Below are 228,036 nucleotides of genomic sequence, written 5' to 3' on the forward strand. Positions count from 1 at the left end.
TACCAACAACCTTTGTATTTCATTTTTCTCCTTTCCAAGCAAAAGCTGTTCTAATGAATGCTGGCCTGATTGGAGGTTTGTTACTCGGGTTAAATAACTTTAAAAGGAACTCACTTAAAGAGATTTTTAATAATCAGAAAATCAAAAAACAATAATATATCTACTTATTTTTCAATTTTTGTTTGATGCCAATTCAACTTAATCTAAATAGAGTTCTCTAGTTTACGCTTTATGGAACAATCTTGAGCAGTTCTTTTAAGGATTTTATACTTTTCAGAGTCCATATCAGATGAATATATATAATTCTAAAGTAAGGTTATTTATTTTTCTCAGACAATCTTTTGACATTATTTTATAAACATCAATAGGAATATTTCCAAGTTCCGATCCTATATGTTTTGCCTCAATACCCATAATCGTTATCACACAAGTTCCCAAAGGAGATGCTAACAAATCAGTTGGGGTAAAATCTTTTCCTTAGCCATCATGGTCTTTGGGTTCATTAGTATGAATCACACACCCTGAAAAGCAATGCTTTGCTTCAGTGCGCAATTCCCCAATATATTCTTCAACTAATTTTTGTAGAGTAGGTATAAGTATCTGTTTAGTTTTTGATTTAAAGGCCTGATCATTAATTTACTTTACCAAATTTATTCGCTAATCAAGTATGAAATAAGTTCCTTTTTCATAGACAAAACAACTATGATGGAAATAAAAAATAATATGGTTTCACAGAAATATTCTCTCATTCTTAAGTAAATGATTTTTATTTCATTGTTCCTTAGTTTACTTATTACTCTTAATCCTTCACCAAGTTTCGATTGCGATGGGAACAGATTAACTGCCGTCATCAGAAACAACTTAAATGGAGATTTTTCAATAACAGATGATATTTCCAATATTGATGAAGGAGCATTTATAGTTCTTAATTGGCGCGATATCAACCTTATGCTCCCAGTATCTTTTAAGGTCGGTGAAATATCTTTCACCGACAAGAAATGGTTATGGAGTTATAAGGATGAAAAAAATGGATTAAGAATGGATGAACCCAGATTTGCTCAACTTTTACCTAATGGAGATATTCAAGAATTTTCTTGTCAAGCTGTTTACCCAGAGGACCTGATTTCGTAAAGAAATTCTTAAGCAGGAAATAATCAAGACATGTAATGGCTAGGTATTAAGTAACTGATAAAACTTAAATGACTGTATCAAGATCAAAGAGATTTGTATTTGTAGATACGAAGCAAAATGTAAATAAAAAACAAGTTTTTATTTTTGGATCAATAATTGCAAGTAGTTGCTTAGGTGGTGCATTCTTAATCGCACTTTATATTGAATATCTTCATAATCCAGCTTTTCACAGTTTTATTCAATCAATGGGGATATTTCTATGAACCTTAAGTTCATCGATGCTAGATATTACTTCTAAACAAAAAGCTCCCATGAATAGGAGCTTTTTGTTTAGAAAATTTATAAATTGTTTTGGATCAACCAGCCAATGGATCGATTTTCAATGACTGCTGATTAAAATCTGAGAACATCAATAATGTGTTCTCGATTTAGATACCTTTTGGACGGTTAAACAAAACCAGGAATAATTTGGCCTGTTGTTGCATATGCACCGATCAAAGCAATACAACCGAATAACGCTGCATACCCGTTAAACCTTTCTGCGGTTAGCTTTTCAGGGTCAATGTTTCTTGTGATGTTTTCTTTCGCAGTCATTACACAACTCCAGGAATAAGTTGGCCAGTAGTTAGGTAGATACCTGTTAGAAGTACGAAAGCCATCATCGCTGGTCTGCCGATGCTTCTTTCCAAGATTGTCTTGTTAGATGGTTGCATGATTAAGATTTAGAAAATACCAGGAATTATTTGTCCGGTTGTTGCATATGCGCCAAAGGCTGCAACGAAGCCAAGCATTGCTGCCCAACCATTAAACTTTTCTGCTTCAGGAGTCATTTGGAAAGGATTGAATATGTAAAGGAATGTAACGAACCATCATATGTTGTTGATGGTGGGCAACCGAACATAATAGTAAAAATTATCAAGTGCATTAGAAAAATCTATATAAAAACAAAATCTGAGTGCTTGTTTTGTCTTTGACACAATCAAAGATGACTATGATATTTGAGAGTTAAATCAATAAGAAATTTGTACGACCCTTCGATTGGACAAGATTCACTCACCCTCATTGATGTTGTAGGCGTATTAATAGGTCATGTCCTTTTTGGAGTCGCTGCTACTCTTTTAATTGATTGGAGTTGGATCCCCTTAAGTGCTCAACAAAGAAAAACTGGTCGATCACTAAAACAAATTAAAAGAAGCTGGGGCTGGGATGAAAAACCCGATAAAAATGATGAACTTCATAGCTAGAAAATAGAAAATCCTTAGCAAAAAACAACGAGTAATCTTTAGGCCCTTTTTGTGTCAAATGATGTGAGTTGATTTGTATCATATAATCTTCAAATTAATAAAAGATCTATTAATAATATAAAAAAATAGTTTTCAATTCAGACGATCTTTTTTTTGATTGCCATCTTGAATGCTCTCTACTATCAAAAAAATTTTTACCCTTAAAAAAATGGAATTAAAAATTAGATCTTGGAAAATCATTTATCTGTTTTTATTGCTTATTACAATAGTTATAGATAATTATAAATAATTTGTGTTTCGTAAATATATTTTTTAGTTTATTAATATTTTTAATTGACTAAAATAATTGACAAATAAAGTTTTGCGCTAAACAACGAAATGACAGGTGAAGATTGTACTCGTCTATTTAAGTCTGCCTATGAAAATAGATACACATGGGAATCAGATTTTTCTGGTTATGAAGGAAGATGTTCATGGACAGATGGCAAAAGAAAATTAGAAGGGTACTTTTGCTTGGGACAAGATTTAAAAGCTACTGTTCAAGATATAGATGACGAAGAAATAAACAAAGCCATTTCTTCACAACTTTGGGAAGTTGCCATTCATCGAGTGAGAAGATCATTTGAACAAACCCATGGTAAAAATACTTTTACTTTTGGGGATAAAAATGAAATCGGCTTAGAAGTTATAGTTGGAGGGAAAAACAAAGGTGACAAATATAGGGTCAAAAACGATATAGTTACAATGGTTTATAGGCATATACATGGGAATCTAATAATTATTCTCACTGAGGATGTCCTTCATACTGGCAATGGCTACTTAAGCAAGAGTTATTCCAGCCAATATCTTGATCCAATTTCAAAAAAAGATTTAAAGGGAAAAAGCTTTTACAAAGATACTTTCATACCTTTATTCAAAGGAGGACCTTGGGTTTTATCTTCCAGAGCTATACATCAAGAATCTTCAAAAGGTTCAGCAATAAATAGACAAGTATTTTCTTTTTCGGAGTTAAAAAGTCTTTGTACAAAGTAATTTAAGCAAACTAAATCTCTGCAGCAATAATGATTTTCATAAAAATATCTAACTAGATTAAACCCGGGATTTATAAATTAACTATTTTCGATTATTAATAAATGGCAAGGACAAGAGGTTTACAAATGCTTAGTGATTTGTCCCTATTCATGTTTTTCGTAAAACACCTCACCTATCCTTTTTAGATGCAGGCGTAAATGTATCAAAGGGGCCGATGTTTTCATCCATCACCAAAATGCCATATCTCCCCTGAGGACGGTGATTTTGAGCAGTATTACATTCATCATCAAATTGAACACCATTTAGTGATTGAAGGTAGTCGAAAATTCACTCTTATCAACCCTAAATTAGATGAGCTACACCATGTTTTTTCAGTAGAGAGATGGGAGCACTTCAAATACTGATTGGTACATGGCCCCCTATCAAAGTCAGATTAAAAAGGCAGTGATCCGTGAGAAACATATTAAAGAAAGATAATCAACGCCTGTAAAAATAATGCAAATTATTGCTTAGTTGCTTTTTTATTTGTTTGTAAATTCCTATTCGTTTTAGCCAGATCAGCCTTGCCTGGATTTGGGATACTGAACTGAGTTAGCATTTCATGAGAATCATGTGAAATTCAAAAAATATTCAAAACTTACACAGAACTAACTATTTATTTTCTACTTGAAACTCTTTTAATGAGTCTCCGTAATAAATCATAGCCAATTGAAGCAAGACCCAATTCATAGCTCTTGACATTGTTATCTCGAAATGGATTCAAATTAAAGATGGCTTATATTTCACAGCCTTGCCATGAGTAATTATTATTTTTAAAGGATTTAAGAATAATACGTTAATAATTTAAGATCAAATCAAGATTCAATTTGGTTATCAAAACAAGTAACGATAAGTAATTATTCAGAGCATTTGTTCATTTTAAATATAAACTTTGCAAATAAAGCAATTAAAGGTATTGCATGGTTTTTCTATCGAATCCACAGGTGTGGCACTTGCCAGGAACTTGGTCTGAGCAACCTATTGATGGCCCTTACTTAGGTATGACTTCAAGTCAATTAAGTTGGGTGGCTGCATCAATTTTGGTAACCTTATTGATTGCTTTTAGTATTTACGTCCTTGAGACGAGCAAGTCAAAGCGTAAAAGAAGTTCTTAGAATATTTAAATAATTAGAATTTACTTACTCGGTAATTAATATTTTATGACATATTTTATTTTATATTTTGCTGGAATAGCCTCAATTTGGTGGGTTTATAAGGTTGGATGGACTGAAGCTCTTAAGACCATTCTCAGTGTTTTAATTCCTTCTTTATTAATTATTCTTTTTAATGTCAAAGCAGGAAGACTAATATTCAAAAATCCCACAGTTGGGATAATAAGTGTTCTTCCCACCGCAATTTTTATTTATCGAGGATCAAAGCCTCTCGTATTTGGAATTAATAGTTGGATAGATAGGAAAAGAAACGAATCTGTTTATTCACAAGAAGTGGTTGATGCCGAAGTGGTTTCTAAAGAGGAAGCATAAGTTTAGATTCCAACAATGTAGTCATAGTGGGAGATCTGAAGAGAAGAAAACTCTCAACCCCTTTATTTGGATCTATTTTCCATCGTAGAAAAGTCAATTCTATTTTGAATCTCAAAAAAATTAGGAGTTTCTTTATTCTTTTATTAGTTATATTTGTTGAACGCTTTGGATAAATGGCAATAATGAAGTGATTAATAATTCAACCATGACAGATAACGAGCCAAAGTGGGATTACACCACCAAAGAAGGAAATTTTGCTGCAGGAGCAGCCGTTGTTGGAGGGAATTTACTAGTTCTTATTATTTACATTCTCTATAGAACGGTTCCCTCTGTTCACCATTTTATTATTGGGAGATAACTCATAATTTTCCTGGGAAACGACTTAGTTGTTGGAGAGCAGAATTCTCAGTATCTTCTGTTATCTGTTGATTGCGACCAGATAAAAGTCAATAAAAAAGCCATTCCAATTAAAGGAAGAAGGGTTTTAATTAAGCCAACTAGAACCAAAACTCCTATTCCTGCAGAGCTATAAATTGCCCATTTAGGAACATATCTACCTGCTCTACTCTCTTTATTACTTGCAGGAGGAATTACTTCTGGATCAATAGTCATTTCAACTGAAACAAATCAAGCTTTAATCAGAATAAATTCATTCAAAAGGAAAACAAGCCCCCAATGGATACTGTAATCATGAGAATTTTTTGCTAACCATACCTCCATATCTAAGTTTAATGAAGCATCTATGTTTTTTTAGTTTCTTCAAATAATCCCAAAAAAGTCCATACTATTAATGAAACAAGTCCCATTAGCAAAGACAAGATGGCAAAAGTAAATTTCCCTAAAAAAAGGACTGCAATAGCTGTTGTTATGAAAATTAAAGAAAAAATTAGATAAGTATTGGCAGGGATTTTTTTTAGTAACTCCATCATTCATCTATTAAAACATATTTATTAAAAAGGAAACTCAGATTTTATCCATAAGGCAGAAGTAACTTTCATAAGTAACCACATAACTAAAGCGCCCTCAAGAAAGCCAAACCAATAAAGGGCGTAATTAGATATCCCCATTTCTTTTTGAGCACGTTCAACAAATGATTTATGCCATTTAATCAACTTCACTATTCATCTGTATACATAGAATTATTATAGTTAAAAGCAGCAAATAGCAACTTCTTTAGGACAATAGCATCTATTATTCATGCGAGATGTTTTTCTATTCAACAGTTCTTGGACTAACGAACTTAAGTCAAACATAATAATTTTATTGAATTAATAGCTACTAAAATGAGTCATTTAAAAACTTATAAAAATATCACTCTAGGGATTTAACTAATTCAGCGAGCGTTAATTGGCATATAAATAATATAATCTCATTCTAACAATATTGATATATTAATATACCTTAAATTATTAGGTGCATGAATTGATTTTAAATCATCAATGCACATACAAGTGAGCTTTCTCTGAAACTTTGAATCAGAATTAAACTAAACATAAATTTTCCATTGAAATACATATTAACCAGGTTATAGACTCCCATCCCCATCCTGTGGCTTGAGTCGAACTAAGGTCTAAATAGGCAAATCGGACGATTGAGGAGCAAAAGCCACATCGCTTTCCCAGTATCAAAAAATCAAGAAGATCAATGGTGACAATTTGGTCTAAATCTGTTTTTCGTCTCCATAAGAACAATTACGTTGTTATTAGGTTAGCTCAGACAACTCACTTAGCTCAATCCATCTATCCTCATGCTCTTGTATAGCTTCAATAAGCTCTGCTAACTGATGACTAATTTCACTAATGTCTTCATCACTATCAGTTATTTTTTTTTCTAAAAATATTTTCTGTTTTTCTAACATAGGAAGTTTAAGATCTAGTTCTTTTAATTCTCTAGCTTCTTTAAAACTCAATTTTCTGACAGTTTGTTGAGGGTTTGATTTATTTTCTGATCCAACCTTGTTATGTGAATTATTAACTATCTGATCTCGTTCTTTGGCTTCTTTATTTCGCTCCTCTAATATTTTTTGTTCCAAAAATCGAGAGTAATTACCTTCATATCTTCGTAAGTGACCATTTTCAAAATGAAAAATTCGATCAATAGTTCGATCAAGAAAATATCTATCATGCGATACGACTACGACGCAACCTTTGAAGTCCTCTAGAAAATCCTCTAACACGCTTAGTGTTTGTATATCTAAATCATTCGTAGGCTCATCAAGTAACAATACATTGGGAGCTTGTATGAGCATTTTACAGAGAGCAAGTCTTCTTTTTTCTCCTCCTGAAAGTTTAAGTAGAGGACTATGTTGCTGACTAGGTGGAAAGAGGAATTTTTCTAAGAGTTGAGATGCGGTTATTTGTTTTCCCCCATGTTCAATTCGTAATGCAGCTTCCTCCACGAATTCGATAACTTTGCGCTGTTGGCCTCCCCCTTGATTTAAATCATTGGTATGTTGGTCGAGATAGCCAATATGAACGGTTTCTCCAAGTTTTATTTTCCCACTAGTAGGCAATCTTTTACCTGCAATTAGATCTAAAAGAGTTGATTTACCACTTCCATTTGGACCAATGATACCTACACGATCCTCAGGACTAAAGCTATAAGTGAAATCATGTAAAAGATCCAAATTATTTTCTTTATCATTTAAAGAGAGTCCTACACCTTCAGCTTCAATTGCGATTTTTCCAATTCTTCTACTCAATGAATTCATTTCTAATTTAGCTTGGAAATGATTTTTAGGTTTCGCTTGCATTTCAGCAATCCTTTGAATACGTGCTTTTTGTTTTGTGCTTCTTGCTTTGGGACCTTGTCTTAACCAAGCTAATTCCTTTCTTAAAACACCCTGAAATTTTTTCTTTGTAGATGCCTCTGATTGTTCTTGTTCAACTTTTTGTTGAAGAAATTGGCGATAATTTCCGGAATACTTGCGAGCTTCTCCATTATTGATTTCAACCATCCGAGTAGTAACACGATCAAGAACATATCTATCGTGAGTTATCAAGACAAGAGCGCCGTCATAATGGTCTAACCAATTTTGAAGCCATTCCACTGCAGATGCATCGAGGTGATTAGTAGGTTCATCAAGAAGCAAGACATCTGGTTTAGATACAAGTGCAGCGGCAAGTCCCACTCTTTTGCGGTAACCACCAGAAAGCTCTTTTACTGGCTTATCTAAATCTTTTATACCTAGTCTTCTTAGAACATCTTGGCATTGTTGTTCTAGATTCCATGCCCCTGCGACATCCATAAGTTCACTTGCCTGGCCAAGTTTTTTCAAAAGGTCTTCATCTTCTGGGTTTTGAGCGATTTTTCTACTTAACTGACTGAAATTAATTAATAATTTTCTTTTTTCTCCACACCCTTCAAGAACTTCTTCCAAAATACTTTTTTGACTGTTGTAACTTGTTTCTTGCCCAACTAAAGATATCCGCAAAGATGATAAACATCTCCTTTCTCCTTCCATCAATGGTTCTACTCCTGCAATGACTCTCAAAAGTGTTGACTTCCCAGATCCATTGGGACCAATCAAACCAAGTCTCTCTTTTTTATTTATATGAAGATCTAAATTTTTAAAAAGATTTTTTATTCCAAAGTCTGTAGAAGCATTAACAAGACTAATCAACACAGCTTACGTCCTCTTGTCTATAACTAAAGCCAACTCATAAATATTACCCCTCTTAGTCCTCATGATCTTTTTCAAAGCTTGAACATGAAATTTATAAATAAATTCTGTCATTACTTAATAGCCATACAATCTATTTAAACACTTACTTCAACTAGGAATATATGATTAACCGCAAGAGCAGAAAGCATAAACAAGAAACTTAGCGAAAGAAATTGCAGTACTGCTCTACCTTTGAGCGAACCCTTCCAGAATCTTTTAAGCCTAGTGACCTAGCAGCATCACCACCGTTAATTTCGACTGCATAGTATCGTCCACAAATATTCTTAGTTTCATAGATTCGATCATCAGACTTAACAGCCATCGGAGACATAAGAGCAAAAGATAGAGCCATGAAAAAGATACGGTTCATTATTTTATTTATGAGATAAAAACTTTAGAGCCTTTTAAGGGTAAGATCTTACATAATTATTTATACATGTAAAAATAAGATGAATTTTTTAGAGAGAGTTCTTTCAAATTACTTTCTGGCTTGGAGTCAGATTTTCAATTACAAAGATAAAACAAGTAGAGTACCTTTTTGGCACTTTTTTATCCTTGATGGATTAATAGGAGCTGTGGTTTCAATTCTATCTAATGACACCCTTGCTAATGATCCAAATGATTTTTATACCATCTCTGAAGGATATGATTGGAGTTATTTGTATAGCATTCCATCTTTTTTAGTTTTTATAGCTTTATTAATCAGACGGCTGAGAGATATAGGTAAGGAAAACTTAGTTTTATGGGCGTTTTGTTCATTTATTCCTTTCTATAATCTTTATATATTTGCTCAGCCGTCCTCTAAAAAATAATCATTTCCTACCTTTAAAAGTCCGAGGATAAGGAATATTAAGTGCATTAAACCTTTTTAATTTTTTACTACGCCTATAACGCTTATAAAACAAGTCGAAAAGTGTCGAAACACCTAACCAAGATAGAATACAACTTATTAATATCCGTGCCCCTTCAGTCGATGCAAGCCAATAGATAATAGGATCAACTATAAGATTAATACTAACTATAAAAGCAATAAACAAAAAGAAAGTCAGACAAGCTATTACCGATAAAGCTCTGATTATTTTTTTGGTATTGTAATTTTTCATACCCAAATGTTTAAAATCCTATTAGGAATCTATATTTTCTATTCTCAAGCAATATAGATAGTAAAGGAATTTTAATGTAATAAAAGTTGATTCAGCTTTTATATTGTATATATAATTCACAGATCAAAAGTAGAAATTATAATCAACTACTTTTAGTAGACATATACAACTAATAACTATTAGATAATAATATAGCAATCAGATAAGGGCTTACGTAATTTATCTAAGCTTCAAAACTACTTATACAAAAGTTTATGGAAGTTTACAAACTGATCTCAGAGGATATTTAGATTAGCCACCTTTAGCAGATGGCATTTCATCAATCTGTCGAAGAAACGATGTTAGACCTTATATGTCATATGCCTAAAAGAACTGATAAACTTAATACTGGAGATCAGTTAGCTATTTACCAAGGATACAAAGAATGGATCAAAACATAAAGAATAAAAACCTTATTCCACAGAACAGACTCTTTATGAATACATATACTTTTGGGTAAAATAATCAATAAAAAGAAGCCCTCGCTTTAAATTTTACAAAGTTACTAAACTTTTTCAGCTCCTATACTTACTCACAAATCATTTGATAAAGATGAAATTAACCTTTAGATAATTAAGAGTAAACCTAATGCAGATTCATTATCAGAAATTTATCTAGTTGATTTAAGCTTATTCATTTATAAATAAAGACAAATGTTCTATCTTTAGGATATATTTAAACTAAAAAAATACGCTTTGAAGTTTCAAGGGGCTTTATTTGTGAGATCACAACTTTGAATGAAGAAAAAGTAAAAGATTTTCTTTAATTGCCTAGGAAATAGAAAAATTTAGCGAAAATCAAATTTATTGATTAAAAAAATTATGCGTCGCTTGGTATCAGGAATAGTTGGTCTAGCAGCTCTATTAGCTGGTTGTGCGACAACAAATCAAGACAATAGTTCTAGACTTAACCTGATAAAAAATCGCAACGAGTTAATTTGTGGAGTAAGTGGGAAGATTCCGGGATTTAGCTTTCTGAAAAGTGATGGTAGTTATGAAGGACTAGATGTCGATATATGTAAAGCATTTGCTGCTGCATTTATAGGAGATTCGGAAAAAATCCAATACAGGCCTCTAACTGCAGCAGAAAGATTTACAGCTATAAAAACTGGGGAAATTGACCTGTTATCAAGAAATACCACTTTCACTCTCAGTAGAGATTCCTCAGGAGGAAATGGGTTAACTTTTGCACCAGTTGTTTTCCATGATGGGCAGGGACTGATGGTCAAGAAGGAAAGTAAAATTAGAAGTCTGAAAGATCTTGCAAATAAATCTATATGTGTAGGTTCAGGCACAACCACTGAGCAAAATATAAATGATGCATTCGAGAGTGCCTCGCTGCCTTATACACCAATTAAATATCAAGACCTCAATCAAGTAGTTGCTGGTTATTTACAGGGTCGGTGTTCAGCCATGACTTCTGATCGTTCACAATTAGCAGCAGCCAGATCTGGTTTTAAGAATCCAAAAGAACATATTATTCTAGATGATGTATTAAGCAAGGAGCCACTTGCTCCAGCCTCCGATGGCCAAGATCAGAAACTAGCTGATGCGATGAGATGGGTTATCTTTTCCTTAATATCAGCAGAAGAGCAAGGGATAACAAAGTCAAATATTGGTGAGAAGGTACAACTCGCAAAGAATAACCCTCAATTAAAACCTTTAAGAAGATTTCTAGGAATTGATGGAGGCCTAGGAGAAAAAATTGGTCTTAGCAATGACTTTGTAGTTAAAGTAATTAGCTCAACTGGCAATTATGGCGAGATTTACGAAAGAAATTTAGGTCAAAATAGCGAGGTGCCTATTCCAAGAGGACAAAATGAGTTATATAAAAAAGGAGGTGTACATATTTCACCACCATTTAACTAAAAATAATTTGTCACTGGAATGAAAATAAATCAAAAAATATTTTTTCAATTAGGGACAACTATTATCTTTTTTGGTTTGATTGGGATACTAATTAATAATTTGACAATAAATCTAATAAGAACAGGCCTTGGTTTTAATTTTAGCTGGCTTTTCAAACCAGCGAGTTTTGCGTTAGCGGAACACCCCTTACCTTATAGCTCCTCAGATAGCTATGCTTGGGCATTATTTATAGGTTGGCTCAATAGCCTAAAAGTAATAGTCTCATCATTATTGTTAGCTACTTTATTGGGAATTCTTGTAGGCTTTGCAAGAACTGGTAAAAACTCATTACTAGGGCTTTTTTCAGCTGGGTACATTACAATTATTCGCCAAACCCCTCTTTTACTTCAACTTATGTTTTGGTATTTTGTTGGTTTTTTAGGCTTAAAAGATAATGTATTAATCCAGATAAAAGATATATTTATAATTTCAAATCAAGGAATACAGTTATCAGGGTTCAACCTATCTTCAGAGTTTTCAGCATTGTTACTTGGTCTAAGTATATTCACAAGTGCGTATATAGCAGAAGTGATTCGTGGAGGAATGCTTTCTGTTCCAAAGGGGCAATGGGAAGCTTATAGAAGCTTAGGGCTCTCTGAAAGAAAAGGTCTTATCAGCATCATAATTCCACAAGCCTTACCAGCAATCATTCCAGGGTTAACAAGTCAATATCTTAATCTTGCAAAGAATAGTACTTTAGCAATAGCAGTTGGTTACTCAGATATTTATGCAATAAATGATACTATTATTAATCAAACTGGAAGAGCAATCGAATGTTTCCTTATATTGCTTACTAGTTTCTTATTATTAAATCTATTAATAAGTAATAGCATGGAAATTATCAATAGGATAATTATCAACTCTAGAAAACATAATTAATTGATACTAAATATGACTTTAATTATATATCTATTTCAAAGAATAAGAAAAACTTTGTTTTCAAGTTTATCCAATAGCATTATTAGCCTAATCTTCATATTGATTATTAGTTTAGTTTGTCTAAATACGTTTAGATGGCTTATATTTAAAGCTAATTGGGCAGTTGTTACATCCAATCTTCCTTTGTTTGCATTTGGTAGCTTCCCACCGAATGAACGATGGAGGCCTGCAACTTGGATTATTATTCTCTTTTCACTGAGCATCATTACAATTTTTGGCCCTGAGTGGAAATGGCTACGCAAAAATCTTTTGATAGCATGGCTAGGCACTATACCCCTAGGCCTTTATTTACTTTATGGGGGACTTGGATTGTCACCTATCATGAGTAGACATTGGGGAGGCTTAACTCTAACTATTCTACTAACTGCTTGTAGTTCATTGTTATCATTACCATTGGGAATAGTCTTAGCACTTTGTCGTCAAAGTTCATTACCATTAATTCAGAAGCTAAGTTCATTCTATATAGATGTAATGAGAGCAGTCCCTCTTATTGCTGTACTTTTCTTTGGTCAACTATTAATACCTTTATTTCTTCCAGTAGAAATAGAAGTCGATCGTGTTTGGAGAGCTATCTTTGCATTCACTCTTTTTGTCTCTGCCTACATAGCAGAAGATATTCGTGGCGGATTGCAGGCAATACCTAACACCCAAATAGAAGCAGCTAATAGTCTTGGCCTTAATCAATTCCAAATCATCCAATTAATATTGATACCTCAAGCCTTACGTATTGCATTACCTGCTTTGACTAACCAATGCATCGGACTTTTTCAAAATACATCTTTAATGGCTATTTTAGGATTAGTGGAGTTACTTGGTGTAGGCAGGAGTATCCTGGCTAATCCAGAATTTATTGGTCAATATATTGAAGTTTATGTTTGGCTAGCATGTGTCTATTGGATGGTTTGTACAATCATGGCTGTTCTAGCAAGACATCTTGAACAAAGAATGACCATTAATCAAGCTAATTTTTGATAATTCATGGAACCTATTGTTGTTGCGAAGAATCTCACTAAGTCTTACACAAAAGGATTACGAGCTCTTGATAATGTTTCTCTAACAGTTAATCAAGGGAAAGTCCTAGTGGTAATGGGTCCCTCTGGCTCAGGGAAAAGTACTCTGATTCGAACCTTTAATGGTCTTGAAACTTTTGACACAGGAGAACTGAATGTTTTAGGAATAACAGTTAATTCCACGCATGATGAAAAGAAAATCCAAAAAATAAGAAGAAGAGTAGGAATGGTTTTTCAACAATTCAATTTATTCCCTCATCTATCAATCCTTGAAAATATCACTCTCGCTCCAATAAATGTGCAAAAACGTCGTCAAATTGAAGCGGAGGAATATGGCATGTATCTCTTAAATCAAATGGGAATAGATTCACATGCAAAAAAATACCCAAGTCAACTTAGCGGAGGAGAACAGCAACGAGTAGCCATAGCTAGAGCTTTAGCATTAAAGCCGGAGTTACTTCTATTTGATGAACCCACTAGCGCTCTAGATCCAGAAAGAATCAATGAGGTGCTTGATGCGATGAGAAGACTGGCTGATCAAGGAATGACAATGGTTGTAGTAACACATGAAATTGGTTTTGCTAAAGACGTAAGTGATCAAGTTTTATTTATGGATTCAGGTAAAGTCATAGAAACATCTCATCCAAATATTTTCTTTTCTAATGCAAGACACGAGAGAAGTAGAAAATTTCTAAATCAACTTGATAAACATTAGCAATTGCCAAGTCATAATAAAACGAAAAGAAAGATCTAAACAAAGAGTGACAGAGTAAAGGATTCAAAGTCTAGGAAGTTTTTACCTTAAAAGAAATTGTAAATAATTAGTTTTGATTGAGCAGAGAAAAAAGTAGACCATTAAAATAAAACATCTACAAGAAGTAGAGTTCATTCTTACTTATAATTAACAAGTCAATAAATGTAATAAAGATAATTTGATTGGTCTTAAAGAGTTTGTTAAGACTGACTCTTTAAAAATTTACAAGTCTATGTCTAGCGATAAGTTTTATTAGTTTCAAAAGTTAGGTAATGCTGGAAGAGAAGCAAGCGGAATAGAATAAATCAGTCAACACTCTTTCCACACACTGCTTTTTCGCTAAGATCCCATGGCAGCAAAGAAAATAAACTATTGGCTAATGAAAAGTGAGCCAGATGCTTACAGCATTAAAGATTTGCAAAAGGAAGGAGAAACCCTCTGGGATGGAATACGAAATTATCAAGCTAGAAACTTTATGAGGTCAATGGAAATTGGTGATCAAGCTTTTTTTTATCATTCAAATACTAAACCTCCTGGAATAGTTGGTCTAATGGAGATCATTGAAACCAATTTAATCGACCCATTTCAGTTTGATGCAAGTTCAAAATACTTTGACAAAAAATCAAAGAGAGAAAGTCCTCGTTGGGACTGTGTCAAGACAAAATATATCTGTGAATTTAAAAATATGATTACTTTAAAGGAGCTATCAGAAGATTACACGTCTGAAGAACTAACTTTAGTCCGCAAAGGCAATAGGCTATCAATCATGCCCATAGAAAAAGATATCGCTTTAGAACTTCTCGAAAAACTCCGGAAAAATTAATTCAAAAAGAATGAGACCCAAACATATTGCCAATATAAAGACGAGTTATCAATCTAGAACTGATACCATTTTGGATTAAGAATCCTGCAAGCGCTGCTTGTAAAAGCCTGTATTGATCCCAATTTGGATGTTTCTCAATATAAACTTTCATCGCTTGTTGAATCTGCTTGGGTATTTTTGTTTGAAAACTAATTGTATCCTCAGATTCCAAACTCTCAGAACTCTGGATCAAGCTGGTTTCTTCCATAAAATCAATATCTTTCATTTAAGAGGCTTTTGATAATATTTAATCCACAATCAAACTACTATCAAAATCAAATACGACTAAACGCTTTCTCGAGCCGTCTCATCCTCAGATCAAGCACTCAACTAGTTTCCGAAAGGAATTATAAGTATTAGTTATCCTAAGCATTAGTATTATTTAACAACCAAATCCAAGGAGTCAAACTCAGTCTTTTTCCACAGCAATTAGTTGGAACCATGTTAATGGGATCAATCCTGTGGAAAAAATGTGAGTTAAATCCATTTGGATTTGGGGAAAAATTGAAAAACTTTTAGTTAAGTTCTCTCACAAATAGTCTGAATCCCACATTATTCTCATTGCATTAGTAACATGTTTAGTTACATTTCTAGGCCAATAGACTTCTGCTCCTCGATTTAATAGACCACTAGCACTCAAGATCAATCTAAGGTTCCATCCATTTTGATCACCTTTTAAAATTGCCAACCAAGGGCTACGCTCTAATTCCAAAGTGATATCCTCGTCGCCCATTAATTGTTCTCTCACTGATTTGTATTGATCAGACAAATCTATTACTAGCTTAACTAGATTTTCCCACTCAAATTTATTCAACTCTATGGCCCAATTTTCTCCTCCTATAAGCGTAGAAAAGTTATCTCTCGATGAGTCTCTGATTATTCTCCAACCCGGACCTTCTTTTTTGATCACCTAACCAGGTAATAGATCAGGCTGATCTTGTTCATCACTTAATTCAATTATGGCTCTTTGTACTGGCTTAACGGTTGATTCTTCTAAAAGGCCATCAAAATCATCAAATCTTCTTTGCTTTGCTCTAAAAGCAATCCGAACAGTAGTGAGGTAGCGGTTAGTGGATTGCCTTATGAGACTCTCCCCTCTTTTTGCTAAATCCTTTGAATTAACACCTGAACCTGACTTAATCACACTTAAAACTTTAATTTTGATTTATTCTAGGAGAGAATCGCTCATTTCTATATTTTTCGCCAAATAATAACCCTGTGTTAGTTTTTCTAGACTCACTTGCTATGTATAGATTTTTCTGCTCCTATTAAAAATTCACTGAGTAAAGATGGAAAAAAATAAAATTGATCAATTCGAAAACATCCTTCCAACTGAAATCAATACTAATAATTTTGGAACATTAGCCATCGATCTAGGGAGTTCAACAACGGTAGTTGTTTTTCAAAAAGAAAATGGAGAACCTCCTGAAATGTTAGATTTACCCCCCATTAGTCGAGCTCCAGGAGAAATACCGAGCTTAATTTGGAAATTATCAGAAAAAGAAGATTCCTATTTAATTGGTCAAGAAGTTATCAATTCAAATTTAATTAATGAAAAAGAAAATAACTTAAGTCAAGACTTTAAAAGATGGATAGGATCTCAAGAAATTGAGGATATATATGATTCAAAAATCTCCCCAGAGAGAGCAGGAGAGGTTTTAATTCACAATATTTGGAGAAAAGTCTCGGAGAAGGTAAAAATCAAAAGATTAGTATTAACTGCTCCCGTAGATACATATCGAGAATATAGAACTTGGTTAATCAATGTATGTAATTCCTTAGAAGTAAAAGAAATCGCCTTAGTTGATGAACCTACCGCTGCCGCAATGGGAGCTGGACTTGAACCTGGATCCACATTACTTGTTTTAGATTTTGGAGGGAGCACAATTGACATGTCAATTGTTGCTTTAGAGGGTGGAGAGGGACAAGCTTCACCAATTGCACAACTTGTCAGATTTGATGGAAATAATTTAGAGGGAAAAAGCACACAAATTCTTCGAACTGCAAAAGTTCTTGGAAAATCAGGGCTTCGGTTAGGTGGCAAAGATATAGATAGATGGATATCTAATCATTTGTTACCAGAAGAGAAACCAACTAACTCAATCTTGAGAAGGGCCGAGGAGCTGAAATGTGAATTAAGTAATATCAATATAAAAGAGACATTTACTATCACTAAACAAGTAAAAAACAATGAGAATGAGGAAAAGATGTTAAGACTTTCTAAAAAAGGACTTGAAGAATTACTTATAGAAAAAGGGCTCTTAAAAAGTATTGAAAAGCTTTTCAATCAAACAATTAATATCGCAAAACGAAATTCATTTGAATTAAAAGATCTTGATAGTGTTGTCTTAGTCGGAGGAGGATCTCGAATCCCTTTAATTAAAAACTATTTAAGTAATATCTGTAATTCGATCCCTTTTTTGACTCCTCCACCTATTGAAGCAATTGCATTGGGAGCCTTGAATCTAACGCCAGGTGTTCAAGTAAAAGATGTACTAAATAAAGGGGTAAGTTTAAGATGCTGGAACAAAAAAAATGAAAAGCACATATGGCACCCTCTTTTCTTAGCAGGTCAAACATGGCCAACAATTAAACCTTTAGAAATAATTTTATCTGCAAGTGTAAATGATCAATTAAGCATAGATTTAATAATTGGAGAGCCTCAAGAAGAAGGATCAAATGAGATTGTTTATATTAATGGATTACCAACTTTGACAACTATAGAATCTAATGAGGAAATCAAAAAGATCAATAATAGTATCATTTCCATTCCGTTAGATCCTCCAGGAGAAATCGATCAAGATTGTATTAAATTAAATTTTAATATTAATGAAAATTGTCAACTTGAAGTTGAAGGGATTGATTTACGAAATAATAGTGAAATCACAAGTCAAAATCTCGGGGAAATCAGATAAATATCTTATATTTTTAATATTAATCATTTAAAGTTTTTTACATAAAAAAATACCTGCTTCTCCGTCAACCTCTTTTAATCTGAGTTCAATAGTCTCATCTTTACTAGTGGGAACCACACGCCCACAAAAATCTGGTTGAATAGGAACTTCTCTATGGCCTCTATCAACCATCGCAAGAAGCGTAACTCTTGTTGCTCGGCCCCATAAATTAAGAGCTTCTAATGCAGCTTTGATAGTTCTACCGGTATAAATCACATCATCTATTAAAACTACCTCTCTATCATCAACAGAGGAGGGTAAATCTGTCACTTGAGCTATTCTAGCCCCAACTCTAGGAAGATCATCTCTATGAAAAGTAGGGTCTAAACATCCATTTTCGACTGGCTGACCAGATAATTCCTCTAAAGATTTTGCTAACAATCTAGACAAATGAACCCCTCTAGTTGGAATTCCAACTAGCAATAATGAACTAATACTTGGGATCTTTTCCAAAATTTGAGAAGCCAATCTTTTGATGGTTCTATCAAGTTCTTTTTCTGAAAGGATTTCTTTCTCTTTTTTTATGGCTTTATCTGGCATATTTTAAAGTCCTAAAAATTTTATTTTTTCTTAGGAATAACTTAAATACTTTTTTAATCTAATAGGGAAAAGCTAACCAAACATCAAAGAATTAGCCTGTTTACCTATTAGGAAGTAATTTAATACGAAAGAAAACCATCAAAAGAAACAAATTTCTTTGAATGCCAAGCAGAAACACCGCTGTTTCAATGAACAAAGGGAAAGTAGCACCAGTCGTGCTGGCGATACTTGACGGTTGGGGTCATAGAGAAGAAATTGAAAATAATGCAGTAAAACAGGCCTCAACGCCAGTCTTTGATGCCTTATGGCATGCTTATCCTCATACTCTTATAGAAGCCAGTGGTGGGGATGTTGGGCTACCAGATGAGCAAATGGGCAACTCTGAAGTTGGGCATCTAACTATTGGAGCAGGAAGAATAATTCAACAAGAATTGGTTCGAATATCCAATACAGTCAAAGAAAATAAATTAATTGAAAATCATGCTCTTAATGATTTTTCTAAAAATTTAAAAAAGAAAAAAGGCACTCTCCATATCATGGGACTTTGTTCTGATGGAGGGGTTCACAGCCACATCACTCATTTATGCGGCTTAATTGAATGGGCTGCTAAAAAGGGGCTGGAAAACCTCTCATTGCACTTATTCACGGATGGTAGAGATACCTCTGCAAAGAGTGCCTCTAAATATATTAAAACAATAGAAAGCAAAATCAAATCAACGGGAGTGGGCGAGATTGCATCTATATGCGGCAGATATTGGGCTATGGATCGAGATAATCGATGGGAAAGAACATTAAAAGCCTATGAATTACTTACAGATCCAGACTTCATAATTAGCGATCTTTCAGCAGAAGAAAGTTTAAATAAAAGCTATGAAGAAGGAATTACTGATGAATTTATTGAACCAATTAGGCTATCTTCCTCTTTCTTAAAAGATGGGGATGGAGTAGTTTTTTTTAATTTTCGCCCTGATAGAGCTAGGCAATTAGTAAAGGCGATTAAGTTAAAAGATTTTGACGGATTTGAAAGAAAGAAAAAAATAGATATTGACGTCCTTACCTTTACACAATACGAATCAGGTCTTCCTGTCTCAGTTGCTTTTCCACCTGAGCCATTAAATGATTTATTAGGACAAGTAGTTTCTGATAATGGTTTAAATCAATATCGAACAGCTGAAACTGAAAAATATCCACACGTAACATATTTTTTAAATGGAGGAATTGAGAAACCATTAAAAGGAGAGGTAAGACACCTTGTGCCCTCTCCAAGAGTGGCAACATACGATCTTCAACCTGAGATGTCAGCTGATGAGCTGACCGAAAGTTGCATCAAAGCAATTGAAAGTGGAATTTACTCTTTAGTGGTAATTAATTTTGCTAATCCAGATATGGTTGGACATTCTGGAATAATTTCAGCTGCAATAAAAGCTAATGAAAAAGTAGATAGCTGCCTTGGAAGATTATTAAATTCAATAGGGAAGCTAGGAGGATCTATTTTAATAACAGCTGATCATGGTAATTCTGAGGTTATGGTTGGCCCAGATGGCCAACCATGGACCGCCCACACAACAAATCCTGTCCCTGTCATACTTGTTGAAGGTGAAAAACGTAAATTGAGTGGATACGGGAATGATATAAAACTCAGAGAGTCTGGAGGAGGATTATCTGACTTGGCTCCTACTCTTTTACACTTGTTAAATTTACCAAAACCAAAAGCAATGACTGGCAAAACACTTATTGAGCCGATTAACTTACCTAAAAAAACAAATCTTATTCCTCAACCTGCATAATTAAAAACAAAAATGATCATTCCTCTTTTATCTTGGGCTTGGGCAATTTTAGGGGTTTTTCTAATACTATTAGTTCTTCTTCATAGCCCAAAAGGCGATGGTATGGGTGGCCTTGCATCTAGCGGAAGTTCTATGTTCACAAGTGCCAGTAGCGCAGAATCTACATTAAATAGAGCGACATGGACATGCCTTATCTTATTTTTAGCCCTCGCAGTTATTCTTAGCGCAGGTTGGTTAAAATAAATTTCAGACTTACTCTTACATTATTTTTTAGCCTTCTAAATATTATTATTGAATAGTCTTCAAAAGAACTATATTCCTACTGCCACACCTTTCTAGAAAATATTTGTTTTTAAACAAAAAAGAGAAATTGATAAAATATCCCAATACTAACCAGGCAAAATAATCAAAACTTTTCTAATTTTTTGCTTAAGGTTTGTTATGACATTTTCCACAACCATTTACAGGTAAGCAACAAAAAAGGGACAAGGTATAAGCCCTGACCCTCATTGAAATTAAAGTTTCTTTTGATTCAGAAGTTAATCAATAATCAAAATCACCACCCATACCACCACCTGCTGGGGAAGCCTCTTTTTTCTCAGGTAAATCAGCGACTATGCACTCAGTAGTGAGAACCATTCCTGCAATTGAGGCAGCATTTTGCAAACCTGAGCGGGTTACCTTTGCTGGATCAACAATTCCAGCAGAAAGCATGTCTACATATTCACCTGTTGCGGCATTGTAGCCATCATTGACTGGTTTTGATTTAACATTCTCTGCAACAACTGCTCCATTAGCCCCAGCATTCTCAGCTATTCGCATTAATGGAGAAGTAAGAGCCGCTTCAACAATATTTGCTCCAATTAATTCTTCCCCAGAGAGATTCGAGGAAGACCAATCACCCAAGGCAGGAGCCAAATGAGCGAGTGTTGTTCCACCACCAGGAACAATTCCTTCTTCAACTGCAGCTTTAGTGGCGTTAATTGCATCCTCTAAACGAAGTTTTTTGTCTTTCATCTCAGTTTCGGTCGCAGCACCAACCTTCACTACAGCAACTCCACCAGAGAGTTTAGCTAATCTTTCTTGAAGCTTTTCTTTATCATAGGTTGAGTCGGTCTCATCCATCTGCTTCTTGATTTGTTCACATCTAGCATTAACAGCTACTTCATTACCTTCAGCAACAATTGTGGATGTGTCCTTATTAATTGTTACCCGCCTTGAAGTACCAAGCATATCAAGAGTGGCATTTTCAAGTTTTAAACCTGCATCCTCAGTTATAAGTTGGCCATTTGTCAGGACAGCCATATCTTCAAGCATCGCTTTTCTGCGATCTCCAAAACCAGGAGCTTTAACAGCTGCAACGTTTAAGACTCCTCTAAGTCTATTAACCACCAATGTAGCTAAAGCTTCTTTTTCAATGTCTTCAGCAATTATTAGGAGAGGCTTACCAGTTTTGGCAACTTGCTCTAATACAGGAACAAGATCTTGAACTAAACCAATTTTTTTGTCGGTTAGAAGTATGTAAGGTTCATCCAACACTGCTTCCATTCTTTCAGTGTCAGTTGCAAAGTAAGGGGAGATATATCCCTTATCAAAACGCATTCCTTCAGTGACCTCTAATTCAGTGGTCATTGACTTGCCCTCTTCTAGGGAGATAACACCTTCTTTTCCAACTTTATCCATTGCATCAGCAATCATCTTGCCAACTTCTTCATCATTGCCAGCAGCTATGGTTCCGCATTGAGCAATTGCATTGCTGTCACTAATGGGCTTGGAATGGTCTTTGATTTTTTCAACCAAAAATTCTGTTGCCTTATCAATTCCTTTTTTCAAAGTAATTGCATTAGCTCCTGCTGCAACATTTTTCAAACCAGCTTTAACCATTGCATGAGCAAGAACAGTTGCAGTGGTAGTGCCATCTCCAGCCGCATCATTGGTTTTTGAAGCAGCTTGACGAATTAGAGCAACACCTGTGTTTTCGATGTGATCTTCGAGCTCTATTTCTTTTGCGATTGTTACACCATCATTAATTATTTGAGGTGCACCAAACTTTTTCTCGAGAACAACATTCCGACCTTTAGGTCCCAAAGTGACGGCGACTGATTCAGCCAAAATGTCAATACCACGCTCGAGTGCTCGGCGGGCTTGCTCGTTGTAAATGATGCGCTTAGCCATAAGAGGCGATTTCCTTTAATTTCGAAAAGTTTTGGGTTTTGACTTCAGCAAAAGCTGAGATCTAATTGACGACAGCAAGAATATCTTTCTCGGAGAGAAGTACGTATTCATCGCTGCCAAGCTTGATATCAGTACCTGCGTACTTACTGTAGAGAACCTTGTCTCCAACACTTACTTCTGGAGATTGACGTGAACCGTCTTCGTTACGTTTTCCAGGACCAACCTGAGCAACTTCACCGACTTGAGGTTTCTCTTTAGCAGTGTCGGGAAGCAGTATGCCCCCCGCAGTCTTCTCTTCTGATTCAGAAACTTTTACAAATACACGGTCTCCGAGTGGTTTGACAGTGGAGACGCTGAGAGATACAGCTGCCATAAATTAGTGCAGTAGCAAAAAAAACAAAAGCGCTTAGCGCTGACTCGATAAAGAGTATTACTCATTACCAACGGTATTAATTTATGCATCTAAGCACTCTCAAGACCACATATATTCTGTGCGGTTGACCGAACACTGAAAAAAAAACGCCTGTGAAGTGGTAGTCTAAGCCGCTGATAAGAGTATGCAAATCAGAGCATGCTCACAAAGTTTCTAGTTATCTTATGGCCGCTTCTGCTACCACTACTGTTGGAACTAAGGGTATTGTTCGCCAAGTAATTGGTCCAGTTTTAGATGTTGAATTTCCAGCTGGCAAACTCCCTTCAATTCTCAATGCACTAAGGATTGAAGGCAAGAATCCTGCAGGGCAAGATGTTGCACTAACTGCAGAGGTTCAACAATTACTGGGTGATCATCGAGTCAGAGCCGTTGCCATGAGTGGAACTGACGGATTAGTCAGAGGAATGGAAGCTATAGATACAGGAGCTCCCATTTCAGTACCTGTTGGTGAAGCTACCCTTGGAAGAATTTTCAATGTTCTTGGAGAACCCGTAGATGAGCAGGGAGACCTTAAGGACGTAACAACTTCTCCAATTCATCGTTCAGCTCCAAGCCTCACAGACCTAGAAACAAAGCCAAAAGTATTCGAGACTGGTATTAAAGTTATTGATTTACTTGCTCCCTACCGCCAAGGTGGAAAAGTTGGGCTGTTTGGAGGAGCAGGTGTAGGAAAAACAGTTTTAATTCAAGAGCTAATTAACAATATTGCTAAAGAACATGGAGGAGTATCAGTTTTTGGTGGAGTAGGAGAAAGAACAAGAGAAGGTAACGATTTATACGAAGAATTCAAAGAATCTGGGGTCATCAATTCAGAAGATCTAACTAAGTCAAAAGTAGCCTTGTGCTTTGGCCAAATGAATGAGCCCCCTGGGGCAAGAATGAGAGTTGGCCTATCAGCTTTGACGATGGCTGAACACTTTCGTGATGTAAACAAACAAGATGTTCTTTTGTTCATTGATAATATTTTCAGATTTGTTCAGGCTGGATCAGAAGTATCTGCATTATTAGGTCGTATGCCATCTGCTGTTGGATATCAGCCAACTTTAGGTACTGACGTAGGAGAGCTTCAGGAGAGAATCACCTCCACTCTTGAAGGATCTATTACCTCAATTCAAGCTGTTTATGTTCCTGCTGACGACTTAACAGATCCTGCTCCTGCAACTACTTTTGCTCATTTAGATGCTACTACTGTTCTAGCGAGAGCTCTTGCAGCTAAAGGCATCTATCCTGCTGTTGACCCACTTGACTCCACCAGCACCATGCTACAGCCATCTGTTGTAGGTGATGAGCATTACCGCACTGCCAGAGCAGTTCAATCAACACTTCAAAGATACAAAGAATTGCAAGACATCATTGCCATATTGGGATTGGACGAACTTTCAGAAGAAGACAGAAAGACAGTCGATCGTGCACGCAAAATCGAGAAATTCCTATCTCAGCCATTCTTTGTTGCTGAAATATTCACTGGTATGTCTGGTAAATATGTGAAATTAGAAGATACAATCAAAGGCTTTAACATGATTCTTTCAGGAGAACTGGATAACTTACCTGAGCAAGCCTTCTATCTTGTTGGAAGCATCGAGGAAGTAAAGGCTAAAGCAGAAAAAATAGAATCTGAAGCAAAAGGTTAAAAATCTTTTCTATATACAATTACATCTAAGTCAACGTTTTTCTAAACCCAAAAATATGTCTTTAACTCTACGAGTTCTTGCTCCTGACCAAAGCGTGTTCGATGATACTGCTGATGAAATAATACTTCCAAGCACCACAGGGCTATTGGGGGTACTACCTGGTCACATTTCAATGGTTACTGCTATTGATTTTGGTGTTTTGAGGGTTTTAAAAAACGGAGCGTGGAATTCAATCGCACTAAGTGGGGGCTTCGCAGAAGTTGAATCCAATGAAGTTACAGTTTTAGTAAATAAAGCTGAGATGGGTAAAAATATTGATTCTGCCAAAGCTGAAGCTGAATTAGAACAAGCTAAAAATCAACTAAGTCAAACTCAGGATAAAGAAACCTCCCCCGAAAAAATAAAAGCTCAAGAAGCATTGAACAAAGCTAAAGCATGGTTTAATGCTTCAAAGTCTGACTAAAATTTAAAAAAAATTTTTCCCTTGAACAAATATTTTGTTCAAATACTTTTTTATGCCGTACCACAGAAAGTTACATCAGGGAATTTAATTTTGGCTTGTTCTAAGGTCTTTCCTTTTCCTTCCTCTTGCCAATAATTAATCACCTCTGTTGCTTTGTTTAGAACTTCCACTCTTTCATTATCAGTAATCCAACTTTTTTCTTCTAATTGAGACTTTAATGTTTCCCATGCGTCCTCTCTTGGCCAAAAGAAATAGGCTGTAAGTGGGCTAGGCCCTCCTCCAACAATTTGATCAACGGCCAAAGCTACATTGTCTGGCAACCAAAGAATTTTCAATAAAAATCTTCCCTCATCTGCCTTTGGTGTATGTCCCGAGGGTACTCCATCTGCATCTATCGTTGCAGTTGCCAATGCTGCAGCACCTCCAAGTGCACTTGGTCGACCTGATTTTGTCTCTTCAGAGCTAACTTTCCCTTGGTTTTCAGATTGTGGGATTCCCTCAGTACTTGTTACATCTTCTTGCACAGTACCAGCCTCTTCAGAAACCATCATCTCTAAGTTTTCTACTAGCTAACAAGATAATAACCTAACAGGAACTAGGACCTATTTGAATTACTAGATTAGGAATTCAAAAGGTTTTCTATTATTTGATAATGATGGGATTGTGAAAGTAGAAAAATATTTGGGAAGATTAATTCCTCATTGACATTCAATTAAACAGATTTTCTTGGAATTTTCTCAATGAATTCAATCATTTTTCCAAATCATTCACATTCTTGATCGCACTACGACTCAATACTTCTACAGAATTTTTTGTTACTAAAACATCATCTTCAATGCGAATCCCAATACCCTTCCACCTCTCATCTATCTCAGGCTGCCCCTCGGGTACTGCTAAACGATCACTTATATAAATACCAGGTTCAACTGTTAAAACCATTCCAGGTTCAAGCTTCATATGATAATCACCAAGTCGATATGCCCCTACATCATGAACATCAAGACCTAACCAATGACCTGTTCGATGCATATACAAATGAGAGTAAGCTTCTTGTTCAATGATCGAATCCACTTCGCCAACAAGCAGGCCTATATCAACCAAACCTTTAACAAGATGCTTCAAGGCAGTCATATGTACATTTTCGGCGCTAGCACCTGGTTGAACACATTGAATTGCGGCTTCTTGAGCTGTGAGAGTAATTTCATATAAAGCTTTTTGTTCTCCAGAAAACCTGCCATTAGCAGGAAAGGTTCTTGTTATGTCGCCATTGTAATAATCATCCAAAGAGCAACCAGCGTCTATCAAAACAAGCTCTCCATCTCTTATTGGTGAATTATTTGCCGTGTAATGAAGTACACATGCATTGTCACCTGAAGCAACTATTGAGCCATAAGCAGGACCTCTTGTCCCCTTTTCAAGAAAGTATTTTTCTATTTGAGCTTGCAAATCTCTCTCATTCATCCCAGGGCGTGCATATTCTCTAACTATTTCATGACCCTCTGCAGAAATTTTTGATGCAATACGCATCCTTTCTATTTCAAACTCATCCTTACGAAGTCTCAGGTCATGAAGCATCGGGCAAGGTGCAATCATTGAAAACGGAGCAAAGCCACTTCTAGGAAGTTTTTGTAAATGCTCAGACCAAGTTTTCAAAACCAAAGGTTCCAAATGTGGATGTTTTCCAACTCGAAACGCAATCCCTTCAGCTCCTTTTAAATAATGAGGCAAAAGGTTTGGTAATTCATTTAAAGGATGGGATATATCAACATCAAAATTATCTAAAACTCCTTTTATTCCCCACCTAAAGCCAGTCCAAACTTCTGCTGCAGACTCTTTTGGCAATACGAACAATACATATTGCTCTCCCTTGGGTTTATGAGGTAAAAACAATGCCACTGCATTTGGCTCATCGAAACCAGTTAAGTACCAAAAATCACTATTTTGCCTGAAAGGATATTCACAATCTGCATGATGAGTCACGAGTTCTGCAGCGGGGATAATGGCCGCATATTCTCCTAAATGTGACAGAAATATGTCTCTACGGCGACGAAAAATGCTTGAATCAGCCACAAAAATAACCCTATTTACTCTTTAGGATGGCAAGAGAACTGACTTAGTGGAAAAATAAAAGCAAAAGATCCTTACTATTTAAAAAATCTTTAGGGGATGAGCCAAGACATTCTGCTCTTAACTGCTCTAATCGCAGTTATTTTAATGGGTTCTGCAATGTGCTCAGGGATAGAAGCAGCATTATTGGCTGTCAACCCATTACGCGTGCATGAGCTTGCCAGAAGGAAACCAAAAGTACTGGGAGCTAGAAGATTAGAAAAATTACGTCACCGAATTGGAAGAACTCTAACTGTAGTCACCATTGCTAATAACAGTTTCAATATTTTTGGAAGTTTAATGGTTGGTAGCTACGCAAGTTTTATTTTTCAAAATAGAATCGGAAATGTAAAGTCAATATTTTTTATTGGTCTAACCATTCTTGTTTTACTTCTTGGAGAAATCGTACCCAAAGCACTAGGTACAAGGCTTGCATTGCAAATAAGTTTAACGAGTGCGCCTGTGCTTGATTTCTTAAGTATAGTTATGCGTCCATTGCTAATAGTTCTTGAACGTCTACTACCAATTATCACTGCCAAGAGCGAGCTAACAACAGACGAAGAAGAAATAAGACAGATGGCCAGGCTGGGATCTCAAATAGGTCAAATAGAAGCAGATGAGGCTGCAATGATATCCAAAGTTTTTCAGCTTAATGATCTTACGGCTAAAGATCTAATGACTCCACGCGTTGCTGCTCCAACACTTCCAGGAAGAGTTTCTTTGCAATCTGTTAAATCAAATTTATTAGAAAATAATGCCACATGGTGGGTAGTATTAGGGGAAGAAGTAGACAAGGTTGTTGGTGTCGCTAACCGTGAAAAGCTTCTAGCCTCTTTACTTCAAGGAGACTCTCATTTAACTCCTTACGATCTAAGCGAAAATGTAGAGTTTGTGCCAGAAATGATTCGAGTAGATAGACTACTGATTGGTTTTAATGAAGACAAAAACGGAGTCAGAGTTGTGGTAGATGAATTTGGTGGATTTGTTGGTTTAATAGGAGCAGAAGCTGTATTGGCGGTTTTGGCTGGTTGGTGGAGAAAATCAAATAAATGATTAACAAAACAGACATAGCTACAAAATGCAAGTTTTGCATTGATCAATGGAAAGAGAACCTAAATCTTACTAATTACGAGAGAACTAAGTTTGCTGATATTTTAAATCAGCTAGAAGTTCAAATAAACAAATTAGAAAAAAAAGAACTACGTATATCAGTATATGGACGAGTTGGAGTTGGGAAATCAAGCTTGTTAAATGCATTAATTGGAAAGCAAATCTTTGCAACCGATGTGCTAAACGGGAATACAAAGACTATTAAATCTTATACGCTGGAGAAAAGATTTAGCAGCTTAAACAAAGTTGAAATAATAGATTCTCCGGGTATAGATGAAATAAATAATACTAATCAAGAAGAAATACATTTTAATTACATATTAGATACAGATTTAATTCTCTTTGTAATTGATAGTGATCTAACTCGAATCGAATTGAATTCTATTGAACAGCTATTAAGGCATAATAAACCTATACTAATAGTCTTAAATCGTTGTGATCAATGGAATGCAAAAGAGACAAAGCTAATACTCTCTAGTATTCACAGAAAATTATCATTTTGCAAACAGAAAATTAAAATTTCTCTAGTATCATCGTCTCCAAGGCAAGCAAAAATAAAACCAGACGGAACTGTTAGAAGTGAAAAAAAAACACCTAAAGTTGATATTCTCAAGAATGAACTTAAAGATATTCTCGATCAAAGCGGGGAATTACTAATTTGTGTAAATAGTCTTAGAATTGCAGACTATTTATACAAATCACTTAAGGAGAATCGACTACTTAAAAACAAAGCAGAAGCACAAAGCTTAATCGGCAAATATGCAACTTTAAAAGCCTCAGGAGTAGCAATTAATCCCTTTTTAATGATTGATCTTCTTACTGGTCTTGCTTTTGATAGTGCCCTTGTTATCCAATTAAGTAAATTATATGGTTTAGAGGTAGGTGGTCCATCCGCTAGACAATTAGTTAAAAAGCTTGGTTTTCAAAATTCATTACTGGGGGGGGCACAAATAGGCATACAACTTACTTTAAACATTTTCAAGAAAATACTGTTACTAGCTGCACCTCTTACGGGAGGATTAAGCCTTGCACCCACTGCTCTAATAGCCATTGCACAAGCAACTCTTGCGATTCATTCAACAAAAATCATAGGTCGTCTCGCAGCTTATAAATTTTTAAGGGGTACAAATAAAAAAGATGGGCGACCTCGATTAATGTTGAACTATCTTCTTAAAAAAAATACAGACTTTCGAATAATGCTTGGTGACTTTAAATTTCTTACATCAAGTACGACAAAAAACAAGAATTATTTGTTGCCATGAAAGCTAAAACAAACACAATAGCTTTATTCGGGACGAGTGCTGATCCGCCTACCTTAGGTCACGAGGCCTTGTTGAATGAATTAACAAAAATCTTCCCAAAAGTCATAACATGGGCAAGTGATAACCCTGATAAAACACATCAAATTCCTCTTCTAAAAAGAACTCAGCTTTTAAGAATACTTGTACAAAAAATTTCAAATCCTAAATTAGAGCTAGTTCAAGAATTGAGTAGTCCTAGGACAATTCATACTCTAAAAAAAGCTTCTCAACTATGGCCCGAAGCGAAGTTAAGTTTTGTAATTGGTAGTGATTTAGCTGCTCAAATCCCAAAATGGCTCAATGCTAGGTCTATTCTCAGTAAAGCAGCAATAGCTATCACAATGAGAGATGGATGGCCAATTAGCGATAATCAATTAGATGAAATTAAAAATCTTGGTGGTGAAATTGATCTATTGCCTTTTAATATACCTCAATCATCAAGCTCAAAATTTAGAGAGAGGCCTCAGGAAGTTCTTGTCCCTCAAGAGCTTGTTCCATTACTAATTGAAGAAAATCTATACGGTCTGGGAGATAACAGATAATGAAATTAGCCTTAGCCCAATTAAATCCAGTCATTGGAGATCTTGATGGGAATGCAGAAAAAATATTTGAAGTATGTAAAGATATTAAAAACGAGGATGTTGATCTAGTAATAACACCAGAGCTTTCTTTAATCGGCTACCCTCCAAAAGACTTACTATTTAATCCAAAACTGTTCGAAGAAGAAAAAGATGTCCTAAACAAATTAAGCGAAAGATTAAGTAATCTTAGTCGAGACTTATCTTTATTAATTGGTATCGCAGAACCAACTCCAGATAAAGAAATTCCTAAACTTTATAATTCAGTTGTTATTCTAGAAAAAGGTTCCTGGAGAATCGTTGCGAGGAAGCAACTCCTACCCACATACGATGTGTTTGATGAAAAACGCTATTTTCGTTCTGCAGAAAATAGTAGTATTTTAAATTTTAGTCACAAAAAAAAACTCTGGAAGATTGGAATAACTATTTGTGAAGATATATGGGTTGAGAAAAACTTACAAAATGAGAAAATCCAAGGGAAAGACCCTTTAAGATCTCTAGAACAAGAAAAATTAGATTTACTGATCAATCTCTCAGCTTCTCCTTTTATTGAAGCTAAAAGTTTACTACGCCAACGCATAGCAGCCAAAGCAGCTATGCGTCTTTCATGCCCCGTGATCTATGTAAATCAAGTAGGAGGGAATGATGAATTAATTTTTGACGGTTCTAGTTTTGCTCTTAACAACGAAGGAAAATTACGGCATGAACTTCCTGCCTTCACAGAGTCAATTAGTCTTTGTGACATATCTTCCCTCAAGCAAAAAACCTCGATATCGAGTAAAACTCCTACATCACAAGAAGTTCTTTTCAGAGCTTTAGTTCTTGGAGTTAAAGATTATGCAAGGAAATGTAATTTCAAAAGTGCAGTTATTGGATTAAGTGGGGGTATCGACTCAGCACTAGTAGCCGCTATTGCAGTCGCAGCTTTAGGCAAGTCTAAAGTTCATGCAATTTTAATGCCATCTCCATGGAGTTCAGCAGGGTCTGTAAAGGATGCCACGGCGTTAGCTAATCGACTTGGAATAAATCATCAAAGGATCCCGATCTCAGCTATAATGGAAAGTTTTAACGATGTTTTATCTAATTCAATATGGGGTATACCAACCGGTATAACAGCTGAAAATCTACAATCTCGTATTAGAGGAACAATATTGATGGCTCTTGCAAATCAAAGGAAGCATTTACTTCTATCTACAGGGAATAAATCAGAACTGGCTGTAGGTTATTGCACCCTTTATGGAGACATGAACGGAGGCTTGTCTGTGATTGGAGATCTTTATAAGACAAGTGTATTTGATCTATGTGATTGGATAGATGGCGAGTCATCATCTACTTGTAGAAATGATTTCTTCCTCCCAGAAACAGGAGAAATCATAAGCTCTGAAATAAGAAGCAAGCCTCCAAGTGCTGAATTAAGACCAGAGCAATTAGATAGCGATTCTTTGCCGGATTATTTCATTCTTGATCCAATACTAAAAGGGTTGATTGAACAGCATTTACCAACTGAAGTTTTAATAGAAAAAGGTTTTAATAAGAAGATAGTTCTCCAAGTCGCCAATTTATTAAAGAAAGCTGAATTCAAACGTTATCAAGCCCCTCCTTTGTTGAAAATCAGTCATCAAGCTTTTGGAAGTGGGTGGAAAAAACCAATAGCCTCAAGATAAATCTTTGAATCTACTTCTTTTCGTCATTAATTTCTTTTAAGCAATCAATTGGTCTTCGTAGTGACTTAATATTAATCCCATGACGTAAAGCTGTTATTAGTCCCGCAGCCTCTAAATAATTATCAGCATACAAAATATACTTATCTTTATCGCCAGGTAGGCAATCTAGCCTCATCTTTTTGGAGCTTACATTTAATACTCCTTGATTAGAAACTACTATTAAAGGAATAAATCTTTCGATGCAAGACAAAACTGCTTCGCCACCCAATGCACCCTGCGGAACAACAACAGCTCCCAAATCACTATTCCTTAATAAAGTTTTCACCTGTGAAAAAGCATTATCTTTGGTATTCATAGCTGACTTACCGATCAGATCGGGTGCACGACTAAGACCAACTAAAACACTTTGCAAAAATGTATACCCAATCTCCTCTCCCGAGGTTCGAGGGTCTAGATCATAATCAATTGGTAATGGAGCTAACCCCGGTGCATGGGCACAAGGAATCAGTAAATGTTTTACGAGGAAATGACTGATTACAGCCTCGAGTCCCGCAATGACATCAACACCATTACCTTGTCTATAAAGTTGAGTTTCTAATTCATCACTATCATCAGGAAAACGCGTGACTACAGCAATTGCTGTTGCACCAGCTTTCTTCAGTTTTTCGGCAGCTCTCAAAAGAACATCTGAATCTTCTATACTCCCCCAACTTGAACCACTTAAACCTTTCCTCAGATTCATTCTTATAGCTCTTTCAGTTGTAATTACAGGACCAATGTCTAGACCCAGGGTTGCGATACAGCCATCAGCAACTTGTAAATGTCTTTTTTTTAAGTCAGGCTCTAAACCAGCATCTAATAGCAAACCTACTTTTTGTTGTCTTACTGGCTTGAGAAACACTTCTCCAGCAGCAAAAAGATTTAAACTATAACCTTCTACATATTGGATACAAGTATCTGGCCAATACAAAGATCCACCATTCATAACATTGGGATGAGTTATCAAACAGTCACTCACAGAAGCCAGTAATCTTGCAACGGGTATTGCATCTCCTGCATACCCACCGACACTGCACCCTATACCTGTAGGAATAATCAATAATGTAGGGAAAGGATCAGTATTAGTCATAAAAGATCAATTCAATTCAGGGATTAACGCCTTTCTCCTTATCCTGATTAATAATCAATACAACTTCCACCGATATTATCTGGATTTTTTTTTCAGAACGAGTCGTCACTGAAGTAATTGCCCACCTTAGTGGGTCACCAAATTCTTTTAGCACAGATAAAATATGTTTTTTTAAGTCAACTATGCTCAATTCATAAGGCCAATCAATGTCCAATTCTATAAATTCAAGTTTCACTTTATTGATTACTTATACTTTGCGAATTTGCAAAATTAGATAAAAAGAAGAAACTAAGCTGCAGCTCCACCAACAACTTCTAAAATTTCTTGTGTAATTGCTGCTTGTCTAGCCTTGTTGTAATCAATAGTAAGGTTTTTAGCCAACTCCTTAGCGTTATCACTAGCGTTATTCATTGCAGTCATTCTACTCGCCAACTCTGAAGCAGCTGACTCCTGTAACGCACGTAGTAATTGATTCTGTAAATAAAGAGGCAAAAGAGCATTCAAAAGTTGATCAGGACTTTGTTCGAAAACAATATCGGATGGTAATTTTGGTTCTTCATTCGAAGGAGCCGCATCTTTTTCAATAATTAGTTGGCTATCTTTTGTAGTTAATCTAAAAATCTCATCTTCTGAATCTGCTATTCCTTGAGGATCTAAAGGTAAAAGAGTTTGTATTGTTGGGTTACAACTAACCAAACTAACGAACTTAGTATAAATAACCTCTACTCGATCGGTACTTTCGGAGAGAAATTCTGCTAATACTTCACTCGTAATAGAGCTAGCATCATCAGAGGTCGGAACTTGTTCTAATTCTTTAAAAGTAGCTCTTATATTATAAATGCTAGATCTATTCTCGAAATAACCTATTGCTTTCTTACCGATTAAGACTAAGTCAGGACTATATCCTTGACTTTTTAATTCGGCATAGCGTTTCTCTGTTCGTTTAATAATATTTGCATTGTAACCTCCACATAATCCTCTATCCCCAGTAACAGCTAAGAGTGTGATTGTCTTAACTTCACGCCTATTTAGCAGAGGAGAGTCAGCAGCTTCAAACTGCATCCTTGATTGTATATTTTCTAAAACCCTTGCCAATCGATCTGCAAAAGGTCTACTCCTTAGAACCTGATCCTGCGCTCTCCGAACTTTTGCAGCAGCAACGAGTCTCATCGCTTCTGTGATTTTCCTTGTGTTTTTGACAGATACAATTCTGTCTCGTATGTCCTTGAGGTTAGCCATAGGTAATTTTCTCTCTTAGATAGCCTTTGCGATTAAGCCGCAAGCATTGAGGATTTAACCTCGTTAATAGCGTCTTTAAGCATTGATTCAGATGCTTCACTTAATACTTTTTCCGAGAGAACATTATTAATAAAATCAGCCTTGTTTGTTTTTAGATAGTCACGCAATTCACGAGCAAATTTTGTAACTTCCTCCTCAGGTACCTCATCAATCAATCCTTTAACCCCTGCATAAACAATAGCTACTTGCTCAGCTAAATTCAGAGGATCAAATTGGGGTTGTTTAAGTAGTTCTCTTAGTCTTTTTCCCCTACCTAATTGCTTTTGAGTAGCCTCATCAAGATCAGATGCAAATTGAGAGAATGCCGCAAGTTCATCAAACTGAGCTAGCTCAAGTTTTAAAGTACCAGCTATTTTCTTAATAGCTTTCGTTTGAGCAGCTCCTCCCACTCGGCTAACTGAAATACCAACGTTAATTGCAGGTCTTAATCCAGAGTTAAATAAGTCAGAGCTCAAGAAGATTTGACCATCAGTAATTGAAATAACATTTGTTGGGATATAAGCAGAAACATCTCCTGCTTGCGTTTCAATAATAGGCAAAGAGGTCATTGATCCTGCACCCATCGAATCAGAAAGTTTTGCAGCCCTCTCTAGTAAACGACTATGGCAATAAAAAACATCTCCTGGATATGCTTCACGACCTGGTGGACGACGTAAAAGTAATGACATTTGCCTGTAAGCCTGAGCTTGCTTGGTTAAGTCGTCATAAATAACTAGCGTTGCCTTACCTTGATACATAAAGTGTTCTGCTATTGCTGCACCTGTATAAGGAGCTAAATATTGCAAAGCTGCAGCTTCAGATGCACCTGCATTAACAATAATTGTGTAATCCAAAGCTCCTTTTTCTTTCAGAACTTCAACTACATTTGCCACTGATGCTTGTTTTTGACCAACGGCCACATAGACACAAACAACATCTTGACCTTTTTGATTGATTATTGTATCGATTGCTATTGCAGTTTTTCCTGTTTGACGATCTCCAATAATCAACTCTCTCTGACCTCTTCCAATAGGAATCATCGCATCAATGGATGTTATTCCCGTTTGCATAGGCTCATGTACTGACTTCCTCTTAATAATTCCAGGAGCTATTGACTCAATTAGTCTTGAGTCAGTTGTAGCCATCTCACCTTTTCCATCTATTTGCTGTCCAAGAGGGTTAACAACTCTTCCTAGCATTGCCTCACCAACTGGAACTGAAGCAATCTTTCCAGTTGCTTTTACAGTGCTTCCCTCTTGTACTCCTAAAGCTTCACCCATCAAAACGACACCGACATTGTCATCTTCAAGGTTTAATGCAATACCTTCTGTTCCATCCTCGAATTCAACAAGCTCACCTGCCATAACCTTTTCAAGTCCATAAACTCTTGCGATACCATCTCCAATTTGTAAAACAGTACCTACATTGCTTACAGATACTGATTTATCATAATCAGCAATTTGCTGTTTAAGAATTGAACTGATCTCGTCGGGACGTATAGAAACCATGGGATTTACTAAAAATGGGGAAGATGAAAGGGAGGGGGAAGAGGAATAAAGTCAGAAGAGAATTAGCTGACCTTGGCCAAAGCAAGGCCAAGTCGTCTGACTTGACCTGCGATGCTGGCATCAATGACCTTTGATCCAACATTGACCACAAAGCCACCTAGCAATTCAGAGTCGACCTTCAGATCGATTTCCAAATTATCTGTACCAGCTATGGATTGTACTTTCTTAAGTAGCTCAGATTGTTGATCTTCACTTAAAGCTGAAGCTGAGGTAATTGTTGCCAAAGCAATATTTCTTTGTTCTCGATAGATTTCTAATAATCTTTCAAGAACAGAATTCAACAAACCTATTCTCTGTCGATCTGCTAAAAGTTTTAGAAGATTTAAGAAAGAGGGAGTGACCTCACTAGAAAAAAGTTTTTCTAAAGCTGCTTTCTTCTGATTAACCTCTAAAACTGGTGATGACATTGCATCACTAAATTCAGGACAAGAATTCCAAAGTTCTAGAATAGATTTAGCTTGTGTTACTACTTCATCCACCTCGTTACGGCTCTCAGCGACTTGAAGGAAAGCTTCTGCATAAGGAGTAGTAATGGTATTAAGTAGTGGCATTAGTTGTCTCCAATATTTTTAATTGACTGTTTAAGAAAATTATCTTGAGTATTTGAATCTAACTTTTTAGGAAGCATTGTTAATGCTTTTTCTATAGCAAGTTCTGCAGCCTCTTTCCTTAATTGGGAAGTCACTCTTGCAGCTTCAGCATTTAAATCAGAGGCAGCACCTTGTTTAATTCTTGCCATTTCCTCAACAGTCCTTTTTTCACTCTCCAAACGAATTGCCTCTGCTCTGGCTTTGCAGTCATTTCTGATTTTTTCTGCTTTTTGCTTAGCGGAGGCAAGCTCGTCTTTTGCTTTTGAAAGGGAATCTTGCGCTTGGGAAAAACGCTCTTCTGCTTCTTTTAAGTCAGAAAGTATTGAAGTCCTCCGTCTTTCTAGGATTTTTCCTAAAAAGCCTGGTAAGAACTTATAGAGGCCAAAAACAACAACTGCTAGGTTGATAATGTTGGTCTCAAAAATATTTAAATTGAGACCAAAGCCTTCGGAAGCGAAAATTAAAGAAGTCATTTTTTTGCCAATAGTCTTTCAACAATCAAATCACCAAGATTTTCAGCTTCGCTTTTGAGTTGATTAAGAGCTTCATCTCTTTGCGAATCAATCTCACGCCTAGCTTTTTCTCGTGATGCATTTGCCTCTGAAGTAGCAAGAGCAAGAGCTTCTTTATAAAGATTGTCAGAATCCTGCTCTGCCTCAAGAATCACTTTCTGAGCTTCAAGTCGAGCTTCTTTAAGCTGCTCTTTGAGTTCAGTCTCTAGTCGTTCGACTTCAGCGATTTTTTTCTTTGCTTCTGCCCGACTGGTATTTACAAAATCCTCTCTTTCTTCAACAACTCGCCCAACAGGTTTGAAGAAAAGAGCATTAAGTATGAAAGTAAGCAACACAACCTGAACCGCCATAAGCGGAAGTGTTGCATCGAAATCAAACAGACCTCCCTCAGAGGCACCAAACAAAAACAAAGTTGGCATTAGCTAAGGTGCAAGAAATTAAGCGAGCCGAATAACGGCAATTGAAATTTGCTAAGAATTTTCAAATATTTGGGCTGAAAGGAAATCAATTAATTGATTTACTCAATCAGCCCTTTTTTGAAATATTCAACCAGCAAAAGGGTTAGCGAAGAGAAGCACCAATGCAACCACAAGGCCATAAATGGTTAGTGATTCCATGAAAGCGAAAGAAAGAAGCAGAGTACCTCTGATCTTTCCCTCAGCTTCTGGCTGACGGGCTATACCCTCTACTGCTCCTTGTGCAGCACTACCCTGACCGATACCAGGGCCTATTGCGCCAAGGCCTACAGCTAAACCAGCTGCAACAACTGATGCGGCGGTGGTAATGGAATCCATAATTCTGCTAAAGATGTGTAGCGCTTTAAACGCTTAAAGAGTTGTGAACGGGAGTTTATACCTGCGAGGGGTGAATCTCATAGTTCTTGAGATGATACTGAAAGAATTTCAGGCCTCAAAGCAGGAAATTTGCCATTGAAAAGTTAATTCAGTAGCAAAAAATCATGATTAATGATGCTCTTCAACTGCTTCCCCGATGTAATAAGCAGCAAGAGTTGCAAAAATCAGAGCTTGAATAGCACTAGTAAACAAGCCTAGAAACATAACAGGAACCGGAAGAACAAGAGGCACAAGAAAAACAAGTACCGCTACTACAAGTTCGTCTGCGAGAATGTTTCCAAATAAACGGAATGAGAGAGATAGAGGCTTTGTGAAGTCTTCAACAATTTTGAACGGGAGCATTATTGGCGTTGGGTGAACGTAATACTCGAAGTATCGCAAACCCTTATTGCTCAACCCCGCATAGAAATATGAAAGAGATACCAGTAGTGCTAAAGCAACAGTTGTATTTATGTCAGCTGTAGGTGCACCAAGTTCTCCACTTGGTAGTTCAATCAGCTTCCAGGGAACTAATGCTCCGCCCCAATTGCTCACAAATATGAACAGAAAGAGGGTTCCGATGAAAGGCATCCAATCTCTATAAACCTTTTCACCAATTTGTGTTCTAGCCAGATCACGTATGTAATCCCACAGAAATTCCAAAAGATTTTGAACACCTTTTGGATCACGGTCCATTTTTTTTGTTCCAATGACCACCAAGGCAAGCAAAGCGCCTATGAGGAGCCATGAAGTCATAAAAACTTGGCCGTGAATTCTAAAATTTCCAATTTGCCAATAAAGGTGTTGACCCACCTCTAATTCAGCCAAAGGAAAAACAAATGGTAAAAAACCCATTTATCTGGTAGTTAGGTTGCGTAGAAAAAAAAGCCAAACAAACAAAACTTAAAAATTTGATTTCTAACAAGCAATTAAGGCATAGATAGAAACTGAATAATTAACGCTGGTTTATAAAGCAAAAATCCTAATAAAGCCGGAATCAAATCAAGTTGAGGAAATCTAGAAGACACCAAAACCAAAAGAACCGGAACTAACAACTGGACTTTACCGACAATTTTTGATGAAGTACCTAACCTTCCAACCCCGCGAGCAAGCAAGCGAAAATAAAGAATTCCTGATAAAGCACCAATAAATAGGCTTGCACTAGCTTGGATTCCCCAAAAGAAACCTGCTATGCCAACAGAAAAAATAGTCAATAAAAATGTCAGACGGAATACTCGAAATTGAAGTTCAAGATATTCGTCTGATTTGACTCCGGACAAAGTGTCCAATGAGTCCATATCCAGAAGAGGATCATGACTTGAGCAATTGTCAACAGTCTCAGATGCCACAAAAATTCCTCCTTTTGGAGTTTCTTAGTGATAGCGAGAAGTTGTTTTGCAAACAAGACACCTAAGCTCTCTGCAAAGGCCCGGGGAATCTATCACGAGACTTGCATCAAAACAAAAAAATTTTCTCTATCAATAACTTGAAAAGTTGGTTAAATTAACAATCTGAGGAGAATTCTAAAGCAAACTTTTATTTACCCAATATAAATCAAGATATAGTTTGTTTAAAATTTAATCCTGTGGTTGTAAAATTAAGTTATTAGTTTTTAATCCAATTTCTTTAATTTGATCTCTAAAAATTAACAATTAAATTTAACTCGTAAAAAACTTCTTAGTTTTTGCGGAATTCCAAAAAAAGTAAATTAATTAAAGTTTAAAGACTTGGCAAAATGGCAATTTAACGGCTCAATGGTATACAAGCAAAATATCCTTTGAATAATATTTCTAATAAAAAAACACCATTTACATCCAAAGCGAAAAAGAAGCGTGAATCAAAAGATTTTCTGAGTAATTTTATAAACGATAAGATTCTTCCATTGCCTTGGCCATATTGGCCTAAGGAAGGTCGTTTAATAATGGGATTAATAGCCTTTTGGAGCATTTCAGGAATTTTCATACTTGGATCAGCTAGTTGGTGGGTAGCCACCAGAGAAATGGGTGAAGGTACTTATTACATAAAAAGACAAATAATATGGCTAATCGCTAGTTGGAGCATTTTTTATCTCGCCATCAATATCAAATTAAAAAGCTGGCTTAAGGTTTCAGGTCCTTGCCTTTTTATAGGAATGCTGCTGATTGCATCAACAAGTTTTTTCGGTAGTACCGTCAATGGTTCTACAAGATGGTTGATTATCGGTCCAATACAAGTTCAACCCTCGGAATTAATCAAACCTTTTATTATCCTTCATAGTGCAAAACTTTTTGGTCAATGGGAGAGAATAAATTCAGAAAAAAAAATTTTTTGGTTAACTATATTTGCCTCCATTATTTTATTAATCATAAAACAACCAAATTTAAGCACTGCTGCATTAACAGGAATATTACTTTGGATGATTGCCTTAGCTGCTGGTATTAATTTTCAGCATCTTTTCAACACGGCCTTATCAGGCTTAACCATTGGTTCAATAAGTATTTTTTTTAATGCTTACCAGCAAAGTCGCGTTTTATCATTTATCAACCCATGGAAAGATCCACAAGAAGGGGGTTATCAATTAATTCAGAGTCTTTATGCTATCGGTTCGGGTGGTTTGTTTGGAGAAGGATATGGTCTTTCAATGCAAAAATTACAATATCTACCATATAGAAGTACTGATTTTATATTTGCTGTTTTTGCAGAAGAATTTGGATTTTTTGGATCTATTTTACTTTTAACATTTTTACTTGTAATTTCATATTTAACTCTAAAAATATCCCTTAATTGTAGAAATAATTATACCAAACTAATTTCTATTGGATCAGGAACTATTCTTGTAGGCCAATCAATTATGCACATCGCAGTTTCCTCAGGTGCAATGCCTACAACAGGTCTACCGTTCCCTCTGATCAGTTATGGGGGAAACTCATTAATTTCAAGCTTACTAATAGCAGCCTTATTGGTCAGATCCTCTATTGAATCTTCAGATTTATTAATTAAAAATTCCGCAAATTGACGCTTAAATAGATAATCTAGAAAGGAAAATTGGTGTGGCAAATCTTTTTTTGAGCATTTCTTCCATAAGTTTGGTTTTCTCTGATATGGCTCGTCATGGCGAGCACATAATTAATAATGGGCTAAATAATCCAACCCCTGTATCACTCCTCATAGTTTTCACTGGAGGCCTTTTAACCAGTTTAGGCCCCTGCTCATTATCACTATTACCAATAACAGTTGCATATCTAGCTGGATTTAAAAGTAAACAAAACCCTTTACAAAAAACTTTTAGTTTCTGCGGCGGGATAGTTATATCACTAGTGGTTCTAGGAAGTCTAAGCGGTTTTTTAGGGAAAATTTATGGCCAATTACCTGGTTTCTTTTCAATATTTATTAGTCTTTTAGCCATAGTTATGGGTCTTAATCTCCTTGGGCTGTTAAAAATCTCTCTTCCATCTGGACCTGATCCTGAAGCTTGGACAAGCAAAGTCCCCCCCGCTTTCGCACCGGTTTCAGCAGGGTTAGCTTTTGGATTGGCCTCCTCGCCTTGTACAACTCCTGTCCTTGCTGTTCTTCTCGCATGGGTTGCCAAGGAAGGTAACCCCATTAGTGGCACAATTTTTCTTGCAAGCTTTGCGATTGGGCAAATTGTTCCTTTATTTATTGCAGGTACTTTTGCAGCGAGTGTTCCAAAATTATTATCTTTGCGACCTATTGGGAAATGGGTTCCACCAATGAGTGGGGTGATTTTATTAACCGTAGGTCTTTTAAGCCTTCTTTCTACTTGGATATGAATTAGATGAAAAAAATCAGCCAAGTTTTAAATTGGCTTTCTAGCTTAAAGATTGCTATTTTACTATTATTCTTAATAGCAATTTCTTGTGCAGTAGGAACTTTTATTCCACAACAAGAACCAGATCAATTCTACTATGATAATTTCAATAATGATCCTTTTCTTGGACTAATCAATGGTAATATATTACTACTTTTTGAATTCAATCATGTTTATACAAGTTACTGGTTTTTGATTTTACTAACTTGGCTTGGTTTAGCTCTTGCAGTTTGTAGTTTTAGAAGACAATTACCAATACTTAAATCAGCATTAAACTGGATAGATTATAAATCTCCTCGTCAAATAGCAAAACTTTCTGTCGCGCAAACAATTAAAACTAATGATCCTTCAAAAAACTTAGAAAAACTTTCAATAAATTTAAAGAAACAAGGTTGGAATGTGAGAGAAACAGATGGAAGAATAGCTGCGAGAAAAGGAGTAATTGGTAGATTAGGACCTATATTAATTCATCTAGGTTTAATCTTATTAATGATAGGTGCAACATACGGATCATTAAATGGAAAAACTTTAGAAAGATTCATGGCACCTGGGAGATCAATAGATTTATTAAACAATAATGAAGAGAAAGGATTAACAATTAAATTACTAAAGTTTCAAATAGAAAGAGACCCTCAAGGAAGAACTGAGCAATATAAATCGATAGTAAAAGTTATTGAACCAAATGGAAATAATGAAGAGAAGGAGATTAGTGTTAATTCTCCATTAAGGTACAAAGGACTAACATTATATCAAGCCGACTGGTCATTAGCAGCAATAACAATTCAAATTGATAATAGTCCTAAATTACAAATTCCAATAAAATCTATTCCAGAGCTAGGGGAACAAACTTGGGGAACTATTATACCAACCCAAAAAGATGGAGAAGGGCAAATCTTATTAACAGTTTCGAGTGAATTGGGACCTGTAACAATTTATGATAGTGATGGTACAAGACTTACAAACATAAGCATAAATAAGGAAGCAAAAGTGAAAAATACTTTAATTAAAATAATAAATGTAATACCAAGTAGTGGATTACTTTTAAAGCGTGATCCTGGAGTACCCTTTGTTTATACCAGTTTCGCTATAATACTTCTTGGTGGTTCACTAAGTATAATTTCCACCAAGAAGATTTGGTTATTACATGAAAAGGAGAAATCTATTATCTATATAGGTGGTTTAAGCAACAGAAATCTTTCAGGTCTCTCGAAAGAATTGCCGAAATTTATTAGTTTTCTAAATGATTAACTCTAAATCATTTCTTTTCCCATGACAAACTCTAATGATAGTATGAACATTTCCTCTAGGGTTAAAATCAGCTTCTAATTGCATCCACTTAGGGGCAGAAACTTCAACAAAATCATCTATTATTTTATTTGTAACTTCTTCATGAGATATTTTCTTTTCACGAAAACTATTTAAATAAAGTTTAATTGCTTTTAGTTCAATTACCTTCTTATCTGGTTGATACACAATCCTTAAAGTGGCGAAATCTGGATAACCCGAAAAAGGACACTTACATGTAAATTCAGGGAAATCTATTGAAATTTCATAATCTCTATTACTATTGGGATTAGGAAAACAAATCAAGCTCCCAGCAGCTATTTCCCTTTCCCCATACATAATTACCTCTTTAATATTTTCTTCACTCATTGGAATATCTTAAATAGGATTTTAATAACACACTACATAATACCTGGATTAAAGATTCAACCCTCTAATAAATTTTGCTAATTAAAAAGCATTCAAATGATGGGAAAAAGCACATATGTATCAATGAGCACAAAACTAATTCACGCTATCCCCCCTAATAGATACATAAGCAAGATTTTGTATGGACATCAGTCTTTCTGAAAAGAGAAATGGAACTCAAATAGAGCCGAAAACTGTTCACGGAATTCTTTGGCTACAAACTCATTTCGAATCCAATCATTGGGAAATTATCAGTAATGGCTTAGTAATAATTCCCACCAAGGACGCCCAAATGCTTCAAGAAGATGCTACAAATGCTGGACTAAATGTAAATTTCATCAATTCTCTAAGTCCAATAGACAAAATCTGATTAAAAATTATCTAAGATCAAAAAAGTTACTTAAAGTGATATGAAAAAAATAGAAGCAATAATACGCCCTTTCAAACTAGAAGACGTAAAGATTGCCTTAGTCAATGCAGGTATAGTCGGAATGACTGTAAGCGAAGTAAGAGGATTTGGACGCCAAAAAGGTCAAGTCGAAAGGTACAGAGGTTCCGAGTTCACCGTTGAATTTCTTCAAAAACTAAAGATAGAAGTTGTTGTCCCTGAAGAAAAAATTGATATTGTTTTAAAAGCTATTGCTGAAGCAGCAAAGACTGGAGAGATTGGAGATGGAAAGATTTTCGTAACTCCAATTGATTCCGTTGTAAGGATAAGAACAGGTGATAAAAACGAAATAGCTCTATAAATTCACGAAAAATCCATCAATTTTTCTATGTTATCGAATCCCTTAGAGTCATCGTTCATCCATAATAGATATTCTTGATTACCCGCAGGTCCCTTTAAGGGTGATGCAATCAATCCTTTGGGATACCATCCGTATTTTTTAGATTCGTTTATGACGCCTTCAATAGCTTCAAGATGCAGAGAATGATCCCGAACGACTCCGCCCTTCCCAACTTTGTCCTTGCCAACCTCAAATTGAGGTTTCACTAATACTAATAATTCAGACCGGGCATTATTAAGAAGAGATTTAAGACTAGGCAAAACAATTTTTAGAGAGATAAAAGATAAGTCAGCCACCGCGAAGTCAGGTATTGGATCTCCATCATTAAATAATTTTTCAGGAGTTAAATGTCTAATATTAGTACGTTCTAACAGAACCACTCTTGGATCATTTCTAATACTCCATGCAGTTTGGCCATAGCCAACATCAACTCCATAAACCTTTGCTGCTCCTAATTGCAAAAGACAATCTGTAAAACCACCAGTGGAAATCCCAGCATCTAGACAAACTCGATTTTTGATATTAAGCGGAAATTGCTCAAAGGCTGCAGACAACTTTTCACCTCCACGAGATACATACTTCAAAGGCTGAGTAATTTCTATCTGAAGATCTTTTAAAACTTCTTGGCCTGGCTTATCAAGAATTTGTCCATTAATTGTTTTAACTTTGCCAGCTCTGATGAGCTTCTGCGCCTCTTGACGAGATTTAGCTAATCCTTTAGTCAGCAAGTGAAGATCTAATCGCGATTTTTTAGTCATTTGTTTACAAAAACAAACAGGAAACGGAACAAAAACCGCAGAAGTCGTAATAATCCTCTTTTTCAATAGAGAATCTATTTAATTGACCAAAGTTTTTGTCTAAAAGGCTCATGCATCCCACAAATAAAAATGAGCTATCTAGCCATGGTCATTTTCATCTAAACCCAAATAAGCAAGCTGGAGAGGTGCTTGAGCTTTTGCCTCCAGGAAGTTTTGCAAAATTTGCAAATCAACCTAATGACTTGCCTCCCTTCCAAGTAATTGACTGCAAAGGAGGAAAATGCAGGGTAAGACAGCAGGCTTGGGGAAGATATGTGCATTGGGAAGTTGAACACAATAGACTCAAGTCAGCTTGACCTTGACGACCTAAATTAAAGTAACCTTTAACTTTGTAGCACTTTGATTGAGCGTTACACAAACCCAGAGATGGGGAATATTTGGTCTGAACAAGCCAAATACCAAACTTGGCTTGATGTTGAAATAGCCGCATGTGAGGCTAATTGCAAACTAGGGAAAATCCCACTTAATGCAATGCAATCAATACGATCAAAGGCAAATTTCACACCCGAGCGCATACTCGAAATAGAAGCCGAAGTTCGACATGACGTAATTGCTTTTCTAACAAATGTGAATGAATATGTTGGAGATGCCGGTCGATATATACATGTTGGGATGACAAGTAGCGATGTCCTCGATACAGGACTAGCACTTCAATTGAAGTCATCAGTAAAACTTTTAAAAAAAGAGCTTTTATTACTTGAGGACGCTATTAGAGATTTAGCAAGAGAACACAAGAGTACCGTAATGATTGGCCGTTCTCATGCAATTCATGGAGAACCTATTACTTTTGGATTCAAGCTTGCAGGATGGCTAGCAGAAACCCTAAGAAACAAAGAAAGGCTTAACAGTCTCGAGGACGATATCTCCGTTGGTCAAATCAGTGGTGCCATGGGAACTTATGCGAACACCGATCCCGAAATAGAAAAAATTACTTGCGAACTTTTAGGACTTCAGTGTGATACTGCTAGTACTCAAGTGATCTCAAGGGATAGACATGCTAATTATGTACAAACTCTTGCTTTGATTGGATCATCATTAGATCGTTTTTCTACAGAAATTAGAAACCTTCAAAGAACAGATGTCCTTGAGGTAGAGGAAAACTTTGCCAAAGGTCAAAAAGGAAGCTCTGCTATGCCTCACAAAAGAAATCCCATAAGGAGTGAGAGAGTCAGCGGTCTTTCAAGAGTTTTAAGAAGTTATGTAGTTGCAGCTCTCGAAAATGTAGCTCTATGGCATGAAAGGGACATTAGCCACAGTTCCAATGAAAGATTAATGTTGCCAGACACGTCTATTACACTTCATTTTATGATCACTGAAATGACAGCGATTATTAAAGGACTTGGCATTTACCCGAATAATATGCTGAATAATTTAAACATTTATGGAGGAGTAGTTTTTAGTCAAAGAGTTCTTTTGGCATTAGTTGAGAATGGAATGAGTCGCGAAGATTCTTATCGATTAGTACAAAAACATGCTCATTCTGCATGGAATCAACCTGAAGGTAATTTCAAAAATAACCTTGAGAATGATCCAGAGGTAATGAATATTCTCTCTCTAACTAAACTCTCTGAATGCTTCTCAACTGAATTACATCAATCGAATTTGAAGGTTATTTGGGATAGACTTGGAATATAAATGTAAATGCTCAATCTAAATCAATTAATATTTGTTAGTAGACTAAAGAAAGACCATAGCTATAGATTCAACTAAAATCAATAGCTATAGTCTTTATTCCCAGGGAATTTAAATTTTCAAACCAACAGCAATGTCTAATATGAAACGACTTGAGAAAGATAGTCTAGGTTCGATTTCTGTTCCAGTAAATGCGCTATGGGGAGCTCAAACTCAAAGATCAATATTAAATTTTGCTATTGGCGATGAAATCGTACCTCTTGAAATCATTCATGCAATTGCTCAAATAAAAGCCTCTGCTGCTCGTGTAAACAATCATTTAGGTCTGATTGATACAGAAATCGCACAATTGATCACCGAAGCAAGTTTGGAAATTATTGAAGGTAAATACAATGATCAATTTCCTTTGAAAATATGGCAAACAGGAAGTGGTACCCAAACGAATATGAACGTAAATGAGGTAATTAGCAACATAGCTTCAAAACGTTTAAATAAGCCTTTGGGTAGTCATGATCCACTTCATCCTAATGATCATGTCAATCGCTCTCAATCTACTAATGACGTTTTCCCAGCAGCTATACAAATAGCCACAATACTTAATTTAAAAAAGACCTTAATACCCGAATTAAAAAAGCTCATTGATTTGTTTCATCAAAAAAGTCATGAATGGAAGGATCTTATAAAAATAGGACGTACTCATCTTCAAGATGCAGTACCCCTAACTCTTGGACAAGAAGTTTCCGCCTGGTCAAGTCAGTTAGAGACCGCATTAGGACGCATTGAAATCAACCTCGAAGAACTTTATTCACTTCCACTGGGAGGAACCGCTATTGGAACAGGAATAAATGCTCCAGAGAATTTCGATAACCTCATTGCTCTTGATATCTCTAGAAAAACAAATTTACCCTTTGAAACCGCAGCTAATAAATTTGCCATCATGGCTAGTCATGATGGTCTTGTAAATATAATGTCCCAACTAAAATTATTAGCCGTAACTTTTCTCAAAATCGTTAATGATCTTCGACTTTTATCTTGTGGACCAAGAGCTGGATTATCAGAGCTACAGCTACCCGCCAATGAGCCTGGCAGCTCAATAATGCCAGGAAAAATTAATCCTACTCAATGCGAAGCTATGGCGATGGTATGTACACAAATAATTGGTATGGATGTTCTCAGTATCCATAGCAGGAAGTGGTGGACATCTACAAATGAACGTTTATAAACCACTAATTGGGTACAACATTTTAAAAAGTATTAATCTTATTCAAACCGCATGTAAAAGTTGCAGAGAAAATATGATTGAGGGTCTTCAAGCAAATGAACCAAAAATCAAGCAATATCTAGATAATTCTTTAATGCTTGTCACTGCATTAGCTCCATCAATCGGATACGAAAAAGCAAGTCAAATTGCCCAATTAGCACATGAAAAGAATCTCAGTCTAAAAGAAGCCTCAAGTCAACTAAAATATATCGATCCAGAAGAATTTGATAATCTCATTAATCCAAAATTTATGATTGGGAATGATTGAAAAAATAAATTTCTAATCTAAATTTTTTCTTTCAGTTGCCGGATTAATGACCTCATGATTTTTTTCTTTTGATTGATTAATATCATCAGCTTCACAAACTGGAAATCTATCCATTAGTTTTATAGCTGATCTAGCATTATTCCTAAGTTGCCTACTCACAGCATCGCAATAGGGAATCTGTGAAAGCAAATCATTTGTTCTTCTTAGAATTCTTACAACATCTCCCTCATCTAAAGAAGTATTTGAAATTAAATCCGTCCAGGTACTTCCTCTTGCCCAGGCTTCTACTAAACCCATTAATTCTGAACTCCATAGAATTGGAACTTCAATACCAAAACGTTCTTGTACTCTAAATAATTCTCTTCGTATATTTGATAAATCATTAAAAGCTTCGTCTGCAACTGCACTTGGAATAAATCCAGTCCATAAATCAGGACGACTAACTTCTGTCACAATTGACTGAATCACTCCGGCTAATTCAATCGGAGTCAATTCGTCAAGATGTCCACTCATCAAGACCAAACCTAACCACAATTCATTTTCACCTCTTAAGGATCCAATGCCTCTACCTATTTCAGTGGGACTTAAATCATCCAAGCATCCGAAGTGTTTTAATACTTTAATCAGTGATAAAAAAGTTTCCCAGTGACGATTCGACCTGTCATAAAGTATCTGCTCACGTTCATGAATTTCAATCTCTAATTCATTCATTTTACGCCTATGCTTCTTTAATTTTTTCTTATCTCCCCATCGATGGGCTGGCTGAATCAACAATTCATCTTCTAGAGAGCTAACTAATTGAGCTTGAGACAAAACTTCACTAGCAAGATCATATTGTGCAGTTCTCATATTATTTTTCTTAGACAAATTTGATATCATTAGTGCTATTTCGTTACTTGTCTTATCACCATGAAGTATTTCACCCAATCTGCTAATTTTAGGAGTTATAATATCTGATACGTCTAAGCATGCAAGATCAGCATGAAGACTAACGACGTCCTTACAAGAGATTAGTATCCAAATATTCTCATCTGTTAAGCAGAGTAATTGAGATGGTCTATCTCCTTTTTGTAACTTTCCAATAATCACAGCAGGTACAACTTTACCTTTTAGCTGCGGGGTTTTTAGACTTATCAAAGTCCCATTATTTGCAAATTCTAATGCTAAGATTAATTCATTAGATAAAGTCTCGGCAGATTGTTTTTGAAGAATTTTTAATAGTCTTCTTTCTTCCTTCAAATGACTTTTTATTTTTTCATATCTTTCAAAATCTGACCATGGTATATCTTCTGAAAAGGTTTTATATTCTTTTAGGTCCTCTTTTAATCTAGAAAGTTCTTCTTCCTCTTCAGCTAAATCTAAGCTAGCCAAGTATCTACTAAAGCTTCTTTCTATCAATTCTTTTGATTTATCTAAGTCATAACGCTGTAATAAATTCAGAACCATGCCATAGCTGGGAGTGAATTGACTAATCAGGGGGTCCGCTGGACTGGTTGCCAATTGCCCAGCTTCTCTTACACCTTCAAATCGAGTTTGTACAGTAACGACATAGCCTCTAGAATCAAGACCTCTTCTTCCTGCTCGACCAGCCATTTGCAAAAACTCACTCCCCATCAATTGACGATGTCCATTATCTGATCTCTTCGATAGAGTAGATATAATTGTAGTTCTTGCAGGCATATTGATTCCTGCAGCCAATGTTTCAGTTGCAAAAACAACCTTAATCAATCCTTCTTGAAATAATTCCTCAATCAATTCCTTCCATGCAGGAAGAACTCCCGCATGATGAGAGGCGATCCCATTAAATAAAGCTCTGATATGTAGATCATCTCTGAGCCCTTCTGAATTTAAAATTAAATATTTTTCAAATCGATCTTGAATTGAATTCCTTTCTTCTTGATTAACTAGACAGGTGCTGGCAATTGTTTTCACAGCTTTATCACAACCACGACGGCTAAAAATGAAATAAATAGCGGGTAACATATTTCTCTCAGCCAACTTAGATATCACAAAGCCAAGTGAAGGAGATTCAGGCTGAATAGGCTTGGATAAGCGGCCTCTCTTCTTATGTGTTTTTGTTGGACGCCAAATCTTACAATTTGGATGTAATCCAGTTCCTTTATCGTTCAGTAATGGGTGAAGTCCTTTAGCGCTGCAAAAATTGAATTCCAGAGGAACTGGCCTTAAATCACTAGATATTAAATCTGTGGGTCCATGTACTTGCTCAATCCAATCGGTTAATTGGCCAGCATTTGCGACTGTTGCCGATAGACCAACAAATTGAACGGATTTAGGACAATGAATAATTGATTCCTCCCACACAGTCCCTCTATGAGCATCATTCATGTAATGACATTCATCAAGGACAACAGTTTCTATATCCATTAGAGGATCATCATTTCTGTCTGCTGCTGCGTAAAGCATATTTCTAAAAATTTCAGTAGTCATCACAAGGATGGAAGCCTCTCTATTCAGGCTTAAATCACCTGTTAAAAGACCCACATTGCTTGAACCAAATTGATTCCGAAAGTCTCTTAGTTTTTGGTTAGATAAAGCTTTTAAGGGAGTCGTGTAAAACACCTTATTCCCATGAGAAATAGCTCTATAAATTGCATACTCTCCTATTAATGTCTTTCCTGACCCTGTAGGTGCGCTGACAACTACTGAATGCCCTTGATTGAGTGAATCAATTGCTTTAAGTTGAAACTCATCCAACGCAAAAGGAAAGATTTCCTTTGGATTTAAATTGTTTTGGTGGATTTCGTTCTCAGACGTATCTCTTTCTGATGAAGTCATTATTAAATCCTAGAGGAATATTCTACGCCCACATGATTTTTGACGTGTATACATAATAAAATCAAGAAACCAAAGAAATAATCTTAAGCAAGTTCCCAAATCTTTAACCACTGAAAACAGAAAAATATGCCTGAAATCTCTAACTCTAGAATTCGTAAACTGAGGACTTGGATCCCAGGGGAAAGATCATCAGAGTTGATTGGTGTAGATGAAAATAAAAATCAAATCACCTTAATTGACCTAGCAAGTAATGATTATCTAGATCTTTCAAGACACCCATTTTTAATTGAGGCCGCTAGACAAACCTTACAAACTGATGGAGTCGGCTCAGGGGGATCAAGATTTATTACTGGTAGTAGAAATGTTCATCAAAAACTTGAAATAAAGCTAGCCGAATGGCTTGATCGTGAGATTGTCCTGCTTTACCCGAGTGGTTTCCAAGCAAATCTAGCTGCGGTCTTAGCACTTGCTGATCGTCACACTCCTGTGATTTGCGATCGTCTGATACATCATTCCCTGCTCGTTGGAGTCAAAGCGAGTGGAGCAAAGCTCATTAGATTCAAGCACAATAATTTATCTGAACTAGAAAGACTTTTAAAAAAATCTAGACAAAGAAATCCTCAAAAAAAACCTTTAGTAATTACAGAAAGCCTTTTTAGTATGGAGGGTACAACAGCCCCCATAAAAGAAATTTCAAAGCTATGCATTAAGTATGATTCAAAGTTACTTATAGACGAAGCTCATGCATTTGGGATTATGGGCCCCGAAGGGAAAGGAGAATCTTTTGGACTCAAAGAATCAATATCAATTATAAGTGGGACCTTCGGTAAAGCTTTTGGAAGTGGAGGCGCATTTTTAGCAACAGACAAGATAACAGGAGAAAATTTAATACAAAACTGTGGGGCATTTCGCTATACAACCGCTTTGGCTCCTCCACTTTGTGGAAGTGCTTTAGCCGCATTAAAATTAATTGAAAGTAATCCTAGCTGGGGTAGCAAGCTGAGAAAAAAATCAATAGCTTTACGGGACAGATTATCTCAAATTGGGTGGCAACGGCCTGCTGGGGAAGGTCCAATAATATCTATAATTCTTGGTTCAGACGAATTAGCAATGGATTATCAGAAGAGACTTGAGGCAAATGGCCTTCTAACTGTTGCGATCCGTCCACCAACTGTCCCAGAAGGGAAATCCAGACTCAGATTAGTTATTAGGCGAAATACTCCCGTTCAGGCCTTCGAAAGACTGGTCGAAGTTCTTAAAAACAAATGAAAGAAATAATTGCTATGCATGGCTGGGCTGGTGATAGTCATCAATGGTCAAATTGGGAAAAGATATTTAAAAGTTGTGATTGGGAATGGCAAACCTCTGAACGCGGATATAAAGATATAAGTCCTCATACATCAAAATGGAATCACACCTCTAATCATGTCGAACTTAAAAGAGTTGCTATATGTCACTCTCTTGGTTCACATTTGATAGATAAAGACGTTTTACACTCGGCTACTCATGTTGTATTAATCAATAGTTTTAGTCGTTTTATTCCAAGTAGCAAAGAGAATCGCCCTATAAAACTGGCCCTCAATAGGATGATGAATGCAATTGATTCCCCTAATGAAGCAGCTATGTTAAGAAAATTTCAGATAAAAGCTTATAAACCTAATTACATTGATCTTGAATCATCCGAATCAAATCTCCTTCACATATCCCATTCTGGAAGGTTGAGACTAAAAAATGATTTAAAGCTTCTTATGAATTCTGATTCTCTACCAAATGGCTTAAATAATTCTTCCAAAGTACTTATTATTAACAGTGAGCAAGACTATATTTTGACTAATCAAACGAAAGAAAAGCTAGCTGAAGATTTAAAAAGCCACTTGGAGGATGAACCCAAAACAATCAACCTTAAAGACGAGGGGCATTCCATAACAAAAATAAAAAATATCAAAAAAGTCAAACAGTGGTTAGAATTTGATCATGCAAAAAACATGGTTTAGCCAAGTTAATAAAAACTTTAACGAAGCTGCATTAAGTTATAACGAATCAGCCTCAATTCAAAAAAGTACTGCTCTAAAACTTGCAAAAATATGTTCTAATTATTCAATTAAACATGGTCTATGGGTTGACCTTGGCTCTGGCACTGGACTACTCGCTAAGTCATTAGAAGATCTACATCCAAACCAATATGTAGTGAGATTGGATAATTCTAAAAAGATGATTGACCAACATTCAGAAAAGAGTGTTAAACAACTTTGGGATTTAAATAATGGGTTACCTAAGTGGACCAACAAACCAAATTTATTAGCTTCAAGTTTTGTTTTACATTGGCTTGAGAATCCACAAAAGAAACTGAAGGAATGGTTGAATGCTCTAAGCCAGGATGGATGGATTGCCCTAGCAATTCCAATCAAGGGAAGTTTTCCAGAATGGTATGAAGCTGCAGAAAAGGCAAATTTAACATGCACGGCTCTTGATTTACCATCATACGACTCACTAATCAGAGTCGTTCCGAAAAAAAGTATTTTATACAATAAAATTGAAGTTATTAAGCAAACAGCAAATACCGCGACTTCTTTATTAAAACCGATGATCAAGGTCGGAGCACAAAGTAGTCAAAAGGAACAATTAAGTGTTTCAGATTGGCGACATCTGTTGTCTTTTTGGCCAATTGCCAACGAGGATAGACAACTAAGCCTTAGTTGGTCAATTCAGTTTTTATTAATAAAGCGATGAGTACTTTCTCAAAAAGAATTATTATTTGTGGTACGGATACAGATGTAGGTAAAACGATCGTTAGTAGTTTTTTCGTCCAAGGTCTTAAAGGTATTTACTGGAAACCCATTCAAAGTGGAACAGAAGAAGGTACAGATACCATAACAGTTCGCAATCTTTTAAACCTTGAACCTAACCGCTATCTTTCTGAAAGATATAAATTCAAGGCTCCTGTCTCTCCTCATTGGGCTGCCGAGCAAGAGTCTAGTTTTATTGAACCAAGTAATTTAAAATTGCCAGACTTAGATGAATTAATAATCATCGAAACCGCAGGTGGTTTAATGGTTCCCTTAAATCGAGATTGGCTACAAATAGATCAATTAAAGGTTTGGGGAGCTCCAATAATTCTTGTGGCCAGGACCGGTCTTGGCACTCTCAATCACACCTTATTAAGTCTAGAAGCCTTGAAACATAGAAATGTAGATATATTAGGAATAGTCTTAAACGGCCCTCCACACAAAGACAATCCTAAGACTCTTGAGCAATTTGGAGATACACAAATTCTTGCAAGTCTTCCTGTTTTTGACGAAGTCAACGCAAAAGTACTTTCACAAGAATGGAATAACCAGAAATTAGATCAAAAGCTTAACAAATACATTCGAAATTAAATTTTTATTTTTCTTTAATCAAGAGATTATTTTGACTTCAATCAAGTTAAATGAAACAAGAGGGCAAACTAAATTTGATGAATGAGAAAGAAAATTCAAATCAAACTATTCAGAATCCTCATATATGGCCGCCATTCACACAACTGACATCCTCTAAGCCTCAGTTATTAGTTGAGGAAGCTAAAGGTGCCCTTTTACTTCCTAAAGACAAAGCTCCAATAATCGATGCCATAAGTAGCTGGTGGGTAACTCTGCATGGTCATGCGAATGACTATATTGCTAAAGCCATCGCAACTCAAGCACAGCAATTAGAACAAATTATCTTTGCAGATTTTACTCATCCTCAAGCTGAGCTATTAGCTAATCGACTAAGTAAATTAACAGGTCTAGAAAAGTTATTTTTTTCAGATAATGGATCTACAGCAGTAGAAGTAGCTTTAAAAATGGCTCGACAATGGTGGAAAAACAAAGGTGATAATAGATCGCAAATTATTGCATTCGAAGGTGCCTACCATGGAGATACATTTGGAGCAATGGCAGTAGGCGAAAGAAATATATTTAGCGAGCCTTTTGATCAAATGCTATTTCCCGTGAGCAGAGTCCCTTGGCCTGAGACATGGTGGGGCGATGCAGATTTTGAAAGAAGAGAAAAGGAAGCTTTAGCAACTCTTGATCATCTCTTGAAGACACCAACTATCGCGGTAATTCTTGAGCCATTAGTCCAAGGTGCTGGAGGAATGCGAATGGTTCGTGCAGAATTTTTAGTAGAAGTTGAAAAAAAAATTCGCCAGGCTAATTCTTTACTTATTGCCGATGAGGTATTAACTGGCTTTGGAAGGTGTGGAGAACTATTTGCTTTTCAAAGAGCAGGATTAAAGCCAGACATTATATCGCTCTCAAAGGGATTAACCGGTGGATTCCTTCCAATGGGTGTAACAATGTCCAGTAAAAGGATTTCAGAAGGATTTCTTGGGGAAGATCCCAAGAAAACTTTCTGGCACGGTCATAGTTTCACAGCCAACCCATTAGGCTGCGCAGCGGCCAATGCCAGCTTAGATCTTTTAGAAAAATCCCCCAAAAAATATTTAGATTTTGAGTCACGTCACTTACCACATCTACAAAAACTAGTTAATGATCCTAGGGTTGAATGTCCAAGAATTACAGGGACCATTGCGGCTTTTAATATTAAAGTAAAAGGTAAAAAAGGGTATTTAAGTTCAGTTGGGAAAATCATCAAAGCAAGTGCATTTAAGGCTGGCGTGTTCATCAGGCCATTAGGAGATGTAGTTTATCTAATGCCACCACTATGTATTACAGATGAAGAGCTAGAGAAATGCTATTTTGGAATCCGAGAGGGCTTAAATTCTCTGCCCTAAGATTTTTCATAAGGATTCAAAGCACTTAGCTATAAAAATTATTACTAAAAATTTAATATCACATTAACCAACTTGGAATAAAATTCAAGTTTCCACCTTTTGAAAAAGCAATAAATACACCCAAAGCCAGGCTCACGAAAATTGATGTAATTAATAGAAGTAGTGAAAACAATTCACCACCTGATAACGGTCGCCTTACCCCTATCGATTTAGAAAATTGTACGGGTTGTGTATTTCTTAAATAAGATTCTTTTTTCTGACTTATAAGATTATTCTCTTGCTCTATAAATAAATCATAATTTGCCCTTAGGACAGGGTCACTTAATAAATCATAAGCCTCGCAAACATTTTGAAATTGCCGCGTCGCTTCATCTCTTGGCAAAGATGTCGTATCCGGGTGAAGACGCTTACTTAATTGACGGAAAGCTTTTCTGAGCTCTGCGTTATTAGCAGAGGAAGAGACACCAAGCAGTTCGTAACAATTAGGAGAAGGAGTCAACTAAAGAAAATATGATCTAATAATGTATAGATTTTATCTAAATATCCCAAGACTGACTATTTCAAAAAACGATTCAAAATGTCGATTGATAAAAACAACAAAAAAGCAAATCATCTTGTGATATGGAATAAGCTTAAATGGGTTCCAAGTGAAAAACAATTATCTCAATTTATCCATTTGCAGGAGTTACTTAAAGAATGGAATAAGAAGAGCAATCTTACTCGTTTAGTCGATGGAGATGATTTCTGGACTGCACAAGTATGTGATAGCTTGTTACCACTTCATGAAGAGCTGCAATACCCAGAGCTCTCTCATAAATATGTTGATATTGGTTCAGGTTGTGGATTTCCTGGATTAGCTATATCTATAGCAATGCCAAATTCAAATATTACTCTTTTAGATTCTTCAAGTAAAAAAACGACTTTTTTAAAAGAAGTATCTAAAGAAATTGGATTGAATTCTCGGATCACAGTTGTAACTGAGCGGGCTGAGGTAGCAGGTAGAGATCCATTCCTTCGAAGTAATTTTGACTATGCAATTGCTAGAGCAGTTGCTTCTGCAAATGTAGTAGCAGAATATCTCGTGCCTTTTTTAAATTCAACAGGGCAGGCGCTCATATTCAGAGGAGGTTGGAGTGCAACAGAGGAACTAATGCTAAAAAAAGCCCTAACTGAACTACATGCAGAGATTCAACAAACAGATAAATTCGTTCTCCCTAACAATCGCGGTATTAGGAATATTATTAGAGTTAGTTCTATTAATAAATGTCCCAATCAATATCCGAGATCAATTGGAAAACCAACAAAACAGCCTCTAGGTTACTAAATTCCCCATAATCTATCTCTTCTTTCTCCCCCCAATCTATCTCTCAATTTTCTAAGTACAAAAGGTATTTCAGAGCTCCATGGACTATTAATCAAAACTTTTCGTAAGTCATCCTCGCTCACTTCACAATCCAAGCAATCTGCATTTGAGCCTGGGAACCAATGTCCTCCTCTGCCTAGAAGACCATAACGATCTTTAGCAAAGCTTTCCATATCCCAAGCCTCTAATAGATTATTTAACCATAATAAAATCGGTATATTAATCTCTCCCGGAGTTCGATCCCAACTAGGTAAACCTATATGCCAAGTAGTCAACCATGACTCTCCAAGCGAATCACATGAGGCATCTTTTAGACGCTTTTGTATGTTATTAATTACTGCATGCATGGTATCCATTTTAGAAATTGCACTTAAATGAATATCAAGATCTTCAGGCTTTGACGCTCCGACACTTAATGTATGAACTCTTTTATCACTCAAGCAAAACAGATCATTAAATTCTATTGGATGTAAAGGACTACATAAATTTAAAAGTTTCAATGACGGTGTATGTAAATGGCCTCCCTTGTCAGTAGGGCTGATAATAAAAACTCCCATATCATTAGCATTCGCCACTTGTAATGCTCTTTCGTTTTCCTGGCGAATAAAATACCAATGCAAGTTAACGTAATCAAAAAGCCCTGTTTCAATTGTTTTAATTATCAGGTCAACATTTGCATGCGTTGAAAAGCCAACATGATCAACAAGACCATCTTTTTGCCAACGACGAACAATCTCTAGGCATCCATTTGGACGAATAGTCATGTCTAAGTGCTCAGGAAGATTGATACCATGAATAGCTAATAAATCAATTTTCTTAGAACCTAATCTACTCATACTTAACTCAAGTTCTTTCTCAAATATTGAAGGATTATTATTTGGTGGTATTTTTGTCTGCACAATTCTTTTTGGGTCATCAATTTGACCGAAAGCCCAACCTATCTGGCGTTCTGATGTTCCATAATGACGAGCAGTTTCTATGTGGTGCATACCTTTTTGAGATGCATGCTTAATAGTTTTTTGCAAGATGTCTTGTTGTTGATTATTAATCTCGTTGGGATCTAAATCCTTCCAGCTTTGTTGAAAACGCATGCCTCCAAGAGATAAGACTGGCATTTGAAGCTCTGTTCGCCCAAATCTTCTACTGGGTATTGAATTGTTTTTAATATCTTTAATTCGTTCCACTTCTAAACTTAAAAATCAAGTAACAGGTGGTAAACCTAAATTCCTAAAACGATGATTTTTTATCACTTCTTCCAATTTAACTAAGTCCTCAAAAGAAACCCAATCTATGCAATCAACAGGGCAGGTATCTATTGCTTCTTGAATTAATTCCTCACTATCTCCATCTTGCCTAAACGCCCGAGCTCTGCCCTGTTCGGGCTCCATTGCAAAAGTATTCGTAGCCACTGAGCTGCAATATGTACAACCAATACATTTTCTCTCATCGACCCATACAGCTTTTTCTTTTAATTTGCCACCTAATACCGGATCCCTACCGTTTAGTTTGAAATCTTCGTTACTAGCAGCTTCGAAAGCAGCGTTAGGGTTATGAATAGCAGAAGATTGCTGGTATTCATGTGACCTAGTTTCAAAAGCTGCGCTAGGGTCAAAAGTCAATTTTAATTAGTGAAATCAAGAATCCCAACGAGTCACTACCAATTCTATTGAACCATCAAGATTTTCCTTTTGCTCAGAAATTTGAAACCCTTCTTGTGCGGTTGAATCAAGAACAGTATTTAATGCATAACGTTGGGTGACCTGAGCTAAAAATCGTTCAATAGGTATGGACTGTTTCCAGAGATCTAGATCAGTTACTAGTTCGTATGATTTTGAACTTTCATTCCATCTAAATCCAACGTCTGCTCCCTTACTCATCTCCACAATCATTTGAGCTTTTACTGTTTGACCTCTATAGCCTCTGACTAAATTTTCACCCTCATTAGGTACATACCCTAAATCTATTAGAGCCTGTTTTAAAAACTCTTTTTTACGAAGTTGAGTTTTTACTGTGCTGAAATGTGACATCAGTGAATTTCTGCTGGAATAGTCTGTTTTTGGACCTTTTCACGAAGAAAAGTGTCAGAGGTGGGCTCTCTCCTCTCAACGGTGCCTAAGGCATCCTCAAGCTTCTCAGTCAAATCAATACATGCTTCACCAACAAGACCTTCAACGGTTTCTTCAACCCGTCCATCCTGTCGGATTCTAAATCGCAATGTGCGTTGTGGCATGAAAGTTAAGCCCCTAAGTGAAGCATGATATAGAAAAAAACTATAGAAACGCGAATTATTAATTTCAACGAAGTGTTTTTGTACCAAAAATTAAACCAATTGACCGTCATCATTTAATGATTTTAGTTTTCTTTGTACCTCTGGATTATCCAATTGTTCCAAAGCTATCCTTGCTTCATACCTAACAGAGGGCTCACGATCATTCAATAAAACAGAAATGAAAGCCTCTTCTACGTGGATTTTGATTTCCTCACTCAAAAGGCTATAAAGACGACCAAGAGACCAAATACAGTTGCTTCTAACGATGGGTTCACCATCAATTTGCAAACTTTCAAGTAATTGATTAGCCGCTGGTAAAGAGCTTTCTACTGAGTTGAGTCCAACCTCCGCTAGAGAACTTGATGCCCACAATCGAACGGCAGCGACATCTTGTTTTAATGCATTAACCAAAGGTTCTAGAACAGGGGCATCTGAGTAATTTCCAAGACTCCAAGCAGTAGCTTTTCGCACATAAGCATTACTATCAAAGCGCAATAAATGCAAAAGTAGGTTGATAGCCTGTGGACAAGGATTTCTGCCTAAAGCATAAACAGCGCTCATCCTCACGACAGGAGATGGTTCGTCCAGTAAAGGTACCAAAAGTGGGAGAGCTCTGGAATCCCTATGTTCACAAAAGACTCTTAGACCTTGAAGTCTTTCTTCATTTCCAGATTGAAGCCATTTCAACGCAAGATCACATTCTTTTGATGAATTAACTAGATCATCATCGGTTTTATCAAGTTCGATTTCATCTAATGGATCTCCCGCTATCTGAGCTGCTAATTCTCTAGCCAAGAGATCAGGGTCTATGGCTAAATTAGCCAACCCTTCATTACTTAATTTTTGATTTGCATCATTCATAGCTCTGACATAGGAAGAGCAAGTTTAATTAACTGGTGCTGGTGCAAGCATATCCCCAGGCAGCCATATCCGCGCACTGACTGCAAACAAAGCGACACCAAAAAGCGCAACAATCAAAATAGGGAAAAGAGTTGTGCGTAAAAAACCCAAAGTTGCAAATGAATTAGATATTCATTCTGCTCTAAATTTTGTCCATTTGGCTATGAAGGGTCAACTTATTGAGTTATTAGTCTTGTTTTCTTCATTAAAAATACACAACTAACTACAATCAGAAGCGCAATCCAACCATAGCTTTCTTGATGTAAAAGGAAAGACCCAATACATATCAAGCCACCATAGAGAATTCCTGAGCCTAGAATGAATCTCGAGCCAAGAATGAAAAAAGAGTCAACCGAATCAATATTCAATTTTTTTCTTATTTTTTTCCACCCAGGACCTGGTGGTTTCACCTGCTTCACAAACGCATCAAGTGTCTCCTCTGACTCTGGCTCAGTAAAAAATAAAGTAAGCAACCAAATTACAGCTGTGACTGCAGTATTAACCATAAGTCTTACCCCAAAGTCATCAATCATGAAATAAGGCGAAATAGAAGTAATTACACCTATAAAGAAACCACCAAGCATTGCCGAAAGTTCTGCTTGAGCATTAACTCGCCACCAAAACCATCTAAGGACAAGCACAGCACCTGGGCCTGTACCTATCGCAATCACAAGTCTAAACATTGAACCAATACTGTTACTGAATAAAGCGGTGGCGATTCCAACTAGAAGCAACAAAATACTTGCGAGTTGTCCCATGAGAATCATTTCTCTAGGACCAGCTGATGGCCTTAAAAATCTTTTATAAAGATCATGAGAAAGATAACTTGCCCCCCAATTAATTGAAGTGCTTACGGTACTCATAAATGCAGCAACCAATGAAACCACAACTAATCCAAGTCCAACAGGAGGCAAATATGTTATTGCGAGATTGGGATAAATTAATTCCCAGTCAGCTTGATAAGGCAAGAGGACCAAACCAGCCAATCCTACTAAGATCCAAAGCCAACTACGAATAAGATAATTAATAATTAAAAATACTACTCCAGCCATAGTTGCTTGCTTTTCATCTTTAGTAGCCAATAGACGTTGAATAAACTCGCCACCACCATCACTACGCCTAAAACTCCACCACTGCAAAGAAATAAAAGCGAAAAAAGTAGTGACACTTATCCCTGAACTATCTAGCCAATTGAAACCATCTTTATTAAATGTCCACGGGAATATAGAAAGCAGCTCAGGTCGATTTAATGCCTTTATCTTTATCAACAAATCCGTCATGCCACCTGAAGCATCAAGTGCTACATAGCAAACAGCAAAAGCGCCAAGAAGAGCTAATACAAGTTGTACAAAATCATTAACTACTACTGCCAAAAGTCCACCTAAAACAGTATAGACAAGTACAAACAAAGCAACACATATCATTAAAATCATCGTGTCAGTTAATCCCCCGAATAGAATATGTCCATCTACTACTCCTAATGCTTCAGCAACCTTGCGCATTGCCAAGAAAGCATAACCAATTCCAATACAATTGATTGGAACAGATAGTAAAAAAGCTTTTATCCCTCTTAAGCAAGCTGCTGCCTTCCCCCCATAACGTAGTTCAGTGAAGGCTGCATCAGTCAATACCCCGCTACGCCTCCAAAGAGGAGCGAATATCACTGTCATAGCAACATGTGCCAGTCCGAAACTCCACCATTCCCAATTTCCTGCCAAGCCTCTCGTCCCAATCAGTCCAGCAACATAGAGAGGTGTATCAATTGAGAATGTTGTAGCAGCCATAGACATACCTGCAAGTAAACCACTTAGACGACGACCAGCAACAAAGTAATCTGCTTCGTTACGATTTTTTAATGAGAAGTAAATTCCTAATATCAAGGAAAAAATTAAATATAAAAACAAAATAAACCAATCAATAAATGTCATAAGAACTGAGAACTAATCTATTTTTATTTACTTAATTGATTTTTATTTGATTGATTGATTGATTGCCGTCTTAATTGTCCACATGCCGCATCTTTATCCCTACCTCTACTTGCACGAACACTTACAGCAATTCCCTTATTTTCTAATAGTTCTCTAAACCTATTCACTCTGGCTTGACTTGGTCGTTTAAATTTCTCTTCAGCGATGGGATTATAAGCTATCAAATTAACATGGCTCTGAAAACCTCTCATCAAATCAGCTAACTGCTCTGCATGAATATCTTTGTCATTCAACCCCCCAAGAAGAATATACTCAAAACTTACCCGTCTTCCAGTAAGTTCTAAATATGTTTTACAGTCTTTGAGTAATGACTTGATTGGATAAGATTTCGCCGAAGGAATTATTAATTCACGCAACATCTGATTAGGCGCATGAAGGCTAACTGCGAGGGTAAATTTAACTCTTCCCAAGCGCTCTTGAGCTGTTTTTGCTAGATATGGGAGGGTGTCCGGTATACCAACAGTACTAACAGTTATTTTTCTTTGACCTATTCCAATATCATTAGTAAGACATTCAATAGAGTCTAAAACATTACGTATGTTAAGAAGTGGCTCGCCCATCCCCATAAAGACGACATGAGTGGGCCTCCTATTCATTTTTTCTCTAATACTAATTACCTGATCAACTATCTCATTTACATTAAGAGATCTATTAAGTCCCCCCTTCCCAGTCGCACAAAACTTACATCCCATAGGACAACCAATTTGACTTGAGACACAAACAGTAAGTCTTTTATCTGTTGGTATTCCTACGGTCTCTATAATCTCACCATCATAAGTCCCCATTAATAATTTCAACGTCTCATCTTCTGCTAAAACTCTGTCAATTTCGTCAAGTCTTCCAACCTTTATTCCTTTGTTTTTCAGTGAATCTCTCCATTTCTTTGGAAGAACAGTTATTGAATCTAGTTTTTTTGCTCCTCTTTGATAAATCCATTCATGAATTTGCCTCCCACGAAAAGATTTCTCACCTTCCTGACGCGCAAATTCTTCAAGATCTTCAGAACTTAAGCCAAGCAAGGATGAATTACTTGATAGTTGAAGAAATTTTGTCACCAATTCATTAGTCCATGTCCTAACTTAAATTCCAAAAGCACTAGAGCGATAAAACCAATCATCGCCCATCTACCATTAATACGTTCAGTATGTGTGTGAAAGCCATAGCGAGGCAATTTACGCTTTGGAACTACTGGAGGATCAATCATCGATAATCTTTATCAGTGGAAAACTAAATATTAGAAAATTTAAAAGAATTATGTAGAAAAATTGATTTATTCATCTGAGAGCAAGCCTTCTTCTTGCAAGCCCTCCAACGCAGCAGGATCTGGCATTTGGTCTTCAGGTAAGTCGTCGTCACCTGTTGGGCGTGCAAAAGCTGCAAAGTTACTAGTTGTTGGGTCAATTCCATGCCTACTTCTCGTTGCCTCTAAATCCTCATCACTAGGATCATCCAAAACAGAAGTATTCTTTGCTACTGGTGAAGAAGGCATATCAACAGTATAGTCAGGCCTAAGGTTTTGTATCCTTCGATAACCTGCAGGATCTTCTGCAAGAATATCTGGGTGAGGACCTGCTTCAGCATTTAACTCCTCAACAAAGCCACTAAAACCTGTACCTGCAGGTATCAGTCGGCCAATAATTACATTTTCTTTAAGTCCGCGAAGCCAGTCAGACTTACCTTCAATAGCCGCTTCGGTAAGGACTCTAGTTGTTTCTTGGAATGAAGCAGCTGAAATAAAGCTATCAGTATTTAAGGATGCCTTAGTAATTCCAAGTAAAACTGGAGTGAACTCCGAGGGAGCCCCTCCAGTAATAGAGATAGCCTGATTAGTATCTTCAACCTGCCTAAGTTCGATCAATTCTCCTGGTAAGAATGTTGTATCTCCTGCATCTTCTATTCTCACCTTACTAGTCATCTGACGAACTATTACCTCAATATGTTTATCGTCTATGGCTACGCCCTGTGACTTATAAACATTCTGTACTTCACTTACCATTCTGTGCTGAAGCTTAGCTATCGCTTCCTGAGCAGCATCCATTAAAGGCTTTTTGTCTCGTAAGTCTGTAAAGAAACATTCCAAAAGCTCATGAGGATTCACTGGACCATCAGTCAAGAATTCACCAGCGACAACTTGCTGACTATTCCTAACCATTACATTACGGCCTAAAAGAATCGGATATTCAGTAATCACATCATTGTCCTCAATAATAGAAACAACTATAGAATCATCATCATCTCCTTTCTTGATATCTACTGTTCCAGACTTTTTACACAAAATAGCTGAATCCCTAGGCCTACGAGCTTCAAGCAATTCTTCGATCCTTGGTAAACCTTGAACAATATCTCCTGTTTTTTGTCTTTCAAAAACCAATAAAGCCAAGCCATCGCCTCTTTGCACCAAATCTCCATCACGAACATGAAGGACTGAATCTGGTGAGACCATATAAGGTCTACCAAGACGCAATTTAACTTTTTTTCCATCAATCTCCTCTATTTCCCCACAAGCACCTATTGTTTGATCTTTTGAAACAAAGTCTCCATCTACAACTCTTTGTCCAACCTTCAACAGTGAAGTTCCTTTAGATTCAATTCTTATTGTATCTTCATCCCTTTCAACAATAAGTCGGCGAACCGGGTCACCGTCAATGGCATCAGGAAGTTGAACAATTCCTTCTTGCTTACATAAAATCTGGGTTGTCGCCACTACGTCTCCGGCTGAAACTATTTGAGCATTTTCTATTTGCAATTCAGTGTGTGTTGAACCATGACTAGAATCAGATGTAGTGTCTCTTCTAACTAAAATACTTTCAAGGATAACTAACTTCAATCTATCAATACTGCTTGAATTCAAGTCTTTTATGACTTCTACGTCTACTGTCATCTGTGGAGTCGTATCAAACGTCTCAAGCATTAATTGGGTTTTAAGCAACTCAATACCCTCTACAGATTTAATAAGCTCACCATCCTTAAAAGCAAGTCGCTGAGAGGCTTTTATTCCTAGTGATGGGCCCTTGGGTTGTTTAACATGCTCTAATTCAGGTAGCTGTGCTTGATCAGGAATAGTAAATTCCTCAACCGGTCTTAACAGAAGACCTTTACCTTCTGGGGTTTCGACTGATTGAACCATTACCATCGCATCCGTCTTAATACCTTTTGCAATCGTTTCTCCAGGATTAACTATTTGCCCATCACCTTCAAACCTATCAAGTACTTTACTTTCTTTACATAGTTTAAAAGTGCCACTCCTAACTATAATTTCACGAAGAATATCATTTTTCTGAGTAACAGTAACTATTCCAGCAGTTTGACTAAAAATATCTTTAACAACCTCTGTGCCTGCCTCTATCCATTGACGATCTTTAATCATCAACAATGAAATATCCTTATTAATTTCATGAGTTTCCTGAGGAATCCACAAAAGGGTGCCACCTTTACTAACTTCATAACCATTCTTTGCAGAGCGAGCTTTCTTAATTGTTAAACCAGGGGCATATTTAACAAGTCCACCTGTTTCAGTTTTAAACCTATCGTCTGCTAACTCAGCTATTACCTCATTATTTCCTATTTTACTTCCAGGAATTGTATTCAATCTATAACGAGTATCATCTTTTGCTTCAAGATGCCATATTTCCCCTGAATGAGTCGACTCTTCTAGTAATTTAAAATCTTTTAATGTCATCGACGTTGTTACTATTTGAACTTCTCTAGAATCACCAATAGAGTCTCTTAGTCTTACTTCACCTCCAAACTCACTAGCCTGGCTGGCTTCGGCTAAAACTTGCCCCTCATTTACTGAAACATTGCCAGAGACAACTGGCATTGCATTAGGGGGTAAGTTATATACGTCTCCTGCAAGTACCCAAAGCCGACCAAGTCGTTGTGCTTTAAGAGTAATATTACCTTGTCTATCTGTAACTTCTCTAGGTTGAATAATTGATTCATACCTAACTTGTCCCGCTAAATCACAAATAACATCTTTAGTAGCCTTTTCAACACTTTTTTGTACAGTTCCACTGGCAATCTGAGCAACAGTCACATCGACATCAATTTCTTGAGCATTGTCTACAAAAAGTAAAGAGCCTATGGGTATGTCAATTTTTTGAGGCTTACCACCACTAGACGGAATAATACTAAGGTTAAAATCAACCTCTGCTTGCTGAGCTTCAACACCATGTGGTGTTCTATAGCCTCTCACTCGCGCCTTTGAACCAAATTCAACTTTTCCTGAAATAGTTGAACGTACAACACCAGTTTCTGCAGTTGAGACCCCGCCAGTGTGAAAAGTTCTCATTGTCAACTGAGTGCCTGGCTCTCCAATAGATTGAGCAGCAACAATACCTACTGCTTCGCCTAAGTCAACTAATTGATTATGCGCTAGCGCCCAACCATAGCATTTACGACAAACTGATCTAGTCGCCTCACATGTAAGAGGAGACCGAACACTTACCTCTTGAATATGTGATTGTTCAAATTTCTTAGATAACTGAGGGTCAATAGGAGTATCTCTTTCAGCTAAAATCTCCTGGTTTGAGTTCACAACCTGTTCAGCTGTCAAGCGTCCAACAAGCCTATTGCCAAACTTTTCATCCTCTGTACTTATAGCAATAGACCTTGTCGTACCACAATCCTCTTCCCTAACAATTACATCTTGAGCGACATCAACCAGGCGTCTAGTTAGATATCCAGAATCAGCAGTTCTTAGGGCTGTATCAACAAGACCTTTACGAGCTCCATAAGAAGAGATGACATATTCAGTTACTGTTAGACCTTCTCTAAAATTAGTTCGGATTGGTAAGTCAATAATCTCACCTTGAGGATTAGCCATTAATCCTCTCATGCCAACAAGTTGACGAACCTGAGACATGTTTCCCCGTGCTCCAGAATTAGCCATCATCCAGACTGAATTCAGTGGATCGTTTTGATTGAAATTCTTTTTAACTGCATCCACTAATCTTTCATTAGTTTCAGTCCAAGTGTCGATAACTTTTGTGTGCCTCTCGACTTCAGTAATTTCCCCTAATCGATAACATTCCTCAGTAGCAGTTATTAGTTCTTCGGCCTGACCAAGCAGATCTTGTTTAGCCTCTGGGACCTTTAAATCGTCAACAGAAATTGATACTGCTGCCTGGGTTGCGTATCTAAAACCTAGATCTTTTAAGTTATCTGCCATGGCAGCAGTTGCAGCGGTTCCATGATGTTTAAATGCCCATGCAACTAAATTCTTCAAACCTTTTTTGTCAACTACTTTATTTCTAAAAGGTGGCGGAGTTTTAGAAAGTTTTGGTACAGCGTTCATCGCTGCTGCTTTTTTTGCTTTAGAACCTCTTTTTGCTTTTGATTTAGAAGAGGATTTACGAGTTTTAGGAGAAGAGGAAGTCATGAAAAAATTATTTTAAAAAGGAGGGATGTGTTCTAAGATTTATGAGGTGGCTGCAACAGCATCAATAATTGTATGATTCATGACTACTCGACCGACAGTAGTCAAAATGTAACGGCTAATTAAACTTCCATCTTCATCTAATCGGTCTCGTCGATATGTCCATTCTTCAATACGAGTACCATCTTTCAAAGTCTCGCAATTACGTGGTTTCTGAAGCTCATCATCATCCTCAATTTCACCAAAAAATCGTACCCAAACCCAATCATGTAAATCTATTCTTTTATCTTCAAGAGCTTGTAAAACATCTTCAAGTGATGCGTATGTATGTGCATGATCCCCGAATTTAGGCTGATTTGCGTCCGGCTGAATTGCTGTTAGGTAGTAGGACCCTAAAACCATATCTTGAGATGGAGTAACAATGGGATCCCCAGTTGCGGGGGAAAGGATGTTGTTACTTGCAAGCATTAGCATTCTTGCTTCCGTTTGCGCCTCAATAGCCAAGGGCACATGAACAGCCATTTGGTCTCCATCAAAGTCAGCGTTAAAAGCTGGGCATACCAATGGATGTAGCTGTATGGCTCGTCCAGCAACTAATTTAGGTTCAAAAGCTTGAATACCTAATCGGTGTAAAGTTGGCGCACGGTTGAGAAGTATAGGATGACCATCTATGACTTCTTGTAATACCTGCATTACTTCATCGTCGGCTTTCTGTATAAGTTTCTTTGCAGCTTTGATGTTATTTACAATATTCTGACGAATCAATCTATGAATTACAAAAGGTTGAAAGAGCTCTATTGCCATTTCCTTTGGCAGTCCACATTGATGCATTTTCAACTTAGGGCCAACTACTATTACTGAACGACCTGAATAATCAACTCTTTTACCAAGTAAATTCTGTCTAAATCGACCTTGCTTGCCCTCAATAATATCACTCAATGATTTCAGGGCTCGATTATTTGCACCAACAACAGTTCTTCCTCTTCTACCATTATCAATAAGTGCATCTACAGCCTCTTGTAACATCCTTTTTTCATTTCTAACTATTATCTCTGGGGCTAATATTTCCTGAAGACGAGCAAGTCGATTGTTCCTATTGATTACTCTTCTATATAAGTCATTTAAATCTGAAGTAGCGAATCTACCCCCATCCAATTGCACCATAGGTCTCAAATCAGGAGGTATAACAGGTATGGCATCTAAAACCATCCACTCTGGGCTTGCACTTGTAGCAATAAAATTATCTATAACTCTTAGTCTTTTTATCAGTTTAGCCCTTTTCTGACCTTTGCTTGTTGCAATTTCTTCTCTCAATTGCTCTGCAACTTCTTTAAGATTTAAATCTTCAAGCAATTGCTTTAAGGCCTCTGCACCTATCCCAACTATGGGTTCATTCTCAATAGTCGAATCCTCAGCATAAATTTCATCTTCGATCTCAAGCCATTCATCCTCTGTTAATAGCTGCTTATACTTAAGGTCCTTACTATCTCCAATATCTAAAACAACATAACAGTTAAAATAAACAATTTGCTCAACATCTCTAAGAGGCATGTCTAACAAAATAGCGACATAGCTAGGAATGCCTTTTAGATACCAAACGTGCGATACAGGAGCTGCCAATTTAATAAATCCCATTCTATGCCTTCTTACGCGACTTTCTGTTACTTCAACACCGCATCTTTCGCAAACAATTCCACGATGCCTAACTCTCTTATATTTCCCACAGTGACATTCCCAATCTTTAGATGGGCCAAATATCTTTTCGCAAAATAATCCATCCATCTCAGGCTTAAGTGTTCGATAATTTATTGTTTCAGGCTTAGTCACTTCACCAACAACCTGGCCATTGGGCAAAGTTCTTTGCCCCCATTCCATTACTCTTTCAGGAGAGGCTAATTTAATTTTGACGTAATCGAAATGGTTTTCAGTACGTAGATTGCTATTAGTCATGAGAATTCAGGGTGTTTAGATGATTTGTTTCTATTGAGTTGATTACTCTTCGTATTCTTTACCTAATGATTCATAGGTGGGTCTACTAGGCGTACTTCTACGAGGATTTACATCTTGCATAAGATCAACCTCTTTACCATCATCTGTATATACTCCGATATCTAATCCCAATGACTGAAGTTCTCTCATTAAAACTTTGAAAGATTCTGGAGTGCCAGGCCTTGGAATTGGTTTGCCTTTCACAATGGAATTGAGCGCTTCATTACGGCCTTGCATGTCATCAGACTTAACGGTTAACAGTTCTTGTAAAGTGTATGCAGCTCCATAAGCCTCTAGTGCCCATACTTCCATTTCACCTAATCTCTGTCCACCTTGCTGAGCCTTTCCACCAAGAGGTTGTTGAGTCACCAAAGAGTATGGACCAGTAGATCGAGCATGAATTTTATCGTCTACTAAATGTACAAGTTTAAGGAAATGGGCGTAGCCAACAGCAACGGGTTGATCAAAAGGTTCACCAGTTCGACCATCTGTAAGAAGTAACTTTCCTGGATCCTCAGGGTTGTAAACCCATGATTTGCCTGGCTGCTTTGCCGCCTCTTTCAAGTAGGCCTGAACTGTCTGGTTAGACATCTCTGATCCATACATCTCATCAAAAGGTACAATTTTAACTCGACAATCCAAATTAGATGCTGCCCAACCCATGAGGAGCTCAAAAACCTGCCCGACATTCATTCGACTTGGGACGCCTAATGGATTAAGACATATATCTACAGGTGTGCCATCAGGAAGGTAGGGCATATCCTCTCTTGGCAATATCCTACTGATAATCCCTTTATTACCATGCCTGCCAGCCATTTTATCTCCAACTTGAATCTTTCTACGTTGCGCAACATAGACTCTCACTACCATGTTCGCGCCAGGTGGCAGCTCATCACCTTGTTCTCGTGTATAAATTCTGACATCAACCACTCTCCCTCTCTCCGTTGAAGGGACTCTAAGAGAATTATCTCTTACATCTCTTGCTTTCTCTCCAAAAATAGCTCTTAAAAGTTTTTCTTCAGGCGGTTGATCTGATTCTCCTTTGGGGGTAACTTTCCCAACCAGAATGTCTCCACTCTCAACGAAAGCTCCAATTCGAATAATCCCCATTTCATCCAAATTACCAAGACTTTCCTCTGATACATTTGGGATTTCTCTTGTTATTTCTTCAGGACCTAGTTTTGTTTGACGAGCTTCTATTTCATATTTTTCGATGTGGACAGAAGTATATAGATCATCTTTAACTAACCTTTCACTTACTAGAATTGCATCTTCATAGTTGTAACCCTCCCACGGCATATAAGCAATTAAAACATTTTGACCAAGAGCTATTTCCCCTCCCTCACAGGCTGAACCATCAGCTAAGACTTGCCCCACAATTACCGGGTCACCATTAAAAACTATAGGCCTATGGTTTAAACAAGTATCTTGATTAGATCTTTGATATTTTTGCAAGTAATGAGCATGGTCATTGCCTTCCTCATCAGTAACAACAATTGTATTAGCGTCTACATAAGTCACTGTTCCATTTACTTTTGAGATTGGAACCATGCCAGAGTCTCTAGCAACTTGAGTCTCTAAACCAGTCCCAACCAAAGGTCTTTCTGGACGCAAAAGAGGAACTGCTTGTCTTTGCATATTTGAACCCATCAAGGCTCTATTAGCATCATCGTGTTCCAAAAATGGAATTAACGATGCAGCCACAGAAATTACCTGAACTGGTGATAGTTGGACATAATCAACTTGTTCAGGAGAAACCGTTTCAAAATCTTGTCTGTATCTAACGGGAACAAGTTCTGCCAATATTTTTCCTTCTTCGTCCGTGGCTACATCACCAGGAGCGACCCTACACTCATCTTCTAAATCTGCAGACAAATAAATAGGATCTCCTTGTTTAATTAATCGTCCATTTTCCACCTTCCAAAATGGTGTCTCAATAAATCCATATTCATTAACGCGAGCGTGCGTTGCCAAAGAATTAATGAGACCTGCATTGGGCCCTTCAGGAGTTTCAATAGGACAAAGTCTTCCATAGTGAGAAGGATGAATATCTCTAACTGCAAAGCCAGCTCTTTCACGAGTTAAGCCTCCAGGCCCTAAAGCAGATATGCGTCTTTTATGAGTTAATTCAGCTAATGGATTGGTTTGATCCATAAATTGACTTAGTTGACTTGAACCAAAAAATTCTTTTATGGCTGCAACTAAAGGTTTTGGATTTACGAGTTGCGCTGGAGTAAGTGAGTCTGTTTCCCCAACTGTCATTCTCTCCTTGATTATCCTTTCAAGCCTATTCAATCCAACTCGAACTTGATTTTGTAAAAGTTCACCGACTGACCTTACTCTCCTGTTACCTAAATGATCAATATCATCAAGAGTTGCTCCACCTACATCTAGCTCTAAGTTGATTAAATAATCTAAAGTAGAGAGAACATCTTCGTTTGTAAGTGTTCTTACATTATCAGGAATAGTTAAGCGTAATTTCTTATTTATTTTATATCTACCAACTCTTCCTAAGTCATATCGTTTTGGATCAAAAAATCTTGTTTGGAGTAACTGTTGACCTCCACTTACAGAGGGAGGCTCACCTGGCCTTAACTTTTTATAAAGCTCTAATAAAGCTTGGTCTTCTGAACTTATGCCTTCTTCGTTTGCCGCATCAATTGACTTCTTATAAAACTCAGGATGTCGTAATTTATCTATCACATCATTATCTGATAAACCCATTGCCCTCATTAAGACATGAGCATTAATCTTTCGTGTTTTATCTACACGAACATGCAACAAATCATTTTTATCAGTTTCAAACTTTAACCATGCTCCGCGATTAGGTATAACGCTTGCATTGTAAGTTCTTCTACCATTTTTATCTTGCTCATCTTTGAAATAAACTCCTGGACTTCGAACGATTTGATTGACTATTACTCTTTCAGCGCCATTAATTATAAAAGTTCCACGCTCAGTCATTAAAGGTAATTCACCGATAAAAACTTCTTGTTCTTTAATTTCTCCTGTTTCTTTATTAACTAGACGGCAAGTAACATACATTTGAGAAGCAAAAGTTGCATCTCTTCTTTTTGCCTCTTCTACATCATGCCTAGGACGCTTAAGCTTATATTCTGATCCTATAAAATGAAGTTCAAGCTTACCGGTATAGTCAGTAATGGGAGAAAAATTGTCTAATTCTTCTATTAAGCCTTTATCCAAAAACCACTTAAAACTTGATCTTTGCACCTCAACCAGATCAGGCAGATATGTAGCTGCTTTGGCTACCTGAATCGCGCTTCTGCTCATTCGAGAACCTGCGTTTATATGTAGAGGACGGGGTTGATGTCTTGTCCTAGAGTTCAAAAAATGATCTTTACTAAAAAAAACAAAAACAATCCCCAATAAGACTGAGATTTGAAATTGAATTTAGTTAATTAACGAACAAACTGACTCAAAAAGGAAGATCCTTAAAGGTTTAAGCGCAGATACCACGCCTAAGCAAGACAATAAATAACTCTACACTCAAATCTGAGAATTAACTAGAGGGAATGATCATATTTAAGGCAACGCAAACAATTCCCTTGCATTTTGAGTGGTTTTTTCAGCAATTTCTGCGAAGCTTTCACCTCTGATTTCTGAGATTTTATCTACAACGTGCTTTACATACGAAGGTTCATTTCTTTTTCCTCTATGAGGAACGGGTGACAAGAAAGGACTATCGGTTTCTACTAGAAATCTACTTTCGGGAACGTTTTTGGCACATTCATGGATATCAATCGCATTTTTGAAAGTGACATTTCCACTGAAGCTTATGTAAAAGCCTAGATCAAGAAACCCTCTCATCTCTTTTGCATTACCACTCCAGCAATGCATAACTCCTTTTGGACATTGACCATTCTCAGAAAGCTTAGAAAAAACTTCTAACATTTCTCTCGCTGCATCTCTGCAATGAACAATCACTGGCAAATTCAATTCAAAGGCCAAGTTTAATTGCGGCATTAAAATTGAAAGCTGCTCACTCAAGTTCTCTGCTTTAAAAAGATCAAGTCCTAATTCTCCAATAGCGACCACTCGACTATCATCAAGAGCTGCTTTTTTTAAAATGCTTAAAGTTTTAGGGCCCCAATGATGCACATCCAATGGGTGTACTCCTACTGAATATCTGATCTCCTGAAATTGATCTGCTATTGATTTAATTGCAGGGATTTCAGAGGGTTCGACGCAGGCATGTAATAAAGCTTTAACACCCTGTAATCTCCATCTCTCTGCAACTTTTTCTCTATCTTCATTAAAATTAGAAAAAACTATATGGCAGTGACTATCAATTATTGAACTTTTAGAATCGCTCAAGATGCAAAATAAACTCTTCTTTAAATATTAAATCTTAGATAATTGATTCTCAAACAACTTCTTTCAAAACTTTTTTTAGAGCAACGCTGAGTCTGGATTTCTGATTAGCTCCTGTGTTTTTATGCAAAACACCTTTTTTAACTGCTTTATCAATTTTGCTAAAGGCTAGATTAAATGTTTTTTTAAGGTCTGCCTTAGATTCATCACTAGGCTCTTTTTCAACTATTCCACAAGCAAGGAAGCACCTCTTCATCAAGGTACGAACTGTAGATTTGTAATTTTTGTTTTCAAGGCGGTTGCGTTCCGCAATTTGAATTCGCTTTTTAGCTGAGTTGGTATTTGCCACGGAGGCTTGGTGTTTTAATCTTAATGTTATTCCACACTACCTCAAGACCATGAAGAAGATCTACATAAATCAAAATTAAGGCATAAGATAATCAAATTGAACCAATAGCCAAAAGTTCATGACGCAAATAATTAATAAAGAAGAGGTACAAAAAACCCCTTCAAAAAAATTGACCATTAAAACAGCTATTAATATTGACGAGGCTCTGCTTGAGCTCAAGGCAATTACTGAGAGAACATCTGGATCCGCTCAAGAAAAAGCTATACAGGTAGTTGACGATATTCTTGAAAACGTTAGTAAAAGGGGTGACGAGGCTCTTAAAGAATACACTTCTCGCTTTGATGGATTTTTCGCGGAAAAATTTCAAGTTTCATCAGATTTAATACTTAAAGCTTGGGAAGAGACTCCAAGGGAATTAAAAGATTCACTTTTATTAGCAAAAAAAAGAATTGAAAAATTTCATAGTCTTCAGATACCAAAAAATGTCATATACACTGGACCCCATGGAGAGTCACTAGGACGGAGATGGAGCCCTGTTGAAAAAGCCGGAATATATGTACCTGGAGGGAGAGCAGCCTATCCAAGCACAGTATTGATGAATGCTATTCCTGCGTATGTTGCAGGAGTCAATCAAACCATAATGGTTTCTCCTGCCAACTCTAAAGGGGAGTTAAACCAAACCGTACTTGCTGCAGCACATATTACAGGTATCAACCAAGTATTTCGTGTTGGAGGCGCTCAAGCTATTGGTGCGCTTGCTATTGGGACTGAATCAATTCCAAAAGTAGATGTAATAAGTGGACCAGGAAATATTTATGTAACTTTGGCAAAGAAGAAAGTTTACGGAAAAGTAGGAATTGATTCTTTAGCTGGCCCAAGTGAGATCTTAATTATTGCCGATCAATCAGCAAAGTTGGAACACGTTGCATCAGACATGTTAGCTCAATCAGAACATGATCCTTTGGCTTCAGCGATACTAATAACTACTAATAAAAAATTAGCTGAAAAATTACCAGCAGAAATTGAACGTCAATTAATTAATCATCCAAGATTAAAAATATGCCAAGAATCAATTACAAAATGGGGGTTAATAGTCCTTTGCGATAATTTAGAAACTTGTGCAAAGTTAAGTGATACTTTTGCCCCAGAACACCTTGAATTGCTTGTAGAGGAGCCCAAGGAATTATCTAAAAGCATCAAAAATGCTGGGGCAATATTTATGGGGCCATGGAGCCCAGAGGCTATTGGAGATTATCTTGGAGGGCCTAATCACACTCTGCCCACTTCTGGGACAGCAAGATTTGCTGGCGCTCTTGGAGTTGAAACTTTTATGAAAAATACTTCACTTATAGATTTTTCAAAAGAAGCCTTTAATAAGAATAAAAATGCAGTTGTGCATTTAGCCAATAGTGAGGGATTACATAGTCACGCAGAATCAATAAAAATTAGAGATTCTAAATCCTCTTAAGCGATTCAACACCCACTAACTCATTTTCTACTTTTCCTACTAGTACTTCATCTGTCAGGTTTACAAAAAGTCCGTTTTCAAGAACACCAGGAATATTATTAATTTGACTCTCCAATTGTTCTGGTTCTTCAATACCATTACTAAACGTGAAATCAAGTATTAAGTTTCCCTGATCAGTAACTATGGGTCCAGCCTTTTTCTGAGCCATCCTTAGACTCCCTTGTCCTCCAAGATTTATTAATGTTTTTTGTACTTGTTTCCAGGCGGATGGAAGAACCTCAACTGGTAATTTAAAATCAAGGTTCAATTTTTTGACTAGTTTTGTAGAATCAACAACAACAATGAATTTTCTAGCCAAAGCAGCCACAAGTTTTTCCTGCACATGACAAGCTCCTCCTCCTTTAATTAGTTGAAAGTGGGGATCAACTTCATCGGCGCCATCTATTGCAAGGTCAATTTCTGTGACTGAAGAAAGAGATTTAAGCGGTATTCCTAATTCGGAGGCAAGAACTTCTCCCTGAAAGGATGTAGTCACACCTACGATATCTTTGATTTCTCTCGATTTTATTTTATGAGCAAGTGCTTCAATCATTAAAGCTGCTGTAGAGCCAGAGCCAAGACCGAGAATCATACCGTCTTGAATTTGATCTACTGCAGCTTGAGCAACTGCTAGCTTCATCTGATTTTGAAGATCCATTTAGTAATAGCTTTTCGAAAGACAGTAGCAAATTTTCAGCTAATTCCTGGTAAAGCAGCAGGCTTAATAGAAAGGTTTATCTCTTTGTTGTTTCGAAGGACTTCCAATTCAAATGGTTTTCCTATTTGGGCATTCTCAACTTGCATGAGCAGGGATCTAGGATCATTAATTTCATTCCCTGCTGCAAGTATCACAAGATCACCTCTTCTTAAGCCGCCCTCCTCTGCTGGACTTTGAGGGATAACAGATTGAACAAGTGCACCAGATCTTTCAGGTAAAACAATTAATGTATTGGGATCTTGATTGTGCTCTTTTGCTATTCTTTCATTTAATAAAACTAACTGAGCGCCTAGGTAAGGATGAATAACTTCACCATTAGCGAGTAATTGATTGGTAACTTTTGAAGCAAGATTGATAGGGATTGCAAATCCAAGCCCAGCCCCTGGACCTGACCTCACCAAAGTGTTTATTCCAATAACTTCTCCATTTGAATTTATCAATGGTCCGCCTGAATTTCCTGGATTTATTGCTGCGTCCGTTTGAATCAAATCTAATCTTTTGTCAGAGAATCCAAGAGTATTAATGTCTCTATGAAGACTACTTACTATGCCCAAAGTGACAGTACTTTCAAGGCCGTAAGGAGTTCCAAGGGCAATTGCCCAATCCCCAACTTGAATATCTTCTGAATCTCCCAATTTTGCACTTTCTAAACCAGGAAATTCTTTAATTTTCACAAGAGCTAAGTCAGTGACTTGATCGGTTCCAACGACTGTGCCATCCACTTGATTTCCGTTTTGAAGAGTAATTGTCACATGATCAACTCTTTCCACTACATGAGCGTTAGTAAGAACTAATCCAGAATCATCAATTATGACTCCAGAACCTTGCCCTCTTTCTTTTTTTGGGAAAGTACTCAAATCGCCTAAAAGATCTCTTAACAAAGGGTCCAATAAATCAGATTCAAATTCATCTGTTTCATATTCTCTTTCAATATCAATCCGGACTACTGATGGTGAAACCCTACTGGCCACATCAGCAACAAAACTATGTGATTCGCCTAATTGAAAATTTTCTAAAGCAAATACAGATACTGGTCCGAACAAAAAGCAGAAAATTATGGAGCAAAAGAAAAATAGACTATTAAATCTCTTCATAATTTCTAACTTTCTGGGACTAAGCATGACGAGCCAGTATATCTAGGAACGATAAAATAGATCAATGCAAAATAAGAAGAATTTAATTTTAGAGGTAACCGAAACCTTTATCTAGTAATATTTAAATGCCTGACGGTACCTCTTTGAATAGAGGCGGATCAAAACTTAAACCGCTCGGGCTTCCTGCCCGATCTCGACGCTGCCTTTTGTCTAATCAAACCGTTACAGAACTAAAAGTTCTTACAACAAAGTCAGCAACTAATTATGGCTTTGATGTAACCGATTTCAAGATGATCACTCATCTAAATCCCTTGTCGATTCAAATAAGTATCCGACACAAAAATCCTGATAAGAAAGTCACTATTGATGACTGTTCAAACCTTAATCAATATATTGATGAAGCTATACATGGTTCTGCAATCCTTAATCAACCTTTCACTCTGGAAATCAGTAGCGAGGGAGTTGGTGAAATCTTGACCAAGGAAAAAGATTTTCAGGTTTTCAAAGGGTTCCCAATTGAAGTTACTTATCAGGATTTAAAAAAAATTGAGCAACAAACAAATGGTTTGCTTCTAAAAAGGACAGATAATGATTTACAAATAAATCAAAAGGGGAAAACTCACAGAATCCCAGTCGAAGACGTTATCCAAGTCCGACTAACAACACCCTCTGGTTAAAATCTAGATATCAATTATCTAACCCAATCCTTCTCATCTTTATATCCCATCATCGATGGCTCTTGTTCTACTCCCAGGCCTAAACAACTTAATTGAAGACATTAGTGAGGAAAAAAAACTTCCCTCTCAAGTTGTCGAAGCTGCTTTGAGAGAAGCACTTCTAAAAGGTTATGAGCGATATCGAAGAACTCTTTATTTGGGTATAAGCGAAGATCCTTTTGAGGAAGACTATTTTAGTAACTTTGATGTTGGCTTGGACCTAGATGATGAAGGTTATCGAGTTTTAGCAAGCAAGATAATAGTTGAAGATGTTGAGAGTGATGATCATCAAATAGCAATAGCCGAGGTTATGCAAGTTGCTGATGATGCCCAAGTTGGGGACACAGTTGTCCTAGATGTGACTCCAGAAAAAGAAGATTTTGGAAGGATGGCTGCAGCCACCACCAAGCAAGTCTTAGCCCAAAAGTTAAGAGATCAGCAGAGAAGAATGATTCAAGAGGAATTTGCTGACCTAGAAGACCCAGTACTAACCGCAAGAGTCATTAGATTTGAGAGGCAGTCTGTAATCATGGCAGTTAGCTCTGGTTTAGGCAGGCCAGAAGTAGAAGCAGAGCTTCCAAGAAGAGATCAATTGCCAAATGATAATTATCGAGCAAACGCAACATTTAAAGTATTTCTAAAAGAAGTTAGCGAAATACCCAGAAGAGGGCCTCAACTTTTTGTAAGCAGATCCAATGCTGGCTTGGTCGTATATTTATTTGAAAACGAAGTTCCTGAAATTCAAGAGGGTTCAGTACGAATTGTTGCTGTTGCTCGTGAAGCAAATCCACCTTCAAGAGCAGTAGGTCCCAGAACAAAAGTAGCTGTTGACAGCATTGAAAGAGAGGTAGATCCTGTTGGAGCATGTATTGGTGCTAGAGGGGCTCGAATTCAACAAGTAGTTAATGAACTTCGTGGAGAAAAAATAGATGTAATTCGTTGGTCTTCTGACCCTGTTCAATACATCTGTAATTCATTAAGTCCTGCAAGAGTTGAAGTGGTAAGGCTTGTGGATCCAGAAGGGCAGCATGCGCATGTCCTTGTTCCTCCAGATCAACTTAGCCTCGCAATCGGAAGAGAAGGACAAAATGTAAGACTTGCTGCAAGGCTTACAGGATGGAAAATTGATATTAAAAATTCACAAGAATATGATCAAGCCACTGAAGATTCCGAGGTCGCAGAATTAATTTCTCAAAGAGAAGAAGAAGAAGCTTTACAGAGAGAAGCTGAGCAGAGATTAGAGGCAGAGCAAGCAGCTAGAGCAGAGGAAGATGCACGATTAAGAGAGCTTTACCCTCTACCAGAAGACGAAGAAGACTTTCAAGATGACCAATTATCAGTTATTGATAGCAACGAAGCAGAAACAGAATCTTCTGAAACTAATTCAAGTATCGATTCCGATGGCTCAGAAACTGAGAATGATGAAAGTGATATTGAAAAAACAAACGAAGATGAGGTTGCAAACGAAGATAAAATGATTCCAGAAGAGGAAGGAACCCGGTGAGTCAAAGCCCCATTCTGCGTAGATGTGTAGCTTGCAAAAAAATTCTTGATCGCAAGTTTCTTTTAAAAGTTACCAGAGATTTTCAGAATGGAGTAGTTCTCTCAGACGGGATGGGAAGATCAGCCTATGTCTGTCGATCTGAGTCATGTTTTGAAGAGGCTTTGAAGCGTAAACGATTACAAAAAGCTTTGAGATGTGATATTCACTCAAGCGTTTTCAATATGCTCCAAAAACAACTTAATACCTGCATTGAGTCAGATACTGAGGCATGATGTTCATTAAGAGAACTCAGTCAACTCAAAAACCAAATCTAAAGTTCAAGCAAAACATTAATGACCAGCAGCGGCAAAATCAGAATTTATGAATTGTCCAAGGATTTAAGCCTTGACAATAAAGATGTGCTGGACGCAGCTCGTAAACTTTCCATAGCAGCTAAGAGCCATAGCAGTTCTATAAGCAGTGTTGAAGCAAATCAAATCAAAGATTTTCTAAAAAAAGGTAACAGAAAAAAAATAATTATTGAACCTAGTCAAAAATTAGAGAAAGAAATTCTTTCCGTTAAAAAAAATCCTGTCAAAACTCAAAAGAATCAGAAGCCTGAACTTAAGCAAAATTCTCCTGAACCATCAGTTAGTTCAGAAACGAAGTTAAATGTACCTTTAAAGCCAAGTCAACCTTCTGTAAAAACTCAAGAATTGACTAATTCCGATAATTCAAAAAATTTAAAAAATAAATTTCCCGGTCATCAACAGAAAATAACAGCACCTTCTAAACCAAATAAACCACTTCCTCCTAGGCCAAGACAAGAAATTAAACAAACTATTTCTAAGCCCTTAACTCAAGCTGAAAGGGAAATTCCCCTTAATGAACTAAATAAAGAAAACAAAAACGTAAATCAATCAAAAAGGCCTGAATCAGCTAAAAAGCCGTTTATCCAATCAAAACAAACTTACAGACAGGAACCTAAAAGGCCCATAGCACCTAGCAGACCAAAGATAAATATTCAAGATAAAAAACAATTAAACCCCAAAAACGACAAGACAAAAGCCAGACTCAATCAAGGTGGCATTTCTCCTCAGAAAGTCGCCCCAGAAAATTCACAAAGAATCAAAAGTCAAAACAAACAGGCTTCGCCCTCAAGAAAGCCACAGCCTCCAACTAAAAGAAATACTCTTGAACTTGTAGGAGCACCCATACGAAAAGAAAAACCTATAAATAAAACTCAGACTAACGAAGCAAGTACTAAACCAACAATTCCATCAAGACCTGGAGCGCCAAAACCGCCAGTCTCTTTAAATCGTCAAGGATTATCAAATCGACCTGTTTCTAATAATAGAGCAGGTGGAGGAGGGCCAAGTCGGCCTGGTTCACCAAATAGGCAAAGTCCTAATCGTGGTGGAGCAGCCAATCGACCTATGCAAGGTCAAAATCGTCCAGGATCTAATAATCGATCTGGAGGACCAGTACGTTCTGGATCTCCAAATCGAGGCGGCCTGCAAAATAGACCTGGAGTTCCTAATAGGGTAGCTGGTGTTTCAAACCGTTCTAACAATCGTCCAGGTGTTCCATCTGGGATGAGAAAGCCAGTTGCACCAAGTGAGTTAATGCAACTGCAAAAGCCTCAAGCGAGGCCAAGTGCTCCTCAAAGGAAATCTGATTCTTCAACCAATCCTAAACCCAAACGAGAGAACCAAACTGGAGCCAGGCCACCAGTTAACAGGCCAACCCCATCCGCTCCTAAGAAGCCCGCTCATAGACCAGGTGGCACCGCAGCTCCTCCCAGAAGAACAGGCAGGCCTGATTGGGATGACAGCGCAAAGTTAGATGCCTTAAGAAATAAATCGCCTCAAAAACAGCGCCAGAAAGTCCACATTATTGGAGAAAACGATGATGCTCTAACTGCTGAAACAAGTGGATTTGCAGGAGAGCAACAAGCAGTCGTTCTTTCAGCAAGCTTGGCTCGACCATCGAAGCCGAAATCTGGAAAGAGAAATAATGGCAAGCCTTTAACTGCTCTTAAAAAACGTAAAAAAGAAACAACTCGTCAAAGGCAAAGAAGACGTGCAATGGAATTAAGAGCTGCTAGAGAGGCAAAGCTTGTAAGACCTGAAATGATTGTTGTCCCAGAGGACAATCTCACAGTTCAAGAACTTGCTGACATGCTGAGTGTTGAAAGTTCTGAAATCATTAAATCATTATTTTTCAAAGGGATTACCGCAACCGTCACTCAATCACTTGACCTGGCAACAATCGAAACAGTTGCCGAGGAATTCGGGGTACCGGTTCTTCAAGATGATGTTGAAGAGGCTGCGAAGAAAACAGTTGAAATGATTGAGGAGGGCGATTTAAAACATTTAATAAGAAGACCTCCGGTTGTTACAGTGATGGGTCACGTTGATCATGGAAAAACATCTTTGCTAGACGCCATAAGAAAAGCGAGAGTTGCAGCAGGAGAAGCTGGGGGGATAACTCAACACATTGGTGCCTATCAAATCGAAACTCAACATGATGGATCTACCAAGAAACTAACCTTCCTTGACACGCCTGGGCATGAGGCTTTTACTGCAATGAGAGCCAGAGGAACAAGGGTTACAGATGTAGCGATTTTAGTTGTTGCTGCTGATGACGGCGTTAGGCCTCAAACACTTGAAGCTATTAGCCATGCAAGAGCAGCAAAAGTACCAATTGTCGTAGCAATTAACAAAATTGATAAAGAAGGATCCTCTCCCGACCGTGTAAAACAAGAGTTGTCAGAGCAGGATCTATTGTCAGAAGAATGGGGAGGTGACGTAGTTATGATTCCCGTTAGTGCAATAAAAGGCGAAAATATAGACAAACTTTTAGAGATGGTTTTGCTCGTAACTGAGGTAGAAGATTTACAAGCAAACCCAAACAGATTGGCTAAAGGTACTGTGATTGAAGCCCACTTAGACAAAGCAAAAGGGCCTGTTGCAACATTACTAGTTCAAAACGGCACCCTCAAATCTGGAGATGTAGTCGCTGCTGGTCCAGTGCTTGGCAAAGTTAGAGCAATGGTAGATGAAAATGGATCCCGGATTAAAGAAGCAGGTCCATCTTGTCCTGTCGAAGCTCTTGGATTTAGTGAAGTACCAACAGCGGGTGATGAGTTCGAGGTTTACCCAGATGAGAAGGCCGCAAGAGCAGTGGTTGGAGAACGAGCCACGGACGCAAGGGCCGCAAGACTTGCGCAGCAAATGGCTTCCAGGCGAGTTTCACTTTCATCTATGTCTGGACAAGCAAGTGAGGGGGAACTTAAAGAATTAAATATCATCCTCAAAACTGACGTTCAAGGAAGTTTAGAAGCAATACTTGGTTCTCTAGAACAGCTTCCTAAAGATGAAGTCCAAGTGAGAGTATTGCTTTCAGCTCCAGGCGAAATTACTGAGACTGATGTTGACTTAGCAGCGGCATCGGGCGCAGTTATAGTTGGATTCAACACCTCAATGGCATCGGGCGCCAAGCGCGCAGCTGATGCAAATGGTGTTGACGTGAGAGATTACGAGGTTATTTATAAACTTCTTGAAGATATTCAATTAGCAATGGAAGGTCTTTTAGAACCAGAAATGATAGAAGAAGCTTTGGGTGTAGCTGAGGTTAGAGCAATATTCTCAATTGGCAAAAGTGCTGTTGCTGGCTGCTACGTAACCAATGGAAAAATACAACGAAATTGCCGGGCCAGAGTCAAAAGAGGCAAGCAAATCGTTTTTGAAGGTGATCTAGATTCACTGAAAAGAAATAAAGATGATGTCAAAGACGTATCAACAGGGTTCGAATGTGGAATAGGTTGTGATCGCTTTGCGAACTGGGAAGAAGGAGATCAAATAGAAGCCTTCAAGCTTGTTACTCAAAGAAGAAAATTGACCAATTAACTTCGCTTATTACTTGGACCCAAAATCTGAAAAAATATAATTGAGAAAAGCAACATAACTAATTTGCGTCTTCCTTACTCCTATCTTTAAACAACAAAAATCCGAGAATTACTAATGCTGAACTTTGGATTGCAAGATCATTAAGAGAGACAGTATCGCCCGCAATCAGATTGGTAAGCATGATAAATAAGCCTAAGGCCGCTGATCCAAAAAGTGCTATCCACACAGCTCTTCTCAATCCCCGATAAGGATTTTTAGTCTCTTTCAATAATCGAGCTCTTAAATTAGGATCAAGATTGGATTTAGGCTTATTAGAGTTGCTCAAAAATAAAATTAAAGATGATAGCTTTATTCTAGTGCCGGTGTAGCTCAGGGGTAGAGCAACTGATTCGTAACCAGTAGGTCGGTGGTTCAATTCCACTCATCGGCATAAAAAAGCAAAGTAATTAGAGTAAAAAATCCGCCTTATCCAGATAAAGAGCCAAGCAGAAGTTAAGAAAAGCAAAGACTAGAACTTGAAAGTAGTTTTCACCAAAGCCCCATTAACGTCATCTTTACCATCTTGTTCAATAACAAAAATAGCTGGAGTAACTGTAACGCTATCGTTCACCGTGAAATCATAATAAGCTTCCCAAGCTAAAGGATCATCATAGCCAGCATCATCTCTATGAGTTTCAGCTGTTCCAATACCAAACCCAAAATTATTCCCCTCAACAAAAGCATCATTCCATAGGAATCCAACAGACCATGTATTGCCATCCTCAACCTTATTCATTGCAGTATCAGGGCTATCCTCGTTCTCAGGATTCTTCCAACCAATACCAGCACTCAAGCTGTAGTCGTCTCCGAATTGATAACTACCACTAATTCCATAAGAAGAGTAATCATTAGCGTCAGGAGAATCATCAGTATTCCCGTTATCAGACTGCGTGTATGCAGCTGCAAGAGTAAATTTCTCATCAACCCATGCCAACTGAGTTGTTATGTGGTCTTTGCCTTCATCAGCTAAGAAACCAATCGAAGAATTTGATGCGTCTTCTGAAACGAAGAGTGCAGAAGCAACCAACTTTTCATGTGACCAAGTAATTCCTGCTCCTGCCCCCATCTTCTTGGAATAAGTATCATTTGCTCCCGCCTGGTTTAGTACAAATAAAACTCCATCTCCTGGATAAGCACTGGGCCACACTCCAAGCAAATCATCTTGACGAAGCTTGGGGCCAAAAGTTACTTGAATATCTTCTCCAACAGGGAATTGGTAATAAGCCTTGTGAAGCTCTAATGAATCATTGCTACTAAAAGCAGTATCTAATCTTGTCTCACCCATCATTCCGAAGGGCTCCATCATCACAAAATTACCTACGCGAACAGCAGTCTTAAGCATGTCTTGGCCAGTAAAACTGGTCATAAACATCAGCTTTGTATCGTAATGAAAAACTGTCCCATCCTTTTCTTCAGAAGTAGACATTCCACCCATTCCACCCATTCCAGAATCGCTAACTCCATCCACTCCACCCAAAACAAAAATCGTTTTTCCCATAAACATTGTTGATGGATATGAGTCTCCCATATTCATATGACCGCTATGGTGATCATGATGCCCTTTATGATCATCGCCACCTCCAGCTTCGACAGCTGCTGGAGTCAAAAGACCTAACGAAGCAGGAAACAGGAGCAATCGAGAGAAAAGTTTCATAGATCCCAAAACCTAGCTATACTAGTAAAACTATATGCAGAAAACATAACCCCAGGAACCGTTCAAAGCCCTTAAAAGTGTGCTTTTAAATACAATTAAAAGATTCTTTCGCTACAAATATTTGAGACTTTTGGTTTTCTCGACAGGGAATTAAAAATTTTCTTGTCAAAGCCTAAGTATTGAAAGAGAAAGATCCAAATTTACTGATTATTTAAATTGATCTATATCTCAGGGTCTTGCAATGTTTGTAATGACAACGCTCCGTATTTCAGTAGGCTTAAACTAGACGAACTAGGCAAAGCTAGAAAGATGAACAATCTCAGAAGTATTTTCACTACGATCATTATTTCAATATCATTTTCTTTGATGGGATGCTCTGGCAATTCCCAAATAAACGGAACTCCTGCACTTTTTGAAACGAAAGCAGAAGCCGAAAAAGCAGCAAAAGATTTCAATTGCACCGGAGCTCATAAAATGGGAGACAAATGGATGCCTTGTAAAAGTCATGCAGATCATGAGGAGAAAGGCAATCATGAATCTCATACTGGACATCACCATCATCACTGATATTTACAGATAATGAAAAAATCAAATAATACTGATCAGAAAAATCCCGAAGGTCCTTCCCATTGCGGAAGTAAGCCAAAAAAAATTGCATTTGGGATTGCACCACTAGGATTTATATCCATTGGAATTGTTCCGATGGGAATTATTACGATTGGGATTGTTCCTATGGGTGTCGTTTCTATAGGTGTAGTAGCCATGGGAGTCGTAAATGCCTCAATAGTAGGAATGGGTATATTCTCTGCAGGGATAACAACTATGGGACTAAAGGTATGGAGTCCAGAGAATAATGCTATTCAGGAGTCAATCAATCGTTCATATTCTCCTTCTTCAAAAAATATATATGCTTACCCAACTAAATCTCAGGCAGAAATCGAAGCGAAAAAAATCGGATGCATTGGTGTTCATAAAATGGGTAAATTATGGATGCCTTGTGCAACCCATATCAATCCTGACTGATACTTAGGTTATTAAATCTAGAATCTTATTATTAAATTAGAAATACATCTAAAACAAACGGAACCTTATTAAACTGTTCATGACAACTTAAGTTTTAATAGCATTCAAAAAGTAATCAAGTTTTACCTAAGAATAGATATCTTCAACAAGAGTTTGCCCCTTTTCGCAAATTTGTTGCTGCGAGGGAAAATCCTTAACGGAACAGCAACACTGACCTCTAGATGAATTATTTATCCAATTAATTATTCCTGTTCTAATTGGTTGAGGGCATATCTCTCCCTCTTTCAGATGATTAATTTCATCGCCTGTTAAAGGGTCGCCATGTTCAAAAAAAAGAGATTCTTTAAGTCTAAATGAAAACCTCTCATCCCATTGATCAAAACAGTTGATGTGATTGATAAAATCATTCCATGCTTCTTTTATTGTTTTATATCCTTTCCTTTTCGACTCTTTTTTAAAAACAGCCTTGACAAATTCATTAAAATTTTTCAGTTCAATAGATGTAAAAGATGGGTTTTTTTGAGTTTGAGGATTTATTAATTGAATATTTTTTTCTATCGCTTGAAGCCTTTGCTCAATCATTTGAAATCGAGAATCTATCGATTCAACCGGAAGATTCTCAATTTGATTAACAAAACAATCAGAAACATAACAAACTAATGACTTGCCAGAGAGCCTGGCACTCTCTTTAATCTTCTCTAAGAGTTTTGGGTCAATACTTACGTTGAGTTGAGTTCTCTTCATGAGTTAATCAATTAGAGGCTGGAGTGTATTAAACCGATAAATTTATAATATTGAATCCAAAACGAAATCGTTAGTATTTTCAAATTTCTTGATCTAAACCAATTGTTTTTAACTCTCTCAAGAGAGTACTTCTCTAACTAAAAATATTTAAACATCAATCTATCTATTCCTTGGCAGCACAATCAATGAAATCACACAAAGAACACTAATTAGAGGCCCAGGAGGCAAATTTAAGATCATAGCGAGCGAAAAACCTATTAGTGATAAAACTAATCCAAACGTTGAAGATCGAACCATCGCAATCCACAGCGATTTCGCCTTTTGTAACCCCAACAAAGTTGGGGTTGAAAGTAAAGCAATAACAAGAATGATTCCCACTGCTGACATCGAGCTGACAATGACAAGTGCAGTTGTAAAGCCAAGAGCTAAATTCAAAAAAGATACATTCACTCCACTTGCAGCAGCGCCTTCAGGATCTAAACCAATATGAACAAGTTTGTCGTAACCAAAAATCAATAAGGAAATAAATGCCGAAAAAGCAATCAAAGTTCTAAACAAATCGCTAAAATTTGCAGTTAGTAAATCTCCAAATAAAACAGCCTCCAAATCAATCCTGATCCCAAGTAGAGGTATAAGAAGAACACCAAGTCCCATCGAGCCAGCAAGAATTGTATTCATCACAGCTTCATAATTTTGATTTTTTTTATTTGTCAAACTTTCTGCTGCAATAGCTCCCACCAAACCACTAATGACTCCACCAATAGAAGGATCCATACCAAGCGCCATAGCCAAGGCAAGTCCAGGCAGAACACAGTGTGAAATTAAATTAACTTGAAGCAGCCTTTTATGCGTAATCAATACAGTTCCCATAGAAGGACAAAGCACTCCTGAAAAGGAAGTGATCAAAAGAGGAATTATCCACCAATTCGTATTGATAAAAGACATTAAGCAAATGATTCAGTATGGTCAGTATTAGAGATCAAATTAAGATCTTGATAATGAGTACCAGCAAACCTGAAATCACCAAGCGACAAGAACAAATTCTCAATGAACTTAAGAAATGTACCGATGAACTGAGCGGGCAAGAACTGCATAGAAAACTGCATAACGGTGAAAAAGCAATGGGTCTGACCACTGTCTATAGAAACCTGCAAGCACTAGTCAAGCAAGGTTTGATCAGATCGAGACATCTTCCTAACGGTGAGGTTCTTTATGCTCCAGTCGAAAGAGATATTCATCATTTAACTTGTGTAAGTTGTGGAGAAACTACTCGATTGCAGGGATGTCCCGTCAAAACAGTAGATATATCGAAAAAAGTGTCTAATAAATTTGAACTGTTGTTTCATACCCTTGAATACTTTGGAATCTGCCAGAATTGTTCTAAAGAATTGAATGCTTGATAAGCTAAATGATTATTAATCACACTTATATTTTCCACCTCAAATAATTAATTGAACTAAGTTTTTCTTGGACTTCTTGAGGGTTCCCAGAGGCCAAGATAATCTTATCAAGAACAATAACCTTGTCATAAGCATTTAAAGAAGTACCCCAATCGTGACTACTGACAAAAACTGTCAACCCAGAATCGGCTAACTGACGAATAATTATCAGAAAATCTTCTTTTGCCGGTGGATCGAGCGCGGAACAAGGTTCATCAAGTAAAAAAATAGTGGCTGGATTCATCAAGGTTTTAGCGAGTAATGCTCTTTGTTGCTGACCACCCGATAAAGCATCTAGTCGTCTTTTCGCTAAATGCGATATTCCAACACGTTGAAGGGCAGCCTCAAGCTCACAACAAGTGGATTTCGAATGATTCACTCGACCTAAAGCAACTAATCCTTCAACAGTTATAGGAAAACTCCAATTTAACTTTCCCCTTTGAGGCATTAAAGCAACTTGAGCTCGATTATTAATTAATGGTTTTCCACCAACAGTGATTTCTCCTTGATCTGGTTTGCTGCTCCCTTGCAGCAAGCTTAATAATGTGGACTTACCTGCACCATTTGGGCCAACAAGGGCAGTCAAAGTTCCTGGTTCCAGCTTAAGAGAAACTTTATTTAAAGCAGGTGGGATTTGAGTTGAATAAGAATATGTAAGATTTTCAGCATTCAAACAAGGCATCAGTTAAAGGATTTGCTGACAAAAAATTATTATATACTTGCCAGGGTAAAACTAAAATGATTATCATTTTCAAGTATGTTTTTTGTGTGAGGACACAATGAAGCTTTTTCAGTGTTTACTGGTAGCTCCTGCTGCCTTGGGCCTAATGGCTCCTGTTGCAGTTAATGCAGACACTGCATTCTCATCAACCACAACTCTTGGTGGTGGTGCTGTTTTTACAGTTGGTTCTGTAGCGAATGGTGGGACATCTGATACGGAAGAAGAGCTTTATATGCAATATGCATATGAGCTAGAAATCAGCTCTAGTTTTACTGGTGAAGATCTACTTTCGGCAGGCATTGAAGCAGGTAATGCCAGTGGTCCACTCGCAAGCATGGATAGCGCTGTAGAAGACGGTGCAACTCTAAAAATATCTTCTCTTTTCTATGCTTTTCCTGTAGGAGATCTAGAGGTAACTGCTGGTCCTTTGGTTGCCCAGGATGATGTTCTTGCTGCGACAACTTCAGCATACTCGGGAAGTTTCAGACTGGGAGCAATGCCTTTCTCTGAGGCTGGTGAAGAAACTGGTCCTGGTGTTGCTGTTGCTTACTCTAACGACAACGGTGTTGTCGCCTCTGCAAGCTTAATATCCGTGGGTGGTACTGATTCAACAATTGGAATTGGGGCTGACAATGGTGATGATGTAACGACAGTAACTCTTGGTTATGACGGCGAAGGTTTTGGTGGTGGCCTTGTAATCGCTTCTAACGACGGTGAAGGAGGAACAACAGGATACGACACATTTGGAGGTGGTATCTACTACAGCCCAGAGTCAATTGATGCGACGTTCAGCGTTGCTTATGACACAACAGATCCTGAAACTGGTGCAGACCAAACAGACCTGTTTGTTGGTGTTGACTTTAAAGTTGGCCCTGGAACATTGAATGCTGCTTACAACTCAACTGATGTTGATGGCAATGACTCTGAAGATTCGACAGGATTTGAAATTTCCTACACTTATGCATTGAACGACAATGTATCAATCACTCCTGGATTCTTTTCTTTAGAAGATACGAGTACTGGTGATGATGACAATGGTGTTGTTGTTGAAACTGCATTTAGCTTCTAAGCACATAGAAACCTAAATTTCTCAAAAAAGCTCCTGCCCATTGGATAGGAGCTTTTTTATGTGATTCACTCTGGCAAAAATTTGCGATTGAGGATTTACCAGCTACTAATGCATTTAAATTAATCCCAGATTTACTAGAGCTTTCAAAGCATTCCCTGACATAAAATAAAACGATAATCATTTCCATTATAGTGATTCCATTCGATTTTAAGTTCTGAATGTTTAGAGGTCTTTGGAAAGCTGACTCAGCAAAAGGATTGGGTGCGAGATTACTTCTTAGTGGTTCTCTTTCTGCTGGTTTTATTTTTACAATTGGTGCTAATCAAAGTGCACAGGCAAATTCAAAATCAATTGTTGCTGTAGAGCCATTAGTTTGCGATATTGTTTCCGCCATTGCACCACCCTCTTCGCCTGTCACCTGCTTAATTGACAGAAAACAAGATGTTCATGATGTCAAAATCACTCCGAGACAAGCCCAAATCCTAAAAAGTGCCAAGCAAGTATTTACTCTTGGTTCAGAGATGACCCCTGCAATCAAAAAATGGTTAAATAATCCCTTAACTGTTGTTGTCGGCGTAAGTGCAATAGATATAGACAATCATGATGACCACGATGATCATGACGATCATTCAGCTGCGAAACATGGCGATCATGATGACCACGATGATCATGGCGATAGCCATGGTGAAGGAGCTTTTGAATGGGCTGGTGTTTTTGATCTTCCAGCAGGAAAATACAAATGGTCTTTTGCCAAAGTCGAAGGAGACTATGCTGATCCTGCAATGAAAATGGTTATTCTCAATTCTGGTGATATCGAAGCATCAGAAGAGCTTGCTAAAGAATTATTAGGATCTAAGGATTCAGAAACCAAACGCAATAATGACAAACTTGTTGCGCAGGAAAAAGCATATTTTCTCTCATTTAATGAGAAGAAAGACGTCACAACATTTACTGTAGAGATCAAAAAAGCTGGTAAATATACGTTCTTTACCGAGCATATGCCTTTTGAGTTTGAAGCCGACGAACATTTCTTTAAGGATGTTTCAGGTGACGATATTGAAGCGATAGCTCAAGTCCCAGATGAAGGAGATCATCATCATCATCATGACCATGGTGGGCTAGATCCTCATATCTGGCATGACCCTCATAACATCATCAAGATGGGAAATGTCATTTCTAAAAATATCAACAAGAAAATTTCCTTCTTTGATAGAGAAACAAAAAAAGTATTAGAAGAAAGAACTCAAAACGTTAATTCTATTTTAGAAGATCTCGACTTATGGATTCAAAAACAAGTTGCCACAATTCCTACTGACCGAAAGACAATCGTTTCTAAGCATAAAGCGATGGAATATTACGGAGATGCATTTGGCTTAAAAACTTTGAGTCTATTAGATGTCCTTGGAGATTCTTCCAGCCTTAGACCAGAGACTATTTCAACGGTAATAGCTGAGCTCAAAGAAGAAAACGTGAACGTGTTATTCGCGGAGCAAAAGCCTCCTTCCAAGCTATTGAAAAACTTAAGCAGACAAACTTCCACTCCTATCGCAAGAAATCAAATCTTTGTTGATGGTCTAATGCTTGAAGGGAATACTGTTTCAGTCGCTGTACATAACACGTGCACTATTGTTAATTCACTTGGTGGAGAATGTGATGAGAAAGAGGGCGATGAACTTGAGGGTAGATGGAATACTTTAATCAACCCTTAACTTTCACAGATCAAATACTGTCTACTTTAAAAAAATTAACCAGTATTAAAAACCAAGATGTTTCCAAGCAAAGGTTTTCAAGCTTATAAACAACACTGGGAAGAGCAAGCAAGTTACATGGATAAACCACCATGGGATCAAAACAAGGTCTTAAAACTTACTATCTCAACTGATTTCGATGACAATCTAAAAGAACTTGAATTTTCAAACCATTCGCTTAAGAAAGAAAATGGAAACATACATTAAAATTAAAAATTCCATACAATGATTTTGAATCAAAATCACTTGAATTATTAGGTATTAAAGAGTATTGGGTAACCGATATTTCTATTGATAACTCACATTGTTCAAATCGTTAATTAAAGAAAATGAACAACAAGCAAAAAGTACCAGTGACAATACTGACTGGTTTTCTAGGATCAGGCAAAACGACTCTACTTAATCGAATTCTGAGCGAAGAGCACGGTAAAAAAATAGCAGTTATTGAAAATGAATATGGTGAAGTTGGTATTGATCAAGGATTAGTAATCAATGCTGATGAAGAGGTTTTCGAGATGTCGAATGGTTGCATCTGCTGCACCGTCCGGGGAGATCTTATTCGTGTACTAGGAAACCTAATGAAGAGACGAGACAAGTTTGACTATGTATTAGTTGAAACTACTGGGCTTGCTGATCCTGGCCCAGTAGCTCAGACATTTTTCATGGACGATGAAATCCGTGATGAGTTTTCACTTGACGGCATAGTCACACTTGTTGATGCAGCTCACATTGAACAACAACTTGGTCGAAGTGATGAAAGTTCCGAGCAAGTTGCCTTCGCTGACGTCCTTGTTCTAAATAAAACTGATCTAGTTTCAGATGAATCACTCGACAACTTAGAGTCCCGGCTACGCGATATGAATCGTATGGCTCGTGTCATACGTAGCAAACAAGCAGACGTCTCAATTGATACTGTTCTAAATCTCAGTGCTTTTGACCTGGATCAAGTACTTCAGCGACGTCCAACTTTTCTTGAACCAGAGTATCCATTTGAGTGGACAGGTGTGTTTTCACTTGAAGAGGGTCGCTATGCGCTTACGCTCGAAGAAGGTCCAGACCCTACCATGTCTCTTGTCCTATTATTAGACCAAGGCAAGAATGAGTCATCTCTCAACACAGGTGCTGAATCATGCGTAAGACTCTATGCCGAACAAGAACAAGCTTTGCATCCAGGCGACATAGTCCCCGTTGGGAAGCATGTGAGCCTTCAACTTCAATCAGAGGGTACTAAGTCCTTCCTGATGAACATTGACAAGACAAGGGATATAGGTCTATTCACTCAACATACTGCCGAGGAATTCAATTTAAAAATCACGAAAGTAAGCACCTCCACTGCTGATAACAAAAATAATGCTCAAAACACCTCCATAATCTCTCCAATTGCTGAGAGAGTTTGGGTAGCAGAACACGAACACGATGACGAAGTAGGCTCGTTCGCTATCGAGCGAGTAGGTGATGTAGATCCAGAGAAACTAAATAGGTGGCTAAGTCGACTCCTATCAGAGAAAGGTGTAGATATATTCCGCACGAAAGGTTTTATTAGTTATGCGGGTGAATCGAGGCGAATAGTTTTTCAAGGAGTACACATGCTTTTCACAGCTCAACCTGATAAAGAATGGGGCAATGAACCTCGCCGCAACCAACTCGTATTCATCGGTAGAAATCTTGATGAAGCAGAAATGAGCAGGGAGTTTGATAAATGTCTGGTATAGAAGAATTTAGTCCCAAGGGAATGCTTCATGAAGGTTGGTCTGCTCAAGCTGACGACTACGCTATTGCCTGCGGCTGGGCACTTCAAGGTAAAACTTTTTTAGTAGGTGATGTCGCTGGTGGGCTTTACGCATTTGAGGGGAAATCTGGAAAGCTCATTTGGCAAACAAGAAACACGCATAAAGGTGGCTTACTAGCAATGTCTATTCATCCAGATGGAAATACTTTTGCTACTACTGGACAGGATGGACATGTGTATTTATGGGAAAGTCATGAGGGTAAGTCAACTAACAATTTGGAACTTGGGAAAGGATGGGTTGAGCACATCAAGTGGTCCCCAGACGGAAAATTTTTAGCAGTAGTTTTTACTAAATACGTCTATATTTTTGATGAAAAAGGAAAAGAGCACTGGCGATCAAAAGCACATCCAAGCACTGTCAGCGCGATTGCTTGGTCTAATTCAAATGAATTAGCGACAGCATGCTATGGCCAAGTAACTTTTTTTGATGTAGTTAGCGACAAGGTCAATCAAAAGTTGGAGTGGCGAGGCTCACTGGTATCTATGGTGCTTAGTCCAGATGGAGACATAGTGGCATGCGGCAGTCAGGATAATTCTGTTCATTTCTGGCGTCGTTCAACTGATCAAGATTCAGAGATGACAGGCTATCCAGGCAAACCAAGCCACCTAGCTTTTGATAAAACTGGCACTGTTCTTGCTACCGGAGGTAGTGATCGAGTGACAGTTTGGAGTTTTCAAGGCGATGGCCCCGAGGGCACTGTTCCAGGAGAGTTAATTCTTCATACTGAACCCATTTCATGCCTTGCTTTCTCACATAACGGAATGCTTTTAGCTTCTGGCGCACGCGATGGTTCAGTTTTTTCTTGGTTTCTCCAAAAAGATGGTCAGGGTGATCCAGTTGGTGGTGCATTTGCAGGTGACCTTGTAAGCCAAATCGCTTGGCATCCTGATGACACTGCCTTGGCTGCAATAAATGCAAACGGAGGAGTTAAGGTTTGGGGTTTTAAGGTTCGGACAAAAACGGCACCTCAAGGATTCGGATAAGGTCCTAATTTCTAATTTCCAAGAGTTAAACCAGAAGTGCTAAATTACCTGGCTAGAAAATCAATAATTCAACAAGAGGAGTTTTTACTGATGTATAAATATTCCACATAACTTATATATGGTTATATGCCATCAGAGGACTCAATGAAAAAAACAATTATTTGGCTGCACGAATTACTCATTTCAATGGGTAATGCTCTATTTCATCCTTATACAGATAACTCACCTCCAAGTTTTGAGGCACAGCCCTTCAGAGACGACCCATATAAAAACCGAGGAATTGCGTAAGGAAAGGTCTAGCTTTTTTTAATTTCGAAGAGAGGTCCCAATGGGCCTCTTTTTTATTCCTTATTTCCCAAAAGAAAAAGTAACGACCGAACCAAAAAGAATTAGAGAATGTGCTTTAATACTCAAATGAATACACCGATTAAGAAGAAGTTAAGCACTAGCAATCCTGGCGTTAACTTAAAAAAAACTGACAACAAAAAACCCACTTGGCATTTTGAAGTAGAAGGTAGCGGCCAGAGAAAGAGATACTTAAGATCTCTCAAAGACAAGACCGCAGCTTAATTTATAGCCTTTTTACTAAAATCAATTCAACTAAATAAACTCTACTGCCGGCCAATCACGAGGGGCAAATTCCATCTCAAATTTTTATTAAATTGGTACTTTCAATCGATTTAAATTATCCCAAGATCAAAAAACCTTGAAAAAAATCGAATGAATTTAATAGCTAGTTATAGAAATAAAGGTTTTGAATCTGTTGCAGATGGTGTGATGTCGTTTTTCGATCGTCGCACCGACTTGCATCGTGATGGAATCGCATTCAGTAATGGGGCAAACAATGATTCAGATCCTGCAAAGATTTCTACTGATATCAGCCTGGTAGCAATAGATCGAACTGATCCGGAATCATTTGCTTTGTCTGAAGTAATAATAAGAGGAGTCAATGCTGGTCTTCAAAAATACGTTCAAGAACGACCACTTTTTAGCGAATGTGCCCCTGAAAAATCTCTCTTTGTTAATCCCATTTTCAACTTACAACGTTATGCTCCTGGGGAAGGTTTTAAGAAATGGCACTGCGACTGGACTATAAGCGAAGAAGCCACCGAACCAGTTCACAGAGTCTTAGCATGGATTTTGTATTGCAATGATGTCGATTCAGGAGGAACAGAGTTTCATTGGCAGGAATATCATGAGAAAGCTGAACGAGGAAAACTAGTTATTTTTCCCGCTGGGCTAACACATATTCATAGAGGCCGTGTCAATAAGAATCATCCAAAAACCATTGCGACAGGATGGATCAATGCCGGCTCAAGAGATTCATACATTTCTAGACTTGCTCGTTAGCAAATTACTTATTTGATTCGTTTAATTCATCACGGGCTTAGATCTAAATTGATAATAATTTTTAAAGAAGCTTCAACAGATGGAGAATGTATTGTGTATCATCAAACAACGTTCGACTTAATTTGAGTCGCAGTTAGATTCAAGCCATGGAACGGGGACTTGAACAATGAACATCAATTCAATGGCTGAGCTAACTTACAGAGGTCTTAAGTACACACAAACTAAGTCCGCCAAGGGAACACAAGAATTGCACTTGAAATATTGTGGTCATGAAATTATGAGCAAGAGAATCCATGAAGCCATGAAAGCCGAAATGGGTTAGCCAACATTTAAAAATACTTTATTGGCTTTGCAACTTATAATTTTTAATTATAGATTACACATTTTTAATTTATAAAATAAATAATAGATAATTTAGAATCAATAAATACATTTTTAATCTGTTGATTCCTTTAGATATGAATTCTTTTCGTTTCAAGCATGCAATATGAGCCAGGGACAATCGATTGTCATGTATTTTTAGAATGCAAAGAGCAAATAGAAAAAATATTACTTAGATTACACAAAGTAGAAAATACTGAGCATATTCGCGACCAACTTCAAGCTATCTATCAACAAATAGAAGGTATGCATGAATTAAAAAAAGTTAAAAGAAAAAAAAATTCTGTCTAATCAAGAACTAATTACATAAATTTGCAATCTCTATTGACTTTTAATTATTTATTGATTTTGTATCAATTAAGTCTTAACTTATTTACTAAATTAACTATAACTGTAATAACAGAAAACCCGTTCCAAAGTTTTCTGCAAGGAGGTCACAACTACTTGGAAGGGCTGTGACCTCCCTCCCAAATATTCAATTAAAAATAATATTTAAACTCATAGATGATTAATTAAATCCTAATTTTAAAGTACCCCAAAGATCAAATTCACCAAATAAAAAAGCTATAAGAACAAGTAAGAGCAGGTGCTTGTGGATTAAAACTACATGAAGACTGGGGAACCACTCCATCTTGCATTGATTCTTGCCTAAGCGTCGCAGATCAATTAGACGTACAAGTTTGCATACATACAGATACGCTAAATGAGGCTGGTTTTGTTGAAGATACAATTCGAGCAATAAAAGGAAGAACAATTCATACCTTTCATACGGAGGGAGCGGGAGGTGGACATGCTCCCGACATAATAAAAATTTGCGGGGAATCTAATGTAATCCCCAGCAGCACCAATCCCACCAGGCCTTTCACCCTGAATACTCTTGAAGAGCATTTAGACATGTTGATGGTCTGCCATCATTTGGATCCAAAAATCCCTGAGGATGTTGCATTTGCCGAATCAAGGATACGTCGTGAAACTATTGCTGCTGAGGATATACTCCACGATTTAGGAGCCTTTTCTATTATTGCTAGTGACTCCCAAGCCATGGGAAGAGTTGGAGAAGTTATTAGCCGAACTTTTCAAACTGCTCATAAAATGAAAGTTCAAAGAGGAGCATTACCAGAGGACAACAAACGGAATGATAATCATCGCTTGAAAAGATATATATCGAAGGTAACTATTAATCCTGCAATAGCTCATGGAATTAGTTGTCATGTTGGCTCTATAGAAGTTGGAAAACTAGCAGACTTAGTACTTTGGAAGCCAGGTTTTTTTGGAATCAAACCTGACTTAGTTGTTAAAGGGGGTTCAATCGCATGGGCTCAAATGGGAGATGCAAATGCATCAATTCCTACACCGCAACCAGTTCATGGTCGTCCAATGTTTTCTTCCTTTGGAAAGGCAATACATCCAACATGTCTAACCTTCTTGAGTCAGCTTGCAATAGACGCTGGCGTACCAAAGAAACTCAAATTAGAAAGAGGTTTTGCTGCTGTTACGGATACAAGAGAAATATCAAAAAAATCAATGAAGCTAAATAGTGCAATGCCCAATATAGAAGTTGACCCTCAAACATATGAGGTTTTTGCAAACGGAGAGTTTTTAACTTGTGAACCAGCGGAATCGCTACCACTTGCGCAAAGATATCTATTGCTTTGAATAATTAAATACTCACAGAAATTAAGCTGCAACTGGACCTTCTTTTTTAGAAGCAGATACTCTGAGTCGTTGCTCTAAATTTGGCCCATAAGACTCTATACCCCAAATTTCCAAATGAGAACCTTCTGGTGCCATGGAAGAAAAAATTTCTTGGGGGAAAATAGCTCTTTCTATGAAAAATCTATCTGGTCCAATGCATTTCAATATGACCATACTAGAGCTGACATTTTTGTATGAGAAATCAATCATAACGTACTATTATTCGGCGAAATTAAACCAAATAAATAAAAAAGTATTTGTACTTTTTTATACCAAAAACAAAGGTTAAAGTATAAAATAAACCCAAAAAAGTCCGCCACGAACCACCCCTTTAGAGCCGGTTAGCTAAAAAAATAAAAAATTCATGCTATCTGACACAACAAAAATTCGAATTCAAAACATACTGAACATAATAGAAAGTGCTCAATCAGTTACTTTAGAAGAGAGAATTTTACTAACTAAATTATCGAGTATTTCTTTAGTATTATAAAAACGAGTTACTTCTTCTTTGGGTCCTGAGGCTTACTCTATAGATAATGATTAATCATTAGAGTCAAGCAGCTTAATTTTTTAACCTTTTCCTGAATTAGACTACTCCGAACCAAAAAATGGGTATTCCATTAATAATTATTTTCTGATTCTTGTAGGAATATATTATTCAAAAATTTCCATAATAGAATTCAATAAATTAATTTTAAGTTAAAAGGCCAAGGATTCATACAAATCAAAATTGTATTCGCCGTTACTAAATATTTTTTAATAGTGTAATTAAAAATACATCTTATTTAATTGTTAATAACGAAAATAAATTGATCTTAATTTGTGTGAGGACACAATGAAGTTTTTTCACCGTTTGCTGGTAGCTCCTGCTGCTTTGGGCCTAATGGCTCCTGTTGCAGTTAACGCAGATACTGCATTCTCATCTACCACATCTCTTTCTGGTGGTGCTTATTTCACTGTTGGTTCTGTTTCTGACGGCGGAACAACAGATACAGAAGAAGAGCTTTATATGCAATATGCATATGGCCTTGACGTGACATCTAGTTTCACTGGTGAAGACATGCTTTATATGGGCATGGAAACTGGTAATGCTAGTGGTCCATTAGCAAACATGGATAGCGCAACTGGTGGAACAGGTGCTATTACATTGCATTCTTTATATTATGCTTTTCCAGTTGGCGATCTAGAAGTAACTGCTGGTCCTTTAGTTGATCAGGATGATGTTGTTGCTGCAACACCATCTGCCTATTCAGATACTTTCAGACTAGGTAGCATGCCTTATTCTTTGGCTGGCAACGAAACTGGTCCAGGAGTTGGTATTGCTTACTCTAACGACAACGGCGTAGTTGCTTCTGTCAGTTTTGTATCTCTTGGTGGTGCTACTGCAACAACAGGTATCAATTCTGATGATGCTGATGATGTTTCAACTTTCACTCTTGGCTACAACGGTGACGGCTTTGGTGGCGGTCTAGTAATCGCTTCTAACGACGGTGATGCTGGCGCTGGATACGACACATTTGGTGGTGGTATCTACTACAGCCCAGAGTCAATTGATGCGACATTCAGCGTTGCTTATGACACAAATGATCCAGAAACTGGTGCTGATGCAACTGATTTGTTCATCGGTGTTGACTACGAAGTTGGTCCTGGAACACTAAGTGCTGCTTACAACACAACTGATGTTGATGGTAGTGATACTTTAGATTCAACAGGATTTGAAGTTTCTTACACTTATGCATTGAACGACAATGTATCAATCACTCCTGGTTTCTTCACAGTAGAAGATACAAGTACTGGTGATGATGATTCTGGTGTTGTTGTTGAAACTGCATTTAGTTTCTAACCCTGCAAAGTTAAACAAAAAGCCTCCTGTTGAATCAGGAGGCTTTTAAAAATATGGAAAACAAATTTCAGAATTTACTAAATAATAATAACTAATATTATTCAAGAGATTGTTTATTTTTTCTTGAAGCGGACTTTATTTTATTGGATTTGATTTGCGCTTCATAAGCATCGAGTTTCTCTATTCTAACAAAATCTTCATATGGATCAGAAAGATTAGTTTTTTTCATATAAAAGTTATCGGTAAAAATTGAGCATGATTGTCTCTTTTATGCAGCGGTATCACTTCTTAAGCCTCTATTACGACTGCCTTTAAACCATCTCATTTGATGAGTAATACGATGCCCATTTGGATATAAGTAATTAAGATTTTCAATATTTTCCCTTTGAATCACCTTTTCATTTTGATTAACAATATCTTTGGAACGATCAGCATTGTTTTGATTTAATTGCATAAAAAATAATTTGACTACACTATTAAAAACAGCAAATTCATAGATTGATGTCCGTAATGAACAAAGTGATGATTCTAAAACGAAAATCATCCAATGAGAAAGATTAATTTTCTAAAACTATTTTTCAAAATCAGTTATTAATTCAAGTTGAATTCCTCATACATAAAAAAGACAGCTAAATTAGCTGTCTTTTTTATGTAAAAATTAATTTTATTTATTTTTAAATTAGAAATTTAGAAATATTTAAACGGGAAAAATATCTTATCAGGGCCTGCAAGCATAACTGAAGCAGCAATAAGAGCAGTTACTACTTGAACACCAATAAATTGTTTTTGAAGATATTTATATGAACCAGTTTCAGAAAGCTCAACTGATGGCTCATTCTCAGGTAATCCATAATAATAAATTTGAGAAATCTGAAAAAAGATAACCAAACCTGCTATTGCAGCTAAAGGATTAAACCCACCAAATGTGATTGTTGAAAAAGGAATTGTTGAGTAAACCATTAAAAAAGGCATTGCTCTGAACTGCTTATCATTACAGCATTAATTTGAGAAAATGCTTAATTCGCTAATAGACTGAAATCTAAAATTAATTAAAATTCAAAAAATACAATTAATCGAATTGCAGAAAGCTTTATTTTGAGAGGCATGAAAAATTCAGGTTAACTATTTTTAGGTCTAGCTTTTGTAACCCTAATAGCTCTACCCATCCATTCAACATCTTGAAGATCATCAATTGCTTTTTGTTCTTGAGCATCATCACCCATATCAACAAAAGCGAACCCTCTTTTCCTTCCTGTTTCCCTTTCTAATGGCAGCTTACAATTAGTAACTTCACCATAACTGCTAAAAACACCAACAATATCTTCGATCTCAGCATCAAATGAGAGATTCCCTATGTAAATAGTCATTAGGTAACGGACCTATGAAGAAATAATGAATGGTCCGAAAAGGGGAAAACCTCAATGATTTGGCTAAAAAGCAAAACTTGAAGAAAGCTATTTGGATAATTCAACTATTACTCTAGATCTTTTTCTCCCAAAAAGGACAAAACAAAAATATGCTTTATCGTCCTGTAAAATTATCCAATAGAATTTTTTATCTTTTTGACTCAAGTAACTGTTGGAGAAAACGAAGGCATCGAATCAGCACTTCGCCGCTTTAAGCGTCAAGTTTCAAAGGCTGGAATCTTTGGAGAATTAAAGCGCCTGCGTCATCATGAAACTCCTGTTGAAAAATATAAGCGTAAATTGCAACAAAGACGCAGAAGCAGAAGAAGATAAATGAAATTTCAACCTTTAAAAAATAAACTTTCAAATTTCTAGCTAAAGAAATCAAATGCAAAGAGAAAACTGTTGGGTTTGGTTCAAAGGTTCAGTCAAAGATGGAGGGATGTGGAAGGGAGGATTCACTTATAAAAAAGATTGCAATCCTGGAGTCCTTATACAGAATCCAGGATATGTACAATGTCGTGTACCTGACTGGCGAATTAGTACTGAAGAGCCACCAGATAAATCAATAGGTCCCAAAATACCTGAAAATTCTGTTTGGAAAATTTTATAATTTTAATTACTTGATAAATCATCCTGAACTTTTTGATTATCAAATTTCTAGTGCACGTTCACACCAAAAAGAGGAGCTAAGTACTTAACAACAGCTGGAGTAATTAATAAAACAGCTATCAATCTAAATGCATGGATTGCTGCTACTGCAGCTCCTACTCCAAGGTCTGCGCCAACCAGACTCATTCCAAGGGTCCCCCCAGGAGCAGAGCCTAACAAAGCTATTAACGGATCAATTCCAAACAAACGGACTACCAAAAAGCCAACCAAGAGACCTGTAAGAATCAAAGTAAAGGTAATTACCATAGCTGGCTTCCAGAGAGTTTGTAGCTCAGCAAGAGTATTTCGATTAATTCCCGTGCCAATAACTGTTCCTACCCCAATTCCAAGCAAAGTTTTGGTACCCATCGGCCATTGAGCAGGTTCAAATTGACCACTTATGCTTAAGAATCCTGCCGCCAAAATCGAGCCTAGAAGAGGAGCCGCGGGGATACCACTCAGTAGCATCAAGCTTCCAAGAGCAGCGCCACTGAGGATGTATATAATCAAAGTCATTGGAGGATTCATAATCCAATCGTTAAAGCGATAACTTCAGTCTGGTCTATTTTTTGTTTTTTAAATCAATTGATCAATATCAATTAAAAAAGTGTCTATAAAAACTTTTCCTTTCAATGAGATGTTGACCTTACTAATTGAAAAAATATAAAAACGCCTCCATAACTAAGTTTTGACTACATTTTCAATGGGCTTGGGGTTTTCCTTTTTACTATTAATCTGATTTTCAATCAAAAAGGTCAACAAATTGTTATTGTTTGTTTTAAAACGATTATTTTTGTTGTCAAAAGATGTCCTGATGAAAGCAAATTTGACTACTGAATTAAAACTTCTTGGACCTAAACCAAGGCCTAAGATCTTGTACGTCAGACTTCCTTGCAATCCTATTTTTCCTATTGGACCAATTTATCTAGCTGATCATGTACACAAATGCTTCCCGAAAATTAAACAATTAATTATAGATTTAGCTTCATTACCAATTTTAGATGTCGAAAGAATATTGATTAGTAGTATTGAAAAATTTAGACCTACACTATTAGTTTTTTCATGGAGAGATATACAAATTTATGCCCCTGTAGATGGAAGAGGTGGAAATCCATTACAAAATTCATTTGAAGTTTTTTATGCTCGAAATCCTCTAAAAAAAATTCGCGGTGCTTTAGGTGGTTTTCAGCTATTAAAAAGTCATTATGGAGAGATATGGAGAAACCAAAGATTAATTAGAAAGGGATTGAGATATGCAAAGAAACATAATCCAAATGCTAATGCAATAGTAGGAGGAGGTGCTGTTAGTGTTTTTTATAATCAATTAAAAAATTCACTTCCCAAAGGTACTATTATTTCTTTGGGCGAAGGAGAGCTTTTAATAGAAAAATTAATAAAAGATGAATCAATAATTGATGAAAGATGTTTTATTGTTGGCGAGTCTCCTAGAGAAAAATTAATTCATGAGAAGCCAAATAACATACTTAAAACAGCATGTGATTATGACTATATTCAATCTATCTGGCCCGAATTTAAATGGTATCTAGATGGTGGCGACTTCTATATTGGAGTACAAACGAAAAGAGGATGTCCTCATAATTGTTGTTATTGTATCTACACAGTTATTGAAGGTAAAAAAGTAAGAATCAATCCAGTAAGTGAGGTTATTAAAGAAATCAAACAATTGTATAACCTTGGCGTGCGAGGCTTTTGGTTTACTGATGCCCAATTCATACCCTCCAGAGGACATATTCAAAACGCCAAAGATATTCTTCAAGCTATATATGATGAAGGTTTGCATGATATTCATTGGGCGGCATACATAAGAGCTGACAATTTAGATGAAGAATTAGCAGAATTAATGGTTAAAACAGGTATGAGCTATTTCGAAATTGGAATAACTTCTGGATCCCAAGAACTTGTCAGAAAAATGAGAATGGGATACAACTTAAAAACAGTTCTTAAAAATTGTGAACTTCTAGCAAAAGCAGGTTTTAATGCACAGGTTTCAGTAAATTATTCATTCAATGTTATAGACGAGCGTCCAGAAACGATAAGACAAACAGTCGCTTATCATAGAGAATTAGAGAAGACTTTTGGGGCTGATATTGTTGAGCCTTCTATATTTTTTATAGGGCTACAGCCCCATACTTTACTAGAAGAATATGGATTAAAAAAAGGTTTATTAAAACCTGGATATAACCCAATGAGTTTAATGCCTTGGACTGCGAGGAAACTCCTCTGGAATCCAGAACCTATGGGAAAGGAATTTGGAAGAATTTGCTTGGAGGCCTTTGATACAAATCCAAATGACTTCGGTAGAACTGTTATGAACTTATTAGAAAGAGATTATGGGGTTTCATCACTAGACGAAGCATTAACTGTCGAAGCTAAAAACCGACCGGTTCTAGAAAAAAGTCTTCGTTGAAAAAATATCGTAATTAACAAAATTATTATGCCAATTACACTTCCAATTGGATTCACCATGTTTTTGCTTGGTCCTATTAAAAAATAAGGAGTATCGATAGAAAAACTTACCATTCCCGAATCAATAAGATACCAAATACTAACCAATCCTCCATGCAAACCTATACACCCCCATAACGAACCTCTATCATTATTTCGTCTTAAAGTTAGAACTATTCCAAATAAAAACAGGCCACTCAAGAAAGGTATTAAAGCTAATAAACCAATATCAGATCTATAATGTGCAAGACTAAAAATTATAGATTGAAAAATCATTCCTCTTCTAAACCCATACAGAAGAACCATTTCCTCCATTAACCATCCACGGAAAATTATCTCTTCAGCAAAAACAATACCCACTATTAATAATATTGCATTTATTAGTTGATCAAACTTGATAGGGTCAGTTCTATCAATCCAGCCACATAATAGTAAAAACATAAAAAGAATAATTATTAAAAAAACTGAAAATATAAATCCACTAAGAAATAGTTTAAATGATGCAAATTTATTTTTAAAATCTAATCCTATAGATAGCCATAAGTGATCAGTTTTCCATCTAATTTTTCCCCAACTTGGTAAAATACTTAGAAATAATATAAATGTAATTATAGTACCTATAATACTTAAATTATTGGAAGTAATATCTCTATAAAAAAAGGAAAAAAATTTACTAATAAACCATCCTGCAGGATATAGAAACAAAAAAAGAGTGAGTGTTGGTATCCATTGCATCTTTTGATGCAACCATCTATTCCAAAACCTGTTAATTAATGATTTCAGCTTTCTAATTCTATAGAACTTGTTAGGCCTTTTGCCTTTAAAGATTCAGAATAAAATTCAGCAGGTTCTAAATCACAGGTGATAACAAGTCCGATACCAGTTTCATGCGTTTCCAACATAATACTCAAGGCATCCTGTTCACTTAATTGTGGAACAACCTGCCTTAAAGTTTCAACAACATAATCCATTGTATTAACTGGATCATTGTGAAGTAAAACCTTATACTTGGGTGATATTTTTCGAACTCGCTGAACTTCTCGATCAATAACCGCAGTATCACCATCTGTTTTATTTGTAGAATCAACCATAATTAAACTGCCAGGATGAAAAGCACTTTTCAAGAAGGAACTTACCATGAGATTACGCATTAAAGTTTTACAATCTTTTGCATAGCTTTTTCCACATTTTCTCTACTGTTGAAGGCGGACAATCGAAAATATCCTTCCCCAGCAGCTCCAAAGCCACTTCCTGGTGTGCCAACGATATTTGCGTTTTCTAGTAATAAATCAAAGAAATCCCATGAGCTCAAGTTATTGGGAGTTTTAATCCATGCATAAGGAGCATTAATTGCGCCAAAAACTTCAAATCCTGCAGAAGTCAAATTAGCTTTAATAATTTGAGCATTATCCATATAAAAACTTACTAATTTTTTAATTTGAATTTGCCCTTCTTCAGAATAAACGGCTTCCGCACCTCTCTGAACAATATAACTGACTCCATTGAATTTAGTACTTTGTCGACGATTCCATAAGGACCACAAATCAACTTTTTCCTCACCTGCTTTACCTTTTAAAGACTTTGGAATAACTGTAAAAGCACATCTTGTACCTGTGAATCCTGCATTTTTTGAAAAAGAACGAAACTCAATTGCACATTCTTTAGATCCCTCAATTTCAAAAATCGAATGCGGAATGGAGTCATCTTTAATAAAAGCCTCATAAGCAGCATCAAAAAGAATCAAAGAATCGTTTTCTTTTGCATATTCAACCCATGAAACTAATTGTTCTCTTGTTGCTACTGCCCCAGTTGGGTTATTAGGGAAACAAAGATAAATTAAATCAAATTTTTCTTTTGGTATTTCTGCCTCAAATCCATTCTCTGAATTAATTGGGATATAACTTAAACCTTTATATTCTCCCGATGAGTTTGCTTCTCCTGTCCGTCCAGTCATGACATTAGTGTCAACGTATACTGGATAAACAGGATCAGTTACGGCTATTTTATTATCCTTACCAAGAATATCTAAGATATTGCTGCTATCACATTTGGAGCCATCTGAAATAAAAATTTCCTCTGGTGAAATTTCGCAACCCCTAGATAAATAATCATTCTTAGAGATACTTTCGCGAAGCCATTGATAGCCCTGTTCTGGTCCATAGCCCTTAAAGCCCTCAAGGGTTCCCATTTCTTCAATAGCTGCTTTCATCGCTTCACGACAAGCCAAAGGAAGAGGCTCAGTAACATCACCGATTCCGAGCCGGATTAAATCAATATTGGGATTCTTAGAGTTAAAGTCTTTAATTCTTCTAGAAATCTCTGGGAAAAGATACCCTGCTTTTAATTTCAGGTAATCAGCATTAACTTGTACCACTGGAAAATCGGTAAGATTTAATTCAAGGATAATCCCTTAAACACCTTTAAATCTCCAAACAGAGTTTATTCTATAATTAAGAACTAATTTTTTAATAAGATCATAACCTTAAATTATTAACCAAAAAGTGATCTTGTGTTAGTATATTTTTAGAACAAAGAACAGGGTTTTAGCCCTTAATGTTCTTAATTAACGTCAGATTTTCTTAAAGGGAGACCTACATTAAACGCTGGCAACTCCAGCATTTTCAACCGGACTATATTTAATTCCCATTCCGAACAGTATTCTAAAATCTCTTTAATTAGGTTTGGCGTCATAACTATCCAAATGTTCTACTTGCAGTTTTTCTGCTAATCAATTTTTTAATAGCTTGAAAAAGCTCAACATTGTATATGCCCAAGCAAATTGTGATTGCTGAGCATTTGCGAATTGCCGCTCTGCTCACTGATGAGAAAATAGATGAATTAATCGTGGCTCAAGGCAGCTACCAAATTGGAGATATTTTCTTAGGGACAGTTGAAAATGTTCTTCCAGGGATAGATGCTGCTTTTGTCAATATTGGTGAGACCGAAAAAAATGGTTTTATTCATGTCAATGATTTAGGTCCACTTAGATTAAAAAAAGAAACTTCAGGAATAACAGAGCTGCTCGAACCAAAGCAAAAGGTTTTGGTTCAAGTAATGAAAGAGCCTACTGGATCAAAAGGACCAAGGTTGACTGGAAACATCGCTCTACCTGGAAGATATCTCGTACTCCAGCCTTATGGGCAAGGTGTCAATATTTCTAGAAGAATAAGCACAGAAAGTGAAAGAAATCGACTTAGAGCATTAGGAGTATTGGTCAAGCCTCCTAGTACTGGGCTTTTAATAAGAACAGAAGCAGAAGATATTTCTGAGGAATTTTTAATTGATGATCTTGAAAATCTTCTCAAGCATTGGGAGCTTATTCAACAAGCCTCTGAGAGTTGTACCCCACCAATTCTTTTAAATAGAGATGAAGACTTTATTCATAGAATTCTCAGAGATAATATCGGTCAAAATGCAACTCAAATTGTAGTAGACAATACTGAAGCAATTGGTCGAGTTAAGAATTTCCTTGGCAAGGATAATAAAGAATTAGCAATAGAGTTGCATAGTGATTCACAAAATATATTAGAAAAATATAGAGTGATTTCTGCAATTAATGATGCATTAAAGCCTAGAGTTGAGCTTCCCTCTGGCGGGTATATAATAATAGAACCAACAGAAGCATTAACGGTTATAGATGTTAACTCAGGCTCATTTACACGATCTGCAAATTCTAGAGAAACAGTTTTATGGACTAATTGTGAAGCAGCCATAGAAATAGCAAGACAATTAAAATTAAGAAATATTGGTGGGGTTATTATTATTGATTTTATAGATATGGATACGAGAAGAGATCAACTACAATTATTGGAACATTTCACATCTGCCATAAGTGGAGACTCAGCTAGGCCACAAATTGCTTCGCTAACAGAGCTTGGACTTGTTGAGCTAACGAGAAAAAGACAAGGTCAAAATATATATGAACTATTTGGGAAAAACTCTACTCATTCCCAAGGTCAAGCTCATCTTCCAAATATCACTATTCAAGACATAAATCCAACAACCTCATCAGAGGTTAGTGTGATCAATTCAACTTTAATATCAAGTGAAGAAACCCAACCTTCACAAGAGAATAATTTAAAGAAGAAGCGTATAAATAAGACAAAAGATATAGACACAAATCTAATCAATGAAGAAAACAACTTATCAATAGACAATTCGAAATCTTTCTCCAAAGAAAGCATTGGAGATGATAATGCTAAAGAGGTCAACAATAAAAAGCAAGAGAATAAATTAATAAATATAACTATGAATGAGCATGAAGAGATTGTATATAGCTCAATGGGATTTAATCCCATCTTAATTTTAGATCAGCCTCCATTATATAAAAATTATACGGTTAATATAATTCGTCCTGGAATTCAGGAAGGGGAAAAAGAGATTAATAAGATTCTTGAGGAAGATCAACAAAAAAACCTTGATCAATCTGATACTAAAAATAATAATGAAGATATGATTCCTATTAAATTAAATAACACCATTGAGAAAGATCCAATTACCTCTGAAGAAAAAGAAAATACCGAAGAGAAAGATATCAATGTTTCCTTTGATGAAGAAAAAATTGATTTAAGCTCTAGTGAATCAAAAGAAGTTAATGAGGATCCAAGACGTAAGAGAAGAAGATCATCAGCCTCTTCTTGAGCATGTGTAATCATAAGTATCTGATTGCGGGTGTTGATGAAGTAGGCAGAGGTTGCTTATTTGGCCCTATTTTTGCAGGGGCTGTAATATTAAGCAAAGAAAACGAATCAGAACTCTTATCTCAAGGTTTAAAGGACAGCAAAAAATTAAGCCACAGACAAAGATATAAATTAGTTCCTTTAATCAAAGAGAATTCAATAGCCTGGTCAATAGGCCAAGCTTCAGCAAGAGAGATTGATAGTTTCGGCATCCGTGAGGCTACTGAAAAAGCAATGGTAAGAGCATTAGAAAAATTTTCATCCCCACCAGACTTACTTCTAGTAGACGGAATATTACCCATTCGCCCGTGGTCAGGAAAACAGAAAACACAAGTTCGAGGAGAGAGTCATTTCCCTTCAATTGCTGCTGCCAGCGTTTTAGCAAAAGAAGCAAGAGATGAATTAATTAAACGACTAGCTCCCTTATACAGTTTTTATAGACTAGAAAAAAATAAGGGTTATGGAACTGCATTCCATAGAAAACAATTAATCCATTCAGGCCCAACAAGACTTCATCGAAAAAGTTTTCTCTCCAAACTGAAAATGGATTAAATTTATTTAGTAACTAATTTTCATTACACCAATTTTTAAAGTCAGCAATTAGCTGCTTCTCAACTCTGCTTTTAATTCCTAATAATATTCCATTTAATATCGAGTGCCCAGTGGTCTCTAGCATTTTGGGAGGAATTAATCTCAATAGTTGCGGCTGACTGACTGTTACGCCTAAAAGCGCTTCCCCTTCAAGACTTGATGGTTTTGCCTCCAGAGTTGCATCTAAGGTTAAATCAAAATCATCAACAAACCCTAAGCCTTCTAAATGACTTTCAGTGACATACATTCTTATTTTTCTATAACTATTTTCTACCCCTATTGATACCACTGGATTTATCTGAAGTTGAAAAACCTTAAAACTTGTGACTTCGTACTTAAAGCTCCCTGGCCCCAAAGGAGTCAATTTTTTTGGATCAAGCATTGCTCCTACAATTCTTTCCTGTTGTAGGAGATAATCAGATAGTTGCTCCTCATTTTCTTGAACAACTAGATCAATTTTTTGTCGTGCTGTAAAGGCAAGAGCCATTATCAAAAACTTGCTCAGTTTGATCTTATCGGCATTTACCCCTTTTTTTTATTCTAATGTCAACTCGAGTGGCTTACCTTGGACCCAAAGGAACATACGCTGAGAAGGCCGCAAAAGCCCTAGCAGCCTTAGAAAATATCGATTCACCACAGTTCTCTCCAAGCAAAGGATTAAGATCTGTGGTGGAAAATGTTGCAAACAATCTTTGTGAAGCAGCCGTAGTACCAATTGAAAATTCAGTAGAAGGTGGTGTCACTACAACATTAGATTCTCTATGGATACATAAAAATTTATTTATTCATAGAGCCTTAGTACTTCCCATCAAACACTCATTAATGAGCAGCGGATCACTATCAACTATTTCAGAAGTCCTCTCTCATCCTCAGGCACTAGCTCAATGCAGCCAGTGGCTAAATGACAATCTTCCAAATGCAGTTCATTTGCCAACTAATTCAACAGCAGAAGCAATAAGGATGGTGAAAGGAAGCTCATTTAGAGCAGCAATAGGATCCAAAGATGCAAATGAGGAACTAAATATTCTTGCTTATCCCATTAATGATATTGAAGGCAATTGCACTAGATTCATTCTTCTTAGAAAAAAGAACATTAAAGTTGATGGCAATAAGGCAAGCATAGCTTTTTCTCTTAAGTCAAATAGTCCAGGTGCATTACTTAAAGCATTAAATTGCATAGCAAATCTTGGTCTGAATATGAGTCGAATTGAGTCTCGTCCCTCTAAAAGAGAACTAGGCGAGTATGTCTTTTTCATAGATCTTGATTTAAATAATTCTAGTGAAAAAGACTTTACAAAAATAACTGAAGATTTATCTCCACTTTGCAATCAAATAATTAATTTTGGATGTTATTTCAGTTCAGAAGATGGGTAATTTATCCTCTTGATTTGAAAACTCCAAATTTCATCAAACCTGTTGAGAAAGACCATCTCATCATTAAAATTGTTGGTATTTCTCTGAATGCTTTTAGTAAAGATCTAAAGCCTAATTTCAATATAGATGAAGGCCTTCTAAACCCTTCATATATTGATTCATTCCAAGATTGAATTGTATATTTTGTCCAATTAGAGGTTTCTACAGAGCCTCCACAATAAGGACTGTTTAATAAATTTTTTTTGAATCCTTCAATACTTGAAAATTCAGGATGCGTCCATTGAATTAAAAGTTGATGCATAATGAACTTTTCCAAGAAATTTAATGGATTCTTTATTGAATCTCTTTGATTCCAATCTGCAATTGCCAAAATGCCACCAGGTCTAAGTACTCTTAGCATCTCATCTGCATAAGTTTGTTTATCAACAATATGAGGCCCCGCTTCAACGCTCCAAACACCGTCAAAACTTCCTTTCTCAAACTTCAAGTCAAGAGCATTCATCACTTCAAAGCGACAAAAGTCATTCTTGGTAGTTAACTCATTTGCTCTTCTAATTTGTGCCGCACTTATAGAAATACCAACAACATCAAATCCATAATCACTAGACAATATTCTGGAACTTCCGCCTATCCCGCATCCCACATCTAATATTCTTGATCCTTTTGGTAATTTATCCAAACCACTCCAACGTACTAATTCGTGAACAAAATCAATCTTCGCTTTTCTAAAGTCCTTTTTTGATCTCGGTTTTTCGTAAAAGCCTAAATGAATATGTTCTCCCCAGAGATTTTCTAGTAAACGGTCATTAGTCCAAGAATCATATGAAGATGCAACACTATTAACAGACTCATATTTACGACTTTTCCTGAGCCATTGAGTACTTAAAATTAATAGAAGGAAAAGGCTAAATATAAAAAATAATATCCATTGCATAATTAATTGTTGGCTTGATCTGCGTTTGAAAAAGTGTCTTTTAATGCTGTTCTTGCAGCTAGTTGTCTTCTTGTGTGATCAAGAAGTTCATATTCTCTTTCCAGGCGGTGATATGTATTTGTTAATTCTAATAAATTTTGCTGTTCACTTGCTACTGGACCTCCAAGATGAGCTGCAATCCAAAAAGACAATTCTCTTGGAATATCGGGCAAAGAATCAGGGAGTTCTTTTTCAGATTCAGTTAATTTTGAGGTTAGCGAAACCACATCCCTAAGAGCAATAGCGACTGAATCCTTAAGTTCTAATAGTTTTTTTTGATCGGAAGTTTGATCATCATCAACCCAACTAACTAAAGCGTTAATAAAAGGCGTTTCGCTAATGATTTCCAGGATTCGAAATCTTTGCTGTCCAATAGTAACAATATTGCTTCTTCCATCTTGTGAAGTTTGATGCTTAATGATCTCAGCACAACAACCAACATCAGCCATTTTTTTCGCGATTGGATCCCATCTAACTACTCCAAAACGGCTGTCAGACTTCAAAACAGATTGAAGCATTACCCTATATCGAGTTTCAAAAATATGAAGAGGCAAGTACTCCTGAGGAAAAAGCACAACCTCAGGCAATGGGAAAAGTGGTAGCTCCCTAACTGAAAGTTCGCTCAAATGGGTATTCCTAATTAAACATATCCTAGATAATCAATCTCTTGTTTGAGAGAAAAAGATCTAGAGCTTAACTTCTATATCAACTCCACTGGGGAGGTCCAACTTCATCAGAGCATCTATTGTCTTTGCTGAAGGACTATAAATATCAATAAGTCTTCTGTGTGTTCGTGTTTCAAAATGCTCTCTAGAATCTTTATCAACATGAGGGGAACGCAGAACACAGTAAATTTTTCGTTTTGTAGGTAAAGGAATAGGACCAATTGCTGAAGCAGCTGTTGTATCTGCAGTCTCTATTATTTTTTCGCAAGACAAGTCGAGCATTCTTCTATCGAAAGCCTTTAAGCGTATGCGTATTTTTTGCTGTGCAATTGCAGTTGACATAATTGAATTACCAAAAGCTAATTAGGTTTTCGAGGTTCTTTTTAAATATGAACTGATTAGTTCATTTGGTTTTTAATCTAGAGGATGACCTGAATGAATTACAAGTCATCCTCAGAATCATCACTCAATAATTTTGGAAACCACTCCAGCACCAATAGTACGTCCTCCTTCGCGAATTGCGAATCTCATACCTTGTTCTATAGCAACAGGAGAAATCAATTCCCCTGTCATTTTAATTCTGTCACCAGGCATGACCATTTCGACATTGCTTCCATCATCTGATGTGAATGCAGTAATTTGACCAGTTACATCTGTAGTACGGATATAAAACTGAGGGCGATAACCTGCGAAGAAAGGGGTATGGCGGCCACCTTCTTCTTTTTTCAATACATAGACTTCACCTTCAAATTTAGTGTGAGGCGTGATCGATCCTTTTTTAACAAGAACCATTCCTCTTTCAATATCTTCTTTTTGAATACCTCTCAAAAGAAGTCCTACATTATCACCAGCCATACCTTCATCAAGAAGCTTTCTAAACATCTCAACTCCAGTTACAGTTGTAACTCTGGTATCTCTAATACCTACAATTTCAACCTCTTCTCCAACTGTTACTTTTCCTCTCTCGATTCGTCCTGTAGCAACAGTTCCACGACCAGTAATTGAGAAAACGTCCTCTACCGCCATTAAGAATGGCTTGTCAACTTCACGCTCTGGCTCGGGTATTGAAGCATCAACAGCAGTCATCAACTCATCTATTTTTGTTTCCCAATCTGCGTCTCCCTCAATAGCTTTTAATCCTGATACTTGAACAACAGGGATGTCATCACCAGGAAAGTCATAACTTGTGAGAAGTTCACGAATCTCCATTTCTACGAGTTCGATCATTTCTTCATCATCGACCATGTCACATTTGTTGAGTGCAACAACCAATGCAGGCACCCCAACTTGTTTGGCCAAGAGAATATGTTCTTTTGTTTGTGCCATTGCTCCGTCGGTGGCTGCTACAACGAGAATCGCACCGTCCATTTGTGCAGCACCTGTGATCATGTTTTTTACATAATCAGCGTGGCCTGGACAATCAACGTGTGCGTAGTGCCTTCCATCAGTTTCATATTCAACGTGAGCAGTATTGATTGTGATTCCACGTTCACGCTCTTCTGGAGCTCCATCGATTTCAGCGTAATCTTGCGCTTCGGCTTGACCTTTTTTGGCTAAAACCTTTGTGATTGCAGCAGTAAGTGTTGTTTTGCCATGGTCAACGTGGCCAATAGTACCTATGTTGACGTGAGGTTTGTTCCTCTCAAACTTCTCGCGAGCCATTTTTTTAAAGAATCGGGGGTTGGTTAATAAATTTTAGAGATCAGGAATTGCCCTGATTCTTGGAGATAATTGCTTCAGCAACATTACGAGGGACTTCCTCGTAAGTACTGAACTCCATTGAGAAAATACCCCGACCTTGAGTCATTGATCGGAGTTGAGTGGCATAGCCAAACATTTCGGCTAATGGCACTTTTGCTTGGACTTTGGATTGTCCATCATCGATGGATTGACCTTCGACCTGACCTCGTCTAGAGGACAGATCTCCAATTATAGAGCCTAGGAAGTCCTCAGGGACTTCTACCTCAACTTTCATCATAGGCTCAAGAAGGACAGGATTGCACTTCTTGATTCCATCTTTGAAAGCCATTGAGCCAGCAATTTTGAAGGCCATTTCTGATGAATCAACATCATGATACGAGCCATCAACCAAAGTGACTTTTACATCAATAAGAGGATAGCCTGCAATTACTCCAGATTCACATGTTTCCTTCATTCCTGATTCCGCAGGTTTTATGTATTCTTTTGGAACTGCTCCACCAACAATTTTATTGACAAATTCAAAACCAGTTCCTGGCTCAGCTGGCTCAACTTCGATAACGACATGTCCGTATTGACCTTTACCGCCTGTTTGCCTTGCAAACTTTCCTTCTCCAGATGAACTAGCTCGAATAGTCTCCCTGTAAGAAACTTGAGGTGCTCCAATGTTCGCCTCAACCTTGAATTCTCTCAACATACGATCAACAAGAATCTCAAGATGGAGTTCACCCATTCCAGCAATGACCGTTTGATTTGTTTCTTGATCGGTGCTTACTCTGAAAGTAGGATCTTCCTCTGAAAGTGCGGTTAAAGCTTTCCCAAGTTTTTCCATATCGCCTTTGGTCTTAGGTTCAACAGCAACCGAAATAACAGGTTCGGGAATGAAGAGCGTTTCTAATACAATTGCTTCATCAGAGGCGCATAAAGTATCACCAGTAGTTGTATTTTTCAGCCCTAATACAGCTCCTAGATCCCCCGCCCTTAGCTCATCAACCTCTTCACGGTCATCAGCTTTTAAAATAATTAGTCTTGATATTCTCTCTTTTGCATCTTTGGTTGAATTGAGAACATAACTTCCTTTTTCAAGGACGCCAGAATACATGCGAACAAAAGTTAATTTCCCGTATGGGTCTGCCATTACTTTGAATGCAAGCGCGCTGAATGGTGCTGAATCATCTGAGGGCCTTACAGCTTCTTTTCCGTTAGGTAGCAGACCTTGAATAGGAGGTACATCAACGGGGGCAGGTAGATAATTAACAACAGCATCAAGAAGCAACTGAACACCTTTATTTTTAAAAGCTGAACCACATAACATTGGAACCAAGCCGTGCTTAAGAACACCTTCCCTAATTCCAGATTTCAATTGATCAACAGTTAATTCACCATTTTCTAGAAAAGCGTCAAGTAATTCCTCATCAGTTTCAGCTATCGACTCCATTAATTTAGAGCGCCAATCAGTGACCAAATCCACCATATCGGGGGGAACCTCAGTCTCTTCAATATCTTTGCCTAAATCATCTTTATATATATATGCTTTATTACCTACAAGATCAATAATACCTTTCAGATCATTCTCGGCTCCTATAGGTAACTGAATTGGCACTGCATTAGCTTTCAATCTATCTTTAATTTGTCCATGGACCTTTAGGAAATCGGCACCTGTTCTATCCATTTTATTCACAAAAACCATCCTTGGGACGGAATATCTATCAGCTTGTCGCCAAACCGTCTCGGATTGGGGTTGAACACCACCGACAGCACAAAAAACAGCAATAACGCCATCAAGTACTCTCATCGAACGTTCGACTTCAATTGTGAAGTCAACGTGTCCAGGCGTATCAATGATATTGATACGGTGATCATCCCAAGTAGTTGAAATTGCTGCTGCAGTTATTGTTATGCCTCTTTCTCTCTCTTGGGCCATCCAATCGGTAACTGCGGCGCCATCATGGACTTCTCCCATTTTGTGTACAACACCCGAATAGAAGAGAATTCTCTCAGTACAGGTGGTTTTACCAGCATCAATATGTGCAGCAATCCCGATATTTCTTACTCGTTCCAAAGGAAAGGCTCGTGCCACAGAAAATTCTCCGACTAAAGGGCTTTAAAATGCTGGTGGACTCTACAACTCAGCATGCAAAAAAAGAAATATTTTTTGAAATTGAATAGAAAAATTTGAAAAAATTAGTAGCGGTAATGTGCAAAAGCTTTATTTGCTTCAGCCATTTTATGCGTCTCTTCCCTCTTTCTCACTGCGTTTCCAGCTTCATTGGCTGCATCCATGAGCTCACCTGCAAGTTTTTGAGCCATGCTTCTACCATTTCTTGATCTTGAGAAATTTACCAACCATCTGAGCGCCATCGCAGTCCCTCTTTCTTGACGGACCTCCATGGGAACCTGATATGTAGCTCCGCCTACTCTTCTGGCTCTTACTTCAACAAGAGGTGTAACATTTTTCACTGCTGTTTCAAATAATTCAATGGGGTCAGAACCAGTTCGTTCGTTAATCAAGCCAAAAGCATCCGATAGAATTCTTTGAGCTGTTGATTTCTTACCGTGCTTCATCAATCGATGGACCATCATACTTGCCAAACGATTATTGAACTGAGGATCAGGGAGAACAGGTCTTTTTTCTGCTGCGTTTCTTCTTGACATGAAATTAAATTTGTATAAGAGGGAAATTCAATGAAAAAAATGTTTTATTCCTTGGGGGATTTAGCTCCATATTTTGATCTGGACTGTCTACGGTCTTTAACCCCAGCGGTATCAAGAGTTCCTCTGACGATGTGATATCTCACACCTGGTAGATCCTTAACTCTTCCGCCCCTAAGCAAAACTACAGAGTGCTCTTGAAGGTTGTGACCGATACCACCGATATAAGCAGTAACTTCAAAACCTGAGGTTAATCTGACACGAGCAACTTTTCTTAGAGCAGAGTTAGGTTTTTTGGGAGTTGAGGTGTAAACCCTGGTACAAACGCCTCTCCTTTCAGGGCAACCTCGCAAAGCAGGAGATTTTGTCTTTGTTTTTAGAGTCTTTCGCTCTGTTCTTATCAACTGTTGAATGGTTGGCATTAATTTTATATTTGGTCTGAGTTAGACCAGATTCAACAATTCTTCAGATTACTCGGTCAAGCACCCAAATTAGGTTTTTTTTTTAATTAATATTTTATTTTTATTCAGGTTCGAGAATAAGGGACGAATTTTTAAAGAAAGTATTGAAGAAAAAACTTGATGGTCGACAAAAATGTTTAAGATGTAACTCTACGAACTATCAAATCAATCTAATCATTCATTTCAAAGCTTACCGATAGCACTTTTGTAAGAAAAGAAAAATAGTAAGTTAAAAAACATGCATCAACGACACTCAAGATCAAATTGGCCTTATTGCGATAGCACCTATCCAGATGCCTTTTCTGGGGAAAAAGATTCTTGTGGAGTTGGATTCATAGCAAGCGTCGAGGGCAAGCAAAACAATTGGGTCTTGTCTCAGGCTTTACGTGGTCTGAGTTGTATGGAGCACAGAGGCGGATGCGGGGGAGATAGCGATTCAGGTGATGGCGCTGGGATTTTATGCGAAATTCCATGGTCATACCTAAAGCAAGTTTGGCAAACCGCCAAAGATTGTGAGCCTAAATCATCAGGCATAGGAATGATTTTCATGCCTAAAGATGAAAAGAATAGAGAAATATCAAAAAATATATGTGAACAAGAAGCTGAATATTTAGGCTTAACTTCTAAAGGATGGAGAGATGTTCCTGTTGATGATGAAGTTTTAGGAAAGCTTGCAAGAGAAAATGAACCCTTTATTACACAATGGATAGTTGATATTCAAGATAAAGAAATTAGTCTTGAGGCTTTGCTTTTCAGACTAAAGCAAAGGATTTCAAATCGGGCAAATATAGAATTAAAAGAAGATAAACTAGGGCTTTATATATGCTCTTTAAGTAGTAAAACAATTGTATACAAGGGAATGGTCAGATCTGAAATACTGGCTCCTTTTTATAAAGATCTACAGGACGATAGATTTAAAGTTTCATATGCGGTTTACCATAGAAGATTTAGTACTAATACTTTACCAAAGTGGCCATTAGCTCAACCCATGAGACTTTTAGGTCATAACGGAGAAATAAATACACTGCTAGGAAATATAAATTGGGCAAAGGCAGCAGAAACTGATATAAGTTCAGTATGGGAAGACAATGCAAGTGATCTCAAACCCATTGTCAATAATTTATTTAGTGATTCAGCAAATCTTGATTTAACTCTTGAGCTATTGGTTCGAAGCGGCCGGCCAATAACTGATAGCTTATTAACACTTATACCTGAGGCTTTTAGAGACCAACCTGAATTAATAAACAAACCTGAAATCACTGCTTTTTATGAATACGCTGCAGGAACCCAGGAGCCATGGGATGGGCCAGCATTAATAGTTTTTACTGACGGAAGCAACATAGGAGCAACATTGGACAGAAATGGTCTAAGGCCAGCTCGATATTGCATTACTAAAAATGGATATGTTGTTATGGGATCTGAAACAGGTGTTGTTGAATTAGATGAGAATGAAATTCAAGAAAAAGGTCGACTAGGACCCGGTCAAATGCTGTCAGTAGATTTAGAAAAAAAGAGGATTTTACGAAACTGGGATGTCAAAGAAGAATCAGCGAACAGATATCCATACTTAGATTGGTTAAAAGCAAATCGTATTAATCTAAACAACCAAAATTGGGAAGTAAATAATAAATTTGATAAGCAAGAGTTACTGCAGCAACAAATTGCATTTGGATTTAGTGCAGAAGATTTTGATTACATAATCAATAGCATGGCTGCAAATGCCAAAGAACCAACTTATTGCATGGGAGACGATATTCCACTAGCAATACTTTCGAAGAAATCACATATTCTTTATGACTATTTCAAACAAAGGTTTGCACAAGTAACTAATCCTCCAATTGATCCTCTTAGAGAAAAACTTGTTACGAGCTTAGAAATGCACCTTGGTGCTAGGAAAGCTCCATTATCTCCAAAAGCAGAATCTTCAAGACTAGTCCATATTAAATCGCCAATTATTAATGAGAAAGAATTAATTTCAATAACAAAATCTGGTCTTAATTGCAAGACAATATCTACATTAATTCCTACAACTGGTCCTGAGCTAAGCCTAGATAAAGGCATTAAAGATCTATGCCAAGAAGCAGAAAATTGTGTAATTAATGGCGGAGAAATACTAATCCTTTCAGATAGAAATATTAATCGAGAAAAATCATACATACCTCCTCTTCTAGCTGTTGCGTCAGTTCATCATCACTTACTTAGCAAGGGTCTAAGGCTAAAAACTTCAATAATTATAGATACTGCTCAATGTTGGAGTACCCACCACATAGCCTGTCTAATTGGGTTTGGAGCAAGTGCAATTTGTCCATGGTTAACATGGGAAACTACTCGACATTGGTGGCAACTACCTAAAACTCAAAAACTTATTTCCGATGGGAAGTTGTCTAACTTATCCATAGAGATTTCACAGGAAAATGTTAAGAAAGCAATGGAGGATGGATTAAGAAAAATACTATCAAAAATAGGTATTTCTGTTTTAGCAAGTTATCATGGAGCGCAAATTTTTGAAGCCATAGGTATTGGTGCAGATTTAATTGATTTAGCTTTTAAAGGAACGACAAGTCGTATAGCTGGACTCACTCTTAGAGAATTATCAATCGAGACAATTTCATTTCATAAAAAAGCGTTTCCAGAGCTAGAGCAAAAAAAACTTGACTTTAATGGATTTGTTCAATATCGAAATAGTGGAGAATTTCATTTGAATAATCCAGAAATGTCAAAAATTCTTCATGCTGCAGTCAAAGCTGGGCCAGGATATGATCACTTCAAAACTTATCAACAACTACTAGAAAGTCGTCCAGCTACAACCCTAAGAGACCTACTTACTCTTAAAAAAGCAGCACAGCCTTTACCTCTCGATCAAATAGAGAGTGTTGAAAGTATTTGTCAAAGATTTTGCACCGGTGGCATGAGTCTTGGCGCACTATCAAGGGAGGCGCATGAAGTTCTTGCAATAGCAATGAATAGAATTGGAGGCAAAAGCAATAGTGGTGAGGGAGGAGAAGATCCCGCTAGATTCAATATCCTTGAAGATGTTGATGAAAATAATCAGTCAAAGACCTTACCCAATATCAAAGGACTTTTAAATGGAGATACCGCTTGTTCTGCAATTAAACAAATTGCGTCTGGCCGATTTGGTGTAACCCCTGAATATTTAACTAGCGGAAAGCAATTAGAAATCAAAGTAGCCCAAGGAGCAAAACCTGGAGAAGGAGGACAATTACCTGGACCAAAGGTTGATGAATACATAGCCAAGCTTCGCAATAGCAAGCCAGGTGTAGCTCTTATTTCGCCTCCTCCTCATCATGATATTTACTCCATAGAAGACCTAGCCCAACTTATTCACGACCTACATCAAATAAATCCAACTGCAAAAGTGAGTGTGAAATTAGTTGCTGAAATAGGCATTGGCACAATTGCAGGGGGAGTAGCCAAAGCAAATGCTGATGTAATCCAGATTTCAGGACATGATGGTGGAACGGGTGCCTCGCCACTGAGTTCAATTAAACACGCTGGTTTGCCATGGGAGCTTGGATTAACTGAAGTTCATAGATCTTTATTAGAAAATGGTCTGCGCAAAAGGGTTTTGTTAAGAGCAGATGGAGGTTTAAAAACAGGATGGGATGTCCTGATTGCTGCACTACTTGGAGCAGAAGAATATGGTTTTGGGACAATCGCAATGATCGCTGAAGGTTGCATCATGGCGAGGATTTGCCATACAAATAAATGTCCAGTCGGTGTTGCAACTCAACAAGAAGGCTTAAGAAAAAGATTCCCAGGTTTACCAGAACATGTGGTGAACTTCTTTATCTTCGTAGCGGAGGAAGTAAGGCAATTAATGAGTCAAGTTGGTGTAGCAAAAGTCGAAGATCTTATTGGAAGAACAGATTTATTAATTCCAAGGAACCTTGAATTAACAAAAACAAAAGAGGTCGACCTTTCTAGCCTTCTCAAACCTCTAGAGAACTCAAAAGATCGTTCATGGTTGAGCCACGAAATAGATGCTCATAGCAATGGAGAAGTTCTTGAGAATGCTCTTCTCAAAGATGAAGAAATTTCCAATGCAATTAAGACTCAGGGAAGCATTACTAAAAAGATCTCAATAGTTAACACCGACAGAAGTGTTTGTGCACGGATCTCTGGAGTAATAGCTAAAGAATATGGAAATAAAGGTTTTAAAGGGAATTTAAATTTGATATTTAAAGGTTCAGCGGGGCAAAGTTTTGGTGCCTTTATTTTAAAAGGAATGAATATTTCTTTAGTAGGAGAAGCCAATGATTATGTAGGCAAAGGAATTAATGGAGGCTCTATTACAGTTGTTCCTGAAATCATCAATCACACATCCAACGCACAGGTAATACTTGGAAATACATGTTTGTATGGAGCAACGGGTGGAAAATTATTCGCCCTTGGGATAGCAGGGGAACGTTTTGGTGTTCGCAATAGTGGCGCTCATGCTGTTATTGAAGGAGCGGGAGACCATTGTTGCGAATATATGACTGGAGGAGTGGTTGTTGTTCTAGGAAAAACCGGAAGAAATATTGGAGCAGGAATGACTGGAGGGATAGCATTTATTCTTGACAAAAAAAATGAACTTAACTTAAGAATAAATAATGAGATTGTTGAGGTTTATAATCTAACTTCAACGAATCAAGAGCAATTCTTAAAGGACCTAATTATTGAACATCTTCAGAAAACTAAAAGTCCCATGGCAAACAAAATTCTCTCAGATTGGTCTTCGTGGAAAAAGTTATTTAAGATAGTAGTTCCTCCAAGCGAAAAAAATAAATTAGGTATCCAGGAAGCACTGGAGAAAGCGACATTATAGATAAGAATGCCTATATTTATTAAGACTGAGAAGTTTAAAGATAAAACCTTAGAATTATCTAACAATGAAAGGAAAAAATTTTTATTAATGCATAAAAAATGGGTCAAAGAGATGAATAAAGTAGGCCATTACATCCAGAGCGGATATTTAATAAATGAAAAAAAGATTCCAGGTGGAGGGGGTTTATTAATTCTTGAAGCAAAGGATTATTTAACAGCAAAAAAGATCATAGAAAATGATCCCATGATTAAAAATAATTTAGTTATCTGGGATCTTCAAGAATGGATATCAATTGATGGAAGTCAACCAAAGTTTTCAAATCACCTTGGATGAGACATCATTAATTTTTTAACTTCTCCCGCGTGATAACTACTTCTAGTTAATGGTGAACTTATTACCTGCAAAAATCCTAATTTATTTTCTCCCTCAATACGGTAACTATCAAATTGAGAAGGAGATACAAATCTATTAACAGGTAAATGTTTTGGGCCTGGTGATAAATATTGACCAATAGTTACGATATCAACTTTATTTATATGCAGATCAGATAGAACACTCAAAATCTCTTCATCTGTTTCTCCTAATCCAGCCATTAAGCCAGATTTCGTATACACTCTTGGCCAACCTTCACGAACTCTTTTTAATAATTCCAAAGACCTTTCATATATTCCTTGAGGTCTGACTCTTGGATATAGCCTTGGAACAGTCTCAATATTGTGATTTAGTACATTTGGAGCGGCATCCAAAATAACTTTTAAAGCATCCCAATTACCGCAAAGATCTGGAATTAAAACTTCAATAGAGGTAAATGGGGATCTGCTTTGAACAGCCTTAATACATTTCAAAAATTGACTAGCGCCACCATCTTCTAAGTCATCACGATTAACGGAAGTTATAACGACATGAGTCAAGCCCATCCTGTAAACAGCTTCACCTAATCGATCAGGTTCTGATGGATCTAAAAGCCTTTTCGAATTATCAAATGAGATATCGCAATAAGGACATTTACGAGTGCAAGCTGGGCCCATTATTAAAAACGTAGCAGTGCCTCCTGCAAAACATTCTCCAATATTTGGACAACTTGCTTCTTGACAAACAGTATTGAGTTTTAAATCAACTAGTAGATCGGCAACATTGCCAATTCTCTCTTGCTGCGGTGCCTTAACACGTAACCAGTCTGGTTTAAGCAAAGCTCTTTTACTAACAAACTAACTTTAGAAAGAATTTCCAGATTGACTTGATTTTTTAACTTCTTCTCAAGTTGATAACAAAAAATAAGCTTAAAACAAAGTATTCGTCTTTCTGGTTTTAAAGAATATAAAAATTTAAATAGGGAAATAGCCTCTGGGTGTTAAAAATTTATTGTTTTTAACAGCACTCTGACTATTACCAATTACCAAAATAGTAAACATATCGACCCGATCAAATGGCAAAGTTTCCAAAGTATGTATTTCTAGAGTTTCATTGGGCCTGCCAACCTCTCGAGCAATAGCAACAGGTGTGGAGGGTTTGCGAAATTCGAGTAATAAATCAACAGTCTTTTTTAACTGCCAATCACGTTTTATTGATTTTGGATTAAAGATTGCAATAACAAAGTCACCAATAGCTGCGTTTTTGATTCTGCTCTCAATTTGATTCCAAGGAGTCAAAAGATCACTTAAAGAGATAGAACAAAAATCATTCATGAGAGGAGCTCCTAGTTTTGCAGCAGCCATCTGAAAGGAGCTAATGCCTGGATGGACTTGAAATAAAGGCCTGGAATCAATCTTTTCATTTAGCCAAATTTCGAGAGCCAACCCTGCCATTCCATAAATTCCACTGTCACCAGATGAAATAAGAGCAACCCTTACGCCTTCTTTTGCAAGCTCAAGAGCGTATTCACATCGATCTCTTTCGAAAGTTAATTTTGAATCAATGCGAACCTGATCATGACCTCGTATGGCTTCCAAATAATTTAAGTAAGGGCCATAACCAATCCAAACAGCACATCTATTCAAAACTTGGCGTGAGTCAGAAGTAAGCATTTCTAATTTTCCAGGCCCACTACCAATTAAATGCAATTCACCTTTATGGGGAGCAAAAGGTTTATCAAGCTCTACCAATGCAATAGTTACAGCCCCAAATTCATCCTCTTTGGCGTAATAGATTTGTTTTTCTTGTATTAACCTTCCACTCTCTGCTCCCTGGGAAATTGCTGCCGCCTCAGCTACTGAGGGGGTTCCCATTTCTTTTAAAACCACATTTGAGGGAGTAGGGACCTTTACTTTTGAAAGTTCAAGAGCACTAAAAAAATAAATTGGCCATTCATTTTTTTTTGATAAATTCAATAATCCAATTTCATCATTTTTTTTATCAATCGTTGCAATACCAGCGATTGAAAGAAGTGACAAACCTTTTTCAGAAAAAGACTCATTAATTGCTCTTTTAATCAATTTTTCATCAGTATTTCTCTCGCAACCAATTCCGATAATTATTGATGATGGATGCCATGAACATATGCTTTTTTGCTCTTGACCTATATATAAATCGATATTTTTAGAAGATATCTGATCATTTTCTTCTAAAAAAGAAAAATTTGAGCAAGCTTTCAACTTGTGCCATAGTTTCGAGCCTTTAGATTGAAATACAACATTTTTTCGCCCTCTAGCTTGTTTAATCATTAAATTTCGCCAATCAACATTATCTCCTCCTCTTTCCCAACCCCAACCTTTGCCAAAACAATCCAAGGATATTTTTCTTTCAATAAATGAATCTGAGGTAAAAATCGCTTCTGCTTCTAAAGCTGCTGATAATTCATTTGCAAACATATTTCCCCCTTGTTTATGGCCTCCCAATAAAGGAATAATATTTTTAGCTTTTGAATCCATAACCAGTATCGCTGGATCATTTTCCTTAGAACTGACGAAAGGAGAAATGAGCCTAACTACTGCTCCGATTGAACCTATAAAAATTAATTTATTATTTTTCTGCCAATGATCTTTTAAAAAAGCTTTAGGCATTGATTGAATCAAACCTGAAGCTTTTTCTTCGAATAAAAAATCTGATCTACCCGAAATGAAAATGTGATCAACATGATTAGATGCCTTTAATCTTTCGAGCAAAGGCAAAGAACTCAAAGAAAATCCAAATGCAATTCTTTTTGGAGTATTAACTAAAGGTTTTTCCAGAACAAAAATAAGAAACAGCTTTATTTTGATGCATTTCAATAAAATGCCATAAAAAAGATTCGCTAATGATTAAAAAACAATTTTCAAAATGTACAAAACAAGAGTATATTTGCCTATGAATAAGCACTTAAAGAGAGCCTAGTAAGCGAAAAACGTTACGATAACTAGGATAAATAGCTATTTGGACGAATCTTAATTTAAGATATCTATCACCAAAACTACTATCTGAAATTTGATTGATTCTTTATTTCACCTCTCAAAAAATTGAGGTTAAGCAAAGTTTCGAGTTTCGAATTGACACAAAAATAAAAGTGTAGAACATTTGTTACACGTGACCGTAGTAACTGAATCTCTGTTTTATGATTGTGACATAACTAAAAATCACAAATTCAATTACCTTTCAAGGTAGGTCTTGAATTCCTAAATCTATCCACGGAACTAGCTTTTTTTCACTAGTTTTTTCCTCTTAGATTTAACAACTAATCTGAAAAGATTACCCACCCACCTCGATCACATTCCTAAAGGAATCACTCGATGACCATAAGCCCCCCAGAAAGAGAACAAAAAAAAGAACCAGTTCTCGATAAACCTATCGAAACTGATGCAATCCCTGTAGATTTTTCCAAGCTTGATAAGCCTGGTTTTTGGTCTAAAACCCTTGCCAAGGGTCCAAAAACTACCACTTGGATATGGAATCTTCATGCTGATGCGCATGATTTTGATACCCATGTTGGAGATCTACAAGAGACTAGTAGAAAGGTCTTTTCAGCTCACTTTGGACATTTAGCAGTCATCTTTATTTGGATGAGTGCTGCTTTTTTCCATGGAGCTCGCTTTTCCAATTATTCAGGCTGGCTAGCCGACCCAACTCATGTAAAGCCTGGAGCGCAGGTTGTTTGGCCAATAGTTGGTCAAGAAATGCTTAATGCTGACTTGGGTGGTAATTATCACGGAATACAGATCACATCAGGAATCTTTCAGATGTGGAGAGGCTGGGGTATTACCAACGAAACAGAGTTAATGGCTCTAGCTATTGGTGCTTTGCTAATGGCTGCCATTATGCTTCACGGGGGTATATATCACTACCACAAAGCTGCTCCTAAGCTCGATTGGTTCAGAAATCTTGAATCTATGCTCAATCACCACATTGCTGGTCTGGTTGGTTTAGGTTCAATTGCTTGGGCTGGACATTGCATTCACATTGGTGCTCCAACAGCAGCGATCATGGATGCAATTGATGCCGGGAAGCCTCTGATTATTGATGGCATTCCTATTGCTTCAATTGCGGATATGCCTCTACCACACGAGCTTTGCAACCCTGCTATTGCTAGTCAAATATTCCCTGGTCTAGCTGGAAGAACAGTTGAAAATTTCTTTACGACTAATTGGTGGGCGTTCAGTGATTTTTTAACATTCAAAGGTGGTCTAAATCCCGTTACTGGTAGCTTATGGATGACAGATATTTCTCATCATCATTTAGCTTTTGGAGTACTAGCTGTATTTGGTGGGCATGTATATAGAACAATGTTTGGAATTGGCCATAGCCTCAAAGAGATATTAGATAATCATGCTGGAGATCCAATTCTTTTCCCTGCTCCAAATGGACACAAGGGCATTTATGAGTTTTTAGCTAATAGTTGGCATGCCCAGCTTGGCTTAAACCTTGCAATGATTGGCTCCTTGAGCATCATTATTTCTCATCACATGTATGCGATGCCTCCATATCCTTACTTGTCGATTGATTATCCAACTGTATTAGGTCTCTTTACTCATCATATGTGGATTGGAGGCTTATTCATAGTTGGTGCTGCAGCTCATTCTGCTATTGCAATGGTTAGGGACTATGATCCAGCTCTTCATATTGATAATGTTCTCGATAGAGTTCTAAAAGCTAGAGATGCACTAATAAGTCATCTTAATTGGGCTTGCATGTTCTTAGGTTTCCATAGCTTCGGTTTATATATTCATAACGATGTAATGAGAGCTCTAGGAAGACCTGCAGATATGTTTAGTGATACAGGAATCCAACTTCAACCTGTATTTGCTCAATGGATTCAAAATATTCATCATTCAGCTGCTGGATCGACAACTCTCGCAGGGGCAAATGTAAATCTTCAAAGTGGATTAGTGAGTGAAGTTTTCAATGGTTCTGTAAGTCAAGTAGGGGGGAAAATTGGAATTGCCCCTATTCCTCTAGGGACTGCAGATTTCATGATTCACCATATTCATGCATTTACTATTCACGTAACACTTTTAATTCTTCTAAAAGGTGTCTTATTTGCTAGAAGCTCCAGACTGATACCTGACAAAGCAAATCTTGGTTTTAGGTTCCCTTGCGATGGTCCAGGAAGAGGAGGCACATGCCAAGTATCTGCTTGGGATCATGTTTTCCTTGGTTTATTCTGGATGTACAACGGACTTTCGGTTGTTATCTTCCATTTCTCATGGAAAATGCAAAGTGATGTTTGGGGCTTGACTGGAGGCAATTTCGCTCAAAGCTCCATAACAATCAATGGATGGCTAAGAGATTTCTTATGGGCACAATCTTCTCAAGTCCTTACAAGTTATGGTCAACCTATAAGTATGTATGGATTGATGTTCCTTGGAGCACATTTTGTATGGGCATTTAGTCTTATGTTCTTATTTAGTGGTCGTGGCTACTGGCAAGAATTATTTGAGTCAATAGTCTGGGCTCATAATAAACTTAAATTAGCCCCCACTATTCAACCAAGGGCTTTATCAATTACTCAAGGTCGTGCGGTTGGAGCAGCTCATTTCCTTCTTGGAGGAATAGCTACTACATGGGCCTTCTTCCATGCTCGCTTAATAGGTCTCGGCTGACCCTTTCTGATTTCTTAAAAAATGGCAACTAAATTTCCATCTTTCAATCAGGGTCTTGCTCAAGACCCAACAACCAGAAGAATCTGGTACGGAATAGCTACTGCTCATGATTTTGAAAGTCATGATGGTATGACTGAAGAGCAGTTATATCAAAAGCTTTTCTCTACACATTTTGGACATCTAGCAGTAATTGGTCTTTGGGTTGCTGGAAACCTTTTTCACATAGCTTGGCAAGGCAACTTTGAACAATGGGTTCTAGATCCACTTCATTCTCGGCCAATTGCTCATGCAATTTGGGATCCACATTTTGGTCCAGGTCTTACTGAGGCATTAACACAAGCAGGAGCAACATCTCCTGTAAATATTGCTTATTCGGGCTTATATCATTGGTGGTACACAATTGGTATGAGAACTAATGAACAACTTTTTCAAGGTGCAATATTTATAAACATTCTTGTTTGCTGGTTGCTATTTGCAGGATGGTTACATCTACAACCAAAGTACAGGCCATCTTTAGCATGGTTCAAGAATGCAGAATCTCAATTAAACCATCATTTATCTGTTCTTTTTGGATTCAGTAGCATTGCTTGGACTGGTCATTTAATTCATGTTGCAATACCTGAATCAAGGGGGATACATGTTGGCTGGGATAATTGGCTAACTGTTATGCCTCACCCAGAAGGGTTAACTCCATTCTTTTCAGGAAATTGGGGAGCTTATGCTCAAAATCCTGATTCTCTTAATGCAGTTTTTGGAACCTCAGAAGGAGCTGGAACAGCAATATTTACATTCTTAGGAGGTCTTCATCCTCAAAGTGAATCACTATGGCTAACTGATATAGCTCACCATCATTTAGCCATAGGTGTTGTATTTATAATTGCTGGTCATATGTATAGAACTAATTTTGGAATAGGTCATAGTCTTAAAGAAATTGTTGAAGCACACAATACAAGTCATCCAAAAGATCCACATAAAGGTTATTTCGGGATAAAGCATAACGGTCTTTTCGAGACAGTTAATAACTCACTTCATTTTCAACTTGGTCTTGCTCTTGCATCTCTAGGGGTGGCTTGCAGCCTAGTTGCTCAGCATATGGGTGCACTACCTTCATATGCATTTATCGCAAGGGATTACACTACTCAATCAGCCCTATATACCCATCATCAATACATAGCGATGTTTTTGATGGTTGGTGCTTTCTCTCATGGAGCAATTTTCTTTGTTAGAGATTACGATCCAGTACTAAACAAAGATAATGTTTTAGCAAGAATCCTTAGCACTAAGGAAGCATTAATTAGTCACTTAAGTTGGGTAACTATGCTTCTTGGCTTTCATACTCTTGGAATTTACGTTCATAATGATGTAGTTGTAGCCTTTGGAACTCCTGAAAAGCAAATTCTAATTGAACCAGTTTTCGCTCAGTTCGCTCAAGCTGCAAGTGGAAAAATGATGTATGGCTTTAATGCTTTATTAGCTAATTCCGCAAGCTCAGCCTCAATAGCAGCAAGCTCCATGCCAGGAAACCATTACTGGCTTGATATGATTAATAGACCTGATGCGCTAACGAATTTCCTACCTATAGGACCCGCAGATTTCCTGGTTCATCATGCTATTGCACTAGGACTTCATACAACTGCTTTGATTCTTATAAAAGGTGCCCTTGATGCAAGAGGAACTAAATTAATTCCAGACAAAAAAGATTTGGGATTTGCGTTCCCTTGTGATGGACCTGGTCGTGGAGGTACATGTGATAGCTCTTCTTGGGACGCTACTTATTTAGCAATGTTCTGGGCTTTAAATACAATTGCTTGGATAACTTTTTATTGGCATTGGAAGCATTTGGCAATTTGGATGGGCAATACGGCTCAATTCAATGAATCCGGCACCTATTTAATGGGCTGGTTTAGAGATTATCTGTGGCTTAATAGCTCTCAGTTAATCAATGGTTATAACCCCTTTGGAGTCAATGCTTTATCACCATGGGCTTGGATGTTCTTATTTGGTCATCTAATATGGGCTACTGGATTTATGTTCCTTATATCTTGGAGAGGTTATTGGCAAGAACTTATTGAAACTCTAGTTTGGGCTCATCAAAGAACACCAATAGCTAACCTTGTCGGTTGGAGAGACAAGCCAGTTGCATTGTCAATTGTTCAAGCCCGTTTGGTTGGTCTATCTCATTTCACTTTTGGAAACTTTGTAACCTTCGGTGCTTTTGTTATAGCCTCAACTTCAGGTAAGTTTGGCTAACACTTTATACAACTTCAAAAAAAAAGAACACTATCTATTAGGTAGTGTTCTTTTTTTTGAGAAATCATATTACTAAGTTAACTTTAGCTAGTTATTAAAAAACAAAAGGTATCAATTTAATCGTAAAAAGACAGATAAAAATAAGCTAAATTTAAAAGAAACAATGATAGCTTGGATTTTTTATTCCTATTATTTAAGTTAATTTAATGATAAGAATAAAAAGCCCCTATTAAAATAGGGGCTTTTTATTAAAACTTCTTTTAGGAAAAAATTTTAGGCTCCTAATATTTTAAGCTCCTAATAAATGATATTCTTTGATCAGAGGAAGGACAGTATCTAAATGTAAAGTACCAATAAGCAGCCAAGCAAAAACAACACCTCCAGTACCTCCTAACCAAAAACCATTTGTAAAATCTGTCCATCCTGATCTTGTAAATAGGTCAGCAGGAGGATTTATAACAGTTGCATCCGGTGGTTGAACATTAGGAGACTTACCAGGTGCATTATAAAGGATGAAAAGTGCTGTTAATATTTGAATAGCTCCAACTCCTCCGAGCAATCCTGCTGTCAAAGCAAAATCAGTATTTCGAAGAGGGCCAGTCATAGAAAAAGGGCCAAAAAGTAAATAGCCAAAAATTGCTCCTGTTTCAAGGCCTCTAAAATTTGGAGACAAGCCCTCTCTATATACTGGCAAATTATTAATAACCATCCTTGTAAACCAACCACTATTAACAGGGGTTTGAAGATTACCAACCGTTGGATCTTGAACTGTTTTCACAGCCCATTTCTGCATCAGTGTTTCTTTAGATTCAGTCATAGGAATAAGCTAACGTTGACAAAATAAAATTTAAAAATTATTCAGTTGCAGTTATATATCGTCCAAGCATCACTATCGATACTGCAGGAATCATAATTCCTACAAGAGGAACAAGAATACTTGGAAGCAAATTCGTAGCAAGTTCGCTAGTCATTACTTGTTTAAATAAATCAATTTCATTCTACTGAATTCTTTTCTTCTTAAGTGAAGTAAATACCATTGATGACATAAAAGTTTAATCCGTTTATCTTATTAAAATAGAATTAATACTTAAAAATTTTTCATAATGAATCAAGTTTTTGCAGGTGGTTTAGCTCTAATTATTGCTTTAATCCTTTGGAGTTCAAAAAAACAATCCAAAGCATCAGCTTTTTTCAAATCTCAAAAGGATTCCTTTTCAAAGGCTGAGTTAGCATCATCCGAGTTGATCATCGATAAGAGTTTACAAAATCAAAAATCAAAAATAATGAATAACAAAAATACGAAGCCTTTTTCACAGCCAACTTCACTTAATTCAATAGAAACAAAAAAACAATTAACTAAGTTAATCTCTAGCAACCCAAGTGATCGACTATTAGCCATTCAAATTGCTAGTCAGTGGGATAACAAGAAAGCATTGCCATTTTTAAGAAGAGGCTTAAAAGATTCTGACAGTAGCGTTGTTATTGCATCTGCTGCTGGCATTTCATCTTATAAAGGAAAAACTATTGATATAGATAAAAATTCTCAAGATTCTCGTCCTCCTCGAAATGTCTCTCGAATGCGATAAATTGGTCTATTTTGACTTTCATGATAAGTGCGGATCTGAAGTTCTCCAAGCAATCCAAACCCAAAAAGTTGAACTCCAGTTACTGCAAGAAGCAAAGCAAAAATAAGTAAAGGTCTATTCCCTATATCTTCTCCTAAAAGTTTGATGGTTAATAAGTAAAAACTTGTTATGAAGCTCCCAACAATTGCAAGAATTCCACCAAAACCAAAAACATACATAGGTCTAGTTAAAAATCTATTCATAAACCAAACAGTCAACAAGTCCATTAAAACTCTAAAAGTTCTATCTATTCCATACTTACTAGATCCATATTGACGAGCTCTATGATTTACTTTGACTTCCGTAATCCTAGCTCCTTCAATATTTGCGAGAACAGGCAAAAACCTATGCAATTCTCCATACAATCTCATATCTGTCAGTACTTCTTTCCTATAAGCCTTTAAAGAACATCCATAATCATTAAGTCTAACACCAGTAACTTTCCCGATTAACCGGTTAGCAATTTTTGATGGAAGCTTTCTACTTATAGCGGCATCTTGCCTTAGATATCTCCATCCACTTACAAGATCATATCCATCCCTAATCTTATTAACTAATAAAGGAATATCTTTAGGGTCATTTTGCAAATCACCATCAAGTGTGACGACTATCTCACCAGAAGAAATATCAAATCCTGCTGCCATAGCTGCGGTCTGTCCATAGTTTTTACGTAGAAGAACTCCAACTAATTCTGGTATCTCAAAGCTTAGTTTTCTAATTACCTCTGCGCTGTCGTCTGAGGAACCATCATTTACTAAAACTAATTCAAAAGTTTCTTCCATAGGCTCTAAAACTTCTAATAACTGATTAACCAAAAAAGGAAGACTTTCTTCTTCGTTATAGATAGGAACAACTATTGATAAGGTGACATTAGAATTCATTCAAAACTCCTCATAATGGTCAATTAATCTTCTTTAGAGTTTTTTCACTCTGATAACAAGACATCACTCTTCCAGCAGATCTAAATTTAGATCTATAAAAAGAAGCAATTTTTCCAAGGTTGGGTTGAAATAAACCGTCAATCTCTATTCCATTATGCCCATCAGTTACCCCAGAACTGTGAATATAAAAACCATTCTCAATATGTAATCCGACATGTGTACATTTTTCAGAAGACCCAAAGAAAAGCAAATCACCAGGTATTAATTTTTCGCCTAAAGTTTCAATATCAAATCCTACATTTTTACAAAATTTTTCCTGCTGATAAGCATCTCTTGGTATCCAAATACCTGAACTTGCAAAAGCAGATTGAACCAAACCAGAACAATCAAAATTTGGACCTATAGTTCCACCCCACAAATACTCATTATTATTTTTTTTAGCAGCCTTAGTCCAAGACAAAATCCTTGGTATCTTAGAAATAATTTTCTCTTCAGTGAAAAATTTAAATTCCCAGGATTCTATTTTTGAAGCTTGAAGAATTAATTCAGAAAATCTAAACCAACAAATATAGTCATCTTCCAAAAGACGAACTTTAACTCTATCGATAATTTCTTTATTCTTATAATTATATTTAACCCAATCAATCAATTGAAAACTCCTACCAATACTTGCTTGAGTAACTAATTCATCACTATTTGGACTTTTAAATCCATCAATATTTACTCTGAGTTTCCATAAACTTCCCAAAACAAATGAATCTTTAGTTAGCAAAACCTCTAAGGTCATATTGAATTCTTCTCGAGCCCTATGGCGTTCTACCGACAAGACCCTGAGATGGCATATTGCCTGAAAGGTCTCCTCGATAGATTTGAAAAAGAAGGTCGTCCAAACCTTCAAGAAAACATTGCAATAACATGCATCCGCTATGACAAGCAAAGTCCATCTACATCTGGTGGATATGGAACAGGGTGGAATTCAAACAGAAATTTTTATCCTGCAAGCGTTGTAAAGATAGTTTATGCATTAGCGACTCAGGTATGGCTTCAACAAGATTTAATTGTTGACTCAGAAGAACTTAGAAGAGCATTACATGAAATGATCGCAAACTCTAATAATGACGCCACAAGTTATATTTTAGATCTTTTAACAGGTACAACAAGTGGTCCATCTCTTAATGAATCCAACTATCAAGGATGGAAAGTCCAAAGACAATTAATCAACACCTGGCTCAAGGATCTTAGATGGCCTGAAATACAAAATTGGAACTGTAGTCAAAAAACTTGGAATGAAGGTCCTTTTGGAAGAGAAAAAGACTTTTATGGAGAAAATAATGAGAATCGAAACAGTATGACAACAGACGGAAGTGCCAGAATGTTTGAATCATTAATGACCAAAGAGATACTTCCAAAAGAAGGAAGTGAAAAATTTATAAAAAATTTCCTTCGATCACTCGATCCAGTTATTCGCAAGAAAGATTTAAATAATCAAGTAGATGGTTTTTTAGGCGAAGGTCTTCCTTATGCTTCAAAACTATGGAGCAAGGCAGGTCTAATGAGTGAGGTTCGCCACGATGTCGCATGGTGGCAAGCACCCAATAAAAAACCTATGCTTGTTGCTGTTTTTACTATTGGAGAAAAATTAGTGAAAGATAGATTTCTACTTCCTGCTTTGGGAAGTGAGTTAAATAAATTAGCTATCTAGCAATTAGTAAGATACCTGCAAATAAAATAGAACCCACAATGAATCCCACCCCTAAAAGAACAGCAATTATTGGGGTATTCAAATAAACAGATATTGTTGCGAGTTGATTACCCTTAGCGTCTGTCACCTTAAAAACTCCTAAAAAATATTTTTTATTAAATCATCTAAACATCCCATTGAACTAAAAAGGTAGAAGAGAGAAGAAAATTTATAAAAAACTTATTTATTTCTTATTTTTTCAAATAAACTCAAAAAAAGTTAGATTTAGATTTCTTTGTAATTGAAATGGAGACGTCATTTTTAATTTCTATTTCATCCAATTGTTCTTCCTCTAATTCAGATATTTGATCTTTAGCGATATTATCTTCTGATTTTAATGAATCTGCTTTATCTGATAAATCTTCAGTTAATATATTTATTTCTTCTTTTGGAAAATCTTCTTCACTTTCAGAATTGAAATTAATATCAATAATTTGATTGTCCTCAGAGATTATATTTGTTTTTTTGGTGTCTATTTGAACAAGTTTATCTGTTAAAGCGACAGAAATTGATCCTAGATTAAAGTTAAGCTTAGCCCCCTTTATAGTAGTCAGAAGAACTAGTGAAGATAAAATTACTATAATTAATAAATTAGATATTAATCTTTGAATAGGGGGCCATAATAATGTTATTTTTGCTGCTTCTTTTTGTTTAGATAAGGCGCTAGAAGATTTACCAAATTCTAAAAATATATCTTGATTAATCCAGCCTTTATTTGCTTTGCTATAAGGAGATTCACTTTTAGTGAATTCAAGAATTTCTTGTAATCGATCTTTAAACACAGTTTAATTTCTTTTGGGAAAAGTTAAAAACGCAAACATAGCAGAAACTCTTGATCAAAAACTTAATTTGGATAAGATTTTTGAAAATTGAATTAGCCAGAAATAAATACCATTGCAGAGACAAGAAAAGCAGAAGCCAATATACCTACAGCAACTATTCCAACAATTTTACCTGTATCTAAAGAGACTGAAACTGTTAACAGTTCAGTCCTGGAGTCACGCTTTTTCTGAGGATCAAGTTGGATTACTGAAATAGCTTTCTTATCTGCAGCAGCCTTCTTATCTGCAACAGCTTTCTTATCTGCAGCAGCTTTCTTTTCTGCCGCTGCTTTCTTTTCTGCCGCTGCTTTCTTTTCCGCAGCAGCTTTCTTATCTGCTAGGGCTTTCTTTTCTGCTAGGGCTTTCTTTTCTGCCGCTGCTTTCTTTTCTGCAGCAGCTTTCTTATCTGCTAGGGCTTTCTTTTCTGCCGCTGCTTTCTTTTCCGCAGCAGCTTTCTTATCTGCTAGGGCTTTCTTTTCTGCCGCTGCTTTCTTTTCTGCCGCTGCTTTCTTTTCCGCAGCAGCTTTCTTATCTGCTAGGGCTTTCTTTTCTGCCGCTGCTTTCTTATCTGCCGCTGCTTTCTTTTCTGCAGCAGCTTTCTTATCTGCCGCTGCTTTCTTTTCTGCTAGGGCTTTCTTTTCTGCAGCTGCTTTCTTCTCTGCAGCAGCTTTCTTATCTGCAGCAGCTTTCTTATCTGCTAGGGCTTTCTTTTCTGCCGCTGCTTTCTTTTCTGCCGCTGCTTTCTTTTCCGCAGCAGCTTTCTTATCTGCTAGGGCTTTCTTTTCTGCCGCTGCTTTCTTATCTGCCGCTGCTTTCTTTTCTGCAGCAGCTTTCTTATCTGCTAGGGCTTTCTTTTCTGCTAGGGCTTTCTTTTCTGCAGCAGCTTTCTTCTCTGCAGCAGCTTTCTTATCTGCTAGGGCTTTCTTTTCTGCTAGGGCTTTCTTTTCTGCAGCAGCTTTCTTATCTGCTAGGGCTTTCTTTTCTGCCGCTGCTTTCTTCTCTGCAGCAGCCTTCTTCTCTGCTAGGGCTTTCTTTTCTGCCGCTGCTTTCTTCTCTGCAGCAGCCTTCTTCTCTGCTAGGGCTTTCTTTTCTGCCGCTGCTTTCTTCTCTGCTTGAGCTGTTTTCGCTTGCACTTTAAATCCAAAATTTTGCCTATTCAAGCATCCAGATCACAATGATTTTAAAAATATTGGCTAGTTGCAATGAAGTAATGCAATAGGTTTACTATTCTTTGATCTCTCTAGAAACCTTTGGCCAAAAATAAGAACGGAGAGGGAGGGATTCGAACCCTCGACAGAAGTTACCTCCTGTAACTCCTTAGCAGGGAGCCGCTTTCAACCACTCAGCCACCTCTCCATTCCCAATACCTTATCAAGTCAAAGCTCAAAAAAATTGTATTGTGATCCTCTACAAATTTTATATGACCACTCTAGGAAGTCTATTTCTGAAACTGCAAAGAACTTCCCATGGAATTGATCCTGACAAATCGCACCAATTTTGAGGAGATATGCAAACCTCACCATCAGTTCCAAGAAGGGTTAAAACCTGACCAGTTTTAATATCTGGTTTATCAGTTATGTCAAAAACCATTTGATCCATTGCAATTGCACCTACTTGAGGAACCAACACTCCATCTATTGAGGCTGAAATCTTCCCAGAGAGTGTCCTGCTTACACCATCTGCATAGCCAATAGCAACGACAGCAAGTTTACTCTTCCTTTTAGTTTTAAACATATGTCCATAGCCCACTCCTATCCCTTTTTCAACATCCCTAATCAAAGTAACTCGGGCCTTAACTTTCAAGGCTGGAGTAAGATTCAAATCAGACTCGATATCATTTACGGGAAAGTAACCATACAAGCTAAGTCCAACTCGAACCATATCAAAATGAAGACGACTATCTGAAAGTGTCCCCGCAGAATTAGCAAGGTGGGTGCATAAAAGCTTATTTCTTTTGCCTAAATCCTTTAAAACCTTCTCAAATCTATTTAACTGAATCTGAGTGAAACTTTTTTGAGTACTATTTTGTAGATCTTGATCAGCAATTGCTAGATGACTGTATATACCTTCCAAGGATATATTTTCTAAACAATCAATCTTAGTAATTAATTCTTCAACTTGACTGCAATCACAGCCAAGTCTAGTCATACCTGTGTCAACTTTTAAATGAATAGCAAATCTTTTATTCTTATTTTCTGCTATATTATTACAAATTATTGCCTCACGAATGCCGCTGATCGTAGGAATAAGATCCCAGCAAAAAGAAGAATAAAGTTCTTCTGCATTTATTAGATTTCCAAGAATCAGTATTTGACACCTCAAGCCAGCATTTCTTAATTGAATGCCCTCCTCTAATGTTGCTACTCCGAGACTATCAGCACCTCCAATTAAAGCAGCTTTTGCAACAGTCTCTGCACCATGTCCATATCCATCAGCTTTTACTACTGCCATTAACAAACAATCTTTACCAATAAAGTTTTTCAAAACTCTTGAATTATTTTCAATACCTTTAGAGTCAACTTCTACCCATGCACGACTTCGAGGATCAGGGCTCATTACATTTTGAGTTTTCCCTTCAAAAGTGAAAGATCTTTCTCTTTTATTGATCTTTGACATACTCGGCATGTAATCAATGTAATAAGGGAAACTGCAACAAGGTTCCAATACCACTAGCATGCCGCTTAAATAGCTTGCTTGCATGGGTCAAGTTCTTGTTTTAAATGCTTCTTATGAGCCATTGAACATCACTTCATGGCGTCGTGCGACTGTTTTAATGCTTAAAGGCAAAGCCGAAAGTCTAGAAGAAGATGCTTCACACAATATTAGGCAAGATGTCAAAGCCCCCACAGTAATTAGATTAAGACAATTTATTAGAGTTCCATATCGAGATATACCTCTTTCTAGGAAAAATATATTTCAAAGAGATAATAACTGTTGTCAATATTGTGGTCAAAAAAATAAGAAACTTTCAATTGACCATGTTTTACCCCGTAGTAGAGGAGGAACCGACAATTGGGAGAATGTGATTACTGCGTGTCTTCAATGCAACGTAATGAAGGGCAATAGAACTCCAGACGAAGCAAAGATGCCATTAAAAACCAAACCTTACAAACCTCTAAATAACATGAGTTTTGAAACCACAAAACAAATTCATTCTGGTCGCCATAAAGAATGGAGTAAATATGTAATTGGATGGGTAGCTTAGCTTCTATTAATCTTCAGATTGATTACTCATCTCTTCCATTTGCCTCTTTTGTTCTTCTGCAATACATGCGCCAATAACATCTTCCAATTGACCTTCTAGAACTTGCTCGAGAGGAAAATTTATTCCTAATCGATGATCCGTGGTTCGATTATCTTTGTAGTTGTATGTCCGAATTTTCTCACTTCTATCACCTGTACCAACTTGAGACAATCGAGCAGATCTTTCTTTTGCATTAGCTTCTGCTATTTCTAATTCTAATAATTTAGCTCTTAAAATCTCCATTGCTCTCTCTCTATTTTGTAATTGAGAACGTTCCTGCGTACAAAAAACTCTTATACCTGTGGGTTTATGAAATAAATCAATCGCTGTTTCTACTTTATTTACATTTTGCCCACCAGCACCACCTGATCTTGCCGTACTAATTTCTAAGTCAGTAGCTTCTATCTTTACTTCCACTGGATCAGCTTCTGGCATTACAGCAACAGTTGCAGTAGAGGTATGAACTCGTCCTTGAGATTCGGTTGAAGGAACTCTTTGAACTCTATGAACACCTGCTTCGAATTTTAACTGACTATAAACAGAATCTCCTTTTACTGAGATGATCATTTCACGAAAACCACCCATATCAGCCTCTGTTGAACTTATCGGTTTGACATTCCATCCTATTTTTTGTCCATATCTCTCATACATTCTTGCCAAATCACCAGCCCATAAACAAGCTTCATTTCCTCCTGCACCAGCTCGTATTTCAAGCATCACGCTTCTTTCGTCTCTTGGATCTTTGGGCAAAAGAGCCAAAGTCAACTTTTTAATTAATTCATTTTTTGAGTTTTCAAGATTTTCAAGTTCTTCTCTAGCCAAGAGCTCCATCTCTTTATCGTCTCTACTTTCTTTTACTAATCCTTTAGCTTCTATATACTCTCTTTCTATTATCTGAAGTTTGAAATAATCATTAACTAATGGCTCTAAACGTGATCTCTCCCTAGCAATTCTCTCTAATTGTTTTGGGTCTGATGCAACGTCTGGATCAGCTAATTGCAACTCCAAGTTTTGAAAACTAGTTTTAGCTGTTTCTAATCGTTTTATTAGGGTTGAAGAATCCATTCTTTATATTCCCTAATTCTTTAGAAAAACAGCTATCAACTTTCTTCTTCTTCTTTGGGAGATTTATCTTTTTGTTCACTTGAGTCAGATGAGGCCATACCATATTTCCTCATAAATCTATCTACTCTTCCTTCTGTATCTAAAATTTTCTGAGTCCCTGTAAAGAAAGGATGATTTCCGCTCCAAACATCAACCTGTATTTCAGGCTGAGTTGAACCAGTTGTCATGACAACTTCTCCATTACAAATGACTTTTGCTTCTGGGTACCAAGTTGGATGGATATCTGATTTAGGCATAATAATAAAAGTGCAAGATTTGAGGCAAAAAGTAAACTACCTCTTTGAGAATTGAGGAGCTTTACGAGCTTTTTTGAGACCATATTTACGCCTTTCTTTGGCTCTAGGGTCCCGACTAAGATGACCCTCTACTTTTAAAGGCTTGCGATTATCAAGAGATAAATCACACAAAGCTCTGGCAGCTCCTTGCTTAATAGCGTCGGACTGACCAGTCAATCCTCCACCGTATACATTAACTAAAACATCATATGAATCACTCAATCCTAAAGTTCTTAAAGGAGCTTTAACTGCAGATAAGTATGCAGGATTGAAATTCAAATAATGGTCACCAGGCCGACCATTGATAATTATTTCACCTTTCCCAGGAGTTAATCTCACTCTGGCTACGGATGTTTTACGTCTACCAGTTCCCCAGTAAACTACTTTATTTGTGGAGGTAGTCATTTCTTAACAGATTCAGAATTTAGATTTAGAATTGTAGGCTGTTGAGCTGAATGAGGATGATCAGAGCCTTTATAAACTTTGAGTTTGGTAAATAATTGCCTACCTAACCTTGTGTGAGGAAGCATTCCTTTAATTGCCTTTTCAACGATTCTCTCTGGAATTCTGGATTGAAGAGCTTTAAAAGTTTCCACTTTCATTCCACCAGGACGTCCAGAATGTCTGCGATAAAGCTTTTGATCTGATTTTTTGCCGGTTACTTTGATCTTTTCTGCATTTACGACAATAACAAAATCACCTGTATCTAAGTGTGGTGTGAAATTTGGCTTTGTCTTGCCTCTTAGAACACTAGCAACTTCAGTTGCTAGTCGACCAAGAGTTTGATTCTCTGCGTCCACCAGAAACCACTGGCGATCTATTGAATCCGGTGATGGAACGGATGTCTTGTTCATTTTTCCTTAACACCTTTAACACTGAATGAGCATTATCGACTGATAATACTATTTAAGGAAGTTATCAAGTCAAAAAATTGAACTGATTCTTCAGAAAAACAATTCTACACTTTCATGGCTTAAAACTGGCCTTTTTGTTCGCATAAAATTTTAATTCCTGATTCAAAAAAATTCCCAATTTTTAAATTATTAATCTTTTATTTTGTTTGCTTATTTTGAGAGCTCAAATATTGGGAGAGAGAACCTAGGGAAAGTATCAATACTTTTCTCTTGTGAAAAGATGTTTTCCTCGTAACCAACTCTTATCAAACACAATCCATGAGCTGGCGCAGACTCTTTTACCTCATGACGCAAACCATTTCTCCATCTAAACCTAAATTTTTCTAGAGAAAGGCGTTTTTCTCCCACAGCAACTAATTGACCCATCAAAAGCCTTACCATCCCATACAAAAAGCCACTGGCCTGGATCTCAACAGTGACTATATCTCCATCACGACAAATAGAAACATCTTGCACGGTGGTTAATGAATTACTCCTATTACTTCCTGCTTTTTGAAACGCTGCAAAATCATGAAAACCCAATAAATCATTCAGAGCATGCTTCATTAAATTGACATCCAATTTAGATCTATATTTATGCCAACTTATATTTTGAAGAAAAAGATTTGGATAGGAACCATTAAAAATAGTATATCTATACCTTCGATATTTGGCTGAATAGCAAGCATGCCAACTACTTGAAACACTCGCAGCTTCAATAACTTTAATTGATGCTGGAAGTCTTCCATTAAGTGCTGATGTCCATTTATTAATAGGAATTGGGCCAGAACAATCAAAATGAACAACTTGTCCAGAAGCATGAACACCTGAGTCAGTTCTGCCTGCTGCTATTGCTTTAACTGGTCTGATTGGATCAAGTTCTGAAATTTTTTCTTCTAAAGTTCCTTGAACAGTTATTGAATCTTTTTGATTTTGCCAGCCTCTAAAGCATGATCCATAGTATTGAATAACAAGTGCGATTCTACGAGTCAAATTTAACTAAAACTAAAAAATATTGATTTACATTTTTGCAAAAGTTGTATCCTACACAAGCTCAACAATAGCCATTTCTGAATTATCACCACGCCTTGGGATAGTTCTAACTATTCGCGTATAGCCTCCTTGACGATCACCATATCTCTCTTGTGCCTTTTCAAAAAGTGCATGAACCAACTGCTTGTCGTATACATAACCAATTGCTCTTCTTCTTGAAGAAAGGCTGCCATCTTTAGCTAAAGTGATCATTCTCTCGGTCTCATCTCTTAAAGCTTTTGCTCTTGCTTTGGTGGTTGTAACTCTACCTTCACGAATTAGTTGCGTAGTTAATCCTCTTAACAGCGCCTTCCTTTGATCTGCAGGACGACTCAGTTGTGGAATTCGACGTTGATGACGCATTGGATTAGCTTTGAAATGTAGTAGTAATAAAACCGAAAGTCATGCAGAAGTTCTACTTTGCGGAATAGAAATTCCAATTCTCTCTAGAGCTTCAATCACTTCATCAGCAGATTTAGAACCGAAGTTCTTAATTTCCAATAAATCCTCATAACTGAAGCCCATCAAGTCTGAAACAGAGTTCACTTGGGCACGTTTTAGGCAGTTGTAAGCTCTTACCGATAAGTTTAACTCTTCAAGGGGGATTTGGGCTTCTGCTGCAGGCTCAGGCTCTTCAGGAATCTCTTCTACCATTGAAACGGTTGCGAGAGGTTGAAAAAGTTCAATTAATTGATTTGCAGCTTCCGCTAATGCATCATCTGGAGAGGTTGATCCATCGGTAACTAGCTCCATTTTCAATCTTTCTCTAGTAGATCCACCCTCGGCAACTGCAGTTTCATCAATGGTAAAATTGACTTTATTTATGGGCATAAACACCGCATCTATTTGAAGTAAATCGATTGCGCTGGTCTCTTCATTTCTTCTATCAACTGGTCGATATCCAACACCTCTTTCTACATGCAACTCTAATTCAAGGTTGTGGCCCTCATGAACTGTTGCTATTGGGCGATCACCATCAACAACCTCAACTTGAGAAGAGAACTGAATATCCTTTGCTTTTACTTCAGCGGGTCCAGTAACAGCAACTCTTCCTATCTCAAGTTCTTGACTACGACAATCGACCGAAATTTGTTTGCAGTTTAGAAGGATGTCCAAAACATCCTCTCTTACTCCAGGGATTGTTGCATATTCATGATTAACACCTGCGATCCTGACAGCAGTAACTGCACTGCCTTCAAGTCCACCCATCAAAACTCTGCGTAAAGAGTTTCCCAAAGTTGTTGCTTGACCTCTTTCAAGAGGTCCAATTAGGAAAACGCCTGTTTGGGAACGATCATTAGCAACTTGATGGTCGATCCTGTCTATCTGGTATTGCAACACGGTCTAATGCGATGTGGGGAAAAAAGAAAATTTCACTTAAGTGAATAGATTTTAAACGCGTCTGCGTTTAGGTCTCCTACAACCATTATGAGGAAGAGGAGTTACATCTCTGATCAAAGTAATTTCAAGACCAGCTACTTGCAACGCCCTTATTGCGGTTTCACGACCTGAACCTGGTCCTCTTACAAGAACTTCTATTTGACGCATTCCTTGCTCTACCGCCCTTCGGGCTGCAAGTTCTGCCGCAGTTTGAGCAGCAAAAGGGGTACCTTTTCTAGCTCCTTTAAAACCGCTAGCTCCTGCTGAAGACCAGGAAATTACTTCACCAGAGGTGTCAGTAATTGAAACAATGGTGTTATTGAAGGTACTTTGAATATGCACAACTCCATTAGGGACGTTGCGCTTTGACTTCTTAGAACCGGATTTTTTTGAGGTTGTAGCCATTAGGCTGTGCCTGATTTAAAAAAGATTTAGTAAATTACCAGAAGGTAACAGGAGTCTTAAGAAATTATTTCTTTCTTCCTGCAACGGTTTTTCTCGCTCCTCTTCTTGTGCGAGCGTTAGTTCTGGTTCGCTGTCCACGTACAGGAAGACTCATCCTATGCCTTCTCCCTCGAACACATCCAATATCTTGAAGACGTTTTAGAGCCATTCCTTCCTGGCGCCTTAAATCTCCTTCAAGGGTGAATTCTTCAGTAACAGCTCTAAGCTTCTGCACATCGCTGTCGTCTAAATCCTTTACACGAATATCAGGGTTAACCCCAGATTTTTCGAGGATAGTCTGAGCTCTGGTTAAGCCGATACCATAGATGTAAGTGAGAGCAACTTCTACCCGCTTTTCGCGAGGTATGTCGATGCCTGAGATCCGTGCCACTTAGGGATAAATCGAAGAGGACAATGAAAATCATCATAATTTAATGATGACTTTGTTGTAAGAAGAAAACGAAAATAAAATTAATCGTTTATGGCTTCTTAAGAAAGCCAGGGATCAGCCCTGACGCTGTTTGTTTCGAGGCCTTTTCTTGTTGATCACATAGATCCGGCCTCTGCGCCTCACGATCTGATCGTCAGGACTAATTTTTTTGACTGAGGATCTAACCTTCATTTGGTGAGACTCTCCTATTTCCAAACTATAATTTTACTACATCATCCGCCTAAAGCTTTCTCGATAGATGAAAAAACAACATCTATGTCAGCATTACCTTCTATCTCCACAAGAATTCCCTGCTTGGCATACAAATTAATAAGAGGAGAAGTTTTTTCTCTATAAATTTTGAGTCTATTAATTATGACTTGTTCATTATCATCCTTTCTCCCTCTCTCTAAAAGCCTTTTAATTAAGTAATCGTCGGCACATTTTATTAACACAACTCCTTCTAAAGGTTGATTAATTTTTTCCAAAAGACTTTTGAGAGAATTAGCTTGATTGACATTTCTAGGGAAACCATCAAGCAACCATCCTTCATTAATATTTATCAATCTTCCTTCAACAATTGAGAGAACTAATTCATCACTTACTAATTCTCCTTTATTCATAACTTCAGCAGCTTGAATTCCCAAATCGGATCCAGAGGAGACTTCATCTCTAAGCAAATCTCCCGTTGAAAGATGGTCTAATCCGTACTTTTTGCAAAAAAGATTTGCCTGAGTACCTTTACCCGCACCAGGTGGGCCAAGGAATAGTAATTTCTTTTTCATTTAAATAAAAATCATATTAAAGATTTTATTGGCGCACTAATCCTTCATATCTTTGAGAAATCACATAAGTTTGAATTTGCTTAGATGTATCAATTGCAACTCCTACCAAGATCAATAATGAAGTCGCCCCAAGCCCTTGAAAAGTCTGAACATTAGTTGCTCTTTCTACTGCTGCAGGAACAATAGCAACAGAACCAAGAAATAATCCACCAAGCAAAGTGAGACGGTTTTGAACACCTGAAAGGTAAGTAGATGTAGAACCTCCAGGCCTCACGCCTGGAATTGCGACACCACCCTTTTTTAAATTAGAAGCAATATCTATTGGATTAATTGTTAAAGATGCATAAAAATAAGCAAAACCTAAAATCAACGCGAAAAAAGTAATCGCATATGGCCATGGGTTAGACGAACCTGGATTAAGCGAACTAGCAGCCTTAATAAGTAAAGGGTTTTGAGTAAAATTTGCGATTGTTATGGGGAGGAAAATTAATGCAGATGCAAAAATTATCGGCATGACGCCTCCAGCATTTAATTTCAGAGGCAAATAACTTTGCCTACTTGGCAAAAGAGCTGTACCGCCCATTTGACTTTTTGCACTGACTATTGGAATTCTCCTGGCACCCTCTTGAACAAAAATAATACCAACAATAGTAATTAAGAAAACAATCAAAAGAATTATTATCCCCAGAACATCAGCTCTATCTCCGGTTTGAGCTTTCTCAATAGTAGAGCTAAGTGCCTTAGGCAAAGTCGCAACAATATTCAAGAAAATAACTAAAGAAGCGCCTTGGCCTATCCCTTTTTCAGTAATAATCTCACTAAGCCACATCACAATCATCGATCCAGTTACTAATGCCAGTGATGTTTGAATAACAAATTCAGTTTCGCCAAGACCTTCGATTGCATACTGTCTCAAAATCAAAGCAAAAACTGTGCTTTGAACCAATCCCCATCCCAAAGCCACATATCTAGTGATTTGAGCAATCTTCCTTCTCCCTGCCTCCCCTTCATTTTTCTGCAGATCTTCCAGTTGAGGTAAGGATGCGGTAAGCAATTGGATAATTATTGACGCATTAATAAATGGAAGAATACCTAGTGCAAAAATCCCCAAAGTTGATATTCCTCCACCTGTAAAAATATCAAGGAATCCAATCAATTGCCCCCCCTGATCAATAAAAGTTTTAAAAGCTTCTCTATCTATACCAGGCATAGGGATATAGATTCCTAATCGAACAATCAATAATAAACCTAGGGTCGTAAATACTCTTCCCCTAAGCTCTTGATTACTGAATAGCTGGGTGATTACTTCTCCCGCGCTTGGGTTTCTACCACGACTTATTAACATTTAATAAGGATAATTTAATTAGAGACTAATGTATAAAATTAATTTTTTGGAATAACAAAATTAATTATACACCTCGCATTTGCCACCGAGTTCTTCAATTTTCTTTTTAGCAGTTGTTGTGAATGCAGCAGCTTGAACAGTCAATTTGACTTCTAATTTTCCGTTTCCAAGAATTTTTAGAGGATTTTTTGGTTTTGTCAAAATACCCTCCTTCACCAATGAATCAAGGTTTACAACAGTTCCTTCTTTCAATGCATTCAAATTAGAAACATTGAGGACAGTAAAATTTTTCTGATTAACTATTGGAAAATGCTTTAATTTTGGGACTCTTCGATATAAAGGCATCTGACCACCCTCAAAACCTGGACGAGTAGGTCTGCCTGATCGAGATTTTTGTCCCCTCATTCCAAACCCGCAACTTGCACCTTGACCAGCAGCTATACCTCGACCTTTACGCATTTTTTTACGTCTAGATCCTTTATTTGATTGAAGAGATTCTAATTTAATAGTCATGATTGTTAAGAATAAATCTGCTCTAGAGAAATACCACGCTCTTTCGCTGTGGCTTTATGAGTTCTTAACTCACTTAGAGCAACCATTGCAGCACGAGCATTATTTAGAGGGGTCTTACTTCCTAGTCTCTTAGCAAGTACGTTTTTAATTCCTGCTAACTCTAAAACAGTACGAATTGACCCTCCTGCAATTACACCTGTTCCTGGTGCTGCAGGACGAATTAACACGCTAGCTGCACCATCTCTGCCATTAGAGAGAGTTGGAATAGAGCTATTTCGGGTTAAAGGAACACGAACTAGATGTTTTTTCCCATCAGCGACTCCTTTTCTAACAGCACCAATGACATCTCCAGCTTTACCAACACCAACTCCAACTTGTCCTTTTTCATTACCAACTACAACTATTGCTCTAAAACTCATTTTCTTTCCACCTTTGACAGTTTTGGAGACTCTTCTGATTTGAACAACACGTTCTTGCCATTCAGAGTCTCTTTCTTGCCCTCTTCTATCTCTTCTGCCTCCACGTTTTTCGCCACGATTACGACGATTTTCTTGCCTACCATCTGCAGCAGGAGGAGAATCTGATGATCCAGATGTTTTTTTACTTGAGGACTGGTTTTTAGAGTCTGTCATTGTTAAAGCAATAATTAAAAGTTCAAGCCTGCCACTCTGGCAGCTTCGGCTAGAGCTTTAACCCTGCCATGGTAGATGTTCCCACCTCTGTCAAAGATAACTTGTTTGATGCCTTTTGATAAAGCTTTTTTTGCAACGAGCTCTCCAACCGCTGTGGAGGCATCGCAACTTCCAGCATTTGCTTTTAAAGAAGATTTCAAGTCTTTATCCAAGGTTGATGCAGCACATATAGTGTTTTGAGCATCATCATCTATTATTTGAGCATAGATGTGGTTATTAGAACGAAAAACAGCAAGTCTTGGTCTTGATTCTGTTCCGCTTAAGTTTCTCCTTAAGCGTTTATGTCGTTTTTGTGTCTGTTGTTTTCTTGAGAGTTTTGACATGTCTAAAAAAATTTAAGAAACAAATAAGCAAGATTAAGCTTTGCCAGACTTACCAGCTTTTCTAATTATGTTTTCTCCTTCATATTTTATTCCTTTACCTTTGTAGGGTTCTGGAGGTCTAATTGCTCTTATTTTTGCAGCTTCATTGCCAACTAATTCTTTATCAGGTCCAGTTACGATCACATTTGTATTATTTTCAACTTTAAAAGTTATGCCTTCTGGAGGTACGACTTCAACAGGATGGCTGTAACCGGCACTAACAACAAGTGTTTTTCCTTTTACTTGAGCTCTTGAGCCAACACCAACTATCTCAAGTTTTTTCGTAAAACCTATACTCACCCCCTCAACCATATTTGCGACAAGAGATCTACAAAGACCATGCATTTCCCTGGACTGCCTCTTTTCATTTACTGGTTTAACAAGAATAGTATTCTCATTTTTGGTAAGACTCACTCCATCAGGAAGAGTTCGCTCTAGTTGTCCTTTGGGACCTTTAACAGTAATAGAAAGACCATCGAGTTTTACATCTACCTTTTCAGGAAGGGAGATGGGTTTTTTTCCTGTGCGAGACATAATAAATACCTAATCAATCAACAGACGTAGCAGAGGACTTCTCCTCCAACCCCTTGTTTACGAGCATCACGATCACTCATGACTCCCTTGGAAGTAGAAATTATTGCAACTCCAAGACCTCCTAAAACTTTTGGTAATCCTCGAGTGTTTTTATAAATTCTTAACCCTGGTTTACTTACTCGCTGCATAGAACGAATAATCGGTGAGCGATGCTTACCGGTATATTTCAATCCAAGAATGAGCTGCTTTTTAAAGCCTTCTCCTTCTTCATTGATTTCTGCGATAAAACCCTCACGCTGAAGAACCTTAGCGATACTAAGAGACATTCTTGAAGCAGGGACTTTGGTTTTTTCATGACGCTTTTCACTCGCATTTCTTATGCGAGTGAGCATGTCTGAAATTGGATCGTGGTTGGCCATAGTATTTAGCTAATCAAACTCATTTTTTACGGAAGGGCATTCCCATTTCACTAAGGAGAGCCTTACCTTGTTCATCAGAAGAAGCACTGGTGACAATTGTGATATCCATACCTCTAATGGCATCGACTTTGTCAAAAGTGATCTCAGGGAAAATAAGTTGCTCTTTTACTCCGATAGTGTAATTTCCTCGGCCATCAAAGCTTTTTGGACTCACACCACGAAAATCTCTGATTCTTGGAAGTGCCAAATTAATGAACCTTTCCAAGAATGCGTACATGCGATCACCTCTAAGTGTGACTGAGCAACCTATGGGCATTCCTTGTCTAATCTTAAAGGTCGCAATTGCTTTCTTAGCTCTTGTCACAAGAGCTTTTTGCCCAGAAATTGTTGCCATTTCAGCTAGAGAAGCTTCTAAAGCTTTGGAATTCGATGCGGCTTCACCAAGGCCTCTATTTAAAGTGACTTTCTGCACCTTAGGAACTTGATGAACATTTTTCAGACCAAGATCTTTTAAAAGCTTTGGTCTAATTGTCTCTCGATAGCGTTTTTTTAGTGACATAGCTGAGGAAAAAGTTGATTCTGGTCTTGGTCAGAATTCAATTAGGAAAGAAAGTCTGCTTTTAGTTAGTTCAGACAAAGGAAAAGTGAATTAATTAATCAATTAATTCTCCTGTCTTCTTTAATCGTCGTTTCTTGGATCCATCTTTATCTACAAAAATTTCAACTTTACTAGCAACTTTCTCTTTAGTTGAGTAGATCATTACATTTGAGGCATGCAAGGAAAATTCTTTGGTCTCTATTCGACCAGTTTCTCCTTCCTGTGAGGGTTTTACATGCTTTGTTCTTTGATTAATTCCTTGGACTAAAACTCTATTTTCATAGGGAAGTGTTTTAAGGACTTCACCGGTTTTACCCTTGTCCTTTCCAGAAATAATCTGAACTGTATCTCCTTTACGGATCTTCATTTTGATCCGATCAGCAGGAGCTTTGGATTTGTTAATTGCTGGCATGACTAAATAACCTCCGGAGCTAAAGAGACAATTTTTGTGAAATTGCGCTCTCTTAATTCTCGTGCGACGGGACCAAACACCCTAGTTCCTCTTGGGTTTTGATCATCATTGATAAGAACAGCTGCGTTATCATCAAACCGAATTGAATTTCCAGTCTCTCTGCGCATTGTTGCTCTAGTACGAACAACAACCGCTTTAACGACATCTGATTTTTTGACTCCCATATTTGGCATCGCATCTTTAACAGAAGCAACAATCACATCGCCTACGTGGGCATACCGACGATTAGAACCCAAGACTCTAATACATTGCAAACGCTTGGCACCACTGTTATCTGCAACGGTTAAGAATGTTTCTTGCTGGATCATTTTGCAGCCTCCTTAGATTTCATACCCTGAACGAGAACATCTGTAACCGTCCATCGTTTTTGAGCGCTCATAGGAGGAGATTCTTTAATCCGAACTCTGTCTCCTACTTTGCAATGGTTTTCTGCATCATGGGCTTTGTATCTAGTCGTACGACTAATGATTTTTTGGTAGATAGGATGTGGAAATCTATTTTCCACAGCCACAACTACTGTTTTTTGCATTTTGTCACTGACAACAGTGCCGACCATTTCCTTAAGTGCCATAACTAAAAAATCAAGATGATGTGTTGGAGCGGCTTCGCTCGTTAGAAACCGTTAAAAGTTGAGCTAATTCGGTTCGTGCCTCTTTGAAGCGGTGAGTTTTCGCTAGCTGTCTTGTGGCTTGCTTAAAACGAAGATCAAAAAGTTCTTTACGAAGATTTTCGATCTTTTCTGATATCTCGGAATCTGAGAGATTCCTGAAATCTTTTGTAGTTGTTTTGCTCATGATGATGACTCCGAGTCTTCTGCTTGAACTGGTGTTTTAGCAGGTTTATAATTTCCCTTATTGAGATCTTCTTCTAGGGAAATAAATTTTGTTTTTACTGGCAGCTTGTATTGAGCAAGACGCATTGCCTCTTTTGCAATTTTCTCTGTAATTTCTTCGCCACCCATTTCAAACAAAATTCGACCAGGCTTGACAACTGCAACCCAAAATTCTGGATTACCTTTACCAGATCCCATTCTTGTCTCGGCAGGCCTCATCGTTACTGGCTTATCAGGGAAAATACGAATCCAAATTTGTCCTCCCCTTTTTACATAACGAGTCATAGCTCTCCGACTTGCCTCGATTTGCCTTGAGGTAACCCACCCACAGTCTTGAGCTTGCAATGCAAACTGGCCAAAAGAGATTTTGTTGCCTCTAGTAGCAACGCCGCGCATGCGGCCTCTTTGTTGTTTACGAAATTTAGTTCTTTTAGGACTTAGCATGATTAAAACTCCTTATTTACCTTCATTGGAACGGTCCTCAAATTGTTGAGGTCTACGATTCCCCCTATTGCGTCTAGGAGAAGAACCAACAGGTAAAGGCTGTTCTTCTTTTGGAAGAACTTCACCTTTAAAAACCCATACTTTGATTCCCAAAACGCCATAGGTTGTACTGGCGACTTTGGTTGCATAATCGATTTCTGCTCTCAAGGTGTGGAGGGGCACTCTTCCTTCTCGTGTCCATTCTGAACGTGCGATTTCAGCTCCATTTAGCCTTCCACCTACCTGTATTTTTAGACCTAAAACACCAGCTCTTTGTGCTCTTTGTACAGCCATTCGAATTGTTCGTCTAAATGCAACACGCTTTTCTAGTTGCTGCGCAATATATTCCGCTAGAAGATATGCATCTGCATCTACTTTTTCCACTTCAACTACATTTATACGAACTTGTCTACTTCTATCACCGATCGTTTTTTGAATACCAGATCTTAATTCTTCAATACCACTGCCTTGCCTGCCAACAATTACTCCTGGCCGAGCAGTTTTTAATTCGAGCTCAAGTTGATCTGCTTTTCGAGCAATCAATACATCACTAATACCTGCTGCTCCATACTTCTTCTTTATAAAAGTACGGATGCGGTCATCTTCTTGAAGAAGCAACGGATAAGTTTTAGTAGGTGCGTACCATTTAGAACGATGCTCTTGAGTGATCCCAAGCCTAATTCCAGTTGGATGAATTTTATGTCCCATCAGTCAGTGTCCTCAGAATTGGTTGATTGATTGGCCGAAACAGCAATGCTGATGTGGCATGTCTGCTTTTTGATAGCAAATGCTCTGCCTTGAGCCCTAGGTCTATAGCGTTTCATTGGTGGTCCCATATCAGCGGTAGCAGTGGTAATCACCAAAGAAGAAGGGTCAAGACCAAGGTTGTTTTCTGCATTAGCAACCGCTGATCGTAATACCTTAGTTATTGGCTCAGTTGATCGATAAGGCATAAATTCAAGCATAATTAATGCATCCCTGTAAGTTCGTCCTCTTATTTGATCAAGAACACGTCTTACTTTTGAAGCAGATCCGCGAATGTAACGCCCATGAGCTAGGGCTGCAGTTTTAGTTGATGAATTAGTCATAATTAGCGTGCTCCCTTTTTATCTCTGATGTGACCTCTGTAGGTTCGAGTTGGAGCAAACTCGCCTAACTTGTGTCCAACCATTTGCTCAGTTATGAAAACAGGTATGTGGCTTTTCCCATTGTGAACAGCAATTGTATGGCCAATCATCATTGGCAAAATTGTTGAGGCTCTAGACCATGTTTTGATGACAGTTTTATCATCATTAGAGTTTTGCTTCTCGATTTTACGAAGCAAACTGTCTGAAATAAAAGGCCCTTTTTTAAGTGAACGTCCCATAACGGTTTAATAGAATTTGTAAAGAAAGAAAGAAATCATGAATCTCGACCTCCTCTACTACGTTTAGATACCTTGCGTCGTTTTCGAAGAACATACTTATTACTAGGCTTATTCTTCTTCCTGGTTTTTAAGCCAAGAGCAGCTTTACCCCATGGAGTCACTGGACCAGCCCGACCAACTGGTGCCTTGCCTTCTCCTCCTCCATGTGGGTGATCACATGGATTCATTACACTACCTCTAACTTGAGGTCGTCTACCGAGCCATCTTCTTCTACCAGCTTTTCCAAGACTTGTATTTCTAATCTCAGAATTTCCCACCTCTCCCAGTGTTGCGTAGCATTCTTTTCTGACCAAACGAACCTCGGTAGAGGGTAATTTCAATGCAACATAATCTCCTTCTTTCGCCATAACCTGAGCACTTGCTCCAGCTGTACGAACCATCTGTCCTCCTCGACCTGGATAAAGTTCAACACAATGAACGCTGGAACCCAAAGGCATAGAGGAAAGTGGTAAGGCATTACCAGTTTCAATTGGTACGTCTGGACCGGAAATAACTTCTTGACCAATCGTTATGCCTGCAGGCGCAAGAATATATCTCTTTTCTCCGTCAGAGTAAAAAAGTAAAGCAAGTCTTGCATTGCGATGAGGGTCATAATGTATTGCCGCAACTTTGGCTGAAACACCATGCTTATTTCTACGAAAATCAACAATCCTATATAACCTTTTGTGCCCGCCACCTCGGTGACGACAAGTAATTACTCCTCGGTTGTTACGTCCTTTCTTTCGATGCTTAGATACGACAAGTGAGCGCTCAGGCTTTTTAGATGTAACTTCACTGAAGTCAGTTACTACTCTTGTACGAGTACCTGGTGTATAAGGTTTGAAACTTCTTATAGCCATTTTTTTAAGCCTCCTCTGATTCTGGGAACAATTGAATGGAGTTGCCTTCTGCTAAGCGAACTACAGCCTTCTTGACTTGTGGCCTCTTACCAGAAAACCTACCAACTCTTCTACTTTTTCTTGGCGGATTCATGGTACTGACACCAAGAACCTTGACATCAAACATTTTCTCTACTGCGGCTTTTATGTCAGGCTTAGCTGCTCTTGGATCGACCTCAAAAGTGTACTGATTTAAATCCAAAGCTTTTGTAGCCTTCTCAGTTATCAAGGGCCGCTTAATCACCTCAGTAAGTCGTTTATCAAAAAATTTAGTCATCACCATAGACCTCCTTAATAATTGATAATGCGTCTTCACCTATTACCAATGAATTGGCATTCAGAAGGTCAAACACATTTAGTTGATCAGCAGAAATAAGCTTGATTTTTTCTAAGTTTCTAATTGAGCGCTTAATGATTTCAGAAGGATTATTGAGAATAATAAGAACTTTCCCATCTGAATCAATTCCTACTCTCTTGAGTAAAGAAACAATTTCACTTGTCTTAGGAACTTCAAGTTTTAAGCCGAAGTCTTTAATTATTTTCACATCAGAAATTCTACTCATTAAAGCAGTACGAAGAGCTAACCTTCTTTCCTTCCTATTCATTTCCAAGTTATACTTCCGAGGCTTAGGACCAAATATAACTCCCCCTCCAGGACGAAGAGGTGTTCGAATTGAACCTTGCCTTGCTCTACCAGTACCCTTTTGCTTGTAAGGTTTTCGTCCGCCGCCTCGCACCTCAGACCTAGTCAAAGAACTTGCAGTTCCTTGACGGCTATGAGCCTGCTGGCGCAAAACAGCACGGTGTAGTAAGTCTGCTGCAGATGATTCCTTAGCAGTTTTCAAATCAATTGTTGATTCGCCAGTCTCTTTGCCTTGCCAATCAAGAACAGTACAGTTAGCCATCATTTACCTCCTTGGTGGGTAGAGACGCCAACTCTTTTGGCAGGTCTTATGTTTAAAAGTGATCCAGGTTTACCTGGAACAGATCCTTTGACTACTAATAAATTGTGGTCAGAATCTATCTTGAGAATTTCAAGGCCTCTAGTAGTAACTTTTTTACCTCCCATACGACCAGCCATCCTCTTACCGGGATAAACACGGCCAGGAGTGGTTCCAGCTCCTGTTGAACCAGGTAATCGATGATTTTTAGAACCATGGCTCATAGGACCTCGGCTGAAACCATGTCGCTTTTGATAACCTGCGAATCCCCTTCCCATCGTGTCGCCACTTACATCAACCTTTTGACCTGTTTTAAAATCATCAACTGTGATTGCAGCTCCAAGTTCAAATTCACCGGAATTTTCAACTCGGTACTCTCGAAGATGACGCAAAAGATCATCTCCTGATTTTGCAAGATGACCTTTTGAAGGCTTGTTGAGAAGTTTTTCGCGAATTAATTGAAAACCTATTTGTACAGCGGCATAGCCATCTGTATCGGCAGACTTCAATTGAGTGATTCGACAGGGACCCGCTTCTATCAAAGTGACTGGAACGGCTCTGCCTTGATCGTCGAAGAGTTGGGACATACCCAACTTCTTACCTAAGATTCCTAAAGACATGAGTTAAATAAACGCTAACTAAAAGGTCAATCTGTAAAGAAAGACTCGGAATCTGAATTAAATCGCTTATCTAGCCAAAAAAGTTGAAGTTAATTGAATAATTGAAGTTCAATTTGTTTGGAAAAATGCTAGCGACAATCAGTTGGCTGAGACTTTTTCAAACTTTTCAACAAGTTCAAACAGTATCTCGACAAAAGAAATAAATTCTTCTGCTCTGGCCAAAAAGACTAAACGCAATCGCTTAGCCTGCTTAAGCGTCCAGAGGCCCGGCTAGCGGACGGGCATAGAAAAGCTTTAGCAACTTAAAAGATTACACTATTAACACCCATTTTGTGTGATGCTTCACTTAAATAAGACAAAGAATTTGATTTAAGGATGCCTTTATTACTCTCTGGTCATAAATTTCGCAGTGATCTTGAATCATTTGGCTGCCTTGCCATCCTTAGTCCCTTAGAAGGTGGAGCAGAAACTCGTTTACTTAGAAGACTTAGAGCCAGCGGATATCAAACACAGATCACTTCAGCTAGAGGATTGGGAGATCCAGTTGTCTTTCTCACCCAATTACATGGAATTAGACCACCCCATTTGGGACATCAAAATGTTGGGAGGAATGGAGCCTTAGGGGAAGTTCAACAAGTTATTCCTCAATTAAATGAATTATTAGTTGAAGATAAACCTTTTGTCCTATGGTTATTAGAGGGGCAAGTCTTATCCAAGTCAGAACTATTAGCAATCAATAATCTTTGCAAAAAGGAACCTCGAATCAAAATTGTTATTGAGATGGGAGGAGCTCGAAGTATTCAATGGCAACCATTAGATGCATTCATCAATAGCGATTAGAAATTAATAAAGGTGATTACTCAAAATTCGATTTGCAATTCTGAAGCTCTCAAAAAAGGTAACTGGGTAAAATTAATTTGTGGTGCAAGTAATCAAGACTTGCCTTCAATAACTGATCTTTGCTCAATTTATGGAGCTGCAGGAGTGCATTGCATTGACCTTGCTGCCGACGAAGCTGTTGTCCATGCAGCTCGCAATGCTATTGATTGGGTTTTCGAAACTTACGGGAAAAAGCCTTGGCTGATGATCAGCTTAAGTGATGGAAAAGATGCGCATTTTCGCAAAGCTTGGTTTAATCCAAACCTATGTCCTTCGAATTGCTTAAGACCCTGTCAAAGCATTTGTCCAGCTCACGCGATTGAAAACGAAGGTGGTGTAAAGGCTAATAAATGCTATGGATGTGGCCGATGTATTGATACATGTCCATTAGGAATCATTAAAGAAAAGGATCGAAGATTAACTCTTAAAGATTTTGCTCCGTTGTTAACAACTATCAGACCAGATGCAGTAGAAATTCATACTGCTCCAGGAAGAGGCCAAGAATTTGAAAAAACAATCAAGGAAATTTTTAAAGTCGATTTGCAGCTACAACGGTTATCTGTCAGCTGCGGTTTGCAAGGACATAAAATAAACCATGAAAAATTAGCAGAAGAACTTTGGCTGAGACATAAATTCCTAAGAATTCATAATCAAAAACCTCTTTGGCAACTTGATGGGCGTCGAATGAGTGGAGACCTTGGAGCAGGTGCGGCCAAAATTGCAGTAAAACTCTGGGAAAGAATACGTCCAATAGCTCCACCAGGCCCCTTACAACTTGCTGGAGGAACCAATGAATCGACCATTAAGTACCTGCCAGAGATTAAAGGGCCTGAAGGAGTTGCTTTTGGAGGGAAAGCAAGAAAGATAATTCAACCATGGTTAGAGGAGGCTCAACGAAAAAAAATCAGCCTTAGAGAGTGGCCTGAAGGCTGGGAAGCGGCTCTTTCAGAGGCAAAACGACTTATAAATCCTTGGCTTGTAAGGAAATCTTTATAATTGGATTTCTCTAGTTAAATCAATCATTCGAAAGCCGATGTTGAGCTGTATTAATGAAGAAATCTTCCGATTAACTAAAAAAAACTGGATAAAGACATGACAGGATTGAATCAAATATGCAATTATCTAAGAGAAAGAATCCTAATTTATGTCTCTTAATTGCAAACATAGATTTGGAACAATGGGCCGTCGCCAAGTGGTAAGGCATCGGGTTTTGGTCTCGACATTCCTAGGTTCGAATCCTAGCGGCCCAGTTTTTAACAGTAAGTGGTAGAAAAACCTCTAATTGTTCTTGATTTTGACGGTGTCATAGTTGATGGCATTAAGGAATATTGGTCAAGTTCTCGTCAAACATGTATAAACCTACTTTATGCCAAAGAAAAAAATATTATTTCTTTTCCTAGTGAGATTCCCAAAGCTTTTAAGGCAATGAGGCCATGGGTCAATTATGGTTGGGAAATGGTTATTTTGGCTGCTGAATGTGCAAATAACACTAGTCAATTAAAATTACTAGATTTACAAAATTTCTCAAAAAATTATGAAATAGAATGCTCTTTAGCTCTTAAAAAGTGGGGTTGGACACCTCTTCAATTACAAGAAGCTTTAAATCAAACTAGAAAAGAAGCAATATCAAATAATTTCAATCAGTGGTTAAATTTGCATCGGCCTTTTTCTTTAGTCACTGAACGTCTCAAGACCCTTCAGAAAGAAGGCATTGAATTTGCTGTTTTAACAACAAAAAGTATTGAGTTCACAAAAAAGCTCCTGGATTGTTTCGATCTTCAGCCAAACCTTGTTTTTGGTCACGAATCAGGAAGTAAAGTCGATGTCTTGAACCAACTCTTACAGAAAAGAATAATTCGAGGGTTTATTGAAGATCGAAGAACTACCTTAGAAAAAGTCTTGGAAGATCCCAAGCTGAAATCTATCCCCTGTTACCTAGCAAGCTGGGGATACTTAAAACCTCAAGATCGAAATAATCTTCCTTCTGGTATTAAATTACTAAATTTAGATATTTTACGAGAACCTATCTCGAAGTGGTCTTGACTTAATAGCGTACGTCTGTACTATCGGTTTAATTGCTATTCGTTGAGGAACTGAGTATTTCATCATCAATCCCAACGTCTGTTGTTATCCCTCTGCATTAACGTTATTTGTCATGTCAAACGAAGGTAAGTCACTTCAATCAACTGAATCCAAGAAAATAGACGGAAAATCTGGAGAGAAAGAAAAAGCATTGAGCTTAGTGGTTGGGCAAATAGAACGGAATTTCGGTAAAGGTTCGATCATGCGTCTTGGGGACGCATCAAAGATGCGGGTAGAAACAATATCTACGGGTGCTTTAACTCTTGATTTAGCTCTTGGTGGTGGCTATCCCAAAGGACGTGTGATTGAAGTTTATGGCCCAGAAAGTTCTGGAAAAACAACGCTGACATTACATGCAATAGCCGAGATTCAACGTAACGGTGGAGTTGCTGCATTTGTAGATGCAGAACATGCTCTTGACCCAGTCTATGCAGCCTCTCTTGGTGTTGATGTAGAGAATCTTCTCGTATCTCAACCGGATACAGGAGAGATGGCATTGGAAATCGTTGACCAACTTATTAGATCTGCTGCAGTCGATCTAGTGGTTGTTGATTCAGTCGCTGCACTTACGCCCCGTTCAGAGATAGAAGGAGAAATGGGTGATCATTCAGTAGGTGCTCAAGCTCGTCTAATGAGTCAAGCAATGAGAAAAATTACTGGAAACATTGGCAAGTCTGGTTGCACAGTCATTTTCTTAAATCAATTACGTCTAAAAATTGGTATTACATATGGGAATCCAGAAACAACAACTGGTGGAAACGCTCTTAAATTTTATGCCTCTGTAAGATTGGATATTCGTCGTATTCAAACGCTAAAGAGAGGAACTGAAGAATATGGAATTCGTGCAAAAGTGAAAGTCGCAAAAAACAAAGTTGCACCTCCATTTCGAATAGCCGAATTTGATATTCTTTTTGGGAAAGGAATTAGTACTCTTGGTTGTCTTCTTGATTTAGCAGACGAGACTAATGTCGTCACTCGTAAAGGAGCTTGGTATAGCTATGAGGGTGACAATATTGGGCAAGGAAGAGACAATACCATTACTTGGCTTGAGCAAAATCCTGAATCAAAAGACATAATTGAAAAATTAGTTAAAGATAAATTAACTGAGGGCTCAGAAGTAAGTGCTAATTCAATGAGACCACTAGCAGCAGCAGCTCGAAATGCTTCATTACGACCCAACTTCAACCAAGTTTCAGCGAACGGTTGAAACTAAAAATATAGTTGGGTTTATCTGATGTCTGCAGGAATCCACCACCCTGCAGCAGGTCCTATAAAGCGAACAATAATCCAAAGAATAACTAAAGCAGCAATACCTACCCATCCTGCACGAATACTTAATTTAATAAATTGATCTCTTTGCGCTTGCGTCACAGGAAACCAAGAGACAATACGAGGTGATTCATTCTTAGAGTTTTTCTTTCTACGAGGTTTCAATCCTTGTTCAGATCTTCGCCGAGCTTCTCCCATTACAAAAAAACAATATTTTTTAATCTAAGATATTGATTTTAATAAGGCAATAAACGCTCCAACGCAATCCACGGCTCAAGAGCTTCAAATATTAGTTTTCCCCAACTTCTATAGTGCATGCGACCATCTAGTATAGCGACTCGAACATCTCCACCCCTAATGATTGCAAGCGATTTGAGAAGTATAGTAAGAGTTTCGGGAAACAGGAATTCTCGAAACCAATCACAACCTTGATGCTTAAGCATTTCAACTCGAGCAGCGACCCAGGGCGACTCTAAAGTAGGAAATGGAATCACTGGAAAAATCAATTGATCTGGTGTTGGCAATTTGTACTGATTAATAATCCACCAATGACAACTGCAACAAAGAATCCCATTAGTCTCAACATCAGTAGTTTCATGAACTACTCTCAATCCAAAATCTCCAGCCAATTCACTAGCTATTTGAAGTCGTAGTTGTAAATCATCTACCAAAATAATAGTCGGACGAGGACGACCAAGTATCAATCTTTGACATTGTCTTAAAATATGGCAATAAAAATGAGACGTATTTGGCAAAGGTTGTCTTTTAGGGACAAACAATGGGATGGGTTCTTGATCAAATTTATTTCCTAAATTAACCTTCACAGTAAAAGTAAATTTTTTGCTATTTAGATCTAAAAAGAAAAAATCGCTTTGGTCTGAATTCGTCAGCATTAAAAGAGTATTTTTCGAAAACAAACTGGAAACAGTTTGCAAAGGAAATAAAGGTTGAATATACCAGTCCCAACTAAGTTTTTGCTTATCTAGTTTCGCCCAGGTTACCCATTCATTGTTGACCGCATTAAGAGCTCGTTTCCAAGGCATAGCGGAAGGCAAGTCATCTTTGAGAATTTGTTTTAATGTTAAAAGTTCCCTATGATGAATTCTTATGACAGCATCAGAGCGCACTGAATGACTAAATAGATCTCGAGTTAAGCGCTCATGAAGTTCGATAAGTGAAACTTCAAAACGTGAGCGCGAAGCAATTAAATCCTCCCAATCTTTTTGAGTAATTTTTATAGACATAGATTCTCTAATCTCACTAGAAATAAACTCAGATTCAGGAAATATTAATTGGCGATTTTTTAATAAATCTTTTTCATAAGCAAAAACAAGATCTTGATATCTTAAAACCCAAACTTTTTTATCTGAAGGAGTTAATTCAATTCCCTCTACATAATCGAGATCTAATCGACTAGATCTTAACTTTGGTAATTCCACTTCAAACAAGAGTCGACATTGTCTCTCTGATAGAATTAAAACAGCATTCTTGTTATGCAAACAAAGTGGAATCAATAGACCAGGCCACCAGAAATTTTTACTATCACTTGATAGTTGAATAAAAGTATTATCTTTACGACTTAAGCTTCTAGCTATTAATCTTGTCAGGGTCAAATTATGAGGCCATAGAGCAAGATTATTTTGATAGTATTTTTTCAGATGTTTATGTGAATTCACCGCAAGCATTAGTAGTACCTTTTATCAATAAATTCTTTTAATCATGTTGCCCTATGAATAAAGATATAGAACAATAATATTTATGGAGCTTAAAACAAAAACCTCTAAAAATATTGGAATTGTTGGATTAGGTCTAATTGGAGGTTCCTTAGGCTTAGATCTCCAAAAGCTTGGATATACAGTTTATGGAATTACTCATCGAGAAAAAAGTGCACAAAAAGCAAGAGAAAGAAAACTAGCCCAAATTGTCAGCACTGATACAAGCGTATTAAACAATTGTTCTCTTATTTATATTGCTTTACCACTGGAACAGCTCCTAAATCCTTCAACAGCCCTGATCAATGCCATTCCTAGAAATGCTGTTGTTACTGATGTTGGATCTGTGAAAGTCCCTATTTTAAATACTTGGAACAAGCTACATCCGCGTTTTGTAGCCAGTCACCCAATGACTGGGACCGAAGAATCTGGCGTTCACGCAGGTCAACATAATTTATTTAAAAACAAGCCATGGGTTGTTACCCCAAGCAAAGAAACTGATCAAAAAGCACTCGAAATAGTGCAGCAAATTGCTTTATCACTTGGGAGTCAATGGATAAGCTCTGAAGCTCAAATACATGATGAAGCTGTTGGATTGATTTCACATTTACCAGTTCTAATTAGCGCGGCATTGCTCAACACATTAACTACAGATGTAAAGCCTTCCTTATATTCACTTGCAAAAAGTATTGCATCCAGTGGGTTTTCTGATACCTCCAGAGTTGGAGGTGGCAACCCAGAACTGGGAGTCTCTATGGCAAAATTTAATAAAAAAAATATTGAGAGACATTTGGCCTCTTATAGACATTCTCTAAATCTTTTTGAAAAATATTTACTGGAAGAGAACTGGAGTGAGTTAGAAAAAATGTTAGTCAATACTCAGGAAGAAAGACAAAATTTCATTTCAAAACCTACGAATTAAAGACAGGGATATTCAAATGCCTACCTCTAAGTTCCATTAGTTGTCTGACAACCATCATGGCTGATTGGGTTACACCTGCTGTACCTTCGCCGGGATAAATTGAATCTCCACAAAGCCATAAACCTCTGAGAGGGGTCCTACTTGACAAGCCAAAAGGCCCAAATTGATCTGGATGCTGACCAAGCCCTCCGACTATTCCACGAGGACGTCCTGTCCACTTTTCAAAGCTTCTTGGAGTTGCAAATTCTTGATGATCCCAACTCGACTCAATCAAATCAAACTTTTTATTCAAAATAGTTCGTATCTGTTTTGATAAAATATTTTTTTTTCTGGCATAGGATTGATTATCTAGATTAGACCATTGATCAATATCAACAAATACACTTGCAATTAAAGTAGCCATTCCCACTGGTGCACGCTGATCATCTTCCATGCTTATAGAAATAAATAAAGAGCCAAAATTCTCATCGAATACTTGAATATGCCCTGGGCAATCAACTGGCAAGTCAGCACGACGGAGAGCTCCATAAAATACAGCTGCACCACTAGGTTTGGGTAATTTTTTTATACTTTCACGATATGTTGTAGATAAACCTCCATCAATAGGAATTAAATCTAAAAGAGATTGAGGAGGCAAGCTAAAAACAATATCTGATGCTTTTAGCTCTATCAAATTTTTCCTCCTATCAATTACATTGACATGAAAAATATTTGATTTTGTTTGACTGATTATTTTAGTCACTCTATGTCCTATTAAAAGGTTCCCACCATCTCTCAAAAAACTATCTTTCAACAAATCGCTAAGAATTTGCATTGATCCATGAAGATGCCATAACCCTCGGGGAGATTGGGCCATTTGAAGAACAGTTGCACCGTATAAAGCTGCCGTTCTACTCGCTGGCTCTTGAGAGTAAAGTTTTAATTGAAGATCTAGGAAACTTCGTAGACGTCTATCTTGATGACAACCAGTTATTTTAAGCAAATCTGCAATAGTCAACTTGCTCATAAAACCTGTTAAAAGATTTGAAGGACGTATAGCTCTAATTAATTGACTTAAATCCCACAAACTTCTTACAGGAAGTATGGGGTCTCTTTCTACAAATTCCCAGTTACTATCGTGAATTTTAGAACATAATGACCAAAAGATTTCACTCCCAGGAAACTGTTCTTTTCTTTCTTTATTCCATCTTAATGGATCATGCCAAAGATTGATTGGCCTACTCCCATCGCCAAGAACAACTGAACATCCAGGATCTAAAATTTTTGCATCAGGTAAAGGAATATCTAAATAATTAAATAAACGATGATGAATTCCTCCCCTCTCAAGACCTGCAACTTGAGTAGCGCCTACATCAAAAGTATAAGAACCTCTTTTAAAAGTTCCTGCACAGCCACCTAATTGAGTATGTGCTTCGACCAAAGTTACCTGATACCCCTCTCTAGCGAGAAGAGCAGCACCTGTTAAACCAGCTATCCCGCCCCCAACAACAATGATAGATTCTTCAGACATAAAAAATTATCCAGCGAGAATAAGGTGAATGGAAGAATTAATCAAAAATGCACTTTCCAGTTCAAATAAAGTAACCAAAAACTCATTAGTAGAAAAGATAATCCCGGTAGGCGGAGGTTGTATCCACAAAGCTTGGTGCATTTATTTTCAAAATGGCAAAAGGGTTTTTGCCAAATCAAATCATATAGACAATATTAATATGTTTAAGTTCGAACGTGAGTGTCTATCTGTTCTTAAAAGATTTGCTAACAAATCGTATATCTGCGTTCCTAAAACGCTTGATCTAATCACTTATCAAGACGTATCTGTACTTTGTTTAGAATGGATAGATCTCGAACAATCCCAACAAAATCTCCTTGGACAAGGTTTAGCACTACTGCATAAATCATCGAGTGAGTGGAGCCAAAAAAAATTCGGATGGGATGAAGAAGGTTTTATAGGTTCTAGCACCCAAGCAAGAGGGTGGAGCAGCAACTGGGGCGAATTCTTTGTCAATTATCGTCTTAGACCACAACTTATAAAGGCAAAAGCATGGGGTCTAATAGTTGATGATTATGAAGATATTTTAATATATTTAAGCTCATACCTAAACGATCACAACCCAAGGATCTCAATAGTTCATGGTGATCTTTGGTCAGGTAATTGTGGAAGTACTCAAGATGGTTTAGGAAGTCTTTATGACCCTGCTTCATATTGGGCTGACAGAGAAGTTGACATCTCAATGACTAAATTATTTGGCGGTTTTAATAGAGAATTTTATAAAGGATACGAACAGATCTGGCCACTAGATACGCTTTCAAACGATAGAACTAATATTTATAATCTTTACCATTTGCTTAACCACGCGAATATGTTTGGTGGATCATACAAAGAAAATTCATTAAAAATACTAAAAGATCTGAGATCACGTGTATAACGAGACCTCAGATCTTTGATTGTTTTCTTATTAATTTATCCTAGGTACTCTTTTTTAAGATTTTGAACTTTATCAAATACAGCTGTTCTTTTTTCACTTGTAGTTAAATTTTGCCAACTCCACTGGCCTAAAACTACTATTCCAAGAAGTTCAAGTAAACCAGGAAGAATGGGGAAAAAATTAACTGTATCAATAACAACCTTGATTAATACTTGAGCAAGAACAACCACAGCAATGATTCCTGCTGCCTTGCCATACTTACCCATCTGGGTCCAATCAATTTTGCTCAATGATTCATTAACTTTCCCCATTACATCACTGTAACGTTCTGAAAAATTAACACCTTCAGTTTTCCCTCCCTTTGATTCATCTTTAGAATCAGGATTTACATCAGACATGAACACAAGCGACTAAGCAGTTATGGACCGAGCGTATCGAATTAATTTAAGAAATGCCATAGGCTTTATAGGGATAAGTCCGAACCAAAATAGAGAGGATGCCGAATCAACTCACTTTTTCTGATGAAAATTCCAAAATATATTGAGTTCCATAACGAGACAAATTATGTTCTCTCTAGATTTTTAAAGGCAGCTGAACCAGCTGAAGGCTGCGCTATATTAATTGGTCAAAAAAAAACTTCCATAACAGATGCTAAAAAAAATTTTTGGAAAGTAATGCACATCTGGAATTGTCGTAATGTATGGGGAGAACCAGAATCATTCTTAATTGATCAAAATATAAGAGTTTTTGCTAATCAAAAAAATATTCAACCATCAAAAAATACTCGCTTCGAAATAGACGCAAAAGATCAAATTGCTTCTCAAAAATGGTCAAGAGAAAATGATTTAGAGGTTTTATGCTGTGCTCACTCTCATCCTTCAAGTGAAAACAAACCGTCGAAAATGGATTTATTCTTCCACCAATCTCCTGGTCTTATGGTTATTTCAAATAAGGATGGAGATTTAAAGGCATGGTGGATCAAAAGTAAATTTGATTTTCATAGCGTGAAAATTAAATTTATTTCTTTAACGTAAGTAAATCATGAAAGGGTTGACTCATGGGGAAAAGCCAGAATGACGCAAATTTAAATCTCGATGAACTTGCTAGGTATGCAAGACATATAAGTCTTCCTGAAATAGGTATTACAGGTCAAAAAAAATTGAAGAAAAGCTCAATTGCTTGCATTGGGACTGGTGGACTCGGATCTCCACTTTTAATTTATCTTGCTGCAGCTGGAATAGGACGTATCGGAATAGTTGATTTTGATGTGGTTGAATACTCAAATTTACAAAGGCAAATCATTCATACAACTGATTCAATAGGCCTATTAAAAACAGATTCTGCCAAACAACACATACTCAAAATAAATCCTTCTTGTCGAGTGGATTTATTCAATCAAAAGCTAACAAGTAGTAATGCTTTAGAAATACTTAGAGCCTATGACGTGATATGTGATTGCTCAGACAATTTCCCAACACGCTACCTAATTAATGATGCTTCTATAATTCTCAAGAAGCCTTATATATATGGTTCAATTGCACAATTCGAGGGTCAGGTAAGTGTATTTAATTTGAAGAAAGATAGTCCTAGCTATAGAGATCTTATTCCAACGCCACCTCCACAAGAATTAATTCCATCATGCTCTGAAGCTGGTGTTATGGGAATTCTTCCAGGAATCATAGGTACAATTCAAGCAGCAGAAGCAATAAAAATAATAACAAATATTGGTTCTCCACTAGATGGAAGGGTCCTCATTTTTAATGCACTAAAGATGAGCTTTAAAGAGCTAACATTGAAATCTAGTCAAGAGAGTAGCAATATCAATAAATTAATAGATTATAAAAGCTTCTGTTCAGAGGTTAAAGTTAAAAATGAGGTCGATTTAGATATAAAAAGTATCTCAGTGCAGGAATTAAAAACACTTCTTAGTCAAGAATCTAAAGAGACATTATTGATAGATGTTCGCGACCAAATCGAATATAATGAATGTTCAATTTCAGGCTCCAGGCTCATACCCCTTAGTACTATTGAAAGTGGGGAGTCCATTAATGAAATCAAAATTCTTGCCGCGCAAAAAAATCTTTATGTATTTTGTAAAAGTGGAAAAAGGTCATTGCGAGCACTAAGGCATTTAGACAAACTTGGAATTCAAGGTGTAAATATTGAAGGAGGTATTGATGCCTGGAACAAAGAAAATATTAATTAGAACTAATAATCAACTCCTCTCTTTAAATCAACTCCTTTTTCTGCATAGTGCTTATGACACACCATCTCAGAATGAACACTTGCCAAATCAAAATACAGAGGTTGATTTTTACATCTTCCTGTAATAATCACTTCGGTCTCTGATGGTTTGCGCAGTAATGTTTGAACGATAGGCTCAACTGGTAGGAGTTCCAAATCAACAGTTGGATTTAACTCATCCAAAATCACTGTCTTATAGAGACCACTTGAAATCGCTGCTCTTGCAATTTCCCATGCTCTCTCAGCTTCTACATAATCAATGGGTTTTTGCTGGCCTCTCCAAACAATCGCATCTCTACCAGATCGAAGATGGTCCACTAAATGAGGATAACTTTCTCGAAGAGCTGCAATAGCAGCATCCTCTGTGTAACCACTACCACCCTTAAGCCATTGCAAAATTAAAACACGATGACTTTTATCCTGACTAATTCCTCTACCGATAGCTTGTAAAGCTTTACCCAAAGCACTGGTTGATTTGCCTTTCCCTTCCCCAGTATATATTTCAATTCCACCAACATTATTTTCAAAAAGACTTTCCTCTTTATTGATCTCAGGGCGCCTGTGAGCTCTCATCTCAGAATGTAGTTCAGCAACTTTAATTAAAGGGTTTGGTGCTGCTCTACCAGTGACAATGATTTCCATACCACTTGGTCTTGCAGTAAGTGTTTTCACAACTTCTTCAACTTGCAATAAACCCAAATCCAGAACAGGATTCAATTCATCTAGAACAACAACTGAATATAAGGCACTGGCAATCGCCCCCTTTGCTATGTCCCATCCTCTTTGAGCTTCCTGATAATCAAATTTTGTAGATTGATCGACATTGAAAAATTCACCTCTACCAGTCCTAACTTGATCAATCAGGTGGGGGAAACCTTGCTGCAAAGCATCAATTGCTGAATCTTCGTCATAAGAGCGACCAGGCCCTTTCAAAAATCTAAGAAGTAATACTCTTGTTTGTTTTTTCTCACATATACCCAGACCTATAGTTCTCAGAACCACCCCCAAAGCTGCTTGACTCTTGCCTTTACCCTCTCCGTCATAAACATGTAATTGTCCATGACTTCGTTCTTGGCTTTCCGATGCTGTCGTAATTCCTATACCGTTTGATACCACGATCGACAATTCTGCTTCTTATGCATGTAACTTAACTTCTTCTACATTACACGTCATAGAATATGCAAAATACACACAAAGATGAAAGAGTTCAGAACGTTAAATTCAAACAAATTAATGATCCTCTAAAAAAGTGTTTTTCAGTCAACTTGAATCTTTATCTGAATTAGAACTTGAGCAACTAAAATTGTTAAGGGATTTTATTAAAGATATAAATAATGCATGTGTTGCCTTCTCTGGAGGCGTTGATAGTTCTTTAGTAGCAACAATAGCGCAAGAACAGCTAGGCTTAAAAGCCCTGGCAGTTACAGGTGTCTCTCCTTCTTTAGCTCCATATTTACTAAAGCAAGCGCGTCTTCAAGCGGCTTGGATTGGTATTCGTCATGAAGAATGTCAAACCCATGAAATCAATGAGCCAAATTACTTTAAGAATCCTGAAAATAGATGTTTTGCGTGCAAACAAGAATTGCACAAGCATTTACATAAAATTTCAAAAAAATACAATAATGCTCAAGTTCTCGATGGAGTTAATCATGACGATCTTAGCGACTTTCGACCAGGTATTAAGGCAGCTAATAAAGCAGGCGTGATATCACCTCTGGCCGAACTAAAAATAGATAAAAAATCAATTCGTTCGATTTCCAAATCATTAGGATTACCTTGGTGGGATAAACCTGCTCAACCATGTTTAGCCTCTCGCATTCCTTTTGGAGAGGAAATAAGTTCAAAAAGGCTGGAGCAAATTGCCTTAGCAGAAGAATGGATTATTAATCAAGGTTTTTCTAAGGTACGTGTAAGAAGTCAAGGTCTATCAGCAAGAATCGAATTACCCGCACATGAAATAAACAACTTTCTGAAAATCATTCAAAGAAATCAATTAATTAAATATTTTTTATCTTTAGGTTTTCATTCTATAAGCCTAGATCTAGAGGGTTTTATTAGTGGCAAACTCACTAGAGACATAAAGAAAACCACCTGAAAGAGCAAATCTCATCTCGAAATAATTTTTGATTTACTTTAAGTATTGATTATGCTCAGAGTTCACGATTCAAAGCTTGAATTCCTGAAGGAATCTCTCTGGCAATATTTTTAAAAGAGAAGTTCTTAGCCAAAAAATCTTTGAAAAGTACTTTACAAGCTTTTTCAGGCATCGTATGGTCACCACAAGTGAATACATCAATGGCTGCATAACCAATCTCTGGCCATGTATGTATTGAGATATGAGATTCAGCCAATAACGCGAGTCCAGTAACTCCCTGAGGTTTAAAACTGTGTGTTACCAAATTTATGAGCGTTGCACCAGCAATTTTGGCCGATGATGTGATTGTTGTCCTTATAAAAGCTTCATCATTAAGCTTCGCATGATCACATTGGTAAAGTTCAAGTATGCAGTGCCTTCCTATATTCTCACTAGAATTAGTATGAATGATTTCTGCATCATGTGACTTGTAAGAATCAGGCCATCCAGGGTTTGGATGCAATTCTGGGAAAAAAGGTTCCATAATCTATCCAAAAATCATTTCCACAATAGCCGACCAATAGTTTTAACTAAAAGAATCTAATTGCATTAATTGTGAGTTTCGTACCCATTCACCTTCAAAAGATTCCAAATGTGTTGCACTAATTAAACACTGATGTTTTTGGCCAACAGCATCTAAAAGCAATAATTGTCGTTTTGGATCCAGCTCAGCTAAAACATCATCTAAAAGCAAAATTGGAGATCTGCCAAACACCGTTTTAATTAATTCTAATTCAGCCAATTTCAAAGCCAACACAATAGTCCTCTGCTGACCAGCAGAACCAAAGCGTCTAGCATCTACTCCATTTATTAAAAAATGTACATCATCACGATGCGGACCTACTCGGCAATTACCCGTAACCTGTTCATCAGATCTCATTTCCAAAAGTTGACGTTCAATACTCTCACTCCAAAGCCTTTCACTCTCTTCACCTTCAAGTTTACTACCTGGTAAATATGTAATAGTAAGCTTCTCCTTACTATTACTTAAATGTTCTTGCCAGTTTGAAGCTATCGGAAGTAGACGATCTAGAATACGCCTACGCCTTCGATGGATTCTTGTGCTTACCAAAGCCATTTGCCTATCATAAGAATCTAATAGAATATTTTGATTCTCCTTCGATTGAACACTGAAATTACGCCACAACTGACTTCTTTGCCTAAGCAATCTAGAAAGCCTTCCGACCAAGTCAGAATAAATTGGTTCAAGTTGTTGAACAATTCTATCTAGCCAATTTCTTCTTAGAGCAGGTTCTCCTCTAATTAATTCTAGATCAAGAGCACTAAAACCTACACTTCTCATCGGTCCGATCAAATCAATTTGACGAGTTAAAAGTTTTTCATTTTTATAGGCTTTTCTCCCACCTTTTCTGTTTAATTCTAAAGAAACTTTTTGATCATCGTCAATTTTCGCAGATAGGAAAGCCTGATCTTGGTCCCAATAAATTAAATCCTGATTTCGATTAGATCGATGCGAGCGCAAACTAGACAAGAGCTCTACAGATTCAAGAAGATTAGATTTCCCAACTCCATTTTGACCTATTACTATTAAACGATTTTCAGTTAACTCAAACTGAAAACATCGATAATTTCGAAAATTATTAAGTTCTAACTGATGAAGTTGAATGTTGCTTTATGGCATTTGTATGTAAGCTAATTTTAATAAGGTCTCAGTATTTGGCCTTTTTTAATATCAACCCCTTGTTGGGCATGTAGCTCAGTTGGATAGAGCATCAGATTCCGGTTCTGAGAGTCGGGGGTTCGAGTCCCTCCATGCTCGTAAAAATAATTTCTCAAAGTCTAAATCCCATTGTTTTTATACCATTTGGATCTAATAAAAATCCATTAGCTTTTAATGGATTAAGTGAAATTAATGGAGCAGCAACCGAAATACTACAGCCTGGCAACTCTCGTCTAATAATTTCGATTGCATTGAAAACCATAATAGACATGAACGTTTCTTGTTGATACCCAGGCTCTGCGACTAAATCCCACAAATTTGCATTTAAACCCTTATCGCTAGTCACACGAACAAAGCCAACAAGATTATCAGAAGTTTTTTGAAGAAGAGTTAAATAAAAATCAGATTTTTTCAAAGCTAATTCTAACTTCCTTGGTTGATGGGTATCTTGTTTACATCTTAATAAAAGCCTATTTATTTTACGTACAGAAACAGGTTCACTCCTGAGTAAAACAAAGCCCTGAGGAATTTTGGGGCATTTATTTCCTGAATTTAATCCAAGCATGTCATCCTGTGTTTCTCATCCCTGCAGCAATGCCATTGATAGTTAACAATGCTCCTCGCAATAATTCACTACGGCTATATGTACGTGAACTTTGACCAGAGTCAGCACTCAAATCTTCACTAATGGGTGGTTGACGATTCTGATCTCTTAATCGTTTAAGAAGAGCGACTTGTAAAAATCCCAAGGGAATAATAGTCCTGTTCCTCAGATTTACAGACAATTGCAAAGCAGGGTCTGCACTTAAAAGTTTTGACTTATCAGTAATTTCTAAAATTAATTTCTTAGTTAAATTATATTCACTTGAGATGATATCGAAAATTCCAGCGAATGCTTCACGATTATCATTGCCACCTAAACTAAGCATATAGTGGTGGGCAACATCCAAATCAACTTTCGAAAGTGTCATCTCTACTTTAGAGATCAACATTCTAAAGAATGGCCATCTCTGATTTAACATCCTCAACATCTCCATTTGATTGGGATCTATCTTTAGTTCAGTAGCTAACGCTGTACCAACCCCAAACCAGCTAGGTAAGAGGAATCGACTTTGAGTCCAACCAAAGACCCATGGAATTGCACGAAGACTTGATAAGTCTTTTGCACCACTTTTTCTTCGTGCAGGACGACTAGAAATTTGCAGCTTACTAATCTCTTCTATTGGAGTAACTACTTGAAAGAATTGAACCAAGTCGGGATTATCATGAACTAAAGCTCGATAATGCTCCCTTGAACGAGCAGCCAGCCTGGTCATCAGTTCATTCCAACTTGGCGTGGCATCTAATTTGTTAGTAACCAAGCTATTTTGGAGAACCGCTGTAGTGACAGTTTCAAGATTATATAAAGCTAATTCTGGAAGGCTATATTTTGAGGCAAGAACCTCCCCTTGCTCTGTGATCTTTATACGGCCTTGAAGCGTACCACTTGGTTGAGCCAAAATTGCTTGATAAGCTGGTCCACCTCCTCTGCCTACTGACCCTCCCCTACCATGAAAAATACGTAAAGCTATACCTTGTCTACTAGCCAGATCTTGTAGTGCTATTTGCGCCTTATGAATTTCCCAATTACTTGAGAGGAAACCAGAATCCTTGTTACTATCAGAATATCCAAGCATAAGTTCCTGAAGAGGTTGTTTTTTCTCTCCTACTCGTGGAAGTAATTTTCTGTAAACATCTTTCTGAAGTAAAGACTCCATGACAGAAGGAGCATGTTGCAAGTCCTCAACCGTTTCAAATAATGGAACAACAAGAAAATCAGCAGCTCCTAAAGTTGGATCAATCAATCCTGACTCTTTGGCTAAAAGCAACACTTCTAATAAATCTGATGCTGTATGACTCATTGAAATTACATATGAGCGACAAATACGAGTACCAAATTCTTTTTGAAGCCTATGAAGCATATGAAAAACTGAGATAGTTTCTTGAGTGCTTTTAGACCAATCAAAAGCAGGAGGGATAAGTGGTCTCCGAGTATTCAATTCCTTCATCAACCAAGTGACGCGACTTTCCTCGTTCATCAATCCATATGACTCAGGCAGATCTAAATAGCGAGTGAGTTCATCCAACGCATCACTATGACGAGTACTTTCTTGCCTAATGTCTAAACTTGCTAAAGAGAACCCAAAGATATGAACTTGGTTTAATAAGGTATCCAGAGGTTCACATGTAAGATCAGTACTAACCAAACTATTCCTAATAAGTTCTAATTCATTTTTAAATTCGTCTACAGATCTATAGTGAAGTAAATCATCAAAACTATTATTTGTAGATGCTAAAGGCTTAACTTCAGGAGAGAATTGCCAACCAGCATCTGCTAGCTGCTTATTACGTATTTGAGTAAGTCGCAACCTCTCGAGTGTATAGCTAAGCTTCAATCGATAAGGTTCTAGCCGATATCTGGCAGCTCGCTCCTCGTAGACCTCCGGGAAACGAACTCTGTCCATTTCTAATGACTCTAGCAAAGGAGAACTTACTTGACTCCATTGCATAGATATACTTAATTGATCTCTGAGCTCTTGAACTGAAGCAATATACCTATCCAACATTAATTGTCTTTGATAACAGGCTGTTCTCCATGTAATTTCAGGAGTGACGGACGGATTACCATCTCGATCTGAGCCCACCCAGGAACCAAATGTACAAAAGGCCTCATTAGGGATCTCTACATCTGGATAACTTGAAGCCAATGCCGTAGTCAGCCTCCTTCTCAATTGTGGCATCGCATCAAACAAAACCTGTTGAAAATAATGAAGCGCATAATCAACTTCATCTAGAACAGTCGGCTTGAATTGATGAAGTTCATCAGTTCTCCACCAAAGTCTTATCTCCTCCTCTAATTGGAGCCTAAAGATTTCCTTCTCAGACTCGGAGATTAAGCTATTAGATTGAAGTTGTTGCAAAAGAGTGGCTACTCTTCGTTGCTTATGTCTAACGGTATGTCTAACTATTTCAGTTGGGTGAGCTGTAAAGACAAGACGAATATCCATTTCCCTCATTAAAGCATCAAGCTGGGCTGGAGGGACATTCAAACGACGTAATCGCTCAAACAATTGTCGAAAAGTTGCTGGTGCAGTTTGACTCGCCAAAGCAGGAGCGAAAGGGTCTATGTTGCCATGTCTATTGTCTAACTTCCCTTTTTTCATACTTTCTAAATAACTATCCTCCTCTATACGTTGCTCTAAAATATTTACTAACTGAAAATATAGCGAAAAAGCCCTAGCAGCAGATATCGCCTCTGCTAAATCCATTTCTGTAATCAAATTAACTATAGCCTGAGAAGAATTATCTTTATTTGACTTGCTAGGGTCACTTAATTGCTTTAAACGCAATAATCGATCTGTTTGATTAGGAGGACATTCACTTTTGAGAACTGTTTTCCACAAATCCTCAACCAGTTCAAGTCTTTGTTGCAATAAATATCCAGGATCTTTATCCTCAACACTTTCTGTCGAGTGATGAGAGATATTTGCGTTAGAAGAATTTTTCAACATAAACCTATTATGAGGCAGTTCTCCCGACTTAGTCACTAATGGGTTGCTTCAATTGAATGAAATTGGTCTCTTCTCGTTCCATTTCACTAATACCTTTCTGAAGCAAAGACTGAATTGAGACTCCCTTGGAATAAGAATTCAGCCATATGATTGATTGATTTCCGTTTGTTAAAATAGATTCAATCGGTTGCAATAACTCAAACATATCAAGCTGCTTAGCCAAAGGAGTCACCTCTAAAAGAAGTTCATTTATCCAATCACGACAGTTTATTTGTTTTCCCGTTTTCCAATGAGATAAATTTGCATCGAGACTAGATTTGGCGGCAAGCAAATCATTTTCATCTGCTAATAGAGCCAATTCTTTGAGTGTTTTAAAGCTCGCTTCCATGGGATCATATGTTTTTATATTGTTTTTAAGGTGAATAATTCTTAGTTCAAGTAACGCTGTTATGGCTAAGAGCAAATCAACATTACAGACCAAGTCACATATCCTTAGCTCTAATCGATTTAATACATGAGGTCTTTCTGGACCATTTGGCCGAACTGATGTCCACAAATGTCTTTCATTTTGCATATTCCCCTGCGATAACTGATCTTCAACCCATGTTACATAGTGATCATGATCTACAAACATGGGGACATTGGAGGGTGTCTTAGGGAATTGAATCCACCTTTGAGAATGTGCTCCAGTAGCGTTTCCTCCTAAAAAAGGAGAACTTGCGCTTAATGCCAAAAATAATGATGCCTCACATCGAACCAAACGAAGAGCCGAAAACAGTAAGGATAGGTTTTCAATACCTAAATTAATATGAATACTTGCTGTTACGACTTTTGTTCCATAATTTTTTTCTATAAAAGAGTGATAACAGTTTTCCAGATCTGACCTTTCAAATTTTTCTATATTTCCAAGACTTAAAGTGCTCCCAGGAAGAATGGTGAGTTCTTTGGAATCAAGCCATTTTCTAAGTTTTAATCGTGGTAGTAACAGTGCATGCTTTAAAACTTCATATCTTTTATCTGGAACAGTTATGTACTCAAGATTTCTTTGATCCGGTTCTTTCACAAAATCTGATAGATCTTTAGTAATAGCAGATGCAACCCCTACATTTTCGCCGGCAAATGTACCGGTAAAAAGCTCCACTTCAAACCCCTTTAGAAGCATAAAGTTGGTCATAAATCAGGAGCTTCTAAGCAAGCTAAAGCAGTAAACATACCTTTCGCTTTATTTAAAGTTTCTTGATACTCATTAGAAGGAATGGAATCTGCGACGACTCCAGCTCCAGCTTGAACCTGAACTATACAGTCATTTTTATTGTTCCTACGAACAACCATTGTTCTGATAGTAATAGCTGTGTTTAAGGCTCCATTTAAATCTATTGAGCCATAAACGCCGGAGTAAGGACCTCTACGTTGTTTTTCTAATTGATTAATTAGTTGCATAGCTCTTATTTTTGGTGCTCCACTAACAGTTCCAGCGGGGAAAGAAGCAATTAATAAATCCCAAATATCATTTGTTTTTTTTAAAGTACCTTCAACCTCACTGACTATGTGGATTACATGCGAATATTTTTCTATAACCATTAATTCTTTTACAAAAACACTACCTGGGATGCAAACTCGGCCTAAATCATTTCGACCTAAATCTACTAACATCACATGCTCAGCTCTTTCTTTTGGATCTTTTAAAAGATCTTTCTCAAGGATTGCATCATCTAAATCATTTTTACCTCTTGGACGTGTACCAGCAATTGGTCTCAAGCTTGCTTGAATACCCTTTTCAGTTTGTTTGGCCTTAACCATTACCTCCGGGCTCGAACCAATAAGTTGCCAATCTCCAAAATCAAAAAATGCCATAAATGGAGAGGGATTTACCATCCGCAGGCTTCGATATAACTCAAAAGGTTTTTGTATTACAGTCGACTCCAATTTTTGACTAATAACCAACTGAAAAACATCACCTTTTTTGATAAATTCTTTTGCCGATTTAACACTTTTTTCAAATTCACTCTTTGATGTTTTTTGCTTCATATCAACTGATCTTTTCGCATTTTCATTCCATTTTAAAGACTTGACCGGCTTTAGAGGAGCTGCCATTAGGTCTTGAAGTTGATTGATTTGTTCACAAGCGATTTCATAAGCTTGACCAGGTGAAATCCCATCACTTAAATCTCCATATGCCACAGCTGTTATTAGACGTTTGACTTGATCAAAAATAAGAATTTTGTCCATAAACATCCAAATACCATCAGGCAAGTCTTGATCTGATAATTCATGGGTGGGTACAGAGGGCTCAATCCATTGAATTAGTTCATAACCCCACATTCCAAAAAGTTGTCCTAGTTGCGGTAACCCTGACAAAGAAACAGATTTATAAGGCTTAAGCATTTCCCTGAGTATTTCAATTGGATTTCCATGAAACTTTTCTTGTTTTCCAGTTCTCCAACATCTAGTCAATTCATCACCTCTAACTATCACCTGCCAGAGAGGATCTGATGCAACCACACTCCACCTGCCAATAGTTTCTCCACCTTCTACTGATTCAAGCAATACCCCTGGAGGGTTGCCGTTACCAACTTTAAGCCAGGTGGTAAGGGGGGTTTCCAAATCAGCCGGCCAACTTTTTGCCAAGGGAATATAGTTTGCCCCGCTGGAAGCTGATAAAAGAAATTGTTCCTTATCTAAGCTAAGCATGACTGCATAATGGCAGCCCAATATATATATTTAAAGGGGTCAACAGTTTAAATTAGATTAGTCATGCATCGTAAGTTTTTTTTCCGCTAAATTTCAAGCTTGCTGGATTAGGATTTTCTCCGATTCGTCTATTGTTGTAACCTTCTTTTAACCTTCCTTCATTGGGTTTCTCAGAAAAGACGCCATCTTTAGGGAAAAGTAATTCTCTATCCCCTCCGGGGTAAATTCTATATATTTTGCTTGTTTCAATTCTTGGCTTAAACCCTCTTAATTGAGTATTCAAAGCAAAACACTGCTCTTTTCTTGCAAAGTACATCAAATTATCACCTGCATGCATTACTGCAGCTCCTCCCGTTGGAAGCTCAAATACCTCAGAGGTTTTACTTGTCCAGGTGATTGCATATTTTTCTTCGGTTTCAGCCGAGTTTAATAAACCACCGGTGCTACCAATGTGTTTTGGAAGTGTTCCAGGTAATACTTCGGTCATGCTTTCAATTAAATCAACTTTTTCTTTATTTTTTAAATTAGCACTTTATTTTGTGCCTTTTGACTCATTGTACGTCAACTTCACACGCGTCAACATTAATCAATTAGATCAAATTCTTTTAATTCAGAAATAGGAAAAAATATCGTAATACCTTTATCTCTCCTATTTGTAAGTCGGCCCCCAAGACTTTTCAAAAGTCTTTGCGTTGCAGCCTGACTAAGCTGCAAATTACCTGTTGAAGGATTCCAGCTAAGTACTGGACCAATTTCTTCATTGGAACAACTTTCTGAGATTTCAGAATGAGTAGTTGTGGAAAGCTGAGTTAAAATCTGAAGCTTCAGTCTTTGACCCGCTGGCCTCAATTTCAAAGTTAATTCCCCACCGGTTTGCAATCCACGACTATTACGATCAATAAGACCTGTAATCATTAATTCAAGCCCTTCAGAATCACTCAAGACTTTTGGTAAATCTGGTGTGATATCAAGAATAAGTTTCAATCCTTTTCGTTCTAAATGATTACTCCAAACCGGAAATAACATTGTGAGCATTTTACCTAAATCAGTTAAAGCTAAATTTGTCTCTCGTGGCTTACTCCTCTCTAACTCAACTGCATTAAAAATCAAACCAAAACGATCAATTTGTTCTGTACATTCAATATCTATTTGCTTCAAACGTGTTTCAACTACCCTAGGTAAGTCTTGTTTTCGTAAAAGAGATCTTATTAAAGTTCTTATTGTCGCCAGAGGAGTCCTTATTTCATGTGTTAAAGCCTCTAGTAAGGAAATTTCACTATTGCTTGAGCTTGATGTGTGATCATTAATTAAATTATCTGGCAAAGTTTGAATATTTAAACTTGGTGCAATATCTGCAAGTCGTTGAGATAGTAAAGGCCAAAATACTTTAGATAAATCATCATTCGTTTTTAGCTGGCCCAATTCTCCAAGTGCGTTTCGAAGATTATTTGCTTGTTCAACATTTTCTTTATTCAATCTGTTGTCAAGTAACGTTAAAAGGTCACTCAAAGTCTCTGGATCACTGCGCATTAATAATTTTCTCTCCTGAGAACTACCTTCCAGGGCCAAAGCAATTTGAATTTCAGGAGTAATCACTATTAACAAAGGATCGTTCCCATCTTCCTCCAGAAGAGTCAATCGCTCATAGCCTGAGGAATCATTATGAAAATCCATCGAAACTGATTGACTGGGTGGCAACATCCCCATTGAAGGATTTGTTAGATTTAGAAGATCCTTGGGAGCCCATACCCATCCTTGAAATTTCTTGAGTAATTTTGGTTCGTATAATGCAGGTAAAGGGGAAGACAACCACAAACCTCTTGTAAGGTTCATCGGCAGCAGTATGTCTGACTGAAGAGTATCCAGAGCCGCCCACCACATTCTCCTCACTGAAGATTCACTACATTTGGCTTGAGGAACACCTTTAGCCATCCTTTTTTGTAAGGCTTTGATTGTTACTAAAGGCGTATTCACGAAAACCTCCAAACCTCATACAAACCTTTAAATCCATTAGATAGTTCAGATTTTAAAGGGTGAAAAATCATAAAAAATAGAGTTTCAACTCGTGAGGTGCCTTAGCTGATTTTTTTCAAATAGATTGATTGAAAATTTCTAAGTAATTCAATTTAAGAGTCAAATAAAGTCTTTTAAAAAAGTAAACCATAAGAACTACCTAGTTTATTAGTCAGGGTAAACAAGGTGAGGATTGCACCTCATATCCCATAATTTCAAGAATAACTAATCCAATGAAACTAATGTTTGATCTTAAAGTGAGGATTCCTTCCTTTACATAGATGAAAAACTTAACCTCAAGATGGTAAGGAGTGCTTAACCATAGCAATACTTAAAACTCTACTGAGACTCAACTAATGCATTTACAAATGAAATAAGCATAATTGTTTAATTAGAGATTTTTTCTTATTGACTGTCCTCTTCTAGATACAGATAAACAAAGGCCCAAACTTATAAAATTAACAAATAATGCCGTTCTTCCATAGCTCATAAAAGGCAATGGGATTCCAGTTACAGGCCCTAGACCAATGGTCATAAATATATTCACCATAATTTGGAACATAAACATTGAAGTTATTCCAATCACAATCAAAGATTCAAAATCAGTGCGCGCCTCAATAGCTATCTTGATCAGTCGAAAAATTAGAATAAAAAATAAAAATAAGACCAACAAAGTTCCTAAAAAACCTGTCTCTTCTCCAAGAGCACTAAAAATAAAATCAGTATGTTGCTCTGGTATGAATTTTAATTTAGTTAATTGACCCTGCATCAATCCAGTTCCAACCAATCCTCCAGATCCAATACTTATTTTGCTTTGGAGCACATGATAGCCACCACCTAAAGGATCTTGGCTAGGATCAAGAAAAAGAATTAGTCTATCTCTCTGATAATCTCTTAATAAAGTTTCCCAAAACCAAGAAGAAATTTTGGCTATTAATGAATGAAAGAGAAAAATTAATATTGTTATTATTTTTCTTTGATTTGGAAAAGACTTATAAGACAAAAAAACAATTATTGGAAACCATATAAAAAGCCCCAATGGGTATGAGTAAGACAAGAATCCTGTAACTGAAGTGGCCAAAACAATAAATGTCCACTCATATGGCATCCCTGACCAATACAACATGCCGAGAAGTATCGCGCCAAAAACAAGAGATGTACCAAGATCAGGTTGTATGAAAACCAAAATCCAAGGGAAAATAGAAACTAATAAAGGTTTAATTACATGCGATAAATTAGTAAATCTTCTTCGATCTAAAATAGAAGCCAAAACAAGTATTAAGGTCAATTTAGCAAACTCCGATGGCTGAACATACACGCCAGCAAAGCTCAACCATCTCTGTGCTCCTAATGCAGAAGTACCACTAAAATTTACATATAATAGGGTTAAAATAGTAAAAACATATATTGGTACAATATATTTTCGTAGATCTTGCAAAGGAACTTGAGCCAAAAAATAAACAATTAAAGACCCTATATAAGCAATGATTGCGTGTTGATACCAATCTGCAATTCCAATATTTCTTTGTGTACTTGCAATTAAGAAAGAAGATAAATGTACTAAAATAAAAGGAACAATCCAAATTATAAAATCAGTATCTTTCCAAATTTTTCTGTTTCTAACTATTTTTAAATTAGATATTTTCTTTCGACCAAAACTTATCATAATTTTCAATCAATGTTTAACTGATAATTGATTAGATAGAGTTTCAGCAAGTTCTAAAAATACTTTTGCTGTTATTGAATCTCGAGATGTATGAACTACAGGCAAATCCTTACCTGTACCCGAAAAAGTATCTGACTCTATTGGTATCTGAGAAAGCAAGGGGACATCATTCTCTTTAGCTAATTGCTCTCCACCTCCCGAGCCAAAAATCTCATATGATTTTTGAGGTTGATCTGAAGGAATAAAATATGTCATATTTTCGATCACTCCTAGTACAGGAATATTCAATTGTTTAAACATTGCTAGTCCTCTTCTTGAGTCTTGAAGAGATACATTTTGTGGAGTGGTGACTATAAGCACACCTGCCATGGGAACTGCCTGAGCCAAAGAAAGTTGAGCATCCCCTGTCCCAGGAGGAAGATCCACTATTAAAAAATCACGTTCTCCCCAAGAAGCTTGATACAGGAATTGTCGAATAATTCCATTAAGCATTGGGCCACGCCAAATCACTGGTTGATTTTGATCAATCAATAATCCCATTGAAACCATTCCAATTCCACATGTTTCAATGGGGATAATCATTTGCTCTGCGCCCGAACCACTAACTTCAGGAGTTATTTCGCTAACACCAAGCATATAAGGGGTATTTGGCCCATAAATATCTGCATCAAGCAAGCCAACCTTAAAACCTTTTTGACTAAGCGCACAAGCTAAATTTACGGCAACAGTACTTTTACCAACGCCTCCTTTACCACTACTTATAGCGATAACATTCTTCACTTTTGGTATTGGAGTTAATCCCTGAGATTGAGCACCATGACCGGCCTGACCAATAGGAGATTCCGCAGATGGAGAGGAGTCCCCTATCTCAATTTGGACTTCTTCTATGTCTTCCAGTAAATCAATGCATTTTCTAATATCATTTGCTATCTGACTTCTTTGCGCTATCGCAAAATTAGGAAGGGTGAGTCTTACAACAATCTTCGGTGGCTTTACTGAAACGATATGCAACCATCCAAGTTCAACAATAGATCGTTCACTTCCGACATCTTTGACTGAATTAAACGCTTTTAAAACCTTCTCGTTAGTTGTCATTCTTAATTTCTATTCACCCGATAATAGTAAAAAAATCGACAAATATTCCAACTCATTATCCAATGATATTGGCTTTAGTAAAAAGTAAAAAATATTCGCAATACAAACTTTTCCAATATTGATGTGAAATTTGCATCATTTGAAAGTATTTTTTAAAGAAAGCAAAATACAATTAATTTTGTCCTCCTCACCAAATCAAGCCATTTTACCGGCAAAAAATTCAAGAGAACGAGCCAAAAAGCTTGTTTTAGGTCTTCAAGATGAAATTTGTGCTGGCTTAGAGACTATTGATGGAGAAGGCAAATTCCTAGAAGAATCTTGGCAGAGACCAGAGGGTGGTGGGGGTCGTTCACGAGTCTTGAAAGATGGGAAAATCTTTGAACAGGGAGGAGTGAATTTTTCTGAAGTTCATGGGAATGAACTTCCACCCTCAATAATTAGCCAAAGGCCTGAAGCAAAAGGTCACTCTTGGTTTGCAACAGGAACCTCCATGGTTCTTCACCCCAAAAATCCCTACATACCAACTGTTCATCTGAATTACAGATATTTTGAAGCAGGTCCTGTTTGGTGGTTTGGGGGAGGGGCAGATTTGACCCCTTTTTATCCATATCTATCTGATACGCGTCACTTTCATTCATGTCATAAAGCCGCATGTGACACAATTAACAAAGATCTTCATAAAGTTTTCAAACCGTGGTGTGACGAATATTTCTTTCTAAAACATCGAAATGAAACCAGAGGAGTTGGAGGTATTTTTTATGACTATCAAGACGGCTCAGGTTTACTTTATAAAGGACAAAATGCCAAAGGGAAAGCATCTCACATTTCAAAAGAATTAGGTCACTATTCTTTGAATTGGGAAAATCTTTTTTCACTTGCCAAAGCATGCGGACAGGCATTTCTGCCCTCGTATGAGCCAATAATAAAAAAACGAAAAAATCAACAATTTTCAACCAAAGAAAGAGACTTTCAACTTTATAGGCGAGGTAGATATGCTGAATTCAATTTAGTTTGGGATAGAGGGACCATTTTTGGATTACAAACAAATGGAAGAACCGAATCAATATTGATGTCATTACCGCCCTTAGCAAGATGGGAGTATGGATATAAGCCAGAAAATAATTCACGTGAAGCACTATTGACAGATTTATTTACTAAGCCTCAAGACTGGTTTACAGATAAATCGCTTGAAGAGAGGTGTCTAGCACATCAAGCATTGGATTAAATTTCCCACTTCTAAGTTATCCCATTTAAAAAAGCCTGAACTATTTCATTAGCTATAAGATTTATTGTTCTTTGCCTAGTTTTTAAATTTCTAAGATTTTGTTCTAATAAACCCTCTAATTTCCCAATTTCAAGAATTCTTATTTGCCTTCTTGGAGCACCTAAACCTCCTCTAAATAAAACTGGAAACCTGCCAAATTTTTTTGCAATTGACTCGTCGATTCTGTTTGGCGTTTCAGAAAAAGGAGGAATCAATCCTGAGCCGACTCCATATTTACCATATGCATCAAAATGAATCTCAATCGCATACCCACCTTGCTTGGCAAATTTCCTACCTACTGACCAATTTGTTCTTGGATCATTAGCATCATCAATATTTCTTATCCCAGGATCATAAGATCTGATATTTAAGCCTTTCGTTTTGCCAATATTCACAACTGATTTTTGTAACTTTAAATTCCAAAACAGTTCATCACTAATTCCAGGATGCATTGGATTCTTTCCAAACTTATCAACAGCTTCGCCAGGAGTACCAGCGCCAGCCAACCCCTGAGAGTCTGCATGACCAGCTAATATTAAAATAGGTACATTTTTATCTACATTTTTACTCCCAACCCAATTTGCAGGAAGAGTTGAACTTTGACCAATAATTACTTGGAGATCATGAGTGAAATTAAAATTTCTAGTGTAATAAAGTTGAGAAAAAGCATAAAAAATAATAAAAAATACGATAAATTTCAAACGATTAAATAATTGATTTCTCTCCACAACTAAAAATTAAATAGGTGATGAAAGTAGAGAATTTTCACTGCTAAGCTTAAGACTTTCAGATAATTCCGACTGAATTGCTATCAACTCATCACGATGAGCTCTAATTCTTAAAACACTACTATCTGATAAATCTGAACTTAACAACTTAACTTCTAATGATTCCTCTCGTTGGGATCGAATTCGATAAATAATTCCTGCTAGAGGGGCACCAATTACAGCTAGCAGTAAAGGCCACCAACTCAAAGAGGGGTAAAGCTGAATCAGAACCAGACCCAAGCAAGCTGATCCCAGTCCTCCAAGGCAAGATAAAAAGACAATCAAAAAAGTACTAGACGCAACATTGCCATTAAAGATCAACAATTTCTCTTCCACATTGCCTCCATTCTTTTTCCAACCACGTTCTTCTAACCAAAAACTAATTCCTTTCATAACTTCAAGGGGAGGTAAAGGAGACTGAACATCTACAACTGTCGTACGGTCTTTACTTGCAGCTCGCAGAAAAAAACCCAAACCTATAGCCAAGAGGATAGTAAGAAATAAAGTTGAGGAGAATGCGCTTTGCATCTCAAAAATACGATCCTTTTAATTTTAATAGTTATGAAAAACATAGCTACAAAAGTGAGCTAAAAGAATTAAAAGATATTTGAAAAAATAAAATCGATGAACTTCCTAAATATTTTTCATCATGAAAGGTATTAGAATTCAATCATGGAAGAATCACTTATTAATTAAATTCCACTAAATCTATTATGCCAAAAAAACTTGACGAACCGTCGACCTTTAAGATCTTTGATCAAGACATAGATAATGAAACTAAAATTGCTTTAAGCTCATCTTTAGCACTAGCAGTTGATACTGAAGCTATGGGATTAATTCATGGCCGAGACAGACTATGTTTAATACAAATATGTGATCAATTAGATAATGTTATTTGTATTCGTATAGAAAAAAACCAACATTCAGCACCCAACTTAAAATCTATTCTTGAGAAAACAACAATTGAAAAAGTCTTTCATTTTGCAAGATTTGATGTGGCTGCCTTAGCAAGTAATCTAAATATTGATGTTAATCCAATTTTTTGTACAAAAATTGCAAGTAAAATTGGTAGAACTTACAGTCCAAGACACGGATTAAAAGAAGTGGTTTTGGAAACTGTTGGAGTTGAATTAGATAAGCAAGCTCAAAGCAGTGACTGGGGAAAAGTTGGAGATTTAACTCAAAAACAACTGATCTATGCTGCAAATGATGTTAGATATTTACTAGGGGCTAAACAGAAACTTGAGGAGATGTTGATACGTGAAGATAGATTGGACTTAGCACAAAAATGTTTCCAGTGTGTACCAATTTTTTCCGAGCTTGATAGAAGAAGATTTACCAATATTTTTGACCACTAATTTTTTCAACCAAAAGATTAATTAATCTTCAAGCATAAAATTTTCCTCTTCTTTTAGAGCCTTCAACAAGTGATCAAATGAGGCAGAGGCAGATAAAGTTTGTTTTTGATCCTCATTAAGAGTTTGCTCAAGGATCTTTTGAGCAATTTCTTTTCTTGATTGCAAATCTTTTTTCCCTTCTTTAGCCGCTGCAACCTCTACTTTTCTTCGAGCGGCTGCAATACTTATGCTTAAAGATGATGCTAATTGAGCACAAATTTTAAGATAATGATGATCTTCAATTAGAGGCATATGCTGTGGCTGGAACAGAAAATCTTCATTAAAAATCCTTTATCAGATTACACCGCACTATAAACCCTGGGACAAGTGAGTCGAAATACTAATAGCTAAAGAGCGACTTCCACCTTCAGGGCCCATTCGTTTAGATCCTCTTAAACCAATGGTATGTCTATCAAAATCAGAATCCAATAAGAACTCCACTCGTTTTGCGAATGTTTGATAACCTTTTGCGATAGCAACCGAACCTCCCAACAATCGACTTTGACGCTTAGCAAAGTTGAAATTAAACTGAGGCCCTTTCCCTGGGAAAGAGACACATGGGATACCTAAACCTACTAATTGTTCTGTAGCTGTTCCCGCATTTGCCACTCCTACTTCTCCCCAATTAGCCCATGAAGAGAATTGTTGAAAACCAATCAATATAAGTAAGGATTTTTTTTTCCATATTTCTGATATCCCTAATTTATCTATCGATTCATCAGTCGGGTTGAAACCTAAATCAACCATTATCAATTTTATTTTTTTACTCATTGAAGAAGAGCTTAAAGGAACAAATATTGCCAAAGGAGATGAGGTTTGAATCAGTTGAGTTGCAATTAAAAGTTTTTTAAAATTCTCATACGCCTCAGGTAAACGACTTCCACATAACAAAATCAAGCGTCTATATGTTTTGAAATCACTTGGACATTCTGTCTTTGCCAGACCATCCATCATCGGATTCCCAGGGGCAATTGCTTCCACTCCGTGACCCCTTAAACCTCTAGCAGTGATTTTGTCTCTTACAGCAACCATCTTGCAGCGACTAGATCGCATCAACCAATATTCCCATGGATCCCACTCGGTTCCTTTTAATCGATGGTAAAAATCGCTCAAAGAGAATCTAGGTCCGCTTGTCCATGTGTAATCACTTTTGGGAGTACCAACAAACAAATAATCAGCACCACTAGCCCATGCAAAAAGAAGGGGTAATAAATCTCCAACCGCAATAATAATTCTTCCCTCTCTCGCTGATCGATGAATAACAATCCATTGCCTCCACAGGCTCCAGAGCAATCCAGCTTTTAAATCTAAAACTAATCCACTAAAACTCTGATTACTAAATCCACCACTTGGTAAAAAACTTAAGGGACCAATCTTGGTAAGCCAGCCATCTGTTGTGAGCTTGTTAAACACTTTTCCCTCTCCAACCATTGGGAGTACTTCTTGGGAAACACCTGGATTAATTTCATGTAATTCTTCCATGATCTGGCAGGCAATCGTATCTTCTCCATGTCCATTACAAAGAAACAAAAGATTTTGTTCGGCTTGGCTGATACGATTTGGATTGGAAATGAATATTTCATTTTCGGCGGCATGGCCAAGTGGTAAGGCAGAGGATTGCAAATCCTTTATCCCCAGTTCGAATCTGGGTGCCGCCTTAAGTATTATTCGTTTAATTTTCCTGAGAAAGCCTCCCAGAACAATGCTCCATGTGTAGCGAGTAGCAAGTTTCAAGAAGAGTCAGAAATTGATAAGTTGTTTTTGTTTCTCGATCGAAATATTGATCATTTTCACATTCTTACAGTAAGTCTTTAAAAGAACCACTAATGAAACCCTGGTAGCCAATCAAAATGCCAAATAGTTTTATCTTATGTTCATATCTTTATGTACTATTTCATTCGTTTAAAAATTGGGAAGTAATATTAGTCATGAACTAATATCAAAAACAATAACCAAAATAACAGTGACTGATCAAATTGAATTCAGTTCTTTTTTTAAATTATTAAATTCAATAAAAGAAGGAGAATCGGAAAAAATATCTTTATTAGATGAACAAATTAATGAATTTAAAAATGGTAGCAATTCCAAAAGTTTTTTAGAAGAGTTGGGATCGATTTATCTAGCGATAGGTGTCACAGAATTATATATTTTTACGAATCAAAAGGATTTAAAGTCTATCGGTCTGATAGATAAAGAAGGATGGGAAAAATTATCTGAAGAAAATCAACAGGAACTTCCCGTCTTCCTTGCTAATAAAATGATTGAGTACATTAAAGAAAAGAAAAAAGTAAAAGAACTATCTAAAAAATGGAATATTAGAGAAGGTGAAATAAGAAAGCACATAACAAAAATGGCAAGATATATTACTGAGGGGATAATTGATGTTATTGAATAACTTAATAATTAAAATCTAACAAAATGATTTTAGATTCATCATTAATTATCAGATTTAGTCTTTAAACAAAGAGATATAAAGTTAATATTCATTGTCTGCAACACAAATACCAAGGCACCTTATACCATTACTGGTAGTTCTTCCACAATGATTACATAGTACTTTTTCAATTTTATTTTCATTTACATTACCTTTTTGACTTTCGTGATTACTTTTACTATTCTCCACAGAGAAATCTTTCAATCTGTTTAATTTATTCATGTAAGATACTTGAAATAGACTTTTTAGTTAAAGACAACCGCGAAGTCATGAGTAAGAAAAAAATCGGGATTGGCTTTGGCACTTGGGCGTGGGGAAATAAATTGGTATGGGGCTACAAACCTGAGATAGATGATACTTTACTAAAAAAAACTTTTTTTGATGCGATTGATGGTGGATTAGATCTTGTTGATACGGCAGATTCATATGGCACAGGAAACTTATTTGGTCAAAGCGAAAAGCTGATTGGGAATTTCCTTGAAGAGTTACCAAAAAGGAAACTAAAAAAAATCACCATCGCAACAAAACTCGCCCCCTTTCCTTGGAGAATTGGTCGCAATGGTCTCAATTATGCTTTTCAAGAGAGTAATAGGCGGCTTAAAGGACATTTGAAAAGGGTACAACTTCATTGGAGTACTTATCGTTATGCGCCTTGGCAAGAAGAGCAATTAATAAATGGCCTAGGAGATTTATACGAAAAAGGTTTAATCAAGGAAATCGGATTATCGAATACTGGTCCAAAAAGACTAGAATTTTTATATCAAAAACTTAAAGAACGAGGAATAAAAATTAATAGTATACAGATGCAATTTTCATTATTAACTAAACCAACTTTAGCAAATGAAAGAATTAAAAATATATGTATTGAGCATGATATAGAATATTTAGCGTATAGTCCACTTGCATTAGGAATATTAACTATTCCACCTAATCAGTCTCCTAAACCTAGAACATTCTTACGACAAAAGTTATTTGAAAATATTCTTCCTAAAACTATAGAAATTAGAGCACAAATAACTAATATTGCTAAAAAATATTCAGCCTCCCAAGCACAAGTGGCATTGAATTGGATAAGGTCTCATGGAGCCAAACCAATAGTTGGGATTCGCAATCCCTTACAAGCTAAAGATGCTATTTCAGCACTCAATTGGTCTTTAACCCACAGAGAAAAAGAAAGACTGAATTCTTATAGAAATAAATGTCTTACACATATGCCTCAAAATCCTTTTACTAGTCCATAATTCAAATTAATTATCAGGGCTTAAGATCACCTTCATTGAATCGGAAGAGGTTGGAAGAGTAATAACTTTTGCTGGTGGAATTGACTGTGAATTTGTGGTTTTTTCAACTATTTCTTTATCAGATTCTTTTTCATCTTTAGCACAAGCTTCTAGGGCTTCTCTCAACAACGAGTCAAAAGTAGCACCTGGCAATCTATGCCTGGCGACTTCAAGGAATGTGAGTGGTAAAGACTCTGATGCTGCATCTTTTAAAGCAGGATTATTTTTTCTATGTTCTTGCTCATCTTGAATTGCTCGAATAAATCTTAGAGTTACTTCATGCTTAGTAGAAGCTTTGATTAATGTATCATTATCTCTTTTACCATTATTTGCTTCTTGTTCTAAATCATTAATTCTGCTCTCTAAACTAGTTAGAACTTCATCAGCTTCTTTACCAATATGAGCGAGTTGTCCATCAGACAAGTTTGGCAAATCAGCTACATATACTTTTCCATGATCTCGGAGTGTTAGGAAAGTTGGTCTTGGACCTCCATTTTGTCTCATGCCCGATTCAGCTTGTCCACCTAAAGGTTTTCTAGGTGGTGTTGGACCTGCAGAACTTCTCCTACGCGTGAGACGCTGTTGATTTTCAAAAGGCATAGAACTTAGAGATAATTAAGATCTGACTTCGCATTACCCGAACTAATATCCGGCTTGCGTTTTATTACATCTTACTATTTTTTTACCGATATCGAAAATCTTTTTTAACCTTAATTTAAGGTATTAAAAATTGGAATACAGAATTTTATAAACCAATGCTATGTGACTTAATCATGGAATTCCCAATATATCTAAATGCCTTGGATTATTGAAACTTTCTACAACTTGACCAATATTCCAAGCTTCAAAATGATTTTTTGAACATATTTCTAAAGCGGAATTCACTACATTTTTAGGAACAATTAAACAAAAACCTATACCCATATTAAAAGTATTCCAAAGATCAATATCGGGAATATCACCAGCATTTTGTAACCAAGAAAATATCTCAGGAATTTCCCAACTAGTTATATCTATATGGGGTACTAATCCAGCAGGAAAAACTCTAGGAAGATTTTCTGGCAATCCTCCACCAGTTATATGAGTCATTCCATGAATTGGTAAATTTTCAATCAACAATTTCTCAACAAGTTCAGCATAAATTGCTGTTGGTCTAAGCAAAGATTGAATCAAGTTACTTTGATTTTTTCCATATAAAGTATTTTGATCAACATTTGCCATAGAAAGTACTTTACGAACAAGACTAAATCCGTTGCTATGTACTCCATTACTTTTAATCCCAATAATTTGATCTTCAGAATCAATGTGCGAGCCTGTAATTAAGTGATTATTTTCAACGATGCCGACACAAAAGCCTGCTAAGTCATATCTTCCTTTGGGATAGAATCCTGGCATTTCAGCCGTTTCGCCTCCCAATAGAGAACAATCAGATTTACTACAGCCCTCAGCAATTCCCTCTATAACCTCTGCCAAAGCATCTGGAGTCAAGGTTCCACTTGCGATGTAATCCAAAAAAAATAAAGGCTTAGCGCCATTGGTTATTACATCATTCACGCACATTGCGACTAGATCAATGCCAACTCCAAAATGACAGTCATATTGCTGGGCTAATTCCAATTTTGTCCCAACACCATCAGTCCCTGATACCAATACAGGACTTTCATAGCCTTTTGGAATTTTTATACATCCTCCAAAGCCTCCTAAACCTCCAATCACTTCGCTTTTATGAGTTTTTTCAACGCATGATTTAATTCTCTCCACAAATGCTCTTCCAGCAGTAACATCAACTCCCGCAGTTTTGTAATCCATCAGTAAAAAACTTTCATGTTCAAAAGATCTGAATCCTCATATGAAACTCCATATGGAATCAGTATGCAATCAACCTATTTCATTTCAATCATAAGTTTATGAAATTAATTTGTTTACCAACATAGTGGGACAAAAAATCTTCCAAACTAATGCTGAATTAAAAGATTGGCTTAGTGAACAACATTCAGCAATAATTTTCATCCCAACTATGGGAGGGCTTCACCCTGGGCACCAATATTTAATTCAGAAAGCTAAAAAAAGGAAAACCAACAAAAGTCAAATCATTCTTGTAAGTATTTTTGTCAACCCATTGCAATTTAGCAAGGGCGAAGACTTCAAAAAATATCCTAGAAATATAACTAGAGATTCTGAATTAGCTTTTACTGCAGGAGCAGATGCGATTTGGGCTCCAGATTATATTGACGTTTTTCCAGGAGGCGAAGATTCACATTTCAAAATTCAAGTTCCTAAAACTTTGCACAATCAATTATGTGGTGCTGAAAGAAAAGGACATTTTGATGGAGTTGCTACCGTTATTATTCGTCTCATAAAAATTATCAAGCCAGAGAAACTAATTCTTGGAGAAAAAGATTGGCAACAATTACTTATCATTAGAAAACTTTTTCAAGAACTCTCCATACCTATAAAAATTGAATCCTTTTCTACACAAAGAGATCAAAGTGGATTTGCTTATAGTTCAAGAAATGCTTATCTCAGTCATTCTGAAAGATCAAATGCTCAGGCTTTACCCAATGTAATTCAAGAAGCAAAAGATGATTTTGTTAAAGACAAGATCATAAATCTCAAAAAGATAGACTCCAAACTTAAAGCAAGCAATTTAGAAATCGAATACATAAAAATCGTAGATGCATTTTCATTGCAAGAAAAAAAGAATATAAATGGTATATGTCTTTTAGCCGCAGCAGTAAGATGTGGTTCTACAAGGCTCATTGATCACACTTTTCTTATGCATAGAAAACCAATTATTGCAATTGATGGTCCAGCTGGTGCTGGTAAAAGCACAGTAACGAAAGAATTTGCAAAGAGACTTGGTTTTATTTATTTAGATACTGGTGCAATGTATAGAGCAGTCACTTGGTTAATACTCAAAAATGCAATTGATCCAAATAACCAAGTTGCAATAAAAAACATCTTAAAAGATGTAAAATTAGAATTTAAAAACTCAAGTTTTGATGAGCAAAGAATATTAATTAACAGCACTGATGTAACAGAAAAAATACGATCACCAGAAGTAACTTCAATGGTTTCTGAAATTGCTAAACAACAATTCGTCAGAGAGTTGCTCACAACAAGACAACAAGTTATTGGAGATCATGGAGGTTTGATTGCTGAAGGCAGAGACATCGGAACAGCTGTATTCCCTGAGGCAGATGTAAAAATCTTTCTGACAGCTACTCCAAAAGAAAGGGCAAAACGAAGATCTCTTGACTTAGAAAAAAGAGGTTATGAATACCCCAGCATTGAAGATCTTGAAAAAGAAATTAAAGAAAGAGACAAAAAAGATACAGAAAGAGCAATTGCCCCCTTAAGAAAAGCTCAAGATGCCATAGAACTTGTTACCGATGGACTGAATATTGAAGACGTATTAGAAGAAATGACTGATATTTTTAGATCAAAAATTCCTGAAGAAATCTGGCCAACACCTAATCTATAAGACTATCTATTAATTCTTCAATAGCATCATTCAATAAATCTAGAACCTTTTCGAATCCATTTTGACCTCCATAATAAGGATCAGGAACTTCATCTAATTGTGATTTTTTAGAATAACTTAAAATAAGATTTATTTTTGAATTCATAGTGTGCATATCATCTTTAATTAATGATTTAACAGCATTCAGATTATCTTTATCCATAACAAGAATATGATCAAATTCATATAAATCATTTTCTTCTATTTGTCTCGCTCGACTGGTTAGTTCTATTCCCCTCGATAATGCTGTTTTACGCATTCTTTGATCAGGAAGATTTCCCACATGCCAACTACCAGTGCCTGCGGAATCAACCACAAAAAAATTTTCTAAATCTCTCTCTTTAATTTTTTGATTAAAAATCCCTTCTGCTGCAGGAGAACGACATATATTTCCCAAACAAACAAAGAGAATTTTTTTTACCATTTTTTGAATTTATTTATTTTATTTTAGATCAAAAAGAATATTATTTATATAGCTTTCAGTCCATGTTTCTCCAAAAAAGCCTCTTAACATAGCTCTTGCAGGATCTTTTTCAGCTCTGTATCGCATATATTCCTTTTGACCATTTAACATTTTAAAAGATCTTTCCTTAGAAATCATTTTTGCGTCTCTCACTAAATCAAAGAAACAATTCAAGTATTCAACAAAAGCAGGTTTAATTATCTGACTAATTAATTTATCACCTTCTTCTCCTAATGGAATTCTAGACCAAAGAAAAGCAGGAGAAAAATATTGAATAGCCTCAGAAGGAATATCACCTCCTGGTGGTAGTTTTGATTGCCAATTAGCATGTATAGGTTTTAACTTATCCCAAACATGTTGAGTATGATTTATATCGTCTTTTAAAGCAGGTTGAAGATCTAAAGCAATAAGATGACCATTTGGAAGTGTTACAAAATCGGCTCCAAAGAAAGGTAAATCATAATTATTGAAAGGTGAGATTACCAAATTCATGACAGAAGTGATTTCACCAGCTTGTAGGCAAGCGCATCTAGCCTGGCGTATTTTTTCCGTCTTTAGACCCCATGTTTCCAAAATAACTTTTTTAGGATTAGAACTTGACCCAAATAATGATTCTTTGAAAAGAAAAGCATTATTTATCGGATAAGGGTTAGGTCTAAAAATAGAAAACTTCTTAATAGTTTCATCCAAGAAATAAGCCCAACGCCAATTACTTATTGAAATAGAGGCAAGACTATTATTTCGGTTACTTTGCATTTAAAGATAAAAATGTAGAATTAATGTTTATAGGGTTAAAGGAAATAAAAATTCATTCATATATTTCTCTGACCATTCTTTGCCAAAAAAGCCAGAAAACAAACCATGAGCAGGATCTTTTTCAGCACTATATTTATTATAATCCATATGCAATAAGCTTATCTCCTGCGATTTAATATAATTTTCATTAACTTTAGATAAATCAAGATTTACCCAATAACATTTAAGAAAAGAACTAAAAACTTTTGGTAAAATTTTGTCTGCTTCAAAATAACCACCTTTGCAAAATAAAGCCCATGGAGAGAAGTACTTGCTTGGATCATATATATTACTTTTCATATCAGAATTAAACTCATTAAAAGATTTTTTTATGCTTTTTAAGCCATCAAAGTATCTATCAAAATATTCTTTATCTTGAACAAGAGGCTGGAAGTCAAGAATGGCAACTAGCTTTTCTTTTTTCTCAAACCATAAAAGATCAATGCCCATAATTGGCATATCATTTTGATCATTCGGATAAGCAACTGAATTTAATACTTGAAGACGATCTCCTGCATCTAATCTGGTCACTCTCCATCTTCGAAATCCAGGAACATCCCATAACCAGCTATTCAGTTTATGATTGCCTTTTGTAGAAACGCGTTCACAAAATTCATCAGGAACCATCAAATTCTGACCGTCATGATCAAGAATATTTTTATTTAATTCACTTAAAAGATCATCAAACATATATAGTCATCTCCTTAGAGGATTTAATAATTTTCTTTCTATGAAAGTGATTAAATCAGTTAAAACCAATAAATTCAAAGGTTTTTACTATTCTAATAGATATCTTAATAGATACTGAATTTAATGAAAGGAATAATCTTTAGAAAAAATTAATTTCACTACTCGGTACTACCTTTTCGCTTTTTATTTGCAAAAAATCTAAATAAAACTTTTCCAATAGCAGCAATTAAATTTCCTTCTAATTCATTAAAAATATCCATATTGTATTTAAAAGATCTATTAGCTTCTTCAATAATTGAATCTGCTATCTTTTGATCAATCGGAAGATTATCCAAGGTATTTCGATACTTGATTTTAAATTCTTTTTCATCTCTAATGTCCTCAAAAATATAAAAGCTAAGTCCCTCATCCCCAGGAAGATTCATGGCTTTTTTAGTGATGGTTTTCAAAAGCTGTCCCCCAGACAAGTCACCTATATATCTGCTGTAATGATGCCCAATTAAAAGTTCTGGATTATCTTTAGCAATTTGTCTAATTCTTGCTTCATATTCAATAGCTGGCTTAGAGGGTTTTACCAATTCCGACCACTTACTACCAAAGTAAAACGAAAGATCTTGTTCTAATTTTTCCTTGCGAAAAAGCTCTTTAAATCCAATTGGAGAAATTATCGGATGAGAATTTTCACAAAGTTTTTCTATCTCCTCCTCCATCGCAGCGTAAACAAAATATAAATCAGCTAATAAATTTCTGTATGAGGACTTATCAACTACTCCCTTGAGAAAACAACTTATAAAACCTGTATTCTCAGCCATCGTATGAGACTTTTTAGTCCCTTCACGAAGTTGCCTAGCCAAGGCTACTGCCATGAGTTCAAAATCATTTAATCAAAACTTACCACTTAGTCATAAGCTCAACATGAGATCTATTAATCCGTGAATAAAAATTATGGCAAATTTTGAAAAGCTCATTGCCCCATCAGAAGGCCAAAAAATTAATTTTGTTGATGGGAACCCAGTAGTCCCAGATCATCCAATTATTCCATTTATCCGAGGTGATGGAACAGGAATAGATATTTGGCCTGCTACACAATTAGTAATCGATCAAGCCATTAAAAAAGCATATGGAAAAAACAGATCCATAGAGTGGTTCAAAATCTATGCGGGTGATGAAGCTTGCGACTTATATGGAACCTATCAATACTTACCAAATGACACTCTTGAGGCGATAAGAACTTACGGCATAGCAATCAAAGGACCTTTAACAACGCCAATAGGCGGAGGGATACGATCTTTAAACGTATCTTTAAGACAGATTTTTGATTTATATTCATGCGTTAGACCTTGCAAATATTACGAAGGAACTCCAAGCCCTCATAAAAAGCCGCAAGATTTAGATGTAATTGTATATCGAGAAAATACTGAGGATATCTATATGGGAATTGAATGGGAATCTAATGATCCCGAATGCATCAAATTAATTGATCAACTCAATAATGAAATAATTCCAGCCAGCAAAAAACTAAAAAACAGGCAAATTCCTAACGGAGCAGGAATCGGAATTAAGCCCGTTAGCAAAAGTGGCAGTCAACGACACATCAGGCGAGCGATTAAACATGCACTCAATCTTGAGGGGAACAAAAGACACGTGACTTTAGTTCATAAAGGAAATATCATGAAATTTACTGAAGGAGCTTTCAGAGATTGGGGATACGAATTAGCAACTACAGAATTCAGGAATGTATGCGTAACCGAGAGAGAAAGTTGGATTTTAGATAATCTAGAAAAAAATCCTGGCATCACCAATGAGGAGAATGCTGAGTTAATTGATCCAGGTTATTCATCTTTAACAGAAGAGAAAAAGAAAGCTATTTGTGATGAAGTTTATTCAGTTCTAACAAGCATTGGTGCTAGTCATGGCAATGGAAAATGGAAGGACATGGTAATGGTTGATGACCGAATCGCAGATAGTATTTTTCAACAAATTCAAACTCGCCCTCAAGAGTATTCCATCCTTGCAACTCTCAATTTAAATGGTGATTACATTTCAGATGCGGCTGCAGCAATTGTTGGTGGACTGGGGATGGCACCAGGAGCAAACATTGGAGATACGGCGGCTATTTTCGAAGCCACCCATGGAACAGCTCCAAAACATGCAGGTTTAGACAGAATCAATCCAGGTTCAGTAATACTTAGTGGAGTAATGATGCTGGAATATTTAGGTTGGCATGAGGCAGCAAAATTAATTACAAATGGTTTGAGCAAATCTATTTCAGATAAACAAGTTACTTATGATCTGGCACGATTAATGGAACCCCGCGTAGCTCCTCTTAGTTGTAGTGATTTTGCTAAATCAATTATTGAAAGATTTTAATTAAATATTTTTAAAATTCCCAAAATTATGGTTTTGACTCCATCAATCTAAACGACTCGAGAAGTGTTTGCGCATTGCCGAGATTACCTGGAAAAGTAACTACTGGTAAATCATATTGATTAGAGTTACTTTTTACTATTGACAATCCTGGTAATATTTGACCTTTTAAATCCACCTGATTAAAATTCAAACCCTTTTGAAGCAAAAGTTGTGTTGTAATACCTCCTTTACTAATAATATAACCAAACTTATTATTTATTTTTCCAACTAGAATCGCCATAAACTCTGCAAGTTCCAATCCAAAATTCATTCTTCTAGAGTAAGAAGAAAACTTAATTTCTTCTCTGGTAGTATATAAAACAGGTACTTTTTTTATATCCAATATATCATCTATTTTCGATAACAATATTTTCTCCAGCTTTAAGATTTCTTCTTGAGAATCTTCTAAAGCAAAAATATCAGCTAATTTACTTACTGGTATTTCTAAACCTTCACAAAGCTTATCTTTCATTAAAACCTCTAATTGATCTGTCGCTAATTGCACATGAGAGCCAACCATTATCAAACCTGGTTTATATTCAAGCTGATTATTTTTCGATTTTAAAGACACTAAATCTGCAGTATCTTGAGGGTTAGGTGGTAATTCAGATAAAGAGTTGATAAAGCTTGCAGCTGTTCTAAAAAGAAATTTTTTTTCTCGAGAAACAACTTTAACCGCCCTAGATAGGATTTCTAAATGATGAGGTAATTTAGCATCAACAACTACTGAAATGTTATTTTCTAATTTAGACAAAAAGCTCAAAAGAGATTTAAAGCCATCCTCATTGTTAAAGGCCATGTCTAATTCTTTAATTTGAATATGCAAGATATTTTCCGCCTGTATCTTTCCAAAACTTTTTTCTTCAATCCATTTAGCTAAATCACTAGTAGAAAACCCAAAAATATTATCACGGCCAAAATCCGTCTTATGAACTGGTATTCCATTTAAATAATGAATTCGGTTCTCAGTTGTTCTTCCACCTTCCAAAAAAGCTGGGATGTGAAATGTTGCATGAAATGGTCCTAATTCTTCCGCAAGAATTTCAGGCTCTAAAACACCATGACCACGTAATGTTGAATCTCCTCTACTAATATAAAAATAATCATCTTTGGAAAACCCTTGTCTTAAAAAAAACTTTTTAATAGATGAGCATATTTCTCTAGTTTTCTGGACAGCCAAAACAGAAGATAAAGATCTTGTATTAGCGAGTATAAATATCAAAGGCGAAGATTTTAGAAATGCTTCCTCTAGAGTTTGTTCATCCCAATTTAATAATAATGGGCATCCATAAACAGTTTGAGATCCAGTTGGATCATCATCAAAAATAATTATTTTCATTATGCATTAATCTATTATTTAATCAACGATTTATTCTAATCTCTCCCAACTTTCAGGAACTTGAATATAAGACTTATTTAAATCGGCAACAGACCCACACCCTAATAGTTTCATTGTTCTCACTATATCCGTTTGAAGAATTTCTATAGCTCTGGCAACACCTTTACCTCCTGCAGCGGCAAGTCCATACGCATAGGCTCTACCTATTAAAACTCCTTTCGCGCCAAGACATAATGCTTTCACTACATCACTACCTCTGCGAATACCTCCATCTAGCAACACATCTATCTTTCCATCAACTGCAGCTAAAACTTCTGGTAAAACACGGATCGTGGGAGCAACGCTATCAAGTTGCCTAGCTCCATGATTAGAAATAACGATCGCATCAGCACCTAGCTCTACAGCTTTTTTTGCGTCATCACCAATATGTATTCCTTTAACAATAATTTTTCCACCCCACGCTTCGCGTATCCATTGAAGATCCTCCCAAGTAACAACTGATTGCTCTAAAGCAGGTCCAATTGCCGTATATCTCATAGGGCCATCATCAAGTTGAACATTTGGAAAACTCATTAAGCCGCCATCACTTAACCATTGAGTCATCCAGCATGGTTTAACTAAAATTTGAGGAATATATGGAAGCATTTCAAAAGGATTCATTGATAAAAGCTGTTGTGTTCCTGATCGCATATCTCTTTCCCTTAAACCAGATACGGGCGTATCAATAGTTACAACTATTGCTGAGAATCCTGCCTCTTTAGCTCTAGCAATTGTTTTTAACGCGACTTCTTTACCACCTAGCAAATAAAGCTGATACCAAGCTGGACCGTTTGTAGCCGCTTTAACATCCTCCAACAAGCAACCTGAGAGGGTCGACAATGTATAACCTGTTCCGGCTTTTCCTGCTTCTCTAGCCGCAATCACTTCTCCTTGGGGATAAAACATCCTGCTACTCCCTACTGGTCCCAACAAGAAAGGAAGTTGAAATTTCTGATCTAAAACAGATATTCCAAGATCACACGATGGAACAGAAACTGCACATCTAGGTCTAAATAGAATTTCATTATATGCGTTGCAATTTTGTGAAAGTGTTTGTTCTCTATCTGCACCACTATCTATATAGTTAAAAACCATCGCCGGTAGACGATTCTTTGCTCTAGACCTGAGGTCCTCAATATTAAGTACGCCTGGAGAGGAAACATCTGCTCCTAACATTATTCATCACAATTCATGAATGATGAATCTATAATATATTGATCATAGATGCAAAAACGAAAAAATATTGAAATATTTGTCATACAAAAATTATAAATTACAATTTAATTAGTTACAAATTATACGCATCAATAGTTAGACAACTAAAAAGAATTATGCTTAAAAGTAGTAAATAATTCTGTATATTCTTCTGGTTGAATTTCAAGTTTTCGATCTCCCGTTACTAATGAATTCCTTGGACTAGTCCAAGGTTCAAGACAAACCATTTTCCTTGGTGGATCAGTCCATATTACAGTTGTATCCATTGGGTCTTGGTGAATTAATTCAATTACGTTTCTAGATTGAAAATCGTATAGTTTAACCAAACGAGAAGGATAAGAAACGAAATCAACTCCTTTATCTAAAATTCTTATTTGGTCAGAGGAATTCGTAACTTTCATATTTGTTTGATCAATACATTTTTTAGGCAAACCATCAATCTTTATTTTTTGTAAATTTGAAACTTGAAAGTATGGATGCAGGCCAAAACTAAAGGGCATACAGTCTCGACTCTGATTGCAAATCTTAACAGATATGTGAAGAGTTTTTTCTTTCAAGGAAACGTCCATCAATAAGGTAAAAAAGAAAGGAAAACAAGACAGCGAATCCTTTGTATCAACTAGCTTTAATCTGATTCCTGATTTATCTTCTAATAAATCAATTGACCAAGGTAAATCTCTTGCGAATCCGTGCTGTTTCAAACAATGCTTATTACCACCAATTAAATAACTCTCAGATAAATCACCACAGATGGGGAAAAGGATAGGTATTCCACCTCTGACACTTTTGTCTTCATCGAGAAAACGATCTAAATCAAAATACAAAAGGTCTTTGCCTTCGCTTCGCCATTCAGTAATCAAGCCTCCTCTTTCAGGAACAATTCTTATGGATGAATCATATTCAGTATTTGAGTATTCCCAATGAGGATAAGGATTTGTCCTCTTCGAAAAACTAATGGGCATGGGTTAAAGCTGATCAATCCATTCTAAGAGAGCAGAATTAACCTGATCGGGAACTTCATCATGAGGACAATGACCAGCATCTAAAACAACTTCTTTTGTATTTACTGGGGTGTGTTTTTTATAAGTCGCTCGTTTACCAGGTGCATTCATCCAAGGGTCTCGATTGCCCCAGAGCAGTAATAATGGTGCTTTCAACTGAGCAAACAATTCATCCAGTGGTCTTCCCTGAGGTCCTGCAGGATCAAAAACACTTTTGAATACATTGAAAGCCCCAGCATCCAAAGATGGTTTTCGGATAGCTTCTACCAATTCATCATCAACGTTTGATGTGTCTATATAAACTTGCTTCAAGGTACGTTTAATCGTCGAGGGCTGTCTAAGATTCTCAAAAATTATCCTTTGCAATAAGATATTTTTGAGAAAGATCCCAGCAACAGTTTTTCTAGCAGTAGCCCAAAATCCTTTATTCGGCTTTTTGTCTTCACTAAAATAACCAGCTGCATTCAATAACACAACACCTGCTGCATCGGCACCCAATGCAGCGCCGCTAGCAAGCGCTGCATATCCCCCAAGGGAGTTGCCCACAAGTATTGTGGGTCTCCGAATGTTTTCTTTTACGTAAGAGACTATTTGATCTCTCCAAAGCGGACCTCCATAAGAAAGACCTCCGGGTTTAGAACTTTTACCAAAGCCCAGAAGATCCAAGGCATGAACTTCATACTGCTTCCCGAGTACTGGTAAGTTATGCCTCCAATGTTTTGTTGATGCACCAAAACCATGGATTAAAAGAATCGCCGGCCCTTTTTCCTTGTCAGTCTTGGTTGTGTGCGAAGCAGGTACAATGCTCAAACTGTGAACAGAATGTCCTAAGAATTTCCATTCAGAAAGATTTTTTTCTACTACTGAGGAAACCATCTAAGAATAAACTGATTCAGTCCGATATTAGTAAATCATTGGCAAGAATAGATTGGTTATTTTATTTCTTTTTTTCGAAATTTCCTCACCTAAAAATTAGCAATTTAAAAAATTTTTAGACTAACCCCACAGGATCCGCAGCAACCTCATCAGGAATGGAATTACCTCCTGAAGGTGGCTTATCTTTCAGGACAACTCTAAGTAGAACAGGAGCCAAAAATGTTGTTCCAATGACCATCAACAAAATCGCAGCCTCCAGAGAGGGGGTAAGCAAACCAGCACTTGTTCCCAAGCCAAGAAAAATCAATCCAACTTCTCCTCTAGGCATCATTCCCAAACCAACAACTAATCGATTTGTTGGTTTATCAATAATGAATGACCATCCAGCTGCAATCTTTCCAACAATTGCTACAAGAAAAAGGAAACCTGCCACAACTAAAGCAGATCGACTCTCGGGATCTAAAGGGTTGATTACTGAAAGATCCATTCCAGCACCAACTAATACGAAAAAAATTGTTGCGAATAGTGAAACCAAGGGCAAAACAGATTGTTGTATCGCGTGATTATTCTTTGAACTACTGAGAATCAACCCTGCTGCGAAAGCCCCCAATGCTGCTTCTAGACCAATTGCAGTAGCAATGAAACAACTTAAAACCAATATCACAAAAGATGCGACTACAACCGCACCTGGCGCTTTTAGCCTTTCTAGTAACCAATCAAAAGCTGGAGCGGCTGTTCTACTCAAGGCAATTGCAGCAATAACAAAAACAGTTGCAGCTAACACCAATTTGACAATAGGTGCTATTTGAAGCGAACCCCCTGTTGCAAGAGCAACTACAACGGCAAGAATCACAATTCCAAGAATGTCATCCAGCACGGCTGCACCAATAACAATCTGACCCTCACGCGTTTTTAGATATCCAAGCTCACCAAAAACACTTGCTGTTATCCCTATGCTCGTAGCTGTCATGGATGCACCAGCAAATATCGCAGGAATAATATCTACTTGGAAAATAAACATTAATCCAAAAGTTCCAAAAGCGAATGGCAAAATAACTCCTGCCATTGCAACTGTGAAGGCTTGTGCTCCCACTGCCACTAATTCTTCTAATTCACTCTCCAAACCAGTAAGAAATAGCAATGCATAAAGCCCTAATGTTGCGACTGCCTGTAATGAAGGAAAAGTTTCAAAATAGATATCCGGAACTGCTTCTTTTGGTATTGATGCAAGAGAACTTATCAGAGATACAAAGCCTTGATTTAATTCAGCATGTGCACTGGGCGGCAATAAAAGATGTAATCCTGAGGCACCAATTAAAACCCCTGCAAGAAGTTCTCCAACAATCGTAGGCAAACTTAGTCGCACCAAGATTTCTGCCAAAGTCCTAGCAGCCACAAAAATCATTAAGAAGTTAATGACCCCAATTAGAGTTTCCGCGACCTCTACATCATGTGTATTTAGTACAGAGACTAAAGGAGTTAATACCATCAGGTGTCCAGCAAAAGCCTTTTCTTATATGACATAAATTACCTAATCATGGGGCCTATTTGGTTTAAGTATCAAAGGTGACTTAACCAATAAGGTGTGGATCTGAAGTTACTAACAGCTTACTTGGTCGATATTGGCTAGCGTCCAAAAACATTTGATGCCTTTATGAGCAGCTCCCAGTCTATAGATCTGCGTCTGCCGACCCCAGGATGCTATGCAGATCCTGTTAGGGCTGGCATGGATGCTGATGCAGTCTTCGATGGAATGACTGAACATCTTTTTTTCACTCTCGGCAAACTCGCTACATCAGCAAGTCTTCGAGATCTCTACATGGCTTTAAGTTTTGCTGTGAGAGACAGATTGATGAGCAGATATCTCACAAGTCAGGAAACAATACGGGCAAGACCTCAAAAAACAGTCGCATATCTTTCCGCTGAATTCCTAATAGGACCTCAACTTAATAATAATTTATTAAATCTAGGGATAAAAAAAGAAGCAGAAGAAGCTCTTAAAAGGTTTGGAATTGAATCTCTAAATGACATTTTGGAAGTCGAGGAAGAGCCTGGGCTCGGAAATGGAGGTTTGGGTAGACTTGCAGCTTGCTACATGGAGTCACTCGCAAGTCTTCAGGTCCCTGCAGTTGGTTACGGAATAAGGTACGAATTTGGCATTTTCAACCAATTAATCAGAGATGGTTGGCAAGTGGAAGTTACTGATAAATGGCTGAAAGGAGGGTGGCCTTGGGAATTGCCACAACCAGACGAAGCTTGTTTAGTCGGTTTTGGTGGACAGACAGAGAGTTACACAGACGATAATGGAAATTATCGATCCAGATGGATTCCAAGCGAACATGCGATAGGTGTTCCACATGATGTCCCTGTACTTGGTTATCGAGTTAATAGTTGTGATCGCTTAAGGTTATGGAGAGCTGATGCAACCGAAAGTTTTGATTTTTATGCTTTCAACATTGGAGATTATTACGGTGCTGTTGAAGAGAAAGTAGCCTCAGAAACCCTTTCAAAGGTGTTATATCCGAATGATGGAACTGATGAAGGAAGAAGATTGCGCTTGAAGCAACAGCACTTTTTTGTAAGTTGTTCTCTGCAAGATATGCTGCGAAGTTTAGAAAAGCGATCAATACCTGTCGATGAATTTCCAGATCATTGGACTGTTCAACTTAATGACACCCATCCAGCAATTGCTGTCGCTGAGTTAATGAGACTTTTAATCGATCAACATCGATTGGATTGGGATAAAGCCTGGGAAATCACTAATAGATCTGTTGCTTACACAAACCATACTTTGCTACCTGAAGCTCTTGAGAAATGGGACCTCAGCCTTTTTAGAAATTTATTACCCAGGCATCTGGAACTTATATACGAGATAAACAGGAGATTCCTGCAACAAGTAAGACTTAAGTATCCAGGAAACGATTCGATTTTACGTAAACTTTCAATTATTGATGAAGAAGGTGGAAAAGCCATACGAATGGCTCATTTAGCGACAATTGGAGCACATCATGTAAATGGAGTAGCTGCATTACATTCAGATTTAATCAAGAGGCAATTACTACCTGAATTTGCAGAGCTATGGCCTGAAAAATTCACTAACGTCACAAATGGCGTAACCCCTCGTAGATGGGTTGCTCTAGCAAATCCTGAACTTTCTAAACTTCTTGACAAAGAAATTGGTCCCAATTGGATTACCAATATGGATCTATTACGTGAATTAGAAAAAAAAGAAAATGACTCTAATTTTTTAGATCTGTTTGCTTCAGCCAAATTATCTGGCAAAAGAAAACTTGCTGGTTACATACATCGACAAACAGGTGTTCTTGTTGATCCATCGAGTTTATTTGATGTTCAAGTTAAAAGAATTCACCAATATAAAAGACAGCATTTAAATGCTTTGCAAGTCATTGCTCAATATCTGAGGATTAAAAATGGATTAACAAAAAATATTGCACCCCGTACGATCATTTTTGGGGGTAAAGCTGCGCCAGGTTATTTCATGGCGAAATTAATGATTCGATTCATAAATGGCATAGCTGATGTAGTCAATGCTGATCCAGATATGGAGGGATTACTAAGGGTAGTTTTTCTGCCTGATTACAATGTAAAACTAGGAGAGCAAGTATATCCAGCTACTGATCTTTCCGAACAAATTTCAACTGCTGGCAAAGAAGCTTCAGGTACTGGAAATATGAAATTCGCCATGAATGGTGCCTTAACAATTGGAACCCTTGATGGAGCAAATGTAGAAATCAGAGAAAGAGTAGGAGAAGAAAACTTCTTTTTGTTTGGAAAAACAGAGTCAGAGATCATGGAATTAAGAGATCAAGGGTATCGTCCAAATAACTTTATTTCCAAATCAAATGAACTACAAGAGACACTAAAATTAATAGAAGTTGGGCATTTTAGTAATGGTGATAGTGAGCTATTTAAACCAATAATTAATATTTTGACTGGGAATGATCCTTTCTTTGTGATGGCAGATTTTGATGATTACCTTCGTGCACAAGATGAGGTTAGTAAGGCCTGGAAAAAGAGTCAAAAATGGAATCGCATGGCGTTATTAAATACTGCAAGATCCGGTTTTTTCTCATCAGACAGATCTATTAGGGAATATTGTCAATCTATCTGGAAAGTTAAACCGTTACCAGTAGAAATAAGTTGTGAAAAATAAATCCCTACTTTTCAGGCAAGTCAGGGGTTTGATGTAATAATCTATTTAATCTTAATCTATCAATATTTAAGGGGTCTGGAGCCAGTTCACCAGCAACCTCTCTAAATATATCCTCAACTTCCTCGGAAACTTTAACATCGAAAACTCTTTCCATTAAAGCCTCAATGGAATATAGATGAGCATTAACATTCTCTAGATCAGAGATTACTTGTGTAATAGATTTTTCTTTTTTCTCAATAGACCCTATGTGACTATTTTCCTCAGATTTATTGTTTGAATTTGAATTAATTTTTTTTTGCAACTCTTCTAAAACTCTTCCACATAATGTTCTAAAAGATTGAAGAGCAGCCCAATTAATCTCTTGTTGTTTACGCAAAGTGGGAAATTCTCTAATCAAACGATCATGTTCCCGATAAAATCTTAGGCAATCTGGACATTGGCATGGTTCCTCAGGCACCTTGATCAAGGCAGCTGATAACCATAATTGCATTTTTTAGGCCCTCATAGGGGGCTCATCATTAAAGAAGTCTCCTTCGACATCATTATTATAAGCATCTGAGCTTTCAGGCAAAGGTATTTCAACGCTAGTAACCACTTGAATAACATCACGTAATCTCATTGAATCTGCGAACCATCCCATGGCTTGTTCTGTATCACCTCTCTCTTCTGCATCATTAGCTTGATCTTCGTGTGCTTCAGCCAAAAGTGTTAACCAACATAAGCATCTAGCTTGAACAATTGATAAATCTAAATCACTTGGTTGCGATTTAGATATTTGCTCACTTTCTTGTTGAACAAGTAATCGCAAGCGAAGATCGTGAAGCTGGGCCATCTTGACTGATTCACTACATCAACGCTAGCGAGAGAGTAAAGATTTTGCACACCCACCACATATAGGACTACATATTTTTAGTTTTAATTCCTTTTTCGCACGGGGCTGGCGGGACTCGAACCCACGACCTACGGTTTAGGAAACCGTCGCTCTATCCAACTGAGCTACAGCCCCCTGAAATTAATTATGCCTTGAGGCATGATGGAGTGGAAAGCAGGGGAGGTGATCGCAATCAATGCTTCAGCAAAAAGCTGAAGCATTGATTGAGGAAAGTCCGGGCTCCTATTTGGCCAGGCTTGCTGGGTAATTCCCAGTGCGGGTGACCGTGAGGATAGTGCCACAGAAACACACCGCCTAATGCTTAATGGGGAAATCCCAACAAGCGCGGCAAGGGTGCAAAGGTGCGGTAAGAGCGCACCAGCAGCATCGAGAGGTGCTGGCTAGGTAAACCCCGGCTAGGAGCAAGGCGGGGGACTCTGGATGGCCATAGACCTTGTCCCCAAGGAGAGCCGCTCGAGGCTATCGGCAACGTTAGTCCCAGATAGATGATTACCCATTCACTTTCTAAAGAAAGAAGAATGAACAGAACCCGGCTTATGACCTGCTTTCACTTAATTAATCTGATACAAAGAAATTACAGGCAAAATCCTATTTTTTCATAAATTAAATTATTTGCTTTAAATAATTATGCAAATTTCAATTCAAAGAATAGAAGAGATAATTAATTTTTTAAAAGGTCTAAATCTAGATCCAAAATATCAAAAAGAATTTACCAAAGAAAAAATAAAGAATATTTTATATATTAATGAGTCACTAACACATAGTTCAGCGAATAATGAAATTAATTATGAGAATCTTGAATTTCTTGGAGATGCAGTATTAAGACTCATTGCATCAGATTTCATAAAAAATAAATATCCATATATGCAAGTTGGAGAAAGGTCTGAACTTCGTTCTCATCTTGTAAGTGATCAGTGGCTAGCGGAAGTTGGTAATCAAATAAATATAAAAAGTGTTTTATTAATTGGCAAGAAAGCAATCAGAGATAAATCAGCAAATGCAACTATTCAAGCAGAGGCAACTGAGGCATTAATAGGAGCTTTGTATGAAAGTCTGGCTCTTCTAGATCCTATAAAAAATTGGCTTCTTCCATTCTGGGATGAAACTAGTAAAGAAGTTCTAGCTGATCCTCATAAGAAAAATTACAAATCAGCTCTTCAAGAATTGACCCAAAGTCAAGGATTATCTATTCCCGTTTATAAAACAATTGAAGTAGATAAAAAGCATGACAATCCAAAACGATTTTTTTGTACTGTTTATATCAAAAATCTATCAATAGCAGAAGGTATGGGAAAGTCAATCAAACAAGCAGAGAAAGATGCCGCAAAGAAAGCTCTAAAGCAACTTGATGATAATTTTATTAAGCAAATCAGTAAGTAACGATGTAATTAATTTGAAAAGTATTCATTAACTTTTAACAAGATCTTTTAAAGGTAGTGTCAATAATTTATCCCAATTACCACCCTCAAAAAGCACTGCCGCTTTATTACCACTTATTCTTTGAACAAAGCCTTCGTAACCATTATAAATTGACTCTTGGTTATTAACAATTACTGTTGTACCAGGGAGAATAAGGTCTTTTGAATCAGTCATAATTAAACATATTAAAATAAACTTCTAAAAAGTCTACTTATAAGAATGATCGAAAAAGACAAATGGATGTCAATTGGTGAAATTGTTGCTCCGCAGGGTTTAAAAGGCGATATTCGAATCAAGCCTAGCAGTGAATTTCCTGAGAGGTTTACAAAACCGGGAAAACGTTGGATTCAAAAAAACAACGAATTGCCCACGGAAATTAATTTAACAAAAGGAAAGCTTATTCCAGGTAAATCAATCTATGTACTCTCTATCGAAGAAGTATCTAATAGGAGTTCAGCAGAAAAAATTGTTGGATGGAAATTAGTCATACCAATAGATAGCAGACCAAAATTGAGTCAAGGTGAGTACCATTATTTTGATTTGATTGGTTTAGAAGCAAGAAAAGGTCCAAAAAAGACTTTAATTGGTTATGTAACTGACTTAATCAAGGGAGGGAACGACCTCCTAGAGATAGAGTTGTTAGAAGGTAAAAAAGTTTTGGTACCTTTTGTTAAAGAAATTATCCCAGAAATAGAAATCAAAAAAAAATGGCTGCTCATCAATCCACCCCCAGGCTTATTGGAACTCTAAAAATCATTCAGATTTTTAATCAGTACTTCAAGAATGGTTTACAAAGTTCTTCATGGAAATAAATCCTAACTCAATAATTCCTGTAATTCTTAGTGGTGGATCAGGAACAAGATTGTGGCCACTTTCAAGAGAAAGTTATCCAAAGCAGTTTCTAGCACTAGATTCACGAAAAAAACAAACTCTTTTACAAAGCACTTATGAAAGGCTTCTAGGTTTAGAGGAGCTTGAAAAACCGATATTGATATGTAACGAAGATCATAGATTTATAGTTGCAGAGCAATTTAGAGAACTAAATACAACTCCCCAAGCAATCATTCTAGAACCAGAAGGTCGGAATACTGCTCCAGCGATAGCGGTGGCTGCGCTTCAAGCAATTTCTTTAGGTAAAGATCCTTTGCTTTTAATTTTGGCAGCGGATCATTTAATAGAAAATATCGATGAATTCAAAAGAGTAATTCAATCAGCAAAAACATATGCAAATAAAGGCAGACTAGTGACTTTTGGTATCATTCCAACATGCGCAGAAACAGGTTACGGTTATATTGAAGCCAAAGAATCACCTAATCAAGAAGATCAAACAACAGGACTAGAAATAAAAAAATTCATAGAAAAACCTAATAAAGATCTAGCCGAGAAACTAATCAAAGATTCTCGTTACACTTGGAATAGTGGTATGTTTCTTTTTAAAGCGAGTTCGATAATAAAAGAATTAGAAAAATTTTCGCCAGAAATAATTAATTATTGCAAGATTGCTATTGAGAAAAATGTATTAGATCTTGATTTTCTAAGATTAGAACCAAAGTCATTTAAGAAATGTCCAAAAGTATCTATAGATATTGCAGTAATGGAAAAAACGAAATTAGGAACGGTTCTTCCATTAAATGTTGGATGGAGTGACATAGGAAGTTGGAAATCCTTATGGGATATCAGTCAAAAAAACAATGATGGAAACTATATAAATGGGAGAATAATAGCTGAAAAAAGTAAAAACTGTTTTTTACAAAGCGAACAGCGTCTTATAATAGGAATAGGGATAGAAAATCTAATAGTTGTGGATACAAGCGACGCTATATTAGTAGCAAGTAAAGATCAATCTCAAAACATTGGAAATATCGTAAAAAGATTAAGTTCAAAAGATTTTCCGGAAGGTAAAGTTCACAAGAAAATTTATAGACCCTGGGGTAATTACACTACAATAGTTGAGGGAAAAAGATGGCTAGTTAAACTGATAGAAGTAAAGCCAAAAGCCTCTCTTTCTTTACAAATGCATCACCATAGAGCTGAACATTGGGTAGTAGTTAATGGAACAGCATTGATAGAAAAGAATGGGGAAAAACAACTTTTAAGTGAAAATGAAAGTACATTTATTCCTTTAGGTTGCAAACATAGATTAAGCAATCCAGGAAGGATGAAACTTGAGCTAATTGAAGTGCAAAGTGGTACTTATTTAGACGAAGATGATATTGTCCGTTTTGAAGATTACTACGGCAGAATAAAAAATATTAATTAATAAAAACTATAGTTTAATTATTTAAATTGGATAGATTAATTAAATAAAATTATTAAAAAGTAAAATCACTCTACAGTTACACTTTTTGCCAAATTCCTAGGCTGATCAACATCTAAACCTTTATGAGCTGCTATGTGATAACTAAATAACTGCAGAGGTAAAACAGTCAAAAGAGGGCTAACCCATTCACTAACTTTTGGAATAGTAAACAATTCATCAAACATTTCTGCTTCCGGACTACTTGTTGAGACTCCAATTAGACGAGCATCTCTAGCTTTCGCCTCTTGCGAATTACTGAGAACTTTTTCATAGACCACACCTGGAGCTGCAATAGAAACCACTGGAACATGTTGATCTAATAGTGCTATTGGTCCATGTTTCAGCTCCCCAGCCGGATAGCCTTGAGCATGAATGTAACTTATTTCCTTAAGTTTTAGAGCACCTTCAAGTGCAATTGGATAATTTATACCTCTACCTAAGAAAATCACATCTTTTGTTTCAACAAACATGTGTGCTATTTCCTGTGAGAGAGAGTCATGCTTTTTTATAAGTTCTGTTTGCTGTTTAGGAATTAATCTCAAATCATTGGAGAGGTCCAAAATTTCTTGAGGAGTTCTTTTTTTTCTATGAGAGGCAAACAACAAAGTTAAGCCATAAAAAGACAACATTTGCCCCAGAAAGGTTTTAGTTGCTGCGACACCTATTTCGATCCCTGATCCAATATCAATGACATTTTCAAGTTCGCGACCAAATGAACTATCAACTCTATTAGTAATTCCCAAATGATGAAAAGAAAAATTAGCATCGTCAATTGAATCTCTTCTATCTTTTTCCATCCTCAATGCAGCTAAAGTATCTGCCGTTTCCCCCGATTGACTGACTCCTATTGTTAAAGTGTTTGGCGAAAGTGGAGGCGGAGCATATCGAAATTCACTTGCAAAAAATACCTTTGTTGATACTCCTGAAAACTGTTCCAACAAATAAGCACCTACCATAGCTGCATGTCTGCTTGTGCCACAGGCAAGTATCTGTATTTGTTCAATCTTTTCGAGGACAGTTTTTGAAATCGGTAAAGCCAATGAATTCTTCAAGGGCAAATCCATAGGCAAAAATCTTTCTATCCATAATTGTGTTCTTTCTGGCTGTTCATAAATTTCTTTCAGCATAAAATGACGGAAATTCCTTTTATCAGCAGATAACTCTGTTCCTTCTAGAAGCGATGGTGGTCTGTGCTGCCTATTTCCCTCATTATCATAAAGTTCAATTCCTAATGGAGTTAAAAGTGCAATTTCATGATCTTCTAACGGTAAAAATGTTCGCGTAAATTTCGCTAATGCTGGAATATCACTTGCACAAAAAAACTCACCTTCACCAAAGCCAAGAACCAATGGTGCTTGTCCGCTAGCCACTACTAAAGCATTTGGAGCCTTTGCCCAAATCACGGCTATGGCATAAGTCCCCTCTAATAAAGTCAAAACCTTTTGAACAGCTATTAATAATGTTTGTCCATTTTGAGAAAGCCCATTAGCTAAAGACTTTTCTAATTCAAGCCCGATTAAATGTGGAATTATCTCAGTATCAGTTTCGGAGGTAAATTTAATTCCCTTGAGTTTCAGGCTTTTAGATAAATCCCTGTAATTTTCAATAATTCCATTTTGCACTACTGCAATTTGAGCTAAAGAATCAAGGTGAGGATGTGAGTTCCTCTCGTTAGGTTTACCATGAGTAGCCCATCTGGTGTGGCCAATACCTACATAACCTTTGGGAGGCTTTTCTTTAATTAAATTTGCAAGATTAATCAGTTTTCCTTGGGATTTTATGATATTAAGTTTTCCAATTTGATCGTTTTTTGAATTATCAATTGTAGCTATCCCAGCAGAATCATAACCTCGATATTCAAGTTTTCTCAGCCCATCAATAAGTTTAGAAGAGACTTCCGTAGATCCAATAACAGCAAATATGCCACACATAAATTGAAAATAAATTTACAAATTATTTATATATAAAATAAACGTTGAAGAAAAAAATAACTAATTATTAGTAGGCCAATCCCATACTTCTAGTTGTTTCGTCACCTAAGTAAACCCTAATACTGAGGAAATCAGTTGGGCAAGCAGTTTCGCACCGCTTACACCCAACGCAATCTTCAGTTCTTGGAGATGAGGCTATCTGAGAAGCCTTACAGCCGTCCCAGGGGACCATTTCAAGAACATCCAGTGGACAAGCCCTTACGCATTGGGTGCAGCCAATACAAGTGTCGTAGATTTTGACTGCGTGAGACAACTGTCTTTGGAATCGTTTGTATATGTAAAATTTTATACTCTCTGTTTAATGAAACTGTGGGTTTTGATCAGTTCTGATACTTTTGGTAACAGAGCATTTATTACTATGTGTCAACTTAGGTTGTTTCTAATGCAAAAAGGTTTTTCGAAGTAGACACATTAACCCGTAGGATTAGAAGTCAGGTCTAAGAAGGTTATGTCCCAGGAAGCAATCCTTGAAAAAGTTCGTTCTATCGTCGCAGAACAACTTAGCGTTGAAGCCGGTGAAGTAAAACCGGATTCAAATTTCCAAAACGATCTCGGCGCAGACTCTCTCGACACTGTCGAATTAGTAATGGCGCTCGAAGAAGCATTTGACATAGAGATCCCTGACGAAGCTGCAGAGGGCATTGCCACTGTCGGGGATGCAGTCAAATACATCGAAGAAAAACAGTCTTGAGGTTTAAATGATGGAGAACCTCCATCGAGTTGTTATTACAGGTCTTGGTGCCATTACTCCCATTGGCAACAACATAGAAAGTTACCTTCAAGGCCTTCAATCAGGTCAAAATGGGGTAGATCAAATAACACTCTTTGACGCCTCTTCCCATGCCTGCAGATTTGCAGCAGAGGTAAAAAGTTTTGACCCAAAAGGCATACTAGAGCCAAAAGAATCCAAAAGATGGGATCGCTTCTCAAAATTTGGAGTTATTGCTGCAAAAGAAGCACTGAATCATTCAGGTTTAATAATTGACGATTCTAATTCCGCAAGAATTGGAGTAATTATTGGATCGGGAGTTGGTGGGTTGCTGACGATGGAAACTCAAGCACATGTTTTAAATAACAAAGGAGCTAGTCGAGTAAGTCCATTTACCGTGCCCATGATGATTCCAAACATGGCTACTGGTCTTGCAGCGATTGCACTTGGGGCTAAAGGGCCAAGTTCAGCGGTTTCAACTGCTTGTGCTGCAGGATCAAATGCTATTGGTGATGCATTCAGACTTCTCCAATTAGGCAAAGCAGATGCAATGGTTTGTGGCGGAGCAGAAGCAAGTATTACTCCTCTAGGTGTAGCAGGTTTCGCGAGTGCCAAAGCCCTATCATTTAGGAATGACGATCCATCCACAGCGAGCAGACCATTTGATTCTCAAAGAGATGGATTCGTAATTGGAGAAGGAGCAGGAGTACTAATTTTAGAAACTCTTGAACATGCATTAAAAAGAGACGCAACAATACATGGAGAAATAATTGGTTATGGAACCACGTGTGATGCTCATCACATCACATCACCTACGCCAGGGGGAGTAGGAGGTGCAGAGGCCATCAAACTCGCATTAAATGATGGGAAAATCAATCCTGAGCAAGTCGATTACATCAATGCTCATGGAACAAGTACTCCAGCCAATGACAGCAATGAAACTTCTGCAATTAAAACTGCATTAGGGAACCATGCATTCCAAGTCCCCACGAGCTCAACAAAATCAATGACGGGTCATTTATTGGGAGGTTCAGGTGGCATAGAGGCCGTTGCTTGTGTTTTAGCAATAAAACATGAAATAATTCCGCCAACAATTAATTATTCCAATCCCGACCCAAATTGTGATCTTGATTATGTTCCCAACAAGGCAAGAGAAAAGAAATTAGGCGTCGTACTATCTAACTCTTTCGGGTTTGGCGGTCACAATGTCTGTCTAGCTTTTCGACAAATGATCTAATCAATGTCGTCTTAACTGTCCACTTTAAAATTTTTTCCACTCACTAATTCAAAATGGTTGCCCTGACTAATTCTCTAGACACACTATGCATCAATAGCATCAGAATGCTCGCAGTTGACGCAATTAATAAATCAAATAGCGGCCATCCAGGACTTCCTATGGGTTGTGCACCGATGGGATACGCATTATGGGACAAACATCTTCGTCATAATCCAAAAAATCCGAAATGGTTTAACCGAGACAGATTCGTCCTTTCTGCAGGACATGGGTGCATGTTGTTGTATGCCCTTTTGCATTTAACAGGCTACGACTCCGTAACAATGGAGGACATAAAACAATTCCGACAATGGGGTGCAAAAACTCCTGGTCACCCAGAAACTTTCGAGACACCGGGAGTTGAAGTCACTGCAGGACCACTGGGAGCTGGAATTTCTAATGCAGTGGGACTTGCAATAGCAGAGGCCCATTTATCAGCCAAATTCAATAAGCCTGATTCAACAGTTGTAGATCACTACACATACGTAATTATGGGGGATGGATGTAATCAAGAAGGAATAGCTTCAGAAGCTTGTTCTCTTGCAGGTCATCTAAAGCTTGGGAAATTAATCGCTCTATACGACGACAACAGCATCACAATTGATGGAAGAACAGATGTATCATTCACAGAAGATGTATTAAAGAGATACGAAGCTTATGGATGGCATGTTCAAGAAATACCTGATGGAAATACAGATGTAGAAGGCATCTCTAAAGCAATAGAAAAAGCAAAATCAGTTACAGATAAGCCTTCAATTATAAAAATTACGACAACCATCGGATTTGGCTCTCCAAATAAGAGTGATACAGCTGGGATCCATGGAGCAGCTCTTGGAGAAGAAGAAGCAGAACTTACAAGGAAAGAACTTGATTGGTCATACGAACCTTTTAAAATTCCTCAAGATGTATATGACCAATACCGTCAAGCTATTGAAAGAGGTTCCCAACTTGAGTCTAAATGGAATCAAACACTTACGGATTACAAGGCAAAGTATCCTGCTGAAGCATCTGAATTTGAACGGATGCTTAGAGGGGAGCTACCTCAAGGGTGGGATAAAGATTTACCTACATATTCAGCTGATGATAAGGGCCTTGCCACAAGAAAACACTCTCAAATATGTTTAGGTGCTCTGGGGCCTAACCTTCCTGAACTTATAGGAGGTTCTGCGGATTTAACACACTCAAATTACACAGATATAAAAGGTGAAACAGGGTCTTTTCAATATGAAAGTCCTGAAAAACGTTATTTGCATTTTGGTGTCAGAGAGCATGCGATGGCAGCCATTCTTAATGGTATTGCATATCACGACAGTGGTCTAATACCCTATGGTGGAACCTTCCTAGTCTTCGCAGACTATATGAGAGGCTCGATGCGTCTTTCAGCTCTCAGTGAGCTTGGCGTTATTTATGTTTTAACCCATGACTCAATAGGTGTTGGTGAAGATGGGCCAACACATCAACCAATAGAAACCATTCCCTCACTTAGAGCAATGCCAAATATGATGGTTTTCCGTCCAGGTGATGGTAATGAAACCAGTGGCGCTTATAAAGTTGCAATTAAGAGTCGTAAGAGACCAAGCTCTTTGTGCCTAAGTAGGCAGGGCATGGTGAATCAACAAAATTCATCAGTAGAAAAAGTTGCTTTAGGTGGATATGTACTAGAAGATTGCGATGGCAAAGCTGATCTAATACTTATTGGAACTGGAACTGAGCTTGATTTATGTGTCCAAGCAGCGAAAAAACTAACTTCAGAAGGTAAAAAAGTGCGTGTAGTTTCTATGCCATGTGTAGAGCTTTTTGAAGAACAAAGCGACAGTTATAAAGAAGAAGTTTTACCTTCTAACATCAGAAAACGCATAGTAGTTGAAGCCGCAGAGAGCTTCGGATGGCATAAATATATCGGTCTTGATGGAGATAGCGTTACTATGAATAGCTTTGGAGCATCTGCACCAGGTGGATTATGTATGGAAAAATTTGGATTTACAGTTGAGAACGTACTAGAAAAATCTAGAAATCTACTCAACAAATAAATTAATCTTTGCAATTAGCAAACAGTTAGTTAATCCATTTAAACAAGTTAAACAAAGAACTATTTTTCTTTGTTTAACTTTAGGGGAGTTAATTCAGCTGCACCTTTTGACTTGATTTGATCGTTTAATTTATCAAGATCTTCATCTGTGATTTTTGTATTCATTGGGCAATGGTTAGGACCGCACATTGAACAAAACTCTGCTTTTTTGAAAATTTCTTCGGGCAAGGTTTCGTCATGGTATTGCTTAGCTCTCTCTGGATCCAATGACAATTCAAACTGCTTGTTCCAGTCAAATTCTTTCCTAGCCTTGCTTAATTCATCATCACGATCTCGCGCTGCAGATCTATGCCTTGCAACATCTGCAGCATGAGCAGCAATTTTATAAGCAATTAGACCTTCCCTAACATCATCAGGATTTGGCAAGCCAAGATGTTCCTTAGGTGTTACGTAACAAAGCATCGCGGTACCGTACCAACCTGCCATAGCTGCACCAATAGCACTTGAAATATGGTCATAACCAGGGGATATATCTGTTACCAATGGACCTAGAACATAGAAAGGAGCTTCTGAACACTCCTCCATTTGCTTCCTAACATTGAATTCAATTTGATCCATCGGTACATGACCTGGCCCTTCGACCATAACTTGGACATCATGCTTCCAAGCTCGTCTAGTCAATTCACCCAAGGTTTTCAACTCAGCAAGTTGAGCTTCATCAGATGCATCATGCAAGCATCCAGGCCTTAGTGAATCGCCTAGAGAAAAAGTGCAATCATAGCGTTTAAAAATTTCGCAAATATCATCAAAACGAGTAAACAAAGGATTTTGCTTGTAATGATAAAGCATCCATTGAGCAAGAATTCCACCGCCTCGACTAACTATTCCAGTAATGCGACCTTTAACCTTAGGTAGATGTTCAATCAATAAGCCAGCATGAATAGTTTGATAATCAACACCTTGCTGACAATGCTTTTCGATGATGTGTAGAAAATCATCCTCAGTTAACCTTGAAATAGATCCGTGAACACTTTCTAAAGCTTGATAAACAGGAACTGTCCCAATAGGGATAGGGGAGGCATTTATAATTGCAGTTCGGACTTCGTCTAAATTAACTCCTCCAGTGGACAGATCCATAAGGGTATCTGCGCCATATTTAACAGCAAGCTCAAGCTTTTTTAATTCTTCGCTGACATCACTTGCATTTGGGGAAGCGCCAATATTTGCGTTGACTTTACAAGTAGAGGCAATACCTATTGCCATCGGCTCTAAGTTCGTATGGTTAATATTCGCAGGGATAACCATACGACCACGCGCAACCTCTTCCATAATCAAAGTCTCTGGAAGATTTTCACGCTTTGCTACAAATAACATTTCTTCAGTGATTTCGCCTTTGCGAGCAAAATGCATCTGAGAAACGTTTTTTTTACCCTTTCTGGAAGCAACCCATGAATTCCGCATGAACTAAAAAGCTATTGAATAAAGAAAGGGAGCATTATGCAAAGATCACAATATTTCACTTTCCTTACGCTGGTTCGAACCAGATCAGGTTCAGAGGGTGTGATCTCAGCCATACCTTGAAGCGATATGGCACCCCTAGTGATAATTACAAACTAGCTCGAAATAACCAACTAAACCCTAAAGTTTTTATAGATAAAAAATTTCTATTTAAAATTTTTGATTATTCATTTCCTTTTTAATCTCTAAAAACAACATTCGTCTTCGCCTTAATCTTCTAACTCCCCCAGTCAAAACCAATCCACTTCCAACTATTAATGCAGGTATTACTTGGATTTTATCTTTGCCCTCTCTATGTGAAAAACCAGTAATTGCTAGTAAAATTAGCAAAGGTGCTGAAATTGAAATTAATGGATTACCCAATCTGTTCATAAAATTAAGACCCTATATGTTGTGAAGAGTTTTAGTAGCCATAACTATTGTTTGAGACAAAATTTTTATTCCTAATTCCAGACTTCTTTCATCCAAAGAGAAATATCCACTATGTAATGGAGCACAACCTTGATCTCCGGCAACTCCTAATCGAAACATCGTCCCAGGTACATCTTGCAAAAAGAAAGCAAAATCTTCAGCACCTAATGAGGGATTTTCTAAATAGACAATATTTTCTGGATCCATAAAATTCTTCGCGCACTCAGATAACAAATTAGTTAAATCAGGGTCGTTATAAACTGGAGGCGCTATTGACTTAAAATTTATATTAGCTTTAGCTCCATAATTATTAACTATATTTTGAACTATTTTGTCTATCCATTGAGGCAACTTTTCATAAAGTTGGCTATCCAAGCATCTTACTGTTCCAAGAAGCTTAACTCTCTCAGCAATTACATTAAAAGCATTGCCTCCGGAAATTTTCCCAAAACTTATAACTACTGGTTTAAGAACATCTAACTGTCTACTAATAGCCTCTTGAAGTTCACTGATAACTTTTGCCGCGATCCAAATTGCATCTGTGCCTTCATGGGGTCTAGCTCCATGACCTCCTTTTCCAATAATATCTATTTCCAATTCAGCAGCGGCGGCTGTAAAAGTACCACTTTTTATTCCAATTTTTCCAACTGGCAAATCTGGATAAACATGAACACCAAAGAGAGCATGAACTCCCTCAAGTACCTTTTCAGATCTCATCCAATTTGCACCAAGTGCAATCTCTTCAGCAGGTTGAAAAATTATTCTGATTCGAGAAGTTGTAAATTTATTGTTTGCTAATACTTTTGCCACTCCCAAGCCGACAGAAGTATGCAGATCATGCCCGCATGCATGCATCAAGCCTTGAATTGAAGAAGAGTAATCCAAGCCAGTTCTCTCCTCGATTGGCAAAGCGTCCATATCAACTCGCAAGGCAATAACAGGTCCGCTTTTTTTACCCATTTCAGCAACCACGCCTGTTTTACCAACTGCTTCTGTTACCTCCCAACCTGCTTTTCTCAGCTCCCCAGCTACAAAAGCAGCTGTTTGATATTCCTGACCACTTAATTCTGGATGAGCATGTAGATGACGTCTTGACCTAATAAAGTCAGGAAGCATCTCCTTAGACAAAACTTCAATTTTTTTACCTAAATCTTTCATCTTTAATCCAACGCAAGAAATGCAATCAAATCATTTGTAGGTTTTGGAGGCCAACGGCGGATATGCAGTAACCAATCTTTATCACGGTATCTAATATCTAGTCCAGAAGCTGCAACCCAATTACTTTCAGCTTCACCTGTGAAGCCTTTACGCCACAGAAGAGCACTTAGTGCTGCTCTAGCATCTGCGAATAAGGGATATTTACGAATTAATATTCTAATTTTTTTTTCAGCGAGTTCAAAATCACCCAATTGATAAATTGCAAGCGCCTCACTAGAGCTAGCCATTGCAATAGAATAATTGGAAGATGAAGCTTGAGAAAATAATCTCTTCGCCTCAATCCAATTCCCCATAGAGCCCATTACATTACCTAAGTTGTATAATGCCGAAACATCTTTAGGATTCCTCTCTAAAACATATTTGTAATCATTACTAGCGTCTTCCCAACGCTCCAAAGCTTCTTCAGCAATTCCTCTATTCAGATAAGGGTCTAAATTTTCAGGTGAAATTTTTATGGCCATGGTTTGATCTGTTATTGCGCCCTTAGGATCACCGAGAGCAAGACGAATATTTCCTCTATTACTTAATGCAGCCGCATCATTTGGATTTTCATTCAAATAAGAACTCCAATCTTTTTCAGCTTGAATAAAATCTCCATTCTTACTTTCTTGAAGAGCCTTCTCGAATAAGTATTTAGGAAGCACCTTGGCTTGCGACGCAAATGGTACAAAAACAATAGAAAGCAGAAGTAAAACCTTTACAACTGATATGTTGATCATTTGTCTATTTTATTTGTTGAAGTAAGAAGACAATGTTTTTCAGCCGCTGGAGTAACAACCCTTCCCCTGGCAGTTCTTTGTAAAAAACCAATTTGCATTAAATAAGGCTCAACTACGGTTTCAAGAGTGGTTGAATCCTCTCCTAGCGCAGCTGCCAATGTTTCAAGTCCTACAGGTCCACCTTGAAATTGATTAACTATCAGGCCCAGATAACTTCTATCTGTGGCATCTAATCCTCTTTGATCGACTCGATGTAGATCAAGGGCATCATTAACAAGTTGTACATCAATAGTTTTGGAAGAGGAATGCACCTCTGCATAATCTCTTACTCTTCGTATAAGCCTATTCGCAATTCGGGGAGTACCTCTACTTCTTCTGGCTAATTGATGAGATGCTTCTTCCGTAATTGACAAATTTATAAGGCTCGCAGATCTTTTAATTATGTTTTCAAGATCCAGGTAATTATAAAAGTCCAGTCGCTGAGTTATTCCAAAGCGATCTCGCATAGGGGAGCTCAACGCAGCAGGCTTTGTAGTGGCTCCAACCAATGTGAAAGGCGGGATTTCGATTGATCGCATCCTTGAGGAAGCACCTTTGCCTACAGTTAAATCCAACCTTCTATCTTCCATAGCTGGATACAAAAGTTCCTGAGATATGCGATTGAGTCGGTGAATCTCATCAACAAATATCAATTCACGCGGCTGCATATTTATCAATAATCCAACAATATCTCTTGGACGTTCAAGTGCTGGTGCGCTTGCAACTCTAGCTTTAACTCCTAATTCCTCAGCAATAACCAAAGCCATAGTTGTTTTTCCCAATCCAGGCGGCCCATAAAGCATTAAATGATCTAATGCTTCTCCTCTCGTCAATGATGCTTTAACCGATATTTCAAGAACCTTCTTTAACTCAGATTGACCCACGAATTCATCAAAAGATTTAGGCCTAAGTGAATCTTGCCGAGATAATTTAATCTCCTCTTTTAAAAGAGTAGAGCCAACTAATCTTTCCTCTCCTTTATCATTGGGAAGAGGTGAATGATTAGTAATTGAAGACACAATTGCCATGAACGAAGGGTAGTGGCTTATCCACAAAAAAGGAGGTATATAGAAAAATGAGCAAAAAAAGAAAGAAAAAATCCAAAAAAATTTCCTCAGTTGATGGAAATCGTCGCTTAGCTGAAAATCGACAAGCAAGATACGAGTATGAAATCCTGGAAACACTTGAAACCGGCTTAGAGCTTCTTGGAACTGAAGTTAAGTCAATTAGAGCTGGGAAAGTAAACTTAAAAGACGGGTTTTGTTTAATTAAAAAAGATCAAATTCAACTTCATAATGTTCACATATCGCCTCATAATCATGCCGGTAAGTTTTTCAATCACGAACCTCTAAGAATCAAAAAACTTCTTGCACATCGAAAAGAAATAAAAAAATTAAAAATAGATTTAGAAAGAAAAGGTTTAGCATTAATACCTTTAAGTCTTTACCTCAAAGGCTCATGGATAAAGTTGAAAATTGGAATAGGAAGAGGGCGAAAGCTACATGACAAAAGGGATAGAGAGAAAGTTAATGACTCGAAAAGAGATGTAGCTAATGCACTAAAACGTTTTTAAAAGGGAGAAATTTATTAATATCACCTATTAAAGATTGATCTAAAAATCAAATAATGTATTCTTCAATTATCACTAACATCTAAAATAACATTTTCTGGTGGAGGTGTTGGATCAGGGTCCGCAATGAGCATATGTTGTAAAACAATTTCAGGACGCTCACTATCTCTCCATCTAATACGATAAGCAGGCATTTTTGTCCCCCTGCTTGTCGTTTGTTCAACAGGTTCCATAACCCAACCGCGTCTTGAACGCCCTTGGGGATTCCGTTTCACAACAGCATCTGCGTGCTTGAAGCGAAAACCAACTCTCTCGCCACTCATCTGAACAAAATACTTACTCGCCTATTATCCACTCTGACGGGTCACTTTCCAGTTTGTTTTAAATTTGATTCTGGTCGCAAAAGCGGAAAAGCTATGACATCTCTAATTGAAGGACTATCAGTTAATAGCATTACAAACCTATCTATCCCTATACCAAGGCCTCCTGTGGGAGGCATTCCAACTTCAAGAGCATTAATAAAATCTTCGTCCAAGCTGTGAGCCTCAAGATCACCTGCCTCTTTTTGCGCCTGCTGTAAAAGTAAACGTTCTTTTTGATCAATAGGGTCAATTAACTCACTAAACGCATTAGCAGTTTCTCTACCGACAATAAAAAGTTCAAACCTTTCAACTAAACCTTTCTTAGTCCTATGTTTTCTGGCTAATGGAGAAATCTCAATTGGATAATCCATCACAAATGTAGGTTGAACCAGCTTAGGCTCTACTACTTGCTCAAAAGCTTCATTTAACAGTTTCCCAACACTGTCAGCCTTTTCAGGCGCTTGAAGGCCTTCTTGAATCATTGCAGCCCTGGCATCGTAAACTTTATCTCCAAACAACTCAAAATCAATTCCAGTGAATTCCTTAACTAATTCATGCATCGTGGCCCTTCTCCACGGGGGGGTCAGATTTATTTCTTGCTCTTGATAATTAATTTTGGTCGATCCACAAATTTTTTCGCAAACTGAAGAAAGTAATTTTTCTGTTAATTCCATCATGTCAAAATAGTCTGAAAAAGCTTCATAAATTTCAACAGAAGTAAATTCCGGATTATGTCGCGTGCTAATACCTTCATTTCTAAAAATTCTTCCCAGTTCATAAACCCTTTGAAACCCCCCCACCACAAGTCTTTTAAGATGCAATTCTGTTGCAATTCTCAAATACAAAGGTAAATCAAGAGTGTTGTGGTGAGTTATAAAAGGCCTTGCATCAGCACCACCGGCCTCTGATTGTAAAACTGGGGTCTCAATCTCGAGAAAATCTTTTTCATCTAACCATCGTCGAATTGAACTAACTAATAAAGCTCTGGTTCGAAAAGTTTTTTTTGATTGAGGATTAACAATTAAATCTAAGTATCTTTGCCTGTACCGCTTTTCAACATCGGCAAGACCATGCCATTTATCTGGTAAAGGCTGTAAAGATTTTGACAACATCGACCACTCAAAGACTTTGATAGAGAGTTCACCTCTATCAGTTCTCCTCAATATTCCACTTACTCCTATCCAATCACCAGAGTCAACAAGGGAGGTAATAATCTCAAAATTATTCTTTGCATTTTCGCTATTTTTATTTTGATTTAACGTAGCCTTTTCTAAAAATAATTGTATAGTGCCTGTCTCATCGGCAAGAGTAAAAAAAGCGAGTTTGCCCATCACTCTCCTAGAAGTTATTCGCCCTGCAATGGAAACTTCTTCTCTTATTTCTTCTCCCTTTGGCAAGTCTGCGTATTTTTCCTGTAAAACAGAGGAAGAATAAGTAGGTTTAAAATTTAAGCCATACGGACCTTGTCCAAGGCTTTTTAGTGCTTTTGCCTTCTCAAGGCGGGTATCTCTTAATTCAGACAAGGCAATTCATACATACGGCAGAAAAGAACGGGATAAATGCAAAACCTATCAATATTGAGCTATGAATGTCTAACTTGCAATAGCAGTTGGAAATTCTCCCATTCTTTGCGAAGCGTAGCCAATACCTCTTACAGTTAAAATCAATTCAGGGTTTCTTGGATCTGGTTCAAGTTTGCCCCTCAAACGAGCTACGTATACATCTACAACTCTTAAATCAGCCGCTCGTCGGGGAGGGTAACCCCAAAGCTGTTCCAAAATCTCGGCTCTAGGGACAACACGGCCAGGTTCACGGAATAATAATTCCAGTAAACTGAATTCTGTATATGTGAGACCTATTCTTGCTCCGCCTCTGCTGACTTGCCTTCTATTGGTGTCTACAACAAGATCACCAAGTTTCATTACTCCTTGTCCTGAAGGAACCTCTCGAGGCTCATCTACTGTAGGAGCTGGTCCAACTCTTCTCAGTATCGTCGCAATTCTTGCCTCCAACTCTTTTGGGCTAAATGGCTTAGCCAGATAATCATCAGCGCCTAAATCCAAACCAGCAACTCTTTCAGAAATCGCTTCAAGAGCTGTCAAAAATATTATTGGGACACAAGACTCTGCTCTAATTCTTCGACACACTGCAAAACCATCCATCTTGGGGAGCATGACATCAAGAACCACTAGGTCTGGTGCTTCTTTATGAAAAACCTCGAGTGCTTGCTCTCCATCTTGTGCAGATAAAACCTGGTATCCAGCAAGATTTAGCCTTGTGACCAAGACTTTCAATACTGCTGGTTCATCATCTACAACCAAAATACAGGTCATAAGATTAGCTGTTGCCGTAGTGACAGGACCATCGAAATTTTGTGTCGAAAATGGCTTCTTGTTATAAGAAGATATCATCTTCAAGTCAGGTATTCAAAGCCCTTTGACTAATTTAAAAGACAGACTCCCCTCTAATAAATAATTATTTATTCTAATTTAAAAGATTTAAAATTTTTGAAATTAGTTTTTTTTATAAGCAAGAAGAAGCCATGAAGAAAAAAACGGGGCAACTAATCCAGTGATGATAGCCTCAGAAATTAATATATAAATTGACCAAGAATGAAACCAGTTATTTCTTAGAGAGCTATATATGAAAAGTTTTTGAGCCCAAATAGAAAGGCCAACTAAGGCGGTTCCAAAGATAGCCATCAAACCAATATTTAAAAAGGATTCGATTTTTTTATTATGCAATCCATATTGACTCCAAACTAAAGACAAAAGGAATAAAGATGGAATATAAGAAGCATCACTAATTGTAAAAGAATCTAGAAAAATTCCCAATAAGATAGCAGCTATAACTGACCTCCATCGACAATTCTTTAGTGAAAATGGCAACAATAAAATTACAGGCCAGCATGGTTTTATTCCATTAACAGTAAGCCAATCAGGAGAAATAATTAAAAAAGCTGGTAAACAGATTATTGCAAAAAAGATCAATAATTTCTTATTATTTTTAGCCATTATTTTTTTAGAATTTGAACCCAATCTATCGCCTCAGGTGATGCAGTTAATTGAACTATCGCATATGGAGAAGGCAATGCTTTCTCGTTAACAAATTGAACAATTCCTATTGTTAAATTTGGCGGTAATTTAGTACTTGCTGGTGATGAAGTTACAACATCTCCAATCTTAACTAAAGGATTTTTATTAAAGAAAATAAGCTTTGGTCTATTTGTACCCATCCCAGTCAAAATTCCATGATGCTTAGTTCGATCAATCCAAGCTCCTACTTGATGACCAGGATCAGTCAACAGTCTTACTCTTGAAGTGAGTGGAGTTGTGCTATCAACAAGACCAATCAAGCCACCTGGTCCTATCACTGTTTGCCCTTTCAAGATTCCATCTTGTGCGCCCTTATTAATTTCTAACAGTTGCCACCAATTTCTAGAGGATCGCGATATGACAGCTGCCGAAATTCTTTTGTCACTATTCAGCTCTTTTAAAGCAAGAGCTCTTCTTAAACGAATATTATCCTTTTCAAGCAATTTTAATCGCATACTTCTTTCAATATTTTCTCCTTCCTTAATCCATTCTCTTTGAGCAGTGCCAGGGAGTATTGGTTTGAGTAAAATAGAGTAAAAGTCTAAAAATCCTGCTCCCTTTGTCCAACGAATAGCAAACAATAAAGCTACAAACAAAAATATTACCCAAAACCTACTTTTCAAAAGCAAATGAAACCCAATATTCCCTCGGGCTTTAATCATTGTTCAATCTCTAATTACGTTTCTAGCGAAATCGGGTGTATCTAAAACTCTTCGCATTGATTTAAAATCATCTAAAACCAAACCACATCCATTTACAACGCACAACAATGGGTCCTCGGCTACGTGAGTGAAAATTCCTGTTTCATGGCTTAAAAGATCACTAATTCCTCTTACTAATGCACCCCCTCCTGCAAGCATTATCCCCCTATCAACAATGTCTGCAGCCAGCTCGGGTGGAGTCCTCTCTAGAGTTCTTTTTACAGCATCAACAATCTTATTCAAAGGCTCTGACATTGCTTCTCTTAAATCACCAGCTTTCAAATTAATTGAACGAGGCAGACCTGATAGTAAATGTAACCCCCTTACATCTATCGATTGCAAATCAAATTCATTAGATGGAAAAGCTGATCCAATTTTAATTTTTATCTCTTCAGCAGTTCTCTCACCGACTACTAAATTGTGTATCTTCTTTAAATAAGTAGCGATAGCATCATTAATCTCATCACCAGCAACTCTCACAGATTCACTTAAAACTGTTCCACCAAGACTTAAAACAGCTACTTCAGTAGTTCCTCCTCCTATATCAACAATCATTGTTCCAATTGGCTCTGTGACTGGCAAAGAAGCTCCTATTGCAGCAGCAACAGGCTCATCAATCAAATGCACCTCTCTTGCTCCAGCAAGACCAGCTTCACGAACTGCTCTCCTCTCTACCCCAGTTACTCCACTCGGAATACCAACAACTAGTCGAGGTGCAATAATTCCGCGCCCCTCATTACACTTTTGAATAAAAGTCTTAAGCATTTGCTCCGCTGCATCAAAATCCGCTATCACACCATCACGTAATGGCCTAACAGCGCGAATATTCCCAGGTGTTCGCCCTAACATTAATTTCGCATCATCTCCTACGGCCAAAGGGACCCCTTCCTCCAAATCCATAGCTACAACGGAAGGTTCCTGTAAAACAATTCCTTTACCAGAAACATAAATCAAGGTATTGGCTGTACCTAAATCGATCCCAATATCACGGGAGAATTTGAAACGGTTAAAAAACACGGATTTCAATCATTTGAGCAATCATAAAGAGAGTTGAACTAAGATAAATATATTATTTAAAAACCAATAAGCATCAGAGGCAAAAATGGGAATAAATTCAGTCACTCTTGTTGGCAGAGCAGGCAGAGATCCTGAAGTAAGATATTTTGAATCTGGAACAGTAGTAGCAAACCTTACTATGGCTGTAAACCGACGAAGTCGAGAGGATGAACCAGATTGGTTTAATCTTGAAATCTGGGGAAAACAAGCGCAAGTCGCAGCCGATTACGTAAAAAAAGGCTCTTTAATAGGCGTAACTGGTAGCTTCAAATTGGATAGTTGGAAAGATCGTAATACTGGAGAAGATAGAAACAAGCCAGTCGTAAGAGTTGATCGTCTTGAATTATTAGGATCAAAAAGAGATTCAGAAAATAGTAATTTTCAAAACAACAATTCTTTTAATCAACAGCCAAGTAATGATGAAATTCCATTTTAAAATATATTTAATTCATAATTAGTTTGCGAAGAGTTTTATAAATTAAAATTATTATTGCAATTGAAATAGATAAGAGAATAATTGTCTTAAAAATACTTGAAAAAGGACTGATCCATTTTTGAATATTTGCATAATTATCTCCTAAATAAAATCCTGTAATTGTTAAAAATAATGTCCAGATTAAGCTCCCAGCTGTCGTCCAAATCAGAAAGGGAGTAATGGGCATTAACTCGACTCCCGCAGGGACCGAAATCAAAGTCCTAATTCCAGGTACTAATCTTCCCCAGAAAACTAGAGATACGCCATATTTGTTAAACCATTTTCGACTTCGCGCAAGATCTTGGGAATTAATACCAATCCAACGTCCATTTTTCTCCAGCCATTTCTCAATTCTTTCTTCATTAACTAATTTGCCAATTCCATACCAAGGCAAAGCCCCTATTACGGTTCCAATTAAACCTGCTAAAACAACTGGAATAAAATCCAATTGACCTTGAGCCACATAAAAGCCGCCAAGGGGCATTATTAATTCCGAAGGAATTGGAGGTATTAGATTTTCCAAAAACATTGCTACTAGGATTGCTCCATAACCAATTAACTGGTTAGTCTCAACCGCATTTCCTA

The 228,036-nt window shown here is 37.1% G+C and carries 246 protein-coding genes, 6 tRNA genes, 1 other RNA gene, 4 pseudogenes and 1 riboswitch (2 of these 258 only partly in view); of the genes and pseudogenes, 99 read left to right on the forward strand and 158 right to left on the reverse strand.

Annotated elements, in window-relative coordinates; all coding sequences use genetic code 11:
- The 3 genes from AC6EI0_RS05725 to AC6EI0_RS05735 form a co-directional block, all read left to right on the forward strand.
- Positions 1 to 155 carry the 3' portion of a DoxX family protein gene (locus AC6EI0_RS05725; RefSeq protein ID WP_498523466.1) on the forward strand. The gene continues 247 nt to the left of window position 1, outside the view, so only the last 155 of its 402 coding nucleotides appear in the window; the start codon falls outside the window, past its left edge; its stop codon occupies positions 153 to 155.
- A gap of 604 nt (positions 156 to 759) precedes the next feature.
- On the forward strand, positions 760 to 1,131 hold the full coding sequence (locus tag AC6EI0_RS05730) for a DUF8671 domain-containing protein (protein WP_498523468.1): 372 nt from the start codon (positions 760 to 762) through the stop codon (positions 1,129 to 1,131).
- Between the two features lie 68 nt (positions 1,132 to 1,199).
- A complete protein-coding gene (locus AC6EI0_RS05735) occupies positions 1,200 to 1,394 on the forward strand; it encodes a hypothetical protein (protein ID WP_498523469.1) in 195 nt (64 codons plus the stop codon).
- 184 nt (positions 1,395 to 1,578) lie between these two features.
- On the opposite strand, the gene AC6EI0_RS05740 is transcribed toward AC6EI0_RS05735, so the two are convergent.
- The 3 genes from AC6EI0_RS05740 to AC6EI0_RS05750 are packed head-to-tail and all read right to left on the reverse strand — an operon-like array spanning position 1,579 to position 1,961.
- Positions 1,579 to 1,725: a high light inducible protein gene (locus tag AC6EI0_RS05740; protein WP_498523470.1), complete on the reverse strand. Its 147-nt coding sequence runs from the start codon at positions 1,723 to 1,725 to the stop codon at positions 1,579 to 1,581.
- The gene (locus AC6EI0_RS05745) at positions 1,725 to 1,844 is read right to left on the reverse strand and encodes a high light inducible protein (protein WP_011294968.1); all 120 of its coding nucleotides are present in this window, start codon (positions 1,842 to 1,844) and stop codon (positions 1,725 to 1,727) included. The genes AC6EI0_RS05740 and AC6EI0_RS05745 overlap by 1 nt, the downstream gene beginning before the upstream one ends.
- A 9-nt stretch (positions 1,845 to 1,853) precedes the next feature.
- The gene (locus AC6EI0_RS05750) at positions 1,854 to 1,961 is read right to left on the reverse strand and encodes a high light inducible protein (protein ID WP_011125327.1); all 108 of its coding nucleotides are present in this window, start codon (positions 1,959 to 1,961) and stop codon (positions 1,854 to 1,856) included.
- A 192-nt stretch (positions 1,962 to 2,153) separates the two neighbouring features.
- Here AC6EI0_RS05750 and AC6EI0_RS05755 point away from each other — a divergent pair, with 192 nt between their 5' ends.
- The 5 genes from AC6EI0_RS05755 to AC6EI0_RS05775 all read left to right on the forward strand — a co-directional run bounded on the left by AC6EI0_RS05755 (position 2,154) and on the right by AC6EI0_RS05775 (position 5,288).
- Positions 2,154 to 2,375 (forward strand): hypothetical protein, encoded by a 222-nt coding sequence (locus tag AC6EI0_RS05755; protein WP_498523471.1) that lies wholly within the window; start codon positions 2,154 to 2,156, stop codon positions 2,373 to 2,375.
- A 378-nt stretch (positions 2,376 to 2,753) separates the two neighbouring features.
- The gene (locus AC6EI0_RS05760) at positions 2,754 to 3,407 is read left to right on the forward strand and encodes a DUF3386 domain-containing protein (RefSeq protein WP_498523472.1); all 654 of its coding nucleotides are present in this window, start codon (positions 2,754 to 2,756) and stop codon (positions 3,405 to 3,407) included.
- 959 nt (positions 3,408 to 4,366) lie between these two features.
- Entirely contained in the window at positions 4,367 to 4,561 is a 195-nt protein-coding gene (locus AC6EI0_RS05765) for a hypothetical protein (RefSeq protein ID WP_498523473.1), read from the forward strand.
- A 45-nt stretch (positions 4,562 to 4,606) separates the two neighbouring features.
- On the forward strand, positions 4,607 to 4,930 hold the full coding sequence (locus tag AC6EI0_RS05770) for a hypothetical protein (RefSeq protein WP_498523474.1): 324 nt from the start codon (positions 4,607 to 4,609) through the stop codon (positions 4,928 to 4,930).
- 187 nt (positions 4,931 to 5,117) lie between these two features.
- Positions 5,118 to 5,288 carry a hypothetical protein gene (locus AC6EI0_RS05775; RefSeq protein WP_269606777.1) on the forward strand — a complete coding sequence of 57 codons (171 nt, stop codon included), beginning with the start codon at positions 5,118 to 5,120 and terminating at the stop codon, positions 5,286 to 5,288.
- 47 nt (positions 5,289 to 5,335) lie between these two features.
- Here AC6EI0_RS05775 and AC6EI0_RS05780 read toward each other — a convergent pair whose 3' ends face one another.
- From AC6EI0_RS05780 to AC6EI0_RS05800, 5 genes and pseudogenes are all read right to left on the reverse strand, one after another.
- Positions 5,336 to 5,542, reverse strand: coding sequence for a hypothetical protein (locus AC6EI0_RS05780; protein WP_498523475.1), 207 nt, complete (start codon positions 5,540 to 5,542; stop codon positions 5,336 to 5,338).
- Between the two features lie 338 nt (positions 5,543 to 5,880).
- Positions 5,881 to 6,048, reverse strand: coding sequence for a hypothetical protein (locus tag AC6EI0_RS05785; RefSeq protein ID WP_498523476.1), 168 nt, complete (start codon positions 6,046 to 6,048; stop codon positions 5,881 to 5,883).
- Between the two features lie 584 nt (positions 6,049 to 6,632).
- The gene (locus AC6EI0_RS05790; RefSeq protein WP_498523506.1) at positions 6,633 to 7,886 is read right to left on the reverse strand and encodes an ABC-F family ATP-binding cassette domain-containing protein; all 1,254 of its coding nucleotides are present in this window, start codon (positions 7,884 to 7,886) and stop codon (positions 6,633 to 6,635) included.
- A gap of 171 nt (positions 7,887 to 8,057) precedes the next feature.
- Positions 8,058 to 8,489, reverse strand: a pseudogene (locus AC6EI0_RS05795) (ATP-binding cassette domain-containing protein); the annotation flags it as partial.
- 265 nt (positions 8,490 to 8,754) lie between these two features.
- Positions 8,755 to 8,946, reverse strand: coding sequence for a hypothetical protein (locus AC6EI0_RS05800; protein ID WP_498521708.1), 192 nt, complete (start codon positions 8,944 to 8,946; stop codon positions 8,755 to 8,757).
- Between the two features lie 97 nt (positions 8,947 to 9,043).
- On the opposite strand from AC6EI0_RS05800, the gene AC6EI0_RS05805 reads away from it, so the two are divergent.
- The 7 genes from AC6EI0_RS05805 to AC6EI0_RS05835 all read left to right on the forward strand — a co-directional run bounded on the left by AC6EI0_RS05805 (position 9,044) and on the right by AC6EI0_RS05835 (position 15,169).
- On the forward strand, positions 9,044 to 9,406 hold the full coding sequence (locus tag AC6EI0_RS05805) for a DUF805 domain-containing protein (protein WP_498521709.1): 363 nt from the start codon (positions 9,044 to 9,046) through the stop codon (positions 9,404 to 9,406).
- A gap of 599 nt (positions 9,407 to 10,005) precedes the next feature.
- Complete coding sequence (locus AC6EI0_RS05810; RefSeq protein WP_498521710.1) at positions 10,006 to 10,137, forward strand: hypothetical protein; 132 nt, start codon at positions 10,006 to 10,008, stop codon at positions 10,135 to 10,137.
- Between the two features lie 420 nt (positions 10,138 to 10,557).
- Entirely contained in the window at positions 10,558 to 11,604 is a 1,047-nt protein-coding gene (locus tag AC6EI0_RS05815; protein WP_498523507.1) for an amino acid ABC transporter substrate-binding protein, read from the forward strand.
- 18 nt (positions 11,605 to 11,622) lie between these two features.
- Entirely contained in the window at positions 11,623 to 12,522 is a 900-nt protein-coding gene (locus AC6EI0_RS05820; protein ID WP_498521711.1) for an ABC transporter permease subunit, read from the forward strand.
- A gap of 12 nt (positions 12,523 to 12,534) precedes the next feature.
- Positions 12,535 to 13,554 (forward strand): amino acid ABC transporter permease, encoded by a 1,020-nt coding sequence (locus tag AC6EI0_RS05825; RefSeq protein ID WP_498521712.1) that lies wholly within the window; start codon positions 12,535 to 12,537, stop codon positions 13,552 to 13,554.
- 6 nt (positions 13,555 to 13,560) lie between these two features.
- Complete coding sequence (locus tag AC6EI0_RS05830) at positions 13,561 to 14,307, forward strand: amino acid ABC transporter ATP-binding protein (protein ID WP_498521713.1); 747 nt, start codon at positions 13,561 to 13,563, stop codon at positions 14,305 to 14,307.
- Between the two features lie 388 nt (positions 14,308 to 14,695).
- Positions 14,696 to 15,169 carry an EVE domain-containing protein gene (locus AC6EI0_RS05835; protein WP_498521714.1) on the forward strand — a complete coding sequence of 158 codons (474 nt, stop codon included), beginning with the start codon at positions 14,696 to 14,698 and terminating at the stop codon, positions 15,167 to 15,169.
- 1 nt (position 15,170) lies between these two features.
- Here the strand turns inward: AC6EI0_RS05835 and AC6EI0_RS05840 are convergent, their stop codons facing one another.
- The 3 genes from AC6EI0_RS05840 to AC6EI0_RS05850 all read right to left on the reverse strand — a co-directional run bounded on the left by AC6EI0_RS05840 (position 15,171) and on the right by AC6EI0_RS05850 (position 16,352).
- A complete protein-coding gene (locus AC6EI0_RS05840) occupies positions 15,171 to 15,434 on the reverse strand; it encodes a DUF2811 domain-containing protein (RefSeq protein ID WP_498461437.1) in 264 nt (87 codons plus the stop codon).
- Between the two features lie 303 nt (positions 15,435 to 15,737).
- Positions 15,738 to 16,118: a DUF1818 family protein gene (locus AC6EI0_RS05845; protein ID WP_498521715.1), complete on the reverse strand. Its 381-nt coding sequence runs from the start codon at positions 16,116 to 16,118 to the stop codon at positions 15,738 to 15,740.
- Positions 16,119 to 16,352, reverse strand: a complete 234-nt coding sequence (locus tag AC6EI0_RS05850; protein ID WP_498461439.1) for a DNA-directed RNA polymerase subunit omega — start codon at positions 16,350 to 16,352, stop codon at positions 16,119 to 16,121.
- A 145-nt stretch (positions 16,353 to 16,497) separates the two neighbouring features.
- Here AC6EI0_RS05850 and AC6EI0_RS05855 point away from each other — a divergent pair, with 145 nt between their 5' ends.
- The gene (locus AC6EI0_RS05855) at positions 16,498 to 18,123 is read left to right on the forward strand and encodes an Hsp70 family protein (protein ID WP_498521716.1); all 1,626 of its coding nucleotides are present in this window, start codon (positions 16,498 to 16,500) and stop codon (positions 18,121 to 18,123) included.
- 27 nt (positions 18,124 to 18,150) lie between these two features.
- Here the strand turns inward: AC6EI0_RS05855 and pyrR are convergent, their stop codons facing one another.
- Positions 18,151 to 18,702 (reverse strand): bifunctional pyr operon transcriptional regulator/uracil phosphoribosyltransferase PyrR, encoded by a 552-nt coding sequence (pyrR, locus tag AC6EI0_RS05860; RefSeq protein ID WP_498521717.1) that lies wholly within the window; start codon positions 18,700 to 18,702, stop codon positions 18,151 to 18,153.
- A 161-nt stretch (positions 18,703 to 18,863) separates the two neighbouring features.
- Between pyrR and gpmI the strand changes: the two genes are divergently transcribed.
- Together gpmI and secG are read left to right on the forward strand one after the other, a co-directional pair.
- Positions 18,864 to 20,489, forward strand: coding sequence for a 2,3-bisphosphoglycerate-independent phosphoglycerate mutase (gene gpmI, locus AC6EI0_RS05865; RefSeq protein WP_498521718.1), 1,626 nt, complete (start codon positions 18,864 to 18,866; stop codon positions 20,487 to 20,489).
- 12 nt (positions 20,490 to 20,501) lie between these two features.
- Positions 20,502 to 20,732 carry a preprotein translocase subunit SecG gene (secG, locus tag AC6EI0_RS05870; protein ID WP_498519818.1) on the forward strand — a complete coding sequence of 77 codons (231 nt, stop codon included), beginning with the start codon at positions 20,502 to 20,504 and terminating at the stop codon, positions 20,730 to 20,732.
- Positions 20,733 to 21,032: 300 nt separating this feature from the next.
- Here the strand turns inward: secG and groL are convergent, their stop codons facing one another.
- A complete protein-coding gene (groL, locus tag AC6EI0_RS05875) occupies positions 21,033 to 22,664 on the reverse strand; it encodes a chaperonin GroEL (RefSeq protein WP_498461444.1) in 1,632 nt (543 codons plus the stop codon).
- A gap of 61 nt (positions 22,665 to 22,725) precedes the next feature.
- On the reverse strand, positions 22,726 to 23,037 hold the full coding sequence (gene groES / locus AC6EI0_RS05880) for a co-chaperone GroES (RefSeq protein ID WP_011295315.1): 312 nt from the start codon (positions 23,035 to 23,037) through the stop codon (positions 22,726 to 22,728).
- Positions 23,038 to 23,261: 224 nt separating this feature from the next.
- Between groES and atpD the strand changes: the two genes are divergently transcribed.
- Both atpD and atpC read left to right on the forward strand, forming a co-directional pair.
- Entirely contained in the window at positions 23,262 to 24,728 is a 1,467-nt protein-coding gene (atpD, locus tag AC6EI0_RS05885; protein ID WP_498461445.1) for a F0F1 ATP synthase subunit beta, read from the forward strand.
- Positions 24,729 to 24,783: 55 nt separating this feature from the next.
- Positions 24,784 to 25,191 (forward strand): ATP synthase F1 subunit epsilon, encoded by a 408-nt coding sequence (atpC, locus tag AC6EI0_RS05890; RefSeq protein ID WP_498521719.1) that lies wholly within the window; start codon positions 24,784 to 24,786, stop codon positions 25,189 to 25,191.
- A gap of 50 nt (positions 25,192 to 25,241) precedes the next feature.
- On the opposite strand, the gene AC6EI0_RS05895 is transcribed toward atpC, so the two are convergent.
- Both AC6EI0_RS05895 and AC6EI0_RS05900 read right to left on the reverse strand, forming a co-directional pair.
- The gene (locus AC6EI0_RS05895; protein WP_498519822.1) at positions 25,242 to 25,742 is read right to left on the reverse strand and encodes a 30S ribosomal protein PSRP-3; all 501 of its coding nucleotides are present in this window, start codon (positions 25,740 to 25,742) and stop codon (positions 25,242 to 25,244) included.
- Positions 25,743 to 25,941: 199 nt separating this feature from the next.
- Positions 25,942 to 27,261, reverse strand: coding sequence for an aminopeptidase P N-terminal domain-containing protein (locus tag AC6EI0_RS05900; RefSeq protein WP_498521720.1), 1,320 nt, complete (start codon positions 27,259 to 27,261; stop codon positions 25,942 to 25,944).
- Between the two features lie 96 nt (positions 27,262 to 27,357).
- On the opposite strand from AC6EI0_RS05900, the gene AC6EI0_RS05905 reads away from it, so the two are divergent.
- From AC6EI0_RS05905 to AC6EI0_RS05920, 4 genes are read left to right on the forward strand one after another with little or no spacing between them, the layout of a single operon-like run.
- Entirely contained in the window at positions 27,358 to 28,350 is a 993-nt protein-coding gene (locus AC6EI0_RS05905; protein WP_498521721.1) for a CNNM domain-containing protein, read from the forward strand.
- A complete protein-coding gene (locus tag AC6EI0_RS05910; RefSeq protein WP_498521722.1) occupies positions 28,347 to 29,669 on the forward strand; it encodes a GTP-binding protein in 1,323 nt (440 codons plus the stop codon). Before AC6EI0_RS05905 ends, AC6EI0_RS05910 begins: the two co-directional genes overlap by 4 nt.
- The gene (locus AC6EI0_RS05915; RefSeq protein ID WP_498521723.1) at positions 29,666 to 30,250 is read left to right on the forward strand and encodes a nicotinate-nucleotide adenylyltransferase; all 585 of its coding nucleotides are present in this window, start codon (positions 29,666 to 29,668) and stop codon (positions 30,248 to 30,250) included. Before AC6EI0_RS05910 ends, AC6EI0_RS05915 begins: the two co-directional genes overlap by 4 nt.
- On the forward strand, positions 30,250 to 31,950 hold the full coding sequence (locus tag AC6EI0_RS05920; RefSeq protein ID WP_498521724.1) for an NAD+ synthase: 1,701 nt from the start codon (positions 30,250 to 30,252) through the stop codon (positions 31,948 to 31,950). The genes AC6EI0_RS05915 and AC6EI0_RS05920 overlap by 1 nt, the downstream gene beginning before the upstream one ends.
- 10 nt (positions 31,951 to 31,960) lie before the next feature.
- On the opposite strand, the gene AC6EI0_RS05925 is transcribed toward AC6EI0_RS05920, so the two are convergent.
- From AC6EI0_RS05925 to AC6EI0_RS05970, 10 genes are all read right to left on the reverse strand, one after another.
- Entirely contained in the window at positions 31,961 to 33,079 is a 1,119-nt protein-coding gene (locus AC6EI0_RS05925; RefSeq protein ID WP_498521725.1) for a DUF3326 domain-containing protein, read from the reverse strand.
- A 16-nt stretch (positions 33,080 to 33,095) separates the two neighbouring features.
- A complete protein-coding gene (locus tag AC6EI0_RS05930) occupies positions 33,096 to 33,314 on the reverse strand; it encodes a DUF8621 family protein (protein ID WP_498521726.1) in 219 nt (72 codons plus the stop codon).
- A gap of 53 nt (positions 33,315 to 33,367) precedes the next feature.
- Positions 33,368 to 34,318 carry a F0F1 ATP synthase subunit gamma gene (locus tag AC6EI0_RS05935; protein WP_498521727.1) on the reverse strand — a complete coding sequence of 317 codons (951 nt, stop codon included), beginning with the start codon at positions 34,316 to 34,318 and terminating at the stop codon, positions 33,368 to 33,370.
- A 32-nt stretch (positions 34,319 to 34,350) separates the two neighbouring features.
- Positions 34,351 to 35,865: a F0F1 ATP synthase subunit alpha gene (gene atpA / locus AC6EI0_RS05940; protein ID WP_498461456.1), complete on the reverse strand. Its 1,515-nt coding sequence runs from the start codon at positions 35,863 to 35,865 to the stop codon at positions 34,351 to 34,353.
- A gap of 62 nt (positions 35,866 to 35,927) precedes the next feature.
- Positions 35,928 to 36,476 carry an ATP synthase F1 subunit delta gene (gene atpH, locus AC6EI0_RS05945; protein WP_498521728.1) on the reverse strand — a complete coding sequence of 183 codons (549 nt, stop codon included), beginning with the start codon at positions 36,474 to 36,476 and terminating at the stop codon, positions 35,928 to 35,930.
- A complete protein-coding gene (locus AC6EI0_RS05950) occupies positions 36,476 to 36,988 on the reverse strand; it encodes a F0F1 ATP synthase subunit B (protein WP_498519832.1) in 513 nt (170 codons plus the stop codon). Before AC6EI0_RS05950 ends, atpH begins: the two co-directional genes overlap by 1 nt.
- A complete protein-coding gene (locus AC6EI0_RS05955) occupies positions 36,985 to 37,446 on the reverse strand; it encodes a F0F1 ATP synthase subunit B' (protein ID WP_498521729.1) in 462 nt (153 codons plus the stop codon). Before AC6EI0_RS05955 ends, AC6EI0_RS05950 begins: the two co-directional genes overlap by 4 nt.
- A gap of 126 nt (positions 37,447 to 37,572) precedes the next feature.
- Entirely contained in the window at positions 37,573 to 37,821 is a 249-nt protein-coding gene (gene atpE, locus AC6EI0_RS05960) for an ATP synthase F0 subunit C (protein WP_011125758.1), read from the reverse strand.
- 168 nt (positions 37,822 to 37,989) lie between these two features.
- Positions 37,990 to 38,715, reverse strand: a complete 726-nt coding sequence (gene atpB / locus AC6EI0_RS05965) for a F0F1 ATP synthase subunit A (protein ID WP_498461460.1) — start codon at positions 38,713 to 38,715, stop codon at positions 37,990 to 37,992.
- A gap of 74 nt (positions 38,716 to 38,789) precedes the next feature.
- A complete protein-coding gene (locus AC6EI0_RS05970; RefSeq protein WP_498521730.1) occupies positions 38,790 to 39,209 on the reverse strand; it encodes an ATP synthase subunit I in 420 nt (139 codons plus the stop codon).
- 428 nt (positions 39,210 to 39,637) lie between these two features.
- Between AC6EI0_RS05970 and AC6EI0_RS05975 the strand changes: the two genes are divergently transcribed.
- From AC6EI0_RS05975 to AC6EI0_RS05985, 3 genes are read left to right on the forward strand one after another with little or no spacing between them, the layout of a single operon-like run.
- A complete protein-coding gene (locus AC6EI0_RS05975; RefSeq protein WP_498521731.1) occupies positions 39,638 to 40,855 on the forward strand; it encodes an FtsW/RodA/SpoVE family cell cycle protein in 1,218 nt (405 codons plus the stop codon).
- 34 nt (positions 40,856 to 40,889) lie between these two features.
- Entirely contained in the window at positions 40,890 to 41,630 is a 741-nt protein-coding gene (locus AC6EI0_RS05980; protein WP_498521732.1) for a cytochrome c biogenesis CcdA family protein, read from the forward strand.
- Between the two features lie 5 nt (positions 41,631 to 41,635).
- Positions 41,636 to 42,916, forward strand: coding sequence for a cytochrome c biogenesis ResB family protein (locus tag AC6EI0_RS05985; RefSeq protein WP_498521733.1), 1,281 nt, complete (start codon positions 41,636 to 41,638; stop codon positions 42,914 to 42,916).
- Here the strand turns inward: AC6EI0_RS05985 and queF are convergent.
- On the reverse strand, positions 42,905 to 43,321 hold the full coding sequence (gene queF / locus AC6EI0_RS05990) for a preQ(1) synthase (RefSeq protein ID WP_498521734.1): 417 nt from the start codon (positions 43,319 to 43,321) through the stop codon (positions 42,905 to 42,907). The genes AC6EI0_RS05985 and queF overlap by 12 nt on opposite strands.
- A 181-nt stretch (positions 43,322 to 43,502) precedes the next feature.
- Here queF and AC6EI0_RS05995 point away from each other — a divergent pair, with 181 nt between their 5' ends.
- Entirely contained in the window at positions 43,503 to 43,730 is a 228-nt protein-coding gene (locus tag AC6EI0_RS05995) for a hypothetical protein (RefSeq protein ID WP_498519838.1), read from the forward strand.
- Between the two features lie 40 nt (positions 43,731 to 43,770).
- On the forward strand, positions 43,771 to 44,109 hold the full coding sequence (locus AC6EI0_RS06000; RefSeq protein ID WP_498521735.1) for a P-II family nitrogen regulator: 339 nt from the start codon (positions 43,771 to 43,773) through the stop codon (positions 44,107 to 44,109).
- A gap of 2 nt (positions 44,110 to 44,111) precedes the next feature.
- Here AC6EI0_RS06000 and AC6EI0_RS06005 read toward each other — a convergent pair whose 3' ends face one another.
- On the reverse strand, positions 44,112 to 44,906 hold the full coding sequence (locus tag AC6EI0_RS06005; RefSeq protein ID WP_498521736.1) for a TlyA family RNA methyltransferase: 795 nt from the start codon (positions 44,904 to 44,906) through the stop codon (positions 44,112 to 44,114).
- Between the two features lie 110 nt (positions 44,907 to 45,016).
- Here AC6EI0_RS06005 and AC6EI0_RS06010 point away from each other — a divergent pair, with 110 nt between their 5' ends.
- The 3 genes and pseudogenes from AC6EI0_RS06010 to AC6EI0_RS06020 all read left to right on the forward strand — a co-directional run bounded on the left by AC6EI0_RS06010 (position 45,017) and on the right by AC6EI0_RS06020 (position 48,127).
- The gene (locus AC6EI0_RS06010; protein WP_498521737.1) at positions 45,017 to 45,262 is read left to right on the forward strand and encodes a hypothetical protein; all 246 of its coding nucleotides are present in this window, start codon (positions 45,017 to 45,019) and stop codon (positions 45,260 to 45,262) included.
- Positions 45,263 to 45,305: 43 nt separating this feature from the next.
- Positions 45,306 to 46,601: an adenylosuccinate lyase gene (purB, locus tag AC6EI0_RS06015; protein ID WP_498521738.1), complete on the forward strand. Its 1,296-nt coding sequence runs from the start codon at positions 45,306 to 45,308 to the stop codon at positions 46,599 to 46,601.
- A 130-nt stretch (positions 46,602 to 46,731) separates the two neighbouring features.
- Positions 46,732 to 48,127 (forward strand): annotated as a pseudogene (locus tag AC6EI0_RS06020) (class II fumarate hydratase).
- A 12-nt stretch (positions 48,128 to 48,139) separates the two neighbouring features.
- Here AC6EI0_RS06020 and AC6EI0_RS06025 read toward each other — a convergent pair.
- Complete coding sequence (locus AC6EI0_RS06025) at positions 48,140 to 50,923, reverse strand: DEAD/DEAH box helicase (RefSeq protein WP_498521739.1); 2,784 nt, start codon at positions 50,921 to 50,923, stop codon at positions 48,140 to 48,142.
- Between the two features lie 126 nt (positions 50,924 to 51,049).
- Between AC6EI0_RS06025 and AC6EI0_RS06030 the strand changes: the two genes are divergently transcribed.
- The 5 genes from AC6EI0_RS06030 (at position 51,050) to bioA (ending at position 55,676) form a co-directional block, all read left to right on the forward strand.
- Positions 51,050 to 52,192 (forward strand): aminotransferase class I/II-fold pyridoxal phosphate-dependent enzyme, encoded by a 1,143-nt coding sequence (locus AC6EI0_RS06030; RefSeq protein WP_498521740.1) that lies wholly within the window; start codon positions 51,050 to 51,052, stop codon positions 52,190 to 52,192.
- Positions 52,189 to 52,917, forward strand: coding sequence for an alpha/beta hydrolase (locus AC6EI0_RS06035; protein ID WP_498521741.1), 729 nt, complete (start codon positions 52,189 to 52,191; stop codon positions 52,915 to 52,917). The genes AC6EI0_RS06030 and AC6EI0_RS06035 overlap by 4 nt, the downstream gene beginning before the upstream one ends.
- On the forward strand, positions 52,898 to 53,653 hold the full coding sequence (locus tag AC6EI0_RS06040) for a methyltransferase domain-containing protein (RefSeq protein WP_498521742.1): 756 nt from the start codon (positions 52,898 to 52,900) through the stop codon (positions 53,651 to 53,653). The genes AC6EI0_RS06035 and AC6EI0_RS06040 overlap by 20 nt, the downstream gene beginning before the upstream one ends.
- Positions 53,650 to 54,300 (forward strand): dethiobiotin synthase, encoded by a 651-nt coding sequence (bioD, locus tag AC6EI0_RS06045; RefSeq protein ID WP_498519848.1) that lies wholly within the window; start codon positions 53,650 to 53,652, stop codon positions 54,298 to 54,300. Before AC6EI0_RS06040 ends, bioD begins: the two co-directional genes overlap by 4 nt.
- Positions 54,301 to 54,377: 77 nt before the next feature.
- Positions 54,378 to 55,676, forward strand: coding sequence for an adenosylmethionine--8-amino-7-oxononanoate transaminase (gene bioA, locus AC6EI0_RS06050; RefSeq protein ID WP_498521743.1), 1,299 nt, complete (start codon positions 54,378 to 54,380; stop codon positions 55,674 to 55,676).
- Between the two features lie 58 nt (positions 55,677 to 55,734).
- Here the strand turns inward: bioA and AC6EI0_RS06055 are convergent, their stop codons facing one another.
- On the reverse strand, positions 55,735 to 56,175 hold the full coding sequence (locus tag AC6EI0_RS06055) for a J domain-containing protein (protein ID WP_498519850.1): 441 nt from the start codon (positions 56,173 to 56,175) through the stop codon (positions 55,735 to 55,737).
- A 78-nt stretch (positions 56,176 to 56,253) separates the two neighbouring features.
- On the opposite strand from AC6EI0_RS06055, the gene rsmG reads away from it, so the two are divergent.
- Complete coding sequence (gene rsmG, locus AC6EI0_RS06060) at positions 56,254 to 57,000, forward strand: 16S rRNA (guanine(527)-N(7))-methyltransferase RsmG (RefSeq protein ID WP_498521744.1); 747 nt, start codon at positions 56,254 to 56,256, stop codon at positions 56,998 to 57,000.
- Here the strand turns inward: rsmG and AC6EI0_RS06065 are convergent.
- From AC6EI0_RS06065 to rpsT, 14 genes are all read right to left on the reverse strand, one after another.
- On the reverse strand, positions 56,997 to 58,154 hold the full coding sequence (locus AC6EI0_RS06065; RefSeq protein WP_498523508.1) for an aldo/keto reductase: 1,158 nt from the start codon (positions 58,152 to 58,154) through the stop codon (positions 56,997 to 56,999). The genes rsmG and AC6EI0_RS06065 overlap by 4 nt on opposite strands.
- Positions 58,155 to 58,238: 84 nt before the next feature.
- Positions 58,239 to 58,658 (reverse strand): ferredoxin, encoded by a 420-nt coding sequence (locus AC6EI0_RS06070; RefSeq protein WP_498521745.1) that lies wholly within the window; start codon positions 58,656 to 58,658, stop codon positions 58,239 to 58,241.
- A gap of 15 nt (positions 58,659 to 58,673) precedes the next feature.
- Positions 58,674 to 59,066: a DUF1257 domain-containing protein gene (locus tag AC6EI0_RS06075; protein WP_498519854.1), complete on the reverse strand. Its 393-nt coding sequence runs from the start codon at positions 59,064 to 59,066 to the stop codon at positions 58,674 to 58,676.
- Complete coding sequence (locus tag AC6EI0_RS06080; RefSeq protein ID WP_498519855.1) at positions 59,066 to 59,269, reverse strand: DUF2997 domain-containing protein; 204 nt, start codon at positions 59,267 to 59,269, stop codon at positions 59,066 to 59,068. Before AC6EI0_RS06080 ends, AC6EI0_RS06075 begins: the two co-directional genes overlap by 1 nt.
- A 90-nt stretch (positions 59,270 to 59,359) precedes the next feature.
- Entirely contained in the window at positions 59,360 to 60,169 is an 810-nt protein-coding gene (locus AC6EI0_RS06085) for a HEAT repeat domain-containing protein (protein ID WP_498521746.1), read from the reverse strand.
- Between the two features lie 24 nt (positions 60,170 to 60,193).
- Positions 60,194 to 60,319: a DUF8624 family small hydrophobic protein gene (locus AC6EI0_RS06090; RefSeq protein WP_498519857.1), complete on the reverse strand. Its 126-nt coding sequence runs from the start codon at positions 60,317 to 60,319 to the stop codon at positions 60,194 to 60,196.
- Between the two features lie 65 nt (positions 60,320 to 60,384).
- On the reverse strand, positions 60,385 to 62,136 hold the full coding sequence (locus AC6EI0_RS06095; protein WP_498521747.1) for a sodium:solute symporter family protein: 1,752 nt from the start codon (positions 62,134 to 62,136) through the stop codon (positions 60,385 to 60,387).
- 23 nt (positions 62,137 to 62,159) lie between these two features.
- Positions 62,160 to 63,251, reverse strand: a complete 1,092-nt coding sequence (gene rlmN, locus AC6EI0_RS06100; protein WP_498521748.1) for a dual-specificity RNA methyltransferase RlmN — start codon at positions 63,249 to 63,251, stop codon at positions 62,160 to 62,162.
- A complete protein-coding gene (locus AC6EI0_RS06105) occupies positions 63,248 to 63,400 on the reverse strand; it encodes a CAB/ELIP/HLIP family chlorophyll-binding protein (protein ID WP_498461486.1) in 153 nt (50 codons plus the stop codon). The genes rlmN and AC6EI0_RS06105 overlap by 4 nt, the downstream gene beginning before the upstream one ends.
- A gap of 66 nt (positions 63,401 to 63,466) precedes the next feature.
- Positions 63,467 to 67,576, reverse strand: a complete 4,110-nt coding sequence (locus tag AC6EI0_RS06110) for a DNA-directed RNA polymerase subunit beta' (protein WP_498521749.1) — start codon at positions 67,574 to 67,576, stop codon at positions 63,467 to 63,469.
- A gap of 39 nt (positions 67,577 to 67,615) precedes the next feature.
- Entirely contained in the window at positions 67,616 to 69,523 is a 1,908-nt protein-coding gene (locus AC6EI0_RS06115; RefSeq protein WP_498521750.1) for a DNA-directed RNA polymerase subunit gamma, read from the reverse strand.
- Positions 69,524 to 69,565: 42 nt separating this feature from the next.
- Complete coding sequence (rpoB, locus tag AC6EI0_RS06120; protein ID WP_498519862.1) at positions 69,566 to 72,853, reverse strand: DNA-directed RNA polymerase subunit beta; 3,288 nt, start codon at positions 72,851 to 72,853, stop codon at positions 69,566 to 69,568.
- A gap of 252 nt (positions 72,854 to 73,105) precedes the next feature.
- The gene (locus AC6EI0_RS06125) at positions 73,106 to 73,897 is read right to left on the reverse strand and encodes a TatD family hydrolase (RefSeq protein WP_498521751.1); all 792 of its coding nucleotides are present in this window, start codon (positions 73,895 to 73,897) and stop codon (positions 73,106 to 73,108) included.
- Between the two features lie 49 nt (positions 73,898 to 73,946).
- Complete coding sequence (rpsT, locus tag AC6EI0_RS06130; protein ID WP_498521752.1) at positions 73,947 to 74,243, reverse strand: 30S ribosomal protein S20; 297 nt, start codon at positions 74,241 to 74,243, stop codon at positions 73,947 to 73,949.
- Between the two features lie 118 nt (positions 74,244 to 74,361).
- On the opposite strand from rpsT, the gene hisD reads away from it, so the two are divergent.
- Positions 74,362 to 75,711 (forward strand): histidinol dehydrogenase, encoded by a 1,350-nt coding sequence (gene hisD / locus AC6EI0_RS06135; RefSeq protein WP_498521753.1) that lies wholly within the window; start codon positions 74,362 to 74,364, stop codon positions 75,709 to 75,711.
- On the opposite strand, the gene rpiA is transcribed toward hisD, so the two are convergent.
- Positions 75,698 to 76,408 (reverse strand): ribose-5-phosphate isomerase RpiA, encoded by a 711-nt coding sequence (gene rpiA / locus AC6EI0_RS06140; RefSeq protein WP_498521754.1) that lies wholly within the window; start codon positions 76,406 to 76,408, stop codon positions 75,698 to 75,700. The genes hisD and rpiA overlap by 14 nt on opposite strands.
- Before the next feature lie 35 nt (positions 76,409 to 76,443).
- Positions 76,444 to 77,562: a trypsin-like peptidase domain-containing protein gene (locus AC6EI0_RS06145; protein ID WP_498521755.1), complete on the reverse strand. Its 1,119-nt coding sequence runs from the start codon at positions 77,560 to 77,562 to the stop codon at positions 76,444 to 76,446.
- A 125-nt stretch (positions 77,563 to 77,687) separates the two neighbouring features.
- Between AC6EI0_RS06145 and AC6EI0_RS06150 the strand changes: the two genes are divergently transcribed.
- Genes AC6EI0_RS06150 through infB form a run of 4 tightly spaced genes read left to right on the forward strand, consistent with a single transcriptional unit; the run spans position 77,688 to position 83,672 of the window.
- Entirely contained in the window at positions 77,688 to 78,239 is a 552-nt protein-coding gene (locus AC6EI0_RS06150) for an LSm family protein (RefSeq protein ID WP_498521756.1), read from the forward strand.
- A gap of 55 nt (positions 78,240 to 78,294) precedes the next feature.
- Entirely contained in the window at positions 78,295 to 79,782 is a 1,488-nt protein-coding gene (gene nusA / locus AC6EI0_RS06155; RefSeq protein WP_498521757.1) for a transcription termination factor NusA, read from the forward strand.
- On the forward strand, positions 79,779 to 80,054 hold the full coding sequence (locus AC6EI0_RS06160; protein ID WP_498521758.1) for a YlxR family protein: 276 nt from the start codon (positions 79,779 to 79,781) through the stop codon (positions 80,052 to 80,054). Before nusA ends, AC6EI0_RS06160 begins: the two co-directional genes overlap by 4 nt.
- Before the next feature lie 60 nt (positions 80,055 to 80,114).
- On the forward strand, positions 80,115 to 83,672 hold the full coding sequence (gene infB, locus AC6EI0_RS06165) for a translation initiation factor IF-2 (RefSeq protein WP_498521759.1): 3,558 nt from the start codon (positions 80,115 to 80,117) through the stop codon (positions 83,670 to 83,672).
- 58 nt (positions 83,673 to 83,730) lie between these two features.
- Here the strand turns inward: infB and AC6EI0_RS06170 are convergent, their stop codons facing one another.
- A complete protein-coding gene (locus tag AC6EI0_RS06170; protein ID WP_498521760.1) occupies positions 83,731 to 83,997 on the reverse strand; it encodes a DUF3493 domain-containing protein in 267 nt (88 codons plus the stop codon).
- Positions 83,998 to 84,030: 33 nt separating this feature from the next.
- Here AC6EI0_RS06170 and AC6EI0_RS06175 point away from each other — a divergent pair.
- Positions 84,031 to 84,102, forward strand: a tRNA-Thr gene (locus AC6EI0_RS06175).
- A 78-nt stretch (positions 84,103 to 84,180) separates the two neighbouring features.
- Here AC6EI0_RS06175 and AC6EI0_RS06180 read toward each other — a convergent pair.
- Positions 84,181 to 85,365, reverse strand: coding sequence for a porin (locus AC6EI0_RS06180; RefSeq protein ID WP_498521761.1), 1,185 nt, complete (start codon positions 85,363 to 85,365; stop codon positions 84,181 to 84,183).
- Positions 85,366 to 85,674: 309 nt separating this feature from the next.
- Here AC6EI0_RS06180 and AC6EI0_RS06185 point away from each other — a divergent pair, with 309 nt between their 5' ends.
- Positions 85,675 to 85,932 carry a DUF3721 domain-containing protein gene (locus AC6EI0_RS06185; RefSeq protein WP_498521762.1) on the forward strand — a complete coding sequence of 86 codons (258 nt, stop codon included), beginning with the start codon at positions 85,675 to 85,677 and terminating at the stop codon, positions 85,930 to 85,932.
- A 12-nt stretch (positions 85,933 to 85,944) separates the two neighbouring features.
- Positions 85,945 to 86,388 carry a DUF3721 domain-containing protein gene (locus tag AC6EI0_RS06190; RefSeq protein ID WP_498521763.1) on the forward strand — a complete coding sequence of 148 codons (444 nt, stop codon included), beginning with the start codon at positions 85,945 to 85,947 and terminating at the stop codon, positions 86,386 to 86,388.
- A gap of 126 nt (positions 86,389 to 86,514) precedes the next feature.
- Here AC6EI0_RS06190 and AC6EI0_RS06195 read toward each other — a convergent pair whose 3' ends face one another.
- The gene (locus AC6EI0_RS06195; RefSeq protein WP_498521764.1) at positions 86,515 to 87,132 is read right to left on the reverse strand and encodes a hypothetical protein; all 618 of its coding nucleotides are present in this window, start codon (positions 87,130 to 87,132) and stop codon (positions 86,515 to 86,517) included.
- Between the two features lie 159 nt (positions 87,133 to 87,291).
- On the reverse strand, positions 87,292 to 88,077 hold the full coding sequence (locus AC6EI0_RS06200) for a metal ABC transporter permease (RefSeq protein ID WP_498521765.1): 786 nt from the start codon (positions 88,075 to 88,077) through the stop codon (positions 87,292 to 87,294).
- 53 nt (positions 88,078 to 88,130) lie between these two features.
- Between AC6EI0_RS06200 and AC6EI0_RS06205 the strand changes: the two genes are divergently transcribed.
- On the forward strand, positions 88,131 to 88,532 hold the full coding sequence (locus AC6EI0_RS06205) for a Fur family transcriptional regulator (RefSeq protein WP_498521766.1): 402 nt from the start codon (positions 88,131 to 88,133) through the stop codon (positions 88,530 to 88,532).
- Between the two features lie 25 nt (positions 88,533 to 88,557).
- On the opposite strand, the pseudogene AC6EI0_RS06210 reads toward AC6EI0_RS06205, so the two are convergent.
- A pseudogene (locus AC6EI0_RS06210) lies at positions 88,558 to 89,163 on the reverse strand (ABC transporter ATP-binding protein); the annotation flags it as partial.
- Between the two features lie 187 nt (positions 89,164 to 89,350).
- Between AC6EI0_RS06210 and AC6EI0_RS06215 the strand changes: the two are divergent.
- From AC6EI0_RS06215 to AC6EI0_RS06260, 10 genes and pseudogenes are all read left to right on the forward strand, one after another.
- Positions 89,351 to 90,361 (forward strand): porin, encoded by a 1,011-nt coding sequence (locus AC6EI0_RS06215; RefSeq protein WP_498521767.1) that lies wholly within the window; start codon positions 89,351 to 89,353, stop codon positions 90,359 to 90,361.
- 218 nt (positions 90,362 to 90,579) lie between these two features.
- Entirely contained in the window at positions 90,580 to 92,070 is a 1,491-nt protein-coding gene (locus AC6EI0_RS06220; RefSeq protein WP_498521768.1) for a metal ABC transporter substrate-binding protein, read from the forward strand.
- 57 nt (positions 92,071 to 92,127) lie between these two features.
- Positions 92,128 to 92,316, forward strand: a complete 189-nt coding sequence (locus tag AC6EI0_RS06225) for a hypothetical protein (protein WP_498521769.1) — start codon at positions 92,128 to 92,130, stop codon at positions 92,314 to 92,316.
- Between the two features lie 122 nt (positions 92,317 to 92,438).
- A complete protein-coding gene (locus AC6EI0_RS06230; RefSeq protein WP_498521770.1) occupies positions 92,439 to 93,821 on the forward strand; it encodes a CobW family GTP-binding protein in 1,383 nt (460 codons plus the stop codon).
- Positions 93,809 to 94,882 (forward strand): WD40 repeat domain-containing protein, encoded by a 1,074-nt coding sequence (locus tag AC6EI0_RS06235; RefSeq protein WP_498521771.1) that lies wholly within the window; start codon positions 93,809 to 93,811, stop codon positions 94,880 to 94,882. The genes AC6EI0_RS06230 and AC6EI0_RS06235 overlap by 13 nt, the downstream gene beginning before the upstream one ends.
- Positions 94,883 to 95,026: 144 nt before the next feature.
- On the forward strand, positions 95,027 to 95,170 hold the full coding sequence (locus tag AC6EI0_RS06240) for a hypothetical protein (protein ID WP_498521772.1): 144 nt from the start codon (positions 95,027 to 95,029) through the stop codon (positions 95,168 to 95,170).
- Between the two features lie 432 nt (positions 95,171 to 95,602).
- A complete protein-coding gene (locus tag AC6EI0_RS06245; RefSeq protein WP_498521773.1) occupies positions 95,603 to 96,232 on the forward strand; it encodes a 2OG-Fe(II) oxygenase in 630 nt (209 codons plus the stop codon).
- A 166-nt stretch (positions 96,233 to 96,398) separates the two neighbouring features.
- On the forward strand, positions 96,399 to 96,554 hold the full coding sequence (locus AC6EI0_RS06250; RefSeq protein WP_498521774.1) for a hypothetical protein: 156 nt from the start codon (positions 96,399 to 96,401) through the stop codon (positions 96,552 to 96,554).
- Positions 96,555 to 96,712: 158 nt separating this feature from the next.
- Positions 96,713 to 96,904, forward strand: coding sequence for a hypothetical protein (locus AC6EI0_RS06255; protein ID WP_498521775.1), 192 nt, complete (start codon positions 96,713 to 96,715; stop codon positions 96,902 to 96,904).
- Positions 96,905 to 97,183: 279 nt separating this feature from the next.
- A pseudogene (locus AC6EI0_RS06260) lies at positions 97,184 to 98,269 on the forward strand (urease subunit alpha); the annotation flags it as partial.
- A 21-nt stretch (positions 98,270 to 98,290) separates the two neighbouring features.
- On the opposite strand, the gene AC6EI0_RS06265 reads toward AC6EI0_RS06260, so the two are convergent.
- Complete coding sequence (locus tag AC6EI0_RS06265) at positions 98,291 to 98,482, reverse strand: DUF1830 domain-containing protein (protein ID WP_498523510.1); 192 nt, start codon at positions 98,480 to 98,482, stop codon at positions 98,291 to 98,293.
- Between the two features lie 661 nt (positions 98,483 to 99,143).
- Here AC6EI0_RS06265 and AC6EI0_RS06270 point away from each other — a divergent pair.
- Positions 99,144 to 100,151, forward strand: coding sequence for a porin (locus AC6EI0_RS06270; RefSeq protein WP_498521776.1), 1,008 nt, complete (start codon positions 99,144 to 99,146; stop codon positions 100,149 to 100,151).
- 97 nt (positions 100,152 to 100,248) lie between these two features.
- On the opposite strand, the gene AC6EI0_RS06275 is transcribed toward AC6EI0_RS06270, so the two are convergent.
- From AC6EI0_RS06275 to rbp, 4 genes are all read right to left on the reverse strand, one after another.
- A complete protein-coding gene (locus AC6EI0_RS06275; protein ID WP_498521777.1) occupies positions 100,249 to 100,380 on the reverse strand; it encodes a hypothetical protein in 132 nt (43 codons plus the stop codon).
- Positions 100,381 to 100,419: 39 nt separating this feature from the next.
- On the reverse strand, positions 100,420 to 100,695 hold the full coding sequence (locus AC6EI0_RS06280; RefSeq protein ID WP_498521778.1) for a hypothetical protein: 276 nt from the start codon (positions 100,693 to 100,695) through the stop codon (positions 100,420 to 100,422).
- Positions 100,696 to 100,838: 143 nt separating this feature from the next.
- Positions 100,839 to 101,111 (reverse strand): hypothetical protein, encoded by a 273-nt coding sequence (locus tag AC6EI0_RS06285; RefSeq protein ID WP_498506120.1) that lies wholly within the window; start codon positions 101,109 to 101,111, stop codon positions 100,839 to 100,841.
- Positions 101,112 to 101,269: 158 nt separating this feature from the next.
- Positions 101,270 to 101,518, reverse strand: a complete 249-nt coding sequence (rbp, locus tag AC6EI0_RS06290) for an RNA-binding regulator (RefSeq protein WP_498461518.1) — start codon at positions 101,516 to 101,518, stop codon at positions 101,270 to 101,272.
- 195 nt (positions 101,519 to 101,713) lie between these two features.
- On the opposite strand from rbp, the gene rpsU reads away from it, so the two are divergent.
- Positions 101,714 to 101,890: a 30S ribosomal protein S21 gene (gene rpsU / locus AC6EI0_RS06295; RefSeq protein ID WP_011295405.1), complete on the forward strand. Its 177-nt coding sequence runs from the start codon at positions 101,714 to 101,716 to the stop codon at positions 101,888 to 101,890.
- A gap of 55 nt (positions 101,891 to 101,945) precedes the next feature.
- Positions 101,946 to 102,170, forward strand: a complete 225-nt coding sequence (locus AC6EI0_RS06300; protein WP_498521779.1) for a hypothetical protein — start codon at positions 101,946 to 101,948, stop codon at positions 102,168 to 102,170.
- Between the two features lie 47 nt (positions 102,171 to 102,217).
- Here AC6EI0_RS06300 and AC6EI0_RS06305 read toward each other — a convergent pair whose 3' ends face one another.
- Entirely contained in the window at positions 102,218 to 102,736 is a 519-nt protein-coding gene (locus AC6EI0_RS06305; RefSeq protein WP_498521780.1) for an AbrB family transcriptional regulator, read from the reverse strand.
- A gap of 286 nt (positions 102,737 to 103,022) precedes the next feature.
- Here AC6EI0_RS06305 and AC6EI0_RS06310 point away from each other — a divergent pair, with 286 nt between their 5' ends.
- Positions 103,023 to 104,636, forward strand: a complete 1,614-nt coding sequence (locus AC6EI0_RS06310) for a photosystem II high light acclimation radical SAM protein (RefSeq protein ID WP_498521781.1) — start codon at positions 103,023 to 103,025, stop codon at positions 104,634 to 104,636.
- Here AC6EI0_RS06310 and AC6EI0_RS06315 read toward each other — a convergent pair.
- The 3 genes from AC6EI0_RS06315 to AC6EI0_RS06325 are packed head-to-tail and all read right to left on the reverse strand — an operon-like array spanning position 104,558 to position 107,048.
- A complete protein-coding gene (locus AC6EI0_RS06315; RefSeq protein WP_498521782.1) occupies positions 104,558 to 105,409 on the reverse strand; it encodes a CPBP family intramembrane glutamic endopeptidase in 852 nt (283 codons plus the stop codon). The two genes, AC6EI0_RS06310 and AC6EI0_RS06315, sit on opposite strands and share 79 nt — an antisense overlap.
- Before the next feature lie 44 nt (positions 105,410 to 105,453).
- Positions 105,454 to 105,765: an ATP-dependent Clp protease adapter ClpS gene (gene clpS / locus AC6EI0_RS06320; protein ID WP_498523511.1), complete on the reverse strand. Its 312-nt coding sequence runs from the start codon at positions 105,763 to 105,765 to the stop codon at positions 105,454 to 105,456.
- 59 nt (positions 105,766 to 105,824) lie between these two features.
- Positions 105,825 to 107,048 carry an LL-diaminopimelate aminotransferase gene (locus AC6EI0_RS06325; protein ID WP_498521783.1) on the reverse strand — a complete coding sequence of 408 codons (1,224 nt, stop codon included), beginning with the start codon at positions 107,046 to 107,048 and terminating at the stop codon, positions 105,825 to 105,827.
- Between the two features lie 392 nt (positions 107,049 to 107,440).
- On the opposite strand from AC6EI0_RS06325, the gene AC6EI0_RS06330 reads away from it, so the two are divergent.
- The gene (locus tag AC6EI0_RS06330; protein WP_498521784.1) at positions 107,441 to 109,315 is read left to right on the forward strand and encodes an Rne/Rng family ribonuclease; all 1,875 of its coding nucleotides are present in this window, start codon (positions 107,441 to 107,443) and stop codon (positions 109,313 to 109,315) included.
- Between the two features lie 2 nt (positions 109,316 to 109,317).
- Positions 109,318 to 109,905, forward strand: coding sequence for a ribonuclease HII (locus AC6EI0_RS06335; RefSeq protein ID WP_498521785.1), 588 nt, complete (start codon positions 109,318 to 109,320; stop codon positions 109,903 to 109,905).
- 13 nt (positions 109,906 to 109,918) lie between these two features.
- Here the strand turns inward: AC6EI0_RS06335 and AC6EI0_RS06340 are convergent, their stop codons facing one another.
- Positions 109,919 to 110,431 carry a DUF1997 domain-containing protein gene (locus tag AC6EI0_RS06340; protein WP_498521786.1) on the reverse strand — a complete coding sequence of 171 codons (513 nt, stop codon included), beginning with the start codon at positions 110,429 to 110,431 and terminating at the stop codon, positions 109,919 to 109,921.
- A 56-nt stretch (positions 110,432 to 110,487) separates the two neighbouring features.
- On the opposite strand from AC6EI0_RS06340, the gene pheA reads away from it, so the two are divergent.
- Positions 110,488 to 111,318, forward strand: a complete 831-nt coding sequence (gene pheA / locus AC6EI0_RS06345; RefSeq protein ID WP_498521787.1) for a prephenate dehydratase — start codon at positions 110,488 to 110,490, stop codon at positions 111,316 to 111,318.
- A gap of 1 nt (position 111,319) precedes the next feature.
- Here pheA and AC6EI0_RS06350 read toward each other — a convergent pair whose 3' ends face one another.
- The 7 genes from AC6EI0_RS06350 to rpsL all read right to left on the reverse strand — a co-directional run bounded on the left by AC6EI0_RS06350 (position 111,320) and on the right by rpsL (position 117,728).
- Positions 111,320 to 112,252 (reverse strand): methyltransferase domain-containing protein, encoded by a 933-nt coding sequence (locus AC6EI0_RS06350; RefSeq protein ID WP_498521788.1) that lies wholly within the window; start codon positions 112,250 to 112,252, stop codon positions 111,320 to 111,322.
- 2 nt (positions 112,253 to 112,254) lie between these two features.
- The gene (locus tag AC6EI0_RS06355; protein WP_498521789.1) at positions 112,255 to 112,917 is read right to left on the reverse strand and encodes an LON peptidase substrate-binding domain-containing protein; all 663 of its coding nucleotides are present in this window, start codon (positions 112,915 to 112,917) and stop codon (positions 112,255 to 112,257) included.
- A gap of 60 nt (positions 112,918 to 112,977) precedes the next feature.
- A complete protein-coding gene (gene rpsJ / locus AC6EI0_RS06360; RefSeq protein WP_498461530.1) occupies positions 112,978 to 113,298 on the reverse strand; it encodes a 30S ribosomal protein S10 in 321 nt (106 codons plus the stop codon).
- 120 nt (positions 113,299 to 113,418) lie between these two features.
- Positions 113,419 to 114,618, reverse strand: a complete 1,200-nt coding sequence (gene tuf / locus AC6EI0_RS06365; RefSeq protein WP_498461531.1) for an elongation factor Tu — start codon at positions 114,616 to 114,618, stop codon at positions 113,419 to 113,421.
- Positions 114,619 to 114,658: 40 nt separating this feature from the next.
- Positions 114,659 to 116,734, reverse strand: a complete 2,076-nt coding sequence (gene fusA, locus AC6EI0_RS06370) for an elongation factor G (RefSeq protein ID WP_498521790.1) — start codon at positions 116,732 to 116,734, stop codon at positions 114,659 to 114,661.
- Between the two features lie 104 nt (positions 116,735 to 116,838).
- Complete coding sequence (gene rpsG / locus AC6EI0_RS06375) at positions 116,839 to 117,309, reverse strand: 30S ribosomal protein S7 (RefSeq protein WP_498461533.1); 471 nt, start codon at positions 117,307 to 117,309, stop codon at positions 116,839 to 116,841.
- 44 nt (positions 117,310 to 117,353) lie between these two features.
- Complete coding sequence (gene rpsL, locus AC6EI0_RS06380) at positions 117,354 to 117,728, reverse strand: 30S ribosomal protein S12 (RefSeq protein WP_011824478.1); 375 nt, start codon at positions 117,726 to 117,728, stop codon at positions 117,354 to 117,356.
- A gap of 277 nt (positions 117,729 to 118,005) precedes the next feature.
- On the opposite strand from rpsL, the gene gltB reads away from it, so the two are divergent.
- On the forward strand, positions 118,006 to 122,595 hold the full coding sequence (gltB, locus tag AC6EI0_RS06385) for a glutamate synthase large subunit (protein WP_498521791.1): 4,590 nt from the start codon (positions 118,006 to 118,008) through the stop codon (positions 122,593 to 122,595).
- Between the two features lie 6 nt (positions 122,596 to 122,601).
- Positions 122,602 to 122,928, forward strand: a complete 327-nt coding sequence (locus AC6EI0_RS06390; protein ID WP_498521792.1) for a YciI family protein — start codon at positions 122,602 to 122,604, stop codon at positions 122,926 to 122,928.
- On the opposite strand, the gene lipA is transcribed toward AC6EI0_RS06390, so the two are convergent.
- Both lipA and cobJ read right to left on the reverse strand, forming a co-directional pair.
- The gene (gene lipA / locus AC6EI0_RS06395) at positions 122,916 to 123,785 is read right to left on the reverse strand and encodes a lipoyl synthase (RefSeq protein WP_498461536.1); all 870 of its coding nucleotides are present in this window, start codon (positions 123,783 to 123,785) and stop codon (positions 122,916 to 122,918) included. The two genes, AC6EI0_RS06390 and lipA, sit on opposite strands and share 13 nt — an antisense overlap.
- A 135-nt stretch (positions 123,786 to 123,920) precedes the next feature.
- Positions 123,921 to 125,801, reverse strand: a complete 1,881-nt coding sequence (gene cobJ / locus AC6EI0_RS06400; RefSeq protein ID WP_498521793.1) for a precorrin-3B C(17)-methyltransferase — start codon at positions 125,799 to 125,801, stop codon at positions 123,921 to 123,923.
- Between the two features lie 495 nt (positions 125,802 to 126,296).
- Between cobJ and psaA the strand changes: the two genes are divergently transcribed.
- A complete protein-coding gene (gene psaA / locus AC6EI0_RS06405; RefSeq protein ID WP_498461538.1) occupies positions 126,297 to 128,603 on the forward strand; it encodes a photosystem I core protein PsaA in 2,307 nt (768 codons plus the stop codon).
- A gap of 21 nt (positions 128,604 to 128,624) precedes the next feature.
- The gene (gene psaB / locus AC6EI0_RS06410; RefSeq protein ID WP_498521794.1) at positions 128,625 to 130,853 is read left to right on the forward strand and encodes a photosystem I core protein PsaB; all 2,229 of its coding nucleotides are present in this window, start codon (positions 128,625 to 128,627) and stop codon (positions 130,851 to 130,853) included.
- Between the two features lie 289 nt (positions 130,854 to 131,142).
- Here the strand turns inward: psaB and AC6EI0_RS06415 are convergent, their stop codons facing one another.
- The gene (locus AC6EI0_RS06415) at positions 131,143 to 131,670 is read right to left on the reverse strand and encodes a photosystem I reaction center protein subunit XI (RefSeq protein WP_498521795.1); all 528 of its coding nucleotides are present in this window, start codon (positions 131,668 to 131,670) and stop codon (positions 131,143 to 131,145) included.
- A gap of 37 nt (positions 131,671 to 131,707) precedes the next feature.
- Positions 131,708 to 131,824 carry a photosystem I reaction center subunit VIII gene (locus AC6EI0_RS06420; protein ID WP_498461541.1) on the reverse strand — a complete coding sequence of 39 codons (117 nt, stop codon included), beginning with the start codon at positions 131,822 to 131,824 and terminating at the stop codon, positions 131,708 to 131,710.
- Positions 131,825 to 131,956: 132 nt separating this feature from the next.
- Between AC6EI0_RS06420 and AC6EI0_RS06425 the strand changes: the two genes are divergently transcribed.
- Positions 131,957 to 132,439 (forward strand): HEAT repeat domain-containing protein, encoded by a 483-nt coding sequence (locus tag AC6EI0_RS06425; protein ID WP_498521796.1) that lies wholly within the window; start codon positions 131,957 to 131,959, stop codon positions 132,437 to 132,439.
- Here the strand turns inward: AC6EI0_RS06425 and AC6EI0_RS06430 are convergent.
- Both AC6EI0_RS06430 and AC6EI0_RS06435 read right to left on the reverse strand, forming a co-directional pair.
- Positions 132,397 to 133,359, reverse strand: a complete 963-nt coding sequence (locus AC6EI0_RS06430) for a glycosyltransferase family 2 protein (RefSeq protein WP_498521797.1) — start codon at positions 133,357 to 133,359, stop codon at positions 132,397 to 132,399. The two genes, AC6EI0_RS06425 and AC6EI0_RS06430, sit on opposite strands and share 43 nt — an antisense overlap.
- Before the next feature lie 19 nt (positions 133,360 to 133,378).
- On the reverse strand, positions 133,379 to 134,146 hold the full coding sequence (locus AC6EI0_RS06435; RefSeq protein WP_498521798.1) for a C40 family peptidase: 768 nt from the start codon (positions 134,144 to 134,146) through the stop codon (positions 133,379 to 133,381).
- Positions 134,147 to 134,167: 21 nt separating this feature from the next.
- Between AC6EI0_RS06435 and AC6EI0_RS06440 the strand changes: the two genes are divergently transcribed.
- Positions 134,168 to 135,061, forward strand: coding sequence for a serine hydrolase (locus tag AC6EI0_RS06440; RefSeq protein WP_498521799.1), 894 nt, complete (start codon positions 134,168 to 134,170; stop codon positions 135,059 to 135,061).
- On the opposite strand, the gene AC6EI0_RS06445 is transcribed toward AC6EI0_RS06440, so the two are convergent.
- The 5 genes from AC6EI0_RS06445 to alr form a co-directional block, all read right to left on the reverse strand.
- Positions 135,054 to 135,188: a hypothetical protein gene (locus tag AC6EI0_RS06445; protein WP_498461546.1), complete on the reverse strand. Its 135-nt coding sequence runs from the start codon at positions 135,186 to 135,188 to the stop codon at positions 135,054 to 135,056. The two genes, AC6EI0_RS06440 and AC6EI0_RS06445, sit on opposite strands and share 8 nt — an antisense overlap.
- Positions 135,189 to 135,309: 121 nt before the next feature.
- Entirely contained in the window at positions 135,310 to 135,882 is a 573-nt protein-coding gene (locus AC6EI0_RS06450; RefSeq protein ID WP_498521800.1) for a hypothetical protein, read from the reverse strand.
- A 92-nt stretch (positions 135,883 to 135,974) separates the two neighbouring features.
- Entirely contained in the window at positions 135,975 to 137,054 is a 1,080-nt protein-coding gene (locus AC6EI0_RS06455) for a hypothetical protein (RefSeq protein WP_498521801.1), read from the reverse strand.
- A gap of 134 nt (positions 137,055 to 137,188) precedes the next feature.
- A tRNA-Ser gene (locus AC6EI0_RS06460) sits at positions 137,189 to 137,277 on the reverse strand.
- Positions 137,278 to 137,337: 60 nt separating this feature from the next.
- Positions 137,338 to 138,546, reverse strand: coding sequence for an alanine racemase (gene alr / locus AC6EI0_RS06465; RefSeq protein ID WP_498521802.1), 1,209 nt, complete (start codon positions 138,544 to 138,546; stop codon positions 137,338 to 137,340).
- A 73-nt stretch (positions 138,547 to 138,619) separates the two neighbouring features.
- Between alr and AC6EI0_RS06470 the strand changes: the two genes are divergently transcribed.
- Positions 138,620 to 139,126 carry an HNH endonuclease gene (locus AC6EI0_RS06470; RefSeq protein WP_498521803.1) on the forward strand — a complete coding sequence of 169 codons (507 nt, stop codon included), beginning with the start codon at positions 138,620 to 138,622 and terminating at the stop codon, positions 139,124 to 139,126.
- Positions 139,127 to 139,132: 6 nt separating this feature from the next.
- On the opposite strand, the gene prfA is transcribed toward AC6EI0_RS06470, so the two are convergent.
- From prfA to rplC, 30 genes are all read right to left on the reverse strand, one after another.
- Positions 139,133 to 140,230 carry a peptide chain release factor 1 gene (gene prfA / locus AC6EI0_RS06475; protein ID WP_498521804.1) on the reverse strand — a complete coding sequence of 366 codons (1,098 nt, stop codon included), beginning with the start codon at positions 140,228 to 140,230 and terminating at the stop codon, positions 139,133 to 139,135.
- Between the two features lie 35 nt (positions 140,231 to 140,265).
- On the reverse strand, positions 140,266 to 140,526 hold the full coding sequence (gene rpmE / locus AC6EI0_RS06480) for a 50S ribosomal protein L31 (protein ID WP_498521805.1): 261 nt from the start codon (positions 140,524 to 140,526) through the stop codon (positions 140,266 to 140,268).
- Positions 140,527 to 140,562: 36 nt separating this feature from the next.
- Positions 140,563 to 140,970 carry a 30S ribosomal protein S9 gene (rpsI, locus tag AC6EI0_RS06485; RefSeq protein ID WP_498519910.1) on the reverse strand — a complete coding sequence of 136 codons (408 nt, stop codon included), beginning with the start codon at positions 140,968 to 140,970 and terminating at the stop codon, positions 140,563 to 140,565.
- A complete protein-coding gene (rplM, locus tag AC6EI0_RS06490) occupies positions 140,967 to 141,419 on the reverse strand; it encodes a 50S ribosomal protein L13 (RefSeq protein ID WP_498461553.1) in 453 nt (150 codons plus the stop codon). The genes rpsI and rplM overlap by 4 nt, the downstream gene beginning before the upstream one ends.
- 210 nt (positions 141,420 to 141,629) lie before the next feature.
- Positions 141,630 to 142,451, reverse strand: a complete 822-nt coding sequence (gene truA, locus AC6EI0_RS06495) for a tRNA pseudouridine(38-40) synthase TruA (protein ID WP_498521806.1) — start codon at positions 142,449 to 142,451, stop codon at positions 141,630 to 141,632.
- A gap of 51 nt (positions 142,452 to 142,502) precedes the next feature.
- The gene (rplQ, locus tag AC6EI0_RS06500; RefSeq protein ID WP_498461555.1) at positions 142,503 to 142,853 is read right to left on the reverse strand and encodes a 50S ribosomal protein L17; all 351 of its coding nucleotides are present in this window, start codon (positions 142,851 to 142,853) and stop codon (positions 142,503 to 142,505) included.
- 39 nt (positions 142,854 to 142,892) lie between these two features.
- The gene (locus AC6EI0_RS06505; RefSeq protein WP_498521807.1) at positions 142,893 to 143,831 is read right to left on the reverse strand and encodes a DNA-directed RNA polymerase subunit alpha; all 939 of its coding nucleotides are present in this window, start codon (positions 143,829 to 143,831) and stop codon (positions 142,893 to 142,895) included.
- A gap of 51 nt (positions 143,832 to 143,882) precedes the next feature.
- Positions 143,883 to 144,275 (reverse strand): 30S ribosomal protein S11, encoded by a 393-nt coding sequence (gene rpsK / locus AC6EI0_RS06510; protein ID WP_498461557.1) that lies wholly within the window; start codon positions 144,273 to 144,275, stop codon positions 143,883 to 143,885.
- A 64-nt stretch (positions 144,276 to 144,339) separates the two neighbouring features.
- Entirely contained in the window at positions 144,340 to 144,705 is a 366-nt protein-coding gene (rpsM, locus tag AC6EI0_RS06515) for a 30S ribosomal protein S13 (protein ID WP_498461558.1), read from the reverse strand.
- 114 nt (positions 144,706 to 144,819) lie between these two features.
- The gene (gene rpmJ / locus AC6EI0_RS06520) at positions 144,820 to 144,936 is read right to left on the reverse strand and encodes a 50S ribosomal protein L36 (protein WP_011295453.1); all 117 of its coding nucleotides are present in this window, start codon (positions 144,934 to 144,936) and stop codon (positions 144,820 to 144,822) included.
- A gap of 41 nt (positions 144,937 to 144,977) precedes the next feature.
- Complete coding sequence (locus tag AC6EI0_RS06525; protein WP_498521808.1) at positions 144,978 to 145,529, reverse strand: adenylate kinase; 552 nt, start codon at positions 145,527 to 145,529, stop codon at positions 144,978 to 144,980.
- A gap of 25 nt (positions 145,530 to 145,554) precedes the next feature.
- A complete protein-coding gene (gene secY / locus AC6EI0_RS06530) occupies positions 145,555 to 146,874 on the reverse strand; it encodes a preprotein translocase subunit SecY (RefSeq protein ID WP_498521809.1) in 1,320 nt (439 codons plus the stop codon).
- A 60-nt stretch (positions 146,875 to 146,934) separates the two neighbouring features.
- Positions 146,935 to 147,387: a 50S ribosomal protein L15 gene (gene rplO / locus AC6EI0_RS06535; protein WP_498521810.1), complete on the reverse strand. Its 453-nt coding sequence runs from the start codon at positions 147,385 to 147,387 to the stop codon at positions 146,935 to 146,937.
- Between the two features lie 5 nt (positions 147,388 to 147,392).
- Positions 147,393 to 148,019 carry a 30S ribosomal protein S5 gene (gene rpsE, locus AC6EI0_RS06540; protein ID WP_498461562.1) on the reverse strand — a complete coding sequence of 209 codons (627 nt, stop codon included), beginning with the start codon at positions 148,017 to 148,019 and terminating at the stop codon, positions 147,393 to 147,395.
- A 14-nt stretch (positions 148,020 to 148,033) separates the two neighbouring features.
- Positions 148,034 to 148,402, reverse strand: a complete 369-nt coding sequence (gene rplR, locus AC6EI0_RS06545; RefSeq protein ID WP_498461563.1) for a 50S ribosomal protein L18 — start codon at positions 148,400 to 148,402, stop codon at positions 148,034 to 148,036.
- A 33-nt stretch (positions 148,403 to 148,435) separates the two neighbouring features.
- Positions 148,436 to 148,975: a 50S ribosomal protein L6 gene (gene rplF, locus AC6EI0_RS06550; RefSeq protein ID WP_498461564.1), complete on the reverse strand. Its 540-nt coding sequence runs from the start codon at positions 148,973 to 148,975 to the stop codon at positions 148,436 to 148,438.
- 17 nt (positions 148,976 to 148,992) lie between these two features.
- The gene (gene rpsH, locus AC6EI0_RS06555) at positions 148,993 to 149,394 is read right to left on the reverse strand and encodes a 30S ribosomal protein S8 (RefSeq protein WP_498461565.1); all 402 of its coding nucleotides are present in this window, start codon (positions 149,392 to 149,394) and stop codon (positions 148,993 to 148,995) included.
- A gap of 19 nt (positions 149,395 to 149,413) precedes the next feature.
- On the reverse strand, positions 149,414 to 149,953 hold the full coding sequence (rplE, locus tag AC6EI0_RS06560) for a 50S ribosomal protein L5 (protein WP_498461566.1): 540 nt from the start codon (positions 149,951 to 149,953) through the stop codon (positions 149,414 to 149,416).
- Positions 149,954 to 150,047: 94 nt separating this feature from the next.
- Positions 150,048 to 150,359 carry a 50S ribosomal protein L24 gene (rplX, locus tag AC6EI0_RS06565; RefSeq protein ID WP_269625525.1) on the reverse strand — a complete coding sequence of 104 codons (312 nt, stop codon included), beginning with the start codon at positions 150,357 to 150,359 and terminating at the stop codon, positions 150,048 to 150,050.
- Positions 150,360 to 150,406: 47 nt separating this feature from the next.
- Positions 150,407 to 150,772 (reverse strand): 50S ribosomal protein L14, encoded by a 366-nt coding sequence (gene rplN / locus AC6EI0_RS06570; RefSeq protein WP_011295463.1) that lies wholly within the window; start codon positions 150,770 to 150,772, stop codon positions 150,407 to 150,409.
- Positions 150,769 to 151,035 (reverse strand): 30S ribosomal protein S17, encoded by a 267-nt coding sequence (gene rpsQ, locus AC6EI0_RS06575; protein WP_498521811.1) that lies wholly within the window; start codon positions 151,033 to 151,035, stop codon positions 150,769 to 150,771. Before rpsQ ends, rplN begins: the two co-directional genes overlap by 4 nt.
- A gap of 10 nt (positions 151,036 to 151,045) precedes the next feature.
- A complete protein-coding gene (rpmC, locus tag AC6EI0_RS06580) occupies positions 151,046 to 151,258 on the reverse strand; it encodes a 50S ribosomal protein L29 (protein ID WP_498506156.1) in 213 nt (70 codons plus the stop codon).
- Positions 151,255 to 151,740: a 50S ribosomal protein L16 gene (gene rplP, locus AC6EI0_RS06585; protein WP_498521812.1), complete on the reverse strand. Its 486-nt coding sequence runs from the start codon at positions 151,738 to 151,740 to the stop codon at positions 151,255 to 151,257. The genes rpmC and rplP overlap by 4 nt, the downstream gene beginning before the upstream one ends.
- Positions 151,741 to 151,752: 12 nt before the next feature.
- On the reverse strand, positions 151,753 to 152,487 hold the full coding sequence (gene rpsC, locus AC6EI0_RS06590; protein ID WP_498461569.1) for a 30S ribosomal protein S3: 735 nt from the start codon (positions 152,485 to 152,487) through the stop codon (positions 151,753 to 151,755).
- The gene (gene rplV, locus AC6EI0_RS06595) at positions 152,487 to 152,867 is read right to left on the reverse strand and encodes a 50S ribosomal protein L22 (protein ID WP_498506159.1); all 381 of its coding nucleotides are present in this window, start codon (positions 152,865 to 152,867) and stop codon (positions 152,487 to 152,489) included. The genes rpsC and rplV overlap by 1 nt, the downstream gene beginning before the upstream one ends.
- 2 nt (positions 152,868 to 152,869) lie before the next feature.
- On the reverse strand, positions 152,870 to 153,145 hold the full coding sequence (rpsS, locus tag AC6EI0_RS06600) for a 30S ribosomal protein S19 (RefSeq protein ID WP_498461571.1): 276 nt from the start codon (positions 153,143 to 153,145) through the stop codon (positions 152,870 to 152,872).
- Positions 153,146 to 153,180: 35 nt separating this feature from the next.
- Positions 153,181 to 154,044 carry a 50S ribosomal protein L2 gene (rplB, locus tag AC6EI0_RS06605; RefSeq protein ID WP_498521813.1) on the reverse strand — a complete coding sequence of 288 codons (864 nt, stop codon included), beginning with the start codon at positions 154,042 to 154,044 and terminating at the stop codon, positions 153,181 to 153,183.
- 4 nt (positions 154,045 to 154,048) lie between these two features.
- Positions 154,049 to 154,360 carry a 50S ribosomal protein L23 gene (locus AC6EI0_RS06610; protein ID WP_498521814.1) on the reverse strand — a complete coding sequence of 104 codons (312 nt, stop codon included), beginning with the start codon at positions 154,358 to 154,360 and terminating at the stop codon, positions 154,049 to 154,051.
- Positions 154,353 to 154,988 carry a 50S ribosomal protein L4 gene (gene rplD, locus AC6EI0_RS06615; protein WP_498523513.1) on the reverse strand — a complete coding sequence of 212 codons (636 nt, stop codon included), beginning with the start codon at positions 154,986 to 154,988 and terminating at the stop codon, positions 154,353 to 154,355. The genes AC6EI0_RS06610 and rplD overlap by 8 nt, the downstream gene beginning before the upstream one ends.
- Positions 154,988 to 155,644: a 50S ribosomal protein L3 gene (gene rplC, locus AC6EI0_RS06620; protein WP_498461574.1), complete on the reverse strand. Its 657-nt coding sequence runs from the start codon at positions 155,642 to 155,644 to the stop codon at positions 154,988 to 154,990. Before rplC ends, rplD begins: the two co-directional genes overlap by 1 nt.
- Positions 155,645 to 156,019: 375 nt before the next feature.
- Between rplC and AC6EI0_RS06625 the strand changes: the two genes are divergently transcribed.
- From AC6EI0_RS06625 to recA, 5 genes are all read left to right on the forward strand, one after another.
- Complete coding sequence (locus tag AC6EI0_RS06625; protein ID WP_498461575.1) at positions 156,020 to 156,484, forward strand: NAD(P)H-quinone oxidoreductase subunit N; 465 nt, start codon at positions 156,020 to 156,022, stop codon at positions 156,482 to 156,484.
- A gap of 12 nt (positions 156,485 to 156,496) precedes the next feature.
- A complete protein-coding gene (locus tag AC6EI0_RS06630) occupies positions 156,497 to 157,519 on the forward strand; it encodes a Light dependent period protein LdpA domain-containing protein (protein WP_498521815.1) in 1,023 nt (340 codons plus the stop codon).
- Between the two features lie 182 nt (positions 157,520 to 157,701).
- A tRNA-Gln gene (locus AC6EI0_RS06635) sits at positions 157,702 to 157,773 on the forward strand.
- A gap of 13 nt (positions 157,774 to 157,786) precedes the next feature.
- Complete coding sequence (locus AC6EI0_RS06640; RefSeq protein WP_498521816.1) at positions 157,787 to 158,566, forward strand: HAD family hydrolase; 780 nt, start codon at positions 157,787 to 157,789, stop codon at positions 158,564 to 158,566.
- Between the two features lie 112 nt (positions 158,567 to 158,678).
- The gene (gene recA, locus AC6EI0_RS06645; protein ID WP_498521817.1) at positions 158,679 to 159,812 is read left to right on the forward strand and encodes a recombinase RecA; all 1,134 of its coding nucleotides are present in this window, start codon (positions 158,679 to 158,681) and stop codon (positions 159,810 to 159,812) included.
- Positions 159,813 to 159,832: 20 nt separating this feature from the next.
- Here the strand turns inward: recA and AC6EI0_RS06650 are convergent, their stop codons facing one another.
- On the reverse strand, positions 159,833 to 160,072 hold the full coding sequence (locus tag AC6EI0_RS06650) for a DUF2839 domain-containing protein (protein ID WP_498519926.1): 240 nt from the start codon (positions 160,070 to 160,072) through the stop codon (positions 159,833 to 159,835).
- A 38-nt stretch (positions 160,073 to 160,110) separates the two neighbouring features.
- Complete coding sequence (locus tag AC6EI0_RS06655) at positions 160,111 to 161,559, reverse strand: helicase (protein ID WP_498521818.1); 1,449 nt, start codon at positions 161,557 to 161,559, stop codon at positions 160,111 to 160,113.
- Positions 161,560 to 161,632: 73 nt separating this feature from the next.
- Between AC6EI0_RS06655 and AC6EI0_RS06660 the strand changes: the two genes are divergently transcribed.
- Positions 161,633 to 162,508: a prephenate/arogenate dehydrogenase gene (locus tag AC6EI0_RS06660; RefSeq protein WP_498521819.1), complete on the forward strand. Its 876-nt coding sequence runs from the start codon at positions 161,633 to 161,635 to the stop codon at positions 162,506 to 162,508.
- On the opposite strand, the gene crtD is transcribed toward AC6EI0_RS06660, so the two are convergent.
- Positions 162,498 to 164,018 (reverse strand): C-3',4' desaturase CrtD, encoded by a 1,521-nt coding sequence (crtD, locus tag AC6EI0_RS06665; RefSeq protein WP_498521820.1) that lies wholly within the window; start codon positions 164,016 to 164,018, stop codon positions 162,498 to 162,500. The two genes, AC6EI0_RS06660 and crtD, sit on opposite strands and share 11 nt — an antisense overlap.
- A gap of 28 nt (positions 164,019 to 164,046) precedes the next feature.
- Here crtD and AC6EI0_RS06670 point away from each other — a divergent pair, with 28 nt between their 5' ends.
- A complete protein-coding gene (locus tag AC6EI0_RS06670; protein ID WP_498521821.1) occupies positions 164,047 to 164,934 on the forward strand; it encodes a fructosamine kinase family protein in 888 nt (295 codons plus the stop codon).
- 35 nt (positions 164,935 to 164,969) lie between these two features.
- Here AC6EI0_RS06670 and AC6EI0_RS06675 read toward each other — a convergent pair whose 3' ends face one another.
- Positions 164,970 to 165,332 carry a CAAD domain-containing protein gene (locus tag AC6EI0_RS06675; RefSeq protein WP_413683568.1) on the reverse strand — a complete coding sequence of 121 codons (363 nt, stop codon included), beginning with the start codon at positions 165,330 to 165,332 and terminating at the stop codon, positions 164,970 to 164,972.
- Positions 165,333 to 165,455: 123 nt separating this feature from the next.
- On the opposite strand from AC6EI0_RS06675, the gene AC6EI0_RS06680 reads away from it, so the two are divergent.
- Both AC6EI0_RS06680 and moeB read left to right on the forward strand, forming a co-directional pair.
- Positions 165,456 to 165,968 carry a M67 family metallopeptidase gene (locus AC6EI0_RS06680; protein WP_498521822.1) on the forward strand — a complete coding sequence of 171 codons (513 nt, stop codon included), beginning with the start codon at positions 165,456 to 165,458 and terminating at the stop codon, positions 165,966 to 165,968.
- A 23-nt stretch (positions 165,969 to 165,991) separates the two neighbouring features.
- On the forward strand, positions 165,992 to 167,140 hold the full coding sequence (gene moeB, locus AC6EI0_RS06685; protein WP_498521823.1) for a molybdopterin-synthase adenylyltransferase MoeB: 1,149 nt from the start codon (positions 165,992 to 165,994) through the stop codon (positions 167,138 to 167,140).
- A 2-nt stretch (positions 167,141 to 167,142) separates the two neighbouring features.
- On the opposite strand, the gene AC6EI0_RS06690 is transcribed toward moeB, so the two are convergent.
- Positions 167,143 to 168,294 carry a cob(I)yrinic acid a,c-diamide adenosyltransferase gene (locus AC6EI0_RS06690; protein WP_498521824.1) on the reverse strand — a complete coding sequence of 384 codons (1,152 nt, stop codon included), beginning with the start codon at positions 168,292 to 168,294 and terminating at the stop codon, positions 167,143 to 167,145.
- A gap of 133 nt (positions 168,295 to 168,427) precedes the next feature.
- On the opposite strand from AC6EI0_RS06690, the gene larE reads away from it, so the two are divergent.
- The gene (gene larE / locus AC6EI0_RS06695) at positions 168,428 to 169,273 is read left to right on the forward strand and encodes an ATP-dependent sacrificial sulfur transferase LarE (RefSeq protein WP_498521825.1); all 846 of its coding nucleotides are present in this window, start codon (positions 168,428 to 168,430) and stop codon (positions 169,271 to 169,273) included.
- 55 nt (positions 169,274 to 169,328) lie between these two features.
- On the opposite strand, the gene speD is transcribed toward larE, so the two are convergent.
- Positions 169,329 to 169,796, reverse strand: a complete 468-nt coding sequence (speD, locus tag AC6EI0_RS06700; RefSeq protein WP_498521826.1) for an adenosylmethionine decarboxylase — start codon at positions 169,794 to 169,796, stop codon at positions 169,329 to 169,331.
- A gap of 42 nt (positions 169,797 to 169,838) precedes the next feature.
- A complete protein-coding gene (gene recF, locus AC6EI0_RS06705; protein ID WP_498523514.1) occupies positions 169,839 to 170,939 on the reverse strand; it encodes a DNA replication/repair protein RecF in 1,101 nt (366 codons plus the stop codon).
- 79 nt (positions 170,940 to 171,018) lie between these two features.
- Here recF and AC6EI0_RS06710 point away from each other — a divergent pair.
- Positions 171,019 to 171,092 (forward strand) — tRNA-Arg (locus tag AC6EI0_RS06710).
- A gap of 13 nt (positions 171,093 to 171,105) precedes the next feature.
- Here the strand turns inward: AC6EI0_RS06710 and AC6EI0_RS06715 are convergent.
- The 8 genes from AC6EI0_RS06715 to AC6EI0_RS06750 form a co-directional block, all read right to left on the reverse strand.
- Positions 171,106 to 171,558 carry an N-acetyltransferase gene (locus AC6EI0_RS06715; RefSeq protein WP_498521827.1) on the reverse strand — a complete coding sequence of 151 codons (453 nt, stop codon included), beginning with the start codon at positions 171,556 to 171,558 and terminating at the stop codon, positions 171,106 to 171,108.
- A gap of 1 nt (position 171,559) precedes the next feature.
- Positions 171,560 to 174,544 (reverse strand): phosphoenolpyruvate carboxylase, encoded by a 2,985-nt coding sequence (gene ppc, locus AC6EI0_RS06720; protein ID WP_498521828.1) that lies wholly within the window; start codon positions 174,542 to 174,544, stop codon positions 171,560 to 171,562.
- Between the two features lie 28 nt (positions 174,545 to 174,572).
- Positions 174,573 to 175,718, reverse strand: coding sequence for a glutamate--cysteine ligase (gshA, locus tag AC6EI0_RS06725; protein WP_498521829.1), 1,146 nt, complete (start codon positions 175,716 to 175,718; stop codon positions 174,573 to 174,575).
- Entirely contained in the window at positions 175,715 to 177,235 is a 1,521-nt protein-coding gene (locus AC6EI0_RS06730; RefSeq protein ID WP_498521830.1) for an anthranilate synthase component I family protein, read from the reverse strand. The genes gshA and AC6EI0_RS06730 overlap by 4 nt, the downstream gene beginning before the upstream one ends.
- Before the next feature lie 61 nt (positions 177,236 to 177,296).
- Positions 177,297 to 177,722: a photosystem I reaction center subunit II gene (gene psaD / locus AC6EI0_RS06735; protein WP_498506180.1), complete on the reverse strand. Its 426-nt coding sequence runs from the start codon at positions 177,720 to 177,722 to the stop codon at positions 177,297 to 177,299.
- A gap of 95 nt (positions 177,723 to 177,817) precedes the next feature.
- Complete coding sequence (locus tag AC6EI0_RS06740; RefSeq protein ID WP_498521831.1) at positions 177,818 to 179,209, reverse strand: sensor histidine kinase; 1,392 nt, start codon at positions 179,207 to 179,209, stop codon at positions 177,818 to 177,820.
- A 430-nt stretch (positions 179,210 to 179,639) separates the two neighbouring features.
- Positions 179,640 to 180,914, reverse strand: coding sequence for a rod shape-determining protein RodA (gene rodA / locus AC6EI0_RS06745; RefSeq protein ID WP_498521832.1), 1,275 nt, complete (start codon positions 180,912 to 180,914; stop codon positions 179,640 to 179,642).
- A gap of 9 nt (positions 180,915 to 180,923) precedes the next feature.
- Positions 180,924 to 182,009, reverse strand: coding sequence for an Mrp/NBP35 family ATP-binding protein (locus AC6EI0_RS06750; protein ID WP_498521833.1), 1,086 nt, complete (start codon positions 182,007 to 182,009; stop codon positions 180,924 to 180,926).
- Between the two features lie 178 nt (positions 182,010 to 182,187).
- Here AC6EI0_RS06750 and hemF point away from each other — a divergent pair, with 178 nt between their 5' ends.
- Positions 182,188 to 183,234 carry an oxygen-dependent coproporphyrinogen oxidase gene (gene hemF, locus AC6EI0_RS06755; protein WP_498521834.1) on the forward strand — a complete coding sequence of 349 codons (1,047 nt, stop codon included), beginning with the start codon at positions 182,188 to 182,190 and terminating at the stop codon, positions 183,232 to 183,234.
- An 11-nt stretch (positions 183,235 to 183,245) separates the two neighbouring features.
- On the opposite strand, the gene AC6EI0_RS06760 is transcribed toward hemF, so the two are convergent.
- Positions 183,246 to 184,001: an N-acetylmuramoyl-L-alanine amidase gene (locus AC6EI0_RS06760; RefSeq protein WP_498521835.1), complete on the reverse strand. Its 756-nt coding sequence runs from the start codon at positions 183,999 to 184,001 to the stop codon at positions 183,246 to 183,248.
- Positions 184,002 to 184,010: 9 nt separating this feature from the next.
- Positions 184,011 to 184,568, reverse strand: coding sequence for a cofactor assembly of complex C subunit B (locus AC6EI0_RS06765; protein ID WP_498521836.1), 558 nt, complete (start codon positions 184,566 to 184,568; stop codon positions 184,011 to 184,013).
- Positions 184,569 to 184,753: 185 nt separating this feature from the next.
- On the opposite strand from AC6EI0_RS06765, the gene AC6EI0_RS06770 reads away from it, so the two are divergent.
- A complete protein-coding gene (locus tag AC6EI0_RS06770) occupies positions 184,754 to 185,398 on the forward strand; it encodes a ribonuclease D (protein WP_498521837.1) in 645 nt (214 codons plus the stop codon).
- Between the two features lie 21 nt (positions 185,399 to 185,419).
- Here AC6EI0_RS06770 and AC6EI0_RS06775 read toward each other — a convergent pair whose 3' ends face one another.
- Entirely contained in the window at positions 185,420 to 185,689 is a 270-nt protein-coding gene (locus tag AC6EI0_RS06775; RefSeq protein WP_498506188.1) for a DUF8658 family protein, read from the reverse strand.
- A 57-nt stretch (positions 185,690 to 185,746) separates the two neighbouring features.
- Positions 185,747 to 186,967, reverse strand: coding sequence for a lipid-A-disaccharide synthase-related protein (locus AC6EI0_RS06780; protein ID WP_498521838.1), 1,221 nt, complete (start codon positions 186,965 to 186,967; stop codon positions 185,747 to 185,749).
- A 57-nt stretch (positions 186,968 to 187,024) separates the two neighbouring features.
- On the opposite strand from AC6EI0_RS06780, the gene AC6EI0_RS06785 reads away from it, so the two are divergent.
- Positions 187,025 to 187,095 (forward strand) — tRNA-Cys (locus tag AC6EI0_RS06785).
- Between the two features lie 305 nt (positions 187,096 to 187,400).
- On the forward strand, positions 187,401 to 187,832 hold the full coding sequence (locus AC6EI0_RS06790) for a hypothetical protein (RefSeq protein ID WP_498521839.1): 432 nt from the start codon (positions 187,401 to 187,403) through the stop codon (positions 187,830 to 187,832).
- Positions 187,833 to 187,913: 81 nt separating this feature from the next.
- Here the strand turns inward: AC6EI0_RS06790 and AC6EI0_RS06795 are convergent, their stop codons facing one another.
- Positions 187,914 to 188,093, reverse strand: a complete 180-nt coding sequence (locus AC6EI0_RS06795; protein WP_498521840.1) for a DUF8639 family protein — start codon at positions 188,091 to 188,093, stop codon at positions 187,914 to 187,916.
- Between the two features lie 47 nt (positions 188,094 to 188,140).
- Here AC6EI0_RS06795 and AC6EI0_RS06800 point away from each other — a divergent pair, with 47 nt between their 5' ends.
- Positions 188,141 to 189,112: an aldo/keto reductase gene (locus AC6EI0_RS06800; RefSeq protein WP_498521841.1), complete on the forward strand. Its 972-nt coding sequence runs from the start codon at positions 188,141 to 188,143 to the stop codon at positions 189,110 to 189,112.
- Positions 189,113 to 189,118: 6 nt separating this feature from the next.
- On the opposite strand, the gene AC6EI0_RS06805 is transcribed toward AC6EI0_RS06800, so the two are convergent.
- Positions 189,119 to 189,751 carry a DUF8655 family protein gene (locus AC6EI0_RS06805; RefSeq protein WP_498521842.1) on the reverse strand — a complete coding sequence of 211 codons (633 nt, stop codon included), beginning with the start codon at positions 189,749 to 189,751 and terminating at the stop codon, positions 189,119 to 189,121.
- Between the two features lie 171 nt (positions 189,752 to 189,922).
- Positions 189,923 to 190,960: a phosphoribosylformylglycinamidine cyclo-ligase gene (gene purM, locus AC6EI0_RS06810; RefSeq protein WP_498521843.1), complete on the reverse strand. Its 1,038-nt coding sequence runs from the start codon at positions 190,958 to 190,960 to the stop codon at positions 189,923 to 189,925.
- Positions 190,961 to 191,084: 124 nt separating this feature from the next.
- Here purM and AC6EI0_RS06815 point away from each other — a divergent pair, with 124 nt between their 5' ends.
- Complete coding sequence (locus AC6EI0_RS06815; protein WP_498521844.1) at positions 191,085 to 192,635, forward strand: bifunctional pantoate--beta-alanine ligase/(d)CMP kinase; 1,551 nt, start codon at positions 191,085 to 191,087, stop codon at positions 192,633 to 192,635.
- Here the strand turns inward: AC6EI0_RS06815 and AC6EI0_RS06820 are convergent.
- The 4 genes from AC6EI0_RS06820 to AC6EI0_RS06835 all read right to left on the reverse strand — a co-directional run bounded on the left by AC6EI0_RS06820 (position 192,625) and on the right by AC6EI0_RS06835 (position 195,488).
- On the reverse strand, positions 192,625 to 193,098 hold the full coding sequence (locus AC6EI0_RS06820; RefSeq protein ID WP_498521845.1) for a low molecular weight protein-tyrosine-phosphatase: 474 nt from the start codon (positions 193,096 to 193,098) through the stop codon (positions 192,625 to 192,627). The genes AC6EI0_RS06815 and AC6EI0_RS06820 overlap by 11 nt on opposite strands.
- Before the next feature lie 18 nt (positions 193,099 to 193,116).
- Positions 193,117 to 193,893 carry a phycoerythrobilin:ferredoxin oxidoreductase gene (locus AC6EI0_RS06825; protein WP_498521846.1) on the reverse strand — a complete coding sequence of 259 codons (777 nt, stop codon included), beginning with the start codon at positions 193,891 to 193,893 and terminating at the stop codon, positions 193,117 to 193,119.
- Between the two features lie 27 nt (positions 193,894 to 193,920).
- Positions 193,921 to 194,622 carry a 15,16-dihydrobiliverdin:ferredoxin oxidoreductase gene (locus AC6EI0_RS06830; RefSeq protein ID WP_498521847.1) on the reverse strand — a complete coding sequence of 234 codons (702 nt, stop codon included), beginning with the start codon at positions 194,620 to 194,622 and terminating at the stop codon, positions 193,921 to 193,923.
- A gap of 158 nt (positions 194,623 to 194,780) precedes the next feature.
- Positions 194,781 to 195,488, reverse strand: a complete 708-nt coding sequence (locus AC6EI0_RS06835) for a biliverdin-producing heme oxygenase (protein WP_498521848.1) — start codon at positions 195,486 to 195,488, stop codon at positions 194,781 to 194,783.
- Between the two features lie 79 nt (positions 195,489 to 195,567).
- Between AC6EI0_RS06835 and AC6EI0_RS06840 the strand changes: the two genes are divergently transcribed.
- Complete coding sequence (locus AC6EI0_RS06840; protein ID WP_498521849.1) at positions 195,568 to 196,992, forward strand: NADP-dependent isocitrate dehydrogenase; 1,425 nt, start codon at positions 195,568 to 195,570, stop codon at positions 196,990 to 196,992.
- 25 nt (positions 196,993 to 197,017) lie between these two features.
- Here the strand turns inward: AC6EI0_RS06840 and AC6EI0_RS06845 are convergent, their stop codons facing one another.
- The 5 genes from AC6EI0_RS06845 to AC6EI0_RS06865 form a co-directional block, all read right to left on the reverse strand.
- A complete protein-coding gene (locus tag AC6EI0_RS06845; protein WP_498521850.1) occupies positions 197,018 to 198,370 on the reverse strand; it encodes a four-carbon acid sugar kinase family protein in 1,353 nt (450 codons plus the stop codon).
- 30 nt (positions 198,371 to 198,400) lie between these two features.
- On the reverse strand, positions 198,401 to 199,585 hold the full coding sequence (locus tag AC6EI0_RS06850) for an alpha-hydroxy acid oxidase (protein WP_498521851.1): 1,185 nt from the start codon (positions 199,583 to 199,585) through the stop codon (positions 198,401 to 198,403).
- A 143-nt stretch (positions 199,586 to 199,728) separates the two neighbouring features.
- Complete coding sequence (locus AC6EI0_RS06855; protein WP_498521852.1) at positions 199,729 to 200,586, reverse strand: aldose epimerase family protein; 858 nt, start codon at positions 200,584 to 200,586, stop codon at positions 199,729 to 199,731.
- Between the two features lie 3 nt (positions 200,587 to 200,589).
- The gene (locus tag AC6EI0_RS06860) at positions 200,590 to 201,501 is read right to left on the reverse strand and encodes an alpha/beta fold hydrolase (RefSeq protein WP_498521853.1); all 912 of its coding nucleotides are present in this window, start codon (positions 201,499 to 201,501) and stop codon (positions 200,590 to 200,592) included.
- 115 nt (positions 201,502 to 201,616) lie between these two features.
- Positions 201,617 to 202,990 (reverse strand): cation:proton antiporter, encoded by a 1,374-nt coding sequence (locus tag AC6EI0_RS06865; protein WP_498519963.1) that lies wholly within the window; start codon positions 202,988 to 202,990, stop codon positions 201,617 to 201,619.
- A 165-nt stretch (positions 202,991 to 203,155) separates the two neighbouring features.
- Between AC6EI0_RS06865 and AC6EI0_RS06870 the strand changes: the two genes are divergently transcribed.
- Positions 203,156 to 205,675 carry a glycogen/starch/alpha-glucan phosphorylase gene (locus AC6EI0_RS06870; RefSeq protein ID WP_498521854.1) on the forward strand — a complete coding sequence of 840 codons (2,520 nt, stop codon included), beginning with the start codon at positions 203,156 to 203,158 and terminating at the stop codon, positions 205,673 to 205,675.
- 4 nt (positions 205,676 to 205,679) lie between these two features.
- On the opposite strand, the gene AC6EI0_RS06875 is transcribed toward AC6EI0_RS06870, so the two are convergent.
- The 3 genes from AC6EI0_RS06875 to AC6EI0_RS06885 all read right to left on the reverse strand — a co-directional run bounded on the left by AC6EI0_RS06875 (position 205,680) and on the right by AC6EI0_RS06885 (position 206,681).
- Positions 205,680 to 206,132, reverse strand: a complete 453-nt coding sequence (locus AC6EI0_RS06875; protein WP_498523515.1) for a DUF8661 family protein — start codon at positions 206,130 to 206,132, stop codon at positions 205,680 to 205,682.
- A gap of 36 nt (positions 206,133 to 206,168) precedes the next feature.
- Complete coding sequence (locus AC6EI0_RS06880; RefSeq protein ID WP_498521855.1) at positions 206,169 to 206,507, reverse strand: DUF8670 family protein; 339 nt, start codon at positions 206,505 to 206,507, stop codon at positions 206,169 to 206,171.
- 100 nt (positions 206,508 to 206,607) lie between these two features.
- Positions 206,608 to 206,681, reverse strand: a tRNA-Arg gene (locus AC6EI0_RS06885).
- Between the two features lie 35 nt (positions 206,682 to 206,716).
- On the opposite strand from AC6EI0_RS06885, the gene rnpB reads away from it, so the two are divergent.
- An RNA gene (gene rnpB, locus AC6EI0_RS06890) (RNase P RNA component class A) lies at positions 206,717 to 207,120 on the forward strand.
- Positions 207,121 to 207,194: 74 nt separating this feature from the next.
- Positions 207,195 to 207,947: a ribonuclease III gene (gene rnc, locus AC6EI0_RS06895; protein ID WP_498521856.1), complete on the forward strand. Its 753-nt coding sequence runs from the start codon at positions 207,195 to 207,197 to the stop codon at positions 207,945 to 207,947.
- 27 nt (positions 207,948 to 207,974) lie between these two features.
- Here the strand turns inward: rnc and AC6EI0_RS06900 are convergent, their stop codons facing one another.
- Positions 207,975 to 208,160 (reverse strand): NAD(P)H dehydrogenase subunit NdhS, encoded by a 186-nt coding sequence (locus AC6EI0_RS06900; protein WP_498521857.1) that lies wholly within the window; start codon positions 208,158 to 208,160, stop codon positions 207,975 to 207,977.
- A gap of 45 nt (positions 208,161 to 208,205) precedes the next feature.
- On the opposite strand from AC6EI0_RS06900, the gene rimM reads away from it, so the two are divergent.
- Positions 208,206 to 208,736, forward strand: coding sequence for a ribosome maturation factor RimM (rimM, locus tag AC6EI0_RS06905; RefSeq protein ID WP_498521858.1), 531 nt, complete (start codon positions 208,206 to 208,208; stop codon positions 208,734 to 208,736).
- Positions 208,737 to 208,788: 52 nt separating this feature from the next.
- A complete protein-coding gene (locus AC6EI0_RS06910; protein ID WP_498521859.1) occupies positions 208,789 to 210,246 on the forward strand; it encodes a mannose-1-phosphate guanylyltransferase/mannose-6-phosphate isomerase in 1,458 nt (485 codons plus the stop codon).
- Positions 210,247 to 210,311: 65 nt separating this feature from the next.
- Here AC6EI0_RS06910 and glmS read toward each other — a convergent pair whose 3' ends face one another.
- Together glmS and psaC are read right to left on the reverse strand one after the other, a co-directional pair.
- On the reverse strand, positions 210,312 to 212,216 hold the full coding sequence (gene glmS, locus AC6EI0_RS06915) for a glutamine--fructose-6-phosphate transaminase (isomerizing) (protein ID WP_498521860.1): 1,905 nt from the start codon (positions 212,214 to 212,216) through the stop codon (positions 210,312 to 210,314).
- Positions 212,217 to 212,283: 67 nt separating this feature from the next.
- Positions 212,284 to 212,529 (reverse strand): photosystem I iron-sulfur center protein PsaC, encoded by a 246-nt coding sequence (gene psaC / locus AC6EI0_RS06920; RefSeq protein ID WP_011295528.1) that lies wholly within the window; start codon positions 212,527 to 212,529, stop codon positions 212,284 to 212,286.
- Positions 212,530 to 212,724: 195 nt separating this feature from the next.
- On the opposite strand from psaC, the gene acpP reads away from it, so the two are divergent.
- From acpP to tkt, 3 genes are read left to right on the forward strand one after another with little or no spacing between them, the layout of a single operon-like run.
- Entirely contained in the window at positions 212,725 to 212,967 is a 243-nt protein-coding gene (gene acpP, locus AC6EI0_RS06925; RefSeq protein ID WP_011295529.1) for an acyl carrier protein, read from the forward strand.
- A 7-nt stretch (positions 212,968 to 212,974) separates the two neighbouring features.
- On the forward strand, positions 212,975 to 214,222 hold the full coding sequence (fabF, locus tag AC6EI0_RS06930) for a beta-ketoacyl-ACP synthase II (RefSeq protein ID WP_498521861.1): 1,248 nt from the start codon (positions 212,975 to 212,977) through the stop codon (positions 214,220 to 214,222).
- A gap of 53 nt (positions 214,223 to 214,275) precedes the next feature.
- Positions 214,276 to 216,288 (forward strand): transketolase, encoded by a 2,013-nt coding sequence (gene tkt, locus AC6EI0_RS06935; protein ID WP_498521862.1) that lies wholly within the window; start codon positions 214,276 to 214,278, stop codon positions 216,286 to 216,288.
- Between the two features lie 59 nt (positions 216,289 to 216,347).
- Here tkt and thiC read toward each other — a convergent pair whose 3' ends face one another.
- The 5 genes from thiC to ruvB all read right to left on the reverse strand — a co-directional run bounded on the left by thiC (position 216,348) and on the right by ruvB (position 221,220).
- Positions 216,348 to 217,748: a phosphomethylpyrimidine synthase ThiC gene (gene thiC, locus AC6EI0_RS06940; protein ID WP_498521863.1), complete on the reverse strand. Its 1,401-nt coding sequence runs from the start codon at positions 217,746 to 217,748 to the stop codon at positions 216,348 to 216,350.
- 43 nt (positions 217,749 to 217,791) lie between these two features.
- Positions 217,792 to 217,895: riboswitch (TPP riboswitch) on the reverse strand.
- Between the two features lie 60 nt (positions 217,896 to 217,955).
- On the reverse strand, positions 217,956 to 218,177 hold the full coding sequence (locus AC6EI0_RS06945) for a DUF3188 domain-containing protein (RefSeq protein WP_498521864.1): 222 nt from the start codon (positions 218,175 to 218,177) through the stop codon (positions 217,956 to 217,958).
- 12 nt (positions 218,178 to 218,189) lie between these two features.
- Positions 218,190 to 219,374, reverse strand: coding sequence for an amidohydrolase (locus tag AC6EI0_RS06950; RefSeq protein ID WP_498521865.1), 1,185 nt, complete (start codon positions 219,372 to 219,374; stop codon positions 218,190 to 218,192).
- Positions 219,375 to 219,376: 2 nt separating this feature from the next.
- On the reverse strand, positions 219,377 to 220,153 hold the full coding sequence (locus AC6EI0_RS06955) for a tetratricopeptide repeat protein (protein WP_498521866.1): 777 nt from the start codon (positions 220,151 to 220,153) through the stop codon (positions 219,377 to 219,379).
- A complete protein-coding gene (ruvB, locus tag AC6EI0_RS06960) occupies positions 220,150 to 221,220 on the reverse strand; it encodes a Holliday junction branch migration DNA helicase RuvB (protein ID WP_498521867.1) in 1,071 nt (356 codons plus the stop codon). The genes AC6EI0_RS06955 and ruvB overlap by 4 nt, the downstream gene beginning before the upstream one ends.
- Positions 221,221 to 221,267: 47 nt before the next feature.
- Here ruvB and smpB point away from each other — a divergent pair, with 47 nt between their 5' ends.
- Positions 221,268 to 221,765 carry an SsrA-binding protein SmpB gene (gene smpB / locus AC6EI0_RS06965; protein WP_498521868.1) on the forward strand — a complete coding sequence of 166 codons (498 nt, stop codon included), beginning with the start codon at positions 221,268 to 221,270 and terminating at the stop codon, positions 221,763 to 221,765.
- A gap of 62 nt (positions 221,766 to 221,827) precedes the next feature.
- On the opposite strand, the gene AC6EI0_RS06970 is transcribed toward smpB, so the two are convergent.
- The 6 genes from AC6EI0_RS06970 to AC6EI0_RS06995 all read right to left on the reverse strand — a co-directional run bounded on the left by AC6EI0_RS06970 (position 221,828) and on the right by AC6EI0_RS06995 (position 226,937).
- Positions 221,828 to 222,085 (reverse strand): DUF8660 family protein, encoded by a 258-nt coding sequence (locus AC6EI0_RS06970; protein ID WP_498506222.1) that lies wholly within the window; start codon positions 222,083 to 222,085, stop codon positions 221,828 to 221,830.
- Between the two features lie 41 nt (positions 222,086 to 222,126).
- On the reverse strand, positions 222,127 to 223,647 hold the full coding sequence (gene lysS / locus AC6EI0_RS06975) for a lysine--tRNA ligase (protein ID WP_498521869.1): 1,521 nt from the start codon (positions 223,645 to 223,647) through the stop codon (positions 222,127 to 222,129).
- Positions 223,648 to 223,716: 69 nt separating this feature from the next.
- Positions 223,717 to 224,457, reverse strand: coding sequence for a response regulator transcription factor RpaB (gene rpaB, locus AC6EI0_RS06980; RefSeq protein WP_498523516.1), 741 nt, complete (start codon positions 224,455 to 224,457; stop codon positions 223,717 to 223,719).
- A gap of 180 nt (positions 224,458 to 224,637) precedes the next feature.
- Complete coding sequence (locus tag AC6EI0_RS06985; RefSeq protein ID WP_498521870.1) at positions 224,638 to 225,138, reverse strand: hypothetical protein; 501 nt, start codon at positions 225,136 to 225,138, stop codon at positions 224,638 to 224,640.
- Entirely contained in the window at positions 225,138 to 225,881 is a 744-nt protein-coding gene (gene mreC, locus AC6EI0_RS06990; RefSeq protein WP_498521871.1) for a rod shape-determining protein MreC, read from the reverse strand. Before mreC ends, AC6EI0_RS06985 begins: the two co-directional genes overlap by 1 nt.
- Positions 225,882 to 225,884: 3 nt before the next feature.
- Complete coding sequence (locus AC6EI0_RS06995; RefSeq protein ID WP_498519981.1) at positions 225,885 to 226,937, reverse strand: rod shape-determining protein; 1,053 nt, start codon at positions 226,935 to 226,937, stop codon at positions 225,885 to 225,887.
- Positions 226,938 to 227,022: 85 nt separating this feature from the next.
- On the opposite strand from AC6EI0_RS06995, the gene AC6EI0_RS07000 reads away from it, so the two are divergent.
- On the forward strand, positions 227,023 to 227,412 hold the full coding sequence (locus tag AC6EI0_RS07000; RefSeq protein ID WP_498506227.1) for a single-stranded DNA-binding protein: 390 nt from the start codon (positions 227,023 to 227,025) through the stop codon (positions 227,410 to 227,412).
- Between the two features lie 7 nt (positions 227,413 to 227,419).
- Here the strand turns inward: AC6EI0_RS07000 and AC6EI0_RS07005 are convergent, their stop codons facing one another.
- On the reverse strand, positions 227,420 to 228,036 hold the 3' portion of the coding sequence (locus AC6EI0_RS07005; RefSeq protein ID WP_498521872.1) for a DedA family protein. The gene runs 40 nt beyond the window's last position; only the last 617 of its 657 coding nucleotides appear in the window; its start codon lies off the right edge, out of view — the gene reads right to left on this strand; the stop codon is at positions 227,420 to 227,422.

It is taken from the genome of Prochlorococcus sp. G5PB11 (assembly GCF_059772425.1).

Bases quoted from the DNA above. Each gene is read 5' to 3' on its own strand.
- AC6EI0_RS05730 (WP_498523468.1), top strand. From the start codon at position 760: ATGATTTTTATTTCATTGTTCCTTAGTTTACTTATTACTCTTAATCCT.
- AC6EI0_RS05735 (WP_498523469.1), top strand. From the start codon at position 1,200: ATGACTGTATCAAGATCAAAGAGATTTGTATTTGTAGATACGAAGCAA.
- AC6EI0_RS05740 (WP_498523470.1), bottom strand. From the start codon at position 1,725: ATGACTGCGAAAGAAAACATCACAAGAAACATTGACCCTGAAAAGCTA.
- AC6EI0_RS05745 (WP_011294968.1), bottom strand. From the start codon at position 1,844: ATGCAACCATCTAACAAGACAATCTTGGAAAGAAGCATCGGCAGACCA.
- AC6EI0_RS05750 (WP_011125327.1), bottom strand. From the start codon at position 1,961: ATGACTCCTGAAGCAGAAAAGTTTAATGGTTGGGCAGCAATGCTTGGC.
- AC6EI0_RS05760 (WP_498523472.1), top strand. From the start codon at position 2,754: ATGACAGGTGAAGATTGTACTCGTCTATTTAAGTCTGCCTATGAAAAT.
- AC6EI0_RS05765 (WP_498523473.1), top strand. From the start codon at position 4,367: ATGGTTTTTCTATCGAATCCACAGGTGTGGCACTTGCCAGGAACTTGG.
- AC6EI0_RS05770 (WP_498523474.1), top strand. From the start codon at position 4,607: ATGACATATTTTATTTTATATTTTGCTGGAATAGCCTCAATTTGGTGG.
- AC6EI0_RS05780 (WP_498523475.1), bottom strand. From the start codon at position 5,542: ATGACTATTGATCCAGAAGTAATTCCTCCTGCAAGTAATAAAGAGAGT.
- AC6EI0_RS05790 (WP_498523506.1), bottom strand. From the start codon at position 7,886: ATGGTTGAAATCAATAATGGAGAAGCTCGCAAGTATTCCGGAAATTAT.
- AC6EI0_RS05800 (WP_498521708.1), bottom strand. From the start codon at position 8,946: ATGGCTCTATCTTTTGCTCTTATGTCTCCGATGGCTGTTAAGTCTGAT.
- AC6EI0_RS05805 (WP_498521709.1), top strand. From the start codon at position 9,044: ATGAATTTTTTAGAGAGAGTTCTTTCAAATTACTTTCTGGCTTGGAGT.
- AC6EI0_RS05810 (WP_498521710.1), top strand. From the start codon at position 10,006: ATGGCATTTCATCAATCTGTCGAAGAAACGATGTTAGACCTTATATGT.
- AC6EI0_RS05815 (WP_498523507.1), top strand. From the start codon at position 10,558: ATGCGTCGCTTGGTATCAGGAATAGTTGGTCTAGCAGCTCTATTAGCT.
- AC6EI0_RS05820 (WP_498521711.1), top strand. From the start codon at position 11,623: ATGAAAATAAATCAAAAAATATTTTTTCAATTAGGGACAACTATTATC.
- AC6EI0_RS05825 (WP_498521712.1), top strand. From the start codon at position 12,535: ATGACTTTAATTATATATCTATTTCAAAGAATAAGAAAAACTTTGTTT.
- AC6EI0_RS05830 (WP_498521713.1), top strand. From the start codon at position 13,561: ATGGAACCTATTGTTGTTGCGAAGAATCTCACTAAGTCTTACACAAAA.
- AC6EI0_RS05835 (WP_498521714.1), top strand. From the start codon at position 14,696: ATGGCAGCAAAGAAAATAAACTATTGGCTAATGAAAAGTGAGCCAGAT.
- AC6EI0_RS05840 (WP_498461437.1), bottom strand. From the start codon at position 15,434: ATGAAAGATATTGATTTTATGGAAGAAACCAGCTTGATCCAGAGTTCT.
- AC6EI0_RS05855 (WP_498521716.1), top strand. From the start codon at position 16,498: ATGGAAAAAAATAAAATTGATCAATTCGAAAACATCCTTCCAACTGAA.
- pyrR (WP_498521717.1), bottom strand. From the start codon at position 18,702: ATGCCAGATAAAGCCATAAAAAAAGAGAAAGAAATCCTTTCAGAAAAA.
- gpmI (WP_498521718.1), top strand. From the start codon at position 18,864: ATGCCAAGCAGAAACACCGCTGTTTCAATGAACAAAGGGAAAGTAGCA.
- secG (WP_498519818.1), top strand. From the start codon at position 20,502: ATGATCATTCCTCTTTTATCTTGGGCTTGGGCAATTTTAGGGGTTTTT.
- groL (WP_498461444.1), bottom strand. From the start codon at position 22,664: ATGGCTAAGCGCATCATTTACAACGAGCAAGCCCGCCGAGCACTCGAG.
- groES (WP_011295315.1), bottom strand. From the start codon at position 23,037: ATGGCAGCTGTATCTCTCAGCGTCTCCACTGTCAAACCACTCGGAGAC.
- atpD (WP_498461445.1), top strand. From the start codon at position 23,262: ATGGCCGCTTCTGCTACCACTACTGTTGGAACTAAGGGTATTGTTCGC.
- atpC (WP_498521719.1), top strand. From the start codon at position 24,784: ATGTCTTTAACTCTACGAGTTCTTGCTCCTGACCAAAGCGTGTTCGAT.
- AC6EI0_RS05895 (WP_498519822.1), bottom strand. From the start codon at position 25,742: ATGATGGTTTCTGAAGAGGCTGGTACTGTGCAAGAAGATGTAACAAGT.
- AC6EI0_RS05905 (WP_498521721.1), top strand. From the start codon at position 27,358: ATGAGCCAAGACATTCTGCTCTTAACTGCTCTAATCGCAGTTATTTTA.
- AC6EI0_RS05910 (WP_498521722.1), top strand. From the start codon at position 28,347: ATGATTAACAAAACAGACATAGCTACAAAATGCAAGTTTTGCATTGAT.
- AC6EI0_RS05915 (WP_498521723.1), top strand. From the start codon at position 29,666: ATGAAAGCTAAAACAAACACAATAGCTTTATTCGGGACGAGTGCTGAT.
- AC6EI0_RS05920 (WP_498521724.1), top strand. From the start codon at position 30,250: ATGAAATTAGCCTTAGCCCAATTAAATCCAGTCATTGGAGATCTTGAT.
- AC6EI0_RS05925 (WP_498521725.1), bottom strand. From the start codon at position 33,079: ATGACTAATACTGATCCTTTCCCTACATTATTGATTATTCCTACAGGT.
- AC6EI0_RS05935 (WP_498521727.1), bottom strand. From the start codon at position 34,318: ATGGCTAACCTCAAGGACATACGAGACAGAATTGTATCTGTCAAAAAC.
- atpA (WP_498461456.1), bottom strand. From the start codon at position 35,865: ATGGTTTCTATACGTCCCGACGAGATCAGTTCAATTCTTAAACAGCAA.
- atpH (WP_498521728.1), bottom strand. From the start codon at position 36,476: ATGCCACTACTTAATACCATTACTACTCCTTATGCAGAAGCTTTCCTT.
- AC6EI0_RS05950 (WP_498519832.1), bottom strand. From the start codon at position 36,988: ATGACTTCTTTAATTTTCGCTTCCGAAGGCTTTGGTCTCAATTTAAAT.
- AC6EI0_RS05955 (WP_498521729.1), bottom strand. From the start codon at position 37,446: ATGCCAACTTTGTTTTTGTTTGGTGCCTCTGAGGGAGGTCTGTTTGAT.
- atpE (WP_011125758.1), bottom strand. From the start codon at position 37,821: ATGGATTCCATTACCACCGCCGCATCAGTTGTTGCAGCTGGTTTAGCT.
- atpB (WP_498461460.1), bottom strand. From the start codon at position 38,715: ATGGGTTTTTTACCATTTGTTTTTCCTTTGGCTGAATTAGAGGTGGGT.
- AC6EI0_RS05985 (WP_498521733.1), top strand. From the start codon at position 41,636: ATGAAAAAAATCAGCCAAGTTTTAAATTGGCTTTCTAGCTTAAAGATT.
- queF (WP_498521734.1), bottom strand. From the start codon at position 43,321: ATGAGTGAAGAAAATATTAAAGAGGTAATTATGTATGGGGAAAGGGAA.
- AC6EI0_RS05995 (WP_498519838.1), top strand. From the start codon at position 43,503: ATGGACATCAGTCTTTCTGAAAAGAGAAATGGAACTCAAATAGAGCCG.
- AC6EI0_RS06000 (WP_498521735.1), top strand. From the start codon at position 43,771: ATGAAAAAAATAGAAGCAATAATACGCCCTTTCAAACTAGAAGACGTA.
- AC6EI0_RS06005 (WP_498521736.1), bottom strand. From the start codon at position 44,906: ATGACTAAAAAATCGCGATTAGATCTTCACTTGCTGACTAAAGGATTA.
- AC6EI0_RS06010 (WP_498521737.1), top strand. From the start codon at position 45,017: ATGCATCCCACAAATAAAAATGAGCTATCTAGCCATGGTCATTTTCAT.
- AC6EI0_RS06025 (WP_498521739.1), bottom strand. From the start codon at position 50,923: ATGACTTCATCAGAAAGAGATACGTCTGAGAACGAAATCCACCAAAAC.
- AC6EI0_RS06030 (WP_498521740.1), top strand. From the start codon at position 51,050: ATGCCTGAAATCTCTAACTCTAGAATTCGTAAACTGAGGACTTGGATC.
- AC6EI0_RS06035 (WP_498521741.1), top strand. From the start codon at position 52,189: ATGAAAGAAATAATTGCTATGCATGGCTGGGCTGGTGATAGTCATCAA.
- AC6EI0_RS06040 (WP_498521742.1), top strand. From the start codon at position 52,898: ATGCAAAAAACATGGTTTAGCCAAGTTAATAAAAACTTTAACGAAGCT.
- bioD (WP_498519848.1), top strand. From the start codon at position 53,650: ATGAGTACTTTCTCAAAAAGAATTATTATTTGTGGTACGGATACAGAT.
- bioA (WP_498521743.1), top strand. From the start codon at position 54,378: ATGAATGAGAAAGAAAATTCAAATCAAACTATTCAGAATCCTCATATA.
- rsmG (WP_498521744.1), top strand. From the start codon at position 56,254: ATGTCGATTGATAAAAACAACAAAAAAGCAAATCATCTTGTGATATGG.
- AC6EI0_RS06065 (WP_498523508.1), bottom strand. From the start codon at position 58,154: ATGCCAGTCTTATCTCTTGGAGGCATGCGTTTTCAACAAAGCTGGAAG.
- AC6EI0_RS06075 (WP_498519854.1), bottom strand. From the start codon at position 59,066: ATGTCACATTTCAGCACAGTAAAAACTCAACTTCGTAAAAAAGAGTTT.
- AC6EI0_RS06080 (WP_498519855.1), bottom strand. From the start codon at position 59,269: ATGCCACAACGCACATTGCGATTTAGAATCCGACAGGATGGACGGGTT.
- AC6EI0_RS06085 (WP_498521746.1), bottom strand. From the start codon at position 60,169: ATGAATGATGCAAATCAAAAATTAAGTAATGAAGGGTTGGCTAATTTA.
- AC6EI0_RS06095 (WP_498521747.1), bottom strand. From the start codon at position 62,136: ATGACATTTATTGATTGGTTTATTTTGTTTTTATATTTAATTTTTTCC.
- AC6EI0_RS06105 (WP_498461486.1), bottom strand. From the start codon at position 63,400: ATGATTGATCCTCCAGTAGTTCCAAAGCGTAAATTGCCTCGCTATGGC.
- AC6EI0_RS06110 (WP_498521749.1), bottom strand. From the start codon at position 67,576: ATGACTTCCTCTTCTCCTAAAACTCGTAAATCCTCTTCTAAATCAAAA.
- AC6EI0_RS06115 (WP_498521750.1), bottom strand. From the start codon at position 69,523: ATGACTAATAGCAATCTACGTACTGAAAACCATTTCGATTACGTCAAA.
- rpoB (WP_498519862.1), bottom strand. From the start codon at position 72,853: ATGAGCAGAAGCGCGATTCAGGTAGCCAAAGCAGCTACATATCTGCCT.
- hisD (WP_498521753.1), top strand. From the start codon at position 74,362: ATGACGCAAATAATTAATAAAGAAGAGGTACAAAAAACCCCTTCAAAA.
- rpiA (WP_498521754.1), bottom strand. From the start codon at position 76,408: ATGGATCTTCAAAATCAGATGAAGCTAGCAGTTGCTCAAGCTGCAGTA.
- AC6EI0_RS06145 (WP_498521755.1), bottom strand. From the start codon at position 77,562: ATGAAGAGATTTAATAGTCTATTTTTCTTTTGCTCCATAATTTTCTGC.
- AC6EI0_RS06150 (WP_498521756.1), top strand. From the start codon at position 77,688: ATGCCTGACGGTACCTCTTTGAATAGAGGCGGATCAAAACTTAAACCG.
- nusA (WP_498521757.1), top strand. From the start codon at position 78,295: ATGGCTCTTGTTCTACTCCCAGGCCTAAACAACTTAATTGAAGACATT.
- infB (WP_498521759.1), top strand. From the start codon at position 80,115: ATGACCAGCAGCGGCAAAATCAGAATTTATGAATTGTCCAAGGATTTA.
- AC6EI0_RS06180 (WP_498521761.1), bottom strand. From the start codon at position 85,365: ATGAAACTTTTCTCTCGATTGCTCCTGTTTCCTGCTTCGTTAGGTCTT.
- AC6EI0_RS06185 (WP_498521762.1), top strand. From the start codon at position 85,675: ATGAACAATCTCAGAAGTATTTTCACTACGATCATTATTTCAATATCA.
- AC6EI0_RS06190 (WP_498521763.1), top strand. From the start codon at position 85,945: ATGAAAAAATCAAATAATACTGATCAGAAAAATCCCGAAGGTCCTTCC.
- AC6EI0_RS06195 (WP_498521764.1), bottom strand. From the start codon at position 87,132: ATGAAGAGAACTCAACTCAACGTAAGTATTGACCCAAAACTCTTAGAG.
- AC6EI0_RS06200 (WP_498521765.1), bottom strand. From the start codon at position 88,077: ATGTCTTTTATCAATACGAATTGGTGGATAATTCCTCTTTTGATCACT.
- AC6EI0_RS06205 (WP_498521766.1), top strand. From the start codon at position 88,131: ATGAGTACCAGCAAACCTGAAATCACCAAGCGACAAGAACAAATTCTC.
- AC6EI0_RS06215 (WP_498521767.1), top strand. From the start codon at position 89,351: ATGAAGCTTTTTCAGTGTTTACTGGTAGCTCCTGCTGCCTTGGGCCTA.
- AC6EI0_RS06220 (WP_498521768.1), top strand. From the start codon at position 90,580: ATGTTTAGAGGTCTTTGGAAAGCTGACTCAGCAAAAGGATTGGGTGCG.
- AC6EI0_RS06225 (WP_498521769.1), top strand. From the start codon at position 92,128: ATGTTTCCAAGCAAAGGTTTTCAAGCTTATAAACAACACTGGGAAGAG.
- AC6EI0_RS06230 (WP_498521770.1), top strand. From the start codon at position 92,439: ATGAACAACAAGCAAAAAGTACCAGTGACAATACTGACTGGTTTTCTA.
- AC6EI0_RS06235 (WP_498521771.1), top strand. From the start codon at position 93,809: ATGTCTGGTATAGAAGAATTTAGTCCCAAGGGAATGCTTCATGAAGGT.
- AC6EI0_RS06240 (WP_498521772.1), top strand. From the start codon at position 95,027: ATGAAAAAAACAATTATTTGGCTGCACGAATTACTCATTTCAATGGGT.
- AC6EI0_RS06245 (WP_498521773.1), top strand. From the start codon at position 95,603: ATGAATTTAATAGCTAGTTATAGAAATAAAGGTTTTGAATCTGTTGCA.
- AC6EI0_RS06250 (WP_498521774.1), top strand. From the start codon at position 96,399: ATGAACATCAATTCAATGGCTGAGCTAACTTACAGAGGTCTTAAGTAC.
- AC6EI0_RS06255 (WP_498521775.1), top strand. From the start codon at position 96,713: ATGCAATATGAGCCAGGGACAATCGATTGTCATGTATTTTTAGAATGC.
- AC6EI0_RS06265 (WP_498523510.1), bottom strand. From the start codon at position 98,482: ATGGTCATATTGAAATGCATTGGACCAGATAGATTTTTCATAGAAAGA.
- AC6EI0_RS06270 (WP_498521776.1), top strand. From the start codon at position 99,144: ATGAAGTTTTTTCACCGTTTGCTGGTAGCTCCTGCTGCTTTGGGCCTA.
- AC6EI0_RS06275 (WP_498521777.1), bottom strand. From the start codon at position 100,380: ATGAAAAAAACTAATCTTTCTGATCCATATGAAGATTTTGTTAGAATA.
- AC6EI0_RS06280 (WP_498521778.1), bottom strand. From the start codon at position 100,695: ATGATTTTCGTTTTAGAATCATCACTTTGTTCATTACGGACATCAATC.
- AC6EI0_RS06285 (WP_498506120.1), bottom strand. From the start codon at position 101,111: ATGGTTTACTCAACAATTCCTTTTTCAACAATCACATTTGGTGGGTTT.
- rbp (WP_498461518.1), bottom strand. From the start codon at position 101,518: ATGACTATTTACATAGGGAATCTCTCATTTGATGCTGAGATCGAAGAT.
- AC6EI0_RS06300 (WP_498521779.1), top strand. From the start codon at position 101,946: ATGCAAAGAGAAAACTGTTGGGTTTGGTTCAAAGGTTCAGTCAAAGAT.
- AC6EI0_RS06305 (WP_498521780.1), bottom strand. From the start codon at position 102,736: ATGAATCCTCCAATGACTTTGATTATATACATCCTCAGTGGCGCTGCT.
- AC6EI0_RS06310 (WP_498521781.1), top strand. From the start codon at position 103,023: ATGAAAGCAAATTTGACTACTGAATTAAAACTTCTTGGACCTAAACCA.
- AC6EI0_RS06315 (WP_498521782.1), bottom strand. From the start codon at position 105,409: ATGCAATGGATACCAACACTCACTCTTTTTTTGTTTCTATATCCTGCA.
- clpS (WP_498523511.1), bottom strand. From the start codon at position 105,765: ATGGTTGATTCTACAAATAAAACAGATGGTGATACTGCGGTTATTGAT.
- AC6EI0_RS06330 (WP_498521784.1), top strand. From the start codon at position 107,441: ATGCCCAAGCAAATTGTGATTGCTGAGCATTTGCGAATTGCCGCTCTG.
- AC6EI0_RS06335 (WP_498521785.1), top strand. From the start codon at position 109,318: ATGTGTAATCATAAGTATCTGATTGCGGGTGTTGATGAAGTAGGCAGA.
- AC6EI0_RS06340 (WP_498521786.1), bottom strand. From the start codon at position 110,431: ATGGCTCTTGCCTTTACAGCACGACAAAAAATTGATCTAGTTGTTCAA.
- pheA (WP_498521787.1), top strand. From the start codon at position 110,488: ATGTCAACTCGAGTGGCTTACCTTGGACCCAAAGGAACATACGCTGAG.
- AC6EI0_RS06350 (WP_498521788.1), bottom strand. From the start codon at position 112,252: ATGCAATGGATATTATTTTTTATATTTAGCCTTTTCCTTCTATTAATT.
- rpsJ (WP_498461530.1), bottom strand. From the start codon at position 113,298: ATGTCAACTGCAATTGCACAGCAAAAAATACGCATACGCTTAAAGGCT.
- tuf (WP_498461531.1), bottom strand. From the start codon at position 114,618: ATGGCTCGCGAGAAGTTTGAGAGGAACAAACCTCACGTCAACATAGGT.
- rpsG (WP_498461533.1), bottom strand. From the start codon at position 117,309: ATGTCAAGAAGAAACGCAGCAGAAAAAAGACCTGTTCTCCCTGATCCT.
- rpsL (WP_011824478.1), bottom strand. From the start codon at position 117,728: ATGCCAACCATTCAACAGTTGATAAGAACAGAGCGAAAGACTCTAAAA.
- gltB (WP_498521791.1), top strand. From the start codon at position 118,006: ATGCATCAACGACACTCAAGATCAAATTGGCCTTATTGCGATAGCACC.
- AC6EI0_RS06390 (WP_498521792.1), top strand. From the start codon at position 122,602: ATGCCTATATTTATTAAGACTGAGAAGTTTAAAGATAAAACCTTAGAA.
- psaA (WP_498461538.1), top strand. From the start codon at position 126,297: ATGACCATAAGCCCCCCAGAAAGAGAACAAAAAAAAGAACCAGTTCTC.
- psaB (WP_498521794.1), top strand. From the start codon at position 128,625: ATGGCAACTAAATTTCCATCTTTCAATCAGGGTCTTGCTCAAGACCCA.
- AC6EI0_RS06415 (WP_498521795.1), bottom strand. From the start codon at position 131,670: ATGACTGAATCTAAAGAAACACTGATGCAGAAATGGGCTGTGAAAACA.
- AC6EI0_RS06420 (WP_498461541.1), bottom strand. From the start codon at position 131,824: ATGACTAGCGAACTTGCTACGAATTTGCTTCCAAGTATTCTTGTTCCT.
- AC6EI0_RS06425 (WP_498521796.1), top strand. From the start codon at position 131,957: ATGAATCAAGTTTTTGCAGGTGGTTTAGCTCTAATTATTGCTTTAATC.
- AC6EI0_RS06430 (WP_498521797.1), bottom strand. From the start codon at position 133,359: ATGAATTCTAATGTCACCTTATCAATAGTTGTTCCTATCTATAACGAA.
- AC6EI0_RS06435 (WP_498521798.1), bottom strand. From the start codon at position 134,146: ATGACCTTAGAGGTTTTGCTAACTAAAGATTCATTTGTTTTGGGAAGT.
- AC6EI0_RS06440 (WP_498521799.1), top strand. From the start codon at position 134,168: ATGGCGTTCTACCGACAAGACCCTGAGATGGCATATTGCCTGAAAGGT.
- alr (WP_498521802.1), bottom strand. From the start codon at position 138,546: ATGCCGAGTATGTCAAAGATCAATAAAAGAGAAAGATCTTTCACTTTT.
- AC6EI0_RS06470 (WP_498521803.1), top strand. From the start codon at position 138,620: ATGGGTCAAGTTCTTGTTTTAAATGCTTCTTATGAGCCATTGAACATC.
- prfA (WP_498521804.1), bottom strand. From the start codon at position 140,230: ATGGATTCTTCAACCCTAATAAAACGATTAGAAACAGCTAAAACTAGT.
- rpmE (WP_498521805.1), bottom strand. From the start codon at position 140,526: ATGCCTAAATCAGATATCCATCCAACTTGGTACCCAGAAGCAAAAGTC.
- rpsI (WP_498519910.1), bottom strand. From the start codon at position 140,970: ATGACTACCTCCACAAATAAAGTAGTTTACTGGGGAACTGGTAGACGT.
- rplM (WP_498461553.1), bottom strand. From the start codon at position 141,419: ATGAACAAGACATCCGTTCCATCACCGGATTCAATAGATCGCCAGTGG.
- rplQ (WP_498461555.1), bottom strand. From the start codon at position 142,853: ATGCGTCATCAACGTCGAATTCCACAACTGAGTCGTCCTGCAGATCAA.
- rpsK (WP_498461557.1), bottom strand. From the start codon at position 144,275: ATGGCTACAACCTCAAAAAAATCCGGTTCTAAGAAGTCAAAGCGCAAC.
- rpmJ (WP_011295453.1), bottom strand. From the start codon at position 144,936: ATGAAGGTTAGATCCTCAGTCAAAAAAATTAGTCCTGACGATCAGATC.
- AC6EI0_RS06525 (WP_498521808.1), bottom strand. From the start codon at position 145,529: ATGAAAAAGAAATTACTATTCCTTGGCCCACCTGGTGCGGGTAAAGGT.
- secY (WP_498521809.1), bottom strand. From the start codon at position 146,874: ATGTTAATAAGTCGTGGTAGAAACCCAAGCGCGGGAGAAGTAATCACC.
- rplO (WP_498521810.1), bottom strand. From the start codon at position 147,387: ATGACTATTAAATTAGAATCTCTTCAATCAAATAAAGGATCTAGACGT.
- rpsE (WP_498461562.1), bottom strand. From the start codon at position 148,019: ATGACAGACTCTAAAAACCAGTCCTCAAGTAAAAAAACATCTGGATCA.
- rplR (WP_498461563.1), bottom strand. From the start codon at position 148,402: ATGTCAAAACTCTCAAGAAAACAACAGACACAAAAACGACATAAACGC.
- rplF (WP_498461564.1), bottom strand. From the start codon at position 148,975: ATGTCTCGCACAGGAAAAAAACCCATCTCCCTTCCTGAAAAGGTAGAT.
- rpsH (WP_498461565.1), bottom strand. From the start codon at position 149,394: ATGGCCAACCACGATCCAATTTCAGACATGCTCACTCGCATAAGAAAT.
- rplE (WP_498461566.1), bottom strand. From the start codon at position 149,953: ATGTCACTAAAAAAACGCTATCGAGAGACAATTAGACCAAAGCTTTTA.
- rplX (WP_269625525.1), bottom strand. From the start codon at position 150,359: ATGAAGATCCGTAAAGGAGATACAGTTCAGATTATTTCTGGAAAGGAC.
- rplN (WP_011295463.1), bottom strand. From the start codon at position 150,772: ATGATCCAGCAAGAAACATTCTTAACCGTTGCAGATAACAGTGGTGCC.
- rpsQ (WP_498521811.1), bottom strand. From the start codon at position 151,035: ATGGCACTTAAGGAAATGGTCGGCACTGTTGTCAGTGACAAAATGCAA.
- rpmC (WP_498506156.1), bottom strand. From the start codon at position 151,258: ATGAGCAAAACAACTACAAAAGATTTCAGGAATCTCTCAGATTCCGAG.
- rplP (WP_498521812.1), bottom strand. From the start codon at position 151,740: ATGCTAAGTCCTAAAAGAACTAAATTTCGTAAACAACAAAGAGGCCGC.
- rpsC (WP_498461569.1), bottom strand. From the start codon at position 152,487: ATGGGACATAAAATTCATCCAACTGGAATTAGGCTTGGGATCACTCAA.
- rplV (WP_498506159.1), bottom strand. From the start codon at position 152,867: ATGACTAATTCATCAACTAAAACTGCAGCCCTAGCTCATGGGCGTTAC.
- rpsS (WP_498461571.1), bottom strand. From the start codon at position 153,145: ATGGGACGTTCACTTAAAAAAGGGCCTTTTATTTCAGACAGTTTGCTT.
- rplB (WP_498521813.1), bottom strand. From the start codon at position 154,044: ATGGCTATAAGAAGTTTCAAACCTTATACACCAGGTACTCGTACAAGA.
- AC6EI0_RS06610 (WP_498521814.1), bottom strand. From the start codon at position 154,360: ATGACTAAATTTTTTGATAAACGACTTACTGAGGTGATTAAGCGGCCC.
- rplD (WP_498523513.1), bottom strand. From the start codon at position 154,988: ATGGCTAACTGTACTGTTCTTGATTGGCAAGGCAAAGAGACTGGCGAA.
- rplC (WP_498461574.1), bottom strand. From the start codon at position 155,644: ATGTCTTTAGGAATCTTAGGTAAGAAGTTGGGTATGTCCCAACTCTTC.
- AC6EI0_RS06625 (WP_498461575.1), top strand. From the start codon at position 156,020: ATGCCTTTATTACTCTCTGGTCATAAATTTCGCAGTGATCTTGAATCA.
- recA (WP_498521817.1), top strand. From the start codon at position 158,679: ATGTCAAACGAAGGTAAGTCACTTCAATCAACTGAATCCAAGAAAATA.
- AC6EI0_RS06650 (WP_498519926.1), bottom strand. From the start codon at position 160,072: ATGGGAGAAGCTCGGCGAAGATCTGAACAAGGATTGAAACCTCGTAGA.
- AC6EI0_RS06655 (WP_498521818.1), bottom strand. From the start codon at position 161,559: ATGCTTGCGGTGAATTCACATAAACATCTGAAAAAATACTATCAAAAT.
- AC6EI0_RS06660 (WP_498521819.1), top strand. From the start codon at position 161,633: ATGGAGCTTAAAACAAAAACCTCTAAAAATATTGGAATTGTTGGATTA.
- crtD (WP_498521820.1), bottom strand. From the start codon at position 164,018: ATGTCTGAAGAATCTATCATTGTTGTTGGGGGCGGGATAGCTGGTTTA.
- AC6EI0_RS06670 (WP_498521821.1), top strand. From the start codon at position 164,047: ATGGAAGAATTAATCAAAAATGCACTTTCCAGTTCAAATAAAGTAACC.
- AC6EI0_RS06675 (WP_413683568.1), bottom strand. From the start codon at position 165,332: ATGTCTGATGTAAATCCTGATTCTAAAGATGAATCAAAGGGAGGGAAA.
- AC6EI0_RS06680 (WP_498521822.1), top strand. From the start codon at position 165,456: ATGAAAATTCCAAAATATATTGAGTTCCATAACGAGACAAATTATGTT.
- moeB (WP_498521823.1), top strand. From the start codon at position 165,992: ATGGGGAAAAGCCAGAATGACGCAAATTTAAATCTCGATGAACTTGCT.
- speD (WP_498521826.1), bottom strand. From the start codon at position 169,796: ATGGAACCTTTTTTCCCAGAATTGCATCCAAACCCTGGATGGCCTGAT.
- AC6EI0_RS06715 (WP_498521827.1), bottom strand. From the start codon at position 171,558: ATGCTTGGATTAAATTCAGGAAATAAATGCCCCAAAATTCCTCAGGGC.
- ppc (WP_498521828.1), bottom strand. From the start codon at position 174,544: ATGTTGAAAAATTCTTCTAACGCAAATATCTCTCATCACTCGACAGAA.
- gshA (WP_498521829.1), bottom strand. From the start codon at position 175,718: ATGACCAACTTTATGCTTCTAAAGGGGTTTGAAGTGGAGCTTTTTACC.
- AC6EI0_RS06730 (WP_498521830.1), bottom strand. From the start codon at position 177,235: ATGCTTAGCTTAGATAAGGAACAATTTCTTTTATCAGCTTCCAGCGGG.
- psaD (WP_498506180.1), bottom strand. From the start codon at position 177,722: ATGACCGAAGTATTACCTGGAACACTTCCAAAACACATTGGTAGCACC.
- rodA (WP_498521832.1), bottom strand. From the start codon at position 180,914: ATGATAAGTTTTGGTCGAAAGAAAATATCTAATTTAAAAATAGTTAGA.
- AC6EI0_RS06750 (WP_498521833.1), bottom strand. From the start codon at position 182,009: ATGACAACTAACGAGAAGGTTTTAAAAGCGTTTAATTCAGTCAAAGAT.
- AC6EI0_RS06765 (WP_498521836.1), bottom strand. From the start codon at position 184,568: ATGCAAAGCGCATTCTCCTCAACTTTATTTCTTACTATCCTCTTGGCT.
- AC6EI0_RS06770 (WP_498521837.1), top strand. From the start codon at position 184,754: ATGCCAAAAAAACTTGACGAACCGTCGACCTTTAAGATCTTTGATCAA.
- AC6EI0_RS06775 (WP_498506188.1), bottom strand. From the start codon at position 185,689: ATGCCTCTAATTGAAGATCATCATTATCTTAAAATTTGTGCTCAATTA.
- AC6EI0_RS06795 (WP_498521840.1), bottom strand. From the start codon at position 188,093: ATGAATAAATTAAACAGATTGAAAGATTTCTCTGTGGAGAATAGTAAA.
- AC6EI0_RS06800 (WP_498521841.1), top strand. From the start codon at position 188,141: ATGAGTAAGAAAAAAATCGGGATTGGCTTTGGCACTTGGGCGTGGGGA.
- AC6EI0_RS06805 (WP_498521842.1), bottom strand. From the start codon at position 189,751: ATGCCTTTTGAAAATCAACAGCGTCTCACGCGTAGGAGAAGTTCTGCA.
- purM (WP_498521843.1), bottom strand. From the start codon at position 190,960: ATGGATTACAAAACTGCGGGAGTTGATGTTACTGCTGGAAGAGCATTT.
- AC6EI0_RS06820 (WP_498521845.1), bottom strand. From the start codon at position 193,098: ATGGTAAAAAAAATTCTCTTTGTTTGTTTGGGAAATATATGTCGTTCT.
- AC6EI0_RS06825 (WP_498521846.1), bottom strand. From the start codon at position 193,893: ATGCAAAGTAACCGAAATAATAGTCTTGCCTCTATTTCAATAAGTAAT.
- AC6EI0_RS06830 (WP_498521847.1), bottom strand. From the start codon at position 194,622: ATGTTTGATGATCTTTTAAGTGAATTAAATAAAAATATTCTTGATCAT.
- AC6EI0_RS06835 (WP_498521848.1), bottom strand. From the start codon at position 195,488: ATGGCAGTAGCCTTGGCTAGGCAACTTCGTGAAGGGACTAAAAAGTCT.
- AC6EI0_RS06840 (WP_498521849.1), top strand. From the start codon at position 195,568: ATGGCAAATTTTGAAAAGCTCATTGCCCCATCAGAAGGCCAAAAAATT.
- AC6EI0_RS06845 (WP_498521850.1), bottom strand. From the start codon at position 198,370: ATGAAAATAATTATTTTTGATGATGATCCAACTGGATCTCAAACTGTT.
- AC6EI0_RS06850 (WP_498521851.1), bottom strand. From the start codon at position 199,585: ATGTTAGGAGCAGATGTTTCCTCTCCAGGCGTACTTAATATTGAGGAC.
- AC6EI0_RS06855 (WP_498521852.1), bottom strand. From the start codon at position 200,586: ATGCCCATTAGTTTTTCGAAGAGGACAAATCCTTATCCTCATTGGGAA.
- AC6EI0_RS06860 (WP_498521853.1), bottom strand. From the start codon at position 201,501: ATGGTTTCCTCAGTAGTAGAAAAAAATCTTTCTGAATGGAAATTCTTA.
- AC6EI0_RS06865 (WP_498519963.1), bottom strand. From the start codon at position 202,990: ATGGTATTAACTCCTTTAGTCTCTGTACTAAATACACATGATGTAGAG.
- AC6EI0_RS06870 (WP_498521854.1), top strand. From the start codon at position 203,156: ATGAGCAGCTCCCAGTCTATAGATCTGCGTCTGCCGACCCCAGGATGC.
- AC6EI0_RS06880 (WP_498521855.1), bottom strand. From the start codon at position 206,507: ATGGCCCAGCTTCACGATCTTCGCTTGCGATTACTTGTTCAACAAGAA.
- rnc (WP_498521856.1), top strand. From the start codon at position 207,195: ATGCAAATTTCAATTCAAAGAATAGAAGAGATAATTAATTTTTTAAAA.
- AC6EI0_RS06900 (WP_498521857.1), bottom strand. From the start codon at position 208,160: ATGACTGATTCAAAAGACCTTATTCTCCCTGGTACAACAGTAATTGTT.
- rimM (WP_498521858.1), top strand. From the start codon at position 208,206: ATGATCGAAAAAGACAAATGGATGTCAATTGGTGAAATTGTTGCTCCG.
- AC6EI0_RS06910 (WP_498521859.1), top strand. From the start codon at position 208,789: ATGGAAATAAATCCTAACTCAATAATTCCTGTAATTCTTAGTGGTGGA.
- glmS (WP_498521860.1), bottom strand. From the start codon at position 212,216: ATGTGTGGCATATTTGCTGTTATTGGATCTACGGAAGTCTCTTCTAAA.
- acpP (WP_011295529.1), top strand. From the start codon at position 212,725: ATGTCCCAGGAAGCAATCCTTGAAAAAGTTCGTTCTATCGTCGCAGAA.
- fabF (WP_498521861.1), top strand. From the start codon at position 212,975: ATGATGGAGAACCTCCATCGAGTTGTTATTACAGGTCTTGGTGCCATT.
- tkt (WP_498521862.1), top strand. From the start codon at position 214,276: ATGGTTGCCCTGACTAATTCTCTAGACACACTATGCATCAATAGCATC.
- thiC (WP_498521863.1), bottom strand. From the start codon at position 217,748: ATGCGGAATTCATGGGTTGCTTCCAGAAAGGGTAAAAAAAACGTTTCT.
- AC6EI0_RS06945 (WP_498521864.1), bottom strand. From the start codon at position 218,177: ATGAACAGATTGGGTAATCCATTAATTTCAATTTCAGCACCTTTGCTA.
- AC6EI0_RS06950 (WP_498521865.1), bottom strand. From the start codon at position 219,374: ATGAAAGATTTAGGTAAAAAAATTGAAGTTTTGTCTAAGGAGATGCTT.
- AC6EI0_RS06955 (WP_498521866.1), bottom strand. From the start codon at position 220,153: ATGATCAACATATCAGTTGTAAAGGTTTTACTTCTGCTTTCTATTGTT.
- ruvB (WP_498521867.1), bottom strand. From the start codon at position 221,220: ATGGCAATTGTGTCTTCAATTACTAATCATTCACCTCTTCCCAATGAT.
- smpB (WP_498521868.1), top strand. From the start codon at position 221,268: ATGAGCAAAAAAAGAAAGAAAAAATCCAAAAAAATTTCCTCAGTTGAT.
- AC6EI0_RS06970 (WP_498506222.1), bottom strand. From the start codon at position 222,085: ATGAGTGGCGAGAGAGTTGGTTTTCGCTTCAAGCACGCAGATGCTGTT.
- rpaB (WP_498523516.1), bottom strand. From the start codon at position 224,457: ATGACCTGTATTTTGGTTGTAGATGATGAACCAGCAGTATTGAAAGTC.
- AC6EI0_RS06985 (WP_498521870.1), bottom strand. From the start codon at position 225,138: ATGGCTAAAAATAATAAGAAATTATTGATCTTTTTTGCAATAATCTGT.
- mreC (WP_498521871.1), bottom strand. From the start codon at position 225,881: ATGATTAAAGCCCGAGGGAATATTGGGTTTCATTTGCTTTTGAAAAGT.
- AC6EI0_RS07000 (WP_498506227.1), top strand. From the start codon at position 227,023: ATGGGAATAAATTCAGTCACTCTTGTTGGCAGAGCAGGCAGAGATCCT.